At 68.1% G+C, this 226225-nt stretch carries 207 protein-coding genes, 1 tRNA gene, 1 other RNA gene and 3 pseudogenes (2 of these 212 only partly in view); 107 read left to right on the forward strand and 105 right to left on the reverse strand.

The window, feature by feature from the left end; translation table 11 throughout:
• The 3 genes in view from HZI36_RS05380 to HZI36_RS05390 are tightly spaced (at most 52 nt apart) and all read left to right on the forward strand, a layout consistent with a single transcriptional unit that may run on beyond the window.
• Positions 1 to 523 carry the 3' portion of a leucyl aminopeptidase gene (locus tag HZI36_RS05380; protein ID WP_179401598.1) on the forward strand. It extends 992 nt beyond the left edge of the window, so the window shows 523 of its 1515 coding nt (coding positions 993-1515); the start codon falls outside the window, past its left edge; it ends in the stop codon at positions 521 to 523.
• Positions 524 to 575: 52 nt separating this feature from the next.
• Entirely contained in the window at positions 576 to 992 is a 417-nt protein-coding gene (locus HZI36_RS05385) for a DNA polymerase III subunit chi (protein ID WP_179401599.1), read from the forward strand.
• Positions 993 to 1016: 24 nt separating this feature from the next.
• Positions 1017 to 1643 carry a DUF2486 family protein gene (locus tag HZI36_RS05390; RefSeq protein ID WP_179401600.1) on the forward strand — a complete coding sequence of 209 codons (627 nt, stop codon included), beginning with the start codon at positions 1017 to 1019 and terminating at the stop codon, positions 1641 to 1643.
• Between the two features lie 48 nt (positions 1644 to 1691).
• On the opposite strand, the gene HZI36_RS05395 is transcribed toward HZI36_RS05390, so the two are convergent.
• Entirely contained in the window at positions 1692 to 2015 is a 324-nt protein-coding gene (locus HZI36_RS05395) for a c-type cytochrome (RefSeq protein WP_179401601.1), read from the reverse strand.
• 147 nt (positions 2016 to 2162) lie between these two features.
• The gene (gene ilvD / locus HZI36_RS05400) at positions 2163 to 3836 is read right to left on the reverse strand and encodes a dihydroxy-acid dehydratase (protein ID WP_179401602.1); all 1674 of its coding nucleotides are present in this window, start codon (positions 3834 to 3836) and stop codon (positions 2163 to 2165) included.
• 222 nt (positions 3837 to 4058) lie between these two features.
• On the opposite strand from ilvD, the gene lgt reads away from it, so the two are divergent.
• Complete coding sequence (gene lgt, locus HZI36_RS05405) at positions 4059 to 4958, forward strand: prolipoprotein diacylglyceryl transferase (protein ID WP_179401603.1); 900 nt, start codon at positions 4059 to 4061, stop codon at positions 4956 to 4958.
• Here lgt and HZI36_RS05410 read toward each other — a convergent pair.
• The 5 genes from HZI36_RS05410 to HZI36_RS05430 all read right to left on the reverse strand — a co-directional run bounded on the left by HZI36_RS05410 (position 4933) and on the right by HZI36_RS05430 (position 7345).
• Positions 4933 to 5664, reverse strand: a complete 732-nt coding sequence (locus HZI36_RS05410; protein ID WP_179401604.1) for an SIMPL domain-containing protein — start codon at positions 5662 to 5664, stop codon at positions 4933 to 4935. The genes lgt and HZI36_RS05410 overlap by 26 nt on opposite strands.
• A 192-nt stretch (positions 5665 to 5856) precedes the next feature.
• Positions 5857 to 6318: an EVE domain-containing protein gene (locus HZI36_RS05415; protein ID WP_179401605.1), complete on the reverse strand. Its 462-nt coding sequence runs from the start codon at positions 6316 to 6318 to the stop codon at positions 5857 to 5859.
• A 72-nt stretch (positions 6319 to 6390) separates the two neighbouring features.
• A non-coding RNA gene (gene ssrS, locus HZI36_RS05420) (6S RNA) lies at positions 6391 to 6572 on the reverse strand.
• Positions 6573 to 6686: 114 nt separating this feature from the next.
• Positions 6687 to 7001: a cell division protein ZapA gene (locus HZI36_RS05425; RefSeq protein ID WP_179401606.1), complete on the reverse strand. Its 315-nt coding sequence runs from the start codon at positions 6999 to 7001 to the stop codon at positions 6687 to 6689.
• On the reverse strand, positions 6998 to 7345 hold the full coding sequence (locus HZI36_RS05430) for an ATPase (RefSeq protein WP_179401607.1): 348 nt from the start codon (positions 7343 to 7345) through the stop codon (positions 6998 to 7000). Before HZI36_RS05430 ends, HZI36_RS05425 begins: the two co-directional genes overlap by 4 nt.
• A 403-nt stretch (positions 7346 to 7748) precedes the next feature.
• Here HZI36_RS05430 and HZI36_RS05435 point away from each other — a divergent pair, with 403 nt between their 5' ends.
• The 5 genes from HZI36_RS05435 to cobC all read left to right on the forward strand — a co-directional run bounded on the left by HZI36_RS05435 (position 7749) and on the right by cobC (position 12050).
• Entirely contained in the window at positions 7749 to 8774 is a 1026-nt protein-coding gene (locus HZI36_RS05435) for a FecCD family ABC transporter permease (RefSeq protein ID WP_179401608.1), read from the forward strand.
• Positions 8771 to 9598, forward strand: a complete 828-nt coding sequence (locus tag HZI36_RS05440; RefSeq protein ID WP_179401609.1) for an ABC transporter ATP-binding protein — start codon at positions 8771 to 8773, stop codon at positions 9596 to 9598. Before HZI36_RS05435 ends, HZI36_RS05440 begins: the two co-directional genes overlap by 4 nt.
• 64 nt (positions 9599 to 9662) lie before the next feature.
• Positions 9663 to 10715, forward strand: a complete 1053-nt coding sequence (gene cobT / locus HZI36_RS05445; protein WP_246326972.1) for a nicotinate-nucleotide--dimethylbenzimidazole phosphoribosyltransferase — start codon at positions 9663 to 9665, stop codon at positions 10713 to 10715.
• Entirely contained in the window at positions 10705 to 11481 is a 777-nt protein-coding gene (locus HZI36_RS05450) for an adenosylcobinamide-GDP ribazoletransferase (protein ID WP_179401828.1), read from the forward strand. Before cobT ends, HZI36_RS05450 begins: the two co-directional genes overlap by 11 nt.
• Entirely contained in the window at positions 11466 to 12050 is a 585-nt protein-coding gene (cobC, locus tag HZI36_RS05455; RefSeq protein ID WP_179401611.1) for an alpha-ribazole phosphatase, read from the forward strand. The genes HZI36_RS05450 and cobC overlap by 16 nt, the downstream gene beginning before the upstream one ends.
• A 12-nt stretch (positions 12051 to 12062) precedes the next feature.
• Here cobC and HZI36_RS05460 read toward each other — a convergent pair whose 3' ends face one another.
• From HZI36_RS05460 to cobU, 4 genes are all read right to left on the reverse strand, one after another.
• A complete protein-coding gene (locus tag HZI36_RS05460; protein WP_246326973.1) occupies positions 12063 to 12989 on the reverse strand; it encodes a cobalamin-binding protein in 927 nt (308 codons plus the stop codon).
• Complete coding sequence (cobD, locus tag HZI36_RS05465) at positions 12986 to 14089, reverse strand: threonine-phosphate decarboxylase CobD (RefSeq protein WP_179401613.1); 1104 nt, start codon at positions 14087 to 14089, stop codon at positions 12986 to 12988. The genes HZI36_RS05460 and cobD overlap by 4 nt, the downstream gene beginning before the upstream one ends.
• A gap of 84 nt (positions 14090 to 14173) precedes the next feature.
• A complete protein-coding gene (gene cbiB, locus HZI36_RS05470) occupies positions 14174 to 15121 on the reverse strand; it encodes an adenosylcobinamide-phosphate synthase CbiB (RefSeq protein ID WP_179401614.1) in 948 nt (315 codons plus the stop codon).
• A complete protein-coding gene (gene cobU, locus HZI36_RS05475; protein WP_179401615.1) occupies positions 15115 to 15669 on the reverse strand; it encodes a bifunctional adenosylcobinamide kinase/adenosylcobinamide-phosphate guanylyltransferase in 555 nt (184 codons plus the stop codon). Before cobU ends, cbiB begins: the two co-directional genes overlap by 7 nt.
• Positions 15670 to 15729: 60 nt before the next feature.
• On the opposite strand from cobU, the gene HZI36_RS05480 reads away from it, so the two are divergent.
• From HZI36_RS05480 to HZI36_RS05490, 3 genes are all read left to right on the forward strand, one after another.
• A complete protein-coding gene (locus tag HZI36_RS05480) occupies positions 15730 to 17361 on the forward strand; it encodes a cobyric acid synthase (protein WP_179401616.1) in 1632 nt (543 codons plus the stop codon).
• Positions 17362 to 17789: 428 nt separating this feature from the next.
• Positions 17790 to 18212 carry a DoxX family protein gene (locus tag HZI36_RS05485; RefSeq protein ID WP_179401617.1) on the forward strand — a complete coding sequence of 141 codons (423 nt, stop codon included), beginning with the start codon at positions 17790 to 17792 and terminating at the stop codon, positions 18210 to 18212.
• Between the two features lie 107 nt (positions 18213 to 18319).
• Positions 18320 to 18949 (forward strand): ParA family protein, encoded by a 630-nt coding sequence (locus HZI36_RS05490; RefSeq protein ID WP_179401618.1) that lies wholly within the window; start codon positions 18320 to 18322, stop codon positions 18947 to 18949.
• 48 nt (positions 18950 to 18997) lie between these two features.
• Here HZI36_RS05490 and panD read toward each other — a convergent pair whose 3' ends face one another.
• The 4 genes from panD to HZI36_RS05510 all read right to left on the reverse strand — a co-directional run bounded on the left by panD (position 18998) and on the right by HZI36_RS05510 (position 21659).
• On the reverse strand, positions 18998 to 19384 hold the full coding sequence (panD, locus tag HZI36_RS05495; RefSeq protein ID WP_179401619.1) for an aspartate 1-decarboxylase: 387 nt from the start codon (positions 19382 to 19384) through the stop codon (positions 18998 to 19000).
• 34 nt (positions 19385 to 19418) lie between these two features.
• Positions 19419 to 20258 (reverse strand): pantoate--beta-alanine ligase, encoded by an 840-nt coding sequence (gene panC / locus HZI36_RS05500; RefSeq protein WP_179401620.1) that lies wholly within the window; start codon positions 20256 to 20258, stop codon positions 19419 to 19421.
• 307 nt (positions 20259 to 20565) lie between these two features.
• Positions 20566 to 21453, reverse strand: a complete 888-nt coding sequence (locus HZI36_RS05505; RefSeq protein WP_179401621.1) for a segregation/condensation protein A — start codon at positions 21451 to 21453, stop codon at positions 20566 to 20568.
• Positions 21454 to 21470: 17 nt separating this feature from the next.
• The gene (locus HZI36_RS05510) at positions 21471 to 21659 is read right to left on the reverse strand and encodes a DUF3460 family protein (protein ID WP_179401622.1); all 189 of its coding nucleotides are present in this window, start codon (positions 21657 to 21659) and stop codon (positions 21471 to 21473) included.
• A 324-nt stretch (positions 21660 to 21983) separates the two neighbouring features.
• Between HZI36_RS05510 and HZI36_RS05515 the strand changes: the two genes are divergently transcribed.
• On the forward strand, positions 21984 to 23732 hold the full coding sequence (locus HZI36_RS05515) for an autotransporter assembly complex protein TamA (RefSeq protein WP_179401623.1): 1749 nt from the start codon (positions 21984 to 21986) through the stop codon (positions 23730 to 23732).
• A gap of 40 nt (positions 23733 to 23772) precedes the next feature.
• Complete coding sequence (locus tag HZI36_RS05520) at positions 23773 to 27936, forward strand: translocation/assembly module TamB domain-containing protein (RefSeq protein ID WP_179401624.1); 4164 nt, start codon at positions 23773 to 23775, stop codon at positions 27934 to 27936.
• Positions 27937 to 28015: 79 nt separating this feature from the next.
• On the opposite strand, the gene metG is transcribed toward HZI36_RS05520, so the two are convergent.
• Positions 28016 to 30208 (reverse strand): methionine--tRNA ligase, encoded by a 2193-nt coding sequence (gene metG, locus HZI36_RS05525; protein ID WP_179401625.1) that lies wholly within the window; start codon positions 30206 to 30208, stop codon positions 28016 to 28018.
• A gap of 394 nt (positions 30209 to 30602) precedes the next feature.
• Complete coding sequence (locus HZI36_RS05530; protein WP_179401626.1) at positions 30603 to 31241, reverse strand: YiaD family glycine zipper/OmpA-like lipoprotein; 639 nt, start codon at positions 31239 to 31241, stop codon at positions 30603 to 30605.
• 361 nt (positions 31242 to 31602) lie between these two features.
• Here HZI36_RS05530 and apbC point away from each other — a divergent pair, with 361 nt between their 5' ends.
• The 5 genes from apbC to HZI36_RS05555 all read left to right on the forward strand — a co-directional run bounded on the left by apbC (position 31603) and on the right by HZI36_RS05555 (position 37228).
• A complete protein-coding gene (apbC, locus tag HZI36_RS05535) occupies positions 31603 to 32694 on the forward strand; it encodes an iron-sulfur cluster carrier protein ApbC (RefSeq protein ID WP_179401627.1) in 1092 nt (363 codons plus the stop codon).
• A gap of 131 nt (positions 32695 to 32825) precedes the next feature.
• Positions 32826 to 33377 carry a superoxide dismutase family protein gene (locus HZI36_RS05540; RefSeq protein WP_179401628.1) on the forward strand — a complete coding sequence of 184 codons (552 nt, stop codon included), beginning with the start codon at positions 32826 to 32828 and terminating at the stop codon, positions 33375 to 33377.
• A 169-nt stretch (positions 33378 to 33546) separates the two neighbouring features.
• Entirely contained in the window at positions 33547 to 34116 is a 570-nt protein-coding gene (gene dcd / locus HZI36_RS05545) for a dCTP deaminase (protein ID WP_179401629.1), read from the forward strand.
• An 83-nt stretch (positions 34117 to 34199) separates the two neighbouring features.
• Positions 34200 to 36479, forward strand: a complete 2280-nt coding sequence (locus HZI36_RS05550; protein ID WP_179401630.1) for an arginine/lysine/ornithine decarboxylase — start codon at positions 34200 to 34202, stop codon at positions 36477 to 36479.
• A gap of 11 nt (positions 36480 to 36490) precedes the next feature.
• Entirely contained in the window at positions 36491 to 37228 is a 738-nt protein-coding gene (locus HZI36_RS05555; RefSeq protein WP_246326974.1) for a lysozyme inhibitor LprI family protein, read from the forward strand.
• Between the two features lie 50 nt (positions 37229 to 37278).
• Here HZI36_RS05555 and HZI36_RS05560 read toward each other — a convergent pair whose 3' ends face one another.
• From HZI36_RS05560 to HZI36_RS05570, 3 genes are read right to left on the reverse strand one after another with little or no spacing between them, the layout of a single operon-like run.
• The gene (locus tag HZI36_RS05560) at positions 37279 to 37959 is read right to left on the reverse strand and encodes an HAD family hydrolase (protein ID WP_179401632.1); all 681 of its coding nucleotides are present in this window, start codon (positions 37957 to 37959) and stop codon (positions 37279 to 37281) included.
• Between the two features lie 16 nt (positions 37960 to 37975).
• Positions 37976 to 39385 (reverse strand): argininosuccinate lyase, encoded by a 1410-nt coding sequence (argH, locus tag HZI36_RS05565; RefSeq protein WP_179401633.1) that lies wholly within the window; start codon positions 39383 to 39385, stop codon positions 37976 to 37978.
• Positions 39386 to 39443: 58 nt separating this feature from the next.
• Positions 39444 to 40295: a helix-turn-helix transcriptional regulator gene (locus HZI36_RS05570; RefSeq protein WP_179401634.1), complete on the reverse strand. Its 852-nt coding sequence runs from the start codon at positions 40293 to 40295 to the stop codon at positions 39444 to 39446.
• A gap of 134 nt (positions 40296 to 40429) precedes the next feature.
• On the opposite strand from HZI36_RS05570, the gene HZI36_RS05575 reads away from it, so the two are divergent.
• Positions 40430 to 41182: a class I SAM-dependent methyltransferase gene (locus HZI36_RS05575; protein WP_179401635.1), complete on the forward strand. Its 753-nt coding sequence runs from the start codon at positions 40430 to 40432 to the stop codon at positions 41180 to 41182.
• A gap of 46 nt (positions 41183 to 41228) precedes the next feature.
• Here the strand turns inward: HZI36_RS05575 and HZI36_RS05580 are convergent, their stop codons facing one another.
• Positions 41229 to 41840 carry an HD domain-containing protein gene (locus HZI36_RS05580; RefSeq protein WP_179401636.1) on the reverse strand — a complete coding sequence of 204 codons (612 nt, stop codon included), beginning with the start codon at positions 41838 to 41840 and terminating at the stop codon, positions 41229 to 41231.
• Positions 41841 to 41996: 156 nt separating this feature from the next.
• Entirely contained in the window at positions 41997 to 45038 is a 3042-nt protein-coding gene (gene ppc / locus HZI36_RS05585) for a phosphoenolpyruvate carboxylase (RefSeq protein ID WP_179401637.1), read from the reverse strand.
• A gap of 204 nt (positions 45039 to 45242) precedes the next feature.
• Here ppc and hemC point away from each other — a divergent pair, with 204 nt between their 5' ends.
• From hemC to HZI36_RS05600, 3 genes are all read left to right on the forward strand, one after another.
• Positions 45243 to 46235: a hydroxymethylbilane synthase gene (hemC, locus tag HZI36_RS05590; protein ID WP_179401638.1), complete on the forward strand. Its 993-nt coding sequence runs from the start codon at positions 45243 to 45245 to the stop codon at positions 46233 to 46235.
• Between the two features lie 98 nt (positions 46236 to 46333).
• A complete protein-coding gene (hemDX, locus tag HZI36_RS05595; protein ID WP_343050010.1) occupies positions 46334 to 48352 on the forward strand; it encodes a fused uroporphyrinogen-III synthase HemD/membrane protein HemX in 2019 nt (672 codons plus the stop codon).
• Positions 48353 to 48354: 2 nt separating this feature from the next.
• A complete protein-coding gene (locus HZI36_RS05600; protein WP_179401640.1) occupies positions 48355 to 49545 on the forward strand; it encodes a heme biosynthesis protein HemY in 1191 nt (396 codons plus the stop codon).
• Positions 49546 to 49638: 93 nt separating this feature from the next.
• Here the strand turns inward: HZI36_RS05600 and HZI36_RS05605 are convergent, their stop codons facing one another.
• Positions 49639 to 50397: an SDR family oxidoreductase gene (locus HZI36_RS05605; RefSeq protein ID WP_179401641.1), complete on the reverse strand. Its 759-nt coding sequence runs from the start codon at positions 50395 to 50397 to the stop codon at positions 49639 to 49641.
• A 32-nt stretch (positions 50398 to 50429) separates the two neighbouring features.
• Positions 50430 to 51869 carry an aldehyde dehydrogenase family protein gene (locus HZI36_RS05610; protein ID WP_179401642.1) on the reverse strand — a complete coding sequence of 480 codons (1440 nt, stop codon included), beginning with the start codon at positions 51867 to 51869 and terminating at the stop codon, positions 50430 to 50432.
• A gap of 259 nt (positions 51870 to 52128) precedes the next feature.
• On the opposite strand from HZI36_RS05610, the gene ppa reads away from it, so the two are divergent.
• Positions 52129 to 52656, forward strand: coding sequence for an inorganic diphosphatase (gene ppa / locus HZI36_RS05615; protein ID WP_179401643.1), 528 nt, complete (start codon positions 52129 to 52131; stop codon positions 52654 to 52656).
• A gap of 95 nt (positions 52657 to 52751) precedes the next feature.
• Here ppa and HZI36_RS27480 read toward each other — a convergent pair.
• From HZI36_RS27480 to HZI36_RS05630, 3 genes and pseudogenes are all read right to left on the reverse strand, one after another.
• Positions 52752 to 53225, reverse strand: a pseudogene (locus HZI36_RS27480) (GIY-YIG nuclease family protein); the annotation flags it as partial.
• A 33-nt stretch (positions 53226 to 53258) separates the two neighbouring features.
• Positions 53259 to 54200 carry a ketopantoate/pantoate/pantothenate transporter PanS gene (gene panS / locus HZI36_RS05625; protein ID WP_179401645.1) on the reverse strand — a complete coding sequence of 314 codons (942 nt, stop codon included), beginning with the start codon at positions 54198 to 54200 and terminating at the stop codon, positions 53259 to 53261.
• 179 nt (positions 54201 to 54379) lie between these two features.
• Positions 54380 to 55558: a GNAT family N-acetyltransferase gene (locus tag HZI36_RS05630; RefSeq protein ID WP_179401646.1), complete on the reverse strand. Its 1179-nt coding sequence runs from the start codon at positions 55556 to 55558 to the stop codon at positions 54380 to 54382.
• A 109-nt stretch (positions 55559 to 55667) separates the two neighbouring features.
• On the opposite strand from HZI36_RS05630, the gene HZI36_RS05635 reads away from it, so the two are divergent.
• A complete protein-coding gene (locus HZI36_RS05635) occupies positions 55668 to 57383 on the forward strand; it encodes an NAD+ synthase (RefSeq protein WP_179401647.1) in 1716 nt (571 codons plus the stop codon).
• A gap of 74 nt (positions 57384 to 57457) precedes the next feature.
• Positions 57458 to 57796: a P-II family nitrogen regulator gene (locus HZI36_RS05640; protein ID WP_017333848.1), complete on the forward strand. Its 339-nt coding sequence runs from the start codon at positions 57458 to 57460 to the stop codon at positions 57794 to 57796.
• 142 nt (positions 57797 to 57938) lie between these two features.
• On the opposite strand, the gene HZI36_RS05645 is transcribed toward HZI36_RS05640, so the two are convergent.
• The 5 genes and pseudogenes from HZI36_RS05645 to HZI36_RS05665 all read right to left on the reverse strand — a co-directional run bounded on the left by HZI36_RS05645 (position 57939) and on the right by HZI36_RS05665 (position 62629).
• Positions 57939 to 59045 carry a porin gene (locus HZI36_RS05645; protein ID WP_179401648.1) on the reverse strand — a complete coding sequence of 369 codons (1107 nt, stop codon included), beginning with the start codon at positions 59043 to 59045 and terminating at the stop codon, positions 57939 to 57941.
• Between the two features lie 554 nt (positions 59046 to 59599).
• Positions 59600 to 60379 carry an ABC transporter ATP-binding protein gene (locus HZI36_RS05650; protein ID WP_179401649.1) on the reverse strand — a complete coding sequence of 260 codons (780 nt, stop codon included), beginning with the start codon at positions 60377 to 60379 and terminating at the stop codon, positions 59600 to 59602.
• Positions 60380 to 60398: 19 nt separating this feature from the next.
• A complete protein-coding gene (locus HZI36_RS05655) occupies positions 60399 to 61112 on the reverse strand; it encodes an ABC transporter permease (protein ID WP_179401650.1) in 714 nt (237 codons plus the stop codon).
• Positions 61109 to 61798, reverse strand: coding sequence for an ABC transporter permease (locus tag HZI36_RS05660; RefSeq protein WP_179401651.1), 690 nt, complete (start codon positions 61796 to 61798; stop codon positions 61109 to 61111). Before HZI36_RS05660 ends, HZI36_RS05655 begins: the two co-directional genes overlap by 4 nt.
• Positions 61799 to 62075: 277 nt before the next feature.
• Positions 62076 to 62629 (reverse strand): annotated as a pseudogene (locus HZI36_RS05665) (Spy/CpxP family protein refolding chaperone).
• A 215-nt stretch (positions 62630 to 62844) separates the two neighbouring features.
• Between HZI36_RS05665 and HZI36_RS05670 the strand changes: the two are divergent.
• Both HZI36_RS05670 and HZI36_RS05675 read left to right on the forward strand, forming a co-directional pair.
• Positions 62845 to 63570 carry a response regulator gene (locus tag HZI36_RS05670; RefSeq protein WP_179401652.1) on the forward strand — a complete coding sequence of 242 codons (726 nt, stop codon included), beginning with the start codon at positions 62845 to 62847 and terminating at the stop codon, positions 63568 to 63570.
• Positions 63554 to 64870, forward strand: a complete 1317-nt coding sequence (locus tag HZI36_RS05675; protein ID WP_179401653.1) for an ATP-binding protein — start codon at positions 63554 to 63556, stop codon at positions 64868 to 64870. Before HZI36_RS05670 ends, HZI36_RS05675 begins: the two co-directional genes overlap by 17 nt.
• Positions 64871 to 64977: 107 nt before the next feature.
• On the opposite strand, the gene HZI36_RS05680 is transcribed toward HZI36_RS05675, so the two are convergent.
• Positions 64978 to 65244, reverse strand: a complete 267-nt coding sequence (locus HZI36_RS05680) for a double-stranded DNA-specific endonuclease (protein ID WP_179401654.1) — start codon at positions 65242 to 65244, stop codon at positions 64978 to 64980.
• Positions 65245 to 65740: 496 nt separating this feature from the next.
• Here HZI36_RS05680 and HZI36_RS05685 point away from each other — a divergent pair, with 496 nt between their 5' ends.
• Both HZI36_RS05685 and HZI36_RS05690 read left to right on the forward strand, forming a co-directional pair.
• Positions 65741 to 67492 carry an ABC transporter permease gene (locus tag HZI36_RS05685; RefSeq protein WP_179401655.1) on the forward strand — a complete coding sequence of 584 codons (1752 nt, stop codon included), beginning with the start codon at positions 65741 to 65743 and terminating at the stop codon, positions 67490 to 67492.
• A 34-nt stretch (positions 67493 to 67526) separates the two neighbouring features.
• The gene (locus tag HZI36_RS05690; protein WP_179401656.1) at positions 67527 to 68858 is read left to right on the forward strand and encodes an ABC transporter ATP-binding protein; all 1332 of its coding nucleotides are present in this window, start codon (positions 67527 to 67529) and stop codon (positions 68856 to 68858) included.
• Positions 68859 to 68973: 115 nt separating this feature from the next.
• Here HZI36_RS05690 and HZI36_RS05695 read toward each other — a convergent pair whose 3' ends face one another.
• Together HZI36_RS05695 and HZI36_RS05700 are read right to left on the reverse strand one after the other, a co-directional pair.
• Complete coding sequence (locus tag HZI36_RS05695; RefSeq protein ID WP_179401657.1) at positions 68974 to 69471, reverse strand: hypothetical protein; 498 nt, start codon at positions 69469 to 69471, stop codon at positions 68974 to 68976.
• Complete coding sequence (locus HZI36_RS05700) at positions 69468 to 70031, reverse strand: hypothetical protein (protein ID WP_179401658.1); 564 nt, start codon at positions 70029 to 70031, stop codon at positions 69468 to 69470. The genes HZI36_RS05695 and HZI36_RS05700 overlap by 4 nt, the downstream gene beginning before the upstream one ends.
• Before the next feature lie 256 nt (positions 70032 to 70287).
• Between HZI36_RS05700 and HZI36_RS26920 the strand changes: the two genes are divergently transcribed.
• Positions 70288 to 70551: a hypothetical protein gene (locus HZI36_RS26920; RefSeq protein WP_246326975.1), complete on the forward strand. Its 264-nt coding sequence runs from the start codon at positions 70288 to 70290 to the stop codon at positions 70549 to 70551.
• Positions 70552 to 70594: 43 nt separating this feature from the next.
• On the opposite strand, the gene HZI36_RS05705 is transcribed toward HZI36_RS26920, so the two are convergent.
• From HZI36_RS05705 to HZI36_RS05715, 3 genes are all read right to left on the reverse strand, one after another.
• Entirely contained in the window at positions 70595 to 71959 is a 1365-nt protein-coding gene (locus HZI36_RS05705; RefSeq protein ID WP_179401659.1) for an MFS transporter, read from the reverse strand.
• Positions 71960 to 72074: 115 nt separating this feature from the next.
• Positions 72075 to 72578 (reverse strand): YbhB/YbcL family Raf kinase inhibitor-like protein, encoded by a 504-nt coding sequence (locus HZI36_RS05710; protein WP_179401660.1) that lies wholly within the window; start codon positions 72576 to 72578, stop codon positions 72075 to 72077.
• Between the two features lie 120 nt (positions 72579 to 72698).
• Positions 72699 to 73079, reverse strand: a complete 381-nt coding sequence (locus tag HZI36_RS05715) for a DUF5594 family protein (RefSeq protein WP_179401661.1) — start codon at positions 73077 to 73079, stop codon at positions 72699 to 72701.
• 213 nt (positions 73080 to 73292) lie between these two features.
• Between HZI36_RS05715 and HZI36_RS05720 the strand changes: the two genes are divergently transcribed.
• The 4 genes from HZI36_RS05720 (at position 73293) to HZI36_RS05735 (ending at position 76522) form a co-directional block, all read left to right on the forward strand.
• The gene (locus HZI36_RS05720) at positions 73293 to 73661 is read left to right on the forward strand and encodes a hypothetical protein (RefSeq protein WP_179401829.1); all 369 of its coding nucleotides are present in this window, start codon (positions 73293 to 73295) and stop codon (positions 73659 to 73661) included.
• Positions 73662 to 73733: 72 nt separating this feature from the next.
• On the forward strand, positions 73734 to 74231 hold the full coding sequence (eco, locus tag HZI36_RS05725; RefSeq protein ID WP_179401662.1) for a serine protease inhibitor ecotin: 498 nt from the start codon (positions 73734 to 73736) through the stop codon (positions 74229 to 74231).
• Positions 74232 to 74578: 347 nt separating this feature from the next.
• On the forward strand, positions 74579 to 75100 hold the full coding sequence (locus HZI36_RS05730; protein ID WP_179401663.1) for a hypothetical protein: 522 nt from the start codon (positions 74579 to 74581) through the stop codon (positions 75098 to 75100).
• A gap of 18 nt (positions 75101 to 75118) precedes the next feature.
• Positions 75119 to 76522, forward strand: coding sequence for an alkaline phosphatase family protein (locus HZI36_RS05735; RefSeq protein WP_246326977.1), 1404 nt, complete (start codon positions 75119 to 75121; stop codon positions 76520 to 76522).
• On the opposite strand, the gene HZI36_RS05740 is transcribed toward HZI36_RS05735, so the two are convergent.
• Positions 76507 to 77535, reverse strand: a complete 1029-nt coding sequence (locus tag HZI36_RS05740) for a GlxA family transcriptional regulator (RefSeq protein WP_179401664.1) — start codon at positions 77533 to 77535, stop codon at positions 76507 to 76509. The genes HZI36_RS05735 and HZI36_RS05740 overlap by 16 nt on opposite strands.
• 239 nt (positions 77536 to 77774) lie before the next feature.
• Between HZI36_RS05740 and HZI36_RS05745 the strand changes: the two genes are divergently transcribed.
• The gene (locus HZI36_RS05745) at positions 77775 to 78473 is read left to right on the forward strand and encodes an HD domain-containing protein (protein WP_179401665.1); all 699 of its coding nucleotides are present in this window, start codon (positions 77775 to 77777) and stop codon (positions 78471 to 78473) included.
• 124 nt (positions 78474 to 78597) lie between these two features.
• On the opposite strand, the gene HZI36_RS05750 is transcribed toward HZI36_RS05745, so the two are convergent.
• The gene (locus tag HZI36_RS05750) at positions 78598 to 79521 is read right to left on the reverse strand and encodes a LysR family transcriptional regulator (protein ID WP_179401666.1); all 924 of its coding nucleotides are present in this window, start codon (positions 79519 to 79521) and stop codon (positions 78598 to 78600) included.
• 139 nt (positions 79522 to 79660) lie between these two features.
• Between HZI36_RS05750 and HZI36_RS05755 the strand changes: the two genes are divergently transcribed.
• From HZI36_RS05755 to HZI36_RS05785, 7 genes are all read left to right on the forward strand, one after another.
• Positions 79661 to 80266 carry an FMN-dependent NADH-azoreductase gene (locus tag HZI36_RS05755; protein WP_179401667.1) on the forward strand — a complete coding sequence of 202 codons (606 nt, stop codon included), beginning with the start codon at positions 79661 to 79663 and terminating at the stop codon, positions 80264 to 80266.
• Between the two features lie 38 nt (positions 80267 to 80304).
• Positions 80305 to 81210: an NmrA/HSCARG family protein gene (locus tag HZI36_RS05760; protein ID WP_179401668.1), complete on the forward strand. Its 906-nt coding sequence runs from the start codon at positions 80305 to 80307 to the stop codon at positions 81208 to 81210.
• 28 nt (positions 81211 to 81238) lie between these two features.
• Positions 81239 to 81769, forward strand: a complete 531-nt coding sequence (locus tag HZI36_RS05765; protein WP_179401669.1) for a carboxymuconolactone decarboxylase family protein — start codon at positions 81239 to 81241, stop codon at positions 81767 to 81769.
• 44 nt (positions 81770 to 81813) lie between these two features.
• On the forward strand, positions 81814 to 82668 hold the full coding sequence (locus HZI36_RS05770) for a pirin family protein (protein WP_179401670.1): 855 nt from the start codon (positions 81814 to 81816) through the stop codon (positions 82666 to 82668).
• A 105-nt stretch (positions 82669 to 82773) separates the two neighbouring features.
• The gene (locus HZI36_RS05775; RefSeq protein WP_179401671.1) at positions 82774 to 84222 is read left to right on the forward strand and encodes a DHA2 family efflux MFS transporter permease subunit; all 1449 of its coding nucleotides are present in this window, start codon (positions 82774 to 82776) and stop codon (positions 84220 to 84222) included.
• Between the two features lie 280 nt (positions 84223 to 84502).
• Complete coding sequence (locus HZI36_RS05780; RefSeq protein ID WP_179401672.1) at positions 84503 to 85183, forward strand: DUF433 domain-containing protein; 681 nt, start codon at positions 84503 to 84505, stop codon at positions 85181 to 85183.
• A complete protein-coding gene (locus HZI36_RS05785; protein WP_179401673.1) occupies positions 85180 to 85614 on the forward strand; it encodes a DUF5615 family PIN-like protein in 435 nt (144 codons plus the stop codon). Before HZI36_RS05780 ends, HZI36_RS05785 begins: the two co-directional genes overlap by 4 nt.
• A gap of 163 nt (positions 85615 to 85777) precedes the next feature.
• Here the strand turns inward: HZI36_RS05785 and HZI36_RS05790 are convergent.
• Positions 85778 to 85852 (reverse strand) — tRNA-Arg (locus tag HZI36_RS05790).
• Between the two features lie 121 nt (positions 85853 to 85973).
• A complete protein-coding gene (locus HZI36_RS05795) occupies positions 85974 to 86156 on the reverse strand; it encodes a rubredoxin (RefSeq protein WP_179401674.1) in 183 nt (60 codons plus the stop codon).
• A gap of 187 nt (positions 86157 to 86343) precedes the next feature.
• Here HZI36_RS05795 and HZI36_RS05800 point away from each other — a divergent pair, with 187 nt between their 5' ends.
• From HZI36_RS05800 to HZI36_RS05820, 5 genes are all read left to right on the forward strand, one after another.
• Positions 86344 to 86748 (forward strand): DUF4399 domain-containing protein, encoded by a 405-nt coding sequence (locus HZI36_RS05800; RefSeq protein WP_179401675.1) that lies wholly within the window; start codon positions 86344 to 86346, stop codon positions 86746 to 86748.
• A gap of 161 nt (positions 86749 to 86909) precedes the next feature.
• Positions 86910 to 88853 (forward strand): ATP-binding cassette domain-containing protein, encoded by a 1944-nt coding sequence (locus HZI36_RS05805; RefSeq protein ID WP_179401676.1) that lies wholly within the window; start codon positions 86910 to 86912, stop codon positions 88851 to 88853.
• Positions 88854 to 89095: 242 nt separating this feature from the next.
• Positions 89096 to 91078 (forward strand): DNA topoisomerase IV subunit B, encoded by a 1983-nt coding sequence (parE, locus tag HZI36_RS05810; RefSeq protein WP_179401677.1) that lies wholly within the window; start codon positions 89096 to 89098, stop codon positions 91076 to 91078.
• Positions 91079 to 91136: 58 nt separating this feature from the next.
• Complete coding sequence (gene parC / locus HZI36_RS05815) at positions 91137 to 93458, forward strand: DNA topoisomerase IV subunit A (RefSeq protein ID WP_179401678.1); 2322 nt, start codon at positions 91137 to 91139, stop codon at positions 93456 to 93458.
• 187 nt (positions 93459 to 93645) lie between these two features.
• Positions 93646 to 94104, forward strand: a complete 459-nt coding sequence (locus HZI36_RS05820; RefSeq protein WP_179401679.1) for a CopD family protein — start codon at positions 93646 to 93648, stop codon at positions 94102 to 94104.
• Between the two features lie 72 nt (positions 94105 to 94176).
• Here the strand turns inward: HZI36_RS05820 and HZI36_RS05825 are convergent.
• Positions 94177 to 95071, reverse strand: a pseudogene (locus tag HZI36_RS05825) (LysR family transcriptional regulator).
• A 117-nt stretch (positions 95072 to 95188) separates the two neighbouring features.
• On the opposite strand from HZI36_RS05825, the gene HZI36_RS05830 reads away from it, so the two are divergent.
• Positions 95189 to 95626 carry a multidrug/biocide efflux PACE transporter gene (locus HZI36_RS05830; protein ID WP_179401680.1) on the forward strand — a complete coding sequence of 146 codons (438 nt, stop codon included), beginning with the start codon at positions 95189 to 95191 and terminating at the stop codon, positions 95624 to 95626.
• 51 nt (positions 95627 to 95677) lie between these two features.
• Here the strand turns inward: HZI36_RS05830 and HZI36_RS05835 are convergent, their stop codons facing one another.
• From HZI36_RS05835 to HZI36_RS05855, 5 genes are all read right to left on the reverse strand, one after another.
• A complete protein-coding gene (locus HZI36_RS05835) occupies positions 95678 to 96874 on the reverse strand; it encodes a chromate transporter (RefSeq protein WP_179401681.1) in 1197 nt (398 codons plus the stop codon).
• A gap of 150 nt (positions 96875 to 97024) precedes the next feature.
• Positions 97025 to 99364, reverse strand: coding sequence for a bifunctional diguanylate cyclase/phosphodiesterase (locus tag HZI36_RS05840; protein WP_179401682.1), 2340 nt, complete (start codon positions 99362 to 99364; stop codon positions 97025 to 97027).
• Positions 99365 to 99569: 205 nt separating this feature from the next.
• Positions 99570 to 100460, reverse strand: a complete 891-nt coding sequence (locus HZI36_RS05845) for a PhzF family phenazine biosynthesis protein (RefSeq protein WP_179401683.1) — start codon at positions 100458 to 100460, stop codon at positions 99570 to 99572.
• 36 nt (positions 100461 to 100496) lie between these two features.
• Positions 100497 to 100955, reverse strand: coding sequence for a RidA family protein (locus tag HZI36_RS05850; protein WP_179401684.1), 459 nt, complete (start codon positions 100953 to 100955; stop codon positions 100497 to 100499).
• A 43-nt stretch (positions 100956 to 100998) separates the two neighbouring features.
• Positions 100999 to 102180 carry an aminotransferase-like domain-containing protein gene (locus HZI36_RS05855; RefSeq protein WP_179401685.1) on the reverse strand — a complete coding sequence of 394 codons (1182 nt, stop codon included), beginning with the start codon at positions 102178 to 102180 and terminating at the stop codon, positions 100999 to 101001.
• 161 nt (positions 102181 to 102341) lie between these two features.
• On the opposite strand from HZI36_RS05855, the gene HZI36_RS05860 reads away from it, so the two are divergent.
• The 4 genes from HZI36_RS05860 to HZI36_RS05875 all read left to right on the forward strand — a co-directional run bounded on the left by HZI36_RS05860 (position 102342) and on the right by HZI36_RS05875 (position 106857).
• A complete protein-coding gene (locus tag HZI36_RS05860; protein ID WP_179401686.1) occupies positions 102342 to 103808 on the forward strand; it encodes an aminotransferase-like domain-containing protein in 1467 nt (488 codons plus the stop codon).
• 66 nt (positions 103809 to 103874) lie between these two features.
• Complete coding sequence (gene htpG / locus HZI36_RS05865) at positions 103875 to 105773, forward strand: molecular chaperone HtpG (RefSeq protein WP_179401687.1); 1899 nt, start codon at positions 103875 to 103877, stop codon at positions 105771 to 105773.
• Positions 105774 to 105790: 17 nt separating this feature from the next.
• A complete protein-coding gene (locus tag HZI36_RS05870) occupies positions 105791 to 106381 on the forward strand; it encodes a chorismate--pyruvate lyase family protein (RefSeq protein WP_179401831.1) in 591 nt (196 codons plus the stop codon).
• Positions 106381 to 106857, forward strand: coding sequence for a DNA-deoxyinosine glycosylase (locus HZI36_RS05875; protein ID WP_179401688.1), 477 nt, complete (start codon positions 106381 to 106383; stop codon positions 106855 to 106857). Before HZI36_RS05870 ends, HZI36_RS05875 begins: the two co-directional genes overlap by 1 nt.
• A gap of 5 nt (positions 106858 to 106862) precedes the next feature.
• Here HZI36_RS05875 and HZI36_RS05880 read toward each other — a convergent pair whose 3' ends face one another.
• Positions 106863 to 107171 (reverse strand): type II toxin-antitoxin system RelE/ParE family toxin, encoded by a 309-nt coding sequence (locus HZI36_RS05880; protein ID WP_179401689.1) that lies wholly within the window; start codon positions 107169 to 107171, stop codon positions 106863 to 106865.
• Entirely contained in the window at positions 107168 to 107446 is a 279-nt protein-coding gene (locus HZI36_RS05885) for a YlcI/YnfO family protein (protein WP_179401690.1), read from the reverse strand. Before HZI36_RS05885 ends, HZI36_RS05880 begins: the two co-directional genes overlap by 4 nt.
• 138 nt (positions 107447 to 107584) lie before the next feature.
• On the opposite strand from HZI36_RS05885, the gene HZI36_RS05890 reads away from it, so the two are divergent.
• A complete protein-coding gene (locus HZI36_RS05890) occupies positions 107585 to 108046 on the forward strand; it encodes an MEKHLA domain-containing protein (protein WP_179401832.1) in 462 nt (153 codons plus the stop codon).
• 67 nt (positions 108047 to 108113) lie between these two features.
• On the opposite strand, the gene HZI36_RS05895 is transcribed toward HZI36_RS05890, so the two are convergent.
• The 3 genes from HZI36_RS05895 to HZI36_RS05905 form a co-directional block, all read right to left on the reverse strand.
• Positions 108114 to 108437, reverse strand: coding sequence for a type II toxin-antitoxin system RelE/ParE family toxin (locus HZI36_RS05895; protein WP_179401691.1), 324 nt, complete (start codon positions 108435 to 108437; stop codon positions 108114 to 108116).
• Entirely contained in the window at positions 108434 to 108703 is a 270-nt protein-coding gene (locus HZI36_RS05900; RefSeq protein WP_179401692.1) for a CopG family ribbon-helix-helix protein, read from the reverse strand. The genes HZI36_RS05895 and HZI36_RS05900 overlap by 4 nt, the downstream gene beginning before the upstream one ends.
• Before the next feature lie 82 nt (positions 108704 to 108785).
• The gene (locus HZI36_RS05905; RefSeq protein ID WP_179401693.1) at positions 108786 to 111530 is read right to left on the reverse strand and encodes a winged helix-turn-helix domain-containing protein; all 2745 of its coding nucleotides are present in this window, start codon (positions 111528 to 111530) and stop codon (positions 108786 to 108788) included.
• Positions 111531 to 111895: 365 nt separating this feature from the next.
• Here HZI36_RS05905 and HZI36_RS05910 point away from each other — a divergent pair, with 365 nt between their 5' ends.
• The 4 genes from HZI36_RS05910 (at position 111896) to HZI36_RS05925 (ending at position 116076) form a co-directional block, all read left to right on the forward strand.
• The gene (locus tag HZI36_RS05910; protein WP_179401694.1) at positions 111896 to 112804 is read left to right on the forward strand and encodes a SphA family protein; all 909 of its coding nucleotides are present in this window, start codon (positions 111896 to 111898) and stop codon (positions 112802 to 112804) included.
• A gap of 81 nt (positions 112805 to 112885) precedes the next feature.
• Positions 112886 to 114544 (forward strand): bifunctional 3-(3-hydroxy-phenyl)propionate/3-hydroxycinnamic acid hydroxylase MhpA, encoded by a 1659-nt coding sequence (gene mhpA, locus HZI36_RS05915; RefSeq protein WP_179401695.1) that lies wholly within the window; start codon positions 112886 to 112888, stop codon positions 114542 to 114544.
• Positions 114541 to 115662 carry an alpha/beta hydrolase family protein gene (locus HZI36_RS05920; RefSeq protein WP_343050002.1) on the forward strand — a complete coding sequence of 374 codons (1122 nt, stop codon included), beginning with the start codon at positions 114541 to 114543 and terminating at the stop codon, positions 115660 to 115662. Before mhpA ends, HZI36_RS05920 begins: the two co-directional genes overlap by 4 nt.
• Positions 115663 to 115734: 72 nt before the next feature.
• Positions 115735 to 116076 carry a zinc ribbon domain-containing protein YjdM gene (locus tag HZI36_RS05925; protein WP_179401696.1) on the forward strand — a complete coding sequence of 114 codons (342 nt, stop codon included), beginning with the start codon at positions 115735 to 115737 and terminating at the stop codon, positions 116074 to 116076.
• A gap of 78 nt (positions 116077 to 116154) precedes the next feature.
• Here HZI36_RS05925 and HZI36_RS05930 read toward each other — a convergent pair whose 3' ends face one another.
• Positions 116155 to 116622: a YaiI/YqxD family protein gene (locus HZI36_RS05930; protein WP_179401697.1), complete on the reverse strand. Its 468-nt coding sequence runs from the start codon at positions 116620 to 116622 to the stop codon at positions 116155 to 116157.
• Positions 116623 to 116773: 151 nt separating this feature from the next.
• Here HZI36_RS05930 and HZI36_RS05935 point away from each other — a divergent pair, with 151 nt between their 5' ends.
• Positions 116774 to 117325, forward strand: coding sequence for a hypothetical protein (locus tag HZI36_RS05935; protein WP_179401698.1), 552 nt, complete (start codon positions 116774 to 116776; stop codon positions 117323 to 117325).
• Between the two features lie 156 nt (positions 117326 to 117481).
• Entirely contained in the window at positions 117482 to 117688 is a 207-nt protein-coding gene (locus HZI36_RS05940) for a hypothetical protein (protein WP_179401699.1), read from the forward strand.
• A gap of 73 nt (positions 117689 to 117761) precedes the next feature.
• On the opposite strand, the gene HZI36_RS05945 is transcribed toward HZI36_RS05940, so the two are convergent.
• Positions 117762 to 119513 carry a DUF2252 domain-containing protein gene (locus HZI36_RS05945; protein WP_218883676.1) on the reverse strand — a complete coding sequence of 584 codons (1752 nt, stop codon included), beginning with the start codon at positions 119511 to 119513 and terminating at the stop codon, positions 117762 to 117764.
• Between the two features lie 21 nt (positions 119514 to 119534).
• Here HZI36_RS05945 and HZI36_RS05950 point away from each other — a divergent pair, with 21 nt between their 5' ends.
• From HZI36_RS05950 to mctP, 4 genes are all read left to right on the forward strand, one after another.
• Positions 119535 to 121775 carry an NADP-dependent isocitrate dehydrogenase gene (locus HZI36_RS05950; protein WP_179401700.1) on the forward strand — a complete coding sequence of 747 codons (2241 nt, stop codon included), beginning with the start codon at positions 119535 to 119537 and terminating at the stop codon, positions 121773 to 121775.
• Positions 121776 to 121847: 72 nt separating this feature from the next.
• Positions 121848 to 122765 carry a class I SAM-dependent methyltransferase gene (locus HZI36_RS05955; RefSeq protein WP_179401701.1) on the forward strand — a complete coding sequence of 306 codons (918 nt, stop codon included), beginning with the start codon at positions 121848 to 121850 and terminating at the stop codon, positions 122763 to 122765.
• 185 nt (positions 122766 to 122950) lie between these two features.
• Positions 122951 to 123193 (forward strand): DUF3311 domain-containing protein, encoded by a 243-nt coding sequence (locus tag HZI36_RS05960; RefSeq protein WP_179401702.1) that lies wholly within the window; start codon positions 122951 to 122953, stop codon positions 123191 to 123193.
• A complete protein-coding gene (mctP, locus tag HZI36_RS05965; RefSeq protein ID WP_179401703.1) occupies positions 123190 to 124740 on the forward strand; it encodes a monocarboxylate uptake permease MctP in 1551 nt (516 codons plus the stop codon). Before HZI36_RS05960 ends, mctP begins: the two co-directional genes overlap by 4 nt.
• 93 nt (positions 124741 to 124833) lie before the next feature.
• On the opposite strand, the gene HZI36_RS05970 is transcribed toward mctP, so the two are convergent.
• The 8 genes from HZI36_RS05970 to HZI36_RS06005 all read right to left on the reverse strand — a co-directional run bounded on the left by HZI36_RS05970 (position 124834) and on the right by HZI36_RS06005 (position 131754).
• On the reverse strand, positions 124834 to 125283 hold the full coding sequence (locus tag HZI36_RS05970; RefSeq protein WP_179401704.1) for a VOC family protein: 450 nt from the start codon (positions 125281 to 125283) through the stop codon (positions 124834 to 124836).
• Positions 125284 to 125433: 150 nt separating this feature from the next.
• On the reverse strand, positions 125434 to 126066 hold the full coding sequence (locus HZI36_RS05975) for a LysE family translocator (protein WP_179401705.1): 633 nt from the start codon (positions 126064 to 126066) through the stop codon (positions 125434 to 125436).
• A gap of 8 nt (positions 126067 to 126074) precedes the next feature.
• Complete coding sequence (locus HZI36_RS05980) at positions 126075 to 126440, reverse strand: YqcI/YcgG family protein (RefSeq protein WP_218883679.1); 366 nt, start codon at positions 126438 to 126440, stop codon at positions 126075 to 126077.
• Positions 126441 to 126733: 293 nt separating this feature from the next.
• Complete coding sequence (gene tal / locus HZI36_RS05985; protein ID WP_179401707.1) at positions 126734 to 127690, reverse strand: transaldolase; 957 nt, start codon at positions 127688 to 127690, stop codon at positions 126734 to 126736.
• 142 nt (positions 127691 to 127832) lie between these two features.
• Entirely contained in the window at positions 127833 to 129041 is a 1209-nt protein-coding gene (locus HZI36_RS05990; RefSeq protein WP_179401708.1) for a benzoate/H(+) symporter BenE family transporter, read from the reverse strand.
• Between the two features lie 40 nt (positions 129042 to 129081).
• Entirely contained in the window at positions 129082 to 130257 is a 1176-nt protein-coding gene (locus tag HZI36_RS05995) for a vWA domain-containing protein (RefSeq protein ID WP_179401709.1), read from the reverse strand.
• 31 nt (positions 130258 to 130288) lie between these two features.
• Entirely contained in the window at positions 130289 to 130876 is a 588-nt protein-coding gene (locus tag HZI36_RS06000; protein WP_179401710.1) for a GNAT family N-acetyltransferase, read from the reverse strand.
• A gap of 35 nt (positions 130877 to 130911) precedes the next feature.
• Entirely contained in the window at positions 130912 to 131754 is an 843-nt protein-coding gene (locus tag HZI36_RS06005; protein ID WP_179401711.1) for an AAA family ATPase, read from the reverse strand.
• A gap of 244 nt (positions 131755 to 131998) precedes the next feature.
• Between HZI36_RS06005 and HZI36_RS06010 the strand changes: the two genes are divergently transcribed.
• Together HZI36_RS06010 and HZI36_RS06015 are read left to right on the forward strand one after the other, a co-directional pair.
• Positions 131999 to 132358 carry a c-type cytochrome gene (locus tag HZI36_RS06010; RefSeq protein ID WP_179401712.1) on the forward strand — a complete coding sequence of 120 codons (360 nt, stop codon included), beginning with the start codon at positions 131999 to 132001 and terminating at the stop codon, positions 132356 to 132358.
• Positions 132359 to 132400: 42 nt separating this feature from the next.
• Positions 132401 to 132760: a c-type cytochrome gene (locus HZI36_RS06015; protein ID WP_179401713.1), complete on the forward strand. Its 360-nt coding sequence runs from the start codon at positions 132401 to 132403 to the stop codon at positions 132758 to 132760.
• Positions 132761 to 132880: 120 nt separating this feature from the next.
• Here the strand turns inward: HZI36_RS06015 and HZI36_RS06020 are convergent, their stop codons facing one another.
• Positions 132881 to 133681, reverse strand: coding sequence for a PaaX family transcriptional regulator (locus HZI36_RS06020; protein WP_179401714.1), 801 nt, complete (start codon positions 133679 to 133681; stop codon positions 132881 to 132883).
• 96 nt (positions 133682 to 133777) lie between these two features.
• Between HZI36_RS06020 and HZI36_RS06025 the strand changes: the two genes are divergently transcribed.
• On the forward strand, positions 133778 to 134554 hold the full coding sequence (locus HZI36_RS06025) for a crotonase/enoyl-CoA hydratase family protein (RefSeq protein ID WP_179401715.1): 777 nt from the start codon (positions 133778 to 133780) through the stop codon (positions 134552 to 134554).
• 51 nt (positions 134555 to 134605) lie between these two features.
• Positions 134606 to 136162, forward strand: a complete 1557-nt coding sequence (locus tag HZI36_RS06030) for a class I adenylate-forming enzyme family protein (RefSeq protein WP_179401716.1) — start codon at positions 134606 to 134608, stop codon at positions 136160 to 136162.
• Between the two features lie 37 nt (positions 136163 to 136199).
• Here the strand turns inward: HZI36_RS06030 and HZI36_RS06035 are convergent, their stop codons facing one another.
• On the reverse strand, positions 136200 to 136634 hold the full coding sequence (locus HZI36_RS06035) for a DUF1841 family protein (protein WP_179401717.1): 435 nt from the start codon (positions 136632 to 136634) through the stop codon (positions 136200 to 136202).
• Positions 136635 to 136759: 125 nt separating this feature from the next.
• Here HZI36_RS06035 and HZI36_RS06040 point away from each other — a divergent pair, with 125 nt between their 5' ends.
• Positions 136760 to 137689: a DMT family transporter gene (locus HZI36_RS06040; protein WP_179401718.1), complete on the forward strand. Its 930-nt coding sequence runs from the start codon at positions 136760 to 136762 to the stop codon at positions 137687 to 137689.
• 53 nt (positions 137690 to 137742) lie between these two features.
• On the opposite strand, the gene nth is transcribed toward HZI36_RS06040, so the two are convergent.
• Together nth and rsxB are read right to left on the reverse strand one after the other, a co-directional pair.
• The gene (gene nth / locus HZI36_RS06045; RefSeq protein WP_179401719.1) at positions 137743 to 138387 is read right to left on the reverse strand and encodes an endonuclease III; all 645 of its coding nucleotides are present in this window, start codon (positions 138385 to 138387) and stop codon (positions 137743 to 137745) included.
• 2 nt (positions 138388 to 138389) lie between these two features.
• On the reverse strand, positions 138390 to 139433 hold the full coding sequence (gene rsxB, locus HZI36_RS06050) for an electron transport complex subunit RsxB (protein WP_179401720.1): 1044 nt from the start codon (positions 139431 to 139433) through the stop codon (positions 138390 to 138392).
• Between the two features lie 152 nt (positions 139434 to 139585).
• On the opposite strand from rsxB, the gene HZI36_RS06055 reads away from it, so the two are divergent.
• A complete protein-coding gene (locus HZI36_RS06055; protein ID WP_179401721.1) occupies positions 139586 to 140218 on the forward strand; it encodes a TetR/AcrR family transcriptional regulator in 633 nt (210 codons plus the stop codon).
• Positions 140219 to 140409: 191 nt separating this feature from the next.
• Here HZI36_RS06055 and HZI36_RS06060 read toward each other — a convergent pair whose 3' ends face one another.
• From HZI36_RS06060 to HZI36_RS06075, 4 genes are all read right to left on the reverse strand, one after another.
• Entirely contained in the window at positions 140410 to 141942 is a 1533-nt protein-coding gene (locus HZI36_RS06060) for a polyhydroxyalkanoate depolymerase (protein WP_179401722.1), read from the reverse strand.
• A gap of 199 nt (positions 141943 to 142141) precedes the next feature.
• Positions 142142 to 143974: a glycoside hydrolase family 15 protein gene (locus tag HZI36_RS06065; RefSeq protein ID WP_179401723.1), complete on the reverse strand. Its 1833-nt coding sequence runs from the start codon at positions 143972 to 143974 to the stop codon at positions 142142 to 142144.
• A 255-nt stretch (positions 143975 to 144229) separates the two neighbouring features.
• A complete protein-coding gene (locus HZI36_RS06070; protein ID WP_179401724.1) occupies positions 144230 to 148195 on the reverse strand; it encodes a DNA translocase FtsK in 3966 nt (1321 codons plus the stop codon).
• 148 nt (positions 148196 to 148343) lie between these two features.
• Entirely contained in the window at positions 148344 to 148904 is a 561-nt protein-coding gene (locus tag HZI36_RS06075) for an META domain-containing protein (RefSeq protein ID WP_179401725.1), read from the reverse strand.
• A gap of 224 nt (positions 148905 to 149128) precedes the next feature.
• Between HZI36_RS06075 and purT the strand changes: the two genes are divergently transcribed.
• From purT to HZI36_RS06095, 4 genes are all read left to right on the forward strand, one after another.
• Positions 149129 to 150352, forward strand: a complete 1224-nt coding sequence (gene purT, locus HZI36_RS06080) for a formate-dependent phosphoribosylglycinamide formyltransferase (protein WP_179401726.1) — start codon at positions 149129 to 149131, stop codon at positions 150350 to 150352.
• Positions 150349 to 150540, forward strand: coding sequence for a DUF6726 family protein (locus HZI36_RS06085; RefSeq protein WP_179401727.1), 192 nt, complete (start codon positions 150349 to 150351; stop codon positions 150538 to 150540). Before purT ends, HZI36_RS06085 begins: the two co-directional genes overlap by 4 nt.
• 76 nt (positions 150541 to 150616) lie before the next feature.
• A complete protein-coding gene (locus HZI36_RS06090; RefSeq protein WP_179401728.1) occupies positions 150617 to 151003 on the forward strand; it encodes an MliC family protein in 387 nt (128 codons plus the stop codon).
• A 344-nt stretch (positions 151004 to 151347) separates the two neighbouring features.
• Positions 151348 to 152823, forward strand: coding sequence for a DEAD/DEAH box helicase (locus HZI36_RS06095; RefSeq protein WP_246326979.1), 1476 nt, complete (start codon positions 151348 to 151350; stop codon positions 152821 to 152823).
• Positions 152824 to 152945: 122 nt separating this feature from the next.
• On the opposite strand, the gene gluQRS is transcribed toward HZI36_RS06095, so the two are convergent.
• The gene (gluQRS, locus tag HZI36_RS06100; RefSeq protein WP_179401730.1) at positions 152946 to 153839 is read right to left on the reverse strand and encodes a tRNA glutamyl-Q(34) synthetase GluQRS; all 894 of its coding nucleotides are present in this window, start codon (positions 153837 to 153839) and stop codon (positions 152946 to 152948) included.
• A 25-nt stretch (positions 153840 to 153864) separates the two neighbouring features.
• On the reverse strand, positions 153865 to 154728 hold the full coding sequence (locus HZI36_RS06105) for a sulfurtransferase (protein WP_179401731.1): 864 nt from the start codon (positions 154726 to 154728) through the stop codon (positions 153865 to 153867).
• 245 nt (positions 154729 to 154973) lie between these two features.
• On the opposite strand from HZI36_RS06105, the gene dnaE reads away from it, so the two are divergent.
• Genes dnaE through HZI36_RS06120 form a run of 3 tightly spaced genes read left to right on the forward strand, consistent with a single transcriptional unit; the run spans position 154974 to position 160695 of the window.
• Positions 154974 to 158528, forward strand: coding sequence for a DNA polymerase III subunit alpha (gene dnaE, locus HZI36_RS06110; RefSeq protein ID WP_179401732.1), 3555 nt, complete (start codon positions 154974 to 154976; stop codon positions 158526 to 158528).
• 57 nt (positions 158529 to 158585) lie between these two features.
• Positions 158586 to 159764, forward strand: coding sequence for a glycosyltransferase family 9 protein (locus HZI36_RS06115; RefSeq protein ID WP_179401733.1), 1179 nt, complete (start codon positions 158586 to 158588; stop codon positions 159762 to 159764).
• Entirely contained in the window at positions 159757 to 160695 is a 939-nt protein-coding gene (locus HZI36_RS06120; RefSeq protein ID WP_179401734.1) for a glycosyltransferase family 2 protein, read from the forward strand. Before HZI36_RS06115 ends, HZI36_RS06120 begins: the two co-directional genes overlap by 8 nt.
• 19 nt (positions 160696 to 160714) lie before the next feature.
• Here the strand turns inward: HZI36_RS06120 and HZI36_RS06125 are convergent, their stop codons facing one another.
• Together HZI36_RS06125 and HZI36_RS06130 are read right to left on the reverse strand one after the other, a co-directional pair.
• Positions 160715 to 161560 carry a glycosyltransferase family 17 protein gene (locus HZI36_RS06125; RefSeq protein ID WP_179401735.1) on the reverse strand — a complete coding sequence of 282 codons (846 nt, stop codon included), beginning with the start codon at positions 161558 to 161560 and terminating at the stop codon, positions 160715 to 160717.
• Entirely contained in the window at positions 161557 to 162357 is an 801-nt protein-coding gene (locus HZI36_RS06130; protein ID WP_179401736.1) for a glycosyltransferase family 2 protein, read from the reverse strand. The genes HZI36_RS06125 and HZI36_RS06130 overlap by 4 nt, the downstream gene beginning before the upstream one ends.
• Positions 162358 to 162552: 195 nt before the next feature.
• Here HZI36_RS06130 and HZI36_RS06135 point away from each other — a divergent pair, with 195 nt between their 5' ends.
• The 4 genes from HZI36_RS06135 (at position 162553) to HZI36_RS06150 (ending at position 167315) form a co-directional block, all read left to right on the forward strand.
• Positions 162553 to 163893 (forward strand): O-antigen ligase family protein, encoded by a 1341-nt coding sequence (locus tag HZI36_RS06135; protein WP_179401737.1) that lies wholly within the window; start codon positions 162553 to 162555, stop codon positions 163891 to 163893.
• Positions 163894 to 163934: 41 nt separating this feature from the next.
• Entirely contained in the window at positions 163935 to 164885 is a 951-nt protein-coding gene (locus HZI36_RS06140; RefSeq protein WP_246326980.1) for a hypothetical protein, read from the forward strand.
• A 111-nt stretch (positions 164886 to 164996) separates the two neighbouring features.
• Positions 164997 to 166781, forward strand: coding sequence for a lipid A export permease/ATP-binding protein MsbA (gene msbA, locus HZI36_RS06145; protein WP_179401738.1), 1785 nt, complete (start codon positions 164997 to 164999; stop codon positions 166779 to 166781).
• Between the two features lie 105 nt (positions 166782 to 166886).
• Complete coding sequence (locus HZI36_RS06150) at positions 166887 to 167315, forward strand: RcnB family protein (protein WP_179401739.1); 429 nt, start codon at positions 166887 to 166889, stop codon at positions 167313 to 167315.
• A gap of 90 nt (positions 167316 to 167405) precedes the next feature.
• Here HZI36_RS06150 and HZI36_RS06155 read toward each other — a convergent pair whose 3' ends face one another.
• The 15 genes from HZI36_RS06155 to upp form a co-directional block, all read right to left on the reverse strand.
• Complete coding sequence (locus HZI36_RS06155; RefSeq protein WP_179401740.1) at positions 167406 to 167963, reverse strand: FUSC family protein; 558 nt, start codon at positions 167961 to 167963, stop codon at positions 167406 to 167408.
• A 35-nt stretch (positions 167964 to 167998) separates the two neighbouring features.
• Positions 167999 to 169276 carry an MFS transporter gene (locus HZI36_RS06160; protein ID WP_179401741.1) on the reverse strand — a complete coding sequence of 426 codons (1278 nt, stop codon included), beginning with the start codon at positions 169274 to 169276 and terminating at the stop codon, positions 167999 to 168001.
• Positions 169273 to 170280, reverse strand: a complete 1008-nt coding sequence (locus tag HZI36_RS06165; RefSeq protein ID WP_179401742.1) for a PRC-barrel domain containing protein — start codon at positions 170278 to 170280, stop codon at positions 169273 to 169275. The genes HZI36_RS06160 and HZI36_RS06165 overlap by 4 nt, the downstream gene beginning before the upstream one ends.
• Positions 170281 to 170494: 214 nt before the next feature.
• Positions 170495 to 171688, reverse strand: coding sequence for a collagen-like triple helix repeat-containing protein (locus HZI36_RS06170; protein ID WP_179401743.1), 1194 nt, complete (start codon positions 171686 to 171688; stop codon positions 170495 to 170497).
• Positions 171689 to 172485: 797 nt separating this feature from the next.
• On the reverse strand, positions 172486 to 172785 hold the full coding sequence (locus HZI36_RS06175; protein WP_246326981.1) for a BrnA antitoxin family protein: 300 nt from the start codon (positions 172783 to 172785) through the stop codon (positions 172486 to 172488).
• Complete coding sequence (locus tag HZI36_RS06180) at positions 172754 to 173044, reverse strand: BrnT family toxin (protein ID WP_179401744.1); 291 nt, start codon at positions 173042 to 173044, stop codon at positions 172754 to 172756. Before HZI36_RS06180 ends, HZI36_RS06175 begins: the two co-directional genes overlap by 32 nt.
• Before the next feature lie 131 nt (positions 173045 to 173175).
• Positions 173176 to 174642 carry a ribonuclease G gene (gene rng / locus HZI36_RS06185; protein WP_179401745.1) on the reverse strand — a complete coding sequence of 489 codons (1467 nt, stop codon included), beginning with the start codon at positions 174640 to 174642 and terminating at the stop codon, positions 173176 to 173178.
• An 8-nt stretch (positions 174643 to 174650) separates the two neighbouring features.
• A complete protein-coding gene (locus HZI36_RS06190; protein ID WP_179401746.1) occupies positions 174651 to 175283 on the reverse strand; it encodes a Maf family protein in 633 nt (210 codons plus the stop codon).
• 49 nt (positions 175284 to 175332) lie between these two features.
• Positions 175333 to 175803, reverse strand: a complete 471-nt coding sequence (rlmH, locus tag HZI36_RS06195; protein ID WP_179401747.1) for a 23S rRNA (pseudouridine(1915)-N(3))-methyltransferase RlmH — start codon at positions 175801 to 175803, stop codon at positions 175333 to 175335.
• Positions 175804 to 175818: 15 nt separating this feature from the next.
• Positions 175819 to 176271 (reverse strand): ribosome silencing factor, encoded by a 453-nt coding sequence (gene rsfS / locus HZI36_RS06200; protein ID WP_179401748.1) that lies wholly within the window; start codon positions 176269 to 176271, stop codon positions 175819 to 175821.
• Between the two features lie 4 nt (positions 176272 to 176275).
• Positions 176276 to 176989 carry a nicotinate-nucleotide adenylyltransferase gene (locus HZI36_RS06205; RefSeq protein WP_179401837.1) on the reverse strand — a complete coding sequence of 238 codons (714 nt, stop codon included), beginning with the start codon at positions 176987 to 176989 and terminating at the stop codon, positions 176276 to 176278.
• A gap of 39 nt (positions 176990 to 177028) precedes the next feature.
• The gene (gene hemF / locus HZI36_RS06210; RefSeq protein ID WP_179401749.1) at positions 177029 to 177952 is read right to left on the reverse strand and encodes an oxygen-dependent coproporphyrinogen oxidase; all 924 of its coding nucleotides are present in this window, start codon (positions 177950 to 177952) and stop codon (positions 177029 to 177031) included.
• A gap of 107 nt (positions 177953 to 178059) precedes the next feature.
• A complete protein-coding gene (purD, locus tag HZI36_RS06215) occupies positions 178060 to 179337 on the reverse strand; it encodes a phosphoribosylamine--glycine ligase (protein ID WP_179401750.1) in 1278 nt (425 codons plus the stop codon).
• A gap of 109 nt (positions 179338 to 179446) precedes the next feature.
• Positions 179447 to 180175 carry a YebC/PmpR family DNA-binding transcriptional regulator gene (locus tag HZI36_RS06220; protein ID WP_179401751.1) on the reverse strand — a complete coding sequence of 243 codons (729 nt, stop codon included), beginning with the start codon at positions 180173 to 180175 and terminating at the stop codon, positions 179447 to 179449.
• Between the two features lie 149 nt (positions 180176 to 180324).
• Positions 180325 to 180975: a uracil phosphoribosyltransferase gene (upp, locus tag HZI36_RS06225; RefSeq protein ID WP_179401752.1), complete on the reverse strand. Its 651-nt coding sequence runs from the start codon at positions 180973 to 180975 to the stop codon at positions 180325 to 180327.
• Between the two features lie 183 nt (positions 180976 to 181158).
• Here upp and HZI36_RS06230 point away from each other — a divergent pair, with 183 nt between their 5' ends.
• Positions 181159 to 181938 carry an SDR family oxidoreductase gene (locus HZI36_RS06230; RefSeq protein ID WP_179401753.1) on the forward strand — a complete coding sequence of 260 codons (780 nt, stop codon included), beginning with the start codon at positions 181159 to 181161 and terminating at the stop codon, positions 181936 to 181938.
• An 82-nt stretch (positions 181939 to 182020) separates the two neighbouring features.
• A complete protein-coding gene (locus HZI36_RS06235; protein ID WP_179401754.1) occupies positions 182021 to 182413 on the forward strand; it encodes a methylglyoxal synthase in 393 nt (130 codons plus the stop codon).
• A 9-nt stretch (positions 182414 to 182422) separates the two neighbouring features.
• On the opposite strand, the gene HZI36_RS06240 is transcribed toward HZI36_RS06235, so the two are convergent.
• From HZI36_RS06240 to HZI36_RS06250, 3 genes are read right to left on the reverse strand one after another with little or no spacing between them, the layout of a single operon-like run.
• The gene (locus tag HZI36_RS06240) at positions 182423 to 183097 is read right to left on the reverse strand and encodes a hypothetical protein (RefSeq protein WP_179401755.1); all 675 of its coding nucleotides are present in this window, start codon (positions 183095 to 183097) and stop codon (positions 182423 to 182425) included.
• Between the two features lie 2 nt (positions 183098 to 183099).
• Positions 183100 to 186168 (reverse strand): efflux RND transporter permease subunit, encoded by a 3069-nt coding sequence (locus HZI36_RS06245; RefSeq protein WP_179401756.1) that lies wholly within the window; start codon positions 186166 to 186168, stop codon positions 183100 to 183102.
• Positions 186165 to 187136 (reverse strand): efflux RND transporter periplasmic adaptor subunit, encoded by a 972-nt coding sequence (locus HZI36_RS06250; protein ID WP_246326982.1) that lies wholly within the window; start codon positions 187134 to 187136, stop codon positions 186165 to 186167. The genes HZI36_RS06245 and HZI36_RS06250 overlap by 4 nt, the downstream gene beginning before the upstream one ends.
• Before the next feature lie 646 nt (positions 187137 to 187782).
• On the opposite strand from HZI36_RS06250, the gene HZI36_RS06255 reads away from it, so the two are divergent.
• From HZI36_RS06255 to HZI36_RS06315, 13 genes are all read left to right on the forward strand, one after another.
• Positions 187783 to 188757, forward strand: a complete 975-nt coding sequence (locus tag HZI36_RS06255) for a quinone oxidoreductase family protein (RefSeq protein WP_179401757.1) — start codon at positions 187783 to 187785, stop codon at positions 188755 to 188757.
• A gap of 327 nt (positions 188758 to 189084) precedes the next feature.
• Positions 189085 to 189177 carry a K(+)-transporting ATPase subunit F gene (gene kdpF, locus HZI36_RS06260; protein ID WP_179401758.1) on the forward strand — a complete coding sequence of 31 codons (93 nt, stop codon included), beginning with the start codon at positions 189085 to 189087 and terminating at the stop codon, positions 189175 to 189177.
• A complete protein-coding gene (kdpA, locus tag HZI36_RS06265; protein ID WP_179401759.1) occupies positions 189174 to 190979 on the forward strand; it encodes a potassium-transporting ATPase subunit KdpA in 1806 nt (601 codons plus the stop codon). Before kdpF ends, kdpA begins: the two co-directional genes overlap by 4 nt.
• A gap of 40 nt (positions 190980 to 191019) precedes the next feature.
• Complete coding sequence (gene kdpB, locus HZI36_RS06270) at positions 191020 to 193146, forward strand: potassium-transporting ATPase subunit KdpB (RefSeq protein WP_179401760.1); 2127 nt, start codon at positions 191020 to 191022, stop codon at positions 193144 to 193146.
• A 25-nt stretch (positions 193147 to 193171) separates the two neighbouring features.
• Positions 193172 to 193756 (forward strand): potassium-transporting ATPase subunit KdpC, encoded by a 585-nt coding sequence (gene kdpC / locus HZI36_RS06275; RefSeq protein WP_179401761.1) that lies wholly within the window; start codon positions 193172 to 193174, stop codon positions 193754 to 193756.
• Positions 193757 to 193844: 88 nt separating this feature from the next.
• Positions 193845 to 196745 carry a DUF4118 domain-containing protein gene (locus tag HZI36_RS06280; RefSeq protein ID WP_179401762.1) on the forward strand — a complete coding sequence of 967 codons (2901 nt, stop codon included), beginning with the start codon at positions 193845 to 193847 and terminating at the stop codon, positions 196743 to 196745.
• Positions 196738 to 197436, forward strand: a complete 699-nt coding sequence (gene kdpE, locus HZI36_RS06285; RefSeq protein ID WP_179401763.1) for a two-component system response regulator KdpE — start codon at positions 196738 to 196740, stop codon at positions 197434 to 197436. The genes HZI36_RS06280 and kdpE overlap by 8 nt, the downstream gene beginning before the upstream one ends.
• Positions 197437 to 197566: 130 nt before the next feature.
• Positions 197567 to 197887 (forward strand): quaternary ammonium compound efflux SMR transporter SugE, encoded by a 321-nt coding sequence (sugE, locus tag HZI36_RS06290; RefSeq protein ID WP_179401764.1) that lies wholly within the window; start codon positions 197567 to 197569, stop codon positions 197885 to 197887.
• 99 nt (positions 197888 to 197986) lie between these two features.
• Positions 197987 to 198604 (forward strand): DUF4126 domain-containing protein, encoded by a 618-nt coding sequence (locus tag HZI36_RS06295; protein WP_179401765.1) that lies wholly within the window; start codon positions 197987 to 197989, stop codon positions 198602 to 198604.
• Positions 198605 to 198711: 107 nt separating this feature from the next.
• A complete protein-coding gene (locus HZI36_RS06300) occupies positions 198712 to 201249 on the forward strand; it encodes an ABC transporter permease (RefSeq protein ID WP_246326987.1) in 2538 nt (845 codons plus the stop codon).
• 55 nt (positions 201250 to 201304) lie between these two features.
• Entirely contained in the window at positions 201305 to 201715 is a 411-nt protein-coding gene (locus tag HZI36_RS06305; RefSeq protein ID WP_179401767.1) for a group II truncated hemoglobin, read from the forward strand.
• A gap of 106 nt (positions 201716 to 201821) precedes the next feature.
• Entirely contained in the window at positions 201822 to 202550 is a 729-nt protein-coding gene (locus tag HZI36_RS06310; RefSeq protein WP_179401768.1) for an alanyl-tRNA editing protein, read from the forward strand.
• Entirely contained in the window at positions 202547 to 203290 is a 744-nt protein-coding gene (locus tag HZI36_RS06315; RefSeq protein WP_179401769.1) for a DUF924 family protein, read from the forward strand. Before HZI36_RS06310 ends, HZI36_RS06315 begins: the two co-directional genes overlap by 4 nt.
• 71 nt (positions 203291 to 203361) lie before the next feature.
• Here HZI36_RS06315 and HZI36_RS06320 read toward each other — a convergent pair whose 3' ends face one another.
• The 11 genes from HZI36_RS06320 to HZI36_RS06370 all read right to left on the reverse strand — a co-directional run bounded on the left by HZI36_RS06320 (position 203362) and on the right by HZI36_RS06370 (position 212768).
• Entirely contained in the window at positions 203362 to 205290 is a 1929-nt protein-coding gene (locus HZI36_RS06320; protein ID WP_179401770.1) for an ArnT family glycosyltransferase, read from the reverse strand.
• Positions 205291 to 205514: 224 nt separating this feature from the next.
• Positions 205515 to 206291, reverse strand: coding sequence for an SDR family oxidoreductase (locus tag HZI36_RS06325; RefSeq protein WP_179401771.1), 777 nt, complete (start codon positions 206289 to 206291; stop codon positions 205515 to 205517).
• A gap of 16 nt (positions 206292 to 206307) precedes the next feature.
• Positions 206308 to 206889 carry a TIGR00730 family Rossman fold protein gene (locus HZI36_RS06330; RefSeq protein WP_179401772.1) on the reverse strand — a complete coding sequence of 194 codons (582 nt, stop codon included), beginning with the start codon at positions 206887 to 206889 and terminating at the stop codon, positions 206308 to 206310.
• Complete coding sequence (locus HZI36_RS06335) at positions 206886 to 207623, reverse strand: TetR/AcrR family transcriptional regulator (RefSeq protein WP_179401773.1); 738 nt, start codon at positions 207621 to 207623, stop codon at positions 206886 to 206888. The genes HZI36_RS06330 and HZI36_RS06335 overlap by 4 nt, the downstream gene beginning before the upstream one ends.
• Before the next feature lie 166 nt (positions 207624 to 207789).
• Positions 207790 to 208347 (reverse strand): diacylglycerol kinase, encoded by a 558-nt coding sequence (locus HZI36_RS06340; RefSeq protein ID WP_179401774.1) that lies wholly within the window; start codon positions 208345 to 208347, stop codon positions 207790 to 207792.
• Positions 208344 to 209378 (reverse strand): glycosyltransferase family 4 protein, encoded by a 1035-nt coding sequence (locus HZI36_RS06345; protein WP_179401775.1) that lies wholly within the window; start codon positions 209376 to 209378, stop codon positions 208344 to 208346. Before HZI36_RS06345 ends, HZI36_RS06340 begins: the two co-directional genes overlap by 4 nt.
• Before the next feature lie 29 nt (positions 209379 to 209407).
• On the reverse strand, positions 209408 to 210358 hold the full coding sequence (locus tag HZI36_RS06350; protein ID WP_179401776.1) for a UDP-2,3-diacylglucosamine diphosphatase: 951 nt from the start codon (positions 210356 to 210358) through the stop codon (positions 209408 to 209410).
• Positions 210359 to 210452: 94 nt separating this feature from the next.
• Positions 210453 to 210980, reverse strand: a complete 528-nt coding sequence (locus tag HZI36_RS06355) for an RDD family protein (protein ID WP_179401777.1) — start codon at positions 210978 to 210980, stop codon at positions 210453 to 210455.
• Positions 210981 to 210986: 6 nt separating this feature from the next.
• Positions 210987 to 211715, reverse strand: a complete 729-nt coding sequence (locus tag HZI36_RS06360; RefSeq protein ID WP_179401839.1) for a DUF3106 domain-containing protein — start codon at positions 211713 to 211715, stop codon at positions 210987 to 210989.
• Between the two features lie 67 nt (positions 211716 to 211782).
• Entirely contained in the window at positions 211783 to 212208 is a 426-nt protein-coding gene (locus HZI36_RS06365) for a DUF3619 family protein (protein ID WP_179401778.1), read from the reverse strand.
• Positions 212205 to 212768, reverse strand: a complete 564-nt coding sequence (locus HZI36_RS06370) for an RNA polymerase sigma factor (RefSeq protein ID WP_179401840.1) — start codon at positions 212766 to 212768, stop codon at positions 212205 to 212207. Before HZI36_RS06370 ends, HZI36_RS06365 begins: the two co-directional genes overlap by 4 nt.
• A 356-nt stretch (positions 212769 to 213124) precedes the next feature.
• On the opposite strand from HZI36_RS06370, the gene HZI36_RS06375 reads away from it, so the two are divergent.
• From HZI36_RS06375 to HZI36_RS06400, 6 genes are all read left to right on the forward strand, one after another.
• Positions 213125 to 214888 carry an acetolactate synthase 3 catalytic subunit gene (locus HZI36_RS06375; protein WP_179401779.1) on the forward strand — a complete coding sequence of 588 codons (1764 nt, stop codon included), beginning with the start codon at positions 213125 to 213127 and terminating at the stop codon, positions 214886 to 214888.
• Positions 214889 to 215000: 112 nt separating this feature from the next.
• Positions 215001 to 215492: an acetolactate synthase small subunit gene (gene ilvN, locus HZI36_RS06380; RefSeq protein ID WP_006398781.1), complete on the forward strand. Its 492-nt coding sequence runs from the start codon at positions 215001 to 215003 to the stop codon at positions 215490 to 215492.
• An 88-nt stretch (positions 215493 to 215580) separates the two neighbouring features.
• Positions 215581 to 216597 carry a ketol-acid reductoisomerase gene (gene ilvC / locus HZI36_RS06385; protein WP_179401780.1) on the forward strand — a complete coding sequence of 339 codons (1017 nt, stop codon included), beginning with the start codon at positions 215581 to 215583 and terminating at the stop codon, positions 216595 to 216597.
• Positions 216598 to 216724: 127 nt separating this feature from the next.
• Complete coding sequence (locus HZI36_RS06390; RefSeq protein ID WP_179401781.1) at positions 216725 to 217369, forward strand: phosphatidylserine decarboxylase; 645 nt, start codon at positions 216725 to 216727, stop codon at positions 217367 to 217369.
• 13 nt (positions 217370 to 217382) lie between these two features.
• Positions 217383 to 218255 (forward strand): CDP-diacylglycerol--serine O-phosphatidyltransferase, encoded by an 873-nt coding sequence (gene pssA / locus HZI36_RS06395; protein ID WP_179401782.1) that lies wholly within the window; start codon positions 217383 to 217385, stop codon positions 218253 to 218255.
• A gap of 316 nt (positions 218256 to 218571) precedes the next feature.
• A complete protein-coding gene (locus tag HZI36_RS06400; RefSeq protein WP_179401783.1) occupies positions 218572 to 220113 on the forward strand; it encodes a 2-isopropylmalate synthase in 1542 nt (513 codons plus the stop codon).
• A gap of 73 nt (positions 220114 to 220186) precedes the next feature.
• Here HZI36_RS06400 and HZI36_RS06405 read toward each other — a convergent pair whose 3' ends face one another.
• On the reverse strand, positions 220187 to 220702 hold the full coding sequence (locus HZI36_RS06405) for a hypothetical protein (protein WP_179401784.1): 516 nt from the start codon (positions 220700 to 220702) through the stop codon (positions 220187 to 220189).
• A gap of 205 nt (positions 220703 to 220907) precedes the next feature.
• On the opposite strand from HZI36_RS06405, the gene HZI36_RS06410 reads away from it, so the two are divergent.
• From HZI36_RS06410 to tpiA, 5 genes are all read left to right on the forward strand, one after another.
• Positions 220908 to 222170, forward strand: coding sequence for a branched-chain amino acid ABC transporter substrate-binding protein (locus HZI36_RS06410; protein WP_179401841.1), 1263 nt, complete (start codon positions 220908 to 220910; stop codon positions 222168 to 222170).
• 107 nt (positions 222171 to 222277) lie between these two features.
• The gene (gene rpsO / locus HZI36_RS06415) at positions 222278 to 222547 is read left to right on the forward strand and encodes a 30S ribosomal protein S15 (RefSeq protein ID WP_006398792.1); all 270 of its coding nucleotides are present in this window, start codon (positions 222278 to 222280) and stop codon (positions 222545 to 222547) included.
• Between the two features lie 289 nt (positions 222548 to 222836).
• On the forward strand, positions 222837 to 224984 hold the full coding sequence (gene pnp, locus HZI36_RS06420; protein ID WP_179401785.1) for a polyribonucleotide nucleotidyltransferase: 2148 nt from the start codon (positions 222837 to 222839) through the stop codon (positions 224982 to 224984).
• A 95-nt stretch (positions 224985 to 225079) separates the two neighbouring features.
• A complete protein-coding gene (locus HZI36_RS06425) occupies positions 225080 to 226099 on the forward strand; it encodes an NAD(P)H-quinone oxidoreductase (RefSeq protein ID WP_179401786.1) in 1020 nt (339 codons plus the stop codon).
• Positions 226100 to 226221: 122 nt separating this feature from the next.
• On the forward strand, positions 226222 to 226225 hold the 5' end (the start) of the coding sequence (tpiA, locus tag HZI36_RS06430; protein ID WP_179401787.1) for a triose-phosphate isomerase. The gene runs 752 nt beyond the window's last position; 4 of the gene's 756 nt are visible here — the first part of the coding sequence; its start codon is at positions 226222 to 226224; its stop codon lies off the right edge, out of view.

The following is a 226225-nucleotide window of genomic DNA, read 5'->3' on the forward strand; positions in this document are numbered from 1 at the left end:
GCCGGCCGGCAACGCGACGAAGCCGGGCGACGTCGTCACCAGCATGAAGGGCCTGACGATCGAGGTGCTGAACACCGACGCCGAGGGCCGCCTGATCCTGTGCGACGCGCTCACGTACGCGGAGCGCTTCAAGCCGGCCGCGGTGATCGACATCGCGACGCTGACGGGCGCGTGCATCATCGCGCTCGGCCATCACAACTCGGGCCTCTTCTCGAAGGACGACACGCTCGCGGGCGAGCTGCTCGACGCGTCGCGCGAGGCGAACGACCCGGCGTGGCGCCTGCCGCTCGACGACGAGTATCAGGAGCAACTGAAGTCGAACTTCGCGGACGTCGCGAACATCGGCGGGCGTCCGGCGGGCAGCGTGACGGCCGCGTGCTTCCTGTCGCGCTTCACCGACGCGTATCCGTGGGCGCATCTGGACATCGCCGGCACCGCGTGGAAGAGCGGCGCGGCGAAGGGCGCGACCGGCCGCCCGGTGCCGTTGCTCGCGCAGTTCCTGATCGACCGCGCCGGGCAGTGATGGCGGTGCGCACGGCGACGCCGGAGCACCGGCGAGCGGGGCGCGGCGGACGATGACGCGGATCGACTTCCACACGAACGTCGGCGACTCGCTCGCGTACGCGTGCCGGCTGCTGCGCAAGGCCTACCAGGCCGGGCAGCCGGTGGTCGTGCTCGCGGAGCCCGCGCGGCTGCGCGCGCTCGATGAGCGGCTGTGGACGTTCTCGCCGCTCGACTTCATCCCGCATTGCGGCGTCGACAGCCCGCACGCGGCCGACACGCCGATCGTGCTGACCACCGATCTCGAGCGCGCGCCGCATCACGGCATCCTGCTGAATCTCGGCGCCACGGTGCCCGCGCAGTTCGCGCGCTTCGAGCGGCTGCTCGAGGTGGTCGGCAACGAGCCGGCCGAACTCGCGTCGGGCCGCGACCGCTATCGCTTCTATCGCGATCGCGGCTATGCGCTCAATAATTACAAGCAGGGCAACTAGCCCTATTCGTCGACGGAGGTCGCGATGATCCAGACCGATCCATCCTCGATTCCGACGCTGACCGACGTGCTCGCGCCGGGTAATCCGGGGATGAAGCGCGAGCCCGCCGCGCCGACGGCTCAGGCGGCTCAGGCCGCCCCGGAGCCGGCCGAGACGGCCGAGACAGCCGAGACAGCCGAGACAGCCGCGCTGCCGGGCGAGCATGCGCATCTGGAGGGCGCGGACGTCGTCGCGCATCCGGTGCCGATGCCGGACGTGCCGGCGGTCGAGCTGGCGCCGCAGGCGAGCGTCGCGGAAGGCGGCACGGAGCCGCCGCATTCGGCGCCCGACGCGGTGCCGGCGGCGGTCGTGCCCGAGATTCCGCACGAGGCGACAATGGAGCCCGCAATCGCACCGGCGACGCCACCGGCCGTGCTGACACCCGAGGACGCGCAGCACGTCGCCGAGCGGCTGCGGCACCGGCTGGTGACCTACCTGACGGGCGAGGGGCGCGACGCGATCGACGCGCGCTGCCGCGATGCGCTGCGCGACCACTCCGCGTGGCTCGTGAACCAGATCACGCGCGAAGTGGCACTCGCGCTCGAAACCGAAGTGATGGAATGGGTGCGCGATGCGATCGACGAGGAGATTGCGCGGCGCCGCGCGGGCTGAGCACGCGTGACCGTGCATGACCGTGCGTTTTGCGCGGGATCCGGCCGCCTATCGAAGCGACAGCACCCAGCTCGCGAGCGTGTGCGCCTCGCCGTTCGACAATTGCGTGTTCGCGGGCATCGGCACGCCGCCCCACACGCCTGAACTACCTTTGACGATCGCCTGCGCGAGATAGTCGGCGGCGTCGCCGCGTGTCGCGTACTTGTCGGCGATGTCGTGGAATGACGGTCCCATCAGCGGCTTGCTCACCGCGTGGCAGGCCATGCAGTTGCGCTGCTGCGCGAGCGCGAGGCCGTCGGCCTGCCCGGCGCGCGCCGCCGCACTGGCGACGAGCAGGGTCAGAAGCGTCGCGTGCACTATCGATCGTTTCATACGAATCTCCGCCGGCGGATGCAGCCGGCTTACGGTCCGCAAATTATAAAAGCAAAGGGAACGCGGGTTCGCCGCGTTCCCTTTTCGTCAGGTAGGTGAAAGGGGCGCATCCAAGCCCGCACCGAAGCCCGTGCGCGTGCCGATGCGTCAGCCCGTGACCGCGCCCTGGTTCGCCGGTCGCGCGAGCGCTGCGTATTTCGCGAGCACGCCGCTCGTGTAGCGCGGGGCCGGCTGCTTCCACGCGGCGCGGCGGCGCGCGAGCTCGGCGTCGTCGACGTTTAGCTGCAGCAGCAGCGCGTGCGCGTCGATCGTGATCGAGTCGCCTTCCTGCACGAGCGCGATCGTGCCGCCGACGAACGCCTCCGGCGCGACGTGGCCGACCACCATCCCCCAGGTGCCGCCCGAGAAGCGGCCGTCGGTGATGAAGCCGACCGATTCGCCGAGGCCCTTGCCGATGATCGCCGACGTCGGCGCGAGCATCTCCGGCATCCCCGGGCCGCCCTGCGGGCCGAGGTAGCGCAGCACGAGCACGTCGCCCGCGTGGATCCGGTCGCCGAGGATCGCTTCCATCGCGCTCTGCTCGTCGTCGAACACGCGCGCCGGGCCGGTGATCACCGGGTTCTTCAGGCCGGTGATCTTCGCGACCGCGCCGTCTTCCGCGAGGTTGCCCTTCAGGATCGCGAGATGGCCTTCGTCGTACAGCGCCCGGTCGATCGGGTAGATCACGTTCTGATCGGCACGCGGCACGCCCGGCACGTCCTTCAGTTCCTCCGCGATCGTGCGGCCGGTGATCGTGATGCAGTCGCCGTGCAGCAGACCCGCGTCGAGCAGGATCCTCAGCACCTGCGGAATGCCGCCGGCCTTGTGCAGATCGGTCGCGACGTACTGGCCCGACGGCTTCAGGTCGCAGATCACCGGCACGCGCTTGCGGATCCGCTCGAAGTCGTCGATCGTCCATTCGATCCCGGCCGCGTGCGCGATCGCGAGATAGTGCAGCACCGCGTTCGTCGAGCCACCCGTCGCCATGATCAGCGCGACCGCGTTCTCGATCGACCGCTTCGTGATGATGTCGCGCGGCTTCAGGTCCTTTTTCACGGCCTCGACGAGCACGCGCGCCGATTCGGCCGCGGAGCCGACCTTCTCTTCGTCCGGGTTCGCCATCGTCGACGAGTACAGCAGCGACATCCCGAGCGCCTCGAACGACGAGCTCATCGTGTTCGCGGTGTACATGCCGCCGCACGAGCCGGTCGACGGGCACGCATTGCGCTCGATGCCTTCGAAATCCTCGTCGGACATCCGCCCCGCGGTGAATTCGCCGACCGCCTCGAACGCGGACACGATCGTCAGGTCCCGGCCCTTCCAGTTGCCCGGGCGGATCGTGCCGCCGTACACGTAGATGCCCGGCACGTTCAGCCGCGCGAGCGCGATCATCCCGCCCGGCATGTTCTTGTCGCAGCCGCCGACGACCACGACGCCGTCCATCCACTGGCCCTGCACGCAGGTCTCGATGCAGTCGGCGATCACTTCGCGTGACACGAGCGAGTACTTCATCCCTTCGGTGCCCATCGACATCCCGTCGGAGATCGTCGGCGTGCCGAAGATCTGCGGATTCGCGCCGGCATCCCGGATGGCCGCGACGGCCGCGTCCGACAGCCGCTGCAGGCCCGCGTTGCACGGCGTGATCGTCGAGTGGCCGTTCGCGACGCCGATCATCGGCTTGTCGAAATCGTCCTTCCCGTAGCCGAGCGCGTAATACATCGAGCGGTTCGGCGAGCGCGCCACGCCTTGCGTGACGTTCTTCGAGCGGCGGTTGTACGGCATGGGGCGCCTCCATCGTCGTGTCGTCGTATTCGGGGGGGCCGGTGCGGGCGGCGCGCATCGTGCGCGGCGCACGCCGGCCTGCGTGGGACAAGAATGCGATGTCTCTTTGGGCATGTCCAATATATTATTCGTCGGCAATCGCGCCGCCATGTGGCCCCCGGCTTTTGTGACATCATTACGGGCTGCCAAGGCGCGTCGCACCCGCAACTTCACCGCTAACCCATGATCATTCACCCGAATTTCGACCCCGTCGCGATCCATCTCGGCCCGCTCGCCGTGCGCTGGTACGGGATCATGTATCTCGTCGGCTTCATTCTCGCGATCGTCGTCGCGCGGCTGCGGCTGAAGCTGCCGCACGTCGCCGAGCAGGGCTGGACCGCGAAGGACATCGACGACATGATGTTCTACGGCGTGCTCGGCGTCGTGCTCGGCGGCCGGCTCGGCTACGTGCTGTTCTACAAGGCGGATTTCTATTTCGCGCATCCGCTCGACATCTTCAAGGTGTGGGAAGGCGGGATGTCGTTCCACGGCGGCTTTCTCGGCGTCGCGTTCGCGATGGCGCTGTTCGCGTGGCAGCGCAAGCGCAACTGGCTCGACGTCACCGATTTCGTCGCGCCGATGGTGCCGTCCGGGCTCGCGACGGGGCGCCTGGGTAACTTCATCAACGGCGAGCTGTGGGGCCGCGTGACGTCGCCTGATTCGCCCTGGGCGATGCTGTTCCCGGGCGCGACGCGCGACGACGCCGCATGGCTCGCGACGCACCCGGCGCTCGCCGCGAAGTGGCATCTGAACGAGGTGTTCATGCAGTACCAGATGCTGCCGCGCCATCCGTCGGAGCTTTACGAGATCGCGCTCGAAGGTGTCGCGCTGTTCATCGCGCTGTGGTTCTTCTCGCGCAAGCCGCGGCCGCGCGGCGCGGTGGCCGCGCTGTTCCTGATCGGCTACGGGCTCGCGCGCTTCACGGTCGAGTTCGCGCGCGAGCCGGACGATTTTCTCGGTTTGCTCGCGCTCGGGCTGTCGATGGGGCAGTGGCTGTCGCTGCCGATGATCATCGTCGGCGTCGGGATGATGATCTGGGCGTATCGGCGACACGCCGTCACTTCATCTGCACCGACCCGTTGACCGTCACGGTCACGGTCGCCTTGCCGCCTTCGACCGAGATCGGCGCGGAAGCGCTGCTCATCGCGGGCGCGGCCTGCATCGCCATCATCCGCGGCATCGGCTGCACGTTGCGGCCGCTGCCGACGTTCACGTCGCGGATCGAGTACGCGCTGTAGCCGAACGCCTTCGCGGCCTCGTCGGCGCGCGCACGGAACGACCGGATCGCTTCGCTCGTCAGCTTCTGCTCGGCCGCGCGCTGCGCTTCCGGCGACAGCGAGAAGTCGACGTTCCCGACCTGCATCTGATTGCCGATCTGGCCGGCGAGCTTCGACGCGGCCGGGAAGTCGTGCGATTCGAGCACGATCTCGGTGCGGCCGCGCCACGCGGAGATCTTGCCGTCGCGATCGGTGCTCGGATACACGGCGAACGCGCCCGTGCGCGCGGTCACGCCGGCAACGCCCTTCGCCTGCGAGAGCGCGGCGTCCGCGCGCTGGTTCAGATGCGCGGTCAGGCTGCCCGGATCCTTCGCTTCTTCTTCGTAGAACATCGTGATGTGGATCACGTCCTCGGGCACGTCGGTGCTCGCCTGCGCGGACAGCGACAGCACGCCGGACGGCTGCCACGCGCGCGGATTCATCTCCTGCGCGTGTGTGGCGACGGGGGCGACGAGTGCGACGGCGACGGCAACGGCGGCGAGCGACAGCGCGCGTGCGGATTTCTTGGTCATTATTGGAACTCCTTGTACGAAGGCGCGCACGCGCAGGTGATGAATCCGCGCGCGTGCGCGGAGCGCCGGCACGGGACGCCGGACGCCGGATCGCGGCCGCCATGATCGGCGGCCGCGTGACTTAGGCCGCACGGCCGGGCCGCGAGTTCCGGAGCGAGATGCGTGCGCCGCGCCCGTCCGGCGCGCGCCCGCTCACTTCATCAGCCGCTCGGTGATGTAGTGCCATTCGGTGCGCGTGACGGGCGTGATCGACAGCCGGTTGCCTTTCGCGAGCACGCGCATGTCGGCGAGCGCGTCGTGCTCGCGCAGCGCGGCCAGCGCCACGAGCGGCGCCTTCTTCACGAAGCGCACGTCGACCAGCAGCCAGCGCGGCGATTCCTGCGTCGATTTCGGATCGTAGTACGGACTTTTCGGATCGAACTGCGTCGGATCCGGGTACGGCGTCGACGAGACCTCCGCGAGCCCCGCGATGCCGGGCTCGGGACAGCTCGAATGATAGAAGAGCACGCCGTCGCCGATCTTCATCGTGTCGCGCATGAAGTTGCGTGCCTGATAGTTGCGCACGCCGGTCCACGGCAGCGTGCGCTGCGGCGCGTTCGCGAGATCGTCGATACTCGCTTCGTCCGGTTCGGACTTCATCAGCCAATATTGCATGGATCGTGATCGACGCAGAAAAAAGGCCGCTGCAAATGGAAACGGCATCGGGACAAGCCCGATGCCGTTGAAAAGGTCCCCGCCTTGGCCGCTAGGCCGGCATCCTGAACCTGAGGTTCAGAATTGGTCGCAGTTAGCAGCACTTTGGGTACATCAGACAGAGTGACGCGCGCGCCCGTGCTACAAATTTCCGCAACCGTGCACATGGCATTGGTTCAAGGAATATATGACCTTGGCGAACCAGGCAGGGAAGCTGAGTGAACAGTGAATCTCGGGCTCAATTTGAACACCGTTGGTCGCTCAGATCAAGCGGAATCCGCGCGAAAATCGGTGTAACCCGTGTGACTGCAGTAAGTGTTACTGCGGTGTTACTGCGGCTCGTGCTGTGCGAGCACAGCGCCGAGCTGATCGTTCATCTGGCGCATTGTACGCCGGATTTCCTCGGCCGGAAACGCTTCGCCGTGACGCACGCTCGTCTGCAGACGCAGCAGTTCCGACGCGAGCGACAGCGCCGCCATTACCGCGATGCGGTCGGTGCCGCGCACCGAGCTGTTCGCGCGAATCTTCGACATTTCCGCATCGACGCGCGCGACCGCCTCGAGCAGTGCCGCTTCCGTGTCGGTCGAGCAGGCGAGGCGATACGCCTGGCCCAGAATCGACACTTCGATCTGCTTCGTGCTCATGCATGTTCTCCGTGGCTGGCCGAGTCGTCGCCGTTCGCACGCTGCGCTTCGAGCAGGTCGAGCTGATTGTCGGCTTCGGCCGCGCTCTTCGAACGCGGCAGCTTCTCGAGAATCGCGTTCAGCTTCACCTGCGCGTCGTCGATCTTCGCCGACAACGCATCGCGCTCCGCCGCGAGCGCGTTGCGTTCGTCGCGAAGCTGTTCGAGTTCCGCGCGCGCCGCATCCGCATCCGCGCGCAGTTGCGCGACCTGCTCTTCGAGCGCGAGCCGTTCCGAGTGATAGCGCTGGTTCAGCGCGATCAGCCGGCCAATATTTTGAGATAAGGTTTCGAGTTCGTTGAGCATCTGCTGCGTCCTCTAAAGACCGAGCATTTTAGCGCGGAATGGCCGATAGTCCGACTTCCGTAACGTATCTAGTCGTAACACCCCGGCTTTCTGCCGTGAATGCGCGTCGATGACGCGGCGATCGGCCGGGCTTTCTTGACGCTCGCGCGGCCCGCTCCTAAACTGGCGCCGCCTCGGTGCGCGCGCGCGTCGCGCGTCGCGTGGTCAAACCGCGGTTAAACGGAAAGCGGGGCGCTTGCGCGGCCACGCGCGGCGAACCTACGCTGCCCCGCAACGGTAAGCGGCCGCATCGGATCGATGCAGGCCGGCTATCGCTTCAATGGAACGTTTCTTCGATGCTGACCCCAATCGCCCGCCCGATGCCCGGCACGCTCGATGTGCCGCGCGCGGCGGCGCTTGCCGCATGAACGCGACACGCGCCGCCGCGATCTGGGCCGCGCTCGCGATCGGCGTCGCCGCGCTGTTCGTCGCGTCGCTGACGCTCGGCAGCGTATCGACGTCGCCGCTCGACGCGCTCGCGTCGCTCGTGCCGCATGCGCTCGCGTCGCTCGTGCCGCACGCGAGCGGCGACGCGCTCGTCGGCGACATCGTCCGGACCTTGCGTCTGCCGCGCGCGTTCGCGGGCTTCGCGTGCGGCGCGCTGCTCGCGCTCGCCGGCGCGCTGCTGCAGGTGCTGCTGCGCAACCCGCTCGCGGAGCCGTACGTGCTCGGCGTGTCCGGCGGCGCGGCCGCGTTCGCACTCGTCGCGATGATCGTGGGCGGCGCGTGGTGGCTCGTCGATGCGAGCGCGTTCGCGGGCGCGCTCGTGTCGACGCTGCTCGTGCTCGGCCTCGCGCGCCGCGAGCTGTGGCGCGGCGAGCCGCGCGACGCTTCGCCGCGCCTGCTGCTGACGGGCGTGGTGATCGCGGCCGGGTGGGGCGCGATCGTCACGCTGCTGCTGTCGCTCGCGCCCGACGCGCATCTGCGCGGCATTCTGTTCTGGCTGACCGGTGATCTGAACGGCGTCGCGTCGCCGTGGTTCGCGGGCGTCGCGCTGCTCTTCGCCGCGTGCGCGGCGCTGCCGGTCGCGCCGCAACTGAACGTGCTGCTGCGCGGCGACGCGGCCGCGCATGCGCTCGGCGTGCCGGTCGCCCGGCTGCGCGTGCGGATCTATCTGATCGCGTCGCTCGCGGCCGCCGCCGCGGTGACGACCGCCGGCACGATCGGCTTCGTCGGGCTCGTCGTCCCGCATGCGTTGCGTCTCGCGTTCGGCAACGATCAGCGGATGCTGCTGCCCGCTTCGATGCTCGCGGGCGGCGGCGGCGTGATGGCGGCCGATCTGCTCGCGCGCACCGCGATCGCACCCGCGCAGTTGCCGGTCGGCGTGATGACCGCGCTGATCGGCGTGCCGGTGTTTCTGTGGATGCTGCTGCGCAGGCCCGCACGATGAGCCATGCGACTGCTCCGCACGCAAAGGCCGAGGCTGCCGCCGCTGCCGGTCTCGCCACGATCGGCGTGACGCTCACGGCCGGCGCGCGCACGCTGCTCGACGGCTTCACGCAGACGTTCGCGCCCGGCGAGATCTGGTGCGTCGCGGGGCCGAACGGCGCGGGCAAGACGACGCTGCTCGCGACGCTCGCGGGCCTCCATGCGCCGGCCGCCGGCCGCATCGAGCTCGACGGCCGCGCGCTCGCCGCGTGGCCGCCCGCACAGCTCGCGCAGCGTCGCGCGCTGATGCCGCAGCATCTGCACGACGCGTTCAGCGCGACCGTGTTCGACACCGTGCTGCTGAACCGTTATCCGTATCTCGGCGGCTGGGGCTGGGAGCGCGACGGCGATCGCGCGGCCGCGCGGGCGGCGCTCGCGGCGCTCGATCTCGACGCGTTCGCCGCGCGCGACGTGCTGTCGCTGTCGGGCGGCGAGCGCCAGCGCGTCGCGCTCGCCGCCGCGCTGTGCCAGGACGCGCCGCTGCTGCTGCTCGACGAGCCGCTCGCGCACCTCGACCTGCATCACCAGGTCGAATGCCTGAGCGCGCTCACCGCATGGCTGGCCGCCGGCACGCGCACCGTGCTGTTCTCGTGTCACGATCTGAATCTCGCGCGCCGCTTCGCGACGCACGCGCTGCTGCTCGACGGCCGCGGCCGCGCGTGGGCGGGCGCCGCGCACGATGTGCTGACGCCCGAGCGCGCGAGCGACGCGTTCGGCTATCCGCTCGTGCTGATCCGCGACGGCGACCGCGATGCGCTGCTGCCCGTATGGCCCGAACGGCGATGAACCTCTTTTGCTTCCTTTCTCCATCGATGCGCGGCGGCTGCCGCGCCCACCAGGCGACTCTCCGATGACCGCGACCTATACCCTCCCCGAAATCGAGCCGCTCGCCGCATGGTTGCGCGCCGCGCTCCAGCATGCGATCGACCACAAGACGAAGCCGCCCGGCAGCCTCGGCCAGCTCGAGGCGCTCGCGCTTCAACTCGGGATGATTCAGCAGACGGAGCGGCCGACCGTCAGGCGTCCGGTGATGATCGTATTCGCCGCGGATCACGGCATCGCGGCCGAAGGCGTGAGCCCGTATCCGCAATCGGTGACCGCTCAGATGGTCGCGAACTTCCTCGCGGGCGGCGCGGCGATCAATGCGTTCTCGCGCGTGTCGGACTGCGTGCTCGAGATCGTCGATGCGGGCGTCGCGACGCCGCTGCCCGAGTCGGACCGGCTGATTTCGCTGCCGGTCGCGCCCGGCACGGCCAACTTCGCGCAGCGGCCCGCAATGCGGCACGACGACGCGCTGACCGCGCTCGAGGCGGGCGCCGCGCGCGTGCGTCATCACGCGGCGCTCGGCACGAACGTGATCGGCTTCGGCGAGATGGGCATCGCGAACACGTCGTCGGCCGCCTGCGTGATGAGCCGCCTGCTCGGGTTGCCGATCGACGCGTGTGTCGGCCGCGGCACGGGCCTCGACGACGCGGGGCTCGCGCACAAGCGCGCGGTGCTCGCGCGCGCGCTCGAACAGCATCCGGATGCGATCGCGCCGCTCGACGTGCTCGCGACGTTCGGCGGCTTCGAGATCGCGATGATGGCGGGCGCGTATCTGGAAGCCGCGCGTGCGCGGATGACGATTCTCGTCGACGGCTTCATCGCGACCGCCGCGCTGCTCGTCGCCGATGCGCTCGTGCCGGCGGTGCGCGACTACTGCGTGTTCTCGCACGCGTCGAATGAGGCCGGGCATCGGCGGATGCTCGAGCACTTCGGCGCGCACCCGCTGCTCGAGCTCGATCTGCGGCTCGGCGAAGGCACGGGCGCGGCGCTTGCGCTGCCGCTCGTGCGCGCGGCGGCCGCGTTCGTCGCCGAGATGGCGAGCTTCGAATCCGCGGGTGTCGACAATCGTGACGCCTGAGCAGACGCGCGGGTGGCGCGCGGAACTGCGCTACTTCGCGGTCGCACTCGGCTATTTCACGCGCGTGCCGGTGCCGAGCCGGATCGGCTTCGCGTCGGACGACCTCGAGCACGCGGCGCGCTACTTTCCGCTCGTCGGCGCATGCGTCGGCGCGTGGGGCGCGCTCGTCTATCTCGCGGCGCTGCATCTGTGGCCGGCGGCGGTCGCGGCGGGGCTGTCGATCGCGGCGACGCTCGCCGCGACCGGCGCATTCCACGAGGACGGTCTCGCCGATAGCTGCGACGCGTTCGGCGGCGGCTATGCGCGCGACGACGTGCTGCGGATCATGCACGACTCGCGGATCGGCACGTTCGGCGCGGTCGCGCTCGTCGTCGCGCTCGGCGTGAAGTGGCAGACGCTCGCGGCGCTGCCGCCGCTGCGCGCCGCGTGGACGATGATCGCCGCGCACGCGGCGAGCCGCGCGATGGCCGTGAGCCTGCTCGTCACGCTCGACTACGTGCGGCCCGAGGGCAAGGCGAAGCCGGTCGCGCAACGGATGAGCGCGCGCGCGTGGTGCGTCGCGGCCGCGTTCGGGCTGCCGTGGCTGCTCTGGCCGGACTGGCGTGCGGGGCTCGCGGCGCTCGTCGCGCTCGCGGTCGTGCGGATGCTGCTCGCGCGGTATTTCGTGAAGCGGATCGGCGGCTATACCGGCGACTGTCTCGGGCTCGCGCAACAGTTCGGCGAACTGACTATCTATCTGACGGTGCTGGCATGGACGTCGTCCTGATTCGTCATCCGGCGGTCGACGTCGACGCCGGCGTCTGCTACGGACGCGCCGACGTGCCGCTCGCCGCGCCCGCCGACGACGGCGCGCGGGCGGTGCGCGAGCGTCTCGACGCGCTGCGCGTGCCGCTGCCGGCGCGGATCTGGTCGAGCCCGCTCGTGCGCTGCGCGGCGATCGGCGAGCGCCTCGCGCAGATGCTTCGCGCACCGCTGCAGCGCGACGTCTGCTGGCAGGAGATGGATTTCGGCAGCTGGGAGATGCAGCGCTGGGACGACGTCGATCGCGCGGCGCTCGATGCGTGGGCCGCCGATCTGATGCACGCGTGCGTGCATGGCGGCGAGAGCGTCGCGCGGTTCGCCGAGCGCATCGCGCACGTGCTCGACGCGACCGTGCAGGTCGACGCGCCGCAGTGGGCGCTCACGCATGCGGGCGTGATCCGCGTGTTCGCGTCGCATGCGCTGCGTGCGCCGCTCGACGCGCTGCTCGCGCGGCCGGTGCCGCCGGGCGGCATCGTGTGGCTGCGACGCGATGCGGCGCGCGATGCGTGGGAGATCGTGCACTGGGATACGTAAGCGACGCGTGGTTCACTTGTTCGTGAGCGGTGCCGGGTGAGCAGGACGCCGTGCGCGCGCGGCGTCGAGATCTGCGCAGAGCGCGGCCGCGCCCTGCGCGATGCGCGGCGCCGGACGCGTGAGCAGATCGCCGTCGATCGAGAACAGATTGCCGCGCGCGACCGCGGTCAGCGCGGGCCATGCGCGCCAGCGCGCGAGGCTCGGCAGCGGCGCGTTCGACGGCGTCGCGCCGCTGCCGGTCGTCACGATCGCTTCGGGATTCGCGGCGAGCACCGCTTCGTCGGACACGGTCGGCACGAGCGGCTGCAGCGACGCGAACACGTTGCGTCCGCCGCACAGCCTGATCACGTCGCTGATCAGATGCGTGCCGTTCAGCGTCATCAGTGGACGGTCCCACACCTGAAAGAACACGGTCACCGGCGGGCGCGACGCGTAGCGCGTGCGCAATGCCGCAATGTCGCGCGAGAACGACGCGGCGGCCGCGTCGGCGGCCGGCCGGGTGCCGAGCAGCGTGCCGAGCCTGTCGAGCGACGTCGCGATGTCGTCGAGATGCGTCGGCTCGCTGAAGAACAGCGGGATGTGCAGCGCCTTCAGCGCGTCGGTTTGCCGCTCGGCGTTCCCGTGCCGCCAGACGACGATCAAATCGGGCTTCAGCGCGGCGATCCGTTCGAGATCGAGCGCCTTGTTGTCGCCGACGCGCGCGATGGCCTGCGCGGCCGGCGGATAGTCGCTGTACGCGACCGTGCCGACGAGCTTCGCGCCGCCGCCGGCCGCGAACACGAGCTCGGTCGCGTGCGGCGCGAGCGTGATGACGCGTTGCGCGGGCGCGGCGAGCGTGATGGTATTGCCGTCGTCGTCGCGTGCGCTGACGGTTGCCTGTGCGATGGCGGGGGCGAGCAGTGTGGCGAGCGCGATCGCGAAGAAGTGTGGCGAATTCAACGTGCATCTCCTTGAAGCGCCGGCACGCACTGCGCAAGCGCGTCCGACAGGCGTTGCCATTCGGGCTCGGCGCCGGGTAACCCGACGCGCACGCTCGACGGGCGCGCGGAATCGTCCACGAAATTGCCCATGAAATTGCCCGCAAGATTGCCCATGAAAAGGCGCGTCCAGATTCCGCGCTCGGCGAGTGCCGCATGCAGCGCGGCCGCGCGAGGATCGTCGGTCCAGCAGAACAGTGGCGTCGCGCGCACCGCGAAGCCGTGGCTACGCAGCAGCGCCGCGAGACGCGCGCCGTCGGCCGTGAGCCGTGCGCGCGTCGTCGCCTGCCACGCGACGTCGGCGAACGCGGCCTCGACCGCGTGACGCGCGGGGCCGGCGACCGTCCACGCGCCGAGTGCGTCGTGCAGCGCGGCGATTTGCTCCGGATGCGCGAGCGTGAAACCCGCGCGGATGCCGGCGAGGCCGAAGAACTTGCCGACCGAGCGCAGCACGACGAGGCCCGCGCGGTGCGTGTGCGCGGCGAGCGAGGTGTGGGATGTGTGCGAAGTGTGAGCGGTGTGCGACGGGGCGAACGCGTCCGCGAACGCTTCGTCGACGATCAGCGTGCCGCCGCGCGCGGTGAGCTGCGCGTGCCAGCCGAGCAGGCGCTCGGGCGCGATCCGCTCGGCGGTCGGATTGTTCGGGCTCCCGACGATCGCATGCGTGAGCGTCGCGGGCAGCGTGTCGGCCGAGACGTCGAGCGTGTCGATGGCGTGGCCGTGCCGCGCGAATGCCGGCGCGTACTCGCCGTACGCGAGCGGCGCGACACCCGCGACGCCGCGCGGCAACAGTGCGGGCAGCGCGCGGATCGCGGCCTGGCTGCCGGCGACCGGCAGCACGTGCGCTGCGTCCGGCGCGCCGTAGTAGCTTGCCGCGCGCGCGGCAAGCCCGTCGCCGTCGTCGGGGAGCCGGCGCCATGCGTCCGCGGGCACCGGCGGCACCGGATAGCCGACCGGATTGATGCCGGTCGACAGATCGAGCCACGCGTCGTGCGGGATGCCATAGCGTCTCGCGGCTTCGTGCAGGTTGCCGCCGTGTGCGATCGGGGGAGGGTGTTTCATGTCAGCCTCCGCCGGGCCGCCCCAAGGCGGCTGACCGCCCCCTCGGGGGGCAGCGAACGCAGTGAGCGTGGGGGGCGTTTCATGTCAGCCATGCTGCGCCCCCAGCACGAGCGCCCCGCACGCGACGAACAGCGCGAGCCACAGCGCGAGCGTGCGCGTGACGAGCGACAGCGCGGCGGCGATGTGCAGCGCCGACGCGTTCGCGCCCGTGCCGAGCGCGGGCCGCTCCTCGATCTCGCCGTGATAGACGGCCGGCCCGCCGAGCCGCACGTTCAGGCTGCCCGCGCCGGCCGCCATCACCGGGCCCGCGTTCGGGCTGTCCCAGTGGCGCGCCTGCGTGCGCCAGCAGCGCCACGCGGCGGCGGTGTCGCCGAGCAGCGCGTAGCTCGCGGCGGTCAGGCGCGCGGGGAGCCAGTTCAGCGCGTCGTCGATTCGCGCGGCGGCCCAGCCGAAGCGCAGGAAGCGCGGCGTCCGGTAGCCCCACGTCGCGTCGAGCGTGTTCGCGAGGCGGAACAGCAGCGCGCCCGGCCCGCCCGCGACGACGAACCAGAACAGCGCGCCGAAGATCGCGTCGTTGCCGTTCTCGAGTGCCGATTCGACGGCCGCGCGCGCGAGCGCGGCCTCATCGGCTTCGGTCGTGTCGCGCGACACGATTCGCGCGGTCAGCGCGCGTGCGGCCGGCAGGTCGTGCCGGCCGAGCGCGGCGGCGATCGGCGCGAGATGATCGGCGAGACTCTGTGCGCCGAGCGCGAACCACAGCAGCGCGACGTGCAGGACCACCGCGAGCGTCGCGGGCAGCGCGGCCGCGAGCCCGTACGCGAGCGCGACCGGCGGCGCGACCGCCGCGAGCCATGCGGCAACGCCGGCCACGCGGCCGCGCCGGCCGGTGTTCAGCGCGGCCTCGATCCGGGCGGCGAGCCGCCCGAAACCGACGAGCGGATGCATGGCCGACGGCGGCTCGCCGAACAGGCGGTCGACGAGCACACCGGCGACCGCGAGCATCGCGACGACCGGCAACGACAGCATCAGCATCGCGCGGGCTCGGCCTTGATCGCGACCGGCAGCCCGGCGACGAGCAGCGTGACGCGCGTCGCGAGCGCGGCGACGCGCTGGTTCAGCCGGCCGAGCTCGTCGACGTAGCGGCGCGTCTGTTCGCCGAGCGGCACGACGCCGAGCCCGATCTCGTTGCTGACGACGATCACTTTCGCGCGCGCGCCGCGCAGCGCCGCATCGAGTGCGTCGACGTGCGCAGCGTATTGCGCGTCGTCGAGCGGCGCGCCGTCGGCCGGGCAGAGCAGATTCGCGAGCCACAGCGTCAGGCAGTCGACGAGCAGGCACACGTGCGGATCGTCGAGCCGCGCGAGGGTGTCGGCGAGTTCGACGGGCGCGTGGGCGTCGCCCCAGCTGGCGGGCCGCCGCGCGCGATGATGCGCGATGCGCCGCGCGAATTCGGCGTCGGCTGCGTGCGCGGTCGCGATGTAGGTGACGGGGCGGCCGCTGTCGGCGGCGAGGCGCTCGGCGTACGCGCTCTTGCCCGAGCGCGCGCCGCCGAGAACGAAGGTGAGATCGTGCGGAATCATCGTGCGATTGTAACGGCGCGGCGATAATGCGGCCTTCGCTTCGACACGCTTTTCCCTCTCATGACGAACGCATCCGACGCGCGGCCGCGCGGCACGCTGATGATCCAGGGCACGACATCCGACGCGGGCAAGAGCACGCTCGTCGCGGGCCTGTGCCGCCTCGCCCGGCGCGCGGGCGCGCGCGTCGCGCCGTTCAAGCCGCAGAACATGGCGCTCAACAGCGCGGTGACCGCCGACGGCGGCGAGATCGGCCGTGCGCAGGCGCTGCAGGCGCTCGCGGCCGGCGTCGCGCCGCATACCGATTTCAACCCGGTGCTGCTGAAGCCGACGAGCGATCGCGGCGCGCAGGTGATCATCCACGGCCGCGCGCGGATGAACCTGAACGCGCGCGCGTATCACGACTACAAGCCAGTCGCGTTCGGCGCGGTGCTCGAATCGTATGCGCGGCTGCGCGCCGCGTACGACACCGTGGTCATCGAAGGCGCGGGCAGCCCGGCCGAGATCAACCTGCGCGACGGCGACATCGCGAACATGGGCTTCGCGGAGCGCGTCGATTGCCCGGTGGTGCTCGTCGCCGACATCGACCGCGGCGGCGTGTTCGCGCATCTGGTCGGCACGCTCGCCTGCCTGTCGGACAGCGAGCGCGCGCGCGTGCGCGGCTTCGTGATCAACCGCTTCCGAGGCGACTTCACGCTGCTCGAACCGGCGCTCGACTGGCTGACCGCGCAGACCGGCAAGCCGGTGTTCGGCGTGCTGCCGTATCTGCACGGGCTCGCGCTCGACGCGGAGGACATGCTGCCCGCGCAGGCCCGCAGCGCGGCTGTGAGCGACGGTGGCGACGGTCGCGACGTGCTGCGCGTCGTCGTGCCGGCGTTGCCGCGGATCAGCAACCACACCGACTTCGATCCGCTGCGCGCGCATCCTCAGGTCGATTTCACGTACTGGAAGAGTGGGCCGGTGCCGGCCGCCGACCTGCTGATCCTGCCCGGATCGAAGAACGTGCAGCGCGACCTCGCGTGGCTGCGCGACGCGGGCTGGGAGCGCATCGTGCAGCGGCATCTGCGTTACGGCGGCAAGCTGATCGGGATCTGCGGCGGGATGCAGATGCTCGGCCGCACGCTCGACGATCCGCTCGGCCTCGAAGGCGCGCCCGGCAGCATGCCCGGGCTCGGGCTGTTCGATTTCGACACGACGCTGCGGCCGGACAAGACGCTGAAGAACGTCGCCGGCCGTCTCGCGCTGCCGGGCGGCGCGGCAGTGAGCGGCTACGAGATCCACATGGGCGACACGCGCGGCCCCGCGCTCGGCTCGCCGGCGCTCGAACTCGCGGAGGGCGGCGCGCACGGTGACGCCGACGCCGACGCCGACGCCGGCACCGGCACCGGCACCAGCACCGGCACCGGCACCGGCACCGGCACCGGCACCGGCACCGGCACCGGCACCAGCGCCGTCGCTCACGAGCGCCGCATGCGCGCCGACGGCGCGCTGTCCGACGACGGCCAGATTCTCGCGACCTACGTGCACGGCCTGTTCGACTCGCCCGACGCATGCGCGGCGCTGCTCGCGTGGGCGGGCCTCGACTCGGCCGAGCGGATCGACTACCCGGCGCTGCGCGACGCGTCGCTTGATCGGCTCGCGGACGCGATGGCCGCGCATCTCGATCTGCCCGCGCTGTATGCGGCGTTCAGCTGAGTTGACACGCCCCCTCGGCCGCGGGCTGATACGCGGCGCTCGCTTTTTTCACCGGGTGACGTACAACGAAGAGGAGTGCAGGGCGGAGGTCCGCCCGCGGGAGCGCGACGATGAAAGCTCGCTGGTGGTGTGCATTGTTGGTGGGATTGCTGGCGTCAGCGTCCGTCTATCCGTGCGACGGGGGCGGAATGAGCAGCGACAGCGGCGGGGCGTCCGGCTCTTCGAGCGCGCCCGCGCAAGGCTCCGGTGGCGGCAGTTACTGACTGCCGACCGGCCGCCCATCGGGGGGCATGATCGGTCATGCTCCCTTTTTTTGCGTCCTATTCATTCTCAATAGGAAATAATTTAAGCGGAATCGCCTGTTTATAAGCGATTGTGGTTCGAATAGAGTGCATGCCATTCCCCATTCACGCATGAAGGATCCCGACATGAACTCGAATCGCCAGAACGAATTCGCCGCCACGCTGCTTCGCGTCGCGCTCGGCGTGCTGTACCTCGCGCACGTCGCGCAGAAGGTCTTCGTCTTCACGCTGCCCGGTGTCGCCGGATTTTTCGCGTCGATCGGCTTGCCGGCGTGGCTCGCGTACGTGACGACCGCGGTCGAGCTCGTCGGCGGGATCGCGCTGCTCGCGGGCTTCCAGGTGCGCGTCGCCGCACTCGTGCTGCTGCCGTTCATGCTCGGCGCGACGTTCGCGCATCTGCCGAACGGCTGGAGCTTCGCGTCGCCGCACGGCGGCTGGGAATATCCGGCGTTCTGGGCGGTCGCGCTCGCGGTGCAGGCGCTGCTCGGCGGCGGCGCGTTCGCGCTCGGCACGAGCGGCGCGGCCGCGCGCCAGCGCCAGGCCGCCTGACTGACCTGCACCGGCGAACGCCATTTGTCCTATCATCGCACCCTGTATCCGCAATTCGGCGGCGTCCGCCCGACGGTCGGCGCCGAGCGGCTTCCTCGGGGGAATTCATGACGGTGATCGTGGTGGCGAATCCGAAGGGCGGCGTCGGCAAAAGCACGCTGTCCACCAATCTGGCCGGTTATTTCGCGGCGCAGGGCGCGTGGGTCGCGCTCGCCGATCTCGATCGGCAGCAGTCGTCGCATGCGTGGCTCGACATCCGCCCGGCGACGCTGCCGAGGATCGAAGCGTGGCCGCTCGAGCCGGACGCGCCGACCAAGCCTCCACGCGGCCTCGAATACGCGATCATCGACACGCCGGCCGGCCTGCACGGCAACCGGCTCAACCTGTCGCTGCAGTTCGCGGACAAGGTGATCGTGCCGCTGCAGCCGTCGATATTCGACATCCTTGCGACCCAGCACTTCCTCGAGCGTCTCGCGAGCGAGAAGGCGGTGCGCAAGGGCGCGGTCGAGGTCGGGATCGTCGGGATGCGCGTCGATGCGCGCACGCGCTCGGCCGAGCAGCTTCACCGGTTCGTCGAAGGGCTGAAGCTGCCGGTGCTCGGCTTCGTCCGCGACACGCAGAACTACGTGCAGCTCGCCGCGCACGGGCTCACGCTGTGGGACGTCGCGAAGAGCCGCGTCGACAAGGATCTCGAGCAGTGGCGCCCGATCCTCGAGTGGGTCGAGCAGAAGAAGTGAGTGAGCGCGCGCTTGCGCACATGCCGCCGCGGGCGCGCGCCGGGCGATTTACGACCAGCTCTGCGTCGGCACGTGATCGCGGCTGCCCTTGATCTTGTTGTTTTCGTCGACGAACACCAGATCCGGCTTCCAGCCGGCCTTCAGCTCCGCCTCGTCGACCACCGCGAACGCCGCGATGATCACCAGATCGCCGAGCTGCGCGCGCCGCGCGGCCGAGCCGTTCAGCGAGATCATCCCGCTGCCGCGCTCGCCCTTGATCGCGTACGTCGAGAAACGCTCGCCGTTGTTGATGTTCCAGATGTCGATCCGCTCGTTCTCGACGATGTTCGCGGCTTCGAGCAGATCCTCGTCGATCGCGCACGAGCCTTCGTAATGAAGCTCGCAGTGCGTGACCGCCACGCGGTGGATTTTCGATTTGAGCATGTTGCGCTGCATGGTGCCTCCTTGATGCGCCGGCGGACGATGGCCGTCAGATTTCGAGATTGTCGATGAGTCGCGTGACGCCGAGCTTCGCGGCGGCGACCACGACGAGCGGCTCGTTCGCTTCGAGCTCGGCGGCGCTCGGCGCGATCAGGTTCGCGCGGCGCCGGATCGAGATGTAGTCGGGCGCCCAGCCGCGCCCCGCGAGATGCTCGCGCGCATGCTGCTCGAGCTTCGCGAGATCGTGCTCGCCGCCGAGCACGGATTCGCGGATGCGCTGCAGCGTCCGCTGGAGCTCGGGCGCCTCCTGCCGCTCGGCGGGCGTCAGATAGCGGTTGCGCGACGACAGCGCGAGGCCGTCGGTGTCGCGCACGGTCTCGGCCGCGACGATGTCGACCGGCAGCGCGAGCTGCTGGCACATCCGGCGCACGATCATCAGCTGCTGGTAGTCCTTCTTGCCGAACACCGCGACGCGCGGCTGCACGCACGACATCAGCTTCGTGACGACCGTGCAGACGCCGGTGAAGAAGCCGGGCCGGAACTCGCCCTCGAGGATCCCGCCGAGGTCGTCCGGCGGCAGCACGCGGTATTCCTGCGGCTCCGGATACATGTCGCGCTCGGTCGGCGCGAACAGCACGTAGACGTTCTCCTTCTGCAGCTTCTCGATGTCGTCCTGCAGCGTGCGCGGATACTTGTCGAAATCCTCGTTCGGGCCGAACTGGAGCCGGTTGACGAAGATGCTCGCGACCACCGGGTCGCCGTGCTGGCGCGCGAGCCGCATCAGCGACAGGTGGCCTTCGTGCAGGTTGCCCATCGTCGGCACGAAGGAGATGCGGTTCTGTCCGCGCAACTGGTCGCGCAGTTCATGGATCGAGCTGATGACTTTCATGATCGGTGTGCGGGTTCCTCGCGCTTGCGCGCGTTGGCGCCGCGGCGGGCGGCGTCGGGTCGAAACAGTAAAACGGCAAAACGGAAAAACTGACAAAACGACCGGGCGCCGCGCGGCGCATCGGACGTCGGCGGATTGTAGAGGATTTGTCCGCGTGGCGCATCGATAAAAGAACGAGCGTTCGCTTTTATCTTTTGTCTTTGGAATGGCTCGCCGAATGGCTTGCCGAAAGGCTCGCCGCAAGGCTTGTCAAAGACTGGCCGAAAGGCCCGGCGGCGCAAGCCGGCACGAGATCGGGCGCGCTGGCTCAGGCCGGCAGATACGCGAGCCGCACGTAGATCGGCGCATACGGCTCGGCCTGCGTGATCTCGACGAGCGATTCGCGCGAGAGCTCGAGCATCGCGATGAAGTTCACGACGACGACGGGCACGCCGCGCGACGTGTCGAACAGGTCCGCGAACTCCATGAACCGCGCGTTCTGCAGCCGGCGCAGGATCAGGCTCATGTGCTCGCGCACCGACAGCTCCTCGCGCGAGATCTTGTGATGCTGGACGAGCTTCGCGCGCTTGAGCACGTCGGCCCACGCGGCGCGCAGATCGTCGGCGTCCACGTCCGGGAAGCGCGGCGCGACGCTCTGCTCGATGTAGACCTCGGCGCGCAGGAAGTCGCGCCCGAGCTGCGGCAACTGGTCGAGGCGCTGCGCCGCGAGCTTCATCTGCTCGTATTCGAGCAGGCGCCGCACGAGTTCCGCGCGCGGATCCTCGGCATCCTCGCCGGTGTCGGCCTTCTTCACCGGCAGCAGCATCCGCGACTTGATCTCGATGAGCATCGCAGCCATCAGCAGATATTCGGCCGCGAGCTCGAGGTTCGACGTGCGGATCTGGTCGACGTAGCCGAGATATTGCGACGTGACTTCCGCCATCGGGATGTCGAGCACGTTGAGGTTCTGCTTGCGGATCAGGTAGAGCAGCAGATCGAGCGGGCCTTCGAACGTCTCGAGAAAGACTTCGAGGGCGTCCGGCGGGATGTACAGATCCTGCGGGAGCTTGAAGAGCGGCTCGCCGTACAGGCGAGCGAACGCGGCGACGCCGTCGACCGTGTCGGGCGTCGAGTCGGTGCCCGCCGGCGCGGCGACCGCGTCTTCCGGTCGGGCCGGGTCGGGCCGCGCGGCGCTGGCCTCGTCGGCGGCGCTCACGGCTGCGCTCGCGTTGCTCAGAAGTTCTGGTAGTAGACGTACGGCGTTTGCTGCACGCGCGATTCCTGCTGGTCGGCGCGCTCTTCGAGGTCGATCGGCTGCTTGTCCCACAACAGCGCGCGGCCGCTGCGCTGCTCGGCCTCGAGCGCCGGCTTCTGCTGCTTGAGCTGGTTGATGAATTGCGTGACGTCGGATTGGTACAGCATGGCTCGTCTTCCGTTTCAGGCGGCGCGCGACGCGCCGGGACAGGGGATGGGCGGGATTTTACCGCAACGCGGGGAACAGCCGGCAGCGATCGTGCGTCGAAACCGCGGGACGGCCATCCCGGGGGCGGTCATCGGCGGGACGGTCATCCGGGGACAGCCATCCGTGTGACGCCCCGCGAATGGCCGCCCCGCGCGTCGTCTTGGGGCCAGTATTGCGCGGCTGTGGTCAAATACAGGGTTTCCATCGATTCCAGCGTCGAGAGGTCATATTTGACAGGGCAGGCGACACACCAGCGTGCGAAGCCGGGCGCCAGCCGACGGGCGATGGCTTCGGCCGTCGGCCGCGCGGCGCGATGCGTGGCCGCCGGCTGCCTCGGCGTGCTCGCCGCGCTGCCCGCGTACGCGAAGTACGGCGTCGCGATCGACGCGCCGCGCCCGATCCGCAAGCTGCTGTCGCAGCATCTCGACATCGCGCGCTTCGCGAAGCGCGACGATGTCAGCGACGATCAATTCGACTTCCTCGTCACCGCGACGCCGCAGCAGGTCCGCGACCTGACCTCGACCGAAGGCTATTTCTCGCCGGTCGTGCGCACCGACGTGCGCACGCGCGACGGCCGCCGCGACGTGACGATCGCCGTCGATCCCGGGCCGCGCACGGTCGTGTCGGCGGTCGATCTCGCGTTCGACGGGCCGATCGGCACCGAGGATCCGAAGCAGGAGGCCGCGACGCGCGGCGCGTTCTCGCTGAAGACCGGCCAGCCGTTCACGCAGTCGGGCTGGGACGACGCGAAGAGCGCCGCGCTCAAGGCATTGCAGGCGCGCCGCTATCTCGGCGCGCGGATCGTCGCGTCCGAGGCGCGCATCGATCCGCGCACGCAGCGCGCGACGCTGTCGGTCCGGTTCGACAGCGGCCCGACGTTCACGATCGGCCCGCTCGACGTGTCCGGCGCGAAGCGCTATCCGCAGCGGATCGTCACGAACGTGAATCCGCTGTCGGTCGGCGAGATCTACGACGTGCGGCGGATCGCCGAGCTGCAGCGGCAGATCCAGAACACGCCGTACTACGCGAGCGTCGCGATCGACGTCGGCGACGACACGACGAAGCCGAACCAGACGCCCGTGCACGTGAAGGTCAGCGAGTTTCCGTTTCACAGCGTGCGCGGCGGGGTCGGCTACTCGACCGACACGGGCCCGCACGTGCAGGGCTCGTATACGTACCTGAACACGTTCGGCGCCGCGTGGCCGCTGACGCTGTCGGGCCGCATCGACCAGATCCAGCGGTACGGGCAGATTCAGCTGTCGATGCCGCCCGGGCCGCGCGCGTGGACCAACAGCGTGCTCGCGTCGTACACGAACACCAACGTCGCCGGCACGACGATCTACAGCACGCGGCTCGGCGTGCAGCGCGCGCGCGCCGGCCAGTTCATCGACTACTCGTATGCGCTGATGTTCTATCAGGACCGGCTCAAGCAGAACGGCGCCGGCCCGACGATGAGCCACGCGCTGGTGCCGCAGTGGGCGTGGACGCGCCGCGACGTCGACGATCCGCTGTTCCCGCGTTCGGGCAACCTGATCCACGCGGAAGCCGGCTTCGCGGTGAAGGGCGCGCTGTCCGAGCAGACTTTCGTGCGCGGCTACGCGCGCGGGCAGCAATATCTGCCACTCGGCAGGAACGACCTGTTCGTGTTCCGCGCGGAGGTCGGTGGCGTGATGACGAGCGGCAGCTCGTCGACCGTGCCGGCATCGCTGCTGTTCCGCGCGGGCGGCTCGAACTCGGTGCGCGGCTACAGCTACCAGAGCATCGGCAATACGGTCGACGGCTCGACGCTGCCGACCAAGTACCTGCTGACCGGTGCGGCCGAATACCAGCACTGGTTCAATCGGGATTGGGGCGCGGCGACGTTCTTCGACATCGGCACCGCGACCGATACATGGGGCGAGAAGGTGTTCTATCCGGGCGTCGGCGTCGGCGCGCGCTGGCGCAGTCCGGTCGGCCCGGTGAACGTCGACGTCGCGTACGGGCTGCGCAACCATAGCGTGCGGCCGTATCTGACGCTCGGGATCGCCTTCTGACCCAACCGAACCCCGAACCGAATCCTCCCGACCGACACGCATGACGAAGGACGCCACCGACACCCCGCCGCCGCCGAATGCGCGTGACCGTGCGCCCGACGGCGCGCCGCAGCCGCCCGCGCCGCGCCCGTCGCGTGCCCGGCGCGCGGCGCGCTCGCTCGCGTGGACGGTTGCCGCGCTCGTGCTCGTCGTCGTGGTTGCGGTCGGCCTCGCGCTCGCGGCGGCGACGACCGAGCGCGGCACGCGTGTCGCATGGCAGGCGGCGGTGCGCGTGCTCGGCGGGCGGCTCGCGGGCACGCTCGACGGCGGCGCGCTCGCGACCGGCGTGCATCTGTCGAACGTCGCGTGGACGAGCCCGAACGGCGCCGGCACCGAGGTGCGGATCGACCGGCTCGACGGCCGCTGGGCGCTGACGCGCGCGCCGCTGCGGCTGACGCTCGCCTATCTGCGCGCCGGCACGATCGACGTGCGCATCGCGCCCGGGCCGTCCAAGCCGTCGACGGGACTGCCGCAGGATCTGCAACTGCCGCTGCAACTGCGGATCGACGATCTGCGCTTCGACAGGCTGACGATCCGCGACGCCGGCTCGACGACGGAACTCCGCGACCTGATCCTGAGCGGCCGCAGCGACGGCCGTCACCACACGCTCGCGCTCGACCGGCTCGACACGCCGTTCGGCGCGCTGACCGCGCGCGCGTCGCTCGACGGCATGCGGCCGTTCGCGCTGACCGGCGACGCGACGTACGCCGGCAAGGTCGCCGACGAGCCGGTCGATGCGCGCGCGCGGGTCGGCGGCTCGCTCGAAGCGCTCGTCGCCGACGTCGACGCAAGCGGGCTCAAGCTCGCGGGCCGCGCGCACGTCGAGGCATCGCCGTTCGCGGCGGTGCCGCTCACGCGCGCGGCGCTCGCGTTCGATCACGTGAATCCGCAGGCGTTCGCGCCGGGCGCGCCGGCCGCCGATCTCGCGGTGCGCGCGTCGCTCGCGCCGGCGGCGCCCGATCCGGCGCGGCCGAAAGCGTTCGCGGTGACGGGGCCGGTGTCGATCGTCAACGCGTTGCCGGGCACGCTCGGCGAGCATCGGCTGCCGGTCGTCGACGCGCACGCGAACGTGCGGCTCGATTCGCACGCGCAGCGGATCGACGCGCTCGCGCTGCGGTTGATCCGCGACGGCAGCGTGACGGGCGGCGGCACGCTCGCGGCCGGCCGGGGGCGCTTCGACCTGAAGGTCGCGAATCTCGACCTGAACGCGTTCGTCGCGCAGTTGCGGCCGATGCGGCTCGGTGGGCCGGTCGGCGTCGCGCTCGAGCAAGGCGTGCAGACCGTGACGTTCGATCTCGCGGATCCGAAGCTCGCGCTCGGCGCGCGCGCGAAGGTCGCGCTGACACCGCGGCAGACGGTCGTGACCGACGCGCGCGTCAGCGCGGGCAAGGGGCGCGTCGACCTGACCGGCGTGTTCCGCCACGACGCGCGCGCGAGCTACGACGCCAAGGCGACGCTGACGGATTTCGATCCGCTGCTGCTCGCGGCGGCGGGCGCGCCGGCGGCGGCCGCGCCCGCCGGATCGGCCACGGCGAAATCGGCTGCCGGCCGCCAGTCGGTCGCACGGCCGGCCGCACCACCGGCCGCACCACCGGCCGCACCGCCGGCCGCGTCCGCCGCGCGCGCCGGCGCCGCGCGCGTGAACGGCACGCTGACCGCGTCCGGCGGCTTCGCGCCGGGCTTCGCGACGAAGGCGACGTTCAAGCTCGGCGACAGCGTGTACGACGACGTGCCGCTGACCGGGCAGGGCGTCGTGCAGGTCGCGGGCGCGCGGATCCTGCCGAGCGACGCGACGCTGTCGATCGCGGGCAACCGTGTCGATCTGCACGGCAGCTTCGGCGCGGCAGGCGACCGGCTGCGCTTCGCGGTCGATGCGCCGCAGCTCGACCGCCTGGGCTTCGGCCTCGCGGGGCTCGTGCAGGCGCAGGGCGAGCTGACCGGCAGCTTCGCGCATCCGAACGTGAACGCCACCTACAAGGCCGAGCGCGTCGTGTTCGGCGCGAACCGGATCGCGTCCGCGCAGGGGCGCGCGGACATCCGCGACGGCGCGCGCGGCGCGCTCGTGCTCAGCGCCGACGCGACGGGCGTCGCGCTCGGCTCGTTCGAACTCGACACGCTGCGCGCGAATCTCGACGGCACGCGCGCGAAGCACACGCTCGCGCTGTCGGCGGCCGGCCACGCGGACCATCGCGCGATCGACCTGACGGTCGCCGCGAACGGCGGCGTCGTCGATGCCCGCGACGGCGCGCGCTGGGACGGCACCGTCACGCGCCTAGCGAACCGTGGCACGCCCGCGTTCGCGCTCGAGACGCCGCTCGCGGTGTCGGCCGGCGCCGGCCGCGCGACGCTCGGCGCCGCGAAGCTGACGCTCGAGGGCGCGGCGATCGACCTGAAGTCGTTCGTCTACGATCAAGGCCGGCTGCGCTCGGCGGGCACCGTCAGCGGGCTGTCGGTCGCGCGCGCGCTCGCGGTTCGCGAGGAACTGACCGGCCAGCGCCCGCCGGTGCGCACCGATCTCGTGCTCGACGCCGGCTGGGATTTCTCGGTCGGCGCGACCGCGACCGGCTCGCTGCAGATCACGCGCCGCAGCGGCGACGTGACCGTCGAGACCGGGCGCGGCGTGTCGTCGCTCGGGCTCGCGGATGTGTCCGCGCGCGCGGCGTTCGGCGCGGGCAACCGGCTGAACGTGACCGTCGCGGCGCGCGCGAACCGCGTCGGCACGCTCGACGCGAACGTCGCGGTGCCGCTCGCGCTGCGCGACGGCGCGCTCGCGGTCGCGAACGACGGTGCGCTGTCGGGCCGCATCGACGCGGACGTCCCATCGCTGAAGACGGTCGGCGGGCTGTTCGGGCCGGGCTATCTGCTCGGCGGGCGTGCGACGCTGAAGCTGACGATCGCGGGCACGCCGGCGAAGCCGGCGCTGTCCGGGATGCTGACCGGCGACGATCTATCGGCGACGCTCGTCGATCAGGGCGTGCAGCTGAAGGACGGGATCGTGCGGATCCGGCTCGCGGAGAATCTCGTCGAGTTCCAGCAGGTCGAGTTCCACGGCGGCGACGGCACGCTGCGCGCGATCGGCCGCATCGGGCTCGGCGGCGAAGCCCCGGATCTGACGGCCAGCATCGTCGCGGACAAGCTCGAGCTGTTCGCGGCGCCGGACCGCAAGCTGTCGCTGTCGGGCAAGGCGACGGTCGCGAACGACGGGCCGCGCGGCGGGATCGCGATCGACGGCAAGTTCGTCGTCGACCGCGCGCTGTTCGATCTGCCGGAGCAGTCGGCGCCGCACCTGTCCGACGACGTCGTGGTCGTCCAGTCGGGCGGCACGGTGCGCGGCGAGACGCCGACCGGCACCGCCGTCGCGAAGCCGCCGCCGGCCACCGACAAGCCGGCGCCGTCGCTCGCGCCGCGCGCGAACGTCGTGATCGATCTCGGCAACAACTTCCGCTTCAAGGGCCACGGCGCGGACCTCGGGCTGCGCGGCACGATCACCGCGACGAGCGCGCCGGGCGTGCCGCTGCGCGCGATCGGCAACGTGCGCGTGACCGAAGGCTCGACGTACACGTCGTTCGGCCGCAGGCTCGCGATCGAGAACGGCTTCTTCACGTTCAACGGGCCGGTGTCGAATCCGGGGATCAACATTCTCGCGATGCGGCGCAACCAGGAGGTGGCGGCGGGCGTGCAGGTGACGGGCACGATCCAGTCGCCGGCCGTGAGGCTCGTGTCGGAGCCGAATGTCGCCGAGAACGAGAAGCTGTCGTGGCTGCTGTTCGGCCACGGCACCGACCAGGGCAACAACCTCGGCCAGCAGAATGCGATGACCGCCGCGCTCGCGCTGCTCGGCAGCGCGACCGGCAAGCGCGTCGCGCAGACGATCGGCCTCGACGAGTTCACGGTCGGCCAGAGCGACGTCGGCCTGACCGATTCGCAGGTCGTGCTGCTGTCGAAGGCGATCAACGAGCGCTTGGTGCTCGGCTACGAGCAGGGGCTGCAGTCGGCGAGCAACGCGTTCAAGGTGACGATCAACCTGACGCGGTTCTGGTCGGTGTCCGCGTACGGCGGCACGTTCCAGGGCGTCGACCTGAACTACACCCGGCGCTTCAACCGGCTGTTCGGGCGGCGCGCGCAAGGCGGCACGGCGGCGACCGATTCGGCCGCCGATCAATAGGGGGCGAGGGGCGACGCAAAAAGAAAACCCCGCCGTAGCGGGGTTTGCATGGCCGGCGGCGCGGCGCGCGCGTTTGCGCTTACTTCACGCGCATCCCCGGCTTCGCGCCGCTGTGCGGCTCGAGGATGTAGATGCCCGGCTCCGCGTTCTCGTCGGCGGCCGACGCGGCGAGCACCATCCCTTCGGACAGTCCGAACTTCATCTTGCGCGGCGCGAGGTTCGCGACCATCACGGTCAGCTTGCCGACGAGCTGCTCCGGCTGGTAAGCGGACTTGATCCCGGAGAACACGTTGCGCGTCTTCTCCTCGCCGACGTCGAGCGTGAGCTGCAGCAGCTTGTCCGACCCTTCAACTGCCGCGCACGCGACGATCTTCGCGATCCGCAGGTCGATCTTCGCGAAGTCGTCGATCGAGATCGGCAGCGCGTCGCCGTCGGCACCGTTCGCGCCGGCGGCTGGCTTGCCGTTCTTCGTCTTCGTCGCTTGTGCCGATTGCGTTGATTTCGACGCGTTCGCATTGCCCGCATTGCCGTTCGCGGCGACCGCCGCGCCCGCTTCGGTCGCCTGCAGCGATTCGCGGTTCGCGGCGAGCAGCGCGTCGATCTGCTTCGGGTCGACGCGCGTCATCAGGTGCTGGTAAGCGTTGATCGGCTGGTGCGACGACAGCGGCTTCGTCGCATCGGCCCACGCGAGCGGCGCGATCCCGAAGAACTTCTCGACCGCTTCGGCGACGCGCGGCATCACCGGCTTCAGCGCGAGCGACAGCAGGCGGAATGCCTCGAGGCTCACGCTGCAGGTCTCGTGCAGCGCGACCGCGTTCGCCGGATCCTTCGCGAGCTCCCACGGCTTCGCGCCGTCGACGTACGCGTTCACCGCATCGGCCAGCTCCATCGTGTGGCGCAGCGCGCGGTTGTACTCGCGCGCCTCGTACTGCGCGGCGATCGGCGCGATCGCGTCGCGCAGCGTCGCGACGAGCGGATGATTCATCGCGCTGTCCTGCACGCGGCCGTCGAAGCGCTTGATCAGGAAGCCCGCCGCGCGGCTCGCGATGTTCACGTACTTGCCGACGAGATCGCTGTTCACGCGCGCCTGGAAATCCTCGAGATTCAGGTCGAGGTCTTCCATCGTCGCGTTCAGCTTCGCGGCGAAGTAGTAGCGCAGCCATTCGGGGTTCAGCCCCGTGTCGATATAGCTCTGCGCGGTGATGAACGTGCCGCGCGACTTCGACATCTTCGCGCCGTCGACGGTCAGGAAGCCGTGCGCGAACACGTTCGTCGGCGTGCGATGGCCGGAGAATTCGAGCATCGCGGGCCAGAACAGCGTGTGGAAGTACAGGATGTCCTTGCCGATGAAGTGATACTGCTCGGCGGTCGTGTCCTTGCTGATCCACGACTCGAAGTCGATCCCGCGCTGGTCGCACAGGTTCTTGAAGCTCGCGTAGTAGCCGACCGGCGCGTCGAGCCACACATAGAAGTACTTGCCGGGCGCGCCCGGGATCTCGAAGCCGAAATACGGCGCGTCGCGCGAGATGTCCCAGTCGGCGAGCTTCGCTTCGCCGGCGTCGCCGAGCCATTCGCGCATCTTGTTCGTCGCCTCGGGCTGCGCGAGGCCGGCCACCCAGCCGCGCAGGAACGACTCGCAGCGCGGGTCGGACAGCCGGAAGAAGTAGTGCGTCGACTTCTTGCGCACCGGCGTCGCGCCCGACACGACCGAGTACGGATTCAGCAGCTCGGTCGGCAGGTAGGTCGAGCCGCAGACCTCGCAGTTGTCGCCGTACTGGTCCTTCGCGTGGCACTTCGGGCACTCGCCCTTGATGAAGCGGTCCGGCAGGAACATTTCCTTCACCGGGTCGTACGCCTGCTCGATCTCGCGCTCGGCGATCAGGTCGTTCTCCTTCAGCGCCGCGTAGATCTTCTCGCTCAGCACGCGGTTCTCGTCCGAATCGGTCGAGTAGAAGTTGTCGAACGACACGCCGAAGCTGTCGAAGTCGCGCTTGTGCTCGGTCCACACGCGGTCGATCAGCTGCTTCGGCGTCAGGCCTTCCTTCTCGGCGCGCAGCATGATCGGCGTGCCGTGCGTGTCGTCGGCGCCGATGTAGTAGACCTCGTGGCCGTGCATGCGCAGCGTCCGCACCCAGATGTCGGTCTGGATGTACTCGACCAGGTGGCCGATGTGGATCTGCCCGTTGGCGTAGGGCAGCGCGGACGTGACGAGGACCTGGCGGCGGCCTTGCGGCGCGCCGGCCGGCCCGGAGGTGAGGTCGGTGGCGGACATAGGGTCTGTAGAGGAACTGCGGGAAATCGACGGGAATCCGTGATTCTAGCAGGGGCGCCGGCCGGGCACGCGGGCACCCGGCGGGGCGGGCCCGGCGCGTCGGCGGAGGGCCGCGATGTTGCGCTGCGTCGCTGAAGTGCATCACCGCAGCGCATCGAATTTCGCGCGGGCAAAAAAAACCGGGGCGGATGTGGCCCCGGAGCAACAACGACAAGAGGAGAATGGTGACGCGCCGGCAACTACCAGCCACGTACCGTAGAGAGAGACCGCGACGCTCGGCAGAAGTTCGAAAAAATTTTCGATTCGTGACTTGCGTGACTTGCGTCGCGGAAAGTCTCGTCGGGCGGGGCTCGCCGGGCGGCGCGCCCCGCCCGTCTCCCTCCGGTCGCGTCGCTTACTGCGCGGCGCGCAGGTAGATTTCGACGCGGCGGTTCTGCGCGCGGCCGGCTTCGGTCCCGTTGTCCGCGACCGGGTTCGACGCGCCCATGCCCTGCGCCGACAGGCGGTTGCCCGCGACGCCGCGCTGCGCCAGCGCGTTTACGACGCTCTGCGCGCGGTTCTGCGACAGCGTCTGGTTCAGCTGCGCCGAGCCGGTGCTGTCCGTGTAGCCGACCACCGACGCGGTGACCTGCGGGTTCTGGGTCAGCGTCGACGCGAGATCGTTCAGCATCGGCGTGAACGCCGGCGTGATCGCGTACTGGCCGGTCGCGAACGTGACCGAGCTCGGCACGTTCAGCTTGAGCGAGCCGTCCGGCTGCTCGGTGATCTGCGTGCCCGTTTGCGCGGCCGACGGCGCGAGCTTGTTCTTGATCGCCTGCCAGTTGTAGCCGGTCACGCTGCCGACGAGCGCGCCCGCGCCCGCGCCGATCGCCGCGCCCTTGCCGCCGCCGGCGAGCGCGCCGATGCCTGCGCCCAGCGCCGCGCCGACGCCGGTGCCGACCGCCGCGTTGTTGCCCTGCTGCGTCGCGCAGCCAGCCAGGAGCGCGCCGGCGAGCGCGAAGACGGACAGGCGAGTCGCAATTTTGGTATTCATCTCGGATTCCTCTCAGTGGTGAAGAGTCGACTACAACAGAAACGTGTTACATCTCTCTCGGCAGGCCCACTCGAAAAAAGGACGGTGGACCTTCCGCGCGCGAACCGGTTGCGCACGGCTTCGACGGCCGCATGCCCTGTCCGGCAGCGTGGCTGTTCGGACAGCGCGGCGCGCGAGCCTCTACAATATAGGCGGTATGGGGCCCGATTTGGCCCCATAGCGTGCCGCACGCGAAGATTGCGCCGGCTCGCGCGTCCGCGCAATGGCGTGCAATAAATTCTTTCACTTTTCCCGATATTTGCCGCGTTATTTGATCATTTTTGACAATTGAGCGCGAAAAACACCTTCTCACGGAGTTTCGATGAGCATTGACCGGGCACTCGTCGACGCCGCGCTGGCGGCCGTCGTTGATCCCAACACCGGCCGCCCGTACGCGGCCAGCAAGGGCGTGCGCAACGTCGCGATCGACGGCGACGCCGTCAGCGTGGGCGTCGTGCTCGGCTATCCTGCGAAGAGCCAGCACGACGACGTGCGCGCGCGCATCGCCGCGGCACTGCACAGCGTGCCGGGCGTTCGTGACACGCGTATCAACGTGTCGCAGGAAATCGTCGCGCACACGGTGCAGCGCGGCGTGAAGCTGCTGCCGAACGTGAAGAACATCGTCGCGGTCGCGTCGGGCAAGGGCGGCGTCGGCAAGAGCACGACCGCGGTGAACCTCGCGCTCGCGCTCGCGGCCGAGGGCGCGTCGGTCGGCATTCTCGACGCGGACATCTACGGCCCGTCGCTGCCGACGATGCTCGGCATCCACGGCCAGCGCCCCGAGTCGCCGGACGGCCAGACGATGAACCCGCTCGTCGGCCACGGGCTGCAGGCGAACTCGATCGGCTTCCTGATCGAGGAGGACAACCCGATGGTCTGGCGCGGCCCGATGGCCACGTCCGCGCTCGAGCAGCTGTTGCGCCAGACGAGCTGGCGCGAGCTCGACTACCTGATCGTCGACATGCCGCCCGGCACCGGCGACATCCAGCTGACGCTCGCGCAGCGCGTGCCGGTCACGGGCGCGGTGATCGTCACGACGCCGCAGGACATCGCGCTGCTCGACGCGAAAAAAGGCCTGAAGATGTTCGAGAAGGTCGGGATTCCGATTCTCGGGATCGTCGAGAACATGAGCCTGCACGTGTGCTCGAACTGCGGCCACGAGGAGCACATCTTCGGCGCGGGCGGTGCCGAGCGGATGTCGAAGGACTACGGCGTCGCGGTGCTCGGCAGCCTGCCGCTCGACATCGCGATTCGCGAGCAGGCGGACAGCGGCGTGCCGACCGTCGTCGCCGATCCGGGCGGCAATATCGCGGGGCATTACCGCGCGATTGCGCGCGGCGTCGCGCTCGCGATCGCGGAGCGCACGCGCGACATGACGGCGAAGTTCCCGACGATCGTTGTTCAAAATACGTAAAGTCGTTGCGGGGCACGGGCCCGGCGCGGTTTTCGCGGGGCGAGGCGCGGTATCATGGCGACTTTTCCAGGGTCCCTTTTCCCGTCCGGCCGGCGCGATACCCAAAACGCGCCTTCCGGCATGAGAACCGCATGAAACGACGATCACACGGCGGACGATCACACGGCGCGCGCGCCGGCCGCGCGCCACGAGCGCTGACGGCCGCCGCCGCCCTGGTCCTGCTGGCCGGCTGCACCGCGCTGTTTCCGCCCCACGACAAACGGGCCGACGCCGCGCTGCAGCCTGTCGTCGGCGCACAGGCGCGCGGCGACGTCACGCTCGTCGAGCGGCCCGACGGCGTGCAGGTCACGTACAACCTCGCCGGGCTGCCGCCGAACTCCGATCACGCGCTGCAGGTGCACGAGCGCGGCGACTGCAACGCCGGCGACGGCTCGAGCGCCGGCCCGATATTCTCGCCCGCCGCGGACCGGCTGCGCGCGGGCGCGCGCGCCGCGGGCGATCTCGGCAACATCCACGCGGACGCGAACGGCGTCGCGGCCGGCTTCATCGTCGCGCCCGATCTCGCGCTCGACGGCGTGCGCTCGGCGTTCGGCCGGTCGGTGCTCGTGTACCGCGACCCGATCGACCCGGCGTTCCCGCAGCACGGCGCGGGCCCGGCGCTCGCGTGCGGCGTCGCGCGTTGATGTCCGAATGCATGTCCGGTTGCACGTCCGGTTGCACGTCCACGCGCATGCACGATCGGCATGTGCATGCCCGCGATCGCGTAAAATGTCCGCCTTTCGCGCCCGCCGGCTCATGCCGGCGGCATTCTTCCACCGTCATCCAGCGTTTTCGCGCGCGCACCGCACCGATATGAGCATCAAGTCCGACAAATGGATCCGGCGCATGGCCGAAGAGCACAAGATGATCGAGCCGTTCATGCCCGATCAGGTGCGCGTTGCCGCCGACGGCCGCAAGATCGTCAGCTACGGCACGTCGAGCTACGGCTACGACATCCGCTGCGCCGACGAATTCAAGATCTTCACGAACATCAACTCGACGATCGTCGATCCGAAGAACTTCGACGAGGGCTCGTTCGTCGATTTCAAGGGCGACGTCTGCATCATCCCGCCGAACTCGTTCGCGCTCGCGCGCACCGTCGAATATTTTCGGATTCCGCGCACTGTGCTGACCGTCTGCCTCGGCAAGTCGACCTACGCCCGCTGCGGGATCATCGTCAACGTGACGCCGTTCGAGCCCGAGTGGGAGGGCTACGTGACGCTCGAGTTCTCGAACACGACGCCGCTGCCCGCGAAGATCTACGCGAACGAAGGCGTGGCCCAGGTGCTGTTCTTCGAGAGCGACGAGGTCTGCGACGTGTCGTATGCGGATCGCGGCGGCAAATATCAGGGCCAGCGCGGTGTCACGCTGCCGAAAACCTGATCTGGTTGGATATAGACCGCACCGTTTTACGGGGTGACCGCTGCGCGTGACGCGCCGCGGTCGTTCTTTTTGGAGAATCGCCCATGAAGTTTCGTTTTCCCGTCGTGATCATCGACGAAGATTTCCGCTCCGAGAACATCTCGGGCTCCGGCATTCGCGCACTGGCCGAAGCGATCGAGAAGGAGGGCGTCGAGGTCCTCGGCCTGACGAGCTATGGCGATCTCACGTCGTTCGCGCAACAGTCGAGCCGCGCGTCGTGCTTCATCCTGTCGATCGACGACGACGAGCTGATGCTCGGCGAAACCGGCCCCGACGGCGAACTGCCCGAGCTCGCGACCGCGATCATCGAGCTGCGCGCGTTCGTCGAGGCCGTGCGCCGCCGCAACGCGGACATCCCGATCTTCCTATACGGCGAGACGCGCACGTCGCGCCATCTGCCGAACGACATCCTGCGCGAGCTGCACGGCTTCATCCACATGTTCGAGGATACGCCCGAGTTCGTCGCGCGCCACATCATCCGCGAGGCGCGCGTCTATCTCGACTCGCTCGCGCCGCCGTTCTTCAAGGAGCTCGTCAAGTACGCGGACGAAGGCTCGTATTCGTGGCACTGCCCGGGCCACTCGGGCGGCGTCGCGTTCCTGAAGAACCCGCTCGGCCAGATGTTCCACCAGTTCTTCGGCGAGAACATGCTGCGCGCGGACGTCTGCAACGCGGTCGACGAGCTCGGCCAGCTGCTCGACCACATCGGGCCGGTCGCGGCGTCCGAGCGCAACGCCGCGCGCATCTTCAGCGCCGATCACCTGTTCTTCGTGACGAACGGCACGTCGACGTCGAACAAGATCGTCTGGCACGCGACGGTCGCGCCCGGCGACATCGTGCTCGTCGACCGCAATTGCCACAAGTCGATCCTGCACGCGATCACGATGACGGGCGCGATTCCGGTGTTTCTGACGCCGACGCGCAACCACTTCGGGATCATCGGCCCGATCCCGCGCGACGAGTTCAAGCCGGAGAACATCCGCAAGAAGATCGAGGCGAATCCGTTCGCGCGCGAGGCACTGAAGGCGAACCCGGGCCTGAAGCCGCGCATCCTGACGATCACGCAGAGCACGTATGACGGCGTGATCTACAACGTCGAGATGATCAAGGATCTGCTCGGCGACCTGCTCGACACGCTGCACTTCGACGAGGCGTGGCTGCCGCACGCGGCGTTCCACGAGTTCTACCGCGACATGCACGCGATCGGCGACGGCCGGCCGCGCACCGGCGCGCTCGTGTTCGCGACGCACTCGACGCACAAGCTGCTCGCCGGCATCTCGCAGGCGTCGCAGATCGTCGTGCAGGATTCGGAGAACCGCACGTTCGACAAGCATCGCTTCAACGAGGCGTACCTGATGCACACGTCGACGAGCCCGCAGTACGCGATCATCGCGTCGTGCGACGTGGCGGCCGCGATGATGGAGCCGCCGGGCGGCACCGCGCTCGTCGAGGAGTCGATCGCCGAGGCGATCGACTTCCGCCGCGCGATGCGCAAGGTCGACGCCGAGTACGGCGACGACTGGTTCTTCAGCGTCTGGGGCCCGGACACGCTGTCGGACGAGGGGATCGGCTCGCGCGACGACTGGATGCTCAAGCCGAACGACCGCTGGCACGGCTTCGGCCCGCTCGCGGACGGCTTCAACATGCTCGATCCGATCAAGGCGACGATCATCACGCCGGGGCTCGACGTCGACGGCGAGTTCGGCGAGGCCGGTATTCCGGCCGCGATCGTCACGCGGTACCTGGCCGAGCACGGGATCATCGTCGAGAAGACGGGCCTGTACTCGTTCTTCATCATGTTCACGATCGGCATCACGAAGGGCCGCTGGAACTCGATGGTGACCGAGCTGCAGCAGTTCAAGGACGACTACGACAACAACCAGCCGCTGTGGCGCGTGCTACCCGAGTTCGTCGCGCAGCATCCGCAGTACGAGCGGATGGGCCTGCGCGATCTGTGCATGCAGATCCACGACGTCTATCGCGCGAACGACATCGCGCGCCTGACGACCGAGATGTACCTGTCGGACATGGAGCCGGCGATGAAGCCGTCCGACGCGTTCGCGAAGCTCGCGCATCGCGCGATCGACCGCGTGCCGCTCGACGAGCTCGAGGGCCGCGTGACGAGCGTCCTGCTGACGCCGTATCCGCCGGGCATTCCGCTGCTGATTCCCGGCGAGCGCTTCAACAAGACGATCGTCAACTATCTGCGGTTCGCGCGCGACTTCAACGCGCGCTTCCCGGGCTTCCATACCGACATTCACGGGCTCGTCGCCGAAGAGGCGAACGGGCGCGTCGAGTACTTCGTCGATTGCGTGCGCGACTGACGATGGCGTGGATGCAAAACGGCAGGGTGAGCGCGATGCGCGCGGCGGTGGCCGCCGCGCTCGTCGCGTGCGCGGCGGCCGCGGGGTGGGTGGCAGCGGCGGGCGTGGCGCATGCGGAGGTCGCGCCCGCGGATCCGATCGACGTCGCGATGCGGCAGTGTCTCGCGCGGCGCGACCGCTCGTCGGCGGCCGGGCAGATCCAGTGCACGGACGACGCGCGCCAGCAGTGGCAGGGCGCGGTGGACGCCGCGTATCAGCAGTTGCAGCACGGCGGCGCGACGGCCGCCGCGAAGCGTGGCTGGCAGGAGAGCCAGCGCCGCTGGCTCGAATGGCGTCGGGACGACGCGCATCTGCTGAAGGCGGTGTTCGAGACGACGCGCGGCTCGACGTATGCGATGGCGGGCGCCGACATGCAGCTTCAGCCGGTGCGCGACCGCGCGCTCGCACTGCGCGAAGCGGTGGCCGACAGCGCGGCGCCGGACGGCGCGCGCGATCCGGCGAGCCGTGTGCTGCCGTGCACACAGGACGCCGCGTGCGAGCACGCGCTGTTCGACATGAATCGCTATTACGACAAGCTGCGCGGCCGGATGCCGGCGCGCTCGGTGCCGACGCTCGTGCGCGCGCAGCGCGCGTGGCGCGCGTTCCTCGACTCGACCTCGCCGGTCGTCGGCAAGGACGAGCGTGTCGACCTGATCGGTGCGCGCATCGCGACGATGAAGCGGCTGTCGGAGACGGTCGGCAATCACTGAGCGGCGCGCGCCGGTGTGACCGGCGCGGCCGGTGCCACCGGTACTGTTTGTTACGCGGTGCGCGCGTCGCGTGCGCCGAACCACGCGGGCACGTGCGCGAGCGCATCGTCGAGCGAGTCGAGTACGCAGAGGCTCAGCGCGACGATGTCGGGCGTCGGCGCCTTCAGATCCGGCACGGTGACGACGGACGCGCCCGCGCGCACGGCGGCGAGCGCGCCGAAATCGCTGTCCTCGAGCGCGATGCACGCGGATGCCGGCACGCCGAGCCGCTCGGCCGCGAGCCGGTAGACGGCTGGATCGGGCTTGCCGCGCTCGACCTCGTCGCCGCCCGCGATCGCCGCGAATCGATCCAGCACGCCGACCGCGTCGAGCCGCGCGCGGATCACGTCGCGCGCCGACGACGACGCGACCGCGCACGGCACGCCGGCCTGCGCGAGCGCGGCCAGCAGCGCGTGCGCGCCGCGTTTCAGCGGAAATTTCGGATGAGGCAGCGGCGCCGCGAGCTGCTCGCGCACGCGCGCGGACACCGCGCGGAACGTGTCCTCGCGGCCGATCAGACGCGCGAGGATCACCTGACCTTCCGCATACGAGCGGCCGACGATCTGCAGATAGTCGGCCGAGGACAGCGCGACGCCGTGCGCGTGCGCGACGTCGATCCACGTGTTCATGATCGTCCGCTCGGAGTCGACGAGCAGGCCGTCCATATCGAAGATCGCAGCCGCGAACGTCATGGGCGAGCCCCTGGCCTTACTTGCCGAGCGCCGCGCGCGCGGCCTGCGCGGCCGCCCGCACCTGGTCCGGCGCGGTGCCGCCCGGATGGTTGCGGCTCGCGACCGAGCCTTCGAGCGTCAGATAGCCGAACACGTCGTCGCCGATCAGGTGCGCGACGTTCGGCAGCTCCTGCTTCATCTGGTCGAGCGTCAGGTCGGCGAGGTCGCAGCCGCGCTCGTCGCAGATCCGCACCGCGTGCGCGACCGCCTCGTGCGCGTCGCGGAACGGCAGCCCGCGCTTCACCAGATAGTCGGCGAGGTCGGTCGCCGTCGAGAAGCCCTGCAGCGCGGCCGCGCGCATCGCATCCGGCTTCACGGTGATGCCCGCGGCCATCTCCGCGAAGATCCGCAGCGTGTCCGCGACCGTGTCGACGGTGTCGAACAGCGGCTCCTTGTCTTCCTGGTTGTCCTTGTTGTACGCGAGCGGCTGGCCCTTCATCAGCGTCAGCAGCGCCATCAGGTGGCCGTTCACGCGCCCCGTCTTGCCGCGCGCGAGCTCGGGCACGTCCGGGTTCTTCTTCTGCGGCATGATCGAGCTGCCGGTGCAGAAGCGGTCCGCGATGTCGATGAAGCCGACGCGCGGGCTGATCCACATCACGAGCTCCTCCGAGAAGCGCGACACGTGCGTCATGATCAGCGCGGCGGCCGCGGTGAATTCGATCGCGAAGTCGCGGTCGGACACCGCGTCGAGCGAGTTCGCGCAGATGCCGTCGAAGCCGAGCGTCTTCGCGACCGCATGACGGTCGATCGGATAGCTGGTGCCCGCGAGCGCGGCCGCGCCGAGCGGCAGCCGGTTCACGCGCGCGCGGCAGTCGCGCATGCGCTCGGCGTCGCGCGAGAACATCTCGACGTACGCGAGCAGGTGATGGCCGAACGTGACCGGCTGCGCGACCTGCATATGCGTGAAGCCGGGCAGGATCGTGTCCGCTTGCTTCTCGGCGAGATCGATCAGCGCGGCGCGCAGGTCGGTGAGCAGGCCGCCGATGCGGTCGATCTCGCCGCGCAGCCACAGGCGGATGTCGGTCGCGACCTGGTCGTTGCGCGAGCGGCCGGTGTGCAGGCGCTTGCCGGCGTCGCCGATCAGCGCGGTCAGGCGCGCCTCGATGTTCAGATGGACGTCTTCCAGGTCGAGCTGCCATTCGAATTCGCCGCCCTCGATTTCGCGCTGGATCTGCGCCATCCCGCGCTCGATCGCGGCGAGGTCGTCGGCGCTGATGATCTTCTGCGCGGCGAGCATCTTCGCGTGCGCGAGCGAGCCGGCGATGTCGACGAGCGCGAGGCGCTTGTCGAAAAACACCGACGACGTGTAGCGCTTGACCAGCTCCGACATCGGTTCCGAGAAGCGGGCCGACCAGGCCTCGCCCTTTTTGTGCAGTTGGGACGTCATGGCGATGATTCTTCGAACGGGATTGAGGCGGCGTGCGCCGCGGGGGAATTCCGGGATTCTAGCATTCGGGGGGGCGGCCGCCGGGCCGTTCCGGGTGGTCCGGGCCGTCCGGAACAAGCACGACGAGCTTCAGATCCTCGCGATGCGCGGGCTTCAGCGTGATCTGCTGATAGACGAGGCGGCCGTCGGCCGGATGATCGAACTCGCGCGTGCCGCCTTCGCGCTCGAATACGTCCTGCGACGCCCAGTAGTGCGCGAACGCGTCGCTGCCGGCGAGCAGCGCGTCGATCAGCGCGCGCGTCGGCGCATCGTTCAGATGGCGGATCGAATCGGCGCGGAACTCGGCCGCGAGCCGCCGCGCGCGCGTCTCCCAGTCGACGATGAACGTGCGGGCCGCCGGCGACAGGAACGTGTAGCGCAGCAGGTTGCGGTCATGCTCGCCGTCGAGCCAGCCGATGAAGTGCGCGGCCGCCGGCGGGTTCCACACGAGCGCGTTCCATTGGCGATCGAGCACGTACGCGGGCGTCGAAATCGCGGCGACGGTCGCGGCGAGCGTCGGCGGCAGGTCGGACGCGGCGACGTCGGGCTCGGCCGGGTCGCGCTGCGCGGCGAGCTCGAACAGGTACGCGCGCTCGGCGCGCGACAACTGCAGCGCGACCGCGATCCGCGCGAGCGCGTCGGCCGACGCGGATACCGGGCGGCCCTGCTCGATCCACGTGTACCAGGTCGGACTCACGCCGCAGAGCTGCGCGACTTCCTCGCGCCGCAACCCCGGCGTGCGGCGGCGCGGGCCGGGCGGCAGGCCGACCGCCTGCGGCGTCAGGCGCTCGCGGTGCGCGCGGATGAATTCGCCGAGCGAGCGGGCGGGCGTCGCGTCGAGCGGGGGGGCGGAGGAAGGCGACGGGCTCATGCGGATCGGATCGCAGACAGGTAGGTCGAATACCGGGATAACTGCTTGACTTGTACTGGTACAGGCGCGGCTCTATTGTAGCGGCTCGCGCGCTTGCACGGAGCGGGGGCGCCATTCCGACACGGGAGATGCCGATGAAACATCACGATCAGGTTGCCGACGCATTCGGCTCGACGGCCGCCGCCTACCTGACGAGCGCTGTGCATGCGACGGGCGCCGATCTCGGCGCGCTCGCCGACGCGGTGCGCGCGACGCCCGGTGCGGCGGTGCTCGATCTCGGCTGCGGCGCGGGCCATGCGAGCTTTGCGGTCGCGCCGCACGCGCGCGATGTCGTCGCGTACGATCTCGCGGCGCCGATGCTCGCGACCGTCGACGCGGCCGCACACGAGCGCGGGCTCGCAAACATCCGCACGCTGCAGGGGCCGGCCGAGCGGCTGCCGTTCGCCGCCGGCGCGTTCGACTGGATCGTGAGCCGGATGAGCGCGCATCACTGGCACGACGTGCCGGCCGCGCTCCGCGAAATGCGGCGCGTGCTGAAGCCGGGCGGCCGCGTGTTGATGATCGACATCGCGGGGCACGATCATCCGCTGATCGATACGCACCTGCAGGCGGTCGAGGTGCTGCGCGATGCGTCGCACGTGCGCAACTACCGCGCGGACGAATGGCTCGCGATGTTCGGCGCGGCCGGCTTCACCGCGCAGGTGAGCGCGCGCTGGCGCCTGCCGATCGGCTTCGACGCGTGGGTCGCGCGGATGCGCACGCCGGCCGAGCGCGTGAACGCGATCCGCTCGCTGTGGACGCAGGCGCCCGACGAGGTGCGCGGCCACTACGCGGTGCAGCCCGACGGATCGTTCGAGCTGGATGCGCTGATGATCGACGCGCGGTGAGCGCGGGCGGCCGCGCGGCGCGCGCGATTGACCCGGCGCGTGCGATCTACTCGGCCTTCGCCATCGCCGGCTCGCCGTCCTTCACGTAGATCGAGTTGCGCGGCGTTGCCAGCACGCGGCGCACCATCGGCTCGAAGAACGACAGCGGCAGGTTGTCGTAGTCGGCCATGAACGCGGCGCCGTCGTACTTCGCGCAGAACTCCGCCGTGCGGTCGAACAGATCGGGCTGGCTGCGGTATTGCTCGCGCAGGTTGCGGTCGAGGCCGAGGTGGTGGAAGAAGTAGTAGCCCTGAAAGATCCCGTGCTTCTCGACCATCCACAGGTTTTCCGCGCTGACGAACGGCTTCAGGATCGCCGCGGCGATGTCCGGATGATTGAAGCTGCCGAGCGTGTCGCCGATGTCGTGCAGCAGCGCGCAGACCACGTATTCCTCGTCGCGGCCATCGCGGTGCGCGAGTGTCGCGGTCTGCAGAGAGTGCGCGAGGCGGTCGATCGGAAAGCCGCCGCAATCGCCGTCGAGCAGCAACAGGTGCGCGAGCACGCGCTCGGGCAGCGCGCGTGCAAACGGCACGAATTCCGCCGAGATCGCGGCCCAGTCGTCGCGCGTGCCGTGCTCCATGTGGGAAAACGTCGCGCGCGGCGCGGAATCGGTCGTCATGGTGTCTCCTGGTTCGGGCGCCATGCGGCGCATGGCCGGGGGGATCGGGGCCGCGTTCGTCGCGCGGCCCGGCGGTCATTCTAGTCCGGCGCGCGCGCAGCGTGTCGATCGCGCGCCGCGCCGCGCCGGTGCCGCGATACCACGAGACCCCGACAATCAGCCGGTGTTGCGCAGGCCGGCCGCGATCCCGTTGATCGTCAGGTGGATCCCGCGGCGCACGCGGGCGTTCGTGTCGCCCGCGCGGTGCCGCTTGATCAGCTCGACCTGCAGATGGTTCAGCGGATCGAGATACGGGAAGCGGTTCTTGATCGAGCGCGCGAGCAGCGGGTTCCCCGCGAGGCGGGTGTCGTTGCCGGTGATCTCGGCGAGCGCGTGCGATGTGCGCTCCCACTCGGCGACGATCCGGTCGAACACGAGCTTGCGCAGCTTCTTGTCCGCGACGAGCTGCGCGTAGCGCGATGCGACCGCGAGGTCCGTCTTCGCGAGCACCATGTCCATATTCGACAGCAGCGTCGCGAAGAACGGCCAGGTCTTGTTCATCTTCTTCAGCAGCGCGAGGCGCTTGCTGCGCTCGGCCGCGTCGGTCGCGCCGTCGAGATACGAGGCGACGGCGCCGCCGAACCCGTACCAGCCGGTCAGCAGCAGCCGGCACTGGCCCCACGAGAAGCCCCACGGAATCGCGCGCAGATCCTCGATCTTGCGCTGCTTCGGATCCTGCAGCTTGCGCGACGCCGGACGGCTGCCGATATTCAGCTCGGCGATCTCGGTGATCGGCGTCGACGAGAAGAAGTAGTCGGTGAAGCCCGGCGTTTCATAGACGAGCGCGCGATACGCGGCCATCGCGGCGTCGGACAGCGTCTGCATCGTGGCCTCGAACGCCGGCAGCTGCGCGGGCGCGTTGTTCTGCGGCAGCAGCGTCGCTTCGAGCGTCGCGGCGACGACGGTTTCCAGATTGCGGCGGCCGATCTCCGGGTTCGCGAACTTGCTCGCGATCACCTCGCCCTGCTCGGTCAGGCGGATCTGGCCGTTCACGGTGCCGGGCGGCTGCGACAGGATCGCCTGGTACGTCGGGCCGCCGCCGCGGCCGACCGTGCCGCCGCGGCCGTGGAACAGCCGCAGCGTGATGCCGCGCGCCTTGAACAGATCGACGAGCGCGAGCTCCGCGCGATACAGCTCCCAGTTCGACGTCAGGAAGCCGCCATCCTTGTTGCTGTCCGAATAGCCGAGCATCACCTCCTGCTCGCCGCCCTGATGCGCGACCAGCTCCGCGATGCCGGGCAGCGAGAAGTAGTCGTGCATGATGCCGGACGCGTTGCGCAGGTCGGCGATCGTCTCGAACAGCGGGATCACCATCAGCCCGTTGCGCACACCGCCGTGCTTCGCGCCGAATTTGCCTTCCAGCAGCCCCGTTTCCTTCTGCAGCAGCAGCACCTCGACGAGATCGCTGACCGTCTCGGTATGCGAAATGATGTAGTTGCGCACCGCGCGCGGGCCGAACTGCGCGCGCACGTCGCGCGCCTTCTCGAGCACGCCGAGCTCGCTTTGCGCGAGCGCCGAGTATTCGAAGTACGGCAGGCGCAGCGGGCGCGGATCGGCGAGCGCGGCGAGCAGCACGCGCACCTTGTCTTCCTCGGCGAGCGACGCGTAGTCGGCCTCGACGCCCGCGCGCGCGAACAGCTCGGCAATCACCGCTTCGTGGATGTCGGAGCTCTGCCGCAGGTCGATGCTCGCGAGATGGAAGCCGAACACCTCGGCCGCGCGCACGAGCGGCGCGAGGCGCGGCGCCGCGAGCGACGCGCCGTGGTGCGCTTCGAGCGAATCCAGCAGCGTTTTCAGGTCGCGCGTGAATTCCTCGGCGTCCGCGTACGGCGTCGCGCGCACCGGCGGCGCGCCGCGGCCCGCGCTTCTCAGCGGCACCGTGCCTTCGCCGAGCCGCACGCGCACGCTCGCGCCGAGCCGCGTGTAGATGCCGATCAGCGCGCGGCGGTACGGCTCGTCGACGCGGTGCGGCGACTGGTCCGGCGAGGCGGCCGCGAGCGCCTTCACCTCGTCGCTCGCGCCAACGAGCAGATTCGACACCGACAGCTCGGCGCCGAGCTTGTGCACCTGCTCCAGGTAGTGCTCGAAGATCACCGCGGCCTGGCGGTCGATCGCGTCGGCGAGCGTCGTGGCGGTCACGTTCGGGTTGCCGTCGCGGTCGCCGCCGATCCAGCTGCCCATCTGGAAGAACGCGGGCACGCGCGCGGCCACCCCGTGCTCGGCGAGCGCGGCCTCGATGTCCGCATAGAGCGCGGGCAGCTCGTCGAGGAACGTCGCGCGGTAGTACGACAGCGCGTTCTCGATCTCGTCGCCGACGGTCAGCCGCGCGTCGCGCAGCATCCGCGTCTGCCACAGCGCGGTCACGCGCGCGCGCAGCATCGCCGCGTTGTGCGCGCGCTCGCGCTCGGTCAGCTCCTGGTCGCGCTCGGCGAGCAGGCGCGCGACGTCGTGCTGCGCGTCGAGAATGCTCTTGCGTTGCACCTCGGTCGGGTGCGCGGTCAGCACCGGCACGATCAGCGCGGAATCGAAGAACTGCTGCAGCACTTTCTTCGACGCGCCGCCGGTCTGCTTCAGCTGGTCGAGCGCGTACGCGACCGTGCCCGGCTGCGGCGTGGAGCCCGCGAGCGCGTGGATCCGGCGGCGGCGGTTGTGATGGCGGTCCTCGGCGATGTTCGCGAGATGCGAGAAGTAGCTGAACGCGCGCACGACGCTGACCGTCTGCTCGGGCGTCAGCTTGCGCAGCTTCTTCTCGAGCGTCTGCGCGGCGTCGCGGTCGTCCTCGCGGCGGAACTTGACCGCGGTCTGGCGGATCGTCTCGACGACGTCGAACACCTCGTCGCCTTCCTGCTCGCGCACGACTTCGCCGAGCAGGCGGCCGAGGAAGCGGATGTCCTCGAACAGCGGGCGGTCCTTGTCCTCGCGGCGCGCGCCGGGCTTGGCCGGTGCGGCGGCTGCGGCGGTGCCGGCGGTGCCCTCGACCGCCTGGGCCGCCTGGGCCGCCTCGGCCGCCTGGGTCGTGCGTTTCGTCGAACGTATCGGGTCTTTCGGTTTCGTTGCCGGTTTCGCACGGCCGTTCGCTACGGCGGCGTTCGTCGGGGTGTCGGAGGAGGACGGGGCAGCATTGCGGCGCGCCGAGCGCGCCGATCCGGAAGACTTCACGATGGGTTTCCTTGGGAAAGCACGAGTGAAAAGGGACTGCGGGGACTGCGGGGACTGCGTTCAAGCTACGGCTGCGGCACTTCCGCGCATCGACGCTGCGGGCCCCGCGCCAGGCGGCGTGCGGACCGGCCATGCGCCCAGGCGGGCGCAAGCGTGCGTGCTACCATTGTTCGATCTTCCATCCCGTCCTTCAATGTTCCTGCAATGAATTCCGAGATTCTTTCGGCACGGCCGTCGGCCCAGCCGCCGGCCACGCTGACGATCGCGTCCCGCGAGAGCCGCCTCGCGATGTGGCAAGCCGAACACGTGCATGATGCGCTGCGCAAATTATATCCAGCTTGCGACGTGAAAATCCTCGGGATGACGACCCGCGGCGATCAAATTCTCGATCGCACGCTGTCGAAGGTCGGCGGCAAGGGGCTGTTCGTGAAGGAGCTCGAGCTCGCGCTCGCCGACGGCCGCGCCGATCTCGCCGTGCATTCGCTGAAGGACGTGCCGATGGCGCTGCCCGACGGCTTCTCGCTCGCCGCGATCCTCGAGCGCGAGGACCCGCGCGACGCGTTCGTGTCGAACGACTACGCGTCGCTCGACGCGCTGCCCGCGGGCGCGGTCGTCGGCACGTCGAGCCTGCGCCGCGAGGCGATGCTGCGCGCGCGCTTTCCGCATCTGCGGGTGCAACCGCTGCGGGGCAACCTCGACACACGGTTGTCGAAGCTCGATCGCGGCGACTACGCGGCGATCATCCTCGCGGCCGCGGGGCTGAAGCGGCTCGGGCTCGGCGCGCGGATCCGCGCGCTGCTCGGTGTCGACGACAGCCCGCCCGCCGCGGGCCAGGGCGCGCTCGGCATCGAAATCGCGTCCGCGCGCACCGATGTCGCCGCGTGGCTCGCGCCGCTGCACGACCCGCGCACCGCGCTCGCGGTCGAGGCCGAGCGGATGGTGTCGCGCGCGCTCGGCGGCAGTTGCGAGGTGCCGCTCGCCGCGCATGCGCAATGGCGCGCGGGCGAGCTGTATCTGACCGGGCGCGTGTCGACGGTCGACGGCGCGCGCGTGCTGACGGCCGAGGAGTGCGGCTCCGTGGTCACTGTCGCCGACGCGCTCGCGCTCGGCCGCGCGGTGTCCGACGAGCTCGAGGCGCAGGGCGCGATGGAGATCGTTCACGCGCTGTCGGGCCAGGCCGGGCAGGGCGACGCCTGATGGAACGACCCCCGCGGCCCCCCGAGGGGGCAGTCGACCGCCCACGGCCGGCTTTGCAAAGCCGGCCGGCTGCGCAGGCGCGGAGCGATGCTCCGCGAATTCCCTGCTATGCCCTTGGGGCGGCCCGGCGGAGGTCGACGCCGGGCGCCGCGCGCGCGTTCACCGCCGTGCTGACGCGGCCCGACGGACAGTCGGCCGCACTCGCGTCGCAACTCGCGGATGCCGGTTGCGACGTGCTCGAATTCCCGCTGATCGACATCGCGCCGCTCGACGATCCGGCGCCGCTCGCGGCCGCGCTCGCGTCGCTCGCCGACTGCGCGCTCGTGATCTTCGTGTCGCCGAACGCGATCGATCGCGCGTTCGCCCAGTTCGGCGCGATCTGGCCGAACGCGCTGCCGGTCGGCGTCGTCGGGCCGGGCAGCGTCGCGGCGCTCGCGCGGCACGGTGTCGCCGCGCCCGCATATCGCGTGATCGCGCCGCAAGCGCCCGCCGACGGCAGCCCGCCGCATTACGACTCCGAGCATCTGTACGCGAGCATCGACGCCGCGTTCGGCGGCATCGCGGCGCTCGCCGGCAAGCGCGTGCTGATCGTGCGCGGCGACGGCGGCCGCGAATGGCTCGCCGACAAGCTGCGCGAAGCGGGCGCGGACGTCGCGCTCGTCGCCGCGTACCGGCGCGTCGTGCCCGAGCCGCGCATCGGCGCGTGGCAGCGCGTGCACGCGCTGCTCGGCGGCGAGCCGCACGCGTGGCTCGTCACGAGCTCCGAAGGCATGCGCAATCTGCACGAGCTCGCGCAGGCGCACCTGACCGAAGCCGAGATCGATGCGTTGAAGCGCGCGCCGCTCGTCACGCCGCATCCCCGGATTGCGCAGACCGCGCGCGCATTGGGTTTTGATAGGATTACGCTGACCGGCGCGGGCGATGAGCGTATCGTCCGCGCGTTTCGTACGATGGCCGACGAGGCCGTCCAACCGGCGACAGCCGCACCGGTGCCTATACGCATGACAGATACCAACGATTCCAACAGTGTCAATTCCCAGCCGGGTGCACCGTACGTGCCGCCCAATCCGCCCTATGTGCCGCCCGAGGCACGCACGCGCCGGGGCGGCAGCGCCGCTCTGTGGCTGGTCGTGGTCGTGCTCGCGTGCGCGGCGGGCGCCGGCGGCTACGTGCTGAACCGCAAGCTCGACCGGATCGACGCGGCGTCCGTCGCGCGGCAGAAATCGATCGACGCGCAAGCGGCCGAGACGCGGATGAAGACCGATCAGGCGCTCGCGAGCGCGCATCAGGTCGACACGCAGCTCGCGCAGCTCGACGGCAAGCTCGCCGACGCGCAGAACGCGCAGCAGGCGCTGCAGCAGCAATACCAGGATCTCGCGCGCAACCGCGACGCATGGCTGCTCGACCAGGTCGACCAGGTGCTGTCCGGCGCGAGCCAGCAGCTCCAGCTGACCGGCAACACGCAGCTCGCGCTGGTCGCGCTGCAGAACGCCGATGCGCGGCTCGCGACGTCGCAGAGCCCGCAGGCGGTCGCGGTCCGCAAGGCGATCGCGCAGGACGTCGAGAAACTACAGGCGACGCCGACCGTCGATCTGACCGGCCTCGCGATCAAGCTCGACGATGCGATCGCGAAGGTCGACGCGCTGCCGCTCGCGGGCGAGGCGCTCGTCCCGCCGTCCGCGCAGCAGCCCGGCGGCGGCGCGCAGTCGGCCGCCACGCAACCGGTCGCCGCGCCGGGCGAGCCGCGCTGGAAGGCCTGGTGGCACGGTTTCGCGGCGGGCGTCGGCCGGCAGCTGCAGGGCCTCGTGCAGGTGCGCCGGATCGACAACGCGGACGCGATGCTCGCGTCGCCGGATCAGGGCTACTTCGTGCGCGAGAACGTGAAGCTGCGTCTGCTGACCGCGCGGCTGTCGCTGCTGTCGCGCAACGAGCCCGCGATGAAGGCCGATCTGCAGGCCGCGCAGGCGGCGCTCGGCAAGTATTTCGATCAGGCGTCGAAGGATACGCAGACCGTCGAGGATCTGGTGAAGCAGGTCGACGGCGCGTCGCTGACGGTCGCGGTGCCGACCCTCGGCACGAGCCTGAACGCGATCGAGCAGTACAAGAGCCGGGGGTGACGATGACGCTCAGAGGAATCATCTGGCTCGCGATCCTGTTCGCGATCGCCGCCGCGCTCGCGACCGTCGGCCACTTCGATGCCGGACACGTGATGCTGATCTATCCGCCTTACCGGATCGATCTGTCGCTGAACCTGTTCGTGCTCGGCGTCGTCGTGCTGTTCATCGCCGTGTACGCGCTCGCGCGCATCGTGCGCAACATCTGGCGGATGCCGCAGCGCGTCGCCGCGTACCGCGCCCGCGCGCGCAACGAGAAGGCGCAGGCGTCGCTGCGTGACGCGATCGCGAATCTCTACGCGGGCCGCTTCTCGCGCGCGGAGAAGGCCGCGCGCGACGCGCTCGCGATCGGCGCGAACGAGGGCGCCGCGAGCCTCGTCGCCGCGACCGCCGCGCACCGGATGCACGAGTTCACGCGCCGCGACGAGTGGCTCGCGAAAGTCGGCGCGCCCGAGTGGCAGGACGCGCGGCTGCTCGCCGCGGCCGACATGCGCGCCGACGCGCGCGACGCGGACGGCGCGCTCGCCGCGCTGGCCGAGATGCAGACGTCGGGCGGCAAGCGGATCCATGCGCAGCAGGTCGCGCTGCGCGCGCAGCAGCAGTTGAAGAACTGGGCCGAGGTGCTGAAGCTCGCGAAGACGCTCGAGAAGCGCGAGGCGCTGCATCCGGCCGCCGCGGTGCGGCTGCGCCAGCAGGCGGCCGAGAATCTGCTGCGCGAGCGCCGGCACGATCCGGACGCGCTGCTCGAGCTCTGGCAGTCGCTGTCGGCGGCCGAACGGCAGTCGCCGCGCCTCGCCGATCTCGCGGCCGAGCTGCTCGTGTCGCTCGAGCGGCGGCCGCAGGCGCGCCGCATCGTCGAGGACGCGCTCGCGCAGCACTGGGACGCGCGGCTGCTGCGCCGCTATCCGGACACCGCCGGCGCCGACGCGCTGCCGCTGATCCAGAAGGCGGAGTCGTGGAAGAGCGATCATCCGGAAGACGCGGACCTGCTGTTCGCGCTCGGTCGCCTGTGTCAGCAACAGCAGCTTTGGGGCAAGGCGCAGTCGTTCCTCGAGTCGGCACTGAAGCTCGCGGACGACGAAGCGCTGAAGGTGCGTACGCACCGCGCGCTCGCGCGGCTGTTCGAGCATCTCGGCGAGACCGACAAGGCCGCGCAGCACTTCCGCGCGAGCGCGCTCGCGATCACCGTGGTCTGACGCGGCCGGGCGCGCCCGGCCGCGGATGGACGGATGAGGCCCTGTTGTTGCCCTGTTGCCCTGTTCCCCGATCCCGCGCAACGCGCGTGACGGTCAGACGCAGCGTCCGCCGTCGACTTCGAGGCAGACGCCGGTAATGAACTCGGCCTCGTCGGAGGCGAGGTAGAGCGCGGCGTTCGCGACGTCCTGCGGCGTCGAGAAGCGGCCGAGCGGGATCGTCGCGATGAAGCGCGCGCGGTTCTCGGGCGTGTCGTCGCAGCCCATGAACTCGGCCGTGAGGCCGGTCTCGCCGATCACCGGATTGATGCAGTTCACGCGGATCCGGTCCGCGCCGAGCTCGGCCGCGAGCGACTTGCTCGCGGTGATCATCGCGCCCTTCGTGCTGTTGTACCAGACGAGGCCGGGGCGCGGCCGCACGCCCGCCGTCGACGCGACGTTCACGAACACGCCGCCGCCCGCGCCGCGGAAGTACGGCACGAGCGTCTGCACGCTCCAGAACAGGCTCTTCATGTTGACCGCGTACACGCGGTCGTATTCGGCCTCGGTCACGTCGAGCACCGGCTTGTTCCGGTGCGTGGTGCCGGCGTTGTTCACGACGATCTGCACCGCGTGGAAATCGTCGAGCGCGGCCGCGAGCAGCGCGCGCCAGTCGTCGCGTTGCGACACGTCGCCGGCGACCGCGATCGCCTTGCCGCCCGCGAGCGCGATCTCGCTCGCGACGCGCTCGGCCGCCGCACCGTTCAGATCGTTGACGACGACGTTCGCGCCTTCGCGCGCGTATGTTTTCGCGATGCCTTCGCCGAATCCCGAGCCGCCGCCCGTGACGATCGCCGTCTTGCCGTTCAAGCGCATGAGTGCCTCCTGTGTCGATCGGAGTGAGCGCGTCAGCCGTGCCGGATCGCGACGGTCTTCAGCACCGTGAAGCCGTACAGCGCCTCGAAACCCTTTTCGCGGCCGTGGCCCGATTGCCCGACGCCGCCGAACGGCAGCTCGACGCCGCCGCCCGCGCCGTAGTTGTTCACGAACACCTGGCCCGCGCGGATGCGGTGTGCGAGCCGCAACTGCCGCGCGCCGTCGCGTGTCCAGAGCCCCGCGACGAGCCCGTACGGCGTGCCGTTCGCGAGCGCGACGGCCTCGTCCTCGTCGGCGAAGCGCATCGCGGCGAGCACCGGGCCGAACACTTCCTCCTGCGCGAGCCGGTGCGCGGGCGGCACGTCGCGCAACAGCGCGGGCGCCTGATAGAAGCCGCTCTCCGGCGCGTCCGGCATGACCTGGCCGTGCGCGGCCATCGGAATCCCGTCGTGCTGCGCGTCGGACAGGAAATCCCATACGCGCTGTTGCTGCTTCGCGTTGATCAGCGGCCCGCAGTCGAGATCCGCGCGGCTCGGGCCGACCTTCAGCCCGTTGAACGCGGTCGCGAGCCGTTCGACGAGCGGCTCGTACACCGCGCGCTCGATCAGCACACGGCTGCCCGCCGAGCAGGTCTGGCCGCCGTTCTGCACGATCGCGCCGACGAGCACCGGCAGCGCGGCGTCGAGATCGGCATCGGCGAACACGATCTGCGGCGACTTGCCGCCGAGCTCGAGCGTGACCGGCACGTGATGCTCGGCCGCCATCTGCGCGACGAGCCTGCCGGTCGCGGGTGAGCCGGTAAACGAGATGTGATCGATGCCCGGGTGGCGCGCGAGCGCGGCGCCCGCCTCGTGCCCGTAGCCGGTGACGACGTTCAGCGCGCCGGCCGGGAGCCCGGCCTCGGCCGCGAGCTCGGCGACGCGCAGCACCGACAGGCACGCGTCCTCGGCCGGCTTCACGACGCATGCGTTGCCGGCCGCGAGCGCCGCGCCGACGCTGCGCCCGACGATCTGCATCGGATAGTTCCACGGCACGATGTGGCCGGTGACGCCGTGCGGCTCGCGAATCGTCAGCACGGTGTAGCCCGCGTGATACGGCAGCGTCTCGCCGTGCAGCTTGTCGGCCGCGCCCGCGTAGAACTCGAAATAGCGCGCGAGCGCGGCGGCGTCCGCATGCGCCTGCTTCAGCGGCTTGCCGGTGTCGCGCGCTTCGATGTCCGCGAGTTCGTCGCGGCACGCGGCGACGAGCATCGACAGCCGGTACAGCACGCGGCCGCGCTCGGCGGCGCTCGCCGCACCCCATGCGCCGGCGTACGCGTCGCGCGCCGCGGCGACCGCACGGTCGACGTCGGCCGCGGTGCCGCGCGCGATCGACGCGAACGGCTGCCCGTCGGACGGATCGACGACGTCGATCGTGTCTGGTTGCGCGGGCAACGTCCATTCGCCCGCGATGAAGTGCTTCGCCTGTTCCATGCGTGCTCTCCTGTCGACCGCCGCCGCCGCTCGAGCGCCCGCTCCGGTCCCGTGCAATGCCGCGTGTCGTTTGTTGGGTTCGCTGGGTTCGGCGGGTTCGGTGGGTTCGCTGGCCGGACGGTCAGCGCGATTATCGCGCGGTCGTCATCCGGGCGCCATCGGTCGATTGGCTATAATGGCGCATTCCGTCCCGTCCTGCCGGCGGCGCGCGCCCCGGACGGCCGTTCCCCGAATTCCCTTCGACCCACAGAGAACGCTCATGAGCTTCAACCATGTTCCGGCCGGCAAGGACCTGCCGCAAGACTTCAACGTCGTCATCGAGATCCCCGCGCAAAGCGACCCGGTCAAGTACGAAGCGGACAAGGAGCTCGGCCTCCTCGTCGTCGACCGCTTCATCGGCACCGGCATGCGCTATCCGGTGAACTACGGCTACATCCCGCAGACGCTGTCGGGCGACGGCGATCCGGTCGACGTGCTCGTGATCACGCCGTTCCCGCTGCTGGCCGGCACGGTCGTGCGCGCGCGCGCGCTCGGCATGCTGCAGATGACCGACGAGTCGGGCGTCGACGCGAAGCTCGTTGCGGTGCCGCACGACAAGATCTGCCCGATGACCGCGCACATGAAGTCGATCGACGACGTGCCCGAGTACCTGCGGGATCAGATCAAGCACTTCTTCGAGCAGTACAAGGCGCTCGAGAAGGGCAAGTGGGTGAAGGTCGACGGCTGGGCGGGCATCGACGCCGCGCACAAGGAAATCACCGACGGCGTCGCAAACTTCAAGAAGTAAGCCGGCGCCGGCGCAGCGCGCCGGCGGCAATCGTGCAACGTCGTGCAAAAGCCGCGCGTGCCTCGTTACGAGGCCGCGCGGTTTTGTTTTGCGCGCGCGGCGCGGCGGCGCGGGGTGGCGGGGGCATCGTCGTCGTCGTCGTCGTCGGCGGCGGCGGTAGCAGTGGCGGTAGCAGTGGCGGTAGCAGTGGCGGTTGCGTCGGCGGCGTCGGCGGCGTCAGCGGCGTCGGCGTCGGCGGCAGCGGCAGCGGCAGCGGCGGCAGCAGCAGCGGCGGCAACAGCGGGGGATTCAGCCGGCTCCGCCGGTAGCACCGATTCGAGCGTGCGCACGCCCGCGGCCAGCTCGCGCTTGTGCGCCGGCGACAACTGCTTGACCCGGTACTCGGCGCGCAACGCGCTTGAGCGGTCCGCGAGCGGGAACGACGCGAGCAGCGCGCGCGGCCGGCGCGAGCGCGTGTAGCGCGCGCCCTTGCCGGCGACGTGCTCGTCGAAGCGCGCGGCGACGTCGGTCGTGATGCCGGTGTAGATGCTGCCGTCGGCGCACTCGATCAGATACAGATACCAGGACATGGCGAAGCGGCCGGACGCGAGGCCGTCAGTGTCTCAAAAAAACGCGGGGCCGTCCTGCCGCGCGCCCGCCGCCGGCCGGCCCGCCCAGCGCCCGGCGAGCAGCGACCCGGACAGGTTGTGCCACACCGAGAACAGCGCGCCCGGCAGCGCGGCGACCGGCGTGAAGTAGAGCTTGCCGAGCGTCGCCGCGAGCCCCGAGTTCTGCATGCCGACCTCGATCGCGAGCGTGCGGCAGACGGCCTCGTCGAAGCCGAGCAGGCGCCCGCCCCAGTAGCCGCCCATGAGACCGATCCCGTTGTGCAGCACGACGCCGAGCATCACGATCGGGCCGACCACCGCGATGCTTTTCGCGGTGCCGCCGACGACCGCCGCGATGATCAGCAGGATCGACACCATCGACACGAGCGGCAGCACCGGCTCGATCTTCCGCACGAGCTTGCCGAACAGGTGATTGACGACGAGCCCGGCGCCGATCGGCACCGCGACGATCTGCAGGATGCTCATCAGCATCCCGTGCACGTCGACCACGATCGACGCGTCGACGTAGAGTCGCGTGAGCAGCGGCGTCGCGAAGATGCCGACGAGCGTCGACAGCGCGCTGATCGTGACCGACAGCGCGACGTCGCCGCGCGCGAGATAGATCATCACGTTCGACGCCGTGCCGCTCGCGACGCTGCCGACGAGCACCATGCCCGCCGTGAGGTCGGGCGGCATGCGCAGCGCCTTCGCGATCGCCCACGCGGCGAGCGGCATCACCAGGTAGTGGAGCCCGATGCCGGCGAGCACCGGCGCCGGACGCGTGAACACGCGCCGGAAGTCGTCGATGGACAGCGTGACGCCCATCGACAGCATGATGATCGTGAGCAGCGCCGTCACGTGCGGGCCGATCGGCGCGACCGACGCGGGCGAGCAGTAGGCCGCGACCGAGACGAGCACGGCCCAGAACGGGAAGAGGCGGGTGATGCGGGCAAGCATGGGGAAGCCTTTTTTTGAGTGTGGTCGTTCGAGCGGGAACGGGGCGCGGGATGAAGGCGAGCCCTCGGGGGCCGGGCGCGGAACCGCACGGTCGTGCGCAGCGCATTGTAGCGTCCGCGCGCCGGCGGCGAAATGCGGATGGGCGAGGCGGACGCGACGGGCAAGACGGGCGCGCCGCGCTAGCGCGCGCCGGCCTTGAACGGATTGTGGTCGCGCAGCTCGTCGACGTACGCGTGGATGTGATCGGTCTCGCGTTCGAGGAAGCGCGCGACCGCGTCCGAGAACGCCGGATGCGCGAGCCAGTGCGCGGAATGCGTGACGGTCGGCATGAAGCCGCGCGCGAGCTTGTGCTCGCCCTGCGCGCCGCCTTCGAACGTGTCGAGCCCCGCGTCGATGCAAAACTCGAGCAGTTGATAGTACGCGGTCTCGAAATGCAGGCACGGCACGTGCTCGACGGCGCCCCAGTAGCGCCCGTACAGCGTGCCGCCGCCCGCCGCGCCACGCTGGTAGACCGCGAGCGCGCTCGCGATCGGCCGGCCGTCGCGCTCGGCGATCACGAGCAGCAGGTTCTCCGGCATCGTCGCGCCGATCGTCCGGAAGAATTCGAGGTTCAGGTACGGGCTCGAGTAGTGGTCGCGGTAGGTCTGCCGGTAGCAGCGCGAGAAGAAGCGCCAGTCCGCGTCGGCGATCGCGTCGCCGGTCAGGCGCCGGAACGTGATGCCCGCGTCGCGCACGCGGCGCCGCTCCGCGCGGATGTTCTTGCGCTTCTTCTGCTCGAGCGTGCCGAGAAAATCGTCGAAGTCGCGGTAGCCGTCGTTCAGCCAGTGGAACTGCACGCCTTCGCGCAGCATCATCCCGAGCTCGCCGAAGAGCCGCGCTTCCGCGCCGGTCGGGAACAGCACGTGCAGCGACGACACGTCGCTCTGCTCGGCGAGCGCGACGAGCGTCGCCGCGAGCCGCCGGCGCGCGTCGTCGTCGGCGGCGACGATGCGTGTGCCCTGCACCGGCGTGAACGGCACCGCGCACAGCAGCTTCGGATAGTAGTCGAGGCCGTTGCGCTGGTACGCATCGGCCCACGCCCAGTCGAACACGTACTCGCCGTACGAATGACGCTTCGCGTAGACCGGCGCGGCGGCCGCGAGCCGGCCGGTGCGCGGGTCCGTCAGCGTGACGAAGCGCGGCGACCAGCCGGTCTCGTCGACCGCGCAGCGCGCGGTGTCGAGCGCGCTCAGGAACTCGTGGCGCAGGAACGGCGTCGGGTGCGCGTCGCGCGCGACGAGCGCGTTCCATTCGTCGGCGCCCACCTCGGCGGGGGACGACAGGATGCCCGTGCGATAATCGATGCGTTCGTGTTTCAATCCCGTGAATCCGTTTCGTTCGTCGAGGCCGCCTCGCATGCACCGCATGCTGGCGGCAATTTCGTCAGCCGTTCATGCCGCGGCCTGCCGCGGCCGCACCGATCCCGTCATGAAGACTCGTATCGCTCTCGCTCAAATCAACGTCACCGTCGGCGATTTCGCCGGCAACGTCGCGCGGATCGTCGCGGCCGCGCGCGCCGCGCACGCCGACGGCGCGCATCTGATGATCGCGCCCGAGCTCGCGCTGTCCGGCTATCCGCCCGAGGACCTGCTGCTGCGCCCCGCGTTCTACGCGGCATCGGCGGCCGCGCTCGCGGAGCTCGCCGCGAAGCTGAAGCCGCTCGACGGCCTCGCGGTGCTCGTCGGCCATCCGCTGCGATCTACCGGGGCAGGCGCGGCCGGCGCGTCGGCAACAAGCGTCGATGGTAATGCAAACCGCCCGATCGAGCGCGGCGTGCCACCGTCCGACACGTACAACGCGGCGTCGCTGATCGTCGGCGGCGACGTCGTCGGCACGTATCGCAAGCAGGAGCTGCCGAACGCCGAGGTGTTCGACGAGCTGCGCTACTTCGCGTCCGACGCCGAGCCGCTCGTGTTCGAGCTGAACGGTACGAAGTTCGGCGTCGTGATCTGCGAGGACGCGTGGCACGCGTCGGCCGCGCAGATCGCGAAGGCGGCCGGCGCAGACGTGATCCTGATCCCCAACGGCTCGCCGTATCACATGAACAAGGACGCGGTGCGCGTCGACATCCTGCGCGCGCGGATCCGCGAAACGGGCCTGCCGATGGTCTACGTGAACCTCGTCGGCGCGCAGGACGAGCTCGTGTTCGACGGCGGCTCGTTCGTGCTCGACAAGGACGGCGCGCTCGTCGCGAAGATGCCGCAGTTCGAGGAAGGGCACGCGATCGTCGAGTTCGACGGTGCGCGGCCGCTCTCCGGCGCCATCGCGCCGGAGCTGTCGGTCGAGGCGCAGGTCTATCGCGCGCTCGTGATGGGCGTGCGCGACTATATCGGCAAGAACGGCTTCCCGGGCGCGATCATCGGGCTGTCGGGCGGCGTCGATTCGGCGCTCGTGCTCGCGATCGCGTGCGACGCGCTCGGGGCCGACCGCGTGCGCGCGGTGATGATGCCGTCGCGCTACACGGCCGACATCTCGACGACCGACGCGGCCGACATGGCGAAGCGCGTCGGCGTGCGTTACGACGAGATCGCGATCGCGCCGATGTTCGACGCGTTCCGCGGCTCGCTCGCGCGCGAGTTCGAGGGCCGCGCGGAGGACGCGACCGAGGAGAACATCCAGGCGCGCATTCGCGGCACACTGCTGATGGCGCTGTCGAACAAGTTCGGCTCGATCGTGCTGACGACCGGCAACAAGAGCGAGATGGCGGTCGGCTACTGCACGCTGTACGGCGATATGGCGGGCGGCTTCGCGGTGATCAAGGACATCGCGAAGACGCTCGTGTACCGCCTCTGCCATTACCGCAACGCGGCGCCGGAGTTCGCGCAGCGGGACATCATCCCCGAGCGGATCCTGACGCGCGCGCCGTCGGCCGAGCTGCGCGAGAACCAGACCGACCAGGACAGCCTGCCGCCTTACGACGTGCTCGACGCGATCATGCGGATGTACATGGAGGAGGACCGGCCGCTGCCGGAGATCGTCGCGGCGGGTTACGGCGAGGCGGACGTGAAGCGCGTCACGCGGCTCATCAAGATCAACGAGTACAAGCGGCGACAGGCGCCGATCGGGATTCGCGTCACGCACCGCGCGTTCGGCCGCGACTGGCGCTATCCGATCACGTCGCGCTTCACGGAGCGCGTCGACTGACGCCGAGCGGGGCGTAGAATCGGCTCATTCGCCGGCTTTCATCCACATTCGACAGACATAGAGGGACGACCATCATGAAACGCATCACCGCCATCATCAAGCCGTTCAAGCTCGACGAAGTTCGCGAGGCGCTCGCCGAGGTCGGCCTGACGGGGCTGACCGTCACCGAGGTCAAGGGCTTCGGCCGCCAGAAGGGGCACACGGAGCTCTATCGCGGCGCCGAGTACGTCGTCGATTTCCTGCCGAAGATGAAGATCGAGGTCGTCGTCGCGGAAGGGCAGGTCGATCAGGTGATCGACGCAGTGATCGGTGCTGCGCGCACCGGCAAGATCGGCGACGGCAAGATCTTCGTGTCCGACGTCGAGCGCGTGATCCGCATCCGCACCGGCGAGGAGAACGAAGCCGCGGTCTGACGGGGCGGGGCCGGCCGGGCGCGCCCCGGCTCGGTGCCGCTTTCCAATAAAAAACGGTGCGATACCCTGTCGGGCATCGCACCGATACGCGCCTCTCGCAGCAGCGTGGAAAGCGTGGTTGGAGCTGTTCTGTGGAGCGGGTTTAGAACGAGTGCTGGATGCCCGCGTAGACGCCGGTCTGGCTGTGGCCCGGCGCCGGGTTGTCGTTGTAGCCGGTCGAGGTCGGGCCGCCGGCGCCCGCAGCGTTCGCTTCGAGGCCGAAGTTCGCGTTCTTGCTGTTGCGGACCGTCGCGACCTGGAAGTCGAGCAGCGTGCGCTTCGACAGGTTGTACGAGCCACCGATCGAGTAGATGTTCGCGTTGCCGCCGCCGTTGTTCGCGTTCACGTGATAGACGGCAGCGATCAGCGCCGCCGCCGGCGTGGCCTGCCACGTGACGCCGCCCCATTCCTGCTGCGTCGACGTGATGCCGCCGTTGACGGCCGGGCCGCCGTTCGCGTGCGACGCCTGATAGACCGCCTGCAGCTTGAACTGGCCGAGGAACACGTTCACGCCGGCGAAGTATTCGCGCGAGTAGTTGAATACGTCGTCGAGCTTGCCGTTGGCCGGATCGCGGATTTCGTCATAGAGGCCGCGCACCTGGAACAGCGGGTTCGTGTACGTGATCTGGATGCCGTCCTGGCGGCCCGTCGTCGTCGTGCCGTTGCCGTTCCAGCTCGTCGCGTTCGACAGCGAATACTGGCCGTACACGTCGAAGCCGGCGACGGTCGGCGACTGATACGAAATGTTGTTGCTCGACGCCGGCCAGTTGCGGCCGCGCACGAGCGATGCCGACGACCAGCTCGTCTGGCCGAACGGATCGAAATCCCAGACGCCGCTGTTCGAGATGAACAGCTCGCGGCCGAGCAGCAGCGTACCGTACTGATCGTTCGACAGGCCGACGGTCGCCCAGCGATTGAAGATGCTGCCGGGGGCAGGGCCGTTGCCGTTCACCGTATTGAAGCTGCCTTCGAGGTGGAACACGGCCTTCGTGCCGCCGCCGAGATCCTCGGCGCCCTTCATGCCCCACAGGCTCGTGCCCCAGTCGCCGCTTTCCGCGCGCCAGCGGCTCGATGAACCACCGTTCGCGTTGACGAGCCCGCTCATGTATTCGATGCCGGCGTCGAGCCGGCCGTACAGCGTGACGCTGCTTTGCGCGTGCGCGGCGACGCCGGCGGACATCAGTGCGGCTGCGAGCATTGCTTTCTTCATTTCCTCTCCTCCAAACCTTGTCAAAGAATCGACCCGGAACTGCATGACATGCCTGACGCCCGCACGGGCATCGGACATACTTGGGTTCCCCTGGGAGACCTCGCGCGAAGCCGGCGGCGCGGCAAGCATGCGAGAAACCGTCGACCGGACCCGCATGCCGAAGCGGTTGCGGGGTCTCCTTGCTGTCATGAAGTCAAACTACATTTCATGAACTTCGTTTTGCTACTCTGATTACTAATTTAGCAAAAATACAATTTTGTGGCGATCAAAATCGTTGTTTGACTAACCTGTGTCGCCAAATTGCCATGCAACACGGGCCGGGAAACGGGGATGGAGTGGCGTCGAGCGGCCGCAAAGCCTTGCCGGTCAAGGCGTGCGCGAATCGCGGCAACGCGACCCCAGGATTGCCACTATTGACTACAGGAATGGGAGCGGATAACGGCGCGATTGCGTCGTTTTTGTATGGTATACGTAATATTTGCGAGGCGAGGCGAGGCGAGGCGAGGCGAGGCGGGCGGCCGCGCCCGGGCGGGCGCGGCGCGATGCAACGAGCGTTACTTGAGACTACCGGACAGGAACTGCCGCAGGCGCTCGCTCTTCGGCTGCGCGAACACGTCGGCGGGCACGCCTTCTTCCTCGACGCGCCCCTGGTGCAGGAACATCACGTGGTTCGACACGTTGCGCGCAAACCCCATCTCGTGCGTGACGACCACCATCGTCCGGCCTTCTTCGGCCAGCTTCTGCATCACCTTCAGCACTTCGCCGACGAGTTCCGGGTCGAGCGCCGACGTCGGTTCGTCGAACAGCATCACGTCCGGATGCATCGCCAGCGCGCGCGCGATCGCGACGCGCTGCTGCTGTCCGCCCGACAGATGTGACGGATACTGTTTCTCGACGCGCGGCGCCAGGCCGACCTTCTCGAGATACGTACGCGCGCGATCCTCCGCTTCCTTCTTCGACAGGCCGAGCACGTGCACCGGCGCTTCCATCACGTTCTCGAGCACGGTCATATGCGCCCACAGATTGAAGTGCTGGAACACCATCGCGAGCTTCGTGCGCACGTGCTGCAACTGCTTGTGGTCGGCGGCCTTCAGTGCGCCGGCCTTGTCCTGCACGGTGCGCACTTCCTCGCCGTCGACGACGATGCGGCCCGCATTCGGCTGCTCGAGGAAGTTGATGCAGCGGAGCATCGTGCTCTTGCCCGAGCCGGACGAGCCGATCACGCTGATCACGTCGCCCGCGTTCGCCTTCAGCGACACACCTTTCAGCACCTCGTTGTTGCCGTAGCGCTTGTGGAGGTCGTCGACGAACAGCTTTTGAGTCTGGGAACGCATTCTGAAAACCTGAGAAAACTTACTTGCCCTGCGGGCGCAGATACGCGAGCCAGCGCTGCTCGGCGCGCCGGAACAGCCCGACGAGCGCGAACGACACCGCGAGATACAGCAGCGCGGCGATGCCGAACGCATGGAACGACATGTACGTCGCCGAGTTCACGTCGCGCGCGATCTTCAGGATGTCCGGCACCGTCGCGGTGAACGCGACCGTCGTCGCGTGCAGCATCAGGATCACCTCGTTGCTGTACAGCGGCAGCGCACGGCGCAATGCGGACGGCAGGATCACGCGGCGATACATCGTGAACGTCGACATCCCGTACGCGCGCGCGGCCTCGATCTCGCCGTACGACGTCGCCTTGATCGCGCCCGCGAAAATCTCGGTCGTGTACGCGCACGTGTTCAGCGCGAACGCGAGCAGCGTGCAGTTCATCCCTTCGCGGAAGAACGCGTTCAGCGTGGGCGTGTCGTGCACGACCTGCAGGCTGTAGATGCCGGTGTAACAGAGCAGCAGCTGCACGTACAGCGGCGTGCCGCGGAACACGTACGTGTACAGCCACACCGCGCCCGCGAGCCATTTGCGCTTCGACACGCGCGCGACCGCGAGCGGCACCGACAGGCAGAAGCCGATCGAGATCGACACGACGAGCAGCCACAGCGTGACCGCGAGGCCGGTGATCCGGTAGCCGTCGGTGTAGAGGTAGTTGCGCCAGTATTCGTGAATCAGCTCGATCATAGGTCCGCCTTGCGAACGCCGGTCGAATAACGCTTCTCGAGCCAGATCAGCACGAAGTTCGAGAGCGTGGTGATGGCCAGATAGACCGCGCCCGCAACCACCGTGAAGAAGAAGAACCTCAGCGTGCCCTTGCCCGCGTCCTGCGAAGCCTTCACGACGTCGGCGAGGCCGATGATCGACACGAGCGCGGTCGATTTCACGAGCACCTGCCAGTTGTTGCCGATGCCCGGCAGCGCGAAGCGCATCATCTGCGGGAACATGATCCGCGTAAACACCTGCCAGTTCGTCATCCCGTACGCGCTGCCCGCCTCGAGCTGGCCGCGCGGCACCGACAGGAACGCGCCGCGGAACGTCTCGGTGAAGTACGCGCCGTAGATGAAGCCGAGCACGAGCACGCCGGCGAGGAACGGATCGATGTCGATCTGATCCCAGTTCAGCGCGTCGGTCAGGTTGTTCAGCCAGATCTGCAGGCTGTAGAACAGCAGCAGCATCAGCACGAGGTCGGGCACGCCGCGGACCAGCGTCGTGTACACGGTGCCGAGGCCGTGCGCGACGCGATTGCGCGACAGCTTCGCGCCCGCGCCGATCAGCCCGAGCAGGAACGACAGCATGAGCGACAGCACCGCCAGCTTGACGGTCTGCCAGGTGCCGGCGAGGATCAGCGGACCGTAACCTTGAAGAAACATATGTCGTCCCCGATGGCGCCCGGCGGCGCGTGGTCGACGCGCGGGCGCCAAAAGCGCGATATTTTACCCGAACGCGATGGTCGGGCAGCAGCGAATCGCATGCGGCGGAGCGAGCCGTTGAGGCGGGGCGGGGCGACGGTGGCGTCGCGGGGCGGGTGGCGGGTGATGGGGAAGGCGGGGAAGCTGGGAAGCGGGGAAGCGGGGAAGCGGCGCGGACGCGGGGCCGCAAAGCCCCGCGCCGCGTCCGGCCGCGACCGCCGCCGGCTAGCGGCGGCGCTTACTGCGCCGCGGGCGCCGACGCGCCCTTCGCCGCGCGATGCTGCTCCCAGCGCTCCTTCATCTTCTCGTGCGCTGCTCCATCTTCGCGAACTGCTGCTTCAGCGCGGTGCTGACCATCGTCTTCTGCTGGTCGTTCAGGCCGTTGTAGAACGCGAGCCACGCGGCCTCGCTCTGCTCGCGCAACTGGGCGTTCTGCTGCTCGGCCTGCTGGCGCGCCGCGTGCAGCGCGTTCAGGTCGAGGATCGGCTGGTTCTGCTGAGCCTTCATCTGCTGATGAAGCGCCTCGTGGCTCTTGCGCATCGCTTCGTGGTTCTGCTTCATCGTGTTGACCGCGCTCTGCCATTGCTGCTCCTGCGCGGCGCTCAGCTTGAGCTGGTCGTGCAGGCGGCGGATCGCGCCGAACGGGCCGCCGTCGTGGTCGTGCATCTGGTGGTGCATTTCCTGCCCGGCGGCGGGCGGCGCGTCGGACGGGGTGGCGGCGCGGGCGGCGCCGAAGGCGAGCGTGAGTACGGCGGCGGCAGCGATGGCCGCACGGGACGTCTTCTTATACATTTCAGATACTCCTGAGTCGAAAGGTCCGGCGGCGGCGGTCGTTGCCGTTCGTCGATCCGGTAAGACGCAGGTTAGCGACGGCTCCGGCGCGCGGTGTTACGCGGCCGGTCAGCGGGATTACCGGGCATTACGACTTCCTTGCGCGGTAACCCGCAGTAACCCTTTCACCGATTTGTTGCGATTTTACGACCGCCTCGCACGGTAAACTCCGAGCCATGACTACCCAGATCCTCATCGTCGACGACGACCAAGAACTGCGCGACCTGTTGCGCGACTACCTCGTGCGCCAGGGCATGGAAGTGTCCGTGCTGCACGACGCCGCCACGCTCGAGAAGCGTCTCGAGCGCGAGCGCCCCGACCTGATCGTGCTGGACCTGATGATGCCCGGCGTCGACGGCCTGACCGCGCTGCGCCATTTGCGTGCCGCCGGCGACGACATTCCGGTGATCATGCTGACCGCGCGCGCCGACGACGTCGACCGGATCGTCGGCCTCGAGCTCGGCGCGGACGACTATCTCGGCAAGCCGTTCAACCCGCGCGAGCTGCTCGCGCGGATCCAGGCGGTGCTGCGCCGGCGCCGCGCGACGCCGTCGGCGGCCGCGCCCGAGCAGCGCGAACCGTTCGCGTTCGGCCGCTTCGTGCTCGACTTCCAGGCCCGCACGCTGTCGATCGACGGCAAGCCGGCGACGCTGTCCAGCAGCGAATTCGCGCTGTTGAAGATCTTCGTGAACCACGCGCTGCGCACGCTCACGCGCGAACGCCTGCTCGAGCTGCTGCACGGGCCCGAGTACGACGGGACCGACCGCGGCATCGACGTCCAGGTGTGGCGTCTGCGGCGGATTCTCGAAACCGATCCGTCGTCGCCGCGCTTCATCCAGACGGTGCGCGGGCGCGGCTACGTGTTCGTGCCCGACGGCGAGGCTCATGCGCAAGCCCATTGATTCGCTGTTCGGGCGGCTCGCGCTGCTCGTCGTCGGCGTGCTGCTGCTGTCGCACTTCGCGTGGTATTTCGCGATGCGCCTCGAGCGCAACCAGATGCAGACGCGGTACGCGGTCGAGGAGGCCGCATTTCTCGTCGAAGCGGTGCGGCAGCACGTCGCGCGCACGCCCGACTTGCCGCTGCCGTCGCGGGTGCGGATCGTGTCGCCCGGCAGCGCCGACGTGCCGCACGGGGACGGCGCGGATCTACCCGCGGCGCTCAAGCGTTTTCGCGACGACGTGAGCGAGCGGATGCCGGCCGGCACGCACGTCGAGATCGGCGCGTCGGGCCGGCCGCCGGTGCTGTGGGTCCGGGAGCCGTCGGACCCGAACTGGATCGTCGTGCCGGTGCAGCCGCTGCGACCGCCGCGCCCGCGCGACCGGATGATGCTCTGGCTCGCGACGATCTTCTCGTCGGCCGTGATCGCCGCGCTGTTCGCCGCGTGGCAGCTTCAGCAGCCGCTGCGCTCGCTCGTGCGCGCGGTCGCGCGCTTCGGCCGCGGCCAGCCGGTGCCGCCGCTGCGCGAGCGCGGCCCGCGCGAGCTGCGCCAGCTCACGCGCGGCTTCAACCAGATGGTCGAGCAGGTGTCGCGCGCGGAGAACGACCGCGCGGTGATGCTCGCCGGCGTCGCGCACGATCTGCGCACGCCGCTGGCGCGGATGCGACTGCGCGCCGAGATGATGGACGACGCGCGGCTGCGCGACGGCGTCGTGCGCGACGTCGACTCGATGTCGCACATCGTCGACCAGTTCCTCGTGTTCGCGCACGGCGGCGCCGACCGCAGCGAGCCGGTGCCGGTCGACCAGGCGTGCGAGCGGATCGCGCGCACGTATCGCGCGGTCGCGCCGAACGCGCCGACGGTGCAGAGCCGGCTCGCGGCGGGCGCCGGGTTCCGGCTGCCGACCGCGACGCTCGACCGGATCCTGTCGAACCTGCTCGATAACGCGCATGCGTACGGCGCGCCGCCCGTCGTCGTCGAGACCGAGCGCACGTCGACCGGCTATGTGCTGGCGGTCAGCGATCGCGGCAACGGCATCGCGCCGCGCGATCTCGCGGCGGCGACGCGGCCTTTCGTGCGGCTCGATCCGGCGCGCGGCGGCAACGGGCACAGCGGGCTCGGCCTCGCGATCGTCGAGCGGCTGGTCCAGCGCGTCGGCGGCGACTGCGAGATCGGCAATCAGCCGGAAGGCGGGCTGCGCGTCGCGATGATCTTCCCGTTCGATGCGGTGCCGAAGCCCGAGCCGGGCCAGCCGGCGGATTGAGCGGGGCGAGAAGCTAAAAGATAGGTGCGGCGGCCGGCATCGCGGCCGGGTGGGCGCCGCGGCTCATGCCGCGCAGTGCCGGCCCGCGCCGGCACTGCGCACCGGCGTCATTCGCCGAACAGCGTGCTCAGCGTCTCGGCGGCGTTGCTGTCGATCGTGTTGTAGGTCACGCTGCTCGCCTCGAAGATGTAGAGCGTCGTGTATTTGCCGAGGCGGTCGAGAATTTCGTCCTGCAGCGATTCCGGCACGATGTTCATGCTCAGGTACCAGGCCGTCGACGACAGCCGCGTCTGGAACGACCCGTATTCCTGCATCAGCTCGGCGAACGCGTCGGCTTCCTGGTCACGGCATACGATCACCAAATTTCCTGCCATTCCTCTCTCCCGGTCGTCAATCGATCAATCCACGTGGGGCGAGCCTCGATCATAACCGCTTAACGGTGTCGTGCCTTTGATGAAACCTGCCCGGCGGCGGGTTCACGGCCGGGCCGGATCGCGGCATAATGCCGCCTCGCACGCCGGCCGGGCGGCAGCGAGGCCGATTCGCGTGCGCCCGCTTGGTTGGCCTGCTCAGTCGGCCTGCTCAGTCGGTCCGCTCAGCCCGCCCGCTTCGCGCCCGGCCCGCTCACCCGCGCGGCGCGCATGGCGTCGGCGGATCCGGGTGGTTGTGCCTGAAACAGTGGTTGTAGTAGTGTCGTGCCGTCGCGGAGCCGGTCTGGCCGGCCGTGGCGCGCGCGTCCGGCCGTGAGTGAACACGAAAACTCGCACGAAAACCCGCACGAAAACCCGCGCGCGCGCGCTTTGCCATGAATCAACTTCGTTTGCCGGTCTCATTCTTCGATTCGTACGATCTCGCCGGGGAGGGCGCCTGATGGACATCGGACTCGATCCGAACCGGCTCGCCAACGGCTCCACGTGGCGGGTCCTGCCGAACCGCTGGGATTTCGTCGCGTTTCCGCTGATCATCTGCGTGCTGGCGATGGCGATCGTCGGCTTTCACCAGACGATGGCGCCGATCGCGACGCTGAAGACCCAGGCGATCTCGCTCGACCCGTCGATGCTGCCCGAATACGCGTTGCGCACGACGCTGCGGATGCTCGCCGCGATGGTCGCGTCGCTCGCGTTCACGCTGGTCTACGGCACGCTCGCCGCGAAGAGCCGTCGCGCGGGGATGGTGCTGGTTCCGATCCTCGACATCCTGCAGTCGGTGCCGGTGCTCGGCTACATCTCGTTTACGGTCACGTTCTTCCTCGCGCTGTTCCCGAGCCGCGTGCTCGGCGCCGAGCTCGCCGCGATCTTCGCGATCTTCACGAGCCAGGCGTGGAACATGACGTTCAGCTTCTATCAGTCGCTGCGCACGGTGCCGCGCGATCTCGACGAAGTGTCGCGCGGCTTTCACCTGACCGCGTGGCAGCGCTTCTGGAAGCTCGAAGTGCCGTTCTCGATGCCGGGCCTGATCTGGAACATGATGATGTCGATGTCCGGCGGCTGGTTCTTCGTCGTCGCGTCGGAGGCGATCACGGTCGGCAACAACACGATCACGCTGCCCGGCATCGGCGCATATCTCGCGCAGGCGATCTCGGACAAGAACCTCGGCGCGATCGGCTGGGTGATCCTCGCGATGACGATCGTGATTCTCGCGTACGACCAGCTGCTGTTCCGCCCGCTCGTCGCATGGGCCGACAAGTTCAGGATGGAGAACACGAGCTCGGGCGACGCGCCCGAATCGTGGCTGCTCGACCTCGTGCGCCGCACGCGGCTGATCCACCAGCTGCTCGTGCCGGCCGGCTGGCTGCTCGCGAAGGCCGCGCGCATTCCGCTGCGCCTGCCGTCGGGCAAGGTGCGCTTCACGCTGCCGCGCGTCGAGAAGAAGGCGTCGCGCGCGGCCGACGTCGCGTGGGCGATCCTCGTGCTCGCCGGCACCGCCTATGTCGTGTGGCGCGTCGTCAGCTACGTGTCGACCGGCGTCACGTTCGCCGAGGTCGGCCACGTGTTCGTGCTCGGCCTGATCACGCTGCTGCGCGTGATGGTGCTGATCGCGCTCGCGTCGGTGATCTGGGTGCCGATCGGCGTGTGGATCGGCCTGCGGCCCGCGATCGCCGAGAAGGCGCAGCCGATTGCGCAGTTCCTCGCAGCGTTCCCGGCGAACCTGCTGTTCCCGGTGTTCGTGATCGTGATCGTCAAGTTCCACCTGAACGCGGACATCTGGCTGTCGCCGCTGATCGTGCTCGGCACGCAGTGGTACATCCTGTTCAACGTGATCGCCGGCGCGACCGCCTATCCGAACGACTATCGCGAGGCGGCGGCCAATTTCCGGATCCGCGGCTGGCAGTGGTGGCGCCAGGCGATCCTGCCGGGTATCTTCCCGTATTACGTGACGGGCGCGATCACCGCGTCGGGCGGCGCATGGAACGCGAGCATCGTGTCGGAATTCGTGCAGTGGGGCGACACGAAGATCGAGGCGCACGGCCTCGGCGCGTACATCGCGCAGACGACCGCCGCCGGCGACTATCCGAAGATCATTCTGGGCATCGCGGTGATGTCCCTGTTCGTCACGTTGTTCAACCGCCTGCTGTGGCGCCCGCTGTACGCGTTCGCCGAGGCGAAGCTGCGGCTTGACTGACACCCTGACCGACACCGTTTGAGAGCGAAACGCGATGCAAAATCCGAATGCCGTGAACGCCCCCGTTCAGATGCCGCCGCGCGCCGGCGACGAGATCCTGCGCGTCGACAACGTCAGCCGCGGCTTCAACAAGACGCAGGGCGAGCTGCTCGTGCTCGACGGCGCGAACCTGTCGCTGCGCGAGGGCGAGATCGTCGGGTTGCTCGGCCGCTCGGGCTCCGGCAAATCGACGCTGCTGCGGATCATCGCCGGGCTGATCGAGCCGACGGGCGGCGAAGTCACGTATCTCGGCCAGCCGCTCGACGGCCCGGCCGCGGGCGTCGCGATGGTGTTCCAGACGTTCGCGCTGTTTCCGTGGCTCACGGTGCTGCAGAACGTGGAGGCCGGCCTCGAGGCGCTCGGCGTCGGCGCGCGCGAGCGGCGTGAACGCGCGCTCGCGGCGATCGATCTGATCGGTCTCGACGGCTTCGAGAACGCGTATCCGCGCGAGCTGTCGGGCGGGATGCGGCAGCGCGTCGGCTTCGCGCGCGCGCTCGTCGTCGACCCGACGCTGCTGCTGATGGACGAACCGTTCTCCGCGCTCGACGTGCTGACCGCCGAGACGCTACGCACCGACCTGCTCGATCTGTGGACGCAGGGCCGGATGCCGATCAAGTCGGTGCTGATCGTCACGCACAACATCGAGGAAGCGGTGTTCATGTGCGACCGGATTCTGGTGCTGTCGTCGAACCCGGGCCGCGTGATCGCCGAGATCAAGGTGCCGTTCAAGCATCCGCGCAATCGTCTGGATCCGGCGTTCCGCCGCCTCGTCGACGACATCTACGCGAAGATGACCGCGCGCCAGATCGGCGGCGCGACGAAGAAGGGGCTGGAGCTCGACAGCTGGCTGCCGCGCGTGTCGACCAACCTGATGGCGGGCCTGATCGAGACGCTCGCGGCGCCGCCTTACCACGGCCGCGCGGATATGCCGGAGATCGCGCGTTCGCTGCATCTGGAAGTCGACGATCTGTTCCCGATCGCCGAAGCGCTGCAATACCTCGGCTTCGCGGACGTGCGCGAAGGGGACGTGTTCCTGACGCCGCCCGCGCGCGTGTTCGCCGAGTTCGGCACGCAGGAGCGCAAGATGATGTTCGCCGAGCATCTGCTGCGGCACGTGCCGCTCGCCGCGCGGATCAAGAAGGTGCTGAACGAGCGGCCCGGCCATCGCGCGCCGCGCGTGCGCTTCGAGCAGGAGCTCGAGGATTCCCTGTCCGACAGCGCGGCCGAGGAGACGCTCGACGTGGTGATCGACTGGGGCCGCTACGGCGAGATCTTCTCGTACAACGACCAGACCGAGATCTTCAGCCTCGAGGACGTCGAGTCCTGATCCGCCGCCGCGTTGCCGGGCCGTCGCGCCCGGCGGCGGCTCGCAAAACCCGACAGCCCCTAAAAATCGCGCCCGCCCGAACCGGCGGGCGTCGTGCGGTCGTGCCGTCGCGCGCTTACTGCTGCAAATTCCCCCAGCGCTCGACGGCCGGCTCGGCCGACGCCCATTTCCAGTACTGCCCTTGCTGGCATGCGTTCGCGAAATACCAGCTCTCTTGCGCGCCGTCCTTCATCGAGAACGCGAATTCCTTGCAGAGTGCGAGCGGCGTCGAATACGCGCGCGTGACGCGCACCTCGCCTTCGCCGTTTTCGAGCGGCAGCGTGTTGCTGACGTGCCACGGGCCGACCTCGCCGACCGCGAGGCGACCCACCGTCCGCGCGATCGCGTTCTGCTGATTTTCGTGGAGCTGGCGCATCGTCCGGATGACCGCCTCGTCGGTGGCCGCCTGCACCGCGATGCCGACGCCGATTCCGACCGCCGGATTCGCGGTCACGAGGCCCGTCGCCGCGCCCGCGAGCGCGCCGCTCGCCGCGCCGACCGAGCCGCACCCGGACAGCGAGACGCCGGCCGCGCACAGCACCGCGACGTACGCGACGGCGCGCGCGACGCTCATTGGAGCGGGCTCCAGCGCTCGGTCGCGGGCTCGGCCGACGCCCATTTCCATTGCGGACCGTCGCGGCAGATCGTCGCGACGTAGAACGCCGATTGGGCGGGCGCGTCGGATTTGGCCGGCGTGTCGACGGCGAACACGATTTCCTTGCAGTCGAGCGGCCCGACGCTGATCAGGCGGCTGACGGTTACGCGGCCGCGCTCGTCGTCCTCGATCGGCATCGAGTGCGTGGCGGACCACGGCGCGACGCCGCCGACGTCGAGCGGGCCGGCCGCGTTCGCGATCTGCTGCTGCGTGTAGTGGTGCGCGACGCGCTGTGTGTACTGGACGCCCGCGCGTGCGCCGGCGACCGCGCCGAGGCCGATGCCGGTCGCGACCGCGGCGTTCTTCGTGACCTTCGAGGCGACCGCGGCGCCCGCGATGCCGGCGCCGGCCGCGGCGCCTTCGCTGTAGAACGAATTGCAGCCGGATAGCGCGACGGCGATTGCGACGCCGGCGAGCGCGATGCGTACCATACGCACGGTGTGCACGGTACGAAGCGGCGAGTCGATACGAATGTTCATCCCTGAGCGATCATTGTCTTCGGAGCGGCGGTGCGGACGCCCGGCCATTGTCGCCCAATCATCGGACGAAAAAGGCAAGCAATTGACAAATGACGGAGGCGGGGCCCGGCGCGCACGCGCGATATTGTCTGACAGACGGTGCGTACGGGGTCGTAACGTTACAAATTGTCGAAAATGCACGCCTTGACGCGTGCGGCGCGGACCATAGACTCTGAGATGTGAACAGTGCGAACGCGGCCCTGGCGCCGCTCCGAACATGAGACATCCTGTTATGCGCCGCGCCCGGCGATCCGCGCGCCCGAACCCCGACACCCGTGACGACCACGCGCCGCCGCGGCCGGATGCGCCGGCTTCTCAGCCCGCTTCTCAGCCCGCTTCTCAGCCGGCCTCTCCGCCGGTCTCTCCGCCGGTCTCTCCGCCTGCCGGCGGCCCCCCATCCGACGGCGATCACAATCAGGGCGGCGCCCGCCCCGAAGGGCTCGACTATCAGCGCGATCTCGGCGTCGATCAGGATGCGTGACGCTGCCGGCGCCGCGCCGCGCCGCGCCGCGCCGCGCTGCGCTTTACGCGTGCGGCGGCGCCGGTGATGCGATCCGCAGCATGCTGACGACGGCCGCGACCGCGGCGAACGCGGCGGCGACGTATAGCGCGAGCGTCGGCCCGTGGTCGGGCGCGACACCGAAGATCAGCGCGACGAGCGCGGCGCCGAGCGTCTGGCCGCTGAGCCGCGCGGTGCCGAGCATGCCGGCCGCGCCGCCGCTGCGCGCGCGCGGCGCCGACGACAGGATCGCGCGGTTGTTCGGCGACTGGAACAGCCCGAAGCCCACGCCGCAGAGCGCCATCCGCCAGACGATGCCGATCGTGTCCGGATGCGCGCCGACCGTCGCGAGCGACAGCAGCCCGGCCGCGAACAGCGCGAGCCCGACGCCGCCGAGGATGCCGGCCGAATAGCGGTCGGACAGCCTGCCCGCGACGGGCGCCGCGACGACGATCACGAGCGGCCACGGCGTCATGTAGAGGCCGGTCTGCACCTGCGAGAAGCCGAGCGCGCCCTGCAGCCAGAACGGCAGCGCGACGAACGCGAGCATCTGCGACGTGAACGACGCGACCGACGTGCTGATCGACAGCGCGAACAGCGGAATCCGCATCAGGTCGACCGGCAGCAGCGGCGCGGTTTGCGACAACTGCCGGCGGACGAAGAAGTAGCCGATGACGATCGCCCCGGTCAGCTCCGCGGCGACGAAGCCCGCGCGTTCGCCGTGGCCGAAGCCGTCGACGGCGATCACCAGCAGCCCGAACACGCACGCGTTCATCAGCGCGCTCGGGATGTCGTACGGCGCGTCGTGGAGCGGATTGGCCGGCAGCGCGCGCAGGCTGCCCGCGACCGCGGCGATGCCGATCGGCACGTTGATCGCGAAGAGCCACGGCCACGGCGCGAGCGACAGCACCGCGGACGCAACCGTCGGCCCGACCGCCGACGACAGCGCGACGACCATCGCGTTGATCGAGATGCCGCGCCCGAGCATCGACGTCGGATAGATGATCCGCACGAGCGCGGAATTCACGCTCATGATGCCGGCCGCGCCGAAACCCTGGATCACGCGCATCAGCGCGAGCGACGGCAGCGACGTCGAGAGCGCGCAGCCGAGCGACGCCACGGTGAAGAGCGCGAGCCCCGCGATGTAGACGCGCCGGTAGCCGATCCGGTCGCCGAGCGACGCGAGCGGCAGCAGCGAGATCGTGACCGCGAGCTGGTATGCGTTGACGATCCAGATCGACGCGGCGTCGGACGCGTGCAGGTCGTGCGCGATCGTCGGCAGCGCGACGTTCGCGATCGCGCCGTCGAGCACGGCGAGCGTGACACCGAGCGCGACGCAGAGGATCGCCCAGTAGCGTTGCGGAAGCGGCAGGCCGGAATCGGCGTTCATGGCGGGGCGATGGGGTGAGCGGGGCCGGCGCGCCGCCCGTGCGGTTGCGCGCGCAACCATCTTCGGGCGGGCCGGGACGAAGCGTCGGCCGGGCAGGAGCGTCTGGCCGGCCGGGTTACTTCAACTGGTAGAGACCGATGTATTCGGCGCTCGCGATCTGGTTCAGGTGAATCATGAACCGCGCGACCGCATTGGTAGTGTCCGGCGTGACCGGCAGGCTGTCGACGCCGAGCGCGTGCACGCGGAAGATGTAGCGGTGCGGCTTGTCGCCGCGCGGCGGCGCGGCGCCGCCGAAACCTTCGTCGCCGTAGTCGTTGCGCACCTGCACCGTGCCTTTCGGCAGCGCGGCGCCGCCGGCCGCGCCGGCGCCCTCGGCGACGCCGGTCGCGTCGGCCGGGAGGTTCACCGCGATCCAGTGCCAGAAGCCGCTGCCCGTCGGCGCGTCCGGATCGTAGCAGGTGATCGCGAGGCTCTTCGTGCCGGCGGGCGCGCCTTCCCAGTGCAGCGCGGGCGACACGTTGCCGCCGTCGACGCCGAAGCCCGCGTGGTTGTATTCCTGTGCTTTCGGCATGAAGCCGTTTGCCGCGAATGCGTCGGTCCAGAGCCGGAATTCAGCCATGGTGCCTCCTTCGTAGGGGTCGGTGGGATGACGGGCGCCGGTGGCCGGCGCGGGCCGGTCGAGTGTATCACCGGCCCGCGAATTACGTCGTGGGCCGGCGCGGGGCGGCGGCGTGCCGCGTCATCCTTCGAAGTCGAGGCCGCCGAGCAGCACGAGCGGATCCGCCTGCGTGCGCGAGCCGAGATCGAGGTCGCGCGCGGTCTGCCACGCGTCGAGCTTCGCGGGCAGCGCGGCCAGATAGCGCGCGAAGCGCCGCTCGCCGTCGGCGCCCATCAGCCGCTCGATCTCGTCGGTGTCCCAGGTCATCTCGATGTTCAGCGGATGCGTGTAGCCGTGCGCGTGCTCGTGTGCGGTGGCGTGGATGCGGACCTGCGTCGGATGGCCGTGACCGCCGTACGGGATCACTTCCGTCCGGACGTGGCCGGCGTGCAGTTCGGCGATCGTGCGCGCGATGCGGGGGGCGAATTCGGTATCGAAGCGATGGGCGGTTTCCGGATGCATCGGGGGGGCTCCTTGATCGCGAAAATCGTAGCACGTCGCGCGCATGTTTCGGGCGCGGGCACGGGCACGGGGCGCAGGCACTGGGCGCAGGCACCGGACGTGGATGTGGCCGTCGAACGCGGTAATCGGGCGTTACCACTTGCTGCATCTATTACGGACGAGGGCATCCACAATGCAGCGCATGCCGTACCACTTCGCAGGGAGCGCATCATGATGAAGAAGATCGCAGCAGTAGGCATTCTCGCCGGTTCGCTGGCCGTTGCCGGGCCGGCGTCCGCGCACGACGGGAACGGCGGCGCGATCGTCGGCGCGCTGATCGGCGGTGCGGTGCTCGGCGCGATCGTGTCGTCCGCGCTGAATCCGCCGGTCGTGTATCAGGCGCCGGTCTACCCGCCGCCCGCGTATCAGCCGCAGGCCTATCAAGCGCCCGCCTACCAGCCGCCGTACGACGCCCCCGGCTATCAGCAGGCGCAGTATCAGGGCGGCGGCGCATACGGCGGGCAGCCGTCCGGGTACTGCTACGACAACTATCGGCACGCGTACGTGCCGTGCTACGCGCAGCCGCAGCCGTCGGCCTGGTGAGTGCCCGCGGGCAGGCCGCGCCGCGCCGCGACTGCTAACATGCGGGGCTGTCCATCCTGCAGGAGCATGTCGATGACTTTCGCGTTCCGGGCCGCGCTGGTGGTTGTCTGCGTGACGACCGTGGCCGCCTGCGTGGCCGCTCCGACGTCCGGCGCCGCGGCATCCGCCGAGTCGCTGAAGATGTATCCCCAGCCTGCCGCCGGCGAGCGGCGGATGGTCGTCGCGTTGCCGGCGCGCGACGACGAGGCCGATGCGCGCGTCGAGCTGATGATCGGCAAGACGATCGTGACCGATTGCAACGCGCAAGCGTTCGGCGGCGAGCTCACGGCCGGGACCGTGCAGGGCTGGGGCTATACGTACTACCGTCTCGGCCGCGTGACGGGGCCGGTGTCGACGATGATGGCCTGCCCGGGGCAGGCGAGCGCGGAGCGCTTCGTGCAGGTGCGTGGCGGCGAGCTGCTGCGTTACAACAGCCGGCTGCCGCTCGTCGTGTACGTGCCTGACGGCTTCGACGTGCGGTATCGCGTGTGGCACGCGTCGAAGGAGGTGAAGCAGGCGGTCGCGCAGTAGCGTGTGCCCGCCGGACCTCGCCGCGCTGCAGCGGACGCGTAACTGAACAACCACTGATTAGATTCCTCTGCGAAATGATGGTCAATAGCACGTTTCCATTATGGCGACGTGGTTGATTATCTCCGACGATTGCGCCGCATGACGCATGGAGGCTGCGCGACGCGCGTTGGCCATTCGGCCGGCTGGCGCCGCGACGCGGGTTCCATGCACACTTCCACGCAGGAATGAACCGGGCACCGCGTTTCGCGCGAGCGAGAACAAGACGGGGGATCGGCATGGACGGGACGCATCACGGCTGTGAATGCGCGCGCGCGCGCCGCACGCGGCATTGGCCGGACCTTCGGCGCGTGCGGGACGCATGCGTGTTGTGGGGCATCACCGGGTGGCAGGTCGCGCTCGCGGACGACGGGCCCGCGTCCGCAGCCGCATCGTCGGCTACAGCCGGCGCACCGGCGTCGCAGCCGGGCGCGGCGCATGCGGTGCCGATGGGCGACGGCTCCCGTCTGGCGGTCATGATCGGTATCGCGGCGATGCTGGTGATCAGCTGGATGATCGTGATCAAGACGCTGCGCAAGCAGAACTGGGATCTCGGTCTCGCGCTGTCGGAGGAGGCCGCGTTGCCGGACGGCACGCCGCCGCCGGCAGCGGGGCAGCGGCCGCCGATGGTCCCGAGCGCGTCGCGGCTCATCGCGCTGATGGGCCTGATCGTCTTCAGCGCGTTCTTCATCGGCGTCGGCTTCTACGTGGTCTGGGCGCTCTGCAACGGCCAGCCGATCGACGACGCGAACAAGGCATGGACGTTTTTCGCGTCGGGTGCCGCGATGTTCCTGCCGTACGGCGCGAACAAGTTCGCGGACGCGTTCAAGTAACCGGCCGCGGGGGCTGCGATGTCGGCGATCCAGAAGATCAAGAAGCTGTTCGTGCTGATGTTGGAGAATCGCTCGTACGACAACCTGTTCGGCTGGTCGGATTTCCGCGGCTGGACGCCGGACGGCGTCGCGACGCAGGCGGATGGGCTCGTCGGCAAGCCGGCGCTCGGCAACGCGGACGCGACCGGCCATCGTTACGCGGTCGCGCCGGGCGCGCCGTTCCGGCTCGCGTTCGATCCGGGCCACGAGTTTTCCGACACGCTCGTGCAGATGTGCGGCCCGGCCAACGCGCAGGCGTATCTGACGCAGGCCGCGAAGGATGCGGCGAATCTGGCCGGCGGCCAGTATCCGCCGCTCGCCGCGACCGCGAACGACCTCGGCTTCGCGTGCGATCTCGCGCTGCACGGCTACGACGTCGCGACCGGCATGCGCGGCTTCACGCCGGATCAGCTGCCGGTGCTGAATTTTCTTGCGCAGCAGTTCGCGGTGTGCGACCGCTGGTTCGCGTCGATGCCCGGGCCGACCTGGCCGAACCGCTTCTTCGCGCTCGCGGGCACGTCGTGGGGGCTCGACCATTCGCCGAGCAACACGACGACGGTCGCGGCGAGCCTGTTCGACGGCTCGAAGTTCGGCAACGGCAGCGATTCGCTGCTCACGCGCCTGACGCCGGACGAATGGCTCGTCGCGCACGGCGACTTGCCGCAGTCGTGGTCGCTGCGTGGCGTGGACGCGCATCCGGCGCGTTTCCTGCATCACGTCGAGCTCGTGAATGCGCTGCAGGGCGGCCGCCTCGGCGACGGCACGCGCTTCGTCTTCATCGAGCCGACGTACGATCCGGTCGGCAGCTTTCGCAACGGTGAATCGATGCACCCGTGCGGCGACGTGCGCAAGGGTGAGGCGCTCGTTGAGCAGATGTACAACGCGATTCTCGCGTCGCCGTACTGGGAGGAGAGCGTTCTGCTGATCGTGTTCGACGAGCACGGCGGGTTCTTCGATCACGTGATTCCGACACGCGAGCACGTGCCGGACATGCCCGTGCTGAAGCCGGTCGCGCCGACCGCGCTCACGCAGCGCGGCTTCCGCTTCGACCGGTACGGGTTTCGCGTGCCCGCGATCGTCGTGTCGCCGTACGTGAAGCAGGCGACGATCGATCACGCGTTCCACGATCATCTGTCGATCGGGAAGACGCTCGCGAAGATCGCGTTGCGCGTGAATCCGCCGCTGCTCCTGGGCGATCGTTTCGCGAGCGCGTCGGATCTGTCGGCGCTGCTGACGCTCACGCAGCCGCGCAAGGCGAGCGAGATGCATCCGTGCCCGCATGCGATGCCGATCGCGCCGGCGGCCGCGCCCACCGTCAACAATAGCGCGGCGGCGTTCAATACGCTGAACTGGCCGGCGCGGACGGTTTATGAGGGCGCGTGACGGTCGGCCTCGCGCCGGAACCGCTCGCGATACTGCTGCGGCGTGACGCCGAGGCGTTTCGCAAACACGGTTCTCATCCGGTCCGCGTGGCCGAACCCGCTTTCCCACGCGACCGCCTTCAGCGGCGCATCGCCGCTCTCGAGCATCTGCCGCGCCGCGTCGAGGCGCGCACGCTCGACGAACTCGTGCGGCGTCACATGCGTTTCCTGAACGAAAACGCGGGCGAAGTGGCGTGCGCTCATGCCCGCCACGTCGGCGAGCTGTCGAACCGTGAACGCGCCGCGAATGTTTGCCATCACGTGCGCCTGCACTTTGGCGATCGGTGACGTATCGTCGGCGGGCGCCGTCAGATAAGGGCTGAACTGCGACTGCCCGCCCTGCCGCTGGGCGAACACGACGAGGCGCTTGGCCACGGCGAGCGCCGTGCGTGCGCCGTGGTCCTCGGCCACGAGCGAGAGCGCAAGATCGATGCCGGCCGTCACGCCGGCGGACGTCACGAGCCGGTCGTCGCGCAGATAGATCCGGTCGAAGTCGACGCGCGCACGCGGAAACCGGTCCGCCAGTTGCTGCGCGTGTTGCCAGTGCGTCGTCACGTGGCGTTCGTCGAGCAGCCCCGCATGGCCCAGCGCGAACGCACCCGTGCATATCGACCCATAGCGCTCGCAGTGCGACGCCACGCCGGTGAGCCAGGCCGTCAATGGCGGATCCGGCGGCGCGTCGGGTAGCGCCGGACCGCCCGCCACGAGCGCCAGATCGAAAGTCCGCGCGCTTTCATCCGGCGCGGCGTCGGGCATCGCATCGAACGTCGGATCGAATGCTGCATCGAACGTCGCATCCGGCACGAGCGTCATGCCGTTCGACGCGCGCAATGCGGACCGCGTCGCCGCGAGCAGCGTCACCGCGTAATGGTCGCCGGGCGCGAGAAAGCCGTTGGCTTCCGAGAAGACGTCGATCGGACCGGCGACATCGAGCGCCTGCACGCCGGGAAAAATCGCAATCGCCACGGATCTCATGGTTGCGGGGCCTCGAATCATGCGCTCCGTTGCAAGTGGAAGCGGAAGCGGTGGGAGCATCCGATTTCGGCGGCAGCAAACGTCGTGCGATTGGCAGTCTTCGACGGTCGTCGTGCGTTGTCGACCGCCGCGCGTTCGCGAATACTCGATTGCACCGACAACGCCGGGGCGCCTGGTCGAGCAGCATATCAAACGCACGTCGACCGCAGGCGCTCCGTTATCCCGGAGGACTTCCCACCATGAGCACGACAATCGCCGGCATCAAGATCCCCGACAGCGCGATGGCGCGCGCGGCAACCGAGTTCGTTCGCGACACCGAATCCGATCTTCTCTATCACCACTCGCGCCGCGTGTTTCTGTTCGGCGCGCTGACCGGCGAGCGCGACGGGCTCGAGTACGATCCCGAACTGCTCTATATCGGCGCGATGTTCCATGACGTCGGCCTCGTCGAGGCCTACAGCAGCAAGACGGAACGCTTCGAAGTCGACGGCGCGAACGCGGCGCGCGACTTTCTCGCGCGGCATGGCGCGAGCGACTACGACATCGAGCAGGTATGGATGTCGATCGCGCTGCACACGACGCCAGGCATTCCGAAGCATATGAAGCCGGTCGTCGCGCTCGTGACGGCGGGCGTCGAGATGGACGTGCTTGGCATCGCGTACGACGCATTCACGCAGGCGCAGCGCGTTCAGGTCGTCGACGCGCATCCGCGCGCCGAGACGTTCAAGAACGACATCATCGACGCGTTCGCCGGCGGCACCATCCGCAAGCCGGAGACGACGTTCGGCAACGTGAAGGCCGACGTGCTCGCGCTGCGCGACCCGACCTACAAGCGGGCGAACTTCTGCGAGATCATTCTCGGCTCCGCGTGGGACGATCGGCGCGGACATGCGCATGGCACCGGATGCGGGTGTCGCGATCACGGCGGCGCGGACTGAAATGCGCGAAGCCTCGTGCCTTCGCGCGTCGTCGGAATCCGGCGGATCGTTCACGTGATGGGGAGCGGCATCGCGCTCGAGCCGGAAGAGGGAAGCTGGCTCGACGCGAATGGGACGCGTTGCGTTATCGGTCGGCATGGTGCTGTGACGGGTTCGTCATCGTGTCGCCCAGTTTCTCCAAAAGAAATTCGGCGACGACAGCGACCGCGGGCGGCACCGGCGGGCGGCTCGTATAGACGAGCTGCAGGCCGAAGCTGGTGCTCGCGCGCCGATAGCTCGGCAGCACCCGCACCAGTTTCCCCTGCGCGATGATCGGCTCGACGATCAACTGCGGCAGCAGCGCAATCCCCAGCCCGGCTACGCAAGCCTGCGCCAGCACGCGCATGTCGTTGACCGAGAACCGGCTGTTGATCGTCACTTCCTGACTGCCGCGCGGCCCCTGCAGACGCCACGTGTTGCGGCCCTGGCGATTGGAAATCGTCAGGCAGTCGTGCTCGGCCAGCTCGCGCAGCGTGCGGGGCGCGGGGCGCCGTTCCAGATAAGACGGACTGGCCGACAGGATCATCGCAGTCGGCGCCAGCCGACGTGCTCTGAAGCCGCTACCGGTCTCGATGCCCATGCGCAGGGCCAGATCGACGCGCTCGGCGATCAGATCGGTCGGCGCATCGTCGAGCAGAAAGTCGACGCTGATGTGCGGATATCGTGCGTAGAACTCGACCAGCCATTCCATGTTGAAGAATTCGAACAGGCCGGCCATCGCGGCGACGCGAACCGAGCCGGACGGTGCCTGCTCGTCCGCATGGAGCCGCCCGATCTCGAGGATCTGGTCGAGCGCCGGCGCATAGCGATCGAACAGCGCCTGGCCTTCCGTGCTCGGCGCGAGCTTGCGTGTCGAGCGGTGCAGCAGGCGTGTGCCGAGTTGCCCTTCGAGCTGATCGATGCGTCGGCTCAGCGTATTGGCCGGCATGCGCAGACGCCGCGCCGCCTCGGAGAAGCTGCCGGCGCGCACGACCTGGACGAACATCGCCAGATCATTCAGATCGAGCATGGTATTTCTCCATAAATGGATTAATCAAATCCTATTTTGCCATCTAGTGTGAGACGTCCTCCATCCCCATACTTGAGGTGTCACACAGCAGGCGGCCGCTTCCGGCCTGCTGTCAAGTCACCCTATTCGGAGAAGTCTCATGAAACTGCTACACGTCGATTCCAGCATCCTCGGGCAAGGCTCCGTCAGCCGTGAGTTGTCGGCGGATGTCGTCGCGACCTTCCGGAGCCGCCATGCCGACATCGAGGTCACCCGGCTCGACCTCGCCGTTACGCCGATCGGCCATCTGACAGCCGCACACCTCGCCGCCGCGCAAGGCGCACCGGTCGACGATGCGTTGAAGTCCGACGTCGCGATGGGCCAGGTCGCGCTCGACGCGTTCCTGGCAGCCGACATCGTGGTCATCGGCGCACCGATGTACAACTTCGGCGTGCCTTCTCAACTGAAGGCCTGGATCGACCGCATCTCGATCGCCGGCAAGACGTTCCGCTATGAGGCGCACGGCCCGGTCGGACTGTGCGGCGGCAAGAAGCTGATCGTCGTCTCGTCGCGCGGCGGCGTTTACAGCGAAGGCTCGCCCGCCGCGTCGTTCGATCATCAGGAAACCTATCTGAATGCGGCCTTCGGTTTTCTGGGCATTACGGATGTCACTTTCATTCGCGCGGAAGGTGTCGCGATGGGGCCGGAGGCACGCAGCGGGGCCATGGCATCGGCGAAGAAAGAGGCCGCCGCGCTCGCTGCGTAAGGGCATCGCCCCGGCACCATCCTCACTGGAGAGAAACCATGTCGAATACCCCGAAGCTCATCGCCGTCGTCGGCGCAACCGGCCAGCAAGGCGGCGCCGTCGTGCGCGCGCTGCAGGCGAGCGGTCGATTCAAAGTGCGCGCGTTGACGCGCAATCCGGCCGAGCATCCGACACTGGGTGACGAAGTCGTTCTGGCGGATTTCAATCGTCCGGAAACGCTCGAAGCAGCGTTTGCCGGCGCACACGGCGCTTTCGTGGTGACCAACGCCTGGGAAGCCGGTGCGGACGAACCCGCGCAGGCGCTCGCCGCCGTCAACGCGGCGAAACACGCCGGCGTGCTGCACTTCATCTGGTCGACGCTCCCGAACGTGGAGGCGATCAGCGGCGGCAAGATCGACGTCCCGCATTTCACGGCCAAGGCGAAGGTCGAGCGTATCGTGAGCGAAGCCGGATTTGCCCACCACACGTTCGTGATTGCTTCGTTTTACTATCAAAACCTGCTCGGCGTCATGGCGCCGCAGAAACAGGCGGATGGCACCTCGGGTTGGGCGCTGCCGCTCGATCCCGAGCGACGGGCCATTCATATGGGCGACATCACTGAACTCGGCCGCATCGTGGCGGGCGCGTTCGCGCACCCGGAACTCGCGGGGCACGGTGAGCATTTGCCGCTTGTCGGCGATTTCCTGAGCTTCAACGAAATCATCGACATCCTGAATCGTCAGGGAAACGGGCTTTCGTTCAGGCAAGTCCCGCGCGAGGTTTTTGCCGGCTGGTTCCCGGGCGCCGCCGGTATCGCGGCGATGCTCGCCTACTTCGAAGCGCACACGTATCTCGGCTCGGATTCGCGCGACGCGATCGCGCTCGCCAACCAGGTCGCCGGTCAGCCGCCGACGAAGTTCGCCGAATGGGCCAAAGCGAATTTCGCGACGCCGGCCGCCGCCTGAACACGCATCTGCGCGAAGGAGAACCCACATGAGCCGGATTCCTACCCACACAGTCGAGGGCGCGCCCGATGCGTCGCGCCCGTTTCTGCAAAAAATTGCACAGTCTTCGCCGACGGGACGCCCGCTGAACCTGCATGCCCAGATGGCGCATTCTCCGGCGGTGCTGGCGGCGTACACGTCGCTGCGTGCCGTCATCGCCGAGCACGGCACCCTGGATCCGAAGGTGAGCTGGGCACTCAATCTCGCCATCGCCGGCACGGTCGGCAATGACTACATGATGGGTATCGCCAGTCGATTCGCCCGCATGAACGGTTGGACCGACGCGCAGATCACCGCGCTGCGAACCGGCGCCACGACGGGCGACACCAGGATCCACGCGCTGACCGACCTGGTCAGGGAAGCGGCCGCTCATTCGGGAAAGGTCACCGATGCCACGTGGAAGGTCGCTCAACAAGCGGGCTGGAGCGATGAGCAGCTGGCCGAGGCGTTCGCCTATCTGGGGCTGACCGTGTTCACCGGTTATTTCCTCAATTATGCGGAAACCGATTCGGATATCTGAGCGATGCCTGATCGATGGCAAGTCAATTACCTGGAGAGCATCCGATGAATGCCGTTATTCAAACTCAGCCCACCCCGCTTACCGGTGTCGGCCGTCACGTCATCTTCCGCACGCGCGGCAACGCGCACGGGCCGCTCGTCCGCATGGCCAGCCCCGCCGACGCGGGCACGATGATCAAGCCGTTCGTCTTTCTCGATCTCATCGATACGCAGGAGGGGATCGGCCAGCAGGGGTTCGGCTGGCATCCGCATTCGGGCATCGCCACGTTGACCCTGGCGATCGAGGGGCGAGGCCGCTATGCCGAATCCACCGGCCATGAAGGAACGATGGCGCCGGGCGACATCGAATGGATGAGCGCCGGCCGTGGCGTCTGGCATACCGGCTCCGCCGAGCCCCCGATCAAGGCCTTCCAGCTGTGGGTTGCGTTGCCGGCGGAGCGCGAACTGGCTCCCGCGTTCAGCCAGCATCTGTCGGTCGACGACATCCCGTCGGACGGCCCGGCGCGCGTGCTGCTCGGCCGTAGCGGCGATGCGGTCAGCCCGATCGATGCACCGCCGGGCGTCAACTATTTCATTGTGCAACTCAAGGCCGGCCAGCGCTGGACCTACGCGCCGCCGCAGGGCTGCCTGGTCGGCTGGATCGCCGTGATGGACGGCAACCTGCGCACGCCGGACCCGGTCGACAGCGGTGAGCTGGCCGTATTCGACGCGTCCGATGCGGCGATCGAATTCGAGGCCGTGACCGATGCGCGCTTCGTGCTCGGTTCGGCCATCCCGCATCCGCACGATCTCCACCTTGGCCGCTACTCGGTGCACACCAGCCCCGCGGCGCTGATCGAGGGCGAGCGTGAAATCGCGCGCATCGGTCGCGAACTGCGCGCGAAGGGTGTGGTGCGTTGATCCGGTCCTTCGTCGACCGATGCCAACCGCGCGAGATCGCGGTCGAAATGTATTCCGAATCCGCTGGCGGTCTTGAGCCGCGCAGCATCTGAAAGGAGCCGTTCCATGACGCATGGCATCGACGAACGCAAGCGCTGGCTTGCCCTCATCGTGCTCTGCCTGGGCATGCTGATGATCGTGCTGGATACGACCATCGTGAACGTCGCACTGCCGTCCATCCGGGCGGACCTGGGCTTTAGCGAAACCTCGCTCGTGTGGGTGATCAACGCGTACATGCTGACCTTCGGCGGCTTCCTGCTGCTGGGTGGGCGGCTGGGCGACCTGTTCGGGCATCGCAAGCTGTTTCTCCTCGGCATCGCGCTGTTCACGCTGGCTTCGGCAGCGTGCGGGCTGGCGAACTCGCAGGGCGTGCTGATTACGGCACGGGCCATGCAGGGGCTGGGCGGCGCGCTGGTGTCGGCCGTGTCGCTGTCGCTGATCATGAACCTGTTCACCTCGCCGGCGGACCGCGCGAAGGCAATGGGTATCTACGGGTTCGTCGGCGCGGGCGGCGGCAGCATCGGCGTGCTGCTGGGCGGGCTGCTGACGAGCGCATTGAGCTGGCACTGGATCTTCCTGGTCAACCTGCCGATCGGCGTGGCGGTGTATGCCGCGTGCGTGGCGCTGCTGCCGACGGGGAAGCCGCCGGCCGATCGCGCCAGGCTGGATGTGGCGGGCGCCATGGCCGTTACCACCTCGCTGATGCTGGCTGTGTACGCCGTCGTGCACGGCAACGAGGCCGGTTGGACGTCCGCGCAGACGCTTGTCCAACTGGGCATGGCCATCGTGCTCGCGATCGCGTTCCTCGTGATCGAATCGCGCGTGTCGCATCCGCTCATGCCGCTGCGCCTGTTCGCGCTGCGCAACGTGGCGACGGCCAACGTGGTGGGTGTGCTGTGGGCGGCTGCGCTGTTCGCGTGGTCCTTTATCTCGGCGCTTTACATGCAGCGCGTGCTGAACTACAGCGCGATGCAGGTGGGGCTGGCCTTCCTGCCGGCCAGCGTCATCATGGCGGCGTTCTCGCTGGGGCTGTCGGCCAGGCTGGTGATGCGCTTCGGGATTCGCGCGCCGCTGTCGCTGGGTTTGCTGGTGGCGGCGGCCGGGCTGGTGCTGTTTGCGCGTGCGCCGGTCGGCGGCAGCTTCGTGCAGGACGTGCTGCCCGGCATGGTGCTGCTGGGCCTGGGGGCGGGGGTGCTCTTCAACCCGGTGCTGCTGGCCGCGATGAGTGACGTTGCGCCGGATGAGTCGGGCCTGGCCTCGGGCGTGGTCAACACGTCGTTCATGATGGGCGGCGCGCTGGGCCTGGCCATCCTGGCGAGCCTGGCGGCCGCGCGTACCGAAGGCCTGGCCGCTGCGGGTGCCGATGGCGTGACTGCGCTCAATAGCGGCTACCACCTGGCTTTCATGCTGGGGGCCGTTGCGGCGGTCACGGCGTCAGTGCTGGCCGGGGCGTTCGTTCGTACGCGTGCGCACGGTCAGGCGCAAGGGGAAGGGGCGTCGGTGGCTTCCTTTTAAGGCGGTGGAGCCTTCTTTACCTATCATTCTAGGGGGCATTCCGGTGCTTTCGGCCCGAAGCTGGTAGGCGCTCGCACGTGCCGAAAGGGTATATCGAGGGACTGATCATCTTTTGCGGTTCGTCGTAGGGCATATCACCGAACTGCGCGTGACTGTACCGCCGTCGTCAGGCCCGCTCCGTTAGCGTTGCTCACCGCGACCGAGCGCGTACGTCGGCTTAGGCTATAATTAATCCGAAGCGCCGGAAATATTCTGGGGTTCAGGAATAATTGGAGAGATCATGGCCGCTAGCATTGTCCCCAAAACTGTAACGGCTGCCGAAGTTGCGTTCATGGCTGGCTTGACCGATCGGGAAATCAATCGTTTGGTCGACGAAAACGTTCTGTCCGCACCGCTGGTACAACGCGACGACGGCCGCCGTTTTGCGCCGCTCACGGCATGTTTTGCGGACTTCTATTTCAGTATGAGTGAGAGCCTGACTCGCAGCGCGCGTATCGGCATCATCGACACGCTGACGCAGCGGTTGCTAGTGCGCCCTGACCTCGACGCTTTCCTGACGCTCAGCGACAGCGTGCTGCGAGGCAATTTTGATTGGAGCGTGCATCTCGATGTATTGACCGTCGCCCTCACGCGCTATGTCGAGGTCGCTTCGCAGAGGGCGGGACGAGTCAGCGAGGCAGCACAGCACGTTACCGAAGATCCGCAGATCCTCGGCGGTATGCCCTGCTTTGCAGGTACCCGCGTGCCTGTCGCGAGCGTGCTCGCTGCGAAGCAGCAGGGAATGGCGCTTGACGAGCTGCACGCAGCTTGGCCATTCCTCACCGCGGAGTTACTCGACCACGCCGAGGTGTACATGAAGGCCCATCCGCGTCCTGGGCGACCGCGGCGACTAGACGAAGACGCGTCCCGGATGAAGCTGGTCAGTCGCAAGGTGGTTCGTCATCCGCGAGAACACGCGTGACGTTGCGCTTCCTGATCGACGAATGCTTGTGGCCGGGGCTGGTGCAAATCGCGCGGGACGCGGGCCATCATGAATCGACTTGCGTGCGTGATCGCGGTCTGTCCGGAATGAAGGATCATCAACTGATCCGTTTCGCTGTCGCGGGCGACTACACCCTCGTCACGCACAACGCGGTCGACTTCCGCGGGCCGAACGGCGGGCCGCCCGGTGGCTTGCATGCCAATGAGGCGATCCACGCTGGCCTCGTCTGCCTCGTATCGTGGTGGCCGATGACACCAGACCGGCAGGCCGAACTGTTCGGTTATGCGCTCGCTGAACTTGTGACGTTGGGCGATCTGGTCAATCAGGCGCTCGAGGTTGTCGAGGATGAATCGGGCGAGATCATCATCTACTGTTATGAGATTCCGGCTCCCGACGACCGCAATTCCTAGCTGGGGATCGATCCAGTGAGGATGCGTGCTGTGCAGGAGCGCTTTGGGGAACGCTCGATCGCACATGAAGTCATGCTACCGGAGATTTTCGGCTTGCATTGGGAGGGGCGCGCAATGAGGCGGGCTTTTTCTTGCGAATCTTGGGGAACGTTTGGCGCTTGGCTGGTCCCCCCGACAGGAATCGAACCTGTATCTAGCGCTTAGGAGGCGCTTGTTCTATCCATTGAACTACGGGGAGCGAGCGGCCCGTTGCGGGCCGCGGACAGACAGACGGCAAAGTATAGCAAACGCGCGATTCGGTTGAAGCGGGGAAACGCACGAACCCGCACGAACCCGCCCGAACCGGGCGACGCGTCCCGTCAGAAATCGACGACGACGAAATCCGCCTTGCTCACGTCGCAGAGCGGGCAGCGCCAGTCGGCGGGGATGTCGGCGAACCGGGTGCCGGGCGCGATGCCTTCCTCGGGCAGGCCTTCCGATTCGTTATAGATCCACCCGCAGATCAGGCAGACCCAACTCTGGTATTCGGTCACTTCGCTCATGTGGTGCTCGGGTCGGTCGTTTGGAATGCCGGGGCAGTCCGTGTCGGTTGCCGCCAGGCGAAAGGCGCAATGTTACCGGATTTCCGCCGATTCGCCCCTTGACGGCGCGCAAACCACCTGCTCGCGGTACGCGCGTCGCGCGTGCGGTGTATCCTTCGATTTCCTTTCAATCCCGAGGAGGGGAGTGATGCTCAACCGCAAGTGGATCGCGGGCACGGTGTGCGCGGCGGCGCTCGCCGCGTCGCCGGTCGCGTGGGCCGACGCGCGCGTGTTCTTCGTCGAGCCGCAGAACGGCGCGACCGTGTCGAACCCGGTGCACGTGCAGTTCGGTCTCGAAGGCGCCGAGCTGAAGCCGGCCGGCGACACGACGCCGAATTCCGGTCATCACCATCTGCTGATCGACGGCAAGCCGGCGCCGAAAGGCGACGTGATTCCGTTCAGCGATCGCGTGCTGCATTTCGGCAAGGCGCAGACCGCCACCGACCTGACGCTGCCGCCCGGCCGGCATACGCTGACGCTCCAGCTCGGCGACGGCGCGCATCGCTCGTATGGCCCGGAAGCGAGCAGCACGGTCACGGTCGACGTGAAATAACCGCCACCCGGCGCGTTTCGCAGATTGCCGCCGTTTGCGCGACGCGTCCAGCCGTCCGTTCGGCATAACCCGTCCGGCATAACCCGTCCGGCCGAACCGGTGGCGGTGCCCGCCACCGGTACAATGAGCGCTTCGCTCATTCACCTCGGCCGTCTTCCCTCATGTCGCTTTACTCCATTACCGGCGCGCAGCTCGCGTTCGGTCACGTCGCGCTGCTCGATCACGCGGATTTCTCGCTCGAGGCCGGCGAGCGCGTCGGCCTGATCGGCCGCAACGGCGCGGGCAAGTCGTCGTTGCTGAAAATCGTCGCCGAGCTCGCGAAGCCCGACGACGGCCTCGTCACGCGTCAGCAGCATCTCGTCACCGTCTACGTGCCGCAGGAGCCCGAATTCGAAGCGGGCGCGACCGTGTTCGACACCGTCGCATCCGGCCTCACGGAAACGCGCGCGCTGCTCGACGAATACGATTCGATCGCGCACCGGCTCGCGGAAACACCCGAAGGCGCGGAGCACGACGCGCTGCTCGCGCGGATGAACGCGCTGCAGTCGTCGCTCGACGCGACCGACGCATGGAGCTGGCGCACGCGCGTCGCGACGACGCTCGCGCAGATCGGCCTCGACGGCGACGCGCGCGTCGATGCGCTGTCGGGCGGGATGGGCAAGCGCGTCGCGCTCGCGCGCGCGCTCGTCGTGCGTCCCGACGTGCTGCTGCTCGACGAGCCGACCAACCATCTCGACTTCGACGGCATCCGCTGGCTCGAGGAACTGCTCGTCGCGCAGCGCGCGGGCCTCTTCTTCATCACGCACGATCGCGCGTTCCTCGATCGCGTCGCCACGCGCATCGTCGAGCTCGACCGCGGGCGCCTGCTGTCGTATCCGGGCAATTTCTCCGCGTATCAGACGCGCAAGGCGCAGCAGCTCGAAGTCGAGCGCGTCGAGAACGACAAATTCGACAAGCTGCTCGCGCAGGAAGAGGTGTGGATCCGCAAGGGCGTCGAGGCGCGCCGCACCCGCAGCGTCGGCCGCATCGCGCGGCTCGAGCAGATGCGCCACGAGCGCGCGGAGCGCCGCAACGCGCAGGGCAACGTGAAGCTCGACGTCGCGCAGGGCGAAAAGTCCGGCAAGATCGTCGCGGAACTGACCGACGTGACGAAGCGCTACGGCGCGCGCGCGGTCGTCGACCGCTTCACCGCGACCGTGATGCGCGGCGACAAGATCGGCTTCGTCGGCCCGAACGGCGCCGGCAAGACGACGCTCCTGAAGCTGATCCTCGGCGAGCTGAAGCCCGACGAAGGCACGGTGAGGAGCGGCACGAACCTGCAGGTCGCGTACTTCGACCAGATGCGCGCGCAGCTCGATCAGGAAAAAAGCCTGGCGGACACGATCAGCCCCGGCAGCGAATGGGTCGAGATCGCCGGCACCCGCAAGCATGTGATGAGCTATCTCGGCGACTTTCTGTTCGCGCCGGAACGCGCGCGTTCGCCGGTGAAGTCGCTGTCGGGCGGCGAGCGCAACCGTCTGCTGCTCGCGCGCCTGTTCGCGCGCCCCGCGAACGTGCTGGTGCTCGACGAGCCGACCAACGACCTCGACATCCCGACGCTCGAACTGCTCGAAGAGCTGCTGACCGACTACGACGGCACGGTGCTGCTCGTGAGCCACGACCGCGCGTTCCTCGACAACGTCGTCACTTCGGTGATCGCGTCCGAGGGCGACGGGCGCTGGCGCGAATACGTCGGCGGCTTCACCGACTGGCAGGTGCAGCGCGAGCGTTCGGAGCAGCTCGCGCAGCAGGAAGCCGCCAAACGCGCGGCGAAGGACGCGTCGCCCGCCAGGGACGAGCCCGCGAAGAGCGCGGCCGGCCGCAACGCGCAGCGCACGGTGAAACTGTCGTTCAACGAGCAGCGCGAGCTCGACGCGCTGCCGGACCGGATCGCCGCGCTCGAAGCGGAGCAGAAGACGATCGGCGCGCAGCTCGAGGACGGGGCGATCTTCGCGAAGGATCCGGCCGAAGGCGCGCGGCTGACCGAGCGCTTCGGGGCGATCGACGACGAACTGCTCGACGCGCTCGAGCGCTGGGAAACGCTGGAGGCGAAACGCAAGCCGTAACGCTGGCCGTAACGCAAGCCATAACGACCGGAACGGCTGGTTCTGTCACCCGGAACCAGTAAAATACGCCGCGTTCCGGGCCGCTCGGCGGCGCGCCGCGCCCGCTGCGCGCGCCCGCTTTCAGAGCAGGCAACGCATGTCGTTGTTTCGATTCGCGTTTTTACGACACTCAACGTTTTGTCCACGACGTTGTCCACACGAGCTGGGGACAACGTCCCGATGAATGACGAACCTTAGCGCCTATGTCAACGAAGAAGCCCAGCGCGGCCTATAGCGAAGCATCGATCAAGGTGCTCAAGGGTCTCGAGCCGGTCAAGCAGCGGCCCGGCATGTACACCCGTACCGAGAATCCGCTGCACATCATTCAGGAAGTCATCGACAACGCGTCCGACGAGGCGCTCGGCGGCTACGGCAGGCAGATCGTCGTCACGCTGCACGCGGACCAGTCGGTGTCCGTCGAGGACGACGGCCGAGGCATTCCGTTCGGCCTGCATCCGGACGAAGGCGTGCCGGTCGTCGAGATCGTGTTCACGCGGCTGCACGCGGGCGGCAAGTTCGACAAGGCCGCGGGCGGTGCGTATACGTTCTCGGGCGGTCTGCACGGCGTCGGCGTGTCGGTGACGAACGCGCTCGCGACGCGTCTGGACGTATCCGTGTGGCGCGACGGCAAGATCGCGACGCTCGGCTTCGCGGACGGCGACGTCGTCACGCCGCTCGTGACGCAGGCCGCCGCGCGCGGCGACAAGAAAACCGGCACGCTCGTGCGCGTGTGGCCGAATCCGAAGTACTTCGATTCGCCGAACCTGCCGACCGGCGAGCTGCAGCGTCTGCTGCGCTCGAAGGCGGTGCTGCTGCCGGGCGTCGAGGTCGCGCTCGTCAACGAGAAGACCGGCGAGCGGCAGAGCTGGAAGTACGAGGACGGCCTGCGCGGGTATCTGCTCGACGAGATGAACGGCAGCGAACTGCTGATCCCGCTGTTCGAAGGCGAGCGCTTTGCCGATTCGCGCACGAGCGACGACACGTTCGCCGAGGGCGAGGGCGCGTCGTGGGTCGTCGCGTGGAGCGAGGAAGGTTCGCTCGTACGCGAATCGTACGTGAACCTGATCCCGACGCCCGCCGGCGGCACGCACGAGTCGGGCCTGCGCGACGGGCTCTATCAGGCGGTGAAGAGCTTCGTCGAGCTGCACAACCTGCAGCCGAAGGGCGTGAAGCTGCTCGCCGAGGACGTGTTCGCGCGCGTGTCGTTCGTGCTGTCCGCGAAGGTGCTCGATCCGCAGTTCCAAGGCCAGATCAAGGAGCGGCTGAACAGCCGCGACGCGGTCAAGCTCGTGTCGTCGTTCTCGCGTCCGGCGCTCGAGCTGTGGCTGAATCATCACGTCGAGCACGGCAAGAAGCTCGCGGAGCTCGTGATCAAGCAGGCGCAGGCGCGCACGCGCGCGGGCCAGAAGGTCGAGAAGAAGAAGAGCTCCGGTGTCGCGGTGCTGCCCGGCAAGCTGACCGATTGCGAGACCGAGGACATCGCGCGCAACGAGCTGTTCCTCGTCGAGGGCGATTCGGCCGGCGGCTCCGCGAAGATGGGCCGCGACAAGGAATATCAGGCGATCCTGCCGCTGCGCGGCAAGGTGCTGAACACGTGGGAGACCGAGCGCGACCGCCTGTTCGCGAACAACGAGGTGCACGACATCTCGGTCGCGATCGGCGTCGATCCGCACAGTCCCGACGACAGTGTCGATCTGTCGAACCTGCGTTACGGCAAGATCTGCATCCTGTCGGACGCGGACGTCGACGGCGCGCACATCCAGGTGTTGCTGCTCACGCTGTTCTTCAAGCACTTCCCGCAGCTGATCGAGCGCGGCCACGTGTTCGTCGCGCGTCCGCCGCTGTTCCGCGTCGACGCGCCCGCGCGCGGCAAGAAGCCCGCGCAGAAGCTGTACGCGCTCGACGAAGGCGAGCTCGAAGCGACGCTCGACAAGCTGCGCAAGGACGGCGTGCGTGAGTCGCAATGGAGCATCAGCCGCTTCAAGGGCCTCGGTGAAATGAGCGCCGAGCAGCTGTGGGACACGACGATGAACCCGGACACGCGCCGCCTGATGCCGGTCGCGCTCGGCGATCTCGACTACGACGCGACCGTCGTGCGGATGACGATGCTGATGGGCAAGGGCGAGGCGGCCGCGCGTCGCGGCTGGCTCGAGGAAAAGGGCAACGACGTCGAAGCGGATATCTGATGGCCGCCGGGCCTGATGCCCGGCGCGCACGCACGCGACACAAGAATACGGAATTCAGATGGACGACAACACTCCCGATCTCTTCGCCGAGCCGGCGGCGCCCGAAGGCGACGCACTGACGCTCGGCCATTACGCGGAGCAGGCGTATCTCAGCTATGCGGTCAGCGTCGTGAAGGGCCGCGCGCTGCCGGACGTCTGCGACGGCCAGAAGCCGGTGCAGCGCCGCATCCTGTTCGCGATGAACGAAATGGGCCTTGCCGCCGACGCGAAGCCGGTGAAGTCGGCGCGCGTCGTCGGCGACGTGCTGGGCAAATACCACCCGCACGGCGATCAGTCCGCGTACGACGCGCTCGTGCGTCTCGCGCAGGATTTCTCGATGCGCTATCCGCTGATCGACGGGCAGGGCAACTTCGGCTCGCGCGACGGCGACGGCGCGGCGGCGATGCGCTACACCGAAGCGCGCCTGACGCCGATCGCGAAGCTGCTGCTCGACGAGATCGACCAGGGCACGGTCGACTTCATGCCGAACTACGACGGCTCGTTCGACGAGCCGAAGCTGCTGCCGGGCCGGCTGCCGTTCGTGCTGCTGAACGGCGCGTCGGGGATCGCGGTCGGCCTCGCGACCGAGATTCCGTCGCACAACCTGCGCGAGGTCGCGGCGGCGGCGGTCGCGCTGATCCGCAATCCGAAGCTCACGCATGCGGAGCTGATGTCGCTGATCCCCGGCCCGGATTTCCCGGGCGGCGGCCAGCTGATTTCGAGCGATGCGGAAATCTCGGCTGCGTACGAGAGCGGCCGCGGCAGCCTGAAGCTGCGCGCGCGCTGGAAGATCGAGGATCTCGCGCGCGGCCAGTGGCAGCTCGTCGTCAACGAGCTGCCGCCGAACACGTCGGGCCAGAAAGTGCTCGAGGAAATCGAGGAGCTGACGAACCCGAAGCTGAAGCTCGGCAAGAAGACGCTGACGCCCGAGCAGCTCAATACGAAGAAGACGTTGCTCGACCTGCTCGACGCGGTGCGCGACGAGTCCGGCAAGGACGCGCCGGTGCGGCTCGTGTTCGAGCCGAAGTCGCGCACGATCGACCAGACGGAATTCGTGCACTCGCTGCTCGCGCACACGAGCCTCGAATCGAACGCGACGCTGAACCTCGTGATGGTCGGCGCCGACGGCCGGCCGGGCCAGAAGGGGCTGCTGCCGATCCTCGACGAATGGGTGAAGTTCCGCCAGATCACGATGACGCGGCGCAGCCGCCATCGCCTCGGCAAGGTCGACGACCGGATTCACATCCTCGAAGGCCGGATGATCGTCTTCCTGAACATCGACGAGGTGATCCGGATCATTCGCGAAGCGGACGAGCCGAAGGCCGCGCTGATGAGCGCGTTCGGCCTCACCGAGCGACAGGCCGACGATATTCTCGAAATCCGTCTGCGTCAGTTGGCACGGCTCGAGAAGATCAAGATCGAGAAGGAGCTCGAGTCGCTGCGCGACGAGAAGGCGAAGCTCGAAGAGCTGCTCGCGAACGAAAGTGCGATGAAGCGGCTGATGATCAAGGAGATCGAGGCCGATGCGAAGCAGTTCGGCGACGATCGCCGCACGCTGATCCAGCAGGAGAAGCGCGCGACGTTCGAGGCGAAGGTCGTCGACGAGCCGGTGACGGTCGTCGTGTCGCAAAAGGGCTGGGTGCGCGCGCTGAAAGGCCACGGGCTCGATCCGGCCAGCTTCTCGTTCAAGGCCGGCGACAGCCTGTACGCGGCGTTCCAGTGCCGCACGCCCGACACGCTGATCGCGTGGGGCAGCTCGGGGCGGGTCTATTCGGTCGCAGTGTCGCTGCTGCCGGGCGGGCGCGGCGACGGCGTGCCGGTCACGTCGCTGATCGAGCTCGAATCGGGCTCGCATCTGCTGCATTACTTCGCGGCGCCGGCCGAGCAGCCGCTGCTGCTCGCGTCGAGCAACGGCTTCGGTTTCGTCGCGAAGGTCGGCGACATGGTGAGCCGCGTGAAGGCCGGCAAGGCGTTCATGACGATCGATGACGGCTGCCTGCCGCTCGCGCCGATGCCAGTGCTGCCGAACGCGACGCAGGTCGCGTGCCTGTCGGGCGGTGGCCGCTTGCTCGTGTTCGGGATGGACGAGATGAAGACGCTCGCGGGCGGTGGGCGCGGCGTGATCCTGATGGCGCTCGACGACAACGAAACGCTCGTGCAGGCGCTCGCGATCGATCCGGCCGGTGTCGTGTTGGTCGGCACCGGCCGCGGCGGCAAGGCGCAGGAGGACGTGCTGGCGGGTGCCACGCTCGCGCCGCACGTCGGCAAGCGCGCGCGCAAGGGCCGCGCGCCGGACACGAAGGTGAAGGTGGTGAGCGCGCTGCGGCCGATGCTCGGCTGATGGTCCGGCGGCCGGCGCTGGGCGCCAGGCGTCGCGCGCCGGCCGCCGCATTTGCTAAATAGTGTGAAGTGCGGCAATCGGCGCTGAACCGCGCGACACGGCGCCTGTCGAACGTCGCTCGGCCAGGCCGCGGACCGGACGTCCGCCGCGCCGCGCCGCCGTTTTCCTCAATCACAGGATTCTCGTCATGTCCCACGCTATCGCCGTCGCCTTGTTTCTCCACCTGCTGGCCGTTGCCGTCTGGGTGGGCGGGATGGTGTTCGCCAACTTCTGCCTGCGGCCGGCGCTGTCGGACCTGTCGCCGCAGCTCCGGCTGCCGCTGATCGAGGGCGTGTTCGGCCGCTTCTTCAACTGGGTCGCGGGCGCGGTGATCGTGATCCTGCTGTCCGGCGGCGTGCTGCTGATGGCGTTCGGCGGCGCGCATGCGACGTGGACGCTGCATGCGATGGCCGGCCTCGGCGTCGTGATGATGCTGATCTTCGGTCACATCCGCTTCGCGCTGTTTCCGCGCATCCGTCGTGCAGTCCAGGCGCAGAACTGGCCGGACGGCGCGCGCGCGGTGGGCGCGGTGCGCCTGCTCGTCGTCGTCAATCTGGTGCTCGGCGTCGTGACGATTGGCGCCGCCGTGCTGTCGCGCGGCCTCTGATCGTCCGGCGCGCGGCGGCGTGCCATGGCGGCCACGGCGGCCAACGCGGCCAACGCGGCCAACGCGGCCGCGTCAGCTCGCGAGCATCGCGTCGAGCAGCCACGCGCCGGCGGGCCCGAGCGGCCGGCTGCGCGACCACACCGCATCGACCGGCACCCGGCGCGGCCAGCCGCGCGCGCGCAACTCGCACAGCCGGTCGCGCGCGAAATGGTCGACCATCCACCGGGGCAGCTCTGCCCAGCCGAATCCCAGCAACGCCATTTCCAGCAGCATCATGTAGCTCGGCGCCGACCAGCGGTGCGTGCCCGCGACGGGCATGCGTCGCGCGCCGCGCCCGTGCGGTGCCACATACGTGTTGAGCCGCAGCTCGTGCGCGTCGCGCAGCGCCGCGTGCGGCACCTCGGCGTCGCCGTGCGCGGCGAGCGGATGCGCACGGCCGACGAACAGCGCGATCTCCGATTCCTCCGCGAGCGTCGCCGCGCCGATTTCGGCCGGGTACGACGGCTGCGCGGCCATCAGCCCAAGCTGCGCGCGCCCTTGCTGGATCAGGTCGATCACGTCCTCGTTCTCCGCGATCTGGCATTCGAGCTCGAGCGCGGGAAAGCGCCGCTCGAGCGCCGCGAGCGTTTCCTCGTAGCGCTGCGACTGGTAGGTGTCCGACACCACGAGCGCGAGCCGTGCCTCGTCGCCGCGCGCGAGCCGCGCGGCGGTGCGGTCGATCGCCTCGCTCGCGTCGAGCGCGCGCAGCACCTGCGGCAGCAGCGCGCGGCCCGCGTCGGTCAGCGTCGGTCAGCGTCGGCGAGCGCGTCGCGCGGTCGAACAGCGTCACGCCGAGATCGATCTCGAGGTTCGCGATCGCCTCCGAGACCGTCGACTGGCGCTTGCCGAGCTTGCGCGCGGCGGCGCTGAACGAGCCGAGCTGCGCGGCTTCCGCGAAGGCGATCAGGGCTTCGGGCGAATGACGCATGCGGACTCCCGGTTTCGTCATATCGGAAAAACCGATGATAACGAATTGGTTTATCCCGCGATAGCCGATCAGAATGAGCGCCGAATGTCAGTTTGATCAGCTTGATCGGAGGAATCCATGAAATATCTGAAGAAAACGATGGTGGCGCGCGTCGCGCATGCGCTCGCGTTCGAACTGCTCGCACTCGCGCTGTTCGCGCCGCTCGGCGCGTGGCTGCTCGGTTTGCCGGTCGCGCACGTCGGCGTGCTGTCGGTCGCGATCTCGGCGATCGCGATGGCCTGGAACGTCGTGTTCAACGCATGGTTCGAGCGCGTCGAGCGGCGTTTCGGGCTCGTGCGGAACGTCGCGGTGCGCGTCGCGCATGCGTGCGCGTTCGAGTTCGGCCTCGTCGTGCTCGCGGTGCCGCTCGCCGCGTGGTGGCTCGACATCGGCCTCGTCGACGCGCTGCTGCTCGATTTCGGCTTCCTGCTGCTGTTCCTGCCGTACACGTTCGGCTTCAACGCCGTGTACGACCGGCTGCGCGCGCACTGGGTCGCGCGGCGCGCGATCGCGTAACGCCGGGCGCGGAACCGGGGAGAGCGGAACCGGGGAGCGCGGATGCCCGCGCTAGTGCGCGACGGCCCATAGCCACGCGCCGCACGCGACCGCGACCGCGCCGTACACCGCGTAGACAGGCACCTTGAAGCGCGCGAAGCACAGCAGCGCGAAACAGCCCGTCAGCCAGTAGACCGGATCGAGCGGCACGCGCACGACGATCTTGACGACCGCGACGACGAGAAAACCCGTCGTCGCCGCGCGCAACAGGCGCATCCCGTGCTCGAAGCGCGAATGGCGCTTGAGCCGGAACAGGTGGCGTTGCGCGAACACGACGAGGCAGCCGGACGGCACGAACAGCGCGGCGGTCGCGAGCAGCGCGCCGCGCCAACCGTCGGTCAAATAGCCGAGGAATGGCACCACGTTCAGCAGCGGCCCCGGCGACACCGGCGACAGCGCGAACGCGAGCGTGAAGTCGCGATCGGAGATGCCGGTTCCCGGCGTGACGAACAGCGATTTCAGCACCGGCAGCGCGGAAAAGCCGCCGCCGAACAGCGTCATCCCGGCGCCCGCGAGCCGCGGCCAGAACAGCGTCGACTGATAGTCGCCGGGCAGCGGCACCGCGAAGATCAACAGGAAGATCGCGAGCGCGATCAGCAGGTTGCGGTCGCGCGACGACAGCGAGAACGAGAACCGGCCGTTCTGCGGCGGCCCGGTGATCCAGCCGCCCGCGAACGCGGCGAACAGGATCACGACGAACGCGGCCGGACTGTGCGCGAACGCGAGCAACACCGTCGATATCGCCGCGATCACCTGCTCGAGCGGCGTTCGGGCGAGCGAGCGCAGCTGCTTGACCCAGGTGATCGTGATCAGCGCGGCCAGCACCATGCTGAAGTGGTTCAGCATCACGGGCGCGGCGAGCGTGCGGATGACCGGGGTTCGATAGAAGATCGCGAACAGCGTCATCATCACGAAGAACGGCAGCACGCTCGCGATGCCGGCGACCCACGCGCCGGTGCGGCCGCGCAGTTCCTGGCCGATCTGGATCGCGACGTTGCAGCCGACCGGCCCGGGCACGAGCCACGCGAGCGCGACGAGGTCGGAGAACGCGTTCTGCTCGATGAGGCCCAGCCGGGTGACGTAGTGGCGCTCGAGCTGCGCCATCATCGCGAGCCCGCCCCAGGACACGGCGGAAACGCCCGCGACGACCTTGAACAAGGCCCACAGGGTTTCCTGCTCCACGTGCTCGGTGGCATCAAGGCTCATCATGGCGTCTAGTATGGGAAAACCTTAGGATACGCTGGCCATAGACGTACCTGACCCGGCATTGTGATGCGCATGACGAATCTTCTCCATGCGCGAAAACGCTAGGTTCGCGGGCCGGGCCCGGCGCCGGCGCAGCCAGGGGCGGCCCGTCATTCAGGCGCCCGCGCGGCCGGCCGCGACGCGCGGCTCCGGCTGCGGACGTTCGTCGCGCACGCCGAAGCGGTCGAGCAGCGCCGGGATGCCGTCGGCCGGCACCGGGCGGGAGAACAGGAAGCCCTGCGCCTCGATCTCGCCGAGCGCGGACAGCCACGCGATCTGCTCGTCGGTCTCGGTGCCTTCGACGACGACGGTCAGTCCGAGCGAGCGCGCGAGATGCACGATCGACGCGACCATCACGCAGACGCTTCGGTCGTTCGGGATCGCCTGCACGAACGAGCGGTCGACCTTCAGCGTGTCGACCGAGAAGCGGTGCAGATACGACAGCGACGAGTAGCCGGTGCCGAAATCGTCGAGCGCGATGCGGATCCCGAGCTTCTTCAGCGCGACGATTTTCTCGGAGACGAGCTCCGGGTATTCCATCATCGCCGTCTCGGTGATCTCGAGCTCGAGGCGGCGCGCCTCGATCCCGGTTTCCTGCAGCGTGCGCGAGATCGTCTCGACCAGGTCGCCGCGCCAGAACTGCACCGGCGAGATATTGACCGCGAGCGTCAGCGTGCCGTGCCCCTCGTCGCGCCAGCGCCCGAGCTGCTCGCACGCGGTGCGGATCACGAAGTCGCCGATCTGCACGATGAGGCCCGTCGATTCGGCGATCGAGATGAATTCGTTCGCGGAGATCACGCCATGCTCCGGATGGTCCCAGCGCGCGAGCGCCTCGAAGCCGGTGATGCAGCGGCGCGTCAGGTCGATCTTCGGCTGGTACGCGAGGAACAGCTGCCCGTCGGCGAGCGCGACGCGCAATTGCTGCTCCCAGCGCATCAGATGGTCCGCGCGGTGCGACAGGTGCGGCGCGTAGAACTGGTAGCAGTTCTTGCCCGCGTCCTTCGCGCTGTACATCGCGAGGTCCGCCTTCTTCAGCAGATCGATTTCGCTCTCGTTCGCGACCGTGTGCAGCGCGATCCCGATGCTCGCGTGCAGCACGAACGAGCTGCCGCGCACGTCGAACGGTTGCGCGAACATCATCAGGATCGTCTCCGCGAGCCGGACGGCGCGCCGCTCGACGTCTTCGCCCTTCATCACGACGACGAACTCGTCGCCGCCGATCCGCGCGAGCGTGCCGGCGTCGCCGACCGCGTCGGACAGCCGCGCGGCCGTCATCTGCAGCACGATGTCGCCGGCGTTGTGGCCGAGCGTGTCGTTGACGGTCTTGAAGTTGTCGAGGTCGATGAACAGGAGCCCGAGCCGCGACAGGCTCGACGGCATCGCGACGTCGTTGCGCAGCCCGCGCAGCGTCGCGTAGCGATTCGACAGGCCGGTCAGCAGATCGTACTCGGCGAGCTGGGTCATCTCGCGCTCGCGGCCGAGCAGCTTGTTGATGAGGCCCGTCGCGACGCCGAAGAACGCGAGCATCGCGAGCGTGATGAAGCTCGTCATCAGCAGATAGACGTTGCGCGTGTGGTAGTAGTCGGCGAGCTCTTCGGCCTGCGACAGCCCGACCATCACCGCGAGCGGATAGCCGTCGAGGTGCCGGTACGACACGATGCGCGTGACGCCGTCGATCGGGTCGATGCCCATGCCGGACATCCGCCCGGACGCCGGATAGACGCCCGACGCCGAGAACGCGCCCGGCGCATTCTCGGCCGCGCCGGTGCGGCGCGCGAGCACGGCGCCGGTATCGGACACGACGGCGATCACGCCGTCCTTGCCGATCGCCGCGTTGTTGTAGAAGTCGTTCGTGAAGTAGCTCGGATCCTCGGACACGACGACGACGCCCGCGAACCGGCCGTCCGGGAAGTTGAGCCGCCGCGTCATCTGCAGCGTCCACTTGCGCGACACGCGGCCGAGCACTGGCTTGCTGATGAAGAGATCGTTGTCCTTGCGCAGGATGTGCACCTTGAAGTGCTCGCGGTCCGACAGGTCGAGCGGCTTCGGATGCAATTCGGCCGTGTTCTGGGTCAGGATGCCCTTTTCGTTGACGAGCGATACCTGGACCAGCGTGTCGTTCGGCACCACGCCTTTCTCGACCGTGCCGATCAGGTTGAAGTGCTCAGGCGACTTCTCGAACTCGTACTTGACGAAGCGCGTGATCTGATCGACCTGATGGATCGCCTTGATCGTGTGCTGCTCGAGCGCCGACGACAGGATCGCCGCGGACGCGTCGGCCTCCTTGAACGCCGCGTCCTTCTCGACCGCGAGCCGCGCGACGATCACCGCCCAGAGCAGCACGAGCGCGATCAGCCCGAGCACCGGGATCGCGAACAGCGCATGACGCCGCGACTTGCGCGGCGGGCGCAACGGACGAGTCGGCGGCGAGTGGGAGATCCGGGAGGAGCTCATCGAAAAGAGGCGGCGTCCTGGCGCGCACATACGCCATCCGGGGGGATGGACGAGTCAATGGGTCGCGATTGGCGAGCGATTAGGCCCGATATTACTGAATGGGAAGCCTTTTTGCGATAGCGTCCATAGCATAGCGTCAGCCGGATTGGTCTGCACGGCGTATTGTCTAAATATCAGCGGGATGATGGCGCGCGTCAATCAGGCTTTAGCCGGGCAGGCGGAACGTCCCGTCGACCACGGTGACCGTGCTGCCGCCGATCCAGATCGCGCCGGCGGCGTCGTCGTATTCGACGCGGATGCGGCCGTCGCGGCCGATCGCGGTGCCCTGGCGCGCGGTATAGACAGGCCCCGGGCGGCGCTGCTGCAGCGCGAGAAGCCCGGCCAGCGCGGCGTTCGCGCTGCCGGTGACCGGGTCTTCGCCGAGGCCGCCGCCCGTTAAGCCGCCCGTCATCAGGCAGCGGATCTCGAACGTGGCCGGCCCGCCGGCCGGGTGCGGCGCGTACGCGGCGAGGCCGTGCGTGCCGCAGCGGCGCGTGAGCGCCTCGAGCAACGCCGGGTCGGGCGCGAGGCCGATGCACGCGTCGGCCGACTTCAGCCGGACGACGAGCCACGGCGCGCCGTTGTCGACCGCGCACGGCGGCGCGTCGAAGTCGATTGCCGCGGTGCGCAACGCCGCTTCGAGCGCCGGATAGTCGTGCTCGGCGAGCGGCGCGACGCGCGCGGGCGGCGCCGCGAACGCCCAGCCGTCAGCCTGCCGGCGCAGCGCGATTCGCCCGACGCCGCACTGCTGGACGAGCCGCCCCGGCGTGCGCGGCGTGGCGCCGCTCTCGATGAACGCGTGCGCGGTGCCGAGCGTCGGGTGGCCGGCGAACGGCAGCTCGCCGCCCGGCGTGAAGATCCGCACGCGGTAGTCGGCGTCCGGATCGGTCGGCGTGCACAGGAACGTGGTCTCCGACAGGTTGGTCCAGCGGGCGATCGTCCGCATGTCGTCGTCGCCGAGCGAGTCGGCGTCGAACACGACGGCGAGCGGATTACCCCTGAACGGAGTCGACGTGAACACGTCGACTTGCCGGAAGCGGACGAGGCGGGCGGTCATCGCGGGTGCGGGCGCGTGGCGTTGGCGTGGCGTCGTTCAGGCGACTTCGGCGATCAGCTCGATCTCGACGCACGCGCCGAGCGGGATCTGCGCGACGCCGAATGCCGAGCGCGCGTGCTTGCCCGCGTCGCCGAACACCTCGGCGATCAGCTCGGACGCGCCGTTCGTCACCACGTGCTGCTCGGTGAAGTCGAGCGTCGAGTTCACGAGGCTCATCAACTTGACGATTCGCTTGACCTTGTTCAGGTCGCCGGTGTGCGCGTGCAGCGTCGCGAGCAGGTCGATCGCGACCGCGCGGGCGGCCGCCTTGCCGTCCTCGGTCTTCAGATCGGCGCCGAGCTTGCCGGCCCAGACCTTGCCGTCCTTTTTCGCGATGTGGCCGGACAGGTAGACCGTGTTGCCGCTTTGCGCGCTCATCACGTAGGCGGCCGCCGGGGCGCCGGCGGTCGGGAGCTCGATGCCGAGGGACTTCAGGGTGTCGTAGACGTTAGCCATGCGTGCGATTCCTCGTGGAAGTGAGTCGTTGAAAAAAGGGCCTTCAAAGGCGCTCGCGCAGCAGCTTGCCGAGCCGCGCGACGCCTTCCTCGATCTTTTCGGGCGGCACGGTCACGAACGACAGGCGCATCGTGTCGTGCTGCGCGTCGTTCGCGAAGAACGGCGCGCCCGGCACGAACGCGACGTGGTTCGCGACCGCCGCGTCGAGCAGCTTCATGCTGTCGATCTGCGCGGGCAGCTTGACCCAGATGAACATCCCGCCTTCCGGGCGGTTCCAGGTCACGCCTTCGGGCATGTGGCGCGCGAGCGACGCGAGCATCGCGTCGCACTGCGCGGCGTAGAGCTTGCGGATCGTCGGGATGTGCTCGTCGAGGAAGCCGTCCCGGATCACCTCGTGCGCGATCCGCTGCGTGAGCGACGGCGTGTGCAGGTCGGTCGCCTGCTTCGCCTGCACGAGCTTGAAGTGCAGTTCCTCGGGGGCAATGATGTAGCCGATCCGCAGCCCCGGCGCGAGCACCTTCGAGAACGTGCCGAGATGGACGACGTGGTCCGGCGCCATCGACAGCATCGTCGGCAGCGGCTCGCCCGCGTAGTTCAGCGCGCCGTAAGGATCGTCCTCGAGCACCGGGAACGGGCTCGTTTGCGCGAACGCGGCGAGCGCGCGGCGGCGCTCGACGGGCAGGCGCCGGCCGGTCGGGTTCTGGAAGTTCGGTTGCGCGTACAGCAGGCGCGCGCCCTTCGTCAGTTCGGGCGTCAGGCTCTCGGGCAGCAGGCCCTGATCGTCGGTCGGCACCTGCACGTAGCGCGGCTCGTACAGCGAGAACGACTGCAGCGCGCCGAGGTAGGTCGGGGTTTCGACGAGCAGCGGGCTGTCCGGATCGACGAGCACCTTGCCGAGCAGGTCGAGCGCCTGCTGCGAGCCCGTCGTGACGAGCACCTGCGACACGCGCACGCGGTAGCGCTCGGCGATCCACTCGCGCAGCGGCAGGTAGCCCTCGGTCGCGCTGTACTGGAGCGCGGCGCCGGGCGTGTCGCGCAGCACGCGGTCGGCCGCGTCGCGCATCCGCTCGGCCGGGAACGTTTGCGGCGCGGGCAGGCCGCCCGCGAACGAGATGACCTCCGGACGTTCGGTGACCTTCAGGATCTCGCGGATCGCCGAGCTCGTCAGCTTGCGGGCGCGTTCGGAAAGCTGCCAGTGCGGCGGATGCGGGTCGCTCGGATTCATGGTCTCCTCGGTCGTGTCGGTGTCGGTCGGACGAAAACGGCAATTATCGCTCGCCAAATCGGGTCGCGCGAGCGGGCTGGGGCCGGTCAACTGTAATCGCGCCGACCAGCACAGTAACGGTACAATCGTCGCAATAATTTTCTGTACAGTTGGAGTCCGCGATGTCCACCGTTGCGCTCGACCAGATCCCGGCGCCGCACGACACGTCCACGCTGACGCTCGTCGACCAGCTCGTCCAGTGGGCGCGGCGGCGGATCGACGAGCGCGTGTTCCGGCCCGGCATGCGGATGCCGTCGATCCGCAAGCTCGCGCTCGACAAGCGCGTGTCGCGCTTCACGGTCGTCGAGGCGTACGAGCGGCTCGTCGCGCAGGGCTATCTCGACTCGCGGCGCGGCTCGGGCTTCTACGTGCGCGAGCGGACCGCGGGCCCGCAGGCCGGCGACGCGGGCGCCCGCGCGGAAGTCGAGCCGGTGCAGAACCGGATCGACGTCGTCTGGCTGCTGCGCAACATGCTGCACACGGTGAGCCCCGAGAAGGGCCCGGGGCTCGGCTATCTGCCCGGGCGCTGGCTCGACGGCGAGCTGATCACCGGCGCGCTGCGCGCGCTCGGGCGCCAGGCCGGCGCGCAGATGCTCGGCTACGGCACCGCGCAGGGCTTCCTGCCGCTGCGCCGGCAGCTTCAGACCCGCTTCGAGGAGATCGAGATCGGCGCGGCGCCGGAGCAGATCGTGCTCGTGTCCGGCGTGACGCAGGCGATCGACCTGATCTCGCGCATCTACGTGAAGCCGGGCGACACGGTAATCGTCGGCGATCCGGCGTGGTTCCAGATGTTCGGCCGCTTCGCGTCGCAGGGTGCGCGGCTCGTCGGGATGCCGTACACGCCGGCCGGGCCGGACCTCGACGCGCTCGAGGCGCTCGTGCAGACGTGGCGGCCGAAGATGCTCGTGATCAATTCGGTGCTGCAGAACCCGACCGGCACGTCGCTGTCGGCCGCGCAGGCGTTCCGGATCCTGCAGCTCGCGCAGCAGTACGACTTCATGGTGGTCGAGGACGACATCTACGGCGACCTCTGCCCGCCGAGCTATCCGGCGACGCGGCTCGCGAGCCTCGATCAGCTCAAGCGGGTGATTTTCCTCGGCAGCTTCTCGAAGACGCTGGCCGCGAACCTGCGCGTCGGATACGTCGCGTGCGCGCCGGAGATCGCGCAGGCGATCACCGATCAGAAGATGCTCGTCGGGATGACGACGCCGGAGCTGAACGAGCGCGTGCTGTACAAGGTGTTGACCGAAGGGCAGTACCGGCGCCACGTCGAGCGGCTGCGTGGGCGGCTGGACGGCGTTCGCGACAAGACCGCGCGGATGCTCGAGCGCGCCGGGATGCGGCTTTTCACGATGCCGGCGGCGGGGATGTTCCTGTGGGCCGATACCGGCGTCGACGCGGACGCGCTCGCGGCGGCCGCGCACGAGGCGGGGTTTCTACTGACGCCGGGGAGCCTGTTTTCGCCGCAGCAGTCGCCGTCGACGTGGATGCGGTTCAACGTCGCGAACTGCGGGGATCCGGCGCTGGCGGGGTTGCTGGCGGGGTATCTGGAGTCGGCGGCGCGGCGGCTGACGGTGGCGGATGCTTGAATTTTTTGCGGTCGTCCCCAGATGGGGCGCGTTAACTTGACAGCAAAGTAAGAGGAAACGACGTTCATGACTCAGCAAACCATGAGCTTTCAGGCCGAGGTCAAGCAGCTCCTCCACCTGATGATTCATTCGCTTTACAGCAACAAGGAAATCTTCCTGCGCGAACTGGTGTCGAATGCATCCGACGCCGCCGACAAGCTCCGCTTCGAGGCGCTCGCGAACAACGCGCTGTACGAGAACGATCCGAATCTGCGCATCCGCATCTCGTACGACAAGGCGGCGCGCACGATCACGATCGACGACAACGGGATCGGCATGAGCCGTGACGAGGCGATCGCGAACCTCGGCACGATCGCGCGCTCGGGCACGAAGGAATTCTTCTCGAAGCTGTCCGGCGACCAGCAGAAGGACGCGGCGCTGATCGGCCAGTTCGGCGTCGGCTTCTACTCGGGCTTCATCGTCGCCGACCGGATCACCGTCGACACGCGCCGTGCCGGTCTGCCGGCGTCCGAGGGCGTGCGCTGGGAAAGCGCGGGCGAGGGCGACTTCACCGTCGACGCGATCGAGCGCGCGCAGCGCGGCACGTCGATCACGCTGCATCTGCGCGAAGGCGAGGACGAGCTGCTGTCGACATACCGGCTGAAGTCGATCATCCAGAAGTACTCGGACCACGTCGGCCTGCCGATCCTGATGAAGCAGGAAGAGTGGGATCAGGACAAAGGCGAGATGGTCGAGAAGGACGACGACGAGACCGTCAACCAGGCGAGCGCGCTCTGGACCCGCTCGAAGAGCGACATCACCGACGAGCAGTACACGCAGTTCTATCAGCATCTCGCGCACGATCACCAGGATCCGCTCGCGTGGACGCACAACCGCGTCGAGGGCCGCAGCGAGTACACGCAGCTGCTGTACGTGCCGTCGCATGCGCCGTTCGACATGTGGAACCGCGATCATCGCGGCGGGCTGAAGCTGTACGTGAAGCGCGTGTTCATCATGGACGACGCCGAGCAACTGCTGCCGCAGTACCTGCGCTTCGTGAAGGGCGTCGTCGATTCGGCGGATCTGCCGCTGAACGTGTCGCGCGAGATCCTGCAGGAGAGCCGCGACGTGAAGGCGATCCGCGAAGGCGTGACGAAGCGCGTGCTGTCGATGCTCGAAGAGCTCGCGAACGCCGACGACGATGCGGGCAAGGAGAAATACCGGACGTTCTGGAACGCGTTCGGCCAGGTGCTGAAGGAAGGCGCCGGCGAGGATCATGCGAACCGCGAGCGCATCGCGAAGCTGCTGCGCTTCGCGTCGACGCACGGCGAGACCGACGAGCAGAACGTGTCGCTCGCCGACTACGTCGGGCGGATGAAGCCCGAGCAGACGAAGATTTACTACGTGACCGCCGACACGTGGCAGGCCGCGAAGCACAGCCCGCATCTCGAGGTGTTCCGCAAGAAGGGCGTCGAGGTGCTGCTGCTGACCGACCGCGTCGACGAATGGATGCTGTCGTTCCTGCAGGAGTTCGACGGCAAGCCGCTCGCGAGCGTCGCGCGCGGCGATCTCGATCTCGGCGCGCTGAACGACGACGAGAAGAAGGCGCAGGAACAGTCGACCGAGGCGATCCGGCCGGTCGTCGACAAGATCAAGGAAACGCTCGGCGACAAGGTGAAGGACGTGCGCGTGACGTTCCGCCTGACCGATTCGCCGTCGTGCCTCGTCGCGGACGATCACGACATGAGCGGCTATCTGCAGCGGATGCTGAAGGCGGCCGGCCAGAGCGCGCCGTCGTTCCAGCCGATCCTCGAGATCAATCCGGAGCACGCGCTCGTCAAGCGGTTGAACACCGACAGCAGCGATTTCGGCGACTGGTGCCATCTGCTGTTCGATCAGGCGCTGCTGGCGGAAGGCGGGATGCTCGACGATCCGGCGAGCTTCGTGAAGCGGACCAACGCGCTGCTGCTGTCGCGCGCGCAGTGAGCGCCGTGAGCGCGCGGATGCGATTCGATGCCGCGCAGCGGGGCTGGCGGGAGACGCCGCGGCCCGGCTGCACCGCCGCGCAGCGCGACTGGCTCACGCGCGGCGGCTCGCTGACCGCGCATCTCGCGCGGCTCGGCGGCGTGACGGTGCGCGTGACGCGCGAGGCGGTCGACTGCCCGTGGTTCGACGAGGACGATGCGCTTGCCGTCGGCATGCGCACGCCGGTGTGGGCGCGCGAGGTGATCCTGTCGGTGGACGGCACGCCGTACGTCGCCGCGCACAGCATCGCGCCGCTGTCGGCGAGCAAGGGGATCTGGCAGGCGATGCGGCGGCTGCGTACGCGGCCGCTCGCGGAATTGCTGTACAGCGATCCGCAGGTCACGCGCTCGGCGCTCGTGAGCCGGCGCGTGATCGCCGGGCATCCGCTGTATGCGCTCGCGAGTCATGCGCTGGGCGCCGGCGCGCGGGCGCCGCATGCGTTTGCGGCGCGACGGTCGGTGTTTCAGCGGCACGGCGCGCCGTTGATGGTGACCGAGTGCATGTTGCCGGCGCTGTGGGCGCATCTCGCGAAGGTGGGCGACGCGCCGTGGGTCGGTGGAGGCGTTTGATGTTGCGCGGGTTCCCGCCGGTTGTCGCGGCCGATACGCATACGCTGATTCTCGGGAGCTTTCCCGGGGAGGCGTCGCTCGCGGCGACGCAGTATTACGCGCATCCGAGGAATCAGTTCTGGCGGTTGTTGGGGGCGGTGCTGGGCGAGGCGGCGTTGCATGAGCTTGCGTATGACGCGCGGCTGGAACGCGTGTTGAAGCACGGCATCGGCATCTGGGACGTGCTTGCGGCATGCCATCGCGAAGGGAGTCTCGATTCGGCGATTCGCAATGCGAAGCCGAATGATTTCGATGCGTTGCGTGAGCATGCGCCATTGCTCAGGAAAGTCTGTTTCAACGGAAAAACGGCAGGGCGGTTTGCCGATGTGATCGGCGCAGCGGGCTACGACACGCTCGTGCTGCCTTCGTCGAGTCCGGCGAATGCGACACGCTCGTATGATCAGAAGCTCTTGTGCTGGCGCGAGATTCTTTCCTGACGGCCTCAGTGGTAATCGCTTTCCCGCTGATGGCGCACCGCAAGGATCGTCACCGTTCGATCGTCGTCGATCTCGAACAGCGCAACATATCCCGACGCGCCGAACGGAATGATCAGTTCCCGCAGAAACGGCATCGACGGATGGGCTTTGCGGCAAGTGAACGGCGACGATGCCAGTGTGGCGATCCCGGCGGTGATGGCCGCAAGCGCACGTGCAGCGAGTTCGACGTCGGCGTCGTCGCGATCGACGATGAAGCCATAAAGACGGTCCAGATCATCTGAAGCCGCGCGCGTGAACCGGACCGCGTACGTCATCGAGGTTTCCGCCTCGTATCGCGAAGGGCGTCGAGCCGCCGCTCCAGTTTCTCCAGCACGTCGGACGCAGGCAAATAGTCGCCGGTGCGTCGGGCCGCTTCGCGCGATGCGATGCCGCGGGCAATGAATTCGCTTTGATTGCGACGGCGCTCGATGCCTTCGCGAATCGATTGCTCGACGAAACCCGACAGCGTTTCCCCTTCGTCGAGCACACTTTCGGCGGCGTCGCGCAGTTCTGGTTCGACCCGGATGGATGGAAAAGTGGCAGATTTCATGATGTCTCTCCGCGCATCGCAATTGCGATGCATTATCCGCCGCCGACCACTTTCACGCAAGTCGGCCGTTCGGCAGCGTTTGTGACCTTCGCTTGTGGATAAAATCCTCGACGCTCAATGACAACGGCAATCGATACGATGACGGCATCTCCGAATCTCGACCTCGACTTCTTCAACCTGCTGGCGGATAGCCATTTGCGGCTCGTCGGCGCGCCATTGGTCGAGAGCGGACTCTCCTGCGCCGACGCGGCCCGCTGGCTCTACGAAGACGCGCTGTTCTGCGTGCTCGCGCACAACACCGATGCCGACCCTCGCTTCATCTACGCGAACCGGGCTGCTCAGCGCTGTTTTGAATACGACTGGGACGGCATGACGGCTTTGCGTTCAAGGCTTTCCGCTGAACACCCGAATCGGGACGAGCGCGACAGGTTGCTCGAATCGGTGCGACTGCGCGGGTTCGCGACCGGTTATCGCGGCCTGCGCATCTCGCGTTCGGGAAGACGATTCTGGATCGAAGACGTAACGGTCTGGAATCTGGTCGATCGTGATGGCATTTATCGAGGGCAGGCGGCAACGTATCGCCGCTGGCGGGACGCCTGACGGCGCCGCCCGCATGCCGGCTGCCGCTGTCGTTGGCCCAGGTGAGCGCAGGAAGTCTGACGTTGGTTTAGCGTTCCTGACGGGTATCCCACACTCGCAGGAGCGCGATCATCGTTGGGGTATCCGCGTAGGCGGGCGTGACCTCGTAGTGCAGTTCGTACCGGCCGTACAGGCAAACCCATTTATGCACCTCCCGAGGCGGCGGGCCCTCGTATCCGTCCAGTTCCTCGCCGAGACGATGGTGGTGATCTTCTCCCAGCTTGTCCGCTTCGTTCAGCAACGCCTTCACGACCTTGCGGGCGGCGATGCCGTCATTGAACGTCTTGATGTGCTGGGCAATGTTCGCGAGATCAGCCATGGCTTTGCCGGTAGGCTTGACCGGAATACTCATGCGCGCGGCACCGGAAGTTCGTTCTCCGTCCCGAGACTATCGGCCCAAGCCTGCGCATCATCCATTGACACCAGACGGCCTGCAGCGACGTCGTCCAGTCCTTCCTGAATCAGGCGGCGCTTTTCTTTCTCTCGTGCCAGATAGGCGATCAACGCTTTCTTGACGATCCACTGACGTGGGCGTTCCAACTGCTCGGCCAGCGCGTCCACCTCTTCGGCCAGCGCAATCGGCACTTGCGCTGTAAAGGTTCGGGTTGCAGCGGTCATCATCGACCTCGCTATTTGAGTTCAATAATGACTATTGTATTTTATTGCGGAAAATTTGCTACCGACGTTGCACGAGCCTCGCTCATCGAATCAACCCCAATGCCTTGGCTTTCTGGAACGCCTTGAGCCGGCGCCGAACACCGAGCTTCGAATAGATCTGCTGCATGTACCACTTCACGGATCCTTCGGCCAGACCGAGGCGATCGCCAATCTCCTTGTTCTGAAGCCCCTGCGAGACGAATTCGAGGATGTCGATCTCGCGCTGCGACAGGCGCCCGTCGCTTGCCGGCGGGGACTGCACGGGCCGCTCCTGCGCGATGGTGGTGCGCAACAGCACACGTTCCGGCTGCGTTCTGTACGCCTCCAGCAGTTCGGCGGAGAATGCGGCGTCGGACTGAATGTCCGCGGGAAGGCCGAAGATGGCCGCCACCGCTTGCCTGACGGCCGCCCCTTCTTCGATGAACGGAAGCACGATGTCGCGCGGCGCGGCGTGCGCCAGCGCATCCATCAACGCTCTCGATGCGCCTCGACGATCATCGGACGCCAGCCTTGACGCCGCGACCAGCACGCCCATCCGGATCTCGGTGCGCATGCATGAGCGCTGCACGGCAAAGGTATGCCAGCGCCTCGCCAACGCTTCAGCCTCTTTCGTGAATCCGCGCGCCAGCGCGAGCCGGATCCACGCCACCGCCATGGCCTCGGTCCTCGTCGTCGTTTGCGCGGTCGGGTACAGGGTTGTCGCTTCGCGCGGCAGCTTGGCTTCGTTGGCGATCCGGGTCGCGGCACTCACGTCGTTGCGCAGCATGGCCTGCCGGATTCTTTCGGCAGTGGCATGCCAAAAGAGCCGATCGAACGATTTCGCTTCGGCGAATCGGGTCGCATGCGACAGCAACTCGCCGGCCCTGTCGTGCTCGCCGTCGAGCGCGGCCAGCCTCGCGCGCCCGACGTATGCCGCGATCAGGTGATCCACGAGCCCAAGTTCTTCGCAGACCGGCAGGTATTGATCCCACAGTGCTTTCGCTTCGTCATAGGCGCCACGCTCCATCTCCAGTTCGGCGAGCAAGAGGGCCGGCATCGCGCCGAGGGGGCTGCCGTGTCCGGCGATTTGGTCGCCGATGCCGATGGCCGAACGGTAACCCTCCGCGGCCTTTGCGATCTCCCCTCGCTGCACGAAAGCGGGGCCCGCGATGCTTTCTTGCCAGATCAGGACGAACTGGCTTTTCGCTCGCTCGAAATACCCGCGAGCGGCGACGTCGAGCCGGTGCAACGCATCGAGCCTGTAAAGCTCCCGTTGGGCATACAGCAGACTCAACTCGACGCTGCCGCGGAGATACGGATCGTCGTCGGGAAAGTCGGCGAGCAGTTCCAGACACATCCGTTCCGCCGTGCGCATGTCGTCCGTGAAGATCGCGAGCAGCATCCTGCGATGCTGGTAGAGCCGATGAAGGCGCGACGCCGCTTCCGGCGTCAGCTGGCCGCTCTCGACCTGCGTGCGGATGCGCTTGAGCACGGATGCCAGGACGCTCGCGGTCTCCTCGAAGCGCCATTCGAGCAACAGGCTCCACGTCCTGATCAACTGGATGCGCGGATACTCGTTCAGGATGCGCTCGGGGATCTGCTTCACCCAGGTCATCAGCGAGAGCAGCTGGCCTTGATAAAACAGGTCGTTGCAGGCCTCGTCGAGAATGCCCGCCGCCTGCCGGAAGTCTCTCGACGCGAACGCATGGAACATCGCATCGTCGAGCATGCCGTTGACGCGAAACCATTGCGCCGCGCGCCGATGCAGCGCCGACATCAGCGCGGGATCGGTTTCGCCGAGCCGCTTCTGCAGGAACTGCGAGAACAGGTGGTGGTAGCGAAACCATTGCCCGTCTTCGTCGAGGGAAAAGATGAACAGTCCGCGGCGCTGCAGTTGTTCGATGATCTCGCGGCTGTCGCTGTGTTGTCCCACCTCGTCGCACAACGCGGCGTTGAACTGCCGAAACACGGCGGACTGGATCAGAAAACGTTGCACCGCTTCGCTCTGGGCCGACAGCACGTCTTCCGCCAGAAACGCGCCGATCGCGCGGTTGCCGCCCGACAGATTGCCCAGCCGTTCCACCCAGTCGCCAACGCTCCCGACGGACAGCGACAGCAGTTGCAGTCCCGCCGGCCATCCTTCCGTTTTGATACAGGCCAGATCGATCAACGCCGCGTTCGGCAGTGTCGAGTGGTTGTTTTCGAAGAACAGTTGCGCCTCTTTCCGCGAGAAACGCAACGCCTGTGCGTCGATCTCGCCGAGATCGCCCCGGGCGCGCAATCGCGCCACGTTGAAGTCCGGTTCCGTCCGGCTTGCAATGGCGAAGTGAAGGTTTCCCGGTGCGTCACGCAGCAGGCACTCGAAGAGCCTGTCGGCTGGCGAGCCGGCCAATACGTGAAGATCGTCGATAAACAGGTACAGATCGCCTGTCGCACGTTCGAGCTCATTGCACAGCATCGCGCTGATGGTTTCCGGCGATGCGTTGATGTGGGCCTCGAACAGACCTTGCAGCGCGCTATCGAGCCCGGCAACCGTCTGCGCGAGGGCAGTCGCGCAATGCAGCGCGACTTCCTGGAGCGACGAGCCGATGTCCGCGACGCTGATCCAGGCAATCGACTCCCGGCCGGATGCGCGCAGCGCATCGTGGAGTTGCGCCATCAGCAGGCTTTTTCCGTATCCGGCCGGCGCGCGCACGAGCAGCAGGCGTCGCGCGAGCAGGTGTGCCAGTGCCGTGGGCAGCACCTCCCGCGGCACCGCCGCGCCCGCTCTGCTGGGCGGCCGCAACCGCGTGGCGACGACGGGTACCATTGACGTCTTCCTCCTTGACCTTCTCAAAGCATACACGCGCCCCAATCCCGTGACGCCTATCCAAAGATAGGTTTTGCCGTGTGCCGGCCGTTCGGACCGGCCGGCGCGAACGGGAAAACAGAGCCTCACCCGCACCCACGGGAAAACACCGAAACGTCTTTCAAAGCCGCGCCGGATGAGGCGGCGGCGGATCCGGTCGCCAGGATGCGCGGCGATGGCGCACGGTTCCCTCCTTTGTATAGGTGTGCACGCTCGCGGCCATCACTAGCATTTCGTCATGCACAGCACGGCTCTGTCGAGCCATATGGCGTGCCAGAGATAAAAATTCCAATTAATCAGCATACCTATTCATATCGGAGGGAGACATGTCAAGAACGCCGCGCAAGCTGGCGGTGGCAATCGCGCTGACGTGGTTGCTGCATTCGAACGCCGACGCGACCGAAAATGGGCTCATCAGCTACCCGGTCGGCGTCAACACGGTGTTGAACGGCGTATTGCCTCCCCCCGGAGACACGCAGTTCTACAACTACACGCTTTACTACAATGCGAACAAGTTTGCGGGCGCTGGCGGGCAAAGCCTGATTCCAGGGTTTCATTTGAATACGTTCGCCGACGCGCCTCGCGTGGTTCACACCTGGGGCGCGACGTTCGGCCCTTTCACGGTGTCGAGCGGCGCAATCGTCCCGTTCGTTTATCTGCATGCGAGTACGCCGGCGGGAACCGGCAATCGTACCGCGCTGGGGGACGTCATCCTCGAGCCATGGCTGATCGGCTATGCGAACCCGTCACACACATTCTTCGCTTTTTTCGCTACCGACGTCGCGGTGCCGAGTGGGGCGTACGCGCCAAACCGGATAACCAACACGGGGCTCAACACCTATGCGCTGATGCCGTATCTCAGCACGACATGGTTTCCGACCGCGGCTACCGAGATTTCCACGACCACGCTCGTGGAAATCAACTCGCCCAATGCCGCGACGCATTATCACTCGGGCGCCGTGGCGACCCTGGACTACCTGTTCGGATATTCGATCAACCGCAAGGTTCAGGTCGGTGTTCAGGGATATTTTCTGAAGCAGTTCACCGACGATACCGTCAATGGTGTGTCCGTTCCCGGGGGAGGCTTTCGCGGACAGGCGGTCGCGATAGGGCCGCAGATCCGCTACATGTGGTCGCAGGCCGCCGGAATCGTCGTCAAGTACCAGCACGAATTCGCTGTCCGCAATCGCCCGCAGGGCGACAAGTTGTGGATGGAGATCAGCTTCCCTTTGTAGTGGGATGCGGCGGATTCGGCAAGCCGGGATGACTGGCCGAATCGGCGCAACGCGCTACCGAAACAATCAAGGAGACACAGAATGCAGCCGGATTTGAATCAAGGTGGCGAGCATGCCGCCGAGCATTACGACGTCGCGGTCATCGGATATGGCCCAACCGGTCTCGTGGCCGCATCGATGCTGGGCCGTGCCGGACACCGGGTCGTGGTCATCGAGCGTTGGCCGACGCCGTACGGCCTTCCGCGCCTCACGCACATCGATGGCGAAACGGCGCGCATCGTTCAGGCAAGCAGCAACGTCGAACAGGCGTTGCGCAACGCGAAGCCGGTCGATACCTACCACTATCGGGATGCGCAGGGCGAACTGCTGCTCGAAGTGAACTGGACCGGCCGCGCGTGCGGGTATCCGGGCCACATCTCGATCTACCAGCCCGACATCGAGGACGCGATAGACGCCCGCGCGAGCCGGTACGAGAACGTGACCCTCCTGCGTGGCTGGGAAGTCGAAACGCTGAAGCAGGATGGGGGCGGCGTCGTACTGTCCGCGCATCCGTGGCGGTGTGCGCAAGATGCGCAATGGACCGAAGCGCCGCGCACTTTCCACGTCAGGTACGTGATCGGCGCGGACGGCGCGAACAGTTTCGTGCGACGCACACTCGGTATCGAGCGGACCGATTTTGGACATAACGAACGCTGGCTGAACCTCGATTCCGAGAACAAGCGCGATCTGGGCGACGCGTGCGCGCGCACGACGATCTTCTGCGATCCGGCGCGCGCCTACATGCACATGCCGATCGGCACGAAGCGCACGCGCTTCGAATTGCGTGTGTTGCCGGGCGAAGCGACGCAGGACTGGGAGCGGGAAGAAGCCGGCTGGCGGTGGCTGAAAGAGCGTTACGGGTTGGGTCCGGACGATCTGAAGATGCTGCGTCACGTCGTCTATACCTTCGAGACGCGCATGGCCGAGCGCTGGCGTGAGAGTCGCGTGCTGCTTGCGGGAGACGCGGCGCATACGATGATGCCGTACATGGGCCAGGGCGCGTGTTCCGGCATGCGCGACGGGATCAACCTTGCGTGGAAGCTCGATCTGGTGTTGAGCGGGTGCGCTTCGCCAGCGCTGCTGGACACCTACGAAACCGAACGCCGGCCGCACGTGAGCGCGATCGCGCAGATGTCGCTGTTCCTCGGCAAGGTCGTCAACGAAGACGATCCGCACAAGGTTGCCGAGCGCGATGCGGCGTTCCGCGCCGGCAGCGTTCCGCCGATGCCGCCGTTCCCGAAGATCGAGCAAGGTATCTTGCACCGCAACGCCGACGGCACGCTGTCGCCGTCGACAGGCGCGCCCGCACCGCAGGGACGCGTGCGCCAGGGCGCGGCGGAAGGCAGGCTCGACGACGTGATCGGCTACGGGTTCCAGATTGTCTCCCGCGCGCATCCGGCGCACTATCTCGACGCGCACCAGTTCGCCTTCCTCGAACGACTCGGTTGTCGTTTCGCGGTGCTCTCCGACGATTCGGCTGCAACCGACGCCGTTGTCGAACTCGACGGCGATCAGCGTGCGTTCATGGACGAACACGGGATCGAGGCCTACATGAGTCGACCGGATTTCGTCGTGTTCGGCTCGGTCGCCGATTTGCGCGACCTCGGCGCACTGGTCGATGATCTGCGCGATCAGCTTCACTGGTGTGCCCGACCCGTTGCGGATCGGGCGGCCCGTACGGACGGCATGCGAGTTTCGTGAGCGAGGAATCGGCAATGACAACAACGTTGTTTCCTTCGATGCTGGCGCTGCAGCGGGCGATGCCGTTCACCCGGCTGCTCGACTGTGGCATGGATTACGCGGACGCCTCGGCGCTGCACGCGCGCACGTCGATGGGCGCGCCGTGGGACGTGACCGCCGAAGCACTGGCCGACGCGCAATTCGAGCGTGCGGCACGCGCGGCCGACGCCGGGCACCTGATAACGGCAGCGGATGCGCAGGCGATGGGGATGGCCGATCTGTTGTTCGCGCAGATGGCGTTCAACGCGGACCTGCCGCGCAAGCGCTCGCTGTACGCGCGGTTGCACGAAGCGGCCTGCCGTTTCTCGGACTGGTCGGACAAAGGGATCGAGCGCGTCGAGCTGCCCTTCGCCGGCGCGCATCTGATCGGCTGGCTCGTTCGTCCGACCGGGCGCGCCGTGCGCGGCACGGTCATCGTCTTCGGTGGGCAAAGCGGCTGGGGTTTTGCCTACTGGCCGATCGCGCGCGCGCTTGCGGCACGCGGGCTCGCGACGCTGCTCGCCGAAGGGCCGGGGCAGGGGGAGACGCGGCTCGAACAGCGGATATTCGTCGATGTCGATGTCGCGGCCGCTTACCGGCGCTTCGTCGATCACGTCGCCGCGGACGCGTCGCTCGGTCGGGTCGGTATTTGGGGAAACAGCGTCGGTGGGTTGTGGGCCGCGTCCACGGCGGCGTCCGACCCGCGAATCGCTGCTTGCTGCGTGAACGGTGCGCTCGCCGCGCCCACGCTGCTGCCCTTCAGGACATTCGTCGAGCAGGCCGCCGCGATGCTCGGTAACGACGATTCCGATGCGATCGCGGCGAATTTCGCCCGCATGCGATTCGTGCCGGAGCGCGATCGGATCGCCTGTCCGCTGCTCGTTCTGCACGGCGGCGAAGATCCGTTGATCCGGCTCGAGGATCAGCAGCCGTTCCTTGACGCCGCGGCGCCCGGCGATGTGACGCTCAAGATCTGGCCGGATGGAGAACACACGATCTACAACCATGCCGCGGAGCGGACTGCGCTCGTCTGCGACTGGTTTGTCGAGCGCCTGACATCGGTCGGCGCCGAACCGGTGCGAGGTTCGGCGATCGGCTGACGGCCAACAGGGTTCCTTCCAGCGCTATACTTCCCCGCTTTTATCGCTTTCACCCGAGAGCCAGGAAGACACATGAGCGCATTGCCCCCTTGTCCGAAATGCCATTCCGAACTGACGTACGAAGACGGGAGCGTCTACATCTGCCCGGAATGCGCGCATGAATGGGCGACGCAAGCGGCCGCGCCGACCGAAACGGCCGGAAGGGTTTATCGCGATTCGGCCGGAAATGTGTTGCAGGATGGCGATACCGTCACCGTCATCAAGGACCTGAAACTGAAGGGTTCGTCCGGCGTGGTCAAGATGGGCACCAAGGTAAAAAATATCCGGTTGGTGGACAGCGATCACGATATCGATTGCAAGATCGATGGCTTCGGTGCGATGAGCCTGAAATCGGAATTCGTCAAGAAGGTGTGACCCAGCGCAAGGGCGGCCGTCAGGTCAGCGGAGGCCGCCCGTCCCGCCACCTCATTGCGGTGCGATCGCGTCTGGATATCAAACGGCGCGGCCGGGCGGCGTGCCGTGACGCGCGAGGAACCGGTCGAGCTGTCCCGCGAACGCCTTGCTGTCGCGTGTGCCATAGGGCGCCGGCCCTCCGGTATCGACGCCCGTGCTGCGCAATTGGTCCATCATCGCGCGCATCGTCAGGCGTTCCTCGATATTCTCGCGGCTGAACCAGTTTCCGCGCGGATCGAGCGCGTGAGCGCCTTTGTCGAGGACGGCCGCGGCAAGGGGGATATCGGCGGTAATCACCAGGTCGCCCGCCGTGACCAGTTCGACGATGCGCGCATCGGCCACGTCGAAACCCGCCGGCACTTGCAGTGCCTTGATAAAGGGGGACGGCGGTGTGCGCAAATACTGGTTCGCGACCAGCGTCACGTGTATTTCGGCCCGACGCGCGGCCCGAAACAGCATGTCCTTGACGACAGCGGGGCAGGCATCAGCGTCAACCAGCACTTGCATGGCGGCATGTCCAATACAGGGAAAACGCGATCATATATGACGGACGGCTGTCGTCCTGCCTCGGTTGCGCATGTCGATCTGCTGGCCGCGCCCAGTCGGTAAAATGGCATGCATTGTGCAGTATGCCTCGCACCCAATCAGTGAACCCGCAATGACCGTTACATCCTTTCCCTCATCCGACCCCGCAACCGATCTCATCGCCGATCCCGCCGCCGAAAGCCCCGTCACGGAGGCCCCTGAAACGCTGCACGAGGATGGTCTGTGGCGCGACGGCGGCTGGACCGCGCGCGTCATCAAGAACGAGGACGACGATGGGTGGGCCGTTGAAATGATCAAGGACGGTGAGCCGGAGCCCGCGCTCGTCGGTCCGTGGACGATGGGCCGCAACAAGAAGGATCCGAAGCCGCTCGATACGGCTGCCTTCAATACGCTGGTGAAAACGGCGTCGGAGGTATTGCGCCGGCACGAACAGCAGCTTCGCGCGCAGTTGCACAAGAGCCTGACGGTGGCGACGGCAACGGGCGATGGCGAATTGAAAATCACGCTGGACATCGTTCCCGAAGAGGACGAGCCGTACGCGCTGCTGACGGCGCTCGACGCCTTTGGCGAGCAGCTTGCTCAGGTGCAGGTGGCGGCGAACTTCAAGCTCAGCAGGGCGAGCGCCGCGAGCTGGGTGGAAAACGAGTTCCGCCGGCCGGGCTGAATTCGGGTTTTCACCAGTCAAGACCATTCGCGACGAAGCCGTTATCGCCGTTGACGTCAGCGGTGCCGGACAAGGGTTTGGATGCGAAAGAGCAAACGTTTGTCTGAACGCCGTTGCTGTCGTGACTTTCGACCCCGCTCGCGCAAGGAGACGAACATGGTGAAGACGGAGATCGAACAACTCGAGAAGGCACTGAACGTGTTGGTTTATCGCCCGAAACTCGTCCGCCGCGACTACTGGGTGTCGCAGATCGAGAGGCTGCTCGAGCAGACGGGCCTGTCCTCGCAGGATCTGCGACGCCTGCATGCGCTGCGCGATTTGCTCGGTTTTCCGGCGGGGGAGTATACCGTCGTGAAACCCTAGCGCAGACGATCGGTCGGCATGATCCGCTCGACCGCTTCAAAGGCCCGCTTCAAAGGCCCGCTTCAACAGCACGTTAAGGTCGAAACGCCGTGCCGCCGTTCTCCTGGTCCCCGTGCTCGACCGGTAGAACACCCCGCGCCACGGCCTTGACCAGCGCCTGATGATCTGCCTCGGTCTGGTCCGCATACGCCTTCGCGAAGCGGCACAGCGCTTTGTCCAGCGCATCCGACGCGCCGGCGTATCCGGCGATCATCGACGCGCCGCTCGTGCGCGCATGCCCCTTCGCGAGCAGGCGGCCGACGATGCCGGCGTAATCGGTCAGCGCCGCCGCGTCGAGCGCGTCCAGCGAAATGGTCCCCTTCATGTTGCGGAACTGCCGGACGTAGTACTGCAGCCCGTCGATGCTGGTCCAGCCGAGCAGCGGATCGCTGACCGTCTGCAATGCCTGCTGGTACTCGACGACCCGCTGCCCCTGGTGCGCGTGCCAGGCCGAATCGCCGTGCACGAACCGCGCCAGCACCGAGCGGCGCGCCTGCTTGAGTTGCAGGAACACCACGTCGTCCGCGCTGCTGCCCTCGAGCAGCGCCACATAGGCGCGCAGGCCGACGCTGCCGACGCCCACCACCTTGTGCGCGATATCCACCAGCGTGTAGCCGCCGAGCGCGCGGCGCCAATGCGACGCCAGCGTGTTCAGATACGCGTCCAGCGCGGCGGCGACGCGTTCCGCCTCCGCTTCCGGCACCCGGGTGATCAACGGCGGCTCGTCCACGATGAAGCGCCGGCCGTCGCGCTCCGTGGTGAAGCGCGGCAGCGCGCGATCGCTGGTGCGCGAGCGCGCGCGTTTCGCCGCGCGCGCGATCTCGTTGCGCAATCCGCTGTCTCTCGCCGTGTCGCGCAACCGGTCGACGTCGATCCGCTCGTACGAGCGCGACAGCAGCGGCTCGTTGGCCAGGAAGCGCACTTCGTCGCGATACGCGGCGACGCAGGACGCGACCGAGTCGTGACATTGATCCTCGCGGGCGCCCGTTTGCCGGCCCGCCACCCAGATGCTGGCCACCAGCCGGCGCAGATCCCATTCCCACGCGCCGGGATGCGCTTCGTCGAAGTCGTTCAGGTCGATGACCAGATCCCGCTCCGGGGATGCGTAGAAACCGAAGTTTCCGAGGTGCGCATCGCCGCAGATGACGGGCGTGATGCCGGTCGCGGGAAGCCGGGCGACGTCCTCGGCCATCACGATGGCCGTGCCGCGCAGAAATCCATACGGCGAACCTGCCATGCGGGCGACCCGGATCGGGATCAGCCGGTCCAGCCGGCCTTCGTGCGAATGCTTGATCTGCTCGACCGGATCGGGCCGGTCGGCCGGCGCCTTCCAGTCGCCCAGCACGCTGCGGGGCACCTGATGGCGCAGGCTGCGGCCGAGCTCGAATCGTTCCGCGCGCGATATCGGGCGCCGCCGCAACGAACGGTAGCTGTCGCTCTCCGCATTGGCCAGCACCACGTGCCCCGAAGGCAGCGGTGCCTGCGGCGTGCCCGCCGGTTCGCCGGGGAGATGCGGTGCGGGAGCGGGCGGCGCGCTCGTCTGCGCGTGGTTCGTCTTCATTGGATGGGCCGGCGATCGACGGATGAATCGGGTGACGGTATTACCCGGGGCGGGAACAGTTGGGCCAAGAATACGAAATTCGGCAACACTAGACAACTTTCGCGGTCGCGTGGAAAACCCCACCGGCTTTTCCGCGACCGGGAAAATCAGGCAGAATCCGATTTGCCCGATTCGCGCCCGGCGTTTGCGCTCCCACCCGGACGACGCACGCGGGATGCCTTTCAACTGCCTGTCCAGAGCCCAGCAATGACGACCCAGCAACCGACGATCATCTACACCCTCACCGACGAGGCCCCGCTGCTCGCGACCAGCGCGTTCCTGCCGATCATCCGGACCTTCACCGCGCCGGCGGGCATTCAGGTCGAGACGAGCGACATTTCGGTCGCGAGCCGCATTCTCGGCGAGTTCCCGGAATACCTGACCGATGCGCAGCGTGTGCCCGACAACCTCGCCGAGCTGGGCCGCCTGACCCAGCTTCCGGACACCAACATCATCAAGCTGCCCAACATCAGCGCCTCGGTGCCGCAGCTCGAGAGCGCGATCAAGGAACTGCAGGCGAAGGGCTACAACGTGCCCGACTATCCGGAAGATCCGAAGACCGACGAAGAGAAGGCGATCCGCCAGCGCTACTCGAAGTGTCTGGGCAGCGCGGTGAACCCGGTGCTGCGCGAAGGCAACTCGGACCGCCGCGCGCCCGCCGCGGTGAAGAACTACGCGCGCAAGCATCCGCACAGCATGGGCGAATGGAGCATGGCGTCGCGCACGCACGTCGCGCACATGCGGCACGGTGACTTCTACCACGGCGAAAAGTCGATGACGCTCGACCATGCGCGCGACGTGAAGATGGAGCTCGTCACGAAGAGCGGCAACACGATCGTGCTGAAGCCGAAGGTCGCGCTGCAGGACGGCGAGATCATCGACAGCATGTTCATGAGCAAGAACGCGCTGCTCGCGTTCTACGAAGAGCAGATGGAAGACGCGCGCAAGACCGGCATGATGCTGTCGCTGCACGTGAAGGCGACGATGATGAAGGTGTCGCACCCGATCGTCTTCGGCCACGCGGTGAGGGTGTTCTACAAGGAAGCGTTCGACAAGCACGGCAAGCTGTTCGACGAGCTCGGCGTGAACGTGAACAACGGCCTCGTCAACCTGTACGAGAAGCTGGAAATGCTGCCGGAATCGAAGCGCGAGGAAGTGATCCGCGATCTGCACGCGTGCCACGAGCACCGTCCGGAGCTCGCGATGGTCGACTCGGCGAAGGGCATCTCGAACCTGCACGCGCCGAACGACGTGATCGTCGATGCGTCGATGCCGGCGATGATCCGCCTCGGCGGCAAGATGTGGGGCGCCGACGGCCGTCCGAAGGACACGAAGGCCGTGATTCCGGAGAGCACGTTCGCGCGGATCTACCAGGAGATGATCAACTTCTGCAAGACCAATGGCAACTTCGATCCGGTCACGATGGGCAGCGTGCCGAACGTCGGCCTGATGGCGCAGAAGGCCGAGGAGTACGGCTCGCACGACAAGACCTTCGAAATGCCGGAGGACGGCGAGGCGCGCATCGTCGATCTCGCGACGGGCGAGGTGCTGCTGACGCAGAACGTCGAGGAAGGCGACATCTGGCGCATGTGTCAGGTGAAGGACGCGGCGATCCGCGACTGGGTCAAGCTCGCGGTCACGCGCGTGCGCAACTCGGGCACGCCCGCCGTGTTCTGGCTCGACCCGTATCGCCCGCACGAGGCGGAGCTCATCAAGAAGGTCGAGACCTACCTGAAGGATTACGACACGACGGGCCTCGACATCCAGATCATGTCGCAGGTGCGCGCGATGCGCTACACGCTCGAGCGCGTGGTGCGCGGGCTCGATACGATCTCGGTCACGGGCAACATCCTGCGCGACTACCTGACCGACCTGTTCCCGATCATGGAGCTCGGCACGAGCGCGAAGATGCTGTCGATCGTGCCGCTGATGGCCGGCGGTGGGATGTACGAGACGGGGGCGGGCGGCTCGGCGCCGAAGCACGTGAAGCAGCTCGTCGAGGAAAACCATCTGCGCTGGGACTCGCTCGGCGAATTCCTCGCGCTCGCGGTGTCGCTCGAGGAGCTGGGCATCAAGACCGGCAACGAGAAGGCCAAGATCCTGGCGAAGACGCTGGATGCGGCGACCGGCAAGCTGCTCGACAACAACAAGAGCCCGAACCCGAAGACGGGCCAGCTGGACAATCGCGGCAGCCAGTTCTATCTCGCGATGTACTGGGCGCAGGAGCTGGCCGGGCAGAAGGACGACGCGGCGCTGGCCGCGCAGTTCGCGCCGCTCGCGAAGCGGCTGGCCGACAACGAGCAGGCGATCCTCGCGGAGCTGTCGGCCGTGCAGGGCAAGCCGGCCGATATCGGCGGCTATTACAAGCCCGACTTCGACAAGCTCGATGCGGTGATGCGGCCGAGCCGGACGCTCAACGACGCGCTGGCGGCGGTTCAGGCGCAGTAACGCAGTAAATGAGTCGTGCCGCCCGGCGAGGCCGGGCGGCCGATTTAAACGTATCCCGCAGGACACTTTCCAATGACCCGATTGATCAAGCGCGCGTCCGCCGAGGCGCGCGCGTTCCGCCGCAACCAGTCCGCCGCGTACGACGGCGCGGCGAACCTGAAGCCCATACGCGCGAAGCGTCGCGCGGACCTCGACGGCCGCGACGATCTCCCCGTACTCGACGCGCCGCGCAAGCCGCGCTTCGCGCCCGTCACGTTCTCCGAGGAGCGCGGCGTGCGCTATCTGCACTTCGGCACCGAGTGGGTGCAGGGCGCGATGCGGCTGTCGAAGCCGTACAAGATCGAGCTCGAATACGCGCAGCAGATGATGGCGTGGCTGCTGTTCCTCGAAACGCCCGCGCGGATCGTCCAGCTCGGCCTCGGCACCGGCGCGCTGACGAAGTTCGCGCATCGCTTCCTGCCGCGCGCGCAAGTCGACGCCGTCGAGCTGAACCCGGCCGTGATCGTCGCCGCGCGCTCGATGTTCGAGCTGCCGCCCGACGACGCACGCCTGTCCGTGCACGAAGCGGACGCATGGGACTTCGTCAACGATCCGGCGAACCGCGGCACGACGGGCGCGATGCAGATCGACCTTTACGACGCGACCGCGCGCGGCCCGGTGCTCGACAGCGTCGCGTTCTATCGCGCGGTGCGCGGTTGCCTCGCCGATGCGGGCATCGCGACGATCAACCTGTTCGGCGACCATCCCAGTTTCGTGCGCAACATGAAGCACTTGAACGCGGCGTTCGACCATCGCGTGATCGCGCTGCCGGAAGTGCACGACGGCAACCGGATCGCGCTCGCGTTCGCGGGCCCGTCGCTCGACGTGACGTTCGCGCAGCTCGACGCGCGCGCGCGATTGGTCGAGGACTCGATCGATCTGCCCGCCCGCTCGTGGGTGAAAGCGTTGAAAGCCTCGGTCGAGCCGCGCGCGACGTCGTTTTCGATCTGACGCTTCGCACTCCGGTCATATTTCGCGGGGACGGATCCCTCGGGGTTCGTCCCTGCTTGACGGTGCGCTTACGGCTTTTATACTGGCGCCAGCCAGGGGAGCGTCGGGTTACCGGTTCCGTCGTCTCCTCTCGCTGCCGTACCCCGTTTACAAAGATCAACAATCGGGAATGATGAGGAGCCGTCATGGCACACGACGCCGACGCCAAACGGGCCGCCAAGCGCTGGCTCTGGTTGCTGGTCCTGCCGCTGATCGCGATGGTCTGGGTGCCGTCGTACAGCAAGATCGAGCCGCAGTTGTTCGGCTTTCCGTTCTTCTACTGGTATCAGCTGGCCTGGGTCTTCGTTAGCGCGGTGATCACCGCGTTCGTCTATTTCGTGACGAAGGACTGCTGGACGGCGGGCGGCCCGCAGGGAGACCGTCGATGAATCTCGCCGCCACTTTCGTTTTCGTCCTGTTCTTCGTCGGCGTCACGATCCTCGGCTTCCTCGCCGCGAACTGGCGGCGCGGCGATCTCGCGCATCTCGACGAGTGGGGCCTCGGCGGCCGCCGCTTCGGCACCATCGTCACGTGGTTCCTGCTCGGCGGCGACCTGTACACCGCGTACACGTTCGTCGCGGTGCCGGCGCTCGTGTTCGGTGCGGGCGCAATGGGTTTCTTCGCGCTGCCGTATACGATCATGATCTATCCGTTCGCGTTCGTCGTGTTCCCGAAGCTGTGGAGCATCGCGAAGCGGCACGGCTACGTGACCGCCGCCGACTTCGTCAGCGCGCGCTACGGCAGCCGCTCGCTCGCGCTGATGATCGCGGTGACGGGGATCGTCGCGACGATGCCATACATCGCGCTGCAGCTCGTCGGCATCGAGGTCGTGATCGGCGCGCTCGGCTTCGACACGACCGGCTTCGTCGGCGACCTGCCGCTGATCATCGCGTTCGCGATCCTCGCCGCATACACGTATACGTCGGGCCTGCGCGCGCCCGCGATGATCGCGATCGTGAAGGACATCCTGATCTACATCACGATCATCGCGGCCGTGATCGTGATTCCGGCGCAGCTCGGCGGCTTCGGACACATCTTCAGCACGGTGCCGCCCGCGAAGCTGCTGCTGAAGGCGCCCGACGTGTCGAGCATGAACGGCTACAGCGCGTACGCGACGCTCGCGGTCGGCTCCGCGCTCGCGCTGTTCCTGTATCCGCACTCGGTCACCGCGATCCTGTCGTCGGCGTCGGGCAACTCGATCCGCCGCAACATGGCGTTGCTGCCCGCGTACTCGTTCGTGCTCGGTCTGCTCGCGCTGCTCGGCTACATGGCGCTCGCGTCGGGCGTGAAGGACATGCCGCAGTACGCGCCGTACTTCAAGGCGTTCGGTCCGAACTTCGCGGTGCCCGCGCTGTTCCTGCAGTACTTCCCGTCGTGGTTCGTCGGTGTTGCGTTCGCGGCGATCGCGATCGGCGCGCTGGTGCCGGCGGCGATCATGTCGATCGCGGCCGCGAACCTGTACACGCGCAATATCCATCGCGAGTTCGTGAACCGCAACATGAGCCCCGCGCAGGAGACGCACGTCGCGAAGTTCGTGTCGCTGATCGTGAAGGTCGGCGCGGTCGCGTTCATCCTCGGGCTGCCGCTCACGTATGCGATCCAGCTGCAGCTGCTCGGCGGGATCTGGATCATCCAGACGCTGCCCGCGATCGTGCTCGGCCTCTACACGCGCAAGCTCGACTATCGCGGGCTGATCGCCGGCTGGGCGGCCGGCATCGTCTGCGGCACGTGGATGGCGATCTCGCTGCAGCTGAAAGGCTCGATCTATGCGATTCATCTGTTCGGCTACGCGATTCCCGGCTATGCGGCGGTGTGGTCGCTGGTCGTGAACCTCGTCGTCGCGGTGGCCGTCAGCGCGCTCGTGCGGATGCTCGGGATGGCGCACGCGGAAGACCGCACGCGGCCGGAGGATTATCTGGACGTCGTCGAGGGCTGATACCCGGCACGCCAATGAAAACGCCCGCCACCGTCAAGGTGGCGGGCGTTTTTTATCGCCGCGCGAAAGCGCGGCTATCGTGTTACTGCGGCGTTACTGCGCGCGCTCCGCGAGCTCGTCGCGCTGCGACAGATCCTCGACGTTGATCATCCAGTGCACGCCGAAGCGATCTTTCAGCATCCCGAAGCCGAGCGCCCAGAAGGTCTTCTGGAACGGCATCGTCACTTCGCCGCCGTCGGAGAGGGCATCGAACAGCTTCTTGCCTTCGTCGACGGTCGCCGGGCTCAGCGACAGCGCGTAGCCGCTGTGCGTGCCGGCCGGCTGGCTGCAGTCGCCGTCCGAGCACATCATCACCGAATCGCCGATCGTGAAACTCGCGTGCATGACCTTGTCCGCCATCTCGGGCGTGATCGGGTGATCGGGGTTCGGCGGCGCGTCCTTGAAGTGCATTTTGAACATCGTCTTCGCTCCGAGCGCCTTCTCGTAGAACTGAAGGGCAGCCTCGGCCTGGCCGTAGAAGGTCAGGTACGGTTGAACTTGCATCGTCATCTCCTTGGACTGGGACGAACGCGCCCGGAAGCGGCCGGCGCGCCCGTGTCGTGGATTGTAGTGCGCGATTCTGACGGTTCGGAGAAAAAAGAAAGTCGAGCGAAGGGGATACCGGGGCAGGATCATTTGCGTCGCCGCGGGGCATCACCCGATTGATCGAAGCAGTGAAGCCACGGTCATGACGATGCCGCCCGTCGCAATGACGATGAGCAGCGCGCCGGAAATGCGAAGCATCGTTTGATGAACCGATGGTTTCAGCAGCTTGCTCACCAGCAGGAAGACGAGCATCAGCGTGGCGAAATCGAGAATGACCCAGAGCACCGTGAGCAGCGCGAGGCTTGCGTTGGTATCACTGGTGATGCCGATGAACTGCGGGAAGAACGATGCGAAAAAGATGATGTCCTTCGGATTCGAGATCGCCATCACGAATCCTTTCGAGAATCCCCCGACGCGCGGCTGAATCGCGGCATGGCCGTCATCCGTCGAGCGTGATGTGCGCAACATGTCCCAGCCGATGTAGGCGATGTAGCACGCTCCAGCGAGTTTCACGATGTCGAACGCCGTCTCGTCGACGGCAAAGAGCCCTTTCACCACGAGAGCCGATAGAAGGATCAACACAAGGGAAGCGGCATTCGTTCCGAAGATCGTCCTCAGTGCTTTCGCCGGGCCGCCGGCAAGTCCCGCTCCAGCGACCAGAACGGCCACCGGACCGGGAACGGCGATCGCGGTAATGGTCGTCACCACGTAGAGCACGAGAATATTGAAGTTAATGGTCATACGTGTCCTTATTCGAAGCGATTTTTTCTAAACGGACAGCGAGCGGGCTTTTCGATACCCTCTTCATGTAACTGATATTGTTGCCATTCCCGGTTGTCAGCGTCGCCATAAAATCCGAGCTCCGGCGGTAATAGGCCACCGTTGAATTCGGCTATGCGCGATCTGATTCGCTCGCGAACAAGGCGCCCGCTTCGGGTATGGACACTTGCCACTGCGTCGAAGTTCTCACGAGGATTGATGACGAGGGTAAGGTGGCGACCGAGGTTGCGGCTGCGCAGGATCTTGTGATCGGCGGAACTTATGTTGACGAAGAGCTGGATCCCGTTAAAGCAGAAACTCCACTCGTGATTCTTGTCTACAACAGATCCGTCCATAAAGCGGATTCTGCTGTTCCCTCGGGCTGAACAGTGAAGCGCGATTCTGCATCCGATGCTCCTTTTTTTGAATTTTTCCGAATATACGTCGGAAAGCATCGGACTGTGCAATTGCGCTCAATTTTTAGGCATTTTCTTATGTGTAATAGCGTCGCATGCCCAAGCGAGCACCCATCCTATATTCGGGAATTCTCATCTCAATATGGGGACACGGAACCCGATGACCAAATAAAAGGCCGCGAACATACAGTCCGCGGCCCCACTATAACGCTTTGCCGCCAGTGATCGACGAATCAACCGCGCAGCGCGTCGATCATCTTCTCGAGCTTCACCGCGTCGGCGGCGAACAGGCGAATCCCTTCGGCAAGCTTCTCGGTCGCCATCGCGTCGTCGTTGAGCTGGAAGCGGAACGACGCCTCGTCGGTCGCGACGCGCGCTTTTGGCGCATCATCGAGCGCCTCCGGCGACAGCTTGCGCGCGACGGCTTCATTGCTGTCCTGCAGCTTCTGCAGCAAATCGGGACTGATGGTGAGCAGGTCGCAACCGGCGAGCTCGGTGATCTGGCTCGTCGTGCGGAAGCTCGCGCCCATCACTTCGGTGTCGTGGCCGAACGTCTTGTAGTACGTGTAGATGCGGCGCACCGACTGCACGCCCGGATCGTTCGCGCCGCCGTTCTTCACTTCGTCCCACTCGGCGCCGGCCTGCTTCTTGTACCAGTCGTAGATGCGGCCGACGAACGGCGAGATCAGCTGCGCGCCCGCTTCCGCGCACGCGGCCGCCTGCACGAGCGAGAACAGCAGCGTCATGTTGCACTTGATCCCTTCCTTCTGCAGGATCTCGGCCGCGCGCACGCCTTCCCACGTCGACGCGAGCTTGATCAGGATCCGCTCGCGGCCGATGCCGGCGGCTTCGTACAGGCGGATGATCTCGTGCGCCTTGTCGACCGAGCGCTGCGTGTCGAACGACAGGCGCGCGTCGACCTCGGTCGACACGCGGCCCGGGATCAGCTTCAGAATTTCGGTGCCGAACGCGATCAGCAGGCGGTCGATGATGTGGCCGGTGGGCTCGTCGCGATGATCGCGGACCGTCTGCTCGAGGATCGGCTTGTACGCGTCCTTCTGCACCGCCTTCAGGATCAGCGACGGGTTCGTGGTCGCGTCCCGCGGCTTGTACTGCGCGATCTGCTGGAAATCGCCGGTGTCGGCGACGACGGTCGTGTACTGCTTCAGCTGGTCGAGTGCGGTAGTCATGGCGAGTCGGGAAGAGGGCGCAGCGCGCCGGAGTCCTCAAAGTGCCGCGCGAAACGCGGCGGCGTAGTGGAGTAGCAAAGCGAAGCGGCGCGCGCGGCGCCGCTGCCGACACCGCTATTCTAGGCCCGAATCGTGACGCGCATCATGTGGGCCGGCGCGCGTTCAGGATCACCTGCGTGACGATGCCGGCGACGAGCCCCCAGAACGCGGAGCCGATCGACAGCAGCGTGAGCCCGGACGCGGTCACCATGAACGTGACGAGCGCCGCTTCGCGCTGCCGCACGTCGGCCATCGCGTTCGCGAGGCCGCTCATGATCGAGCCGAACAGCGCGAGCGCGGCGACCGACACGACGAGCGCCTTCGGGAATGCGGCGAAGAGGGCGGCGATCGTCGCGCCGAACGTGCCGGCGATCAGGTAGAACGTGCCGCACCAGACCGCGGCCGTGTAGCGCTTCGCGCGATCCTCGTGCGCTTCGGGGCCGGTGCAGATCGCGGCGGTGATCGCCGCGAGGTTGATCCCGTGCGAGCCGAACGGCGCGAGCACGACCGACGCGAGGCCGGTCGTCGCGACGAGCGGCGACGACGGCGTCTGGTAGCCGTCCGCGCGCAGCACCGCGATGCCGGGCACGTTCTGCGACGCCATCGCGACGACGAAGAGCGGAATTCCGATGCTGACGATCGACGCGATCGAGAATGCGGGCATCGTGAACACCGGCTTCGCGAGCGCGACGTGGAAGTGGCTGAAATCGAGCAGGCCGAGCGCGCTCGCGACCGCGGTGCCGGCGACGAGCGTCATTGGAATCGCGTAGCGCGGTGCCGCGCGCTTCACGATCAGGTACGTGAAGAACATCGCGAGCACGAGCGCGGTCTGGTGCTGCGCGGCGCGAAAGATCTCGATGCCGATCTCGAACAGGATGCCGGCGAGCAGCGCGGCCGCGATGCCGGCGGGGATCTTGCGCATCAGCGTGTCGAACAGGCCGCTGACGCCGACCGCGGCGAGCAGCAGCGCGCAGACGACGAACGCGCCGATCGCCTCCGGATACGGCACGCCGGGCAGCGACGAGATCAACAGCGCCGCGCCGGGCGTGGACCATGCGATCACGATCGGCGCGCGATAGCGCAGCGACAGCCCGATCGTCGTCAGCGCCATCCCGATCGACAGCGCCCAGATCCACGACGAGATCTGCGCGTCGGACAGATGCGCGGCGCGGCCGGCCTGGAACATCAGTACGAGCGAGCTCGTGTAGCCGGTCATCATCGCGACGAAGCCCGCGACCATCGCCGACACCGACGAATCCGCGAGGAAGCGGCCGCGTGCGCGGCCCGCGCTCGCGGTGGACGGCTGATTCATGCGTCTCTCTCTCTCCGTGACGGACCGCGGCCGCGGCCCTTTATTTGCTGAGCGTGCGCATCGCGGCCTCGAGGCCCGCGATGGTGAGCGGATACATGCGCTGGCCGAGCAGGTCGCGGATCACCGCGATCGACTGCCGGTATTCCCACAGCCGCTCGGGCTCGGGGTTCAGCCACACGTGATGCGGAAACTGATCGGCGAGGCGGCGCAACCAGACCGCGCCGGCTTCCTCGTTGTTGTACTCGACGGAGCCGCCGGGCTGCAGCACCTCGTACGGGCTCATCGTCGCGTCGCCGACGAAGATCAGCTTGTAGTCGGGCGTGAACTTGTGCAGCAGGTCGAACGTCGCGGTGCGCTCCGCGTGGCGGCGGCGGTTGTGCTTCCATAGATGGTCGTACACGCAGTTGTGGAAGTAGTAGAACTCGAGATGCTTGAACTCGGCCTTCGCGGCCGAGAACAGCTCCTCGGTGCGCTTGATGTGATCGTCCATCGAGCCGCCGACGTCGAGCAGCATCAGCACCTTCACGTTGTTGTGCCGCTCGGGCACCATCCGCAGGTCGAGCCAGCCCGCGTTCGCGGCGGTGCTGCGGATCGTGCCGGGCAGGTCGAGCTCCTCGGCCGCGCCTTCGCGCGCGAAGCGGCGCAGCCGCCGCAGCGCGACCTTGATGTTGCGCGTGCCGATCTCGACCGAGTCGTCGTAGTCGCGATACGCGCGTTCCTCCCACACCTTGACCGCGGTGCGGTTGCCGGCCGACGGCCCGCCGATGCGGATCCCTTCCGGGTTGTAGCCGCCGTGCCCGAACGGCGACGTGCCGCCGGTGCCGATCCACTTGTTGCCGCCTTCGTGGCGCTCCTTCTGCTCGTCGAGCAGCTCCTTCAGGCGCGCCATCAGCTTGTCGAGCCCGCCCATCGCGTCGATCTGCGCCCGTTCCTCGGGCGTCAGCTCGCGTTGCAGGCGCTTTTCGAGCCAGTCGAGCGGGATGTCGAACGCGTCGGTCGGCAGCGTCGACACACCGTGGAAGTACGCGCCGAACGTGCGGTCGAACTTGTCGAAGTACTGCTCGTCCTTCACGAGCGTCATGCGCGCGAGGAAGTAGAAATCGTCGATCGACGGCACGATCAGGCCCGCCTTCAGCGATTCGAGCAGCGTCAGGTATTCCTTGACCGAAACGGGCAGCTTCGCGGCGCGCAGCGCGTAGAAGAAGTTGAGCAGCATGGCCGGGCCTTCGCGTTTTGGCGCGCGCGTTTCAGCGCGCGAGCTTCAGTTGCAGGTTCGCGCGCACCGCGGGCCACTCGGAAGGCAGGATCGAGAACACGACCGTGTCGCGCAGCTCGCCTTCGCGGCCGACCTGGTGGTTGCGCAGGATGCCGTCCTGCTTCGCGCCGAGCCGCGCGATCGCCGTGCGCGACGCGTGGTTCATGAAATGCGTGCGGAACTCGACCGCGATCGCGCGGAGGTGCTCGAACGCGTGGCCGAGCAGCAGCAGCTTCGCTTCGGTGTTCAGCGCCGAGCGCTGCACGCGCGCCGCATAGAACGTCGTGCCGATCTCGAGCCGGTGGTTGCGCTCGTCGACGTTCATGTAGCGCGTCGAGCCGACGATGTCGCCCGCCGCGTCGCGCACGACGAACGGGCACCAGCCCTGCTCGTCGCGCTGCCTGAGCGCGGTTTCGACGTACGCGCGCTCCTCGCCGGGCGCGGGCACCGACGTATACCAGAGCTTCCACAGCTCGCCGTCGGCGGCGGCCGCGGCGATGCCCGGCGTGTGGTCGAGCGTCAGCGGCTCGAGGCGGACGTGGCGGCCTTCGAGCGTCACGGGTTCGATCCAGCGGGGCATGGGCGTGTCTCCTCGGTGCGCGGCGTGCGCGGCGCTCAGCGGTTGTGGCGGTTCATGTAGACGAGCCGCTCGAACAGCGCGAGATCCTGCTCGTTCTTCAGCAGCGCGCCGGCGAGCGGCGGGACGATCTGCTTGCGGTCCGGGCCGTGCAGCGCTTCCGGCGGGATGTTCTCGGCGAGCAGCAGCTTCAGCCAGTCGAGCAGTTCCGACGTCGACGGCTTCTTCTTCAGGCCCGACACGCCGCGCAGTTCGAAAAAGCTGCCGAGCGCGGCCTGCAGCAGTTCCTCGCGGATGTTCGGAAAGTGGACCGCGACGATCTTCTGCATCGTCGACGCGTCCGGGAACTGGATGTAGTGGAAGAAGCAGCGGCGCAGGAACGCGTCGGGCAGCTCCTTCTCGTTGTTCGACGTGATGATCACGAGCGGGCGGTGCTTCGCGCGGATCGTCTCGCGCGTCTCGTACACGTGGAATTCCATCCGGTCGAGCTCGCGCAGCAGGTCGTTCGGGAACTCGATGTCGGCCTTGTCGATCTCGTCGATCAGCAGCACGGACGGCTCGTCGGCGTCGAACGCCTGCCACAGCACGCCCTTCACGATGTAGTTCGCGATGTCCTTCACGCGCGCGTCGCCGAGCTGCGAGTCGCGCAGCCGCGACACCGCGTCGTACTCGTACAGGCCCTGCTGGGCCTTCGTCGTCGACTTGATGTGCCATTGCAGCAGCGGCATCCCGAGCGCCGCGGCGACTTCCTCCGCGAGCATCGTCTTGCCGGTGCCCGGTTCGCCCTTGATCAGGAGCGGGCGTTGCAGCGTCAGCGCGGCGTTGACCGCGAGCTTCAGATCGTCGGTGGCGACGTAGTGCGAGGACCCTTCGAAACGCATGGCGGCGGCGCTCTCTTATCGCGAAAAAATCCCAGTATAAGTCAGAAGCGGTGGCGGGTTCGCGCGGGGGCACGTATCGTGGCGAGGCTGCGCGGCGGATGGGGTGGACGAATATGGACGCGTTCCCCGCCGGCGCGGTACAATCGGCCCGTTTTTTTGGCCTGCGTGGCGATCCGGTAAGCAAAACGGCGCGGGCCGTTGCCGCTTTGGCGCCAGTTTCCCCTCAAGCTAGGTTACAAGAGCTATGAACAAATTCGTCGGCAAACACGTCGTTGTCGCAGCGCTCGTGGCGCTCGCGGGCAGCGCGCAGGCGGCCGGTGTGGTCGGCAATCCGAAGGACGGGGCGGGCAAGGCCGCGATGTGCATCGGCTGCCACGGCATCGATGGCTACCGCGCGGCTTATCCGGAGGTCTACCGGGTGCCCATCCTCGGCGGCCAGAACCAGCAATATCTCGAAAACGCGCTGCAAGCCTACCGCAAGAAGGATCGTCACTTCCCGTCGATGAACGCGGTCGCCGGATCGCTGACCGACCAGGACATCGCCGATCTCGCGGCCTATTACGCCGCGCAGAAGCCGGACTCGAAGGACAATCCTTACAAGTAAGCGTCCGCACGAACGGATCTCATACGCGGGACAGGAGCACTCATGAACAACGTATTCAAGACGGCGGCGGCAGTCGCGTTCGCGGCCGGCCTCGCGATCGGCACCGCGCACGCTGCGGACGTCGGCAACGGCAAGAATCTCGTCGAAGCGCACAACTGCGCGGCCTGCCACGGCGCGGGCCTGAACAAGCCGATCAACGCCGAGTATCCGCGCCTCGCGGGCCAGCACGCCGACTACCTGGTCTGGGCGCTGCGCCAATACCAGATGGGCCTCACGAATCCGCTGCTCGGTCGCAACAACGCGATCATGCAGGCGCAGGTGCAGAGCCTGTCGGTCGCGGACATGAAGGACATCGCCGCGTACATCGAGACGCTGCAGGGCGATCTGGTTTTCAAGAAGTAAGTCCGCGCACGTTCGACGGCCCGACGCGGGCCGCGCAGCATCCGATACCTCGCCGGCGGCGGGGTATTTTTTTGGTCCGGCATCGCGTGCGCATGAGCGGACTGGACCGGCGCCCCCGTCCTAATCGACACTCGCCAGCCATTCCCGCCAAAGCTGCCGCGCCTGATTCTGGTAGCGCAGGGTGGCGGCAACCAGCATTCGCCGGTGCTCCGCCGCCATCAGATCCACGGGCAGCAACGGGTCTCGCAGGATGATGCCGATCGCCTCGCGGCCGAGCAGCAGCGATTCTCGCAGCGCACCGTTTCCCGCGGAATTCGACAGGAATGCGCGGCGCGCGTCGAGGTGCCGTGCAAGGGCGTCATACTTCCGCTCGAGGTGCCCGATTTCCCAAAGCGAAGCGGCCCGTTCGAGCTGTGCGTCGCTGAATTCCGTCACGCAAAACACGTGCGCCAGCCGGGACAGTCCCAACTCGGCGAGCTGAAGTCTCAGCGCCGCCACGCCCCCGGACAAATTATCCGGTCTCAAGTGCAGTCCGGGCTGAAACTCGGCGAATCCTCGCAGCTTGAGCGCCAGGCTATGGTGTCGCCATGCGGTCTTGTCCGACCGAGGCACCGCGGTGTCGTGAACCGCGACCCAAAGTCCGCGCCAATGGACCATCTGGCGCTCCCGATTGCGCCAGTCCTCCACGTCCCGCATCAGCGGGCCCGCATTCGGGTCGATCTCGTATCGGCCGCGCCCCGCCTGACGCACTTTTCCCTGGCGACAGAGGCGTGTCAGCGCGACCCGGATCGCTATCTCGCCCACCTGCATGATCTCGCCCGCCAGGCAAAGCGAGCGAACCGACAGCGCCCCGCCCGGGATCAGCAGATCGAGCACGAATTCCGGCGCCTTGAGCGGCTCGGTCTGAATATTACGCGTCATGTCTGCGGTTGCGTAACAATGAAATGTTGCCTAGTCTCGCTCGATATCGGACGGCGTGCAATGGCTCGCGCCGTGCGCCATTTCCTGGAGGAGACGATGGAAGCGATCACGTTTGAGATCGATGGTCCCATCTGCACGATCACGATCAATCGGCCCGAGCGAAGAAATGCAGTGGATGGGCCCACCGCGCTGCAACTGCGGCAAGCCTTTCTCAGGTTCGAGGCGGACAGCGCGCTGAGCGTCGCCATTCTGACCGGCGCGGGCGGCAATTTCTGTGCGGGTGCGGACCTGAAGGCGGTGGGTGATCCCGCGTTGAGTAACGAGATCGATGAGAAGGGAACGGGCCTGGGACCCATGGGGCCGAGTCGTATGGCGCTATCCAAGCCGCTTATCGCCGCGGTCAGCGGCTATGCGGTCGCGGGCGGCCTGGAGCTGGCGCTGCTGGCGGATATCCGGGTGGCGGAAGAGGATGCGGTTTTCGGGGTCTTCTGCCGGCGTTGGGGCGTTCCGCTGATCGATGGCGGTACGGTCAGACTGCCACGCATCGTCGGCATGGGACATGCGCTGGACATGATCCTGACCGGGCGGCCCGTGACGGCATCGGAAGCCAAGGCAATGGGGCTGGCCAACTATCTGGCGCCGAACGGCGAGGGGTTGGCCCATGCGACACGCATTGCTCGTCAGATTGCCCAGTTCCCTCAGCAGTGCATGCTGACGGATCGGCGCTCGGCTTATGAGCAGTGGGATCTGCCGCTGGCGCAAGCGTTGATCCAGGAGGGCGCGCGCGGCACCCCCATCGTATTCGCGGAAGGCGTGTCCGGCGCTGCGCGCTTCAGCGGCGGGGAAGGGCGGCACGGAAAATTCTCCGAGTAGATCGCCCGAGCGGCGACCCGGAGCCTATCGAGACATCCAGGAGACAACAACATGAATCAGGCGATCCATGCCGGGCAACCAGGCCGCGGGCCGACCTATCGCGAGCTGATTCGGCGCGGCGCGGCTCAGCACGGCGAACGCATTGCCGTCGAGTTCGGCGAACAGCAGATGTCATTCCGTGAGGTCGACGAACTGAGCAGCCGGATCGCGCATGCGTTGCTGGACATCGCTGCGCAGCGAACGCGCATCGGCATCCTGTTGAACAACAGTCTGCTGAGCGTGCCGATGGACTTCGGTACCGTCAAGGCAGGCATGAATCGCGTCCCTTTGAACGCTCGTCTGTCCCTTCATGAGCATCGGCGCATGCTGGAGGACACCGGGTGCCGGCATCTGTTCTTCGGGCAGGATCTGGCGGAGCGGGCTTCAGCGCTGCAAAAGGAGATGCCGGAGCTGAACTGCTTCGGCGTGGGGGTCACGCTGGACAACGCCCCGGATCTGCTGGAGCTGGCCCGGCATCGCGACGTGCTGGCGCCGGACATCACGATTCTGCCCGACGATGTCGTGCTGACGTTGTTCACGTCGGGAACGACGGGCACGTTGAAGGCCGCCATGCACACGCATGCGTCCTACGCCGCGATCTGCCGTAACGTCCTGCTGAACCTGCTGCCGGCGACACAGGACGACGCGATGCTCCATGCGGCGTCGTTGATTCATGCGAGCGGCGTCTTCGTTCTGCCGCTCTGGCTGCGAGGCGGGCGAACGGTCATCCTGCCCGGGTTCGAACCGGCGCAGTTCCTGCAAGCCATTGCCGATCATCGTGTCACGGCGATCAATCTGGTTCCGACGATGATCCAGATGCTGCTCGATGACCCGCACGTCACCCGGGCCGACGTTGCATCGCTGAAGTACGTCATCTACGGCGCTTCGCCGATGCCGAGACCGGTCATCGAACGGGCGATGGCCCTGTGGGGGCAGCATCGGTTCTGGCAATACTACGGGCAGACGGAAGTCCCCCTTTGCCTTGCCGTGCTTCGCCCGGAGCATCACACCGAAGCGACCCTGGACGCGTGCGGCCAGCCGGCCGTCGACGTTGAAATCCGGCTGGTCGACGAGGCCGGGAATGACGTGCCGGCCGGCACGCCCGGCGAGATTACCGTGCGGGCCCCGTCCGCTGTCGCGGGGTACCACGATGCCGCCGCCTTGACCGGCGAAACCTTCGTCGGCGACGGCTGGGTCCGTACGCGCGACATTGGCGTGTTCGACGAGAAAGGATTCCTGCGGCTGAAAGACAGAACGTCCGACATGGTCATCAGTGGCGGGTATAACGTGTACCCGAGCGAGGTCGAGAACGTGCTGATGACCCATCCGTCAGTCCTGGAGTGCGCCGTGATCGGGCTCCCGGATCCGAAATGGGTCGAGATTGTCGCGGCCGTCGTGGTGCTGCGCAACGAGCAGTGCGTCAGCGAACAGGCGTTGATCGACCATGTGGCGCAACGACTTGCGTCGTACAAGCGACCTCGGCGCATCTTCTTTGCGGACAGCATCCCCAAGACAGCCGTCGGAAAGCTGAACCGCAAGGCAGTCCGAACGCGCTATCGCTCGGCATGACTGAATGTCCGGCCCGCCGTCGCGCGGCGCGGCCGGATCAGTCGCGCGACGCGCGGCGCAGGATCCGCGCGAGGTAAGCGTCCGAATCGGGCGGCGTGTTCGTGCGCTGCGCGTCCCAGATCGTCTCGCCGAGGCATTCCATGATCGCGTGCTGCGCGTCGTGCGTGGAGTTCAGCCGCGCGGCGAGCTTGTCGTGCGCGGCGCGGATGCCGGGCGGCTGGTCGATCGACAACTGCTCGCTGATCGCGAGGTGCATCGACAGATGCAGGAACGGGTTCGTGCGGCCGTCCTCGGGCGCGTACTCGCGCGCGGCCGCGCCGGTCGTGTCGTCGAGGTCGGCGTGGTATTCGGGATGCTCGACGATCCAGTCGGCGGCGATCGCCTCGAGCGGAGTCAGGATTTCGCCCGCGCGCTGCTTGCGCCGGGTATCGATGAAAAAGCGACGCACTTCGTCGCGGCTCGGATTGAACATGATGGGGACGTCTGAAGTCGGGCGGCGTCGTGCCGCGTCGCGCGCATTGTACGCCCGCTCGGCCCGCGCCGCTCGGCACCCGCCGCCGCTATACTCGACGTTCCCCTTTTTCCCGGCGTCGCGCGATGCCCTCGCTTGCTCGTTCCTCGTCCGCCGCCGCGCAGGGCGCACTCTGCGTCGCGCTGTCCGCCGTCGCGTTCGGCGCGATGCCGATCTTCGGCCGCTACGCGTATGCGGGCGGCGTCGACGTGCTCGGCCTGCTGATCGTCCGGTTCGCGATCGGCGGCGCGCTGCTCGCCGCGATCGCGCGCCGCCGCGGCGTCGCGTGGCCGCGCGGCCGCGCGCTGTGGCCGCTCGTCGCGATGGGCGCGCTGGGCTACGTCGGGCAGTCGTTCTGCTATTTCAGCGCGCTGCGGCACGCGCAGGCGAGCCTCGTCGCGCTGCTGCTCTACCTGTATCCGGCGTTCGTCACGCTGCTCGCCGCGTGGCGGCTCGGCGAGCGGCTGACGCGCGTGAAGAGCGTCGCGCTCGCGCTGTGCGTCGCCGGCTCCGCGCTGATGGTCGGCGGCGGGCACGGCGAGCCGCTCGGCATCGGCCTCGCGCTCGCCGCCGCGCTGATCTACTCGGTGTACATCGTCGCGGGCACGAAGGCGACGCACGGCGTGGATCCGCTCGCGTCGACCGCGATCATCTGCGTTTCCGCGACCGCGGCGCTCGTGCTGCTCGCGCTCGCGCGCACCGCCGCGCTCGGCGAGCCGCCGCGCTGGCCCGCGACCGCGGGTGGCTGGGCCGCGATGCTCGGGATCGCGCTCGTGTCGACGGTCGCCGCGATGCTCGCGTTCTTCGCCGGCCTCGCGCGGCTCGGCGCCGCGCGCACCGCGATGCTGTCGACGCTCGAGCCGGTCGTGACCGTCGCGCTCGCGGCGATGCTGTTCGGGGAGGCGCTGTCGCCGATGCAATGGGCGGGCGGCGTCGCGATCCTCGCGGCCGTGCTGTGGCTCGTGCGCGCGGGCGGGGCGGCCGACGACGCGGCGACCGCGACGTCGAATGCGTGACGGCGAACTTTCGCGCGCATCGGCGGCGGTTCGCGCGCCGCGTGCGCCGCGACTCAAAGTTCCGGCGCGGGCGTCTTCGGCCTGAATTCGCAGAGCGGCTCGATCGCGCAGTGCCAGCACTCGGGGCGGCGCGCCTTGCACACGTAGCGGCCGTGCAGGATCAGCCAGTGATGCGCGTCGTGCCGGAACTCGGCCGGCGTGAACTTCTCGAGCGCGGCCTCGACCGCGCGCACGTCCTTGCCGGGCGCGAGCCCGGTGCGGTTCGCGACGCGGAAGATATGCGTGTCGACCGCGATCGTCGGATGCCCGAACGCGGTGTTCAGCACGACGTTCGCGGTCTTGCGGCCGACACCGGGCAGGCTCTCGAGCGCTTCGCGATCGGCCGGCACGTCGCCGCCGAACTGGTCGAGCAGGATCCGGCACGTCGCGACGACGTTCTTCGCCTTCGTCCGGTACAGGCCGATCGTCTTGATGTAATCCGCGACGCCTTCCTCGCCGAGCGCGACGATCTGCTGCGGCGTGTTCGCGACCGGGAACATCCGGCGCATCGCCTTGTTGACCGACACGTCGGTCGCCTGCGCGGACAGCATCACAGCGATCAGCAGTTCGAACGGGCTCGAGTATTCGAGCTCGGTGGTCGGATGCGGATTCAGGCTCTGTAGCGTTTCGTAGATCGCGCGTCGTTTGCTGGCGTTCATCGTCAGGTTTGGTCGGGCGGCGCGGACGGGCCACCGCTGTCGTCGTGGTCGTTCTTGCCGCTGTCGCTGTCGCTGTCGCTGTCGCTGCCGCGTTCGCCGTCGCCGCTCGCGGGCGCGCCGCCGGATTCGGCCTGCTCCCGCGCGCGCTGCTCGGCGAGCCGCTTGCGGCGCGCTTCCGCCGCGTCGATCTGCGCCTGGACCGCGGCGCTGACGCCGTCCGTGTTCTTCGGCGCGCTGCCCTGCGCGGCGAGCGCCTCCTTCTTCTGGCGCGCGCGCTCGAGCGCGGCGGCGATGATCGCGCGTTTCTTCGCGTCGGCGTCGTCGGCGGGCGATGCGGGCGATGCCGCTGTGGCGCCCGTGGTCGCCTGCGCCGCGCCGGCCGCGCCGGGCGCGCCGGGCGAGCCGGCCGTGCTCGCCGCACGGCGTGCGGCCGCACGCGCCTCGGCCGCGTCGCGCTCGCGGCGCAGGCGCGCGAGACGGCGGTCGTGGCGCTCGCGCGCGGCGTCGGCGTCGGCCTGCGTCCACGCGTCCCAGCCGGTGCGCTCGCCGGTGACGGGCCGCATCTCGATGCAGTCGACCGGACACGGCGGCACGCACAGGTCGCAGCCGGTGCACAGCGACGCGATCACCGTATGCATCTGCTTCGGTGCGCCGGCGATCGCATCGACCGGGCACGCCTGCAGGCACAGCGTGCAGCCGATGCAGAGCTGCTCGTCGATGAATGCGACCGGGCGAGGGCGCTCGACACCGTTGTCGGGATTGATCGGAATCACGGGCTTGCCGAGCAGGCGCGCGACGCGCGCGACACCTTCGGCGCCGCCCGGCGGACACTGGTTGTAGTTCGCGTCGCCGGCGGCGATCGCTTCGGCGTACGGACGGCAGCCGTCGTAGCCGCACTTCGTGCACTGGGTCTGGGGCAGCAGATCTTCGATGCGATCGGCGAGAGTCTTGGAATCGGTCACGATGACGACGGACGATGCGCGCAGCCGCGCGGCTGCGCGGCCGCAACGAGTGGCCAAAGGCGAATTATCGCCGATTTCCCGCATTGCGCTTGAAGGCGCCTGTGCCCCATAATCGAGACGCATTTTTGCAGGGGCTCAGCAGGATGGTCGCCGCATGCGGCGTACCGCTCCAGTGTCGCCGGCGCGGGCAGCGGCGACTGATCGGGATGACGCGGCTCACATAGCAAAACGCCACCATGAATCAGCCGAAAATCAAAAGGGATCCCGAAGGCACGCGCCGCCGCATCCTGCTGGCCGCCGCCGACGAATTCGCGAGTGGGGGCTTGTTCGGCGCGCGCGTGGACCAGATCGCGCGGCGTGCGGAAACCAACGAGCGCATGCTCTATTACTACTTCGGCAGCAAGGAGCAGCTGTTCACCGCGGTGCTCGAGCACGCGCTGTCGGCGCTGACCGAGGCGGAACGCGCGCTCGACCTCGACGGCGCATCGCCCGTCGAGGCGCTCACGCGGCTCGCGCATTTCGTCTGGGACTATTACCGCGATCACCCCGAATTCCTGCGTCTCATCAACAACGAGAATTTGCACGAGGCGCGCTATCTGCAGAAGTCGACGCGAATTCGCGAGATGCTGTCGCCGGTCGTCTCGTTGCTCGGCAACGTGCTCGGGCGCGGGCAGAAGGCCGGACTGTTCCGTACCGACGTCGATCCGCTGCGCTTCTACGTGACGCTGTCGGGGCTCGGTTACTACATCGTGTCGAACCGCTTCACGCTCGCCGCGACGCTCGGCCGTGACTTCAGCGCCGAGGCCGAGCGCGCGGAAATGGTCAAGATGAACACCGAGGTGCTGCTCGCGTATCTGCTGCGGCGCTGACGCGCAACGCCGGGGCTGAAATGAAACGCCCCCACGCTCACTCCGTTCGCTGCCCCCGAGGGGGTGGTCAGCCCTCTTGGGGCGGCCCGGCGAGGTCTGACATGCAAAAACGCCGCCGTGCGAGAGCAGGGCGGCGTTCTTTTTGAGCGGCGTGTCGACCGTGGGGCCGAAGCCGGCCGCGGTCGTCGTCGTCAGGCGACCTTGCGGACGCGGGCCGGCTTCGTGTGCGCGGTGCCGCGCTTCGCGGCCGTGCCCTTCGCGGCGGCACCCGACGGCGCGGCTGCGGCAGCCTTCGCACGCGCGCGCTTCGCGGGCGTCGATTTCACGGCGACCGCTTTCACGGCGACGGACTTCTCGACACCTGCGCGCTCGGCGACCGTCTTCACCGAATCGGCCTGCTGGGCCGAGGCGGAGCCCACGGTCGTGAGCGGCGTCGCCTGCGGCAGGCTGGACGGCTCGATCGCGTCGCCGCGCTTCGGTTCCGGCGAGTGCTCGCGAATGAAATCGCGCAGCTGCGGATAGATGATCGTGCGCCAGCGGCGGCCCGAGAAAATCCCGTAGTGCCCGCATTTCTCGGCGGTCAGGCTGCGGCGCTGATCCTGCGGAATCCCCGTGCACAGCTCGTGCGCGACGTGCGTCTGGCCGCTGCCCGAAATGTCGTCGAGCTCGCCCTCGACCGTCATCAGCGCGGTCTGCGTGATGTCCTGCGGGCGCACGCGCTCGCCGTTCACGTCCCACGTCCCTTCCGCGAGACGGAATTCCTGGAACACGATCCTGATCGTCTCCAGGTAATACTCGGAAGCCATGTCGAGCACCGCGTTGTACTCGTCGTAGAACGCGCGGTGCGCTTCGGCGTCTTCCTCGTCGCCGCGCAGCAGGCTCTGGTAAAAATCCCAGTGCGCCTGCGTGTGACGGTCCGGGTTCATCGCGACGAAGCCCGTGTGCTGCAGGAAGCCCGGATATACCTGACGCCCTTCGCCCGGATAGTTCGCCGGCACCGTGTGGATCACGTTGTTCTCGAACCACGCGAGCGAGTGCTGCGTCGCGAGCGAGTTCACCGCGGTCGGGCTGCGGCGTGCGTCGATCGGGCCGCCCATCATCGTCATCGTGATCGGCGTGTCCTCGCCGCGGCTCGCCAGCAGCGAGATCGCCGCGAGCACCGGCACCGTCGGCTGGCACACCGAGATCACGTGCAGGTTGCGCGCGCCGATGTGGCGGATGAAGTCCTGGATATACGCGATGTAGTCGTCCAGGTGGAACGGGCCGGCTTCGATCGGCACCATCCGCGCGTCGACCCAGTCGGTGATGTAGACCTTGTGGTCCTGCAGCAGCGTGCGCACCGTGTCGCGCAGCAGCGTCGAATGGTGGCCGGACAGCGGCGCGCACACCAGCACGACCGGCTCGTCCTTCATCTGGCTGACCGCTTCCGCGTCGTCGGCGAAGCGCTTGAAGCGCAGCAGGCGGCAGAACGGCTTCTCGACGACCGTCTGCTCGACGATCGGAATGTTGTGGCCGTCCTTGACGATCTGGTGAATCTCGAACTCGGGCTTCTCATAGTCCTTGCCGAGCCGGTACAGCAGTTCGTACGCGGCCGCCATCCGCGGCGCGCCGGGCATCAGCGAGAACGGGCTCGACGGATTCACGAACGTTTTGGACGCGGCCTGGGCCCAGGCCGTCAGCGGGCTCAGCATGGCTCGCTGGAATTCACGCATTTGGTAAAGCATGCTTGCTCCCGCCGGAAAAACGGTGCGCGGAGCATGGTCGCGTGCCGTCGGGGTGAGTTGAGGACAGGCGCTCAGACGGCCTGTGGACTGCGGCGATCATAGCGAACAATGCGTTGTGTTGCAATGCAGCATAGCCCTGATATTTCCTGATAATCCCAAAAATTTTTCGATCCTTGAAACTTTTCGGCGGCGTAGCGCGTCACCTGCCGGCAGCGGCTTCCGCCGGCGCCGGCTGGCCGGTCGCACGCGCCATTTCCTCCTCGTGGTGCATCAGGTTCATCGCGGTGTGGACGAGCGCGACGTGCGAGAACGCCTGTGGGAAGTTCCCGACGAGCCGGCCCGTGATCGGGTCGTACTCCTCGGCGAGCAGCCCGAGGTCGTTCGTCAGCGACAGCAGCCGGTTGAACAGCCGGTGCGCGTCGCCGATGCGGCCGAGCAGCGCGTAGTTGTCGACGAGCCAGAAGCTGCAAGCGAGGAACGTGCCTTCGCCGGGCGGCAGCCCGTCGTCGTAGTCGGTCGTGCGGTAGCGCATCACGAGGCCGTCGTGCAGCAGCTCGCGCTCGATCGCTTCGACGGTGCCGACGATCCGCGGATCGTCGGGCGGCAGAAAGCCGAGCAGCGGCATCAGCAGCACGCTCGCGTCGAGCTCGTCGCTGCCGTAGCTCTGCGCGAACGCCCGCTTCGCCGGGTTCCACGCGTTCGCGCAGACGTCCTCGTGGATCGCGTCGCGCAACCCGCGCCAGCGCTCGAGCGCGCCGGGCAGCCGGAACATCTCGGCCGACTTGATCGCGCGGTCGAACGCGACCCACGCCATCACCTTCGAGAACGTGAAGTGCCGGCGGCCGCCGCGCGTCTCCCAGATCCCTTCGTCGGGCTCCCGCCAGATCTTCTCCAGATGGTCGAGCAGCGTGCACTGCACGGACCAGACCGTGTCGTCCGCCTGCAGCCCGCCGACCCGCGCGAGGTGCAGCGCGGCCATCACCTCGCCGAACACGTCGAGCTGAAGCTGGTGCGCGGCGCCGTTGCCGACCCGCACCGGCTTCGCGCCCTGGTAGCCGGGCAGCCAGTCGAGCTCCATCTCCGGCAGCCGGCGCTCGCCCGCGATGCCATACATGATCTGGATCTGCTCGGGCGAGCCCGCCATCACGCGGCCGAGCCACGTGCGCCACGCGCGCGCCTCGTCGAAATAGCCGCCGCGCATCAGCGCGAGCAGCGTGATCGTCGCGTCGCGCAGCCAGCAGAAGCGGTAGTCCCAGTTGCGCGTGCCGCCGAGCTGCTCGGGCAGCGACGTCGTCGGCGCCGCGACGATCCCGCCCGTCGGCTCGTACGCGAGCGCCTTCAGCGTGATCAGCGAGCGCCGCACCGCGGCCGCGTAGCGGCCCTTGACCTGGCAGCGCGACGACCATTCGAGCCAGTAGTTCTCGGTGCGCGCGAGCATCGAGTGCGGATCGCGCGCGGGCGGCGGGCGCAGGTGCGACGCCGCGTAGCCGAGCGAGAACGGCACGCGCTCGTCCGCGGACACCGTGAATTCCGCGCGCGTGTGCAGGTTCTTGCCGGTCAGCGGCACCGGCGTGCGCAGCACGACGGTGTCCGGCCCCGCGATCGCCTTGATCCCGTCCTCGCGCGCGAGCTGCGTGACCCACGGGATCGAGAAGCCGTAGTCGAAGCGCAGCACGAGATCCATCCGCATCTTCATCGTGCCGCGCCGGCCGACGACGATCCGCACGAGCTCCGACCAGCCGTTGCCGGGCGGCATGAAGTCGACGACGGTGACCGCGCCGTCGGCGCTCTCATAGTCGGTTTCGAGGATCAGCGTGTCGCCGCGATAGCGGCGCGCCGTGTGCGTGACGGCGGCGTCGGCGGCCGGCGCGAGCAGCCAGCGGCCGTGCTCGGGCGTGCCGACGAGCGCCGCGAAACAGGCGCCCGAATCGAAACGGGGCCAGCAGAGCCAGTCGACGGAGCCGTCTTTCGCGATCAGCGCGGCGGTATGGCCGTCGCCGACGAGGGCATAGTCTTCGATCAGGGCGGGCATGGGCGGCAATCCTCGGTGCGTTTCACGATGCGGGCCGCGCGGCCGGGCTTCACGCGCGGCGACGGTGGCCCCCATACTCGGCGCGGCGGCGGGACGCGCAAGCGGCCGGTGTTTCGTCACATCACAACACTCCAGGCGGATCGATGCAAGGAGGAGGTGAGATGCCCGGCGTATCCCGAGGCACGAGTCGTCGACAGGGAACGATCCTTGCTATCCGAGCGTGCCGCCGGACGGCAAATACCGGGTTGCCGCGAACTATTCGGCCGCGGCGGGCACGAGCACCTCGCGGCTGCCGTTGATGCCCATCTGCGACACGAGCCCGGCCGCCTCCATTTGCTCGACGAGCCGCGCCGCGCGGTTGTAGCCGATCCGCAACTGGCGCTGCACCGACGAGATCGACGCGCGCCGCGTGCGCACGACGAACGCGACCGCCTCGTCGTACAGCGGATCGGCCTCGGCGTCGGGCGCTTCGCCGAACAGATCCTGCGACGCGCCTTCGGACGCCGGCCCGTCGAGAATTCCTTCCTCGTACTGCGGCTCGCCGAACTGCTTCAGATACTCGACGATCCGGTGCACTTCCTCGTCGGCGACGAACGCGCCATGCACGCGCTGTGGATAGCCGGTGCCGGGCGGCAGGAACAGCATGTCGCCCTGGCCGAGCAGCGATTCGGCGCCCATCTGGTCGAGGATCGTCCGCGAATCGATCTTGGACGACACCTGGAACGCGACGCGCGTCGGGATGTTCGCCTTGATCAGACCCGTGATCACGTCGACCGACGGCCGCTGCGTCGCGAGGATCAGGTGGATGCCGGCCGCGCGCGCCTTCTGCGCGAGGCGCGCGATCAGCTCCTCGATCTTCTTGCCGGCGACCATCATCAGATCGGCGAGTTCGTCGATCACGACGACGATCAGCGGCAGCGCGGACAGCGGCTCCGGATCGTCGGGCGTCAGCGAGAACGGGTTGCCGATCTTCTTCTCCTTCGCCTCGGCGTCGCGGATCTTCTGGTTGAAGCCGGCGAGATTGCGCACGCCGACCGCGGACATCAGCCGGTAGCGCTTCTCCATCTCGCCGACGCACCAGTTCAGCGCGTTCGCGGCGAGCTTCATGTCGGTGACGACCGGCGCGAGCAGATGCGGAATCCCTTCGTAGACGGAGAGTTCGAGCATCTTCGGGTCGATCATGATCAGCCGGACGTCCTCGGGCGTCGCCTTGTACAGCAGCGACAGGATCATCGCGTTGATCGCGACCGACTTGCCGGAGCCGGTCGTGCCGGCGACGAGCATGTGCGGTGCCTTCGCGAGATCGGTGACGATCGGGTTGCCGGTGATGTCCTTGCCCAGCGCGATCGTCAGCTGTGACGCGGAGTGCTGGTACGCGCGCGCGGCGAGGATCTCGGACAGGCGGATCATCTGGCGCTTCGCGTTCGGCAGCTCGAGGCCCATGCAGGTTTTGCCGGGGATCGTCTCGACGACGCGGATCGACGTGAGGCCGAGCCCGCGCGACAGGTCTTTCATCAGGCCGACGATCTGGCTGCCGCGCACGCCGAGTGCGGGCTCGATCTCGAAGCGCGTGATCACCGGGCCCGCCGACGCGCCGACGACCGTGACCGGCACCTTGAATTCCTGCAGGCGCTGCTCGATGACCTGCGCGGTCTGTGCGAGGTGCTCGTCGGTGATCGGTTCGATATCGCCGGACGCCGGCTCGAGCAGGTCGAGCGTCGGAAGCTCGACGTTCGACGCGGCCGGCGCGTGAAATTCGAACGCGTTCGGGCGCGGCGGGCGGGGCGCCGGGGTGTCGGCGGCGGGCGGCGTCGGCACGGGGCCGATCGACGAAGTCAGGGGTGCGGGCGTCGTGAAGGCGGCGACATGCGCTGTCGTGGCGTCGCGCGACATCCGATCGACGGTGGGCGTATCGGCATCAACATCAACATCGGCATCAACATCGGCATCGGCCGGCGACGTTGGCGCGACACTGTCGATGCGATCCGGTCGTGCGGCGGGTGCCGACGTCGCGATGCTTTCGCCGTCATGCGCCGATTCGGTGGCGTGTCGTACCGGAGCGATCGCCGTCGCGACCGATGGCGCGAACGCGTGGGTGACCGCGGCGGGCGCGACCGTTGCGGCAGGCGGCACGATGTTCGACATCCGGGCGTCAAGCGCGGTACTTGCCGCGGGCTCGTCTTCCCACGGCGCGACGTGGCTCCGCGCGGCGAGAAACGGCGCGACCGGAAGCTCGATCGGCGTGATTTGCGCGTCGTGCGCGTTCACCTGGTGATGGGAGGTGTCCGTGGTGTCTTCGTAGATGCCGGCCGATGCGGCGGCGAGGCCGATTCCGGAAGCGGCCGCGAACGGCACGGGGACGCGCGCGGCACCGACAGACGGGATCGTTGCGATGGAGCCGACAGCGGCGGGCGTCCGGACTTGAGCCGGCGTCGCAAAGGGGAGGGTCGATGCGCGGGTGTTTGCGGCAGCGTCGAGCGCGTCGAGCGGCTCGCGCGCGGCGTCGTGAGCGGCTTCGTGCGCTTCGACCGGAGTCGGCGCGGCGAACGGCGGTGTCGATGCGCTGGCGGCGCCGGTGGCAACGACCGGCGCTGCGTCCGCATTCGGGGCGAACGACGCGTGTGCGACGTCATGCTCAGCGACGGGATTCGGTGCCGAGAACGGCACGGCCGACGCCGTGGTCGTGCCAGGATTCGGTGCCGAGAACGGCACGGCCGACGCCGTGGTCGTGCCAGGATTCGGTGCCGAGAACGGCGCGGCCGACGCCGTGGTCGTGCCGGGATTCGGTGCCGCGAACGGCACGGCCGACGCCGTGGTTGTGCCGGGATTCGGTGCCGCGAACGGCGCGGCCGATGCCCTGGTCGTGACGGGATTCGGTGCCGAGAACGGCACGGCTGATGCCCTGGTTGTGCCGGAATTCGGTGTCGCGAACGGCACGGCCGACGCCCCGGCCGTGCGGGCGACGGCACTCGCATCGACGCGATCGCGTCCGACGTCACGCGCGCCGGTGTCGGCGAGCGTTGCCGCGGCAGCCAGCGTCGACGCTGCCGCAACGCCGGCCGCGACCGCGGGCGCGGCCGCATGCGCGGCGTCGCCCGGCGTGGTGCCGGCGAGCGTTGCCCATTGCGCGGTGCTCGCCTCGATCGACCGCAGCGTGTCGTGCACGCTCGGCGCCGGCGCGATCCGCTCCGCCGGCCGTTCGGACCACGCGTAGAGCGGCGCGCGGGCCTGCGTTGTCGGCGGCCGCCTGCGCGGCGGCGCGGACGGCTGCGGCGCCGCCGGCGCGACCGCCGGCCGCACCGGCGGCCGTGCCGGCACTTGCGCGGCCTGGCGTGGCGCGATGTTCGCGCGCGGCAGGTCGGCCTGACGGGCCGCACTGACCGGCCGTGTTTGCAGCGGCGCCGCCGCGCGCGCGCGCGCCGGTTCGCCGACCTTCGGCATCGTCGCGGCGCGCGGCGCCTGCGGCGTGCCGATCGTGGCGGCCGCCCGGCCCGTGCCGCCGATGCCGCCGACGCCACCGACGCCACCGACGCCACCCACCGTCCCCACGCCCGCCGCCGTCGCTGCCGTGCCCGGCGTTTTCCCCGCCGCGCCAGGCTTCAGCCACCCCGACGGCGCGACCGGCTCCACGACCTGCCGCGGCGGCGTCTGCCCGCGCGGACGCGCCTGCGGCCCCGGCTTCCACAGCGTCGGCCGGGTGAAGCGGCCGTTCTGTCGCGGCGCCATTGAATTCACCGTATGCGCGGACGTCGGCTGCACGTCGCCGGCGCGCCGCACGCGGCGCTCGTCGTCGCGATGAAGCGCGTTGCGCGGCAGGTCCGCGACGCCGCGTGCCGCGTCGCGGTCGCCATCGCCGCGCGACAGCCCGAGCCCGAACGACGCGTCGAGCCACTCGAACACGCGCGGCCAGCTGATCCCGATCAGCCACGGCAGCCCGAGCACGAACGGCACGATCATCGCGAGCGGCGTTCCGACGCGGCCCAGCACGTGCTCGAAGCCGGCCGACAGCGCGTGGCCGAGCAGGTTCGCGTCGGCGCCGGACAACGCGCTCGTCAGCACGCAGCTCGCGACGAACACGCACGCGAAGCCGAGCCAGAGCCGGATCGAGCCGGGGCCGGCGAGGCCGCCGCCACCGGGCAGCATCGCCTTCACGAGCCGCCAGAAGAGAGGGAGGAGCCAGACGGCGGATACGCCGAACCAGCCGAAAACGACCGTGTGCATGCTTCGAAACAGGAGAGGGGCGGAAACGCGTGGCGCGATCCGCCGAGTTTAACTGGCCGACGATGATGTTTTTCGGGCACGTCGCCGAACGCGGCGCGGCGCTTCGCCCGGCGCGGCCCAACGTCGCGCCGCGCCGCGCGGATCGGGGTTACGGACTGCGTCGCGCGAACGTCAGCGTCGCGCCGTCGTCGGTCACGATGAAAAGCTGCTGCGGCGCGCGCATCTGCACGCCGGTCTTCGCGATGTGCGCGAGCGCGTCGAGGTACGCAGGCTCGAGCGCGCCGCCGGCGCTCGCGCAGGCCATTCGCGTGCTCGCGAGCGGGCCGAAGCTCAGCGCGCCGTTCTTCAGATCGTAGGTGCCCGTGTAGCGGTTGCAGCCGGCGTAGCCGGACGCGCGGCGCACGCCGTCGGCCGTCGACAGCGTCAGCGCGACCGGCTCGCCGCTCCCGTCGCTCGGGCCGTGCGGCACCGCGCGCGACGTGCCGTCGGCGTTCTGCCAGCCGGTCAGCGCCCAGCTCGTGTCGTCGAGCAGCTGGACGGTGGCGGGGTTGAACGGATCGGGAGCGGGGGCGGACGAATCGGGGTGGGTCGGCATCGCGCAGGCGCCGAGAAGCGCGGAGAGAAGCACTGCAAACGACAGCGGCGACAGCGCGCCGAGCGGTGCGCCGAGACGGGCGCGCACGCGGGCGGCTGCGGTGGAGTGGAACATGAGCCTCGTTCCTTCATCGATGAGCTGAACAAGGCGTAAGAGTAACGCACTCGCGTCGCGCAAGGCGAGTCGACCATCCGGCCGGCAAATCGTTCGCGCGACGCGCGCGCGGCACGCTACGCCGTACTGATGCCCGGCATCCCGGAATTGGGGGGCTACGCGCGGGGGCGCGCGTGCTAGCATCGCGGTTGATTTCGTTCAACTCTTCATTCTCGGAAACGTACATGCAGATCGGTCAGCGGCTCGGTACGCCGCTTTCGCCGTCCGCGACGCGCGTCATGCTGCTCGGCGCCGGCGAACTCGGCAAGGAAGTCATCATCGCGCTGCAGCGGCTCGGCGTCGAAGTGATCGCGGTCGACCGCTATCCGGACGCGCCCGGGCACCAGGTCGCGCATCGCGCGCACGTGATCGACATGACCGACGCCGCGGCGCTGCGCGCGCTCGTCGAGACCGAGCGGCCGCATCTGATCGTGCCCGAGATCGAGGCGATCGCCACCGATGCGCTCGCCGGCATCGAGGCCGCCGGGCTCGCCGAGGTGATCCCGACCGCGCGCGCGACGCAGCTCACGATGAACCGCGAGGGAATCCGCCGGCTCGCGGCCGAGGAGCTTGGCCTGCCGACGTCGCCGTACGCGTTCGCGGATTCGTTCGACGCGTTCAAGGCCGCCATCGCCGACATCGGGATGCCGTGCGTCGTGAAACCGGTGATGTCGTCGTCGGGCAAGGGGCAGTCGGTCGTGAAGACCGACGCCGACGTCGAGCCCGCGTGGCAGTACGCGCTCGCGGGCGGTCGCGTGAACCACGGCCGCGTGATCGTCGAGGGCTTCGTCGACTTCGACTACGAGATCACGCTGCTGACCGTGCGCGCGCTCGATCCCGCGACGCTCGACACCCGCACGTATTTCTGCGAGCCGGTCGGCCACGTGCAGGTTGCCGGCGACTACGTCGAATCGTGGCAGCCGCAACCGATGAGCGCGACCGCGCTCGCGCGCGCCCGCGACGTCGCGCACAAGGTGACCGAGGCGCTCGGCGGGCGCGGCCTGTTCGGCGTCGAGCTGTTCGTGCGCGGCGACGACGTGTGGTTCTCCGAAGTGAGCCCGCGCCCGCACGACACGGGCCTCGTCACGCTCGCGTCGCAGCGCCAGTCCGAATTTGAGCTCCACGCGCGCGCGATCCTCGGCTTGCCGGTCGATCCGTCGCTGCGCTCGCCGGCTGCGTCGGCCGTGATCTACGGCGGGCTCGACGAGCCGGGCATCGCGTTCGAAGGCGTGCGCGACGCGCTGGCGGTGCCGGGCGCCGACCTGCGCCTGTTCGGCAAGCCGGAGAGCTTCGTGAAGCGCCGGATGGGCGTCGCGCTCGCGACGGGCGCCGACGTCGACGAAGCCCGCGAGCGCGCGAAGCGCGCGGCCGCCGCGGTGCGGCCGACGTCCGCCGGAGGGGCGCGATGACGCCGCTGCGCGTGCTGCGGCGCGCGCTCACGGCCGCCGCCGCGCTCGCGCTCTGCGCGGGCCTGTCCGGCTGCGGCCTCGCGGCCGCGCCGTGCCGGATCGTGTCGGCGGGCCTGAAGATCGTCCCGGTCGTCGGGCACGTCGCGGCCGCGCCGACCGACGCTTGCGCGGACGTGATCGATCCCTGAATTCGATTCCCTGAGCGGCGCCCGTGCGCCGGTCATTTCACGCGTTGCTCAAAAAGAAAAGAGGAGGAGTACCTGTATGTTTCGTCAAACCCTCGCCGCGCTCGCTGTCGTCGGGCTGACCCTTTCCGCGGCGCATGCCGCACAGCTCACCGTCGAGGAAGTCGACGCCGACGCGCGCCAGACCACGCTGTACCAGTGCGCGAACCAGCCGAAGCCGGTGCGCGTGTCGTACTGGCGCTCGAGCAACGGCCAGAGCTTCGCGCTCGTGCCGGTCGACGGCCAGCAACTGCTGTTCGTCGACACCGTATCCGCGTCGGGCGTCCACTATCAGGCCGGCCGCTACACGTGGTTGCAGAAGGGCAACGAAGGCACGCTGCGCGACGAGATCGCCGATGCGAAGGCGCCGCCGCTGCTGGCGGACTGCGTCGAGATCGTGAAGAAAAAGAAGAAGCTGAAGTGGTGAGCGGCCGGACGGCCTGACCCGGCGGCGCGAGCGCGCACCGCTCGCGCCCGGCCCGTTCCGATCCGCGCTGCACGTGCCGCATCGCCGCGGCATGTGTTGTTGCGACGCAGCACAATCGGACCCGCGAATGCCGGCTGTCACGGTTGCGTCGCCGCACGGTGCTACAATACGTCCCTTTCCGCCGGCATACCGCGCCGGACGGAGCCCTTTCGGCCCGAGCGCCAGGGCGGCGCCGAGCGGCGCGCCGCGGCTCCGTCATCATTCCGAACCATTGTTTGCGCAGCAGCCCCGCGGGGCCGCCCGACGCCCGATGTTCCGCCGCGCCTTTTGAGCGAAACGCCACCATGTCCGATTCTGTTGCCACGCCCGTCGACGCAACCTTCGACCAATTCGGCCTCGACGCCGATATCCTGAAAGCCATTGCGGAGCAGGGTTATACGACGCCGACGCCGATCCAGGCGAAGGCGATTCCGGTCGTGCTCGCCGGCCGCGACGTGATGGGCGCCGCGCAGACGGGCACCGGCAAGACCGCGAGCTTCTCGCTGCCGATCATCCAGCGGCTGCTGCCGCAGGCGAACACGAGCGCGTCGCCGGCGCGCCACCCGGTGCGCGCGCTGATCCTGACGCCGACCCGCGAGCTCGCCGACCAGGTCGCCGCGAACGTGCAGTCGTACGGGAAGCACACGGCGTTGCGCAGCGCGGTCGTGTTCGGCGGTGTCGACATGAATCCGCAGATGGCCGAGCTGCGCCGCGGCGTCGAAGTCCTGATCGCGACGCCGGGGCGCCTGCTCGACCACGTGCAGCAGAAAACCGCGAACCTCGGCCAGGTGCAGATCCTCGTGCTCGACGAGGCCGATCGGATGCTCGACATGGGCTTCCTGCCCGACCTGCAGCGGATCCTGAACCTGCTGCCGAAGGAGCGTCAGACGCTGCTGTTCTCGGCGACGTTCTCGCCGGAGATCAAGAAGCTCGCGTCGACGTATCTGCGCAACCCGCAGACGATCGAGGTCGCGCGCAGCAACTCGACGAACGCGAACGTCACGCAGATCGTCTACGACGTCGCCGAGGGCGACAAGCAGGCGGCCGTCGTGCAGCTGATCCGCGGCCGCGAACTCAAGCAGGTGCTCGTGTTCTGCAACAGCAAGATCGGCGCGAGCCGCCTCGCGCGCCAGCTCGAGCGCGACGGCGTCGTCGCGTCGGCGATCCACGGCGACAAGACGCAGATCGAGCGGATGCAGGCGCTCGACGCGTTCAAGCGCGGCGAGATCGAGGCGCTCGTCGCGACCGACGTCGCCGCGCGCGGCCTCGACATTGTCGAGCTGCCGGCCGTGATCAACTTCGACCTGCCGTTCAGCGCGGAGGACTACGTGCACCGGATCGGCCGCACGGGCCGCGCGGGGGCGACGGGCGATGCGCTGTCGCTGTGCAGCCCGAACGAGCGCAAGCAACTCGCCGATATCGAGAAGCTGATCAAGCGTCCGCTCGACGTGCAGTCGCTGGCGCTCGACAAGCCGGCGCGCCATCGGTACGACGAACGCGGCGAACGGGGCGAACGCGGCGAACGGGGCGGTGAGCGCGGCGGCCGCCGCGATCGCGACGAGCATCGCGGCGCGTCGAGCCGGCGTCCGGCGGGCGGCGAGCGAGGCCATCATCGCCGTCACGAGGCGCCGATCGACGATTTTTTCCTGAAGCCGTACGAGCCGTCGGCGCAGGCGAAGCCGATCGAGGACGTGCAGTCCTCGCAGCCGGAGAAGAAGCCGAAGCGTCAGGTCGCCGCGCTGCTCGGCGGATTCGGGATGCCCAGGAAGCCGTCCGCCTGAGCGGCGCGGCGCGCGAAGCGCAAAGCCGGCGGTTCCGGCGAGGGCGGGATGCAACGGGTGCATGCGATGAGCATGTGCCCGTTTTTATTTGCGCTCAGTTAATCGTACTCAGTCAGTCGCGCTCAGCCGGTGCCCGGCCCGAAGCGGCGCGCCCACGCGGCAGTCGCGGCCAAAAGAAACGCATCGCGCGCGATGCCGGGCGCGTCGCCTTCGACCGCGAGGCCGAGATGCGCGGCTGCGGCGCGCAGCGCCGGCAGCGGATCGTCGCGCTCGAGCGCGGTCGCGCCGGTCTGCTTGCTGAGCTTCTCGCCGTGCGTGTCGACGACGACCGGCACGTGCAGATACGCGGGCGTCGGCGCGCCGAGACAGCGCTGCAGATAGATCTGCCGCGCGGTCGAATCGAGCAGGTCGGCGCCGCGCACGACATGCGTGATGCCCGCGTCGGCATCGTCGACGACGACCGCGAGCTGATACGCCCACTGGCCGTCCGCGCGCTTCAGCACGAAATCGCCGACGTCGGTCGCGAGATTCTGCGTTTGCGTGCGCTGCCAGCGGTCGTCGAACGTGACGATCGCGGCGTTGCCGTCCGGCACGCGCAGCCGCCACGTGCGCGCACGCTTGCCGTGCAGCCCATCGCGGCACGTGCCCGGATACGCGAGCGTCGTATGGCGCTCGTGCGCGGCGCGCAGCGAATCGGCGATTTCCTTGCGCGTGCAGCCGCACGGATAGACCAGGCCGCCCGCGGTGAGTTGCGCGAGCGCCGCCGCGTAATGCGCGTCGCGCCGGCTTTGCCAGACGGGCGGCTCGTCCGGCGCCATCCCGAAATGCGCGAGCGTGCGCAGAATGTCGTCAGCCGCGCCGGGCACGGTGCGCGGCCCGTCGAGATCCTCGATCCGCACGAGCCACGCGCCGCGATGCGCGCGCGCGTCGAGCCAGCTCGCGAGCGCGCCGACGAGCGAGCCGAAATGCAGCGGGCCGGTTGGCGACGGCGCGAAGCGGCCGCGATAAGCGCTCATCTGGCCTGACGGACGAAGGCGGCGTTCAGGCCGCGTGCGGCGCGGCCGGGGTGTGCGCGCAGGCCGGGCACGACTGGCCGGGCACGTAGTCCGGCGATTGTTGCGCGTCGGGCGTGACGACCGCGCGGCACGCGAAGCACGTGACGTTCGCGGTCGGCTCGAGTTGCGGATTCAGCGCGGTGCGATAGTCGAACACGAAGCAGTCGCCGTGATAGTGCGCGCCGCCGACTTCCTCGAAATACTTGAGGATCCCGCCTTCGAGCTGATAGACGTGGTCGATGCCGGCGCCCTTCATGTGGATCGCGGCCTTCTCGCAGCGGATTCCGCCGGTGCAGAACGACACGACGGTCTTGCCTTCGAGATCCGCGCGGTTCGCTTCGATCACGTCCGGGAATTCGCTGAACTTCGCGATCCGGTAGTCGAGCGCGTGGTCGAACGTGCCGACGTCGACCTCGAACGCGTTGCGGGTGTCGAGCATCACGACCGGGCGGCCGTCGTCGTCGTGGCCGCGATCGAGCCACGCCTTCAGCGTGCGCGCGTCGACGGACGGCGCGCGGCCGAGCTCCGGCCGGATCGTCGGCTTCTTCATCGTGATGATTTCGCGCTTCAGCCGCACGAGCATCCGGCGGAACGGCTGCGCGTCGGACAGGCTCTCCTTGAACTGCAGATCGGCGAACTTGCCCTCGAACAGCGGATCGTCGCGCAGATACGCGATGAATGCGTCGGTCGCGTCGCGCGGGCCCGCGATGAACAGGTTGATCCCCTCGGGCGCGAGCAGGATCGTGCCGCGCAGGCCGAGTTCGTTGCAGCGAGCGGCGACGAGCGGGCGCCACGCTTCAGTCGAGTCGATCGACACGAATCGGTAGGCGGCGAGATTGACGATACTCATGATGGTCGGACGAGAAAGCGGCCGCGGCCGCGTGGCGGAAACACGCGCGCACGCCATAAAAAGGGGTGCGAAGCCGGGCGAAGGATTCGAAAACCCGTATTATCCCGCAAACGGCGCGTCGGCCGGCACCTGGCCGTTTGGCCGATGACGGGCCGCGGGCCGCCGCATCGGCTGAACGGCCAACGGGGGCCCAACGGCGGGATTTTTTGGGCAGCGTCCGCGGCGGGCCGGCTACAATAGCGCCCATGTCAGATCCCCGCTTCGTCCATCTTCGCGTTCACTCCGAATTCTCGATTGCCGACGGCATCGTTCGTCTCGACGACATCGTCAAGGCGGCCGCCGCGGACGGCCAGGGCGCGCTCGCGCTGACCGATCTCGGCAACGCATTCGGTCTCGTCCGTTTCTACAAGGAAGCCCGCGGCAAGGGCATCAAGCCGATCGCCGGGTGCGACGTCTGGATCACGAATCCGGACGACCGCGACAAACCGTCGCGTCTGCTGCTGCTCGTGAAGGACAAGCGCGGCTACCTGAATCTTTGCGAGCTGCTGACGAAGGCGTGGCTCACGAACCAGTACCGCGGCCGCGCCGAAGTCGACGCGCAATGGCTCGAGACGGAGCTGGCCGAGGGCCTGCTCGCACTGTCGGGCGCGCAGCAGGGCGACATCGGCCTCGCGCTCGCGGCCGGCAACGAGGCGGCCGCGAGCCGCCATGCGCAGCGCTGGGCCGCGTGCTTCCCGGGCGGCTTCTACGTCGAACTGCAGCGCTACGGGCAGCCGGGCGCCGAGGCGTATATCCAGCAGGCGGCCACGCTCGCGGCGTCGCTGAAGCTGCCGGTCGTCGCGACGCATCCGACGCAGTACATGACCGACGACGATTTCACCGCGCACGAGGCGCGCGTGTGCATCTCGGAAGGCGACATCCTCGCGAACCCGCGCCGCCAGAAGCGCTTCACGACCGACCAGCATTTCCGCACGCAGGACGACATGGCCGCGCTGTTCGCCGATCTGCCGTCGGCGGTCGCGAACACGGTCGAGATCGCGAAGCGCTGCAACCTGACGCTCGAACTCGGCAAGCCGAAGCTGCCGCTCTTTCCGACGCCCGACGGCATGTCGCTCGACGACTATCTGGTCCAGCTGTCGAAGGAGGGCCTCGAGAAGCGTCTCGAGCAGCTTTTCCCGGACGCGGCCGAGCGCGATGCGCAGCGCGACACGTATTACAAGCGTCTCGATTTCGAATGCGGGACGATCACGAAGATGGGCTTTCCGGGCTACTTCCTGATCGTTGCGGACTTCATCAACTGGGCGAAGAACAACGGCGTGCCGGTCGGTCCCGGCCGCGGCTCGGGCGCGGGCTCGCTCGTCGCGTATTCGCTCGGCATCACCGATCTCGATCCGCTGCGCTACAACCTGCTGTTCGAGCGTTTCCTGAACCCGGAGCGGGTGTCGATGCCCGACTTCGACATCGACTTCTGCCAGCACGGCCGCGATCGCGTGATCCAGTACGTGAAGGAGAAGTACGGCGCGGACGCGGTGTCGCAGATCGCGACGTTCGGCACGATGGCCGCGAAGGCGGCGGTGCGCGACATCGGCCGCGTGCTCGACCTCGGCTACATGTTCACCGACGGCGTCGCGAAGCTGATCCCGTTCAAGCCGGGCAAGCACGTGACGATCGCGGATGCGATGAAGGAAGAGCCGCTGCTGCAGGAGCGTTACGACAACGAGGACGAAGTCCATCAACTGCTCGATCTCGCGCAGCGCGTCGAGGGGCTGACGCGCAACGTCGGGATGCACGCGGGCGGCGTGCTGATCGCGCCCGGCAAGCTGACCGATTTCTGCCCGCTGTACGCGCAGGGCGACGACGGCGGCGTCGTCAGCCAGTACGACAAGGACGACGTCGAGGCGGTCGGCCTCGTGAAGTTCGACTTTCTGGGCCTGACCACGCTGACGATTCTCGACTGGGCCGAGCGCTACATCCGGATGCTCGATCCATCGAAGGCCGACTGGTCGCTCGCGCAGGTGCCGCTCGACGATCCGGCGTCGTTCCAGATCCTGAAGAAGGCGAACACGGTCGCCGTGTTCCAGCTGGAAAGCCGCGGGATGCAGGGGATGCTGAAGGATGCGCAGCCCGACCGCTTCGAGGACATCATCGCGCTCGTGTCGCTGTACCGCCCGGGCCCGATGGATCTGATCCCGAGCTTCTGCGCGCGCAAGCACGGGCGCGAGAAGGTCGACTATCCGGATCCGCGTGTCGAACCCGTCCTGAAAGAGACCTACGGGATCATGGTCTATCAGGAGCAGGTGATGCAGATGGCGCAGATCATCGGCGGCTACTCGCTCGGTGGCGCGGACTTGCTGCGCCGGGCGATGGGCAAGAAGAAGGCCGAGGAGATGGCCCAGCACCGCGAGATCTTCGCCGAGGGCGCGGCGAAGAACGGCCTCGCGCGCGAGAAATCCGACGAGATCTTCGACCTGATGGAGAAGTTCGCGGGCTACGGCTTCAACAAGTCGCACGCAGCCGCGTACGCGCTGCTCGCGTACTACACCGCGTGGCTGAAGGCGCATCATCCGGCCGAATTCATGGCGGCCAACATGACGCTCGCGATGGACGACACCGACAAGGTGAAGATCCTGTTCGACGACTGCGTCGTGAACAATCTCGCCGTGCTGCCGCCCGACATCAACCAGTCGCACTACCGCTTCGTGCCGGTCGCGCAAGCCGACGGCAAGCGTTCGCGCACGATCCGCTACGGCCTCGGCGCGGTGAAGGGCAGCGGCCAGAACGCGATCGAGGAGATCCTGCGCGCGCGCGAGGAAAAGCCGTTCTCCGACCTGTTCGATTTCTGCGAGCGGATCGACCGGCGCGTCGTGAACCGGCGGACCGTCGAAGCGCTGATTCGCGCGGGCGCGTTCGATTCGCTGAACGCGAACCGCGCGCAGTTGCTCGCGTCGGTGCCGCTCGCGATGGAAGCGGCCGACCAGGCCGAGGCGAACGCGATGCAGGCGGGCCTGTTCGACATGGGCGCCGAGTCGCCGCACGCGCATGCGCTCGTCGACGAGCCAGCGTGGGACGACAAGCGCCGGCTCCAGGAAGAGAAGGGCGCGCTCGGCTTCTATCTGTCCGGGCACCTGTTCGACGCGTATCGCGACGAGGTGCGCCGCTTCGCGCGGCAGAAGCTCGGCGAGTTGAAAGAAGGCCGCGACAAGCTCGTGGCCGGCGTGATCGCGTCGCTGCGCACGCAGATGACCCAGCGCGGCAAGATGCTGATCGCGCTGCTCGACGACGGTTCGGGCCAGTGCGAGATCACGGTCTTCAACGAGCAGTTCGACGCGAACAAGGCGCTGTTCAAGGAAGACGAACTGCTGATCGTGCAGGGGCAGGCGCGCAACGACGCGTTCACGGGCGGCATCCGCTTCACCGCCGATTCGGTGATGGATCTGGAGCGCGCGCGCAGCCGCTACGCGCAGGCGGTGCGGCTGACCGTGAACGGCAACGCGGACGCGGCGGTGCTGCGCCGCGTGCTCGAGCCGCATGTCGCGAAGGACGAGCCGGCCGCGAGCGTCGCCGAAGCGCCCGCGCCGCGCGGCGGCGGGCGCGAAGGTGGCCGCGAAGGTGGCCGTGAAGGCGGGCGCCGCGCGCCACCGCCCGCGCCGAACGGGCTCGCGGTGCAGATTCTCTACAGCAGCGCGCGCGCACAGGGCGAGATGCGCCTCGGCGACGCGTGGCGCGTGAAGCCGAGCGATGCGCTGCTCGCGGAGCTGCGCGCCGCATTCGGCGGCAGCGTGGCCGAGATCGCGTATTGAACGTGCGACGCACGCCGGTTCGATTGCAAAGAGAGATTAACGAGGTTCAGTTGATGGATGGATCAAGTTTTGGACCTGTTCCCCGCTGACCGTCCGCCGCGCACGATCCTGGTCGCCTGCACGCGTCGCATCGGCGATGTGCTGCTGACCACGCCGCTCGTGCGTTCGCTGAAGGCCCGCTGGCCCGATGCGCAGATCGACATGCTGGTGTTCCGCGGCACCGAGGGCGTGCTCGAGAACAATCCCGATATCCGGAGGGTGATCACGGTCGCGCAGCGTACCGGCATCGGCGAGCGTTTCGCCGATGCGATGCGGATCTGGCGCCGGTACGATCTGGCCTGCGCCGCGATCAATTCGGACCGGCCGCGTTTTTATTGCTGGTTCGCGGGCCGCAAGCGCGTCGGCCTGCTGGAGCCCCGGCGCGTCACGCGTTTCAATCGCTGGATGCTCGATCGCCATGTGGTGGACGATGGCGACGTGCATACGGTCAACAGCGGCCTGCTGCTGGCGCGCGCGCTCGGGCTCACGCCGCTGGCCGACGTGGTGCCGCCGGGCATTGGCCGCGATGCCGCCGCGATCGCGCGTTTCGAGCAACGTTTCGATGGCGCCGGCGAGCTGCGGGGGCGACCCTATGTGGTGCTGCATCCGTACCCGATGTATGCGTACAAGATGTGGCATCTGGACGGCTGGGTCGAGCTCGCGAAATGGTTGCAGGCGCAAGGTTTCGCGATCGCGTTGAGCGGTGGGCCGGCACAGGCCGAGCGCGACTATGCGGCGCAGCTCGCGAGCCGTTTGTCGGGCGTGGTGCTGAATCGGGCCGGGCAGTTTTCGCTGGCGGAAAGTGCCGAGATGATTCGGCGCGCACGGCTTTACGTGGGCCCGGATACCAGCGCCACGCATATCGCGGCGGCCACCGGCACGCCGACGCTGGCTCTGTTCGGACCGTCGGATCCGGTGCGCTGGGGGCCGTGGCCCCAGGGCTGGGAGGCGGGCGCCAGTCCCTGGCAACGCAAGGGCACGGCGCGGCATGGTAACGTGTACCTGCTGCAAGGCGAGGGCGCTTGCGTGCCGTGCCTCAAGGAAGGCTGCGAGCAGCATCTGGCGAGCCCGAGCGAATGCCTGACCACGCTGAGCGCGGCGCGCGTGATCCGTGCCGCGGCTGAATTATTGAACGTGCCGGTGCCCGTGGCGGCAGTGCGCGTTGACGCGATACCGAGAGAGAACAAGCATGTTTAGCATCCTGATTCCGACCTGGAACAACCTGCCTTATCTGAAGCTGTGCATCGACAGTATCCGGCGGCATTCGGCTTATGAACATGAGATTCTCGTGCACGTGAACGACGGCAGCGACGGTACCCTCGATTGGGTGCGCGAACAGGGCATCGCGCATACCTGGAGCCGCGGCAACGTCGGTGTGTGCGTGGCGTTGAACGACGTGGCGCGCCTTGCAACGCGCGACTGGATCCTGTTCATGAACGATGACATGTTCTGTACGCCGGGCTGGGATCTGGCCTTCGAGGCCGCGCTGCGCAAGCTCGATCATTCGTGCGCGTACCTGTCCTCGCATCTGATCGAGCCCGCGAAGACCGGCAACGATCTGGTATCGGTCGGCGCATTCGGCACGAGTCCGGAAACCTTCGACGAGGCCGGCCTGCTTGCGCATGCCAGGCAGATCAAGACCGCCGACCGCGATGGTGTGGCCTCGCAGCCGACGCTCGTGAGCCGCGAGCTGTGGCACCGCGTCGGCGGCTACAGTATCGAGTTCGGGCCGGGCATGAGCAGTGACGACGACTTCCTGATCAAGCTCTGGCTGGTGGGTTGCCGCGTGTTCCGCATCGTCGGCGAAAGCCGCCTCTACCACTTCAGCTGCCGCAGCACCGGGCGTATCAAGCGAAACCGCGGCGGCCGCGAGTTCCTGATGAAGTGGGGGATCTCGCCGCGCGAATTCAAGCAGAAATACATGCGCGATGGTGCGGGCAAGCCGCGCGACGCGCTGCCCGATGTGCCGGTGCCGAGCCTGAAGAGCCGCGTGAAGCGCTTGATGTACGCGTTCGGCCGTTACCCGACGCTCGATCTCGCGGCATGGGAGCCGAATCTGCCGGCGCAGTTGCAGTTCATGTCGCTGGCCGAGCGCGACGCGAGGTCCAGCGAGAAGAGCAGCGTGTAAGCGCGCTTTCGAGGTCGGCTCAGACCGGCCTCAGCCATTGTGCATAGCGTTCCTGATGCGCGACCAGATAGGCCGGAAACCGGGGGGCATCGAGCGTTTGCGCCAGGTAGTGGCTGTTCGGGTTGAGCAGATCGTCGCCGGCGCGGATCTTTGCATCGATATACGCGAAATCCTTGTATTCTTCGCGCACGAATTCCTGCTCGGCGATGCTCTCCATCTTCAGCACGATTTTCTCGGGCGGCAGCACCCACGTAAAATGCCAGCCGCCCGGGCTCAGGTGCTGAACCTCGAAACGCCGGAACCACGCGCGGCGCAGCGAGCGCAGCGGCCCCGACGATTTGTATGAGCGTACCGCCGTGACGGTGCCGAAAAACTTTTCGACCTGACGCATCGTGGTGATCTTGGAGCCGGTCCAGATCGCGGGCTGGTCATTTTCCCGCACCAGCAGATTGTTCAGGAAGTACGCATACGCGTGCTGCTGGAAATCGCCGCGGCGGTAGCGCGGGTCGTATGTGCGGATCGTGGCCGGATATGGAATCTCGTCGAGATCCGAGACCAGGATCCAGTCATCGGGCCGGGCGTCGTGCAGGCCATGGATCAGGTAGTTGCGCTGGTAGTTCTCGTTCTTCCACGCGCTGCGCGCGCCCGGCGGGAAATGATCGACCACCAGGTAACGAATCTTGTCGCGGTATTTCGCGAATTTCTCGATGTCGAAATGGAGCGGTTTCGGATTGCCGGTTTGCGTATAGACCGCCTCTGAAATCACGAAGTAATCGACATGGTCCCACAGCGTTTCGAGCCGCAGCTCGAGCAGCATGTCCTCGTTGAAATAGCAGAAACAATCGTAGATCTTCGGGCGGGTCATTGTCGGGCTTGCGGTTCGTTGCCGCGGATGTCGTCACGGAGCAGCATCATCTTGAGATAGCGATAGTACGAGGCTTCGGCGTTCGACACGGCGAGGATGAAGCCCATTTTCCCGTCGAGGAAACCGAGTTTGACGACATAGGTGCGGATGAAATTCCACATGCCGTGCAGCACCGCGCGGCGCAGGCCACCGTGTTTGCCGCGCGCGACTTTCTGCGCGGCGCCGTAGCTCGAATAGCTGTCGATTTTGCCGAGTACTTCGGAAAAATCGCGGTACGTGTAATGCAGTAGCGGTGTTTTCAGCCGCTCGCCGCGCGTGCCGTCGACGCCAATCACCCGTTCGTGCACCAGGTCGTCGGAGAAGCGCGCCCGGCCGCGCCGGAACAGGCGCAGCACGTAGTCGGGGCTCCAGCCGCTATGATGGATCCAGGCGCCGCAGTAATTGGAGCGGCGCGGGAGATCGTACAGCTCGGCCGTGGGGGCGGCGATGCAGGCCAGGATTTCGTCGCGCAGTTCTGCCGGAACGCGCTCGTCGGCATCGATCGACAGCACCCAGGTGCCGCGCGCCTGATCCAGCGCACGCTGCTTTTGTGGCCCGAAGCCTGGCCAGTCGGTTTCATGAACGATGGCGCCATGCTCGCGGCAGATTGCCTGCGTGCCGTCGGTGCTGCCCGAATCGAACACGATGATTTCATCGACCCACGGTTTCAGCGACGCGAGGCAGGCGCCGATATCGCAAGCCTCGTTCTTGGTGATGATGATGGCGCTGAGAGTGGGAGGGGCGGAACGGTCGCTCATGAGGTGCGATGCATGGGTCGAGGCAGGTCTGGCAGGCGCGGCGAGGCTCGCGCAAGTATAGCAAGCTCGTGGTGCGGCAAACTCTCGCAGGCAAGACCCGTCACTCGGCATCCCCGCCGGGCCGAGTGTGCCGGGCCTCTGTGCTATTCTCCAGCCGGGTAAATTCAGGCGATTATTTTGCGGTATCCGAAATCAATGAGCATGTTGTTCGACCGTGTGCGGCTCGGCGCGTTGTGCCAGTCGCGGCCGCTGGAGAGTGCTGCACCCGGTTGCCGATGGGGCGATTTCACGGCGGTGCTGGTGGCCGGGTTGGGCGTGGCCGGATACCTGAGTTTGCGTGGTGCGACCAACGCGGCTTTGTTCATCTTGTTGTTTCTCGCGTTACTGCACGGCCGGGCGTGGTGGGCCGAATCGCGTGGCCGGTGGCACCGCTTCGTGCCGTTGATGGTGGCGCTGGCCGCGCCGATCGTGGCGCTCGCGATGGGGCAGCTGTTCCGGCAGGCATGGGTGCTGAAGGCCTACGATGCGCCGTCGCGAATGCTGCTTGCGATTCCGGTTCTGCTGTACTTCCACCAGCGACGCATCGACTTCGCCCGCATCGTGGGCTACGCCGCGCCGCTGGGTCTGTACGTGATGCTGCTCGAGGTCTGGCTGGATCCGGCGGCATCGGCCCAATGGGGCAGCCGCTATGCCACTTATTTCGTCGATACCGACACGTTCGGGGTATACGGCCTGGTGCTGACGGGCTTTTGTCTGTTCAGCCTTCGTTTCACCTCGGGCTGGAGCGGGGTGCTGCTGACGGGATGGCAGTCGCTTGGCGTGCTCGTCGGCATCTATCTGGTCATCGGCTCCGGCACGCGTACCGCGTGGTATGTGATACCGGTGGTGTTCGCGCTCTGGCTCTGGCTGAACCGGCGCCACGTCAAGCCGTGGTGGCTGGCGGCATGCATCGTGGTACTGGCCGCCGTGCTGATGCTCGATCATGGCATTGCCGCACGGGTGCTCAGCGGCTACAACGAGATCCATCAATGGTTGACCGGTACCCAGCGCGATACCTCGGCGGGCCTGCGCTTGACCATGTGGCACATGTCGTGGGAGCTGTTCAAGCATCGGCCGTGGAGCGGCTATGGCGATACCGGCTACCTCGCTTATCTGAGCCAGCCGTGGATCACCTCGATCGCGCCGCCGTCGCAGGCGATCGCGATCGAACACGGCCCGCATAACGAACTGCTGGCGAATCTGCTGCGCTCGGGCGTAGCCGGCGGTATGGCGGTGTTGTGCCAGTTCCTGATTCCGCTGGCGTTCTTCTGGAAACGGCGCAACGCTGCCGATGCCGTCGCGATGCGTGCGAGCCGGCTCGGCCTGCTTTATATCGTCTGCGTGATGTCGATGAGTGTCGGCTTCGAGATGTTTACGCTGAAATACACCGCGTCGTTTTACGGCTTGATGATCGCGTGCCTGGGCGCCCAGGTGTTATGGAGCGAACAGGCGGCGCGACAGGCTGCGCCGCTCACGAACGAGGCGGCGCGAGGATGAGCAGATATACCAGGATCAGGGTGGTGTGCCCCGGTGGCGCGATGACGGCCGGCCCGGAGGCCTTGCATCAACTGGTGGCCGAACTGAACCGGCTGGGGCAGGCCGCGGCGATTGTCTACAGCCCGTTCGACCGGAAATTCGATACGCCCGAGCCGTACCGTAAGTACGCGGCTCCGGTGGAGCCCTATGCGGACGAACCCGGCACGCTGATCGTGTTTCCGGAGATCATGCCGACCGATGCGTTGCGGGTGAAGCACGCCGATGCGGCGATCTGGTGGATGTCGCTGAACAATTACACGTGCGTGCGCTACGGTAACCCGCTGCGCGATCGCTTCCGCTACTTCAAGGCCTGGGTGAAGGGCAAGCGCCCGCTGGGCGGGGTCGGTGCGCTTCGGCATCTGAAGCATTTCGCTCAGAGCCACCATGCGCAGGCGTATCTCGAGGCGCGCGGTTTCGAGGTGCTGCCGCTGACGGATTCGATTCCGGTCTATACCGATCCGGCTTATCTGGCTGCGTTGCCGCAGCGGCTCGCACACGCGGAGCATGGCGACGTGATTCTGTATAACCCGAGCAAGGGGCGAGCCATTACGGAGCGCTTGATCCGCGCCTATCCGCAATGGCAGTTCAAGCCGCTGCGTGGTCTGAACCGGGAGCAGCTTGCCGACGCGTTTTGCGCGGCAAAGGTGTATATCGATTTCGGCCACCATCCGGGCCGCGACCGCCTGCCGCGCGAGGCTGCCGTTCATGGTTGCTGCGTCGTGACGGCCCGGCATGGTTCGGCTGGCAACCCGGTGGATGTGCCGATTCCGGCCAAGTACAAGCTGGAACCGAAGACGAGCCGGTTCGTCGACCAGTTCGGTCAGATCATCGGCGCGATTTTTGGCGATTTCGCGGGCAGTTCGGCCGAATTCGAGCCGTACCGGCGCATGATTCACGCCGAGGCCGGCGTGTTCGAGGCGCAGATCAGGGATGCGTTCGGGCTCGCGGCGTAACACGCTCAGCGTGACCGGCGCGTTTTGCCAAGCATGGAATCAGCCGACTTATAATCTGCCCCAATTCGCGGCATCACCCGGGCCCTTCCGTATTCGCATCAAAGGATCGTCTTGAGCAAGCATCAATCCAGCCTCAGAAAACCGGTCGGCGGCGCGCAGACGCAAACCTCCGAAGTCGGCAAGCGGCTCTGGCCCTATGTCCGCCCGCTGATCGGCATGCTCCTGCTCGGAGTGCTCGCGATGGCCGTCAGTTCGGCCACCGATGCCGGCATCCCGGCACTGCTCAAGCCGCTCCTCGATCACGGCTTCGGCGCCAACGCCAGCCGTCAGGCGGTGTGGTTCGTGCCGATTGCCGTGATCGGCCTGGCCTTCGCGCGAGGCATCGCGCAGTACGCGTCGCAATATTTGCTGTCCTACGTGTCGAACCGCATCCTGCTGAAGATGCGCCTCGATATGTTCAACCGTATGATCAATACCGGCGCGTCGTTTTTCCAGCGCGAAACCGCGAGCACGGTGATCAACGCGATCGTGTTCGAGGTCAACCAGATCCTCAACGTGCTCGTCAGCGTGATGGTGACGCTGGTGCGCGACTCGCTGACCGTGGTGTTTCTGCTCGGCTACCTCTTCTATCTGAACTGGCGCCTGACGCTGATCATCGCGGTGATTCTGCCCGGCATCGGCTGGTTCGTGAGCAAGATCAACCGCCGTCTGCGTCAACTCGGCCGCGATCAGCAAATGCTGACCAACGACCTGTCGTACATCGTCGAAGAGACCGTGGCCGGCTACAAGGTCGTGAAGATCCATAACGGCGAGCAATACGAAATCTCGCGCTTCGGCGAAATGGCCACACGCCTGCGCGGCTATGCGATGCGCATGACCGTGGCCGGCGGCCTGGCACAGCCGCTCACGCAGTTCCTCGCGTCGATCGCGCTGGCAATCGTGATCACCGTCGCGGTGGTGCAGTCGGCGCACGACCAGACCACGGTAGGCGGCTTCGTCGCGTTCGTGACGTCGATGTTGCTGATCATTTCGCCGCTCAAGCATCTGATCGACGTGAACCAGCCGTTGCAGCGCGCCGTGACCGCGTGCGAGCTGATCTTCGGCCTGATCGACGAACCGATCGAGGACAAGGGCGGCAGCCGTTCGCTGGACCGCGCACGCGGCGAGATCGAATTCGAGAGCGTGACGTTCGGCTATACCGAAGGCGGGCGCAATACGCTCGACGGCATTTCGTTCAAGGTCGCCCCCGGCGAGATGGTCGCGCTGGCGGGCCCGTCGGGCAGTGGCAAGACCACACTGGTGAATCTGCTGCCGCGCTTTTTCTCGCCGGTCGGCGGCACGATCCGGGTCGACGGCGTGCCGCTGGCCGACTACGACGTGCATGCGCTGCGTAGCCAGATCGCGATGGTGAGCCAGGACGTCGTGCTGTTCAACGACACGATCGCCGCGAACGTCGCCTACGGCCAGACGCCGGACCGCGCGCGCGTGCTGGCCGCGCTCGACGCGGCGAACCTCGCGGACGCGGTCGCCGCGATGCCCGACGGCATCGACGCGATGGTCGGCGGCAACGGGATGCGGCTGTCGGGCGGCCAGCGGCAGCGCCTCGCGATCGCGCGCGCGATCTACAAGGATGCGCCGATCCTGATTCTCGACGAGGCGACGTCGGCGCTCGACTCCGAATCGGAGCGCCACGTACAGGCGGCGCTCGAGCGGCTGATGGAGGGCCGCACGACGCTCGTGATCGCGCACCGGCTGTCGACGATCGAGCGGGCGGACCGCATCCTCGTTCTCGAGGCGGGCCGGATCGCGGAGTCGGGAAGTCATCGCGAACTGCTGTTGCGCGACGGCCTCTACGCGCATCTGCACAAGATCCAGTATCAGCAGCAGACCGCGTAAATGCGGCCCACGCGGCTCGCCGGACCTCATGCGAACCCATATCGTGTGCTACGCTTTTCAACGCATGCTGCAATCGATTCACTTGTCCTAATGAGGGAGTCCGTCATGAAAATGCAACGCATGAAGTGGGCACTGCTGATCGCGCTCGGTTCGGCCACATCGCTGGCGCTGGCCCAGCAGTACAACGACCAGGACATGATGCATCGCGATCAGCGGCCAGGTGATCACCAGATGATGGAGCACGATCACGGGCCGGCCGATCACCAGATGATGAACCACGATCATGGGCCGCAGCGGATGCAGCCGGGCATGACGATGCGTCACGACGAAGGCCCGGGCGACCAGGGCGAGCATCGCGGCTGGCGCCGCGGCGACCGCCTGCCGGCGGAGTATCGCGATCACCAGTACGTGATCGACGACTGGCACGAGCATCATCTGAACCGGCCGCCGCGTGGCTATCACTGGGTCGAGGTCGGCGGCGACTATCTGCTCGTGTCGATCGGCTCCGGCATCGTGCTTCAGATCGGGCCGTAACGGTCCGCCGGCATCCGCGCGGCGCGGTTCGGGCTCGCGCCGCCTGCCCACCCGACGCGCGCGGCAATCCGCGGCAACCCGTGGCAACCGTTACGCGCGATTGAACCCGTAGCGCTCGATCCGGTTCAGCAGCCACGTGACGCCGAGCGCGCATACCGTGCCGAGCGTCACCTCGCCGAGCCGCACGAGCGGGATGTCCCACAGCGGGCCGTTGCCCGGGAACAGCATCACGATCGTCGCGGTCACGCCGCCGAGCCGCGCGGCGCTGCCGATGTTCACGCACCAGCAGCAGACGATCACGACCGCGACCGCGATCGGATACGCGATGAAATGTCCGCCGCCGAGCGCGGTGCCCGCGAAGCCGAGCAGCCCGCCGATCATCGCGCCGATGAACTGGTCGCGCGACAGCGACATCGTGTCCGAATAGCTGTGCTGCGTGACCGCGATCGCGGTGATCGCGGCCCAGACCGCCTGCTCGGTATGCAGCGCGCGGCCGATTCCGTACGCGAGGCACGCGCCGCAGACCGTCTGCAGCGCCATCAGCGCGCCCTGCGCGAGCCGCTGCCCGAACGACAATCCCTTGAACAGATCGAGCACCGACTGCTGGATCTGCTGTCGGGTCTCGTCGAGCGTCCTCATCGTGTCCATCGCGAATCCTCTGGCGTATCGGCGATGCGTTCGCATCAGCCCGCCTGTTCGGACGACGCCGGAGCGGGCGCGTCTTCCGGCGCGTCGCCGTTCTCGACGCGCGTTTCCGGCATGCCGAGCCAGACGAGCAGCACCGCGAGCGCGCCGGCGACCGCGAGCCCGAAGAAGCTGACCGCGTTGCCGAAGTGATCGGCGACGAAGCCCGCGGCGGCGGTGCTGAGCGTCGCACCGATGCCGGCCGCGAGACCGAACAGGCCGATGCACAGGTTGTAGCGGCCCTTGCCGCCCGCGACGTCCGCGGCGATCAGCGGCAGCATCACGCCGAACACGGCCGCGCTGATCCCGTCGAGCATCTGCACCGGCACGAGCAGATACGGGCTGCCGACGCCCGCGAACAGTAGCGCGCGCACCGGCAGCGCGGAGAACCCGAGCAGCAGGATCGGCCGGCGGCCCCAGCGCTGCGCGGAGCGGCCGACCCACGGCGACAGCAGCGCGACGATCGCCTGCGGCACGATGATGCATGCGGCGATCACGAGCTGCACGTTCTCGCCCATTCCGGCCGTGACTTCGCCGGCCGCGAGGTTCAGCATTGCCGCGTTCGACAGGTGGAACAGCACCACGCACGCGGCGAAGATCAGCATCCGCCGGTCGCGCAGCAGCTCGCGCAGCGTCTCCCGCTCGCCGGGGCCGCCGCCGTCTCCGTCGCCGTCTCCACGATGGCCGGGCGCCGCGTGCGGCGCGATCGTGTGCGTCGGCTGGATCATCGACAGCGCGACGAGCGCGGGCAGCGCGAGCGCCGCGGTCAGCCAGAACACCGCGCGCGCGGACAGGTATTCGCCGAACAGGCCCATCAGGCCCGCCGCGACCGCGCTGCCGATCGACGCCCAGCGCGCATTGCGGCCGAGCCGGTCGCCGAGGTTCGCGCGGCCGACGAGCGCGAACGACAGCGCGGCGAGCGCCGGCGTCAGCATGCAGCTCGCGAAGCCGTGGAACACCTCGGCCGCGATCACCGGCACGATCGTCGGGCTCGCGGCGAGCAGCACCGCGGACAGGATGATCGCCGCGATCGCCCACGCGGCCGCGCCTTTCTTGTTCTTCAGCGCGTCGACGGCCGCGCCGCCGGGCACCTGGCTCACCATCGCGCTGATCGTGCCGATCGACAGCACCATGCCGATCTCGCCCTGCGTCCACTTGTGCGACGCGAGGTACGACGCGATAAAGGGGCCGAATCCGGTCTGGACGTTCGCGACGAAGAAGTTGAGCCAGTCGAGGGCTCGCAGGCTGCGCAGGCTGACGGCTTGCCGGATCGTCATCGGACTGCTCTCGCTGACGATGCGCTCGCGCGCGCCGGTGGCGCGGATGCGGCCGAGGCCGCGGGCGGCGCCACTGGCGGTGACACCGGCGGCGACACAGCGACGACCGGCTTGTCCGCCGCGTACGGCGGCGCGGCGTGGACCTGCGTCGCGCTGAGGTCGAGCTGCGCGCGCAGCGTCTTGTCGCGGGTCACGAAGCGCAGCGCGGACCAGTTTGCGGCGATCGTGCGGCGCGCCGGATCGACGAGCCCGCCGAGATCGAGCACGACCGCCTGCGGCTGCGCGTCGCGGTCGATCAGCACGTCGACGACGCGGCCGACCGTCGAGCCGTCGGGGCGCTCGACGTCGCTGTCGAGCACTGGCAGGCGCGTGGCGCGCGAGCCGGCGAACACGCCGGATAGCGGCACGATCTTCGGCCGGTCGGCGGGCGGCAGTTCGCCGGGCGGCACGTCGAGCACGATCGGCGCCTGGCGGCCGCCGGGCGTGAAGCGGAACACGGTCCACGGAAACGCGGCCTTGCGGTCGCCGACGCCCATGAAGCCCTGCAGGTTCACGATCATCTCGCGTGGCTTGCCGCTCGCATCGGTGACCATGTCGACCGCGCGGCCGATCACGCGGCCGCCGCGACGCTGCACTTCGCTGTCGAGCAGCGCGCGGATCTGGCTGCGATCGAGCGTGCGCGTCGCGACGAGCGGCGGGGGCGGCGGCACGGCGGGCGGCGGCGGCGCGGGCCGCGCGGCCGGCTTCGGCCGCGCGGCCTCGCGATGCGGTTCCTTCTCGACCCTGGCTTCCTCGGGCGGCTGCGGCGCGGGCGTCGGCGGCAGCGTCAGCGGTTCGCCGGGCGCCTCTTCGACGGGCTCGACGAGCGCCTCGCTGATCGGCGCGGGTGGATTCTGTGTCGGCAGCAGGCCGCAGCCGGACAGCAGCAGGGTGGCGACGAGAACCGGAAAGGCCGGTAGGGACGACGACAGACGGAAAGCCGAACGCGGAAAACCGCCGCTCATTGACAGACACTCCAAGGGTCGACGCGGCCCGGTCGGGCCGCTGCTGGCGATGGAAGGCGGGTGCATGCGCCGCACCGCGCGAGCGGAGAGTTTAACGCGAGTTCGCGATGAGGCCGATTGCGGCAGGTTGCGACAACGTGACCCGGCGTGGTGCCGGGCGATCGGGGGGCGGGGCGTCGCGCGTCGTGCGCTGCCCCGGTCGGGCATGCACCGCTTACTTCGCGATGCCGCCGAGCGCGTTCGTGACGGGGGCCAGCAGGCTGCCCGCGCCGCCGAGCGCGGAGCCGCCCGTGCTGCTCGTCAGCGAACCGCCGGTCAGGCCGCCGGTCACCGCGCCGCCCGTCAACGAGCCGCCGGTCGCGCCGGTCACAGTATGCACCGTCGAGTTGAGCGCGGTCGTCAGCGCGCCTGCCGGCGACCCGCCGCCGGCTGCGCCGGTGACGCCGGTCGCGGTCGACACGAGGCCGGTGACCGGCGCGAGCGGGCTTGCGGCGCCCGAGCCCGAGCCGCCGCCGAGGAGCGCGGTGCCGGTCGTCCCGACCGTATTGCCGGTCGCGGTGACGACGCCGCCGACGCCCGTCGTGACCGGGTTGTTGCCGGTCGACGCGAGCGTGTTGCCGGCCGCCGCGACGCCGTTGCCGACCGTCGTGATCAGGTTCGTCGCCGGCCCGCCGACCGGCGTCGCGCCGACCGCGCCGGTGATCGAGCCGACCGTGTTCGTGATCGGCGTGATCGCCGAGCTCGCGGTGCCCGTTACCTGAGCGACCGGCCCGCTCGACAGTTGCGTGCCGAGCGTCGCGCCGCCGCCCGCGACGGTGTTGCCGAGCGTCGTCACCGCGCCGCCGACGGGCGACGTGATCGGTGCGAGCGGCGACAGCGCGGAGCCGCTGCCGCCGAGGCTCGTGACCGCGCCGCCGGTCGCCGCGACGCCCTGACCGAGGTCGCTGACGACGTTGCCGGTGCTCGACACCGTCGTGCCGACCGGGTTCGTCGACGAGCCGGAGCCGAGCTGGCCGACGCCGTTGTTGATGCCGGTGCCGAGCGCGGACACGGCCGCGCCGGCGTCCTGCACCGCGGTGCCGAGCGACTGCGTGGTGCCGCTGTTGGTGCCGGGGATAGACTGGCCGGAGATGGCGGTGCCGGCGTCCGACACGGCGGCGCCGCTTGCGGTGACGACGTTGCCCGACGCGGCGGCCGTCGTGCCGACCGAGTTCGGAGACGACGTGCTGCCCGAGCCGGAACTGGAACCGGAGCCGCTCGCCGTGGCGGCGCTGGGCGAGCTGCCGGAGCTGCCGGTGCCCTGGCTGAGCGCGCCGGAGCCGCCGCAGGCGGTGAGGGAGAGCAGCGCGGCGACGCTGGCTGCGATCATCGTGGTGCGGAGCGTGCAGAGATGGTTTTGGGTGTTCATGTGTTGCCTCGTATCGATGCGATATGGACGGGTCGGGACCCGGGTGTTCAGTGCCGAATGGGTGTGTCCGGTCGTCGACCGTTTCAATCGTTCGTTTGCTTCTGGTGCCGCACCATCTGCTGCCTCCTTGTCTGGCTTTGCGCCATTGCGTTTCGATCAAAATCCCGAGAAGCGTTTGAAACGGATTTCCGGAGATTGAGTGTTTGTGTTATTCCGGTCGTGCCCGCCGTTTCGCGGCGCTCTCGCGTTCAGGACTTTGCATGACGAGATTAGACCAGGGCCATTAGGGCTTCCTTTAATTAAGGTCAAATTGAAGTAAGCATCCGATTAAGACGTGCGGAGGCCCGCCCAGAGTGGCGTGGCACGGCGCATCGGCGGGGATTATTTTTATGAATCCTCGAATCGAGTGCGGATGACGGGAAATCGCGTCAGGGTTTATCGCTATTAAGTTTTAAATCGGCGATTGAGACGTGTGCTTCAAAGAAGGATTTATATTTTTTTGGGTGCGCGAACAAATGCGGGTTCGCTCGCCGGCGGATTTTGGCGAGCGAAGCGGGCCGTCCGGCGTATGCGGTCGGAATGGATTCTGGGGGAATCGGCGCGTGCGAGGGCACGGTCTGGAAGACGCTGAACCTGAAAACGACGGACATGCCGCCGGTGCCGGCTCATGACGCGGGCGCGTTTGCGCCGGGTGGGTATCGCGTGCGGCCGGCCACGTGGCCGGCCGATCGGCGCGGATGCGGCGATTACATCAGCACGATGTCGTATCGTAGCTGTTTGAATTGCTGAAACCTGAATTATGCGGTTCCTTTGGCGAGCAATTCCACCATGCGGGTTTGCCATCCAGGGCCGGTTGCTTTCCAGTATTCAAGGACAGATACTGGCAGGCGCAGGGAAATGGCCGCCTTCGGTTCTCCGACGACCGGCCGGCCACGCTTACGGGCAATGGTCTCTCCAATGGCTTTGTTTTCCTCAACTGCACCCGATTCCTGATTCGCTTCCCGGCGCACTCGTTCCCAGTCCGTGCGGCTTTCACCGCGTGAGCGGGCAGCACGCATTTCCGCGCTAGTCATCGAAGTGATTTTCGAGCCACTCATGATAGGCCCTCCGCTCGTCACGTTTGGCCGGGCGGAAACTCACGATTCGGTAGCGATCCTCGCCCGGAACGAACGCTACCGACAATACAGCCAAGACCTCGAACACGTAGGCGAAAGCCTGTTGGCGGAATTCGTCGCGACGAGGACTGTCCACGATCAGGGCGTACTCGCTTTCCAGCACCAGATCAGCATCGGCGAAATCCAGCCCATGCTTTTCCAGATTGGTGGCGCGCTTGTCCTCATCCCATTCGTAGATCATGGGAATATTGTATATACGTAATTCGATTAGTCAAGCGGAAATCTGAAGCTTGGGGCACGATCACTACGTGAGGCTCGTCAGCCGCCGGACTGGATGCATGGTCAGAGCGGGTAACGCTATGTCAATAACCCCTACATCAACACGATGTCGTACTGCTCCTGACTCAGATTCGACTCGACCTGCAGCGACACCGGCTTGCCGATGAAATCGATCAGCATCGCGAGATGCTGCGATTCCTCGTCGAGGAACAAATCGATCACCTGCTGCGACGCGATCACGCGGAACTCGCGCGGATTGAACTGCCGCGATTCACGCAGGATCTCGCGCAGCACGTCGTAGCAGACGGTGCGCGAGGTCTTCACCTGCCCCTTGCCCTGGCACACCGGGCACGGCTCGCACAGCACGTGCGCGAGCGATTCGCGCGTGCGCTTGCGGGTCATCTCGACGAGCCCGAGCTGCGAGAAGCTGTTCACGGTCACGCGCGTGCGGTCGCGCGACAGCGCCTTCTTCAGCTCCGAGAGCACCGCGTCGCGATGCTCGGCGTTCTCCATGTCGATGAAGTCGATGATGATGATCCCGCCGAGGTTGCGCAGCCGCAATTGCCGCGCGATCGTGTGCGCGGCCTCGAGGTTCGTCTTGAAGATCGTGTCGTCGAAATTGCGCGCGCCGACGTAGCCGCCGGTGTTCACGTCGATCGTCGTCATCGCCTCGGTCTGGTCGATCATCAGGTAGCCGCCCGATTTCAGATCGACGCGCCGCGACAGCGCGCGCTGGATTTCCGTCTCGATGTTGTACAGGTCGAACAGCGGCCGCTCGCCGGTGTAGTGGTGCAGCTTCGGGCTCACGGCCGGCGTAAACGCGTCCGCGAACTCGGCGAGGCGCAGGTACGTCTCGCGCGAATCGACCTGAATTCGCGTCGTGTCGTCGTTCGCGAAATCGCGCAGCACGCGCTGCGCGAGGTCGAGATCCTGATAGAGCAGGCTCGTCGCCGGCAGCCGCTGCGACTGCTCGACGATCGTCGCCCACGTCTTGCGCAGATACGTGACGTCACCGGCGAGCTCGTCGCCCGTCGCGTCCTCGGCGATCGTGCGCACGATGTAGCCGCCTTTCTCCTCGGCCGGAATCACCGCGGTCAACCGCGCGCGCACCGCCTCGCGCTCGGCCTCGCTCTCGATCTTCTGCGAAATCCCGATGTGCGGCTCCTGCGGCAGATAGACGAGCGTGCGGCCCGCGATGCTGACCTGCGTCGACAGCCGCGCGCCCTTCGTGCCGATCGGATCCTTGATCACCTGGACCATCAGCGTCTGGCCCTCGAACACGATCTTCTCGATCGGCTGGTGCGGAGTGTTCGCCGGCGCGTCGGCCGCGCGCGGGTGCCAGATGTCCGCGACGTGCAGGAACGCCGCGCGCTCGAGGCCGATGTCGATGAACGCGGACTGCATGCCGGGCAGCACGCGCACGACCTTGCCGAGATAGATGTTGCCGACCCGTCCGCGCGACAGCGTGCGCTCGACGTGAAGCTCCTGCACCGCGCCTTGTTGGACGAGCGCGACCCGCGTTTCCTGCGGCGTGATGTTGATCAGGATTTCTTCGTTCATTGTGCGATTCAGAAGTCGACGCGCGCCGCCCGCAAAAGCGCCGCCGTCTCAAAGAGGGGCAGACCCATGATACCCGAATGGGATCCGTCGATTCGTTCTACGAACTCGGCCGCGCGCCCCTGGATCGCGTAGGCGCCCGCCTTGCCGAACGGCTCGCCGGTGTCGACGTAGCGCACGAGCGCATCGCGCGACACGGCCGCGAAGCGCACCGTCGAGCGCGACAGCGCGGGCGGCAGCCGCTCGCCCCGCGCGTCGACGACCGCGAGCGCGGTCAGCACCTCGTGCTCGCGGCCCGCGAGGCGGTCGAGCATCGCGAGCGCGTCGTCCGCGTCGCGCGGCTTGCCGAGAATCGCGCCGTCGATCGTGACGGTCGTGTCCGCGACGAGCACCGGCGCGGCCGGCCTGCCGCTCGCGACGAGCCGCGCGTGCGCGGCGTCGGCCTTCGCGACGGTCACGCGCAGCACATAATGGTCGGGCGCTTCGCCGGGCCGCTCGGCCTCGAGGGCCTCGGCGTCCTCGTCGGCGCGCGGCGGCAGCAGCTCGAAGCGCACGCCGATCTGCTGCAGCAGTTCCTGGCGGCGCGGGCTCTGCGACGCGAGATAGAGGTACGGGAAAGAGTCGGGTAGGGCGCTGGACGGCATCGTATGAGGGTGGGTGAGGGCGCGCGACGCGCGTCGCGACGACGCCGCGTCACGCGCGGTGATAGGGGTGATTCTGCGTGATGCTCCACGCGCGGTAAAGCTGCTCCGCCAGCAACACGCGGACCATCCCGTGCGGCAGCGTCATGCTCGAGATTCGCAGCAGCAGGTCCGCGCGATTTTTCAGTTCCGGATCGAGCCCGTCCGCGCCGCCGATCACGAACGCGACGTCGCGCCCGTCCTGCTGCCAGCCGGGCAGCGCCTGCGCGAGCTGCATCGTGGTCCAGTCGCGGCCGCGCTCGTCGAGCGCGACGATCCGAGCATTTTTCGGCAGCGCGGCCTCGATCTTCGTCTTCTCGGCGGCCATCACGCTCTCCGCGCTGCGGCCGCCCGAGCGCAGCTCGGGCTTGATCTCGCGCAGCTCGATGCGCAGCTCCGGCGGCATCCGCTTCGCGTACTCGTCGAAGCCTTCGGCGATCCAGCCGGGCATCTTGTGCCCGACGGCCAGGATGTGCAGCTTCATCGGCGCGTCCGGCCGTCAGCGGCGGCGCGCGGCGGTCTTGCGCGCCGGGCGGGCCGGCGCGGCATCCTCATCTTCCTCGTCGTCATCGGCGTGCGCGGCCGCCGCGCCGTTCGGACCCTTTGCTCCGCCGAGCTTCATCCGTACCGGCTTGTCGCCCCAGATTTCCTCGAGGTTGTAGTACTGGCGCAACGCGGGCTGCAGGATGTGCACGACCGCGTCGCCGCAGTCGACGAGCACCCACTCGCCGGTGTCCTCGCCCTCGGAGCTGACGACGTCGCCGCCCGCTTCCTTCACCTTTTCGCGCACGCTCGACGCGAGCGCCTTCGTCTGCCGGTTCGACGTGCCGGACGCGACGATCACGCGGTCGAACAGCTCGGTCAGATGGCTCGTGTTGAATACTTTGATGTCTTGCGCCTTGATGTCTTCGAGTGCGTCGACGATCACGCGCTGCAGTTTGCGGATATCCATGTGGTCAGGAATGGTAGAGACGATGTTGAAGAATATAGGCCCAGACGGCGGGCGGCACGTTTTCGGCCTTCGCGTCGGGCATCTGCTCGCGGCGCGCGAGGCATTCGCGCAGATGCGCGCGGATGTCGGTCGCGGCGACGTCGAGCGCGAGCGTCGTGTCGATCAGCAGATGGCCGGACGGCGTCGACTTCAGCACGTCCGCGCCAGCCTGGCGCGCGGCGACTTCGGCCGCGACCGCCTGCGACGCGGCCGCGAGCTCGAAGCCCGGGCGCGTCGCCGCGCACACGTGCGCGAAGTCGAACAGGCGCCGCCAGTCGCGCCACGTGTCGAGCCGCACGAGCTGGTCGGCGCCGATCAGCAGCGACAGCGATGCGTCCCCGCCGATCCGCGCGCGCCAGCGCTCGAGCGTGTCGACGGTGTAGGTCGGCCCCGCGTGCTCGATCTCGTCGGTCGCGACGCTGACCGCGACGCCGTCGATCGCGAGCGACGCGGCAGCCGCGCGCGTCATCGCGAGCCGGTGCTCGGCCGCGGACACGTCGCGCTTCTGGTACGGCTGCCCGGCGGGCAGCAGCACGAGCTCGGTCAGGTCGAGCAGCGCCGCGAAGCGGCGCGCGAGCGCGAGATGCCCGTCGTGGATCGGGTCGAACGTGCCGCCCAGAAGGCCGATGCGACGCGACAGCAGGCGCGGCGGCGGGGCGGAGCGGGCGGTGGTGTTCAGAAGGGCGTCCTTTCGTGACGAATCGTCGCGCGAGCGGGCTCAGGCCCAGTCGCGCGGCACGAGGAAGTCGCTGTACAGGCGCGCCTCCGGCGTGCCCGGCTCGGGCTGCCAGTTGTAGCGCCACTGCGCGGCGGGCGGCATCGACATCAGGATCGACTCGGTGCGGCCGCCGCTTTGCAGGCCGAACAGCGTGCCCCGGTCGAACACCAGGTTGAATTCGACGTAGCGGCCGCGCCGGTACGCCTGGAACGCGCGCTCGCGCTCGCCGTACGGCGTGTCGCGGCGGCGCTCGACGATCGGCATGTACGCGGCCAGGAACGCGTCGCCGACGCTTTGCATCATCTCGAACGCGCGTTCGAAACCGCCTTCCGCGTAGTCGTCGAAGAAGATCCCGCCGATCCCGCGCGCCTCGTTGCGATGCTTCAGGAAGAAATACTCGTCGCACCACTGCTTGAAGCGCGGGTACAGATCGGCGCCGAACGGATCGAGCGCGCCCTTGCACGTGCTGTGGAAATGGCGCGCGTCGTCGTCGAAGCCATAGATCGGGGTCAGATCCATTCCGCCGCCGAACCAGAATATCGGCTCCTCGCCGTCCTTCGTCGCGATCAGCATCCGCACGTTCATGTGCACGGTCGGGCAGTACGGATTGCGCGGGTGCAGCACGAGCGACACGCCGAGCGCGGTGAAGCCACGGCCCGCGAGCTGCGGGCGCGCGGCGCTCGCCGACGGCGGCAGCGTGTCGCCGGCGACGTCCGAGAAGCCGATCCCCGCGCGCTCGAAGAACCGGCCGTCCTCGAGGATCCGCGTGCAGCCGCCACCGCGCAGCCGCTCGTCGGGCGCGCGCCGCCACGCGTCGGTCGCGAGCGGCGTGCCGTCGAACGCGCCGAGCGCGTCGGCGATCCGCGTTTGCAGGCCTTGCAGATACGCGCGCACGCGCTCCACGTCGTAGGTCGAATCGGTCATGGGGATCGGGCGCTCGACGGCGCCATTTCAAAAAAGCATCTGCCGGGCATTCTATCGAACCCCGGCAGATCGGAGGGCGGACGGTGCCCCGCGAGCGGGGCGGGCCGTCACGCGTTCTTGCGGTTCAGCGCGCGATGGCCGATGTCGCGGCGATACTGCATCCCTTCGAAGTTGATCTGGTTGATCGTGTCGTACGCATGCTGCTGCGCTTCGCGCACCGAATCCGCGAGACCGACCACGCACAGCACGCGGCCGCCCGACGTGACGAGCTTGCCGCCGTCGAGCGTCGTGCCCGCGTGGAACGTGACCGCCTGCTCGGTCTCGGCCGGGATGCCGTTGATCCGGTCGCCCTTCGTCGGCGCATCCGGATAGCCGTGCGCGGCGAGCACGACGCCGAGCGCGGTGCGGCGGTCCCATTCGAGCTCGACCGTGTCGAGCGTGCCCGCGATCGCGTGATCGACGACCTTCGAGAAGTCGCTCTTCAGGCGCGACATGATCGGCTGCGTCTCCGGGTCGCCCATCCGGCAGTTGAACTCGAGCGTGCGCGGATGGCCGTCCTTGTCGATCATCAGGCCCGCGTACAGGAAGCCGGTGAAGCGGATGCCGTCCTTCTCCATCCCGCGCACGGTCGGCATGATGATCTCGCGCATCACGCGCGCGTGCATCTGCGGCGTGACGATCGGCGCGGGCGAGTACGCGCCCATCCCGCCGGTGTTCGGGCCGCGGTCGTCGTCGAGCAGGCGCTTGTGGTCCTGGCTCGACGCGAGCGCGAGCGCGTGCTTGCCGTCGACCATCACGATGAAGCTCGCTTCCTCGCCGTCGAGGAACTGCTCGATCACCACGCGCGCGCCGGCATCGCCGAGCTTGTTGCCGGACAGCATCATGTCGACCGCCGCGTGCGCTTCTTCCAGCGACATCGCGACGACGACGCCCTTGCCGGCCGCGAGCCCGTCCGCCTTCACGACGATCGGCGCGCCTTTCGCGTCGATGTACGCGTGCGCGGCGGCCGCGTCGGTGAAGGTTTCGTAGTCGGCGGTCGGAATGCCGTGGCGCTTCATGAACGCCTTCGCGAAATCCTTCGAGCTTTCGAGCTGCGCGGCTTCGCGGGTCGGGCCGAAGATCTTCAGCCCGCGCGAGCGGAACAGGTTCACGATGCCGGCCGCGAGCGGCGCCTCGGGGCCGACGAGCGTGAACGCGACGCCCTCGGCCTCCGCGAAATCGGCGAGCGCGTCGAGCGACGTGATGTCGACGTTCTTCAGGCGGTCGTCCTGCGCGGTGCCGCCGTTGCCCGGCGCGACGTAGACCATCTGGACTCGCGGCGACTGCGCGAGTTTCCACGCGAGCGCGTGTTCGCGGCCGCCGGAACCGACGACGAGTAGTTTCATGGGAGCATCCCCGTAGGCTGGAAAACGTGGCGGCCGGCATGCCCGTGCGTGCCGGCCGCGAAATCGGGCGAGCCGCCGCCGCGCGCGGGGCGGGGCGGCAGGCTGTTCATCATTCCTCGTCGATGACGGCGTTCGTGTATACCTCCTGCACGTCGTCGAGGTTCTCGAGCGCGTCCAGCAGCTTCTGCATCTTCGCCGCGTCGTCGCCGGTGAATTCGATCTCGTTCTGCGGCTTCATCGTCACTTCGGCGAGTTCCGCCTTGAAGCCGGCCGCCTCGAGCGCGTCCTTCACCTGCGAGAACGTCTGCCAGTCGCACAGCACTTCGATCGAGCCGTCGTCGTTCGTGTTCACGTCGTCCGCGCCCGCTTCGAGCGCCGCGTCCATCAGCGCGTCTTCCGACGTGCCCGGCGCGAACAGGAACTGGCCGACGTGATCGAACAGGAACGCGACCGAGCCGTCGGTGCCCATGTTGCCGCCGAACTTCGAGAACGCGTGGCGCACTTCCGCGACCGTACGGGTGCGGTTGTCGGTCAGCGTGTCGACGATGATCGCCGCGCCGCTGATCCCGTAGCCTTCGTAGCGGATTTCCTCGTAGTTCGCGCCGTCCGCGCCGCCGACGCCGCGGTCGATCGCGCGCTTCACGTTGTCCTTCGGCATGTTCGCGTCGGCGGCCTTGTCGACCGCGAGACGCAGGCGCGGGTTCGAGTTCGGATCGCCGCCGCCCAGGCGGGCCGCGACCTGAATTTCCTTGATCAGGCGGGTCCAGATCTTGCCGCGCTTCGCGTCGGCTGCCGCCTTCTTATGCTTGATGTTGGCCCATTTCGAATGACCAGCCATACGTTTCTCCGTCGCCTGTCGCGAAACCGCGCGGGCGTTTGATCCAATGTGTCGTTGAGTCCGGCGGCCGCCGGGGCGGCAGAATGCCGCGTGGGCCGCGCGTGTCGGGTGGATCGCGATTTTATCACGCACCATCCGCACCATCCCGCTCAGTTCTTCGTGCCGAACAGCCGGTCGCCCGCGTCGCCGAGGCCGGGCACGATGTACGCGTGCTCGTTCAGATGCGAATCGAGCGATGCGACGTACAGTTTCACGTCCGGATGCGCATCCTGGAACACCTGCACGCCCTCGGGCGCCGCGACGAGCGCGAGGAAGCGGATGTTCTCGCCCGGCACGCCGCGGCGCTTCAGCACGTCGATCGCGTGGACGGCCGAGTAGCCGGTCGCGACCATCGGGTCGCACAGGATGAAGATGCGGTCCTCGAGATCGGGCAGCCGCACCAGATACTCGACCGGCCGGTGATCCTCGGCGCGGTACACGCCGATGTGCCCGACGCGCGCGGACGGCACGAGATCGAGCAGGCCGTCCGACATTCCGACGCCCGCGCGCAGCACCGGCACGATCGCGAGCTTCTTGCCGGCGATCACCGGCGCGTCGATCTCGACGAGCGGGGTTTCGACCCGCTTCGTCGTGAGCGGCAGGCTGCGGGTGATCTCGTAGCCCATCAGCAGCGTGATCTCGCGCAACAGGCCGCGGAACGTGCGCGTCGACGTGTCCTTGTCGCGCATGTGCGTGAGCTTGTGCTGGATCAGCGGGTGATCGAGGATGAAAAGATTCGGGAAGCGGCTGTCCTGTTTCATGGCGGGCGCGGGGCAAAGGAACGAACGGGGGAACGGGGCGGCAGCGGGCGATGGGCCGGGCTGCGCGCGTCATCAGCGCAAGTTTACCGAAGATATGGGGCGTTCCGGAGATATGATCGGCGTCTTGTCGCCAATCGTCGCGCGCCGGCCGTCGGCGCGCGGATTTCTCAAGGGACCGAATCCATGGATCTGGGCATCGCAGGCAGGACCGCGCTCGTGTGCGCGGCGAGCAAGGGCCTCGGGCGGGGTTGCGCGGAAGCGCTCGCGGCCGAGGGGGTGAACCTCGTGATCGTCGCGCGCACGCGCGACACGCTCGACGCGACCGCCGAGCAGATCCGCGCGGCGACCGGCGTGTCGGTGACGGCGATCGCGTGCGACATCACGACGGCCGAGGGCCGCGCGCTCGCGCTCGCCGCGTGCCCGCAGCCGGACATTCTCGTGACGAATGCGGGCGGCCCGCCGCCGGGCGACTTCCGCGACTTCTCGCGCGACGACTGGATCCGCGCGCTCGACTCGAACATGCTGACGCCGATCGAGCTGATCCGCGCGACCGTCGACGGGATGATCGCGCGCCAGTTCGGGCGAATCGTGAACATCACGAGCTCGGCGGTGAAGGCGCCGATCGACGTGCTCGCGCTGTCGAACGGCGCGCGCTCGGGGCTGACGGGCTTCGTCGCGGGGCTGTCGCGCAAGGTCGCGTCGCACAACGTGACGATCAACAACCTGCTGCCGGGGCTGTTCGACACCGACCGGATCGCGACGACGCTCGCCGCGTCCGCGAAGGTGCAGAACACGACGGTCGACGAGATGCGCGTGCGGCGCGCGAAGGAGATTCCGGCGGGACGGCTCGGCACGCGCGACGAGTTCGGCGCCGCGTGCGCGTTCCTGTGCAGCGTGCACGCGGGGTATATCACCGGGCAGAACTGGCTACTCGACGGCGGCTCGTATCCGGGCACGTTCTGAGCGGGCGGTGCGGGTGGCGCGGGCTGCCCATCGCATCGACGATAGATAGATCACGACTGACGCAACGACAAGGATTCTGCAGATGAAGACACCTCGCATCGCGCTGATTGCGCACGACGCGAAAAAGGACGAGATCGTCGGGCTCGCGGGCGAATATCGCTCGACGCTCGCGCGCTGCGCGCTGGTCGGCACTGGCACGACGGGCGGGCGCATCGCGGCCGCGCATGGGCTGACGGTCGAGCGCAAGCTGTCGGGGCCGTTCGGCGGCGATTTGCAGATCGGCGCGGAGCTGGCCGAAGGGCGCGTCGACATCGTCGTGTTCCTGCGCGACCCGATGACCGCGCAGCCGCACGATCCGGACATCACCGCGCTCGTGCGCGCGTGCGACGTGCACAACGTGCCGTGCGCGACGAACGTCGCGACGGCGCGGATGCTGCTCGACGATCTGGCGCGGCGGTTCGCGGCGGGGGAGTGAAGGCGGGCGCTACCACTTGCAGCCCGAGTCGCTTGTTGCGCCGTACATGAGCATTGGGATCGCGAGGAGTCCATGGCGCGCGTGGGCGGTTCGGCAATCGCGACGCTGGGATTTGTCGATGCCGCGGGCAAGGGGGGACTCGGGGGCTTCGGAAGGTGTTTCGGCGTTGGAGGGGGCGAACGGCGACGCTGGCCGGTAGCGATTCGTCCGGCTTGGCGGGAGACGCTTCAAGTCGTTCTGCCAGTCCACGCTCGGCGTGGGTGCCTCGTTTGATTGCGCGTTCGCGTTGCGGGTTGGCTCGGGATTGGCTGCGGGCGACGGGCGCGCAGCCGTGGCGCTGGTCGCGCGCGCTTTTGGGATTGGCTTTGCGGATTCCGTTCCAGTCCTGGACGAGCGCGGCTTCGGGGCCTGCTGTTTCGGACGAGCGCGGATCGACGTCACTCTCTCCTCGGCCGGTGCTGCGGAGGTCGGCTGCGTTTCGGGCGGAATCATCCGAATGATCAAAGGCGCCGCCTTGGGGCGCGCGGCAGTCGCTTTAACTTGCGGACTTTCGCGCAACGCGATCAGTGCGAACACGTGCAGTAATGTAACGATCACGAACACGGCAAAGACGAAGCCGCGATTGCGTCGATCGGAGGCCGTGAACGAAGGCAAGACGTTGAATGAAGCGCGTGGATTGATCAAGGTCAGATAAATCGTTTGCGTATCGAGAGTACGTTGCGAACTGTCCCGGTTTTGATGTCGTCGACCATCTCGTACACGACCGGCACGACTAACAAACTCAGCAGCGTGGAGGTCAGCAAGCCGCCAATCACCGCCACCGCCATCGGGGCTCGAAAGCTGGCATCGCCGCCTGTACCTATCGCGATTGGCACCATGCCAGCCGTCATCGCCACCGTGGTCATGACAATCGGCCGCGCACGCTTACGGCATGCGTCGACGATGGCTTCGGTGCGCGAGAGTCCCAATTCGCGCCGCGCGGCGATCCCATACTCCACTAGCAGGATCGAGTTCTTGGTCACGATGCCCATCAACGTCAGGAGGCCGATCAGAGCCGGTAGGGACAAGCTGAATCCAAACAGCGCCAGCAGGCCGAATGCACCGCCCATCGACAACGGCAACGCGGCCAGGATCGTAATGGGCTGAGTGAAGTCGTGGAACAGCAGCACCAACACTGCGTAAACGCATAAAATTCCGGCGGCCATCGCCAGGATGAAATCTCCGAAGAGTTTTCCCATTTCCTCGACGTCGCCAGCAGGAAGGCGGCGAACGCCCGGCGGCAGGTTCTTGATGGAGGGGAGTGCCGCCACTGCCTGTTCCACTTCGCTCAACGGATGGCCCTCCAAACTGATGCTGATGGAGATGTTGCGGTTGCGATCGTAACGGTTGATCTGAGCCGGGCCGCTTTCGATGGTCAGGTCGGCGATGTTCTCGAGTGGTACTGCGCCGCCGTGCCCCGGTATGCGGAGTTGGCGGAGCGTGTCAAGTGAGCGGCGCGCGTTGCCAGCCAGTTCGACGCGGACATATACCTGTCTCTCAGGCAGGCTCATCTTGGGCAAGTGGACGTCATAATCGCCAGCGGTGGCCACACGCACTGTCTGGCCGATAGCCGTTGCCGTCACACCTTGCTGAGCGGCACGCGCAAAATCGGGGCGAATGGCGACTTCCGGCCTCATCAAGCTGGCTGACGATGTCGCTGCTCCCAGCCATTGAAGCGTGCGCAGATCGCGCATCACGTCGTGCGCGGCCTGTTGCAGCGTAGCGGGGTCGTCGCCGGCGAGGACCATCTTCAATTGCTCGCCCGACCCGTCGCCACCGAACGAGATGCGCACACCAGGCACGTCCTCCAATTGCTTGCGCAACTCGCGTTGGATCTGCTGCTGGTTCCGGCGGCGGTCGTTTCGATCGGTAAGCGAAATGCGCAGTGTGCCAGTGTGTACATCGCCGCCGCTGGAATCCGGCACGCCGAGCATCACGCTCGAACCGATGGTCGTATACACACTGCGCACATCCTTGTGCTGGATCGCCAGACGGCGCACGCGCTCGGTGGCGTCGCGTGTTTGCTGAATAGTGCTACCCGGTGGCGTCTGCACCGTCACTTGCAGCTGCGCCCGGTCTTCGGATGGAATGAACGTTGTCGGGATCAGGCTAATGATCGCTACCGATGCGCAGAAGAAGGCCGTCGCCATGCCACCGGTCTTCCAGCGGTGCGTGAGACTCCACCGCACAGCTTGAAGATAGCGTGTCATGATCGGGGCCTCACGCACAGGCTCGGGCTTGAGGGCTGGCTTGAGCAGGTAGGCCGCCATCATCGGCGTCAGCAAACGTGCAACGATCAGCGAGGCCAGGACAGCGAGTGACGCGGTCCAGCCGAACTGTTTGAAGAACTTGCCGGTGATACCGCCCATGAATGCCGTGGGGAGGAATACGGCCACCAGAGCAAGCGATGTGGCAACCACCGCCAGACCGATCTCTCTCGCCGCTTCCAGCGCAGCCTGAAACGGCGGTTTGCCGTTGCGCAAGTGGCGCACGATGTTTTCCACCTCGACGATGGCGTCATCTACCAAGATGCCCACGACTAACGTCAGCGCCAGGAGCGTGATGGCGTTGAGCGTGAAACCCAAAAAATGCATGGCGGCAAAGGTGGGAATGATGGACAACGGCAGGGCCACGGCCGAGACGAATGTCGCGCGCCAATCGCGCAGAAACAGCCAGACCACGACCACGGCTAGAACCGCTCCCTCAAAGAGCGCGCGCATTGCGGCCGCATAGGACTCCGACACCGGCTCAACGAGGCTGTGGACCATCGTCACTCGCAATTCGGGCCGGTCGGCCTGCAGCGCGGCGATGGCCGCCTGCACCCCTTCCGCTACGGACACTTCGCTGGCGCCGCGGGAGCGGAACACCTGGAAGCTGACCACCGGCTTGCCGTCCAGCAGGGCCATCTGACGCGGTTCCGCACCAGTATCGCTAATGTCCGCAATATCCGATAAACGGATGTGCCGACCGTCGTCGAGCGGAAGGTCTACCTGAGCCAGTTCGCGCGCGTTCGTGGCCGCACCGACGACGTGGATCGCCTGCTCCTGCCCACCGATATTGCCGCGCCCACCATGCGCTTCCTGCTGCATTGCGCGCAATTGCGAACTGATCTGCGCGACCGTTACGTTCAAAGCCTGCAGCCGCACCGGATCCAGCTGCAATCGCAATTCGCGGTTCACGCCGCCCTGGCGCGCCACCTTGGCCACGCCAGGCACGGATAGCAGCTTCTTGCTGACGGTGTTGTCGACATACCAGGACAAGTCTTCGGCATCCATGTCGGGGGCCTGCAGCGCGTAAGCCAATATCGGCGCGGAGGCAAATGTTACGCGCGAGATCTCCGGCTCCTGGACGTCGGGCGGCAATTGAGCTCGGATCCGGCTGACGGCGTCGCGCACGTCGTTGACGGCCTCCTGCACGTCCTTCTCCAACTGGAATTCGATCATCGTGGTCGAGCTACCGTCATTGATTGTCGACGCGATATGCTTGACGGCCCCGATGCTGGCGACGCTGTCCTCAATGCGTCGCGTGACCTCGGTTTCCAGCTGGGATGGCGTCGAGTCAGGCAGGCTTGCCGTCACGGACACAACAGGGAAGTCGATGTCGGGAAATTTCTGAATCGGCAGCATCCAGAACGACACCCCTCCCGCCACGGTAACCAGGACGAACAGCAGGATGGGCGGTATGGGGTTGCGGATTGCCCAGGCAGAGAAATTCAATGTGCCTGCTCCACCGGAACGGGTGTTTCCGTGGCTGGCCCAGCCGTGCCGGATGTAGACACGCGAACCAGGTCGCCGTCCGTCAAGAATACGGCGCCAACTGCCACCACGTCGTCATCCGGGCCGATGCCTTTCACTATTTCCACGCGGCCGTCTTGCCTGCGGCCGACCGTCAGCTTGATCTGGCGGACACGATTCCGTGATCCGATCACCATCGCGTAGTCGTAGCCGTCACGGGGGACGATGGCCGTCTCGGGTAACGTCATAGCCGACGCGTCACCCAGCAGCACGTACCCCGAAACGTACATGCCAGGCTTCAATTCGCTGGGCGCGTCGGTTGCCGCGGGCAAATCGACAAAGAGGAGACCGTTGCGTGTAGCGGCATTGACCGTTGGCGCGATCCGGCGCACGCGGCCGTCGACCGAGCTGCCGTCGAGGCGGCGCACACGGACCGGCTGCCCAGTCTGCACCTGCGGCAGCAGGTCGCCGCTCACCTCGGCATGCCACTCGAGCCGATTCTGGCGAATCAGTCTGAAGAGCTCTGAGCCGATCGACACCACCGCACCCATGGTCGCCGAGCGGGCGCTGATCACGCCGTTGTCCGGGGCGACCACGCGCGTGCGGCGTAGACGGATCGTCTCATTGTCAAAACGGGCGCGAGCGGAGGCCAGTCGGGCCGCCGCCGTCCGGGCTTGCGTGGCGTAGCGCGTCACGTCCTGCTGGCTGATTGCGCCACTTCCGTCGAGCGCTTGCACGCGACGTGCCTCGTCGGCAGCCTGCGCGAAAGCTGCCTTGGCCTCATTCAGCATAGCGCGCTGGGCGGCCAACTCCGTACGAACCGTTTCGTCGGACAGCTGTGCCAGCAATTGTCCTCGCTTGACTGCATCGCCCACGTTGACGAGCACCTCGGTCAATTTGAGACCATTGACTTCTGCGCCGATGCTGGCTTCCTGCCATGCCTGTACCATGCCGCTCGCCGCAATCGTTCGCGGCCACTCGCGTTGGTCTGCGCGCACCACGTCGACCGTGAGCGCTGGCTTGATTACGTCCGCGTCAGTAGGCGTTTGCTGGCCGCATGCGGCCAGCAAACATGCCATCACCGGGGGTAGCATGGGTTTGCAAATACGATGAGCCATCATCAAGCGTTTCAGGAAAGTGGTCGGCTGCTCGCAACCCGCGCCTCCGGCACAGCGAGGTGAACCTTGATGCCGTAGTTGGCCCGTGCCTGATCGCAATGACCTTGCGCGGTTTTCACGCGCGCGGCCCCTGCGCCACCATCGAAAGGAGGCAATGAGGCCGAAGGTCAGGATGATCGGAGGAATCAACCGATCGCCTACTGTGCATCAGCCACCGTGGCTTGCGCTTGCGCTAGATCAGCCGAAGCGGCAAACCCGCCGGCTTCAACCCGCGCCTCGCTCGCTCGATTGCCCCCAATCCCGACGCGGGCAAATTCCCGCGCGCTGCACGAATCCGCCCGACGCGCGAGAATCGTGCGTCGCGATCTGCGCGTCGGCCGGAGCGGCCGCCCATCCGGCCGTCTGTCCATTCGGCCGCCGCTCGCGCCGCGCGGTCGCCGAACCGCACATGTACCACCCCAAACACGAGGAGCACACGATGCCGAAAGCAATCCGTTACGACCAGCCGGGCGGCCCGGACGTGATGAAATGGGTCGACGTCGAGGTCGGCGTGCCGCAGGCCGGCGAGGTCCGCATCCGGCACCACGCGGTCGGGCTCAACTACATCGACGTCTACTTCCGCACCGGCCTTTATCCGCAGCCGCTGCCCGGCGGCCTCGGGATGGAGGCCGCCGGCGAAATCACCGCCGTCGGCGAGAACGTCACTGCGTTCAAACCCGGCGACCGCGTCGCGTACGTGTCGCCGCCGCCCGGCGCATACGCGCAGGAGCGCGTGCTTGCCGCCGACCGGCTCGTGAAATTGCCCGACGCGATCGGCTACGACGACGCGGCCGCCGCGATGCTGCAGGGCCTGACCGCGCACTATCTGCTGCGCCGCACGTACCCGGTCAAGGCCGGCGACACGATCCTGATCCACGCGGCCGCCGGCGGCGTCGGCCTGATCGCCTGCCAGTGGGCGAAGGCGCTCGGCGCGACCGTGATCGGCACGGTCGGCTCCGACGAGAAGGCCGCGCTCGCGAAGGCGCACGGCTGCGACCACCCGATCGTCTACACGCGCGAGAACTTCACGCAGCGCGTGAAGGACATCACGAACGGCGCCGGCGTGCCGGTCGTCTACGATTCGATCGGCAAGGACACGTACGTCGGCTCGCTCGACTGCCTCGCGCCCCTTGGGCTTTTCGTCAGCTTCGGCAACGCGTCGGGCCCGCTGCCGCCGATCGACTCGAAGGAGTTCTCGTCGCGCGGCTCGCTGTTCTTCACGCGGCCGACGCTGTTCACGTACATCGCGAAGCGCGCCGCGCTCGAATCGGCGGCCGACGAACTGTTCGGCGTGATCGAGTCGGGCAAGGTGAAGATGAGCATCAACCAGCGCTACGCGCTCGCCGACGTCGCGCAGGCGCACATCGACCTCGAATCGCGCAAGACCACCGGTTCGACGATCCTCGTGCCGTAAGCGCGCGAAGCAAGCGGCACAAGACGCCACACCAGGCACGCCACACCACGCACCGCCGGCCCGCCACCGGCACGCTTGCAAGCCCCACCGGACGGGCGGCGCAGCCGCGCCGCCCGTCGTCGTTTACGCGTTTTTTACGCGCGCCCCCGTACCTTTGACCCGTCCTTTACGCGTAATCCAATAATGTTCGAGTCGTCCGATTTCGAAGACGGAGAACACAAAAATGGATGCGGTTTTCATCGGCGGCCTGGCGATCTTCGCCGCGCTGATCATGGCGTTGATCGCCGGCTGCGAGAAGCTCGCGCAGTTCGGTCGCGGGGGGCGGCCATGACCTGGATGCTCTGGCTCGCGGGCGTTTCCACCGCGCTGCTGTTCGCGTATCTCGTCTATGCGCTGCTGCGCGCGGAGGACATCGAGTGAACGCGAACAACCTGATTCAATCGGGCCTCTTCATCGTCGTGCTGCTCGCGGCGGCGGTGCCCGTCGCGCGCTACCTCGCCGCGGTGATGGACGGCAGCTCGCGCGTCGTGCGCTGGTTCGGGCCGCTCGAGCGCGCGCTCTATCGCGTCGCGGGCGTCGACGCGCAGCGCGAGATGGGCTGGAAGGCGTACGCGGTCGCGACGATCGCGTTCAACGCACTCGGCGCGCTGTTCCTGTACGCGATCCTGCGGCTGCAGGGCTTCCTGCCCGGCAACCCGCAGCAGTTCGGCGCGATGACGCCCGACAGCGCGTTCAACACGGCCGTCAGCTTCGTCACGAACACGAACTGGCAGGACTACACGCCCGAGCAGACGGTCAGCTACCTGACGCAGATGCTCGGCCTGACCGTGCAGAACTTCTTTTCCGCGGCGACCGCGATCGTCGTCGTGATCGCGCTGATCCGCGGCTTCGCTCGCCACACCGCGCAGACGATCGGCAACTTCTGGGTCGACCTGACGCGCGTGACGATGTATGTGCTCATGCCGATGTCGATCGTGATCGCGGCGCTGCTGATGAGCCAGGGCGCGATCCAGAACATGACGGCGTACCAGGATGTGCCGGTGCTGCAGGCGAGCACGTACGACGCGCCGAAGCTCGACGCGCAGGGCAATCCGGTGAAGGACGCGAAGGGCAATCCGGTGACGGTCAAGACAGCGCTCGTGAAGCAGACGATCGCAATGGGCCCGGTCGCGTCGCAGGAAGCGATCAAGATGCTCGGCACCAACGGCGGCGGCTTCTTCAACGCGAACTCCTCGCATCCGTACGAGAACCCGACGCCGTTCGCGAACTTCGTGCAGATCATCGCGATCCTGATCATCCCGGCCGCGCTGTGCCTCGTGTTCGGCCAGATGATCGGCGACCGGCGGCAGGGCGTCGCGGTGCTCGCGGCGATGACGGTCGCGTTCGCGGTCGCGGTCGGCGTCGAGATCAGCGCCGAGCAGGGCGGCAACCCGACGCTCGCGGCGCTCCACGTTGATCAGAGCGCGAGCGCGCTGCAACCGGGCGGCAACATGGAAGGCAAGGAGACGCGCTTCGGCATCGCGCAGACCGGCATCTTCACGGTCGCGACGACGGCCGCGTCGTGCGGCGCCGTCGACGCGATGCACGATTCGCTGACGCCGCTCGGCGGCCTCGTGCCGATGCTGCTGATCCAGCTCGGCGAGGTGATCTTCGGCGGCGTCGGCTCCGGCCTCTACGGGATGCTCGTGTTCGCGCTGCTCGCGGTGTTCGTCGCGGGCCTGATGATCGGCCGCACGCCCGAGTACGTCGGCAAGAAGATCGAATCGTACGAGATGAAGATGGTGTCGATCGTCGTGCTGCTGACGCCGCTGCTGGTGCTCGTCGGCACGTCGATCGCGGTGCTCGCCGACGCCGGCCGCGCGGGCATCGCGAACCCGGGCCCGCACGGCTTCTCGGAGATTCTCTACGCGTTCAGCTCGGCCGCGAACAACAACGGCAGCGCGTTCGCGGGGCTGTCGGTGAACACGCCGTTCTACAACTGGCTGACGGGCATCGCGATGTGGTTCGGCCGCTTCGGCACGATCGTGCCGGTGCTCGCGATCGCGGGCTCGCTCGCCGCGAAGAAGCGCATCGCCGCGACGAGCGGCACGCTGCCGACGCATGGGCCGCTGTTCGTCGTGCTGCTGATCGGCACCGTGGTGCTGGTCGGCGCGCTGACCTACGTGCCCGCGCTCGCGCTCGGCCCTGGCGTCGAGCATCTGATGATGTGGCTCGGCGCGTGATCCGCGCCAGGGCAAAGAAAAAGGCATGCGAGAGATTGCGATGACTCAACATTCCGCAACACGGTCCTCAGCGACCCTGTCCATGTTCGATCCCGCGCTGTTGCGCCCGGCGATCGTGGATTCGTTCAAGAAACTCACGCCGCGCACGCAGTTCCGCAACCCGGTGATGTTCTGCGTGTACGTCGGCTCGATCCTGACGACGATCCTGTGGATCGCCGCGCTCAACGGCCAGGCCGAAGCGCCCGCGGGCTTCATTCTCGCGATCGCGCTGTGGCTGTGGTTCACGGTGCTGTTCGCGAACTTCGCGGAGGCGCTGGCCGAAGGCCGCTCGAAGGCGCAGGCGGCATCGCTGCGCAGCGCGAAGAAGGACGTGATGGCGAAGAAGCTCGGCGAGCCGCATCCGAAGGCGCCGATCCGCATCACGACCGCGTCGGATCTGCGCAAAGGCGACGTCGTGCTCGTCGAGGCAGGCGACGTGATCCCGGCCGATGGCGACGTGATCGAAGGTGTCGCGTCGGTCGACGAGTCGGCGATCACCGGCGAGTCCGCGCCGGTGATCCGCGAGTCGGGCGGCGACTTCTCGGCGGTGACGGGCGGCACGCGCGTGCTGTCCGACTGGATCGTCGTGCAGGTCACCGCGAACCCGGGCGAGGCGTTCCTCGACCGGATGATCGCGATGGTCGAAGGCGCGAAGCGCAAGAAGACGCCGAACGAGATCGCGCTGACGATCCTGCTCGTCGCGCTGACGATCGTGATGCTGCTCGCGACCGCGACGCTGCTGCCGTTCTCGGTGTTCTCGGTCGGCGCGATGAAGGCCGGCCACGTGGTGACGATTACCGCGCTCGTCGCGCTGCTCGTCTGCCTGATCCCGACGACGATCGGCGGCCTGCTGTCCGCGATCGGCGTCGCCGGGATGAGCCGGATGATGCAGGCGAACGTGATCGCGACGTCGGGCCGCGCGGTCGAGGCGGCCGGCGACGTCGACGTGCTGCTGCTCGACAAGACCGGCACGATCACGCTCGGCAACCGTCAGGCGTCGACGTTCCTGCCCGCGCCGGGCGTGACCGAGGAAGCGCTCGCGGATGCCGCGCAGCTGTCGTCGCTCGCGGACGAGACGCCGGAAGGCCGCAGCATCGTGGTGCTCGCGAAGGAGCGCTTCAACATCCGCCAGCGCGACATGGGCACGCTGCATCCGACGTTCCTCGGCTTCTCCGCGCAGACGCGGATGAGCGGTGTGGACCTGCATCCCAATGGGGCCGCCTCCGGCGCGCCGGGCCGCGAGATCCGCAAGGGCGCGGCCGATGCGATCAAGCGCTACGTCGAGACGCACGGCAGCCGCTTTCCGGACGAGGTGCGCCGCGCGGTCGACGACGTCGCGCGCCGCGGCAGCACGCCGCTCGTGGTCGCGGACCTCAATGAGGGCGCCGCGCGCGTGCTTGGCGTGATCGAGCTGAAGGACATCGTGAAGGGCGGCATCAAGGAGCGCTTCGCAGAGCTTCGCAAGATGGGGATCAAGACCGTGATGGTCACCGGCGACAACCGGCTGACGGCGGCGGCGATCGCGGCGGAGGCGGGCGTCGACGACTTCCTCGCGGAGGCGACGCCGGAGACGAAGCTCGCGACGATCCGCGAGCATCAGTCGGCGGGCCGCCTCGTCGCGATGACCGGCGACGGCACGAACGACGCGCCGGCGCTCGCTCAAGCCGACGTCGCGGTCGCGATGAACACCGGCACGCAGGCGGCGAAGGAAGCGGGGAACATGGTCGACCTCGATTCGAACCCGACGAAGCTGATCGAGATCGTCGAGATCGGCAAGCAGATGCTGATGACGCGCGGCTCGCTGACGACGTTCTCGATCGCGAACGACATCGCGAAGTACTTCGCGATCATCCCGGCCGCGTTCGTGACCACGTATCCGCAGTTGAAGGTGCTCGACATCATGCACTTGACGTCGCCGGCGTCCGCGATCCTGTCGGCGGTGATCTTCAACGCGCTGATCATCGTCGCGCTGATTCCGCTCGCGCTGAAGGGCGTGACGTACCGACCGCTGGGCGCCGCGTCGCTGCTGCGCCGGAACCTGCTGGTCTACGGTCTCGGCGGCGTGCTGCTGCCGTTCCCGTTCATCAAGCTGATCGACATGACGCTCGCCGCGCTCGGCTGGGCGTGATGGATACACTGCAAGGACATTCGCGATGAAAACATTGATTCGTCCGCTTCTCGTGATCTTCGTCGTGCTCGCCGCGCTGACGGGGCTCGCGTATCCCGCCGTGGTGATGCTCGTCGGCCAGAGCGCGTTCCACGCGCAGGCGAACGGCAGCCTCGTCGAGCAGAACGGCAAGGTCGTCGGCTCCGCGCTGATCGGCCAGTCGTTCGACAAGCCCGGCTACTTCTGGGGCCGCCTGTCCGCGACCACGCCGATGCCGTACAACGCCGCGAACTCCGGCGGCTCGAACCTCGGCCCGCTGAATCCGTCGCTGTCGGATCAGATCAAGGCGCGGATCGCCGCGCTGAAGGACGCCGGCACCGACGTGTCGAAGCCGGTGCCGATCGATCTCGTGACCGCGTCCGCGAGCGGGCTCGATCCGGAGATCAGCCCGGCCGCGGCCGAGTACCAGATCGGGCGCGTCGCGAACGCGCGGCACCTGCCGGCCGACACGGTCGCGAAGCTCGTCGCGGACCACACGACGGGCCGCCAGTTCGGCGTGTTCGGCGAGCCGCGCGTGAACGTGCTGAAGCTGAACCTCGCGCTCGACGCGGCCGCGCCCGCCGCGCGATGAAACGACGGCGCGTGCGCCGTCTTTGGCATTCGCGGCCATTTGGAACGACAATGCGTGCAGGCGCGCGCACCGGAGCCCCTCGTTTCGCATGAACCGTCCCGATCCCGATCAACTCCTCGACAAGCTGCAGCGCGACGAAGAAAAGCAGCGGCGCGGCCAGCTGAAGATCTTCTTCGGCGCGTCGGCGGGCGTCGGCAAGACCTACGCGATGCTGCAGGCCGCGCGCCAGCGCAGGGAGGACGGCGTCGACGTCGTTGTCGGCATCGTCGAGACGCATGGCCGGACCGAGACCGCCGCGCTCGTCGACGGCCTCGACGTGCTGCCGCTCGCGAAGCTCGACTACCGCGGCCGCGCGCTCGCCGAGTTCGACCTCGATGCGGCGCTCGCGCGCAAGCCCGAACTGATCCTCGTCGACGAGCTCGCCCATTCGAACGTGCAGGGCGCGCGCCACCTGAAGCGCTGGCAGGACGTGATCGAGCTGCTCGACGCGGGCATCGACGTCTATACGACCGTCAACGTCCAGCATCTGGAGAGCCTGAACGACGTGGTCGGCTCGATCACCGGCATTCGCGTGTGGGAGACCGTGCCGGACCGCGTGTTCGACGCGGCCGACGAGGTGACGCTCGTCGACCTGCCGGCCGAAGAGCTGCTCGCGCGGATGCGCGACGGCAAGGTCTATCTCGCGCAGCAGGCCGAGCGCGCGGTGCGCAACTTCTTCCGCAAGGGCAACCTGATCGCGCTGCGCGAGCTCGCGCTGCGGCGCACCGCCGATCGCGTCGACGCGCAGATGCGCGAGTACCGCGCCGACCGCTCGATCCAGCGGATCTGGCAGGCGCGCGAGCGGCTGCTCGTCTGCGTCGGGCCGGGGCCGGAGGCGCCGACGCTCGTGCGCGCGGCCGCGCGGCTCGCGGCGAGCCTGAAGGCGGACTGGATCGCCGTCTACGTCGAGACGCCGAAGCTGCAGCGGCTGCCGGACGCGCAGCGCGAGCGCACGCTGAACGCGCTGAAGCTCGCGGCGGAACTCGGCGCGGAGACCGCGACGCTCGCGGGCGCCGACGCGCTCGCCGCGCTGATCGGCTACGCGAAGGTGCGCAACGTATCGAAGGTCGTCGCGGGCGGCTCGCCGAGGACGGGGCTCGCGCGCCGCTTCTCGCGGCCGTTCGGCGAGCGCCTCGCGGAGCGCGCGGGCGACGTCGATCTGATGCTGATCCGCGCGTCCGCGAGCGACGAGGTGCGCGTGGCGCCGCTCGACGCGCGCGCGCGCGACTGGCGCGACGCGTTCGCGCACCTTGGCGGCGACCGCTCGCCGCCGCGCCACTACGCGTACGCGGCCGCGATCTGCGCGGGGATCACGGTCGTCGCGAGCGCGGTCCACGCGCACCTCGACCTGACGAACCTCGTGATGCTGTACCTGCTCGGCGTCGTGTTCTCGGCGGTGCGCCTCGGGCGCGGGCCGGGCGTGCTGCAGTCGTTCCTGTCGGTCGCCGCGTTCGACTTCTTCTTCGTGCCGCCGCGGATGTCGTTCTCGGTCAGCGACACGCAGTATCTGCTGACGTTCTTCGGGATGCTGCTGACGTCGCTCGTGATCAGCCACCTGACGTCGAGCCTCACGCGCGAGGCGGACCTGGCGCAGCGGCGCGAGCGGCGCACCGGCGCGATGTACGCGATGGCGCGCGAGCTCGCGGCCGCGCTGACGAACGAGCAGATCGTCGAGATCGGCAGCCGGCACGTGTCCGAGGTGTTCCGCGCGCGCGTCGCGATCCTGCTGCCGGACAGCGCGGACCAGGTCCGGCAGAAGCTCGAGGAGCCCGACGCGGCGATCACGCTGACGGGCGGCGATCTCGACAACGACGTCGGCCAGTGGGTGTACGACCAGCAGAAGCCGGCCGGGCGCGGCACCGACACGCTGCCCGCGACGAAGGCGCGCTACCTGCCGCTGAAGGCGCCGATGCGCACGCGCGGCGTGCTCGCGGTGCTCGCGCAGGATCAGCGCGAACTCGAGGTGCCCGAGCAGCAGCGGATGCTCGACGCGTTCGCCGCGCAGATCGCGCTCGCGGTCGAGCGCGTGCATTACGTCGACATCGCGCGCGACGCGCTCGTCAGCATGGAGTCGGAGCGGCTGCGCAACTCGCTGCTGTCCGCGATCTCGCACGACCTGCGCACGCCGCTCACGTCGATCGTCGGCTTCTCGTCGATGCTCGCGAACGCGCGCGCGGCCGGCGCGGCGGGCGGGCCCGCAAGGGTGGGCGGCGACCCGGCGGGCCGCGACCGGGCGGCGGAGCGGCACGCGCAGCGCGAGGACGAACTCGTCGACGCGATCCACGACGAGGCGCTGCGGATGACCGGCATCGTCACGAACCTGCTCGACATGGCGCGGCTGCAGGCGGGCAGCCTGCAACTGAAGCGCCAGTGGTCGCTGCTCGAGGAGACGGTCGGCGCGGCGCTCGCCGCGTGCCGGCGCGTGCTCGCGCGGCATCCGGCGCGGGTCGCGCTGCCGCCGGACCTGCCGCTGCTGCAGACCGACGCGGTGCTGATGGAGCGCCTGTTCACAAACCTGTTCGAGAACGCGGCGAAGTACACGCCGCCCGACGCGCCGATCGAGATCGGCGCGCAGCGGATCGACGAGGACGGGCTGCCGTTCGTGCGCGTGTTCGTCGACGATCACGGTCCGGGCCTGCCGCCCGGGATGGAGACGCGGATCTTCGACAAGTTCACGCGCGGCGAGAAGGAATCGTCGACGCCGGGCATCGGGCTCGGGCTCGCGATCTGCCGAGCGATCGTTGACGCGCACGGCGGTAAAATCGGCGCACTGAACCGCACCGCGCCCGACGGGCACGTGACGGGTGCCCGCTTCTGGTTCACGCTGCCGGTCGACGCGCCGCCGCCCGCCGCCATCCCGGACAGCGAGGCCGACGAGGCCGATGCGCTGCCCGCGCCGCCGTCCGACGCGCCCGCGCCGTCCGCTTCCGATAGGCCCGACCATGAGTGAACCGACACCGACCGTCGTCCTGATCGAGGACGAGAAACAGATCCGCCGCTTCGTGCGCGCCGCGCTCGAGGAGGAGGGGATCGCCGTGTACGAGGCCGAGACCGGCAAGCAGGGGCTGATCGAGGCGGCGACGCGCCAGCCCGATCTCGCGATCGTCGATCTCGGGCTGCCGGACACCGACGGCCTCGACGTAATCCGCGAGCTGCGCGGCTGGTCCGAGGTGCCGGTGATCGTGCTGTCCGCGCGCACGCAGGAGGACGAGAAGGTCGCGGCGCTCGACGCGGGCGCGGACGACTACCTGACGAAGCCGTTCGGCGTGTCCGAGCTGCGCGCGCGGATCCGCGCGCATCTGCGGCGGCGCAACCAGGGCGGCGCGAGCGCGTCGCCGCAGGTGAGCTTCGGGACGGTGAGCGTCGATCTCGCGCTGCGCCAGGTCTGGCGCGACGGCGAGATCGTCCACCTGACGCCGCTCGAATATCGCCTGCTCGCGACGCTCGTGCGCCACGCGGGCCGCGTGCTCACGCACCGGCAGCTGCTGCGCGACGTGTGGGGGCCGTCGCACGTCGACAGTCATCACTATCTGCGGATCTACATGGCGCATCTGCGCCAGAAGCTCGAGCGCGATCCCGCGCAGCCGGAGTACATCGTCACCGAAACGGGTGTCGGCTACCGGCTCGTCGGCGCCGCTTGAGCGTGAGCATGAGCGTGGACACGAGCGCGCGCCCGTAAGCCGTTTGTTATACTCCCGGCCGCCCGGGGACGACCCCGGGCCATTCGCTTGAACGGGGACGGCCCCATCTGATTCGCGGAATCGCTTCGACATGGCCTGGGTTTTGTTGATGATCGCCGGTTTGCTGGAGGTCGCGTGGGCGGCCGGGATGAAATCGTCGGACGGCTTCACACGGCTCGGCCCGTCGGTGTTTACGGTCGTGACGGCGCTCGGCAGCTTCGTGCTGCTCGCGATCGCGATGCGCGAACTGCCGCTCGGCACCGCGTACGCGGTCTGGACCGGGATCGGCGCGGTCGGCGCGTTCGTGTTCGGCATCGTGATGATGGGCGAGGCGGTGACGGCCGCGCGCGTCGCGAGCGCGGCGCTGATCGTCGCGGGGCTCGTCGGGCTCAAGCTGTCGTCCGCGCACTGAACGGCGCGCCGCGCGACCCTCGGGTTCCGGTGTCTTGGGGGGCGGATGCTGCGCTGCTTATAATGGAACGCATCCGAGCCTGAATGCAAGGAGGCCGTGATGGTCGAAGCCATTTCGCTCGGCGCGGGTCTCGCGTGGGCGAGCGGCCTGCGCCTGTACCTGACCGTGCTGATCGCGGGCGTGCTCGCCCGGATCGGCTGGCTCCATCTGCCCGATACGCTCGCGATCCTCACGTCGCCGTGGGTGATCGGCGCGGCGGCGGCGCTCGCGGTCGCCGAGTTCCTTGCCGACAAGATTCCCGCGTTCGATTCCCTGTGGGACGCGGTCCACACGTTCATCCGGATTCCGGCCGGCGCGGTGCTCGCGGCCGGCGCGCTCGGCCATGCCGATCCGACGGTGCTCGCGATCGCCGGACTCGCCGGCGGCACGCTCGCCGGCGCGTCGCACGTGACGAAGGCCGGCACGCGCGCGCTGATCAACCTGTCGCCGGAGCCGATCTCGAACTGGATCGCGTCGTCCACCGAGGACGGCCTCGTGTTCGGCGGGCTCGCGCTCGCATTCTTCGCGCCGCTGCTGTTCCTCGTGCTGCTGGCCGGGTTCCTCGCGGCGTCCGCGTGGGCGTTGCCGCGGCTCTGGCGCGGCGTGTACGGCGGCTTCAGGGGGATGGCGAACCACATGGTCACGCGGCTCCATTCGATCGGGAGCAAACGAGATTGAGGGGGCGGCCATCCGTCGGGCCGCCATCCGTGGGGCACGGTGACGGCACGCCGCGCGCGCACGCGGGCCGGTTCGGCTGGCGCGATCTCGTCGCGCTGGCCGCGCGGATGACCGCGCGCGACTGGCGCGCCGGCGAACTGACGCTGCTGGTGCTCGCGCTGGTGCTCGCGGTCGCGGCGCTGACGAGCGTCGGGTTCCTCGCGGACCGACTGCGCGCGGGCCTCGAGCGCGACGCGCGGCGGATGCTCGGCGCCGATTTCGTCGTGCGCGCCGATCGTCCGGTCGATCGGTCGTTCTTCGACGAAGCGCGCAAGCTCGGCCTGCGCACCGCGACGACCGCGATTTTTCCGAGCATGATCGGCGCTTCCCCCGATCCTTCCCCCGATGCTTCATCCGCTGCGTCGCCCGCCGCCGCGCCGCTGTCGCGGCTCGCCGCGGTGAAGGCCGTCTCACCGGGCTATCCGCTGCGCGGCGCGGTCGAGATCGCGCCGGCGCCCGGCGCGCCGTCGCACCAGGCCGCGTCGATTCCGGCGCCCGGCACCGTGTGGGCCGATCCCGCGCTGCTCGACGCGCTGCACGTGCCGATCGGCGGCCGCGTGCGCGTCGGGCTGCGCACGTTCACGGTCGCCGCGTCGATCTCCCGCGAGCTCGATCGCGGCTTCTCGTTCGTCAACTTTTCGCCGCGGCTGATGCTGCGCGCGGACGACCTCGCGTCGACCGGGCTCGTCGGCTACGGCAGCCGCGTCACGTACCGGCTGCTCGTCGCGGGCGACGAGCAGGCCGTCGCGCGCTTCGCCGCGTACGCGCACGCGCGCGTCGACGGCGGCAAGCTGCGCGGCGTCGGCCTCGAATCGCTGCAGGAAGGCCAGCCGCAGGTGCGACAGACGCTCGACCGCGCGCGCGCGTTCCTGACCCTCGTCGCGCTGCTGACCGCGCTGCTCGCCGCGGTCGCGATCGCGATGGCCGCGCAGCGCTACATGCGCCGCCATCTCGACGGCTGCGCGACGATGCGCTGCCTCGGCATTGGCCGCCGCACGCTCGGCACACTGTTCGCGCTCGAATTCGCGGGGATCGGCGTCGCGGGCGGCGTCGCCGGCACGCTGCTCGGCTACGGCGGCCACTGGATCCTGCTCGCGGCGCTCGGCAGCCTGATCGACGTCGTGTTGCCGCCGCCGACCGCGTGGCCGGCTGTCGTCGGCGTCGGCGCGGCGCTCGTGCTGCTGCTCGGCTTCGCGCTGCCGCCGCTCGTGCCGCTCACGCGCGTGCCGCCGGTGCGCGTGCTGCGGCGCGAGTGGGGCGGTGCCGCGCGCACCGCGTGGGCCGCGTATGCGGTCGGCGTCGCGCTGTTCGCGGCGTTGCTGATCGCGGCGGCCGGCAACCTGAAGCTCGGCCTGATCGTCGCCGGCGGTTTCGCGCTCGGGCTCGTCGGCTTCGCGCTCGTCGCGCGGCTCGCGCTGTTCGCGGCCGCGCGCGCGGCGCGCAACGCGCGTGTGTCGGCGCGCGTGCCGGCGGGCGTCGGCTGGCGCTACGCGCTCGCGTCGCTCGACCGGCGCGGCACCGCGAGCGCGCTGCAGATCACCGCGCTCGCGCTCGGCCTGATGTGCCTGCTGCTGATCGCGATCACGCGCAACGATCTCGTCGCCGGCTGGCGCGCGTCGACACCGTCCGACGGGCCGAACCAGTTCCTGATCGACATCCAGCCCGACCAGCGCGCGGATGTCGCGTCGTGGCTCGCCGCGCACGGCATCGACGCCGCGCTCGAGCCGATGGTGCGCGGCCGGTTGATCGCGGTCAACGGCAAGCCGGTGGACCCCAACGCGTACAAGACCGACGACGCGCGGCGGCTCGTTGACCGCGAGTTCAACCTGTCGTATACGACCCAACTGCCGTCCGACAACCGGATCGTCGCCGGGCGCTGGTACGGCGCGTCGACAACGCCGCAGATCTCGATCGAGGCCGGCCTCGCGAAGACGCTCGACGTGAAGCCGGGCGACGTGCTGAGTTTCGACGTGACCGGGCTGACGATCGACGCGCCGATCACGAGCGTGCGCAAGCTCGACTGGGGCACGTTCCGCGTGAACTTCTTCGTGCTGATGCCGCCCGCCGCGCTGACGGATTTCCCGGCGATCTACCTGACGAGCTTCCATTTGCCGACGGAGCGCGCGGCGCTGCTCGATCCGCTGATCGCGCGCGATCCGAACCTGACCGCGATCGACGTGACGCCGATCCTCGCGCAGCTCGAGCGCGTGCTGCTGCAGGTGACCGGCGCGGTGCAGTTCCTGTTCGCGTTCACGCTCGCGGCCGGCGTGCTCGTGCTCTACACGGCGCTCGCCGGCTCGCGCGACGAGCGCGTGCGGGAGGCGGCGCTGCTGCGCGCGCTCGGCGCGTCGCGCGCGCAGGTGGTCGCGGTGCAGCGCGCGGAGTTCGTCGTGGTCGGCACGCTCGCGGGCGCGATGGCGGCGGCGGGCGCGCTCGCGGTCGGCGCGGTGCTCGCGTCGCGCGTGTTCGATTTCCGGCTCGTGCCCGATCCGTGGCTCGTGCCGGCCGGTATCGCGGCCGGTGTCGCGTGCGCGGGTGCGGCCGGCTGGCTGAGCCTGCATAATGTGCTGCGGCGCCCCGCGCTGCGGTCGCTGCGCGACGCTTGAGCCGCACCTGAGCGGCGCGCCGGCTTTCTCCAGCACCCGAATCCGGAAGACCTGTATGACCGATGTGAATGACGACGCGCCGTCGCAGCCGACGGCGTTCGAGCTCGTGGGCGGCGAGGCCCGCGTGCGCGAAATCGTGGATCGTTTCTACGATCTGATGGACCTCGAGCCCGAGTTCGCGCAGATCCGCGCGCTGCACCCGGCGTCGCTCGACGGCTCGCGCGACAAGCTGTTCTGGTTTCTGTGCGGCTGGCTCGGCGGGCCGGACCACTACATCGAGCGCTTCGGCCATCCGCGGCTGCGCGCGCGGCATCTGCCGTTCGCGATCGCGTCGGTCGAGCGCGACCAGTGGCTGCGCTGCATGGCGTGGGCGATGGAGGACGCCGGGCTGCCCGAGCCGCTGCGCGAGCGGCTGATGCATTCGTTCTTCGACACCGCCGACTGGATGCGCAACCGGCCCGGCTGATCGACCGGTACACCGCCGCCCGGATGCCGGTGCAAGCGCCACTGGGGCCGCAACGCGCATCGGGCGACACTCGGCGAATCTCATCGGCTACGACACGTTCCCCATCATGACTACTGAAGCATTGTTCCGCGAAGACGCCTATCTGGCCCGCTGCGACGCGATCGTCACGGCCGTCGACGAGCTCGGCATCCATCTCGACCGCACCGTGTTCTATCCGCTCGGCGGCGGGCAGGCGGGCGACACCGGCGTGCTGACGCTTCCCGGCGGCGCGACGATCGCGATCGCCGACACGCGCAAGGCGAAGTTCGACGGCGCGACGCCCGACGACGCGGTGCACGTGCCCGCGCCCGAGCAGGCGGCGCTCGCGGCCGTCGCGCCGGGTACGCGCGTCGTCGCCGAGATCGACTGGGCGCGCCGCTACCGGCACATGCAGCTGCATACCGCCGGGCATCTCGCGTGCGCGGTGCTGCCGTATCCGGTCGACGGCTGCAGCGTGACCGCCGACTACGTGCGAATCGATTTCGCGACCGTCGAGCCGATCGAGCGCGAGCACGTCGAGGCGCGGCTCGCCGCGCTGATCGGCGGCGCGCATCCGGTCACGACCGAATGGATCACCGACGACGAGATGGCCGCGCGGCCCGAGCTCGTGCGGACGATGAGCGTGAAGCCGCCGATGGGCCTCGGGCGCGTGCGGCTGCTGCGGATCGAGGGCGTCGATCTGCAGCCGTGCGGCGGCACGCACGTGCGCAACACGTCGGAGATCGGCGGGCTGCGCGTCGCGAAGCTCGAGAAGAAGAGCGCGCGCACGCGGCGGCTCGTGCTGGAGCTCGCATGACCACGGCTGGCGATTCGGCGGCGGACGGTTCGAAGGCGGCTGATTCGAAGGCGACCGACGCGAAGGCGGCCGATTCGAAGGCGACCGACGCGAAGGCGACCGACTCGAAGGCGACCGACGCGAAGGCGGCCGATTCGGCGACGGACTACGCGGCGCTCGATCCGCACGCGCGCGACGTGCTCGATTTCTGGTTCGGCGTGCCCGATTCCGACGGTTTCGGCAAGCCGCGCTCGCCGTGGTTCAACGGCGGCGCGAAGCTCGACGGGCAACTGCGCGAGCGGTTCGGCGCGCTGCACGACGCGGCGTGCGGCGGCGCGTGCGATCGCTGGGCCGCGACACCGCTCGGCGCGCTTGCGTTGATCGTCGTGCTCGACCAGTTTTCGCGGAACATTCATCGCGGCACGCCGCGCGCGTTCGCGGCCGACGCGAAGGCGCTCGCGCATGCGCGCGACGTCGTCGCGGCGGGCTGGGACGCGCGGCTGCCGAGCGTCTATCACCGCGCGTTCGTCTATCTGCCGTTCGAGCACGATGAATCGCGCGACAGCCAGCGCGAGGCCGTGCGGCTGTTCGCGTTGCTGAAGGACCTGGACGCGGGCTGCGACGGCTATCACGACTACGCGCTGCGTCACGCGGCCGTGATCGAGCGGTTCGGGCGCTTTCCGCACCGGAATGCGATTCTCGGCCGCGCGTCGACCGACGAAGAAGCGGCGTTTCTGCGCGAGCCGCGATCGTCGTTCTGACGCGGCGCCGCGTGTCGTGACGTGACGTGACGTGACGCGGCGCGGCGCGGCGCGGCGCGGTGTGGCCCGCGTCAGCGCGCGTGCGGCTCCGGCGTGCGCACGTACACGCGCAGCATCTCGTCGCGATCGCCGGGGCGCGCACCGGACCAGAACGGCCGCCACGCGGCGCCGAGCGCCGGCGGCGCCGCGCGCGCGCCCTGCATGATGAGCCAGGTGCAGCTCGTCGCGTCGGGTTGCGGCACCGGCACGTGCAGGATTCCGGAGAAGTAGTACAGCATCGGCGCTTCCGATTCGCCGAGCCCGATGCTCGCCATGCAGTCGTCGTCGTTCCATTCGATCGCGAGATGCGCGTTCAGGTCGTCGAACACCGACCGGTAGCTCTTCGCGACGTCCAGCCACGGCAGCAGCAGCGTATAGACGACCCCCCACGCGACGAGCGCGCCGGCGGTCCACGACAGCGCGCCGCGCCAGCGGCCGGTCGTGTGTAGCGCCGGCAACAGCCACAGCCAGCCGATCGTCAGCACGAGCGCGCCGATCACCAGGCCGGGCACGATCGGCATCGTCCAGTCGAGCGGCAGCCAGCGGCCGAGCGGCGCGAGCGCCGCATGCGAGATGCCCGGATCGGCCATCACCGACCAGGCGATCCAGGCGAGCAGCACGGCCGCGCCGAACAGCGCGCGGCTCAAATAGTCCCACGCGACGTGCAGTCGGGCCGGGAGCCGCGCGATCGCCTGCGCGGCGACGAGTGCGAGCGGCGCGACGAACGGCAGGATGTAGACTTCGCGCGACGTCGCGGCCATGTCCAGCACGACGAGCCCGATGCCGCCGAACAGCACCGGCAGCGCGACGCGCGGCGCGCGCCAGTCGCGCCACGCGCCGCGGGCGAGCGCGGCGAGCGCGAGCGGCCCGACCGGGAAGCCGACCGTGACGAGCGTGCGCCAGATGAAGAACGGCTTGTCGTTGCCGGCGCCGAGTTGCGGCACCGAGAAGCCGAAGAAACGGCCGACGTTGTTGTCCCAGAACCAGACCATGAACAGCGTCTCGGAGCGCACGAACAGCGCGGCGGGCCAGACGATCGCGAACGGCGCGAGCACCAGCGCAGCGACCGCGAGCGCGCGCCCGAACGCGCGCGTGCGGCACGCGGGGTAGAGCAGTAGCGCGCCGGCGAGCGTCGCGCCGAACACGAGCGGCACGAACAGTCCCTTCGACATCAGCGCGATGCCGACGCCCGCGCCGAACGTCGCGGCCGCACGGCGGCCGTGCGGTTGCGGCGTCAGGCCGGCGCGCGTCTGTCGGGCGCGCGCGTGCGCATCCACGACGAGTTCGAGCAGCCCGCAAAAGCCGATCGCGGCGCCGGCGAACAGCGCGACGTCGGTCATCAGGTCGTGCGTATGCTTGATCACGACGAGCGTGCCGGCCGCGAGCACGACGGGCCCGGCGACGCGCGCGTCGAGCCAGCGGGCCGCGCCGGTCGCGATGCGCGCGGCGCGTGCGGTGAAGCCGAACGCGAGCGCGGCGAACAGCGCGCTCGCGAGCCGCGCGGCGTCGTGCAGCGGCAGCACGCGCTGCAGCAGCCACGCGAGGCTCGCGGCGACCCAGTCGTACAGCGGCGGCTTCTCCATGAACGGCTGGCCCGCGTTGGTCGGCACGATGAAGTCGCCGGTGTCGAGCATGTGCTGGATGATGCCGAACGTGTAGGTTTCGTCCTGCTTCCACGGGTCGTGCCCGAGCACGCCGGGCAGCAGGTACGCGCACGCCAGCGCGACGACGAGCAGCCACGCGCGCCAGCCGAGGCCGGCGACGCGGTCGAGCGCGGGGATCGATACCCCTGCGGATGCACCAGCGGACGCACCGGCGCCAGCGGCCCCGGCAGCGGGCATCGCACGGACGGCGGCGATGGAGGCGATGGAGGCAACGGAACGATCGCTTTCCGCGGACGGATGGACGTGACGGGGCGGGGCGGATGTGGGCCGCCGGCCGGGCGCTGCGGTTCCCTGCATGGAAAAAGTCTCGGGTCGTCGGGCCGGGCTCCGCGATGGGGTCGGACCGATTCTGTGTGGCCGCGCGGCGCGCGATGGATGAGCGGCGCTTCGGCTGCCGCGACGGCGCTAGTAGACCACGGATTGTTACGGATGTTTACGGAAAAACGTTTGGCGTGCGGCGATGCGCGCCCCCGGGCGGCGTAGTGTTGCGCGAGTGCAACACGAGGCGGCGCGAACGGGCGCTAACGCCCGCCGCCGACGTCGAGCAGCGCGCCGGTCGTGTAGGACGCGGCGTCGCTGAGCAGCCAGACGATCGCCTCGGCGATTTCGTGCGCGACGCCCGCGCGCCCGAGCGGCGTCTGCGCGCCGAGCCGCGCCGCGCGGCCCGGCTGGCCGCCGCTCGCGTGGATCTCGGTCTCGATCAGCCCCGGCCGGACCGCGTTCACGCGCACACCGTGCGGGCCGAGCTCTTTCGCGAGGCCGATCGTCAGCGTGTCGACGGCGGCTTTCGAGCCCGCGTAGTCGACGTATTCGTTCGGCGAGCCGAGCCGCGCGGCGATCGACGACACGTTGACGATCGCGCCGCCGCGTCCGCCGCGATCGGTGGACAGCCGGCGCGCGGCCTCGCGCGCGCACAGGTACGCGCCGAGCACGTTCGTGTCGAACATCCGCTTCAGTCGCTCGACGGGCATGTCGGCGAGCGGCATCGACGGCGCAACGATCCCCGCGTTGTTCACGAGCGCGTCGAGACGCCCGAGCGACGCGGCGAGCGTATCGAACATCGCGATCACATCGGCCTCGACCGACACGTCGCCGGCGACGACGCACGCGCGCCCGCCCGCGTCGCGCACCGCCTGCGCGGTCGCATCGGCCGCGGCCTGGTCGCGCGCGTAATTGATGCCGACGTCCCAGCCGCGCGCGGCTGCGAGGATCGCGCACGCGCGGCCGATCCCGCGGCTCGCGCCGGTGACGAGGACGACCTTGCGTTCGGTGGAATCCGGCGTGTTCGCGTCGCTCATCGCGCGGCGCTCCGTGTCATTCGGTTTCGTCGGGCGCCCACTTGTCGAGCGCGGGCGGGCGGTAATGGCGCAACTGGTCGAGCAGCGCGGCCGGCTCGGCGTCGATGCAGAGCGCATCGAAGTACGTGCCGCGCATGAAGCCTTCGTCGACCGTGTGCCTGAGCAGCGCGATCAGCGGGTCGTAGAACGCGTCGACGTTCAGCAGCGCGACCGGCTTGCGGTGATAGCCGAGCTGCGCCCACGTGTAGACCTCGAAGAACTCCTCGAGCGTGCCGGCGCCGCCGGGCATCGCGACGAACGCGTCGGCGAGGTCGGCCATCATCTTCTTGCGCTGGTGCATGTCGGGCACGACGTGCAGCTCGGTGAGGCCGGTGTGGCCGACTTCCTTGTCGACGAGCAGCTTCGGGATCACGCCGATCACGCGGCCGCCGGCGTCGAGCACCGCATCGGCGATCGTGCCCATCAGGCCGACGCGGCCGCCGCCGTACACGAGCGCGAGGCCCGCGTCGGCGAGCGCCTGGCCGAATGCGCGCGCGGCCTGCGCGTAGACGGGCCGCGCGCCGGGCGACGACCCGCAGTACACACAGACAGCCTTCACTTCGCGTCCTTCGCGGGGGCCGCGCCACCGGCGCGCGGCGTGCCGTCGCGCGGCGGCAGGTAATCGGTGAATTCGCGCTTCGGCAGCTTGCCGGACACCAGATCGTCGAACAGTTGCCGCGAGCGGCCGCGCAGGTACGGCGCCATCACCGAGATCACGTGCATGCTGACCTGGTGAAGCTCTTCGCGGATCGCGTCCTGGTCGTTGTACTTGCGCGGATGCATCACGTACTGATACGACAGCCAGTACATCGCGATCACGGCCATGTTGGTGGCGATCACCTCGATCTCGGCGGGTGTCGCGACGAGTTCGCCGTCGGACACGAGCAGCTCGCACATCTCGCGCGCGAAGCGGACCTTGTGGCTGATGATCTGCTTGAAGTGCGTCTCCAGCGTGCGGTTGCGCGCGAGCAGATCGTTGAGGTCGCGGTACAGGAAACGATACGTCCACATGAAGTCGGCCATGTACTGCAGGTACGACCATGTTTCGTCGATCGTCGGACGGTGATCTTCGGGAAAGCGCAGGCGCTTTTCGATCGCCTGCTCGAACTGCGCAAAGATGCTGTTGATGATGTCGTCTTTGTTGCGGAAATGGTAGTACAGGTTGCCTGGACTGATTTCCATTTCCTCGGCGATCGTCGTCGTCGTGACGTTCGGTTCGCCGATCTCGTTGAAGAGCTTCAGAGACAGCTCGAGAATCCGTTCGCGCGTGCGGCGGGGAGGTTTCGCTTCCATGTCGTCCGGCCCTGTATGTGCCGGACGGGGCGAATGCGTTCGCTGCTGCGAGAGGTGTCCGGCGAGGGTTACTGTTCTAGTCTGGCGAACGATTATAAACCCGGCTTCCGTTATGACGGTGCATTTCGTAATACCGGCCGGGCACGCGACGCCGCGCCGCGCCGCGCTAGCGCGTGCGCAACCAGTGCAGCACGACCGGGCCGAGCACGAAGCCCCAGGTCGTCACGCACGCGAACAGCGCGACCGTCACGGCCGCGCTGCCGAGATCCTTCGCGCGCTTCGACAGTTCGTGGCGTTCGAGCGAGATGCGGTCGATCGCGGCCTCGACGCTCGAATTGAGCAACTCGACGATCAGCACGAGCAGCACCGAGCCGATCAGCAGCGCGCGCGACGCGGCCGGCACCGGCGAAAATGCGCCGATCGGCAGCATCAGCGCGGCGAGCGTCAGCTCCTGGCGGAACGCGCTCTCCTCGCGGATCGCGACCTTGAAGCCGTTCACCGAATGCTTGAGCGCATACCACGCGCGCACGAAGCCGCGATTGCCCTTGTACGGGTTCGGCGGCAGCGGCGTCAGCGGATCGTCGGGGCCGAGCGGCTCGGGCGGTTCGGGCACATCCGTTTCGGGATGCGGATCTTCTTCGTCGTACGGACGATGGCGCGCGGCCGGCGCGGCGCGTGCCGGCGAGGCGGGGCGATGGGCTCGGGCGCGCGGCGGTCGTTTCAAACGGCGGCACCTTCCGCGGACGGGAGCGCGGGTTTCGGCAGCGGCTTCAGGTGCGACGCGAACTGCTCGGACGCCGCGCGCCACGAGAAGCGCTCGGCCCATGCGCGCGCGTGCGTGCGCTCGATCTTCAGCGCTTCGAGGCAGGCCTCCTGCAGATCCTCGTGCATCGCGCCCGCGCCGCCGTCGCCGAGCACGTCGATCGGGCCGGTGACCGGGTACGCCGCGACTGGCGTGCCGCATGCGAGCGCCTCGAGCAGCACGAGGCCGAACGTGTCGGTGCGGCTCGGGAACACGAACACGTCGGCGGCCGCGTAGACCTTCGCGAGCTCGGCCTGCGACAGCACGCCGAGATAGTTCGCCTCCGGATAGCGCGACTTCAGCTCGGCGAGCGCGGGGCCTTCGCCCGCGACCCACTTCGAGCCGGGCAGGTCGACGCGCAGGAACGCCTCGACGTTCTTCTCGATCGCGACGCGGCCGACATACAGGAAGATCGGCCGCGCGGTGTTCAGGACCTTGGATTCCATCGGCCGGAAGATATCGAGATCGACGCCGCGTGTCCAGAGCACGACGTTCGTGAAACCGTACTGCTCGAGGTCGCGCTTCACCACGGGCGTCGGCGCCATCACCGCGAGCGACGGGCCGTGGAACCAGTGCAGGAAGCGGTAGGTCGCCGCGAGCGGAATGCCGAAGCGCGCCTGCACGTATTCGGGAAAGCGCGTGTGATACGCGGTCGTGTACGGCAGTTTGCGCGCGCGTGCGTAGCGGCGCGCGGCGAGGCCGAGCGGGCCTTCGGTCGCGATGTGCAGCGCGTCGGGCGCGAACGCGTCGATCCGCTCGCGCAGCCGACGGTACGGCAGGATCGACAGGCGGATCTCCGGATACGTCGGGCACGGCACCGTGCGGAACTCGAGCGGCGTCAGCAGCTCGACGCGGTGGCCGAGCGCGGACAGTTCGCGGGCCGTGCTCTTCAGCGTGCGCACGACGCCGTTGACCTGCGGTTCCCACGCGTCGGTGACGATCATGATCTTCATGCGGGCTCGATCCTTCCTGTAGGGGTGTGTCACGCAGTCGCTTTCGACTTGCGGGAAACGGTTTCGGGCGGCGTGCGCATCACCGTCCAGTAGACGATCTTCAGCTCGCCTTCCATCGTCTCGACGAGCGCGGACAGGCTTTCGACCCAGTCGCCGTCGTTGCAGTACAGCACGCCGTCGATGTCGCGGATCTCCGCCTTATGGATGTGGCCGCAGACGACGCCGTCGCAGCCGCGGCGGCGCGCCTCGTCGGTCATCACGGTCTCGAACTGCGAGATGAAGTTCACCGCGTTCTTGACCTGATGCTTCAGGTATTGCGACAGCGACCAATACTGGAACCCGAGGCGGTTCCTGATCCGGTTGAACCAGCGGTTCAGCACGAGGATCAGCGTGTACAGCGTGTCACCGAGATACGCGAGCCACTTCGCGTGCTGGATCACGCCGTCGAACAGGTCGCCGTGCACGATCCACAGGCGCTGGCCGGCGAGCGTCGTGTGGAACGCCTCGCCGCGCACCTGGATGTCGCCGAACGCGAGATCGCAGAATTGACGCGCGCCCTCGTCGTGATTGCCGGGGATGTAGACGACCTGCGTGCCCTTTCTCGCCTTGCGCAGGATCTTCTGCACGACGTCGTTGTGCGCCTGCGGCCAGTACCAGCCTTTCTTCAGCTGCCACCCGTCGATGATGTCGCCGACGAGGTACAGGTATTCGGATTCGTTGTGGCGCAGGAAGTCGAGCAGATACGGCGCCTGGCAGCCGCTCGTGCCGAGATGGATGTCGGACAGCCAGATGGTCCGGTAGCGGTGCGCGGACGGCTCGTGGTCGTCGTGTTTCGCGGCGTCGCCGTCGTTGTTGTGCTGGCCGCGCACGGCCGACGCGACGGCATCGGCCGCGGCCGTGCCGGACAGGAAGGCGCTGGCGGCGGCGTGCGCGCCGAGCGGTTGACGGAACAGGGAGGTCTCGGACGTTTTATGGCCCATGCATGACTCGCGCCGGGATGACATACCGGCATTGCGCCATGCGGGCGTGACTGCGCCATGACAGTCACGAGACGTTCTTATTACGGACGGGGATTCAAGCGCGCGGCAGCGCGACGATGCGGGTGCCGGCGAGGCGGTCGTGCGGAAACTGGCGGGCCGGATGCAGCCGCGCGGCGGCGGCCCACAGCGCGAACCAGACGGCCGCGGCCGCGAGCGTGCCGGGGACCGAGAAGCCGAGGAGCGGGTGCATGGCGAGCGGCGGCAGGAACCAGAGCCAGCCGAGCAGATAGCGCGCGAGCGCGCGGGCGGCGGACAGCGGCCGGCCGTCGGCGCCCTCGACGCGCAGGCGCCAGGTCTTCATCGGCAGCGTCTGGCCGCCGTGGGTCCAGAACCAGACGAAATACCCGCCGACGACGAGCGCGACCCACGCGGCGAGCAGGTTGTGGTGGACGAGGCCGTTGCGCTGCCCGGTCGCGAGCGCGAACGCGAGGCCCGCGAAGAACACGATGCCGAACAGCAGCACGCCTTCGTAGAGCAGCGCGGCGAGCCGGCGCCCGACCGACGGCGGGGCGGGCGGCGCGGCGGCGGTTGGCGCGGCGGCGGCGGCGGGTGAGCGCGGCACGGCAGCTCAGGATCCGGTGAACATCGACGACGTGCCGGGCAGCGGCGGCTGCGCGGCAGGCGCCGGCGGCGCGGAGGCGGCCGCGGCGGCGGGGGCAGGCGGCTGCGCGGCCGCGGCGCCCGATGCGGCCGCGGGCAGCGCGGGCTGCAGGGCGGCCGCGGCGCTCGCCTGCAATTCGTGCGGCGCGAGGTGATGCTTGCCGGTCGGCGGCGCGCTGACGACGGTCGGCCGGCGGTGGCGCTCGATCGCCGCGAGGCGCTCCTTCTGCTCTTCGGGGAGCTGCTGATACGCTTTCCACGCGCGCTCGCGCGCCTGCGCGGGGAGTTGTTTCGCGAGCTGGTAGTTCTCGCGTGCGTCGCTGCGCTGCTCCGGCGTCATCTTCGCCCACTGGGTCCAGCGCTCCTGCAGGCGCTTTTGCTCATCGGCCGGCAACTTCTGGAAACGTGCGGCGATCCGCAGCCATTTCCGCTTGCGGGTATCGCTGAACGAATCCCACTGGCCGGCGAACGGCGCGAGCGCCGCGCGCTGCTCGGGCGTCAGGCGCGCCCACGACAGCGGGCCGCCGGCGGCGGGCAGCGGGGTGAGGTTGAGATCGGTGGTCAGCGCGATCGCGGCGGACGCGAGTGCGGGGACGCTGGTCGCGGCGGCGATCGTCGTGGGCTGCGGGTGAAAGCGTGAATACGTGGCGACGTAGGCGACGGCGATCGCGATCACGCATCCGAAGAATACGGCCAGGCCGCGTTTCTGACTCCCCCTCACCCGTGCGATCCCCTCGTGTGTTGCGTTGGTTGGCGGCGCGCGGTTAGCGGGCGTGCGTCAGATACGCGTTGAACCCGTGATCGAGGTACGCGTTGAGCGGCAGGTTGTCGCTGAGCATCGCGGCGTCGATGTCGGCGAGTTCGGCGGTGCGCTGCATGTCTTCCCAGTACCCGATGCCGACGAGGCCGGCGACGAGCAGCGCGAGCGGCCACGCGCGCAGCAGGCGACGCCCGAGCGACGCGGGCGGACGCCGGCCGGTGCGGGGCGGGCCGGACGTGGCGGGCATGCCGGCGAACGCCGGCACGAACACCGGCGCGGCGACGGGCTCGGGCTTCTTGCGCGCGAGCGCGGCACGGCGCGCGACGGCCAGCCGGTCGGTCGTGGCGACGGGCAGCGCGGCTGCGCGCTCGTCGAGCGCGCGGCGGACCTTGAGCGCGAATTCGATTTCCTGGTTGGGAGCGGAGCTCATAGCGTGATTCCTTTGGCCTTGAGCGCATGCGCCAGCGCATGCGTGGCCCGCGAGCAATGCGTTTTGACGCTGCCCTCGGAGCACCCCATCGCGGCAGCGGTTTCGGCGACATCCATATCCTCCCAATAACGCATCAGGAACGCTTCGCGTTGACGCGCCGGAAGTTTCTGGATTTCCTCGTCGATCAGGGACAGGATCTGTTCACGCTCGAGCCGGTTCTCGCTGCTCTCGACGCCCGCGGTGTCGTCCGCGGATTCGAGGGTTTCGAGCGGATCGAACTCGTCGTCGTCGGTGGTGTTCAGCGACGAAAAGAGCGTGACCCACGTGTTGCGGACCTTCTGGCGGCGGAAAAAATCGTGGATCGCATTCTGCAGGATACGCTGGAACAGCAGCGGCAGCTCGGCGGCCGGGCGGTCGCCGTACTTCTCGGCCAGCTTGATCATCGCGTCCTGCACGATGTCGAGCGACGCGTCGTCATCGCGCACCGCGTACACGGCCTGCTTGAACGCGCGCCTCTCGACGCCCGCCAGAAAGTCGGCGAGTTCCTTGTCTGATGCCATTCCGTGAAGGTCTGCGCTGCCGGCCGGCGGCAAAATCCGTAAAAGGTCGAAAAACTTCGTAAAACCCGCGGATGCTAACAAATTTTGGTGCCGCTGGGCACGGGGTCGGATCGCCGCGTTGCGCCCGGGCAGCGTCGCCGCGCGGGCCGGCGGGTGGCGATGACGCGCTGCGGGATATTTTTCTTGACTGCGTCGAAGCCAGGCGCTATCGTCATCGGTTCGCAACATAAGTGATGGTCACATTTGAGGCTGGCCCAAGAAGCCCGCCCTTCAACTGGACGCGCCGCTTGAACCCGGGTCATGAGCCCGGCAGAGAGCACCCGATCAATTTTTTGCCGAAAATTCGAAAGGTCAATATGAACATGCCCAGCGCGGAATTCTCCACGTCGGAACCGCTTTCCTCTCCCCAAACCGACTCGATCGGCGCCACCGTGCTCATGAAGGCACTGGCCGACGAAAATGTCGAGTTCATCTGGGGCTATCCTGGCGGCTCGGTCCTGTATATCTACGACGAGCTGTACAAACAAGACAAGATTCAGCACGTGCTGGTGCGCCACGAGCAGGCGGCCGTGCACGCGGCCGACGCGTATGCGCGCTCGACCGGCAAGGTCGGCGTCTGCCTGGTGACCTCCGGCCCCGGCGTCACCAACGCGGTGACCGGCATCGCGACCGCCTACATGGATTCGATCCCGATGGTCGTGATCAGCGGCCAGGTGCCGACTGCCGCGATCGGTCTGGACGCGTTCCAGGAGTGCGACACCGTCGGCATCACGCGCCCGTGCGTGAAGCACAACTTCCTCGTGAAGGACGTGCGCGATCTCGCGGCGACCGTCAAGAAGGCGTTCTACATCGCGCGCACCGGCCGTCCGGGCCCGGTGCTGATCGACATCCCGAAGGACATCTCGAAGACGCCGTGCCAGTACGAGCCGCTCAAGAGCGTGTCGCTGCGTTCGTACAACCCGGTCACGAAGGGCCATTCGGGCCAGATCCGCAAGGCGGTGTCGCTGCTGCTGTCCGCGAAGCGCCCGTACATCTACACCGGCGGCGGCATCATCCTCGCCGACGCGGCGCGCGAGCTGAACCAGTTCGCGGATCTGCTCGGCTACCCGGTCACGAACACGCTGATGGGCCTCGGCGGCTATCGCGCGTCGGACAAGAAATTCCTCGGCATGCTCGGCATGCACGGCACGTACGAAGCGAACATGGCGATGCAGCACTGCGACGTGCTGATCGCGATCGGCGCGCGCTTCGACGACCGCGTGATCGGCGATCCGGCGCACTTCGCGTCGCGTCCGCGCAAGATCATCCACATCGATATCGATCCGTCGTCGATCAGCAAGCGCGTGAAGGTCGACATCCCGATCGTCGGCGACGTGAAGGAAGTGCTGAAGGACCTGATCGAGCAGCTGCAGACGGCCGAGCACGGCCCCGACACCGAGGCGCTCGCGCAGTGGTGGAAGGAGATCGAGGACTGGCGCTCGAAGGACTGCCTGAAGTTCGACCGCGCGAGCGAGATCATCAAGCCGCAGTACGTGGTCGAGAAGGCGTGGGAGCTGACGGACGGCAATGCGTTCGTCTGCTCGGACGTCGGCCAGCACCAGATGTGGGCCGCGCAGTTCTACCGCTTCAACAAGCCGCGCCGCTGGATCAATTCGGGCGGCCTCGGCACGATGGGCTTCGGCCTGCCGGCGGCGATGGGCGTGAAGATGGCGCATCCCGACGACGACGTGCTGTGCATCACCGGCGAAGGCTCGATCCAGATGTGTATCCAGGAGTTGTCGACCTGCCTGCAGTACGACACGCCGGTCAAGATCATTTCGCTGAACAACCGCTACCTCGGCATGGTTCGCCAGTGGCAGCAGATCGAATACAGCAAGCGCTATTCGCATTCGTACATGGATGCGCTGCCGGATTTCGTGAAGCTCGCCGAAGCGTACGGCCACGTCGGGATGCGGATCGAGAAGACCGCGGACGTCGAGCCGGCGCTGAAGGAAGCGCTGCGCCTGAAGGACCGCACCGTGTTCCTCGACTTCCAGACCGACCCGACCGAAAACGTCTGGCCGATGGTTCAGGCCGGCAAGGGCATCACGGAGATGCTGCTCGGCTCGGAAGACCTGTAACGGCGCACGGCGCGTTGAGCGCCGGCCGCGCGCGGCCGCCTTCACGAAGGGCGGCGCGGTGCGCGGCGGTGCGACGCTGCCATCGACACTGGACACACTGGAAGAAGCGAACATGAGACACATCATTTCCGTCCTGCTGGAAAACGAACCGGGCGCGCTGTCGCGCGTGGTCGGCCTGTTCTCCGCACGCGGCTACAACATCGAAACCTTGACGGTGGCGCCGACCGAAGACCAGTCGCTGTCGCGCCTGACCATCGTTTCCATCGGCTCCGACGACGTGATCGAACAGATCACGAAGCATCTGAACCGCCTGATCGAGGTGGTGAAAGTGGTGGACCTGACCGACGGTGCGCACATCGAGCGGGAGCTGATGCTGATCAAGGTAAGGGCGGTGGGCAAGGAGCGCGAAGAGATGAAGCGGATGTCGGACATTTTCCGGGGCCGCATCATCGACGTGACCGAGAAGACCTACACGATCGAATTGACGGGCGCGAGCGACAAGCTCGACGCATTCATCCAGGGGCTGGACGCGGGCGCGATTCTCGAAACCGTGCGCACCGGCAGCTCCGGCATCGGACGCGGCGAGCGCATCCTGAAGGTTTGATGCCTCAATGGCACGCCGGGTGCGCCGTCATGTCCCGGCCCGCAGTACCCAAATTGAACGAAATTGTTGAATTAACGAAGGAACCATCATGAACGTTTTCTACGACAAAGACGCTGACCTCTCCCTGATCAAGGGCAAGCAAGTCACGATCATCGGCTACGGCTCGCAAGGCCATGCGCACGCGCTGAACCTGAAGGAAAGCGGCGTCAACGTGACGGTCGGCCTGCGCAAGGGCGGCGCGTCGTGGAGCAAGGCCGAGAACGCCGGCCTCTCGGTCAAGGAAGTCGCGGAAGCGGTGAAGGGCGCGGACGTCGTGATGATGCTGCTGCCGGACGAGCAGATCGCCGACGTGTACGCGAAGGAAGTGCACGCGAACATCAAGCAGGGCGCGGCGCTCGCGTTCGCGCACGGCTTCAACGTGCACTACGGCCAGGTGATCCCGCGTGCCGACCTCGACGTGATCATGATCGCGCCGAAGGCGCCGGGCCACACGGTGCGCGGCACGTACTCGCAGGGTGGCGGCGTGCCGCACCTGATCGCGGTTGCGCAGAACAAGTCGGGCGCGGCGCGCGACATCGCGCTGTCGTACGCGGCGGCGAACGGCGGTGGTCGTGCCGGGATCATCGAGACGAACTTCCGCGAAGAGACCGAAACCGACCTGTTCGGCGAGCAGGCCGTGCTGTGCGGCGGCACCGTCGAGCTGATCAAGGCGGGCTTCGAGACGCTGGTCGAAGCGGGCTACGCGCCGGAAATGGCGTACTTCGAGTGCCTGCACGAGCTGAAGCTGATCGTCGACCTGATCTACGAAGGCGGCATCGCGAACATGAACTACTCGATCTCGAACAACGCCGAGTACGGCGAGTACGTGACGGGCCCGCGCGTCGTCACGGAAGAGACGAAGAAGGCGATGAAGCAGTGCCTGACCGACATCCAGACCGGCGAATACGCGAAGAGCTTCATTCTGGAAAACAAGGCCGGCGCGCCGACGCTGCAGTCGCGCCGCCGCCTGACGGCCGAGCACCAGATCGAGACGGTCGGTGCGAAGCTGCGCGCGATGATGCCGTGGATCGCGAAGAACAAGCTCGTCGACCAGACGAAGAACTAAGCAATATGTTTGTTTTCCGACCCTCGCGTAGAGGGTCGGCATCAAAAAGCCGCCCGAAGGCACCAGTGCCCCGGGCGGCTTTTGCTATCCTACGGGCTTTCCAATTCACCGGATACAGAACGAATCCATGAACTATCCTCATCCGATCATCGCGCGCGAAGGCTGGCCGTTCATCGCGATCGCAGCCGTCGTCGCGCTGCTGATCCACGCCGTCGGGGGTTTCGGCTTCGCGTGGCCGTTCTGGCTGCTGCTCGTGTTCGTCGTCCAGTTCTTCCGCGATCCGCAGCGCCCGGTGCCGTCGCAGGCGAACGCGGTGCTGTGCCCGGCCGACGGCCGGATCGTCGCGGTCGAGACCGCGCACGACCCGTACGCGAAGCGCGACGCGCTGAAGATCAGCGTGTTCATGAACGTGTTCAACGTCCATTCGCAGCGCTCGCCGGTCGACGGCGCGATCTCGAAGGTCGAATATTTCCCGGGCGCGTTCCTGAACGCGGCGATCGACAAGGCGTCGACCGAGAACGAGCGCAACGCGCTCGTGATCCAGACGGGCAGCGGCAAGACCGTCACGTCGGTGCAGATCGCCGGCCTCGTCGCGCGCCGGATCCTCTGCTACGTGCGCGCGGGCGAGCCGCTCTCGCGCGGCCAGCGCTACGGCTTCATCCGCTTCGGCTCGCGCGTCGACGTGTACCTGCCGCTCGGCAGCCGCGCGAAGGTGTCGATCGGCGAGAAGGTCTACGCGTCGTCGACGATCCTCGCCGAGCTCGAACAGTAAGGCGCCGCGCACCATGGCCGCATTCAAACCGCGCCGGCCGCGCAACGGCAAGGTCCAGCCGCTGCGGCCGTTTCGCCGCAACAAGCCGGTGATGCCGGATCCGTCGCCCGCCGTCGTGACCCGTCGCGCCGCGCGCCGGCAGTTCCTGAGGACGCGCGGCATCTTCCTGCTGCCGAACTCGTTCACCACCGCCGCGCTGTTCTGCGGCTTCTTCGCGGTCGTGCAGGCGATGAACGTGCGCTTCGACACCGCCGCGATCGCGATCTTCGCGGCGATGGTGCTCGACGGGATGGACGGCCGCGTCGCGCGGATGACGCACACGCAGAGCGCGTTCGGCGAGCAGTTCGATAGCCTGTCCGACATGGTGTCGTTCGGCGTCGCGCCGGCGCTCGTGATGTACGAGTGGGTGCTGAAGGATCTCGGCCGCTGGGGCTGGCTCGCCGCGTTCGTCTACTGCTCGGGCGCGGCGCTGCGGCTCGCGCGCTTCAACGCGAACATCGGCGTGGTCGACAAGCGCTACTTCCAGGGGCTGCCGAGCCCGGCGGCGGCCGCGCTGATCGCCGGCTTCGTCTGGCTCGCGACCGACAACCGCGTGCCGGTGAAGCTCGGCTGGCTGCCGTGGGTCGCGTTCGTGCTGACGATTTACGCGGGCGTCACGATGGTGTCGAACGCGCCGTTCTACAGCGGCAAGGCGCTCGACATCCGGCATCGCGTGCCGTTCGCGGGGGCGTTGCTCGTCGTCGTCGCGTTCGTGCTCGTATCGTCCGATCCGCCGCTGATGCTGTTCTGCCTGTTCGTGCTGTACGGGCTGTCCGGCTACGTGTTCTGGGCGTACATGGCGGTGCGCGGCCGCTCGAATCCGGCCAGGTCGTCGCAGCGCGACTGACCGGCGGATTTTCCCGCGCCGGCGAACGGCGTCCTTCGGGGCGCCGTTTTCATTTGTCCCTTTCATGCTTGCACGTCGGGTGGCGCGCCGATTGCATGCGCCGTGGAATGTCGCTATAGTCGCTGGCATGACCGCATTTTCCCGCTTCTCCCTCCTTCTAGCCGGTGCGCCGCTACGCGCGCTAGCGCTAGCGCGCCTGCCGCGCTGACCGTTTTCGCCCCCCGTCGAGCTTCGTCTGTTGTCGAGCGTCGCCTGCGGTGGCGCGAACCCTCTCGTTTGACCCCCGTACACCGTACCCAGAGCCTTGGAGCCCCCCATGACAGACAAGCTGATCATTTTCGACACGACGTTGCGTGACGGCGAGCAGTCGCCCGGTGCGTCGATGACGAAGGAAGAGAAAATCCGCATCGCGAAGCAGCTCGAGCGGATGAAGGTCGACGTGATCGAGGCCGGCTTCGCCGCGAGCTCGAACGGCGACTTCGATGCGATCCACACGATCGCGTCGCTCGTGAAGGACAGCACGATCTGCTCGCTCGCGCGCGCGAACGACAAGGACATCCAGCGCGCGGCCGACGCGCTGAAGCCCGCGAACAGCTTCCGGATCCACACGTTCATCGCGACGTCCGCGCTGCACATGGAGAAGAAGCTGCGGATGACGCCGGATCAGGTGTACGAGCAGGCGCGGCTCGCGGTGCGCTTCGCGCGCAAGTTCACGGACAACATCGAGTTCTCGCCGGAAGACGGCAGCCGCTCGGACCTGGACTTCCTCTGCCGCGTGCTCGAAGCGGTGATCGACGAGGGCGCGACGACGATCAACATCGCGGACACGGTCGGGTACGGCATCCCCGAGCTCTACGGCAATCTCGTGAAGACGCTGCGCGAGCGGATTCCGAACTCGGACAAGGCGATCTTCTCCGTGCACTGCCACAACGATCTCGGCATGGCGGTCGCGAACTCGCTCGCCGGCGTGAAGATCGGCGGCGCGCGTCAGGTCGAGTGCACGATCAACGGGCTCGGCGAGCGCGCGGGCAACACGTCGCTCGAAGAGATCGTGATGGCGGTGAAGACCCGCAAGGACTACTTCGGCCTCGATCTGGGGATCGACACGACGCAGATCGTGCCGGCGTCGAAGCTCGTGTCGCAGATCACCGGCTTCGTCGTGCAGCCGAACAAGGCGGTCGTCGGTGCGAACGCGTTCGCGCACGCGTCCGGCATCCACCAGGACGGCGTGCTGAAGGCGCGCGACACGTACGAGATCATGCGCGCGGAAGACGTGGGCTGGAGCGCGAACAAGATCGTGCTCGGCAAGCTGTCCGGCCGCAACGCGTTCAAGCAGCGGCTGCAGGAGCTCGGCATCGCGCTCGACAGCGAAGGCGAGCTGAATGCCGCGTTCATGCGCTTCAAGGATCTCGCGGACCGCAAGGCCGAGATCTTCGATGAGGACATCATCGCGATCGTGTCCGAGGAATCGGCATTCGCGCAGGAGCACGAGCACTTCAAGTTCGTGTCACTCGCGCAGCACTCGGAAACGGGCGAGCAGCCGCACGCGAAGATCGTGTTCGCGACCGACGGGCAGGAAGTGACCGGCGAGGCGCGCGGCAACGGCCCGGTCGACGCGACGTTCAACGCGATCGAGAGCGAGGTCGGCAGCGGCTCGGAGCTGCTGCTGTACTCGGTGAACGCGATCACGACCGGCACGCAGGCGCAGGGCGAGGTGACGGTGCGGCTGTCGAAGAGCGGCCGGATCGTGAACGGCGTCGGCACCGATCCGGACATCGTCGCGGCATCGGCGAAGGCGTACATCTCCGCGCTGAACAAGCTGTACTCGAACGACAAGCTGAATCCGCAGCGTTCGTAAGCGCGCGTCGGCGCTCGATGCTCGATGATCACGCCCCGTGCGGCCGGTGCCGCGCGGGGCGTTTTCATTTCGATCAGAACAGCAGGTGATGGCGATCCGGATCATGCAGCGGATCCGGCGTTTTCTGCGTGAGCCGCAGGATGCCCTGGTTGTCGAAATAGAAGCTGTACATCATGTACCAGACGTTGTCCTCGAGATAGCGGTAGGTCCAGACTTCGCGCTTCATCAGCGGGAAATACGACGTTTCGACCGGGCGGCCGAAATTGACGAGGACGTCCGACTTCGTCCACTTGCCGATCTCGGCGCGATAGAACTCGGTCGGCTGCAGCACCTGGCGCACGCCGACGACCTTGCCGGACGCGTCGACGTCGGCCGCGACCGTCGTTTCGCCCATCGGCTGCGTCGGCCACATCAGGCGCTTGCCGCCACCGGGCAGGTCGTAGACTTCGCGCGGCGGCCCGAGCCGCGCGACGACCGCCGACGAGTCCTCGCCGGCCTGAAACTGCTGCCAGGGCTGCGCGCAGCCGGCGAGCAACGCCGCGGCGCAGACGAGCAGCACCGGAAGACGATTGAGCATGTGTTTCTCCATGGCACGGGAATAACGACGTTTTATCACGACGCGGGCCGGCCGGCGCATCCGGTCCGTCCGCCCCAGTCCGCCCCAGTCCGTCTCATCCGTCCCGTCCGTCCCGTCCGTCCCGTCCGTCCCGTCGGTCGCGCTGCGTCGCGCTTGCGGGCGCGGGGCGGCCCGGCCTATGATCCGCGCAACGCAAACCGACACGATGGGGCAGCAGATGCAGGCATGGAAGCGGGGCGCGCTCGCGCTGAGCGCCTGGTGGACACTCGCGGCGCCGGCCGCGTTCGCGGCGGGCGAGCCGGTCAGGGTCGCGCTGATCGAAGGGATGTCCGGCCCGTTCGCGAACGCGGGCGCGGCGGTCGAGCGCAATCTGCGTTTCGGCGTCGACGCGGTCAACGCGGCCGGCGGCGTGAAGCTGCGCGACGGCGCGCATCCGCTGGAGCTCGTCGTGCTCGACAGCAAGGGCAGCCCGGAAGAGGCGCTCGTGCAGCTGCGCGTGGCCGCGGATCGGCACATCGGCTTCGTCGCGCAGGGCAACAGCTCGGCTGTCGCGGCCGCGCTCGTCGCGGCGCTGGACAAGCAGAACGCGCGCAATCCGGACGACCGCATCGTGTTCCTCAACTATTCGGCCGACGATCCGGCGCTGACGAACGCGCGCTGCAGCTTCTGGCACTTCCGTTTCGACGCGCACGCCGGGATGCGGATGGCCGCGCTCGCGGACGTGATGGCGCGTGACCGGGCGCTGCACAAGGTCTATCTGCTGAACCAGGACTACAGCTTCGGCCACGACGTCAGCACGCTCGCGCGCGATGCGCTCGCGCAGCGGCGGCCGGACGTCGCGGTGGTCGGCGACGAGTTCCATCCGATCGGCCGGATCAAGGATTTCTCGCCGTACGTCGCGAAGATCCGCGCGAGCGGCGCGGACGCCGTCGTGACCGGCAACTGGGGCAACGACCTGACGCTGCTCGTGAAGGCGGCGCGCGAGCAGGGGCTGAACACGAAGTTCTACACGTTCTACGGGAACAGCCTCGGCGCGCCGGCCGCGCTCGGCGACGCGGGCGTCGGGCGCGTCGTCGCGGTCGCGGACTGGCACCCGAACGCGGGCGGCGCGAAGTCGGACGCGTTCTACCATGCGTTCCGCACCCGCTTCCCGGCCGCGCAGGACGACTACCCGGTGCTGCGGATGAGCGAGATGATCGAGATGCTCGCGGCGGCGATGACGAAGGCGGGCACGGCCGATCCGGCTACGGTCGCGAAGGCGCTCGAAGTGCTGTCGTACGACGACGGCTTCCATCCGATGCGGATGCGCGCGCGGGACCACCAGGTGATCCAGCCCCTTTACGTGATGGAAATGGACAAGGCCGGCACGCCGGGCGTGCGCTTCGACAACGAGGGCTCCGGCTACGGCTTTCGCACGGTGCTCGCGCTGGCGCCGCAGCAGACCGAGCTGCCGTCGACGTGCTCGATGACCCGCCCGTGACGGCTTGATTAAGCCGCGTGTCGAAGTTGTGCTACAATTCCGCCCTTGCTGTAATCACGGCACGGCCATTCTTCCGTGTCCGCCTGTCTAGTTAGAAAGGAAATCAAATGTCTGTTGCTGATATCAAGAAGTCGGAAGTCGTTGCTCAGTTTGCTCGTGGCACGAACGACACGGGTTCGCCCGAAGTGCAGGTCGCGCTGCTGACCGCGCGCATCGTCGAACTCACGGGTCACTTCAAGACCCACGCGAAGGATCACCACAGCCGCCGCGGCCTGCTGCGCATGGTGAGCCGCCGCCGCAAGCTGCTCGACTACCTGAAGGGCAAGGATGCCGATCGTTACCGCGCGCTGATCGAGAAGCTGGGTCTGCGTAAGTAACCGAGGCGGTTGCCTCCAGCAAGATGCCTGTGTCAGCGTGCTGATGCAGGCATTTTGTTTTTGCGCGGTGCGTCGCGTCGCACGCATCGCGGGCTGCAGGGCAGTCGTGCCCGGCAGCCCGAACGGCCGATACCGGGGTCAGGCTTTGTGTCATTCCAGCGCGTCGCGCGTCGCGTGCCGCGCTGGAATGGCATAAAAAACACACCTCTCTCCGGGCGATCGGGCCGCTCCGCCGCCGTGCCGCCCGCCGGCGCGGCGCACGAAAACGTACGAATCCACAGGAGCAAGCATGTCCATGTTCAACAAGGTCGTGAAAGAATTCCAATGGGGCCAGCACAAGGTGCGCCTCGAAACCGGTGAGATCGCCCGCCAGGCGAGCGGCGCCGTGATCGTCGACATCGAGGACACCGTCGTGCTCGCGACCGTCGTCGGCGCGAAGACCGCGAAGCCGGGCCAGGACTTCTTCCCGCTGACCGTCGATTACATCGAGAAGACCTACTCGGCCGGCAAGATCCCGGGCGGGTTCTTCCGCCGCGAAGGCCGTCCGTCCGAGCACGAGACGCTGACGTCGCGCCTGATCGACCGGCCGCTGCGTCCGCTGTTCCCGGAAGGCTACTACAACGAAGTGCAGGTCGTGATCCACGTGCTGTCCGTGAACCCGGAAATCCCGGCGGACATCCCCGCGCTGATCGGCGCGTCGGCCGCGCTCGCGGTGTCGGGCCTGCCGTTCAACGGCCCGGTCGGCGCCGCGCGCGTCGCGTACCTGAACAACGCCTACGTGCTGAACCCGACGCGCGAGCAGATCAAGGCGTCGAGCCTCGATCTCGTTGTCGCGGGCACGGAGCGTGCGGTGCTGATGGTCGAATCGGAAGCCGACCAGCTGCCGGAAGACGTGATGCTCGGCGCGGTCGTGTTCGGCCACGAGCAGATGCAGATCGCGATCGACGCAATCCACGAGCTCGTGCGCGAAGGCGGCAAGCCGGAGTGGAACTGGCAGCCGGCGCCGAAGGACGAGGCGCTGAATGCACGCGTGACTGAAATCGCGCAACCCGAGCTGCTCGCGGCCTACCAGATCCGCGACAAGCAGGCACGTTCGACGAAGCTGAAGGAAGTGTACGCGGCGACGTCGACGAAGCTGGAAGCGGACGCGCAGGCGGCCGGCACGGTCGCGGCGGACAAGGCGACCATCGGCAACATCCTGTTCGACCTCGAGGCGAAGATCGTCCGCTCGCAGATCCTGAACGGCGAGCCGCGCATCGACGGCCGCGACACGCGCACGGTGCGCCCGATCGAGATCCGCACGGGCGTGCTGCCGCGCACGCACGGCTCCGCGCTGTTCACGCGCGGCGAGACGCAGGCGCTCGTCGTCGCGACGCTCGGCACGCGGGGCGACGAGCAGATCATCGACGCGCTCGAAGGCGAGTACCGCGAGCGCTTCATGCTCCACTACAACATGCCGCCGTTCGCGACCGGCGAAACGGGCCGCGTCGGCTCGCCGAAGCGCCGTGAAATCGGCCACGGCCGTCTCGCGAAGCGTGCGCTCGTCAAGTGCCTGCCGGGCGCCGACGAGTTCGGTTACTCGATCCGCGTCGTGTCGGAAATCACCGAATCGAACGGTTCGTCGTCGATGGCGTCGGTGTGCGGCGGCTGCCTCGCGCTGATGGACGCCGGCGTGCCGATGAAGGCGCACGTCGCCGGCATCGCGATGGGCCTGATCCTCGAAGGCAACAAGTTCGCGGTGCTGACCGACATCCTCGGCGACGAAGATCACCTCGGCGACATGGACTTCAAGGTCGCGGGCACGGCGGAAGGCGTGACCGCGCTGCAGATGGACATCAAGATCCAGGGGATCACGAAGGAAATCATGCAGGTCGCGCTCGCGCAGGCGAAGGAAGGCCGCATGCACATCCTCGGCAAGATGACGGAGGCAGTCGCGGGCGTGAACACGCAGCTGTCCGAATTCGCGCCGCGCATGATCACGATCAAGATCAATCCGGAGAAGATCCGCGACGTGATCGGCAAGGGCGGCTCGGTGATCCGCGCGCTGACCGAAGAGACGGGCACGACGATCGACATCTCCGACGACGGCGTCGTGACGATCGCGAGCACGAACAGCGAAGGGATGGCCGAGGCGAAGAAGCGCATCGAGAACATCACGGCCGAGATCGAAGTCGGCCAGGTGTACGAGGGCACGGTGCTGAAGCTGCTCGATTTCGGCGCGATCGTGAACCTGCTGCCGGGCAAGGACGGCCTGCTGCACATCTCGGAAATCGTCAACGAGCGCGTGAAGGACATCAACGACTACCTGAAGGAAGGCCAGCAGGTGAAGGTCAAGGTGATCCAGACGGACGAGAAGGGCCGTGTGCGTTTGTCGGCGAAGGCGCTGCTGAACGAAGCGGCCGCCGCGGCCCACGCGGACACGCCGCCGCAGCAGTAAGCGGGCGGTAACGGACGGCCGGCTGCGCGAAAGCGCGCCGGCCGTTTTTTCTGTACGATCGGGGCGGCATCTTTCCCGACCCTGGAGCGACGCAGATGAAAGTCATCGAAATCACCGAATTCGGCGGGCCCGACGTGCTGAAGCTCGCGGAGCGTCCGCGCCCCGAGCCGAAGCGCGGCGAAGTCCTGATCAAGGTGGCGGCGTCGGGCATCAACCGCCCGGACGTGTTCCAGCGCAAGGGCGCGTATGCGCCGCCGCCGGGCGCGTCGGATCTGCCCGGCCTCGAGGTGGCGGGCGAGATCGTCGGCGGCGATCTCGGCGATGCCGCACTGAACCCGTTCGGCCTGAAGCTCGGCGATCGCGTGTGCGCGCTGCTCGCGGGCGGCGGCTATGCGGAATACGCGGTTGCGCCGCTGCCGCAGTGCCTGCCGGTGCCGGCCGGGTTGTCCGACGTCGAGGCGGCCTCGCTGCCGGAGACGTTCTTCACGGTCTGGAGCAACGTGTTCGACCGCGCGCAGCTCGGCGCGGGCGAAGGTGGCGCGCAGGAGACGCTGCTCGTGCAGGGCGGCTCGAGCGGGATCGGCGTGACCGCGATCCAGATCGCGCATGCGCTCGGCTTTCGCGTGCTCGCGACCGCGGGCAGCGAGGACAAGTGCCGCGCGTGCGAAACGCTCGGCGCGGAACGCGCGATCAACTACAAGACCGAGGATTTCGTCGAAGTGGTGAAGGCGCTGACGCACGATCGCGGCGTCGACGTGATTCTCGACATGGTCGCCGGTTCCTATGTGCCGCGCGAGCTGTCGGCGCTCGCGGACGGCGGCCGCCTCGTGATCATCGCGCTGCTCGGCGGTGCGAAGGCCGAGATCAACCTGAACGAGATTCTGCGCCGCCGGCTGACGGTGACGGGCTCGACGCTGCGTCCGCGCCCGGTCGAGTTCAAGGCGCGCATCGCCGCGCAGCTCGAGGCGCGCGTATGGCCGCTGCTCGCCAACGGGCACATCAAGCCGGTGATCTACCGCACGCTGCCGGCCGCGCAGGCCGCGGATGCGCACGCGCTGATGGAAAGCGGCGAGCACATCGGCAAGATCGTGCTCGATTGGGGCGCGAACACGTGACCGGCGATGCTTGACAGCTCCGGTTTGACCGGTTCAAGACGGGCGCAGTAAAATCGCGGGTTTGCTTCGCCAGATGAATCCCGACGGCCGGTTTCCGGTTCGTCCATGACGAGACAAACACGATGT

Source organism: Burkholderia guangdongensis (genome assembly GCF_013403875.1).
Classification (GTDB): Bacteria; Pseudomonadota; Gammaproteobacteria; order Burkholderiales; family Burkholderiaceae; genus Burkholderia; species Burkholderia guangdongensis.

Bases quoted from the DNA above. Each gene is read 5' to 3' on its own strand.
- HZI36_RS06365 (WP_179401778.1), bottom strand. From the start codon at position 212,208: ATGAGCTCCGCTCCCAACCAGGAAATCGAATTCGCGCTCAAGGTCCGC.
- HZI36_RS06070 (WP_179401724.1), bottom strand. From the start codon at position 148,195: ATGCACACGGTCGTTTTCGGCTGGTTCGGCGTATCCGCCGTCTGGCTC.
- HZI36_RS06220 (WP_179401751.1), bottom strand. From the start codon at position 180,175: ATGGCTGGTCATTCGAAATGGGCCAACATCAAGCATAAGAAGGCGGCA.
- parE (WP_179401677.1), top strand. From the start codon at position 89,096: ATGTCAACGAAGAAGCCCAGCGCGGCCTATAGCGAAGCATCGATCAAG.
- HZI36_RS05710 (WP_179401660.1), bottom strand. From the start codon at position 72,578: ATGGCTGAATTCCGGCTCTGGACCGACGCATTCGCGGCAAACGGCTTC.
- HZI36_RS05890 (WP_179401832.1), top strand. From the start codon at position 107,585: ATGACGGCATCTCCGAATCTCGACCTCGACTTCTTCAACCTGCTGGCG.
- HZI36_RS06005 (WP_179401711.1), bottom strand. From the start codon at position 131,754: ATGCGTTTCGAAGGGTCCTCGCACTACGTCGCCACCGACGATCTGAAG.
- HZI36_RS05550 (WP_179401630.1), top strand. From the start codon at position 34,200: ATGAAGTTTCGTTTTCCCGTCGTGATCATCGACGAAGATTTCCGCTCC.
- cobD (WP_179401613.1), bottom strand. From the start codon at position 14,089: ATGAAACACCCTCCCCCGATCGCACACGGCGGCAACCTGCACGAAGCC.
- gluQRS (WP_179401730.1), bottom strand. From the start codon at position 153,839: ATGAGCGCTTATCGCGGCCGCTTCGCGCCGTCGCCAACCGGCCCGCTG.
- HZI36_RS05795 (WP_179401674.1), bottom strand. From the start codon at position 86,156: ATGAGCGAAGTGACCGAATACCAGAGTTGGGTCTGCCTGATCTGCGGG.
- HZI36_RS06350 (WP_179401776.1), bottom strand. From the start codon at position 210,358: ATGGGCCATAAAACGTCCGAGACCTCCCTGTTCCGTCAACCGCTCGGC.
- HZI36_RS05600 (WP_179401640.1), top strand. From the start codon at position 48,355: ATGACGCTCAGAGGAATCATCTGGCTCGCGATCCTGTTCGCGATCGCC.
- HZI36_RS06000 (WP_179401710.1), bottom strand. From the start codon at position 130,876: ATGCCCCGCTGGATCGAACCCGTGACGCTCGAAGGCCGCCACGTCCGC.
- HZI36_RS06230 (WP_179401753.1), top strand. From the start codon at position 181,159: ATGGATCTGGGCATCGCAGGCAGGACCGCGCTCGTGTGCGCGGCGAGC.
- cbiB (WP_179401614.1), bottom strand. From the start codon at position 15,121: ATGCTGATGCTGTCGTTGCCGGTCGTCGCGATGCTCGCGGTCGCCGGT.
- kdpE (WP_179401763.1), top strand. From the start codon at position 196,738: ATGAGTGAACCGACACCGACCGTCGTCCTGATCGAGGACGAGAAACAG.
- HZI36_RS05510 (WP_179401622.1), bottom strand. From the start codon at position 21,659: ATGCTGTACCAATCCGACGTCACGCAATTCATCAACCAGCTCAAGCAG.
- mhpA (WP_179401695.1), top strand. From the start codon at position 112,886: ATGCAGCCGGATTTGAATCAAGGTGGCGAGCATGCCGCCGAGCATTAC.
- parC (WP_179401678.1), top strand. From the start codon at position 91,137: ATGGACGACAACACTCCCGATCTCTTCGCCGAGCCGGCGGCGCCCGAA.
- ppa (WP_179401643.1), top strand. From the start codon at position 52,129: ATGAGCTTCAACCATGTTCCGGCCGGCAAGGACCTGCCGCAAGACTTC.
- HZI36_RS05415 (WP_179401605.1), bottom strand. From the start codon at position 6,318: ATGCAATATTGGCTGATGAAGTCCGAACCGGACGAAGCGAGTATCGAC.
- HZI36_RS06310 (WP_179401768.1), top strand. From the start codon at position 201,822: ATGACTACTGAAGCATTGTTCCGCGAAGACGCCTATCTGGCCCGCTGC.
- HZI36_RS06315 (WP_179401769.1), top strand. From the start codon at position 202,547: ATGACCACGGCTGGCGATTCGGCGGCGGACGGTTCGAAGGCGGCTGAT.
- mctP (WP_179401703.1), top strand. From the start codon at position 123,190: ATGAATCTCGCCGCCACTTTCGTTTTCGTCCTGTTCTTCGTCGGCGTC.
- HZI36_RS06235 (WP_179401754.1), top strand. From the start codon at position 182,021: ATGAAGACACCTCGCATCGCGCTGATTGCGCACGACGCGAAAAAGGAC.
- HZI36_RS05575 (WP_179401635.1), top strand. From the start codon at position 40,430: ATGAAACATCACGATCAGGTTGCCGACGCATTCGGCTCGACGGCCGCC.
- HZI36_RS05840 (WP_179401682.1), bottom strand. From the start codon at position 99,364: ATGAGCTCCTCCCGGATCTCCCACTCGCCGCCGACTCGTCCGTTGCGC.
- metG (WP_179401625.1), bottom strand. From the start codon at position 30,208: ATGTCCGCCACCGACCTCACCTCCGGGCCGGCCGGCGCGCCGCAAGGC.
- HZI36_RS05390 (WP_179401600.1), top strand. From the start codon at position 1,017: ATGATCCAGACCGATCCATCCTCGATTCCGACGCTGACCGACGTGCTC.
- HZI36_RS05805 (WP_179401676.1), top strand. From the start codon at position 86,910: ATGTCGCTTTACTCCATTACCGGCGCGCAGCTCGCGTTCGGTCACGTC.
- HZI36_RS05770 (WP_179401670.1), top strand. From the start codon at position 81,814: ATGAATGCCGTTATTCAAACTCAGCCCACCCCGCTTACCGGTGTCGGC.
- panD (WP_179401619.1), bottom strand. From the start codon at position 19,384: ATGCAGCGCAACATGCTCAAATCGAAAATCCACCGCGTGGCGGTCACG.
- HZI36_RS05955 (WP_179401701.1), top strand. From the start codon at position 121,848: ATGACCCGATTGATCAAGCGCGCGTCCGCCGAGGCGCGCGCGTTCCGC.
- HZI36_RS06130 (WP_179401736.1), bottom strand. From the start codon at position 162,357: ATGAGCGACCGTTCCGCCCCTCCCACTCTCAGCGCCATCATCATCACC.
- ilvC (WP_179401780.1), top strand. From the start codon at position 215,581: ATGAACGTTTTCTACGACAAAGACGCTGACCTCTCCCTGATCAAGGGC.
- HZI36_RS06255 (WP_179401757.1), top strand. From the start codon at position 187,783: ATGCCGAAAGCAATCCGTTACGACCAGCCGGGCGGCCCGGACGTGATG.
- HZI36_RS05605 (WP_179401641.1), bottom strand. From the start codon at position 50,397: ATGCGCTTGAACGGCAAGACGGCGATCGTCACGGGCGGCGGCTCGGGA.
- pnp (WP_179401785.1), top strand. From the start codon at position 222,837: ATGTCCATGTTCAACAAGGTCGTGAAAGAATTCCAATGGGGCCAGCAC.
- HZI36_RS06015 (WP_179401713.1), top strand. From the start codon at position 132,401: ATGAACAACGTATTCAAGACGGCGGCGGCAGTCGCGTTCGCGGCCGGC.
- HZI36_RS06030 (WP_179401716.1), top strand. From the start codon at position 134,606: ATGAATCAGGCGATCCATGCCGGGCAACCAGGCCGCGGGCCGACCTAT.
- dnaE (WP_179401732.1), top strand. From the start codon at position 154,974: ATGTCAGATCCCCGCTTCGTCCATCTTCGCGTTCACTCCGAATTCTCG.
- HZI36_RS05440 (WP_179401609.1), top strand. From the start codon at position 8,771: ATGAGCCATGCGACTGCTCCGCACGCAAAGGCCGAGGCTGCCGCCGCT.
- cobC (WP_179401611.1), top strand. From the start codon at position 11,466: ATGGACGTCGTCCTGATTCGTCATCCGGCGGTCGACGTCGACGCCGGC.
- HZI36_RS05780 (WP_179401672.1), top strand. From the start codon at position 84,503: ATGGCCGCTAGCATTGTCCCCAAAACTGTAACGGCTGCCGAAGTTGCG.
- HZI36_RS06390 (WP_179401781.1), top strand. From the start codon at position 216,725: ATGAACTATCCTCATCCGATCATCGCGCGCGAAGGCTGGCCGTTCATC.
- HZI36_RS06305 (WP_179401767.1), top strand. From the start codon at position 201,305: ATGACCGATGTGAATGACGACGCGCCGTCGCAGCCGACGGCGTTCGAG.
- upp (WP_179401752.1), bottom strand. From the start codon at position 180,975: ATGAAACAGGACAGCCGCTTCCCGAATCTTTTCATCCTCGATCACCCG.
- HZI36_RS05980 (WP_218883679.1), bottom strand. From the start codon at position 126,440: ATGGACGGATCTGTTGTAGACAAGAATCACGAGTGGAGTTTCTGCTTT.
- HZI36_RS05715 (WP_179401661.1), bottom strand. From the start codon at position 73,079: ATGCATCCGGAAACCGCCCATCGCTTCGATACCGAATTCGCCCCCCGC.
- HZI36_RS05740 (WP_179401664.1), bottom strand. From the start codon at position 77,535: ATGAGATCCGTGGCGATTGCGATTTTTCCCGGCGTGCAGGCGCTCGAT.
- htpG (WP_179401687.1), top strand. From the start codon at position 103,875: ATGACTCAGCAAACCATGAGCTTTCAGGCCGAGGTCAAGCAGCTCCTC.
- HZI36_RS05875 (WP_179401688.1), top strand. From the start codon at position 106,381: ATGTTGCGCGGGTTCCCGCCGGTTGTCGCGGCCGATACGCATACGCTG.
- HZI36_RS05750 (WP_179401666.1), bottom strand. From the start codon at position 79,521: ATGCTCGATCTGAATGATCTGGCGATGTTCGTCCAGGTCGTGCGCGCC.
- HZI36_RS05930 (WP_179401697.1), bottom strand. From the start codon at position 116,622: ATGCAAGTGCTGGTTGACGCTGATGCCTGCCCCGCTGTCGTCAAGGAC.
- HZI36_RS05830 (WP_179401680.1), top strand. From the start codon at position 95,189: ATGAAATATCTGAAGAAAACGATGGTGGCGCGCGTCGCGCATGCGCTC.
- HZI36_RS06335 (WP_179401773.1), bottom strand. From the start codon at position 207,623: ATGGAAGCGAAACCTCCCCGCCGCACGCGCGAACGGATTCTCGAGCTG.
- HZI36_RS05435 (WP_179401608.1), top strand. From the start codon at position 7,749: ATGAACGCGACACGCGCCGCCGCGATCTGGGCCGCGCTCGCGATCGGC.
- HZI36_RS06425 (WP_179401786.1), top strand. From the start codon at position 225,080: ATGAAAGTCATCGAAATCACCGAATTCGGCGGGCCCGACGTGCTGAAG.
- HZI36_RS05845 (WP_179401683.1), bottom strand. From the start codon at position 100,460: ATGACCGCCCGCCTCGTCCGCTTCCGGCAAGTCGACGTGTTCACGTCG.
- HZI36_RS05385 (WP_179401599.1), top strand. From the start codon at position 576: ATGACGCGGATCGACTTCCACACGAACGTCGGCGACTCGCTCGCGTAC.
- HZI36_RS05480 (WP_179401616.1), top strand. From the start codon at position 15,730: ATGACGAACGCATCCGACGCGCGGCCGCGCGGCACGCTGATGATCCAG.
- HZI36_RS05570 (WP_179401634.1), bottom strand. From the start codon at position 40,295: ATGAGCCCGTCGCCTTCCTCCGCCCCCCCGCTCGACGCGACGCCCGCC.
- HZI36_RS26920 (WP_246326975.1), top strand. From the start codon at position 70,288: ATGAGACATCCTGTTATGCGCCGCGCCCGGCGATCCGCGCGCCCGAAC.
- HZI36_RS06135 (WP_179401737.1), top strand. From the start codon at position 162,553: ATGAGCATGTTGTTCGACCGTGTGCGGCTCGGCGCGTTGTGCCAGTCG.
- HZI36_RS05690 (WP_179401656.1), top strand. From the start codon at position 67,527: ATGCAAAATCCGAATGCCGTGAACGCCCCCGTTCAGATGCCGCCGCGC.
- HZI36_RS06250 (WP_246326982.1), bottom strand. From the start codon at position 187,136: ATGGTACAGGCATGGCAGGAAGCCAGCATCGGCGCAGAAGTCAATGGT.
- HZI36_RS05755 (WP_179401667.1), top strand. From the start codon at position 79,661: ATGAAACTGCTACACGTCGATTCCAGCATCCTCGGGCAAGGCTCCGTC.
- HZI36_RS06060 (WP_179401722.1), bottom strand. From the start codon at position 141,942: ATGCTTTACCAAATGCGTGAATTCCAGCGAGCCATGCTGAGCCCGCTG.
- HZI36_RS05950 (WP_179401700.1), top strand. From the start codon at position 119,535: ATGACGACCCAGCAACCGACGATCATCTACACCCTCACCGACGAGGCC.
- HZI36_RS06410 (WP_179401841.1), top strand. From the start codon at position 220,908: ATGCAGGCATGGAAGCGGGGCGCGCTCGCGCTGAGCGCCTGGTGGACA.
- HZI36_RS05745 (WP_179401665.1), top strand. From the start codon at position 77,775: ATGAGCACGACAATCGCCGGCATCAAGATCCCCGACAGCGCGATGGCG.
- HZI36_RS05900 (WP_179401692.1), bottom strand. From the start codon at position 108,703: ATGACCGCTGCAACCCGAACCTTTACAGCGCAAGTGCCGATTGCGCTG.
- HZI36_RS05680 (WP_179401654.1), bottom strand. From the start codon at position 65,244: ATGGCAGGAAATTTGGTGATCGTATGCCGTGACCAGGAAGCCGACGCG.
- purT (WP_179401726.1), top strand. From the start codon at position 149,129: ATGCAGATCGGTCAGCGGCTCGGTACGCCGCTTTCGCCGTCCGCGACG.
- HZI36_RS06160 (WP_179401741.1), bottom strand. From the start codon at position 169,276: ATGACGATCCGGCAAGCCGTCAGCCTGCGCAGCCTGCGAGCCCTCGAC.
- HZI36_RS06300 (WP_246326987.1), top strand. From the start codon at position 198,712: ATGACCGCGCGCGACTGGCGCGCCGGCGAACTGACGCTGCTGGTGCTC.
- HZI36_RS05910 (WP_179401694.1), top strand. From the start codon at position 111,896: ATGTCAAGAACGCCGCGCAAGCTGGCGGTGGCAATCGCGCTGACGTGG.
- HZI36_RS05720 (WP_179401829.1), top strand. From the start codon at position 73,293: ATGAAGAAGATCGCAGCAGTAGGCATTCTCGCCGGTTCGCTGGCCGTT.
- HZI36_RS06085 (WP_179401727.1), top strand. From the start codon at position 150,349: ATGACGCCGCTGCGCGTGCTGCGGCGCGCGCTCACGGCCGCCGCCGCG.
- ilvN (WP_006398781.1), top strand. From the start codon at position 215,001: ATGAGACACATCATTTCCGTCCTGCTGGAAAACGAACCGGGCGCGCTG.
- cobT (WP_246326972.1), top strand. From the start codon at position 9,663: ATGACCGCGACCTATACCCTCCCCGAAATCGAGCCGCTCGCCGCATGG.
- HZI36_RS06165 (WP_179401742.1), bottom strand. From the start codon at position 170,280: ATGAGCGGCGGTTTTCCGCGTTCGGCTTTCCGTCTGTCGTCGTCCCTA.
- HZI36_RS06115 (WP_179401733.1), top strand. From the start codon at position 158,586: ATGGATCAAGTTTTGGACCTGTTCCCCGCTGACCGTCCGCCGCGCACG.
- HZI36_RS06405 (WP_179401784.1), bottom strand. From the start codon at position 220,702: ATGGAGAAACACATGCTCAATCGTCTTCCGGTGCTGCTCGTCTGCGCC.
- cobU (WP_179401615.1), bottom strand. From the start codon at position 15,669: ATGATTCCGCACGATCTCACCTTCGTTCTCGGCGGCGCGCGCTCGGGC.
- HZI36_RS05580 (WP_179401636.1), bottom strand. From the start codon at position 41,840: ATGACGACCGATTCCGCGCCGCGCGCGACGTTTTCCCACATGGAGCAC.
- kdpC (WP_179401761.1), top strand. From the start codon at position 193,172: ATGAAAACATTGATTCGTCCGCTTCTCGTGATCTTCGTCGTGCTCGCC.
- apbC (WP_179401627.1), top strand. From the start codon at position 31,603: ATGAGCATTGACCGGGCACTCGTCGACGCCGCGCTGGCGGCCGTCGTT.
- HZI36_RS05610 (WP_179401642.1), bottom strand. From the start codon at position 51,869: ATGGAACAGGCGAAGCACTTCATCGCGGGCGAATGGACGTTGCCCGCG.
- HZI36_RS05635 (WP_179401647.1), top strand. From the start codon at position 55,668: ATGAAGACTCGTATCGCTCTCGCTCAAATCAACGTCACCGTCGGCGAT.
- HZI36_RS06025 (WP_179401715.1), top strand. From the start codon at position 133,778: ATGGAAGCGATCACGTTTGAGATCGATGGTCCCATCTGCACGATCACG.
- ilvD (WP_179401602.1), bottom strand. From the start codon at position 3,836: ATGCCGTACAACCGCCGCTCGAAGAACGTCACGCAAGGCGTGGCGCGC.
- HZI36_RS06090 (WP_179401728.1), top strand. From the start codon at position 150,617: ATGTTTCGTCAAACCCTCGCCGCGCTCGCTGTCGTCGGGCTGACCCTT.
- HZI36_RS05640 (WP_017333848.1), top strand. From the start codon at position 57,458: ATGAAACGCATCACCGCCATCATCAAGCCGTTCAAGCTCGACGAAGTT.
- HZI36_RS05800 (WP_179401675.1), top strand. From the start codon at position 86,344: ATGCTCAACCGCAAGTGGATCGCGGGCACGGTGTGCGCGGCGGCGCTC.
- HZI36_RS06345 (WP_179401775.1), bottom strand. From the start codon at position 209,378: ATGAAGATCATGATCGTCACCGACGCGTGGGAACCGCAGGTCAACGGC.
- HZI36_RS05675 (WP_179401653.1), top strand. From the start codon at position 63,554: ATGCGCAAGCCCATTGATTCGCTGTTCGGGCGGCTCGCGCTGCTCGTC.
- rng (WP_179401745.1), bottom strand. From the start codon at position 174,642: ATGAACGAAGAAATCCTGATCAACATCACGCCGCAGGAAACGCGGGTC.
- HZI36_RS05935 (WP_179401698.1), top strand. From the start codon at position 116,774: ATGACCGTTACATCCTTTCCCTCATCCGACCCCGCAACCGATCTCATC.
- HZI36_RS06010 (WP_179401712.1), top strand. From the start codon at position 131,999: ATGAACAAATTCGTCGGCAAACACGTCGTTGTCGCAGCGCTCGTGGCG.
- HZI36_RS05860 (WP_179401686.1), top strand. From the start codon at position 102,342: ATGTCCACCGTTGCGCTCGACCAGATCCCGGCGCCGCACGACACGTCC.
- rpsO (WP_006398792.1), top strand. From the start codon at position 222,278: ATGTCTGTTGCTGATATCAAGAAGTCGGAAGTCGTTGCTCAGTTTGCT.
- HZI36_RS06065 (WP_179401723.1), bottom strand. From the start codon at position 143,974: ATGCCCGCCCTGATCGAAGACTATGCCCTCGTCGGCGACGGCCATACC.
- kdpB (WP_179401760.1), top strand. From the start codon at position 191,020: ATGACTCAACATTCCGCAACACGGTCCTCAGCGACCCTGTCCATGTTC.
- HZI36_RS05705 (WP_179401659.1), bottom strand. From the start codon at position 71,959: ATGAACGCCGATTCCGGCCTGCCGCTTCCGCAACGCTACTGGGCGATC.
- sugE (WP_179401764.1), top strand. From the start codon at position 197,567: ATGGCCTGGGTTTTGTTGATGATCGCCGGTTTGCTGGAGGTCGCGTGG.
- HZI36_RS06105 (WP_179401731.1), bottom strand. From the start codon at position 154,728: ATGAGTATCGTCAATCTCGCCGCCTACCGATTCGTGTCGATCGACTCG.
- HZI36_RS05905 (WP_179401693.1), bottom strand. From the start codon at position 111,530: ATGGTACCCGTCGTCGCCACGCGGTTGCGGCCGCCCAGCAGAGCGGGC.
- HZI36_RS06295 (WP_179401765.1), top strand. From the start codon at position 197,987: ATGGTCGAAGCCATTTCGCTCGGCGCGGGTCTCGCGTGGGCGAGCGGC.
- HZI36_RS05695 (WP_179401657.1), bottom strand. From the start codon at position 69,471: ATGAGCGTCGCGCGCGCCGTCGCGTACGTCGCGGTGCTGTGCGCGGCC.
- HZI36_RS05820 (WP_179401679.1), top strand. From the start codon at position 93,646: ATGTCCCACGCTATCGCCGTCGCCTTGTTTCTCCACCTGCTGGCCGTT.
- HZI36_RS05700 (WP_179401658.1), bottom strand. From the start codon at position 70,031: ATGAACATTCGTATCGACTCGCCGCTTCGTACCGTGCACACCGTGCGT.
- HZI36_RS06020 (WP_179401714.1), bottom strand. From the start codon at position 133,681: ATGACGCGTAATATTCAGACCGAGCCGCTCAAGGCGCCGGAATTCGTG.
- HZI36_RS05410 (WP_179401604.1), bottom strand. From the start codon at position 5,664: ATGACCAAGAAATCCGCACGCGCGCTGTCGCTCGCCGCCGTTGCCGTC.
- HZI36_RS06180 (WP_179401744.1), bottom strand. From the start codon at position 173,044: ATGATCTACGAATGGGATGAGGACAAGCGCGCCACCAATCTGGAAAAG.
- tal (WP_179401707.1), bottom strand. From the start codon at position 127,690: ATGACTACCGCACTCGACCAGCTGAAGCAGTACACGACCGTCGTCGCC.
- rsxB (WP_179401720.1), bottom strand. From the start codon at position 139,433: ATGCGGGAAATCGGCGATAATTCGCCTTTGGCCACTCGTTGCGGCCGC.
- HZI36_RS05555 (WP_246326974.1), top strand. From the start codon at position 36,491: ATGCAAAACGGCAGGGTGAGCGCGATGCGCGCGGCGGTGGCCGCCGCG.
- hemF (WP_179401749.1), bottom strand. From the start codon at position 177,952: ATGACCGATTCGACCTACGACGTGGAGCGCGTGCGCGCGTATCTGCAA.
- HZI36_RS05940 (WP_179401699.1), top strand. From the start codon at position 117,482: ATGGTGAAGACGGAGATCGAACAACTCGAGAAGGCACTGAACGTGTTG.
- rlmH (WP_179401747.1), bottom strand. From the start codon at position 175,803: ATGAAGCTGCACATCCTGGCCGTCGGGCACAAGATGCCCGGCTGGATC.
- HZI36_RS05425 (WP_179401606.1), bottom strand. From the start codon at position 7,001: ATGAGCACGAAGCAGATCGAAGTGTCGATTCTGGGCCAGGCGTATCGC.
- HZI36_RS06155 (WP_179401740.1), bottom strand. From the start codon at position 167,963: ATGGACACGATGAGGACGCTCGACGAGACCCGACAGCAGATCCAGCAG.
- HZI36_RS05960 (WP_179401702.1), top strand. From the start codon at position 122,951: ATGGCACACGACGCCGACGCCAAACGGGCCGCCAAGCGCTGGCTCTGG.
- HZI36_RS06125 (WP_179401735.1), bottom strand. From the start codon at position 161,560: ATGACCCGCCCGAAGATCTACGATTGTTTCTGCTATTTCAACGAGGAC.
- HZI36_RS05925 (WP_179401696.1), top strand. From the start codon at position 115,735: ATGAGCGCATTGCCCCCTTGTCCGAAATGCCATTCCGAACTGACGTAC.
- HZI36_RS06150 (WP_179401739.1), top strand. From the start codon at position 166,887: ATGAAAATGCAACGCATGAAGTGGGCACTGCTGATCGCGCTCGGTTCG.
- HZI36_RS06175 (WP_246326981.1), bottom strand. From the start codon at position 172,785: ATGAGTGGCTCGAAAATCACTTCGATGACTAGCGCGGAAATGCGTGCT.
- HZI36_RS06400 (WP_179401783.1), top strand. From the start codon at position 218,572: ATGACAGACAAGCTGATCATTTTCGACACGACGTTGCGTGACGGCGAG.
- HZI36_RS05540 (WP_179401628.1), top strand. From the start codon at position 32,826: ATGAAACGACGATCACACGGCGGACGATCACACGGCGCGCGCGCCGGC.
- HZI36_RS06095 (WP_246326979.1), top strand. From the start codon at position 151,348: ATGTCCGATTCTGTTGCCACGCCCGTCGACGCAACCTTCGACCAATTC.
- kdpF (WP_179401758.1), top strand. From the start codon at position 189,085: ATGACCTGGATGCTCTGGCTCGCGGGCGTTTCCACCGCGCTGCTGTTC.
- HZI36_RS05485 (WP_179401617.1), top strand. From the start codon at position 17,790: ATGAACTCGAATCGCCAGAACGAATTCGCCGCCACGCTGCTTCGCGTC.
- HZI36_RS05685 (WP_179401655.1), top strand. From the start codon at position 65,741: ATGGACATCGGACTCGATCCGAACCGGCTCGCCAACGGCTCCACGTGG.
- HZI36_RS05880 (WP_179401689.1), bottom strand. From the start codon at position 107,171: ATGACGTACGCGGTCCGGTTCACGCGCGCGGCTTCAGATGATCTGGAC.
- HZI36_RS06375 (WP_179401779.1), top strand. From the start codon at position 213,125: ATGAACATGCCCAGCGCGGAATTCTCCACGTCGGAACCGCTTTCCTCT.
- HZI36_RS06320 (WP_179401770.1), bottom strand. From the start codon at position 205,290: ATGCAGGGAACCGCAGCGCCCGGCCGGCGGCCCACATCCGCCCCGCCC.
- argH (WP_179401633.1), bottom strand. From the start codon at position 39,385: ATGACGTCCCAACTGCACAAAAAGGGCGAGGCCTGGTCGGCCCGCTTC.
- lgt (WP_179401603.1), top strand. From the start codon at position 4,059: ATGATCATTCACCCGAATTTCGACCCCGTCGCGATCCATCTCGGCCCG.
- HZI36_RS05775 (WP_179401671.1), top strand. From the start codon at position 82,774: ATGACGCATGGCATCGACGAACGCAAGCGCTGGCTTGCCCTCATCGTG.
- HZI36_RS05990 (WP_179401708.1), bottom strand. From the start codon at position 129,041: ATGAATCAGCCGTCCACCGCGAGCGCGGGCCGCGCACGCGGCCGCTTC.
- HZI36_RS05895 (WP_179401691.1), bottom strand. From the start codon at position 108,437: ATGAGTATTCCGGTCAAGCCTACCGGCAAAGCCATGGCTGATCTCGCG.
- rsfS (WP_179401748.1), bottom strand. From the start codon at position 176,271: ATGGATATCCGCAAACTGCAGCGCGTGATCGTCGACGCACTCGAAGAC.
- HZI36_RS05490 (WP_179401618.1), top strand. From the start codon at position 18,320: ATGACGGTGATCGTGGTGGCGAATCCGAAGGGCGGCGTCGGCAAAAGC.
- pssA (WP_179401782.1), top strand. From the start codon at position 217,383: ATGGCCGCATTCAAACCGCGCCGGCCGCGCAACGGCAAGGTCCAGCCG.
- HZI36_RS05855 (WP_179401685.1), bottom strand. From the start codon at position 102,180: ATGAATCCGAGCGACCCGCATCCGCCGCACTGGCAGCTTTCCGAACGC.
- HZI36_RS06190 (WP_179401746.1), bottom strand. From the start codon at position 175,283: ATGCCGTCCAGCGCCCTACCCGACTCTTTCCCGTACCTCTATCTCGCG.
- HZI36_RS06040 (WP_179401718.1), top strand. From the start codon at position 136,760: ATGCCCTCGCTTGCTCGTTCCTCGTCCGCCGCCGCGCAGGGCGCACTC.
- HZI36_RS05835 (WP_179401681.1), bottom strand. From the start codon at position 96,874: ATGATGAGCCTTGATGCCACCGAGCACGTGGAGCAGGAAACCCTGTGG.
- HZI36_RS06325 (WP_179401771.1), bottom strand. From the start codon at position 206,291: ATGAGCGACGCGAACACGCCGGATTCCACCGAACGCAAGGTCGTCCTC.
- HZI36_RS05975 (WP_179401705.1), bottom strand. From the start codon at position 126,066: ATGACCATTAACTTCAATATTCTCGTGCTCTACGTGGTGACGACCATT.
- eco (WP_179401662.1), top strand. From the start codon at position 73,734: ATGACTTTCGCGTTCCGGGCCGCGCTGGTGGTTGTCTGCGTGACGACC.
- HZI36_RS05655 (WP_179401650.1), bottom strand. From the start codon at position 61,112: ATGATCGAGCTGATTCACGAATACTGGCGCAACTACCTCTACACCGAC.
- dcd (WP_179401629.1), top strand. From the start codon at position 33,547: ATGAGCATCAAGTCCGACAAATGGATCCGGCGCATGGCCGAAGAGCAC.
- HZI36_RS05995 (WP_179401709.1), bottom strand. From the start codon at position 130,257: ATGCTGCTCAACTTCTTCTACGCGCTGCGCGCCGCGAAGCTGCCCGTT.
- nth (WP_179401719.1), bottom strand. From the start codon at position 138,387: ATGAACGCCAGCAAACGACGCGCGATCTACGAAACGCTACAGAGCCTG.
- HZI36_RS06140 (WP_246326980.1), top strand. From the start codon at position 163,935: ATGACGGCCGGCCCGGAGGCCTTGCATCAACTGGTGGCCGAACTGAAC.
- purD (WP_179401750.1), bottom strand. From the start codon at position 179,337: ATGAAACTACTCGTCGTCGGTTCCGGCGGCCGCGAACACGCGCTCGCG.
- HZI36_RS05645 (WP_179401648.1), bottom strand. From the start codon at position 59,045: ATGAAGAAAGCAATGCTCGCAGCCGCACTGATGTCCGCCGGCGTCGCC.
- panS (WP_179401645.1), bottom strand. From the start codon at position 54,200: ATGCTTGCCCGCATCACCCGCCTCTTCCCGTTCTGGGCCGTGCTCGTC.
- panC (WP_179401620.1), bottom strand. From the start codon at position 20,258: ATGAAAGTCATCAGCTCGATCCATGAACTGCGCGACCAGTTGCGCGGA.
- HZI36_RS05885 (WP_179401690.1), bottom strand. From the start codon at position 107,446: ATGAAATCTGCCACTTTTCCATCCATCCGGGTCGAACCAGAACTGCGC.
- HZI36_RS06120 (WP_179401734.1), top strand. From the start codon at position 159,757: ATGTTTAGCATCCTGATTCCGACCTGGAACAACCTGCCTTATCTGAAG.
- HZI36_RS05735 (WP_246326977.1), top strand. From the start codon at position 75,119: ATGTCGGCGATCCAGAAGATCAAGAAGCTGTTCGTGCTGATGTTGGAG.
- HZI36_RS06170 (WP_179401743.1), bottom strand. From the start codon at position 171,688: ATGAACACCCAAAACCATCTCTGCACGCTCCGCACCACGATGATCGCA.
- HZI36_RS05515 (WP_179401623.1), top strand. From the start codon at position 21,984: ATGGCTTCGGCCGTCGGCCGCGCGGCGCGATGCGTGGCCGCCGGCTGC.
- HZI36_RS06075 (WP_179401725.1), bottom strand. From the start codon at position 148,904: ATGTTCCACTCCACCGCAGCCGCCCGCGTGCGCGCCCGTCTCGGCGCA.
- HZI36_RS05520 (WP_179401624.1), top strand. From the start codon at position 23,773: ATGACGAAGGACGCCACCGACACCCCGCCGCCGCCGAATGCGCGTGAC.
- HZI36_RS05870 (WP_179401831.1), top strand. From the start codon at position 105,791: ATGCGATTCGATGCCGCGCAGCGGGGCTGGCGGGAGACGCCGCGGCCC.
- HZI36_RS05970 (WP_179401704.1), bottom strand. From the start codon at position 125,283: ATGCAAGTTCAACCGTACCTGACCTTCTACGGCCAGGCCGAGGCTGCC.
- HZI36_RS05395 (WP_179401601.1), bottom strand. From the start codon at position 2,015: ATGAAACGATCGATAGTGCACGCGACGCTTCTGACCCTGCTCGTCGCC.
- HZI36_RS05760 (WP_179401668.1), top strand. From the start codon at position 80,305: ATGTCGAATACCCCGAAGCTCATCGCCGTCGTCGGCGCAACCGGCCAG.
- HZI36_RS05430 (WP_179401607.1), bottom strand. From the start codon at position 7,345: ATGCTCAACGAACTCGAAACCTTATCTCAAAATATTGGCCGGCTGATC.
- HZI36_RS05650 (WP_179401649.1), bottom strand. From the start codon at position 60,379: ATGCGTTCCCAGACTCAAAAGCTGTTCGTCGACGACCTCCACAAGCGC.
- HZI36_RS06370 (WP_179401840.1), bottom strand. From the start codon at position 212,768: ATGGCATCAGACAAGGAACTCGCCGACTTTCTGGCGGGCGTCGAGAGG.
- HZI36_RS06035 (WP_179401717.1), bottom strand. From the start codon at position 136,634: ATGTTCAATCCGAGCCGCGACGAAGTGCGTCGCTTTTTCATCGATACC.
- HZI36_RS05850 (WP_179401684.1), bottom strand. From the start codon at position 100,955: ATGGCTAACGTCTACGACACCCTGAAGTCCCTCGGCATCGAGCTCCCG.
- HZI36_RS05765 (WP_179401669.1), top strand. From the start codon at position 81,239: ATGAGCCGGATTCCTACCCACACAGTCGAGGGCGCGCCCGATGCGTCG.
- HZI36_RS05560 (WP_179401632.1), bottom strand. From the start codon at position 37,959: ATGACGTTCGCGGCTGCGATCTTCGATATGGACGGCCTGCTCGTCGAC.
- HZI36_RS05660 (WP_179401651.1), bottom strand. From the start codon at position 61,798: ATGTTTCTTCAAGGTTACGGTCCGCTGATCCTCGCCGGCACCTGGCAG.
- HZI36_RS05670 (WP_179401652.1), top strand. From the start codon at position 62,845: ATGACTACCCAGATCCTCATCGTCGACGACGACCAAGAACTGCGCGAC.
- HZI36_RS05530 (WP_179401626.1), bottom strand. From the start codon at position 31,241: ATGAATACCAAAATTGCGACTCGCCTGTCCGTCTTCGCGCTCGCCGGC.
- HZI36_RS06280 (WP_179401762.1), top strand. From the start codon at position 193,845: ATGAACCGTCCCGATCCCGATCAACTCCTCGACAAGCTGCAGCGCGAC.
- HZI36_RS06055 (WP_179401721.1), top strand. From the start codon at position 139,586: ATGAATCAGCCGAAAATCAAAAGGGATCCCGAAGGCACGCGCCGCCGC.
- hemC (WP_179401638.1), top strand. From the start codon at position 45,243: ATGAATTCCGAGATTCTTTCGGCACGGCCGTCGGCCCAGCCGCCGGCC.